A 212,963-nucleotide genomic window follows, 5' to 3' on the forward strand; every position below is an offset into this window, starting at 1 on the left:
ACCCTGCGCGCCTCCAAGGCGATGCAGGAGCGCGCCTTCGCCGACCCGAAGATCCGCTTCGAGTGGGACAGCGCGGTCGAGGCGATCCACGGCGACCCGAAGCTGACCGGCGTCACCCTGCGCACGGTGACGAATGACGGGGGCACCACCGGTGAGACCCGCGAGCTGGCCGTCACCGGCCTGTTCATCGCCATCGGCCACGACCCGCGCACCGAGCTGTTCAAGGGCCGGCTGGACCTCGACGTTGAGGGCTACCTCAAGGTCGAGGCCCCCTCGACCCGGACCAACGTCCCGGGTGTCTTCGGCGCCGGCGACGTCGTCGACCACACCTACCGCCAGGCCATCACCGCCTCCGGCACCGGTGCCTCCGCCGCCCTGGACGCCGAGCGCTACCTGGCCGCGCTGGACGACCTGGAAGACGACGACCTGGAAGACCTGGCCGCCACCGTGGTCGCGGCCGCCGTCTGACCGGACCCCACCACTCACCCGAACCACCCGACTCACCCGAGTCACCAACAGATCAAGGACGTCTCCCATGGCCGGCACCACCATCACCGCAACCGACAACAACTTCGAGGAGCTCGTGTTCCAGAGCGACAAGCCCGTCCTGGTCGACTTCTGGGCCACCTGGTGCCCCCCGTGCCGGATGATCGCCCCCCCCTGGACCAGATCGCCGCCGAGTACGCCGACCGCCTGACGGTCGTGAAGGTCGACATCGACAAGAACCCGGCCCTCGCCACCCAGTACGGGATCATGTCCATCCCGACCCTGAAGGTCTTCACCGGCGGCAAGGCCGTCAAGACCATCGTCGGCGCCCTGCCGAAGGACCAGCTCAAGCGGAACCTCGCCGACTTCATCGGCTGACCGCCCCGCACGCGGGGCCGGGCCCCCCGACCCGGCCGTCACCCCGCTCCGCGGGCCGGTGTGGGCGCCCGGCTCCCCCACCGGCCTGCACACCCGCACGGCAAGCAGGAACCCCAGAGAGGACATGAGGGCGAGGATGCGCATCGAGATCTGGGCGGACGTGGTCTGCCCCTGGGCCTACATCGGCAGACGCCGGCTGGAGGCGGCCCTCACCGGCCCGGCGCTGTCCGCCCGGGACATCGAGGTCGTCTGGCGCCCCTACCTGATCGACCCGACCGCCCCGGCCCGGGCCGTCCCGGTGGAACCGAACCAGCGCGACCCGATGGTCGACGAAGCCGCAGCCCGGTGCAAGGTGGATCCGCCGGCCACACAGAGCCCGGGAACGGCGGACGACCGGGTGCCCGTCTCCCGGATCGCAGCCGCAGAAGGGCTGGGGCCGAACTGGGGCGCGGCCTGGCGGTCCAGCAGCCATGACGCCCACCGCCTCCTCGCCCTCGCCCATGAGCACGGCGGCAGCACGCTGCAGGACACCGTGGCCGAGCACCTGATGCGGGCGCACTTCGTCGAGGGCCGTGACATCAGCGCGCGCGACACGCTTCGCGCCATTGCGACCACCGCCGGATTCGCCGAAGCCAACGCCCTGTTCGACACCGACGCAGCCGACCGCACCGTCCGGGAGCTCCGCCTGATCGGCAAGGCGCGGGGCATCAAGACCTCCCCGACGTTCGTCGTCGGAGACCGGGCTCTGGCCGGCGCCCAGCCACCCGACGTCATCGCCGACTTCCTCGCCACCGCACGCCCCGAACGCGCGGTGCCCGAAGAGGTCGGGCGCCTGCGGTACGCCGAGTCCCTCCTGGAGCTACGTGACCCGCTCGGAGCGCTCACTCTGCTCCAACCGCTGCTCGACGAACACGGAGACGACCTCAACGTACGTCACCTCGCCGCCCGTGCGTACTTCACCTCCGCCCAGCTCGGCCGTGCCCGGCACACCCTGGAACAACTGGTCACCGATCTGCCGGACGACTCCTACCTCCGGCTCATGCTCGGTCGCACCCTCCAGCGTCTGGACCTGCATGAGCAGGCCGCGCCGCATCTGAAGATCGCTGCCGCCATGACACCGGAGTTCGCCTGACCGGCGGCAGCTCCGGTATCGCACCCACGACTTCCGCATCGCAGTTTCCGTACCCGTACCCGTACCCGTACCCGCACCCGTAGGGACACCGCACCATGACCGACCCCCGCCCCGCCACCATGCCTGCCGTCGGATACCTCGCCAACCTGCCCATCGAGGAGCCTGGGAGCCTGATCGACCTCGAACTCCCCGTCCCCCAGCCCGGACCGCGCGACCTCCTGGTCCAGGTCGAGGCCATCGCGGTCAACCCGGTGGACTACAAGATCCGCCAGAACGCCGACCCGGGCGCCGGGCCGCGGGTGCTCGGCTGGGACGCGGCGGGCACCGTCGTCGCGGTCGGCGAGGAGGTGGCCCTGTTCGAGGTCGGCGATGAGGTCTACTACGCCGGCGCACTCGACCGGCCGGGCGCCAACTCCCGGTTCCACGCCGTGGACGAGCGGCTGGTCGGGCCCAAGCCGGCCACCCTCACCTTCGCCGAGGCCGCCGCCCTGCCACTGACCGCGCTGACCGCCTGGGAAGGGCTGTTCGAGCGACTGGGGCTGCGGTACGGCGCCCTCGACGAGACCGGTACCCTGCTGGTCACCGCCGCCGCGGGCGGGGTCGGCTCGATCGTCGTCCAGCTGGCGCGGACGCTGACCGGGCTGACCGTGATCGGCACCGCATCCCGCCCGGAGTCGGCCGCATACGCCCGCCGGATGGGCGCCCACCACGTGATCGACCACCGGCAGCCGCTGGCGGAGCAGTTGACGGAGGTCGCCCCGGGCGGCATCGACCACGTCTTCAGCACCGCTGCCACCGACCGGTACCTGGCGGCCTACGCCGAGGCGCTCAATCCGTTCGGCCGGATCGTCGCCATCGACGACTTCGACAGCCTCGCCATCGGCGCCCTCAAGCCGAAGAGCATCTCCTTCCACTGGGAGTTCATGTACACCCGCTCGATGTTCCGCACCGCCGACCAGCAGATGCAGCATCACATCCTGAACCGGGTCGCCCGGCTGGTGGACGCCGGACTGCTCACCACCACCGCGACCCGGGACCTGGGCCCGGTCAACGCCGCCAACCTGCGCGAGGCCCACCGACTGCTGGAGAGCGGGTCGGCGATCGGCAAGACCACACTGACCGGGTTCTGAGCCACACCGGCCCAAAGACCCCGCCACCCCGTCCTCCTGCTACTCGGCGACCCCGCTTCTCCCGGGCGCCCCGATCCCCGGCTCGGCCAGGCGGCCCACGGGTCGAGGGCGCCAGCGGCGATCGGGGGCTTGCCGAGGTGATCGAGGACGAAGGTCAGTCCGGTGTGGCCGGCGGCCGCGATGACGGCGGCGGGCAGCTGGTGAGGCTTGACCGGGCCGCCCGCAGAGTGGACCCGTTCACCTCGGCCCATGCCGAGGTGGTCCCGGAGCGGTGCAGCGAACCCAGCACGTCGCCAGTAGCGCGCGGGCGATGCCCCGGCGGTGGCGGTCGGCCCGGACCGCGGCCATGCCCCTGGCCTGCCCTTCTTCGCTCTCCCGGCGCGTCCGATCACGCGCTGACGACCAGGCGGACCGACACCGGACGGACTGGCCCTGGACGGCGGACGGCCACACCCGGCACACCCAATGCTCACCAACCGACAGGCCTTTAAACAGCAGGACAACAACCCACTCTGACTCTGATTTGGCGAGCGAAGCGCGAATGTTGGTGTAGAATCGTAGGCGCAAGGGTGCCTTGGGGCCGATGCTGAAGCCATCGGCGGGTCACCCACCGACAGGGGGAACGACGTCATGAACTACCACCTCGACACCGCGCGCGCCATCATCGACGAGCGGATGCGGGAGGCCGAGCAGCACCGCCTCGCCCACGCGCTGTACCTGAAGAACCGCGCCGAGGCCAAGACCCGGCGGGCACGCCTGCTCCTCGCCCGCCTCGGCGGATGAGCATCGCCCCGGCAGGCCGTCACCCACAGCGTGACGGCCTGACCAGTGGTCGGCCGTCGGGTCGCTGACCTGGGCGCAGCACAACGGAAGCCTCCGCGCGAACGGACTCAGGACGCGGCGCGCGGGCGCTTGCGGGCTGTCGAGGTCGGCGGCCCGTCGCTAGTACCCGGCCCTGGTGAACCGGTCGAGGTGCTCGCGCTTCGCGGCCAGGCGCTTCTCGGCGTCAGGTACCGCGCCGACGGACTCGCCGGAGGAAGCGCGGGACGATTCGCGGGAGGATTCGCCGGCGGACACGTCCACGGACTCCGACCGGCCGGACGCCGCCTTCCCGCGGCGGGGCGCCCTCAGGACTGCGGCGCGGCACGCCTGCCGGATCGACGCGGCGTACAGCGACACCAACGCCCGGCCGGCAGCACGCACCGGGTGCCCGGAAGCCGGGTCCTCCCACAGCATCGCGAGGAACTGCGGGACGAGGCCTGAGCGGACCAGCTCCACCTGAGCCGGCGTCACCGGATCGCGAAGTCGTTCCATCAACTCGGCCGGCGCCGCGGTGAACAGCGAGACTCCGTCGCCGGGCCCGAAGGCCGTGGAACCGGCCGGCGCGGGCCGAGCCGGCGATGCGGACGCTCTCGGACAGAACGCGTCTGCCCGCCCGCGCATCGACCTCCAGGTCGCCCACCGAGCCCCGCCGCCAAGGCCGTCGGGGCCTACATCGTGCCCGCCGGGACCCGCGCCGAGCGCTGGTCCGACCGCGTGCCTGTCACGGCAGTGCTTCGCCTTCGGCGGCAACCGACCGGCGGGCAGACGCAGTTCAGCAGATCCAGGCGGCGGCCCCGGCCCGCGGCAACCCCCGGACCACGCGACGTCGTCGAACCGGTCCGCCGGAACCGGCTGCGCCACCTCGGGCCCGGGCCCACCACGCAGCACTGCCCCCCGCCTGCCCGCAGCCCCAGTCCCCTGCCGCAGCCGCAGCCGCAGCCGCTCCTGAGCGTCCCCGAGGTCTCCGCGCTGCGGGTCTACCGGATCGCGCGCCGCCTGCCACGCACCCGCACCGCACGGCGCCGACGGACAGGTGGCTTCGCCCGCGCCCTGAGCGCGTCCCGGCCCGGCCCGGCCCGCGTCGGCAGGCACAGGTGGGACGCCTCGGGATTGCCGGTGCCCGCAGGCCGGAGAACTCCCGCATCACACGTCACAATGCACGTCCTCATTCCCAGGAATCCCGTGCCGTCACCATTCGGAAGATCAAGCGCCAAATATCGCGCACGCGTTTCACACATCGCCCCCTTCGAGTGGCCCCGATGCTCTAGATTGACTGTCACTTCCCACAGTTGGAAGCGAAGCGGCGAATCATGATCTACAGGTCCGGTGCTGCGGACGGCCGGCGGCCGTCCCCGGCGGAAGACGTGGAGGTGATCAACTCCTGTCGCCCGGGCGGGGGCCTCGGGTGTGGAGGGCGGTCGTCGACGGTATTCCATGCGCCTCGGGGCGCCGGCGGGATATTCGCATCCGCCGGTTCCCGGGTGGGATGTTCACGTAGCACCGCAATGGGCGGTTGCATTCGGGGGGAGTCGGGGCTCAGCCGGAAGCAGGCGACGCAGGAACAGCGCGGCACGGGAGGCGGGGCGGCTTCCCGAGGGGAGGAACAGTGCGGGAGGCGCAGGTCTCCCGGGGGGAGGAACCGTGTGGAGCGAACACGTCGAACCCACTGCCGACCTGGAGGGGGCCGTGGAGCAGGGGGAAGGAGAATTAGTCAGCCCGTTTCTACCGGCACGGGGGCGTCGGCTGAACGGGAGAATCAGCCGGCCCGCGATCGACTGGGAGCAGCAGTACCGCCGTACTGTGATCATCAGCGACACCGTGGCCACCGCCTTCGTGGTGGCGGCGATAGGACGCTTCTTCGGCGTCCGGCACGCGTCCAACTGGCACGAGAAATGGGGAATTCTCGCCTTCTGCACCGAGCTGCTGGTGATGGGATCGCTGGCGACGACCCGGTCGTGGGCTCCGGCCGTTCTCGGCCAGGGCGCAGAGGAATTCCGCCGGCTCGGACGCTCACTGCTCACGGCCGCCGTCGTCCTGGCGCTCGGCGGGATCGCCCTCACCTCGCACAACATCAAGCTCTGGGTGTTCGTCGCGATCCCGGCGATCACGCTCGTCACCATGACCGAGCGGTATCTGCTGCGCCTCTGGCTGCACAAACAGCGGAAGGAGGGACGGTGCCTGCGCCCGGTGCTCGCCGCCGGGAGTCCGGCCACCGTGAGCGACCTGATCGCCCGGACCCGCAAGTTCCCGCACCTCGGCTGGCGGGTGGAGGCGGTGTGCACGTCGTCCGGTCTCGGGCCCAACCGTGACCGGCTGGACGAGGTGCCGGTCGTCGGCCGGCTGACGGACGTCGCCAACCACGTCCACCGCGACGGCTACCGCGTCGTCGCTGTCACGCCGGACCCGCACTGGTCACCGGACCGGCTGCAGCGGCTGGCCTGGAACCTCGAAGGCGGCGACGCCGAGATGGTCGTGGCCCCCGTGCTGATGGAGGTGGCCGGCCCGCGGCTGCACGTCGACGCGGTGCTCGGGATCCCGATGCTGCGGGTCAGCATGCCGGCCTTCACCGGGGGGCACCGGGCGGTCAAGGAGGTCGTCGACCGACTGGGTGCCGCGGTCCTGCTGATCCTGTTCGCACCGCTGATGCTGCTCGTCGGGCTGCTGGTGCTGCTGGACAGTCCGGGCGGGGCCTTCTACCGACAGCACAGGGTGGGCAAGGACGGCCGGGAGTTCACCCTGGTCAAGTTCCGCACCATGGTCGCCGGCGCCGACAGGGCACGTGCCGCGCTGGCCGACCGCAACGAAGGCGCCGGACTGCTGTTCAAGCTCCGCCGGGATCCGCGGGTGACCCGGGTGGGAGGAGTGCTGCGCCGGTACTCGATCGACGAGCTCCCGCAGCTCCTGAACGTGGTCACCGGCTCGATGTCGCTGGTCGGTCCGCGGCCTCCGCTTCCGGAGGAGTCCGCCGCGTACGGCCCGGACATCCGGCGGCGGCTGCTCGTCAAGCCCGGGCTCACGGGCCTGTGGCAGATCAGCGGGCGCAGCGACCTGCCGTGGGAGGAGGCGGTCCGGCTGGACCTGCGGTACGTGGAGGACTGGTCGCTCGCCCTTGACGCGGTGATCCTCTGGAAGACGCTGCGTGCGGTGCTTCAAGGGCGGGGGGCGTACTGATGCGCGGGGGGCGTCGACCGATCGACGCGCGGACGGCCGGCCACAAGGGCCTGCCCGAGGGGAGGAACGGGTCATGAGGGTCAGTGTCCTGGGGCTCGGCTACGTGGGCTGCGTGTCGGCCGCGTGCCTGGCCAGCCTGGGCCACGAGGTCGTCGGGGTGGACGTGAACCAGGTGAAGGTCGACCTGGTCAACGAGGGCAGGGCCCCGGTGGTCGAGGAGCGGATCGGCGAGCTCATCGCGGAGGTCGTGCGGTCCGGGGCGTTGCGCGCCACGGCCGACGTCCGCGAGGCGATCATGGGCAGCGAGGTGTCGCTGGTCTGCGTGGGCACGCCGTCGGAGCCCAACGGCAGCCTGTGCACCACTTATCTGGAGCGGGTCACCGAGCAGATCGGTGCCGCGGTGGCCGAGCGGGGTGGGCGGCAGACCGTCGTGTTCCGCAGCACCATGCTCCCGGGCACCTGCCTGAACCTGCTGGTACCGATCCTGGAGAAGTACGCCGGCGGCACGGCCGGGGTGGACTTCGGGGTCGCGGTCAACCCGGAGTTCCTGCGCGAGGGCACGAGCGTGCGGGACTTCTTCGACCCGCCCAAGACCGTCATCGGCGAGCTCGACCCGGCGAGCGGCGACGTCGTCGCGGCGCTGTACGACGGACTGCCCGGCGAGGTGTTCCGGGTGCCGGTCCCGACGGCCGAGGCGATCAAGTACGCGGACAACGCGTTCCACGGCCTCAAGATCGGCTTCGCGAACGAGCTGGGTGCGGTGTGCCGGGCGCTCGGGGTGGACTCGCACCAGGTGATCGACGTGTTCCTGGCCGACCGCAAGCTGAACATCAGCCCCGCCTACCTGCGGCCGGGCTTCGCCTTCGGCGGCTCCTGCCTGCCCAAGGACCTGCGCAGCCTGGTCCACGCGGCGCGGCAGGCCGACGTCGCGGTGCCCATCCTCTCCCACGTGCTGCCCTCCAACCACGAACACCTGCAGCGCGCGGTGGAGTTGGTCGAGCGCTCCGGCAAACGTCGGGTGGGCCTGTTCGGCCTGTCCTTCAAGCCCGGTACCGACGACCTCCGCGAGAGCCCGCTCGTCGAGCTGGCGGAGAGGCTCTTCGGGAAGGGCTACGACCTGCGGATCTACGACCCGAACGTGAACCTCTCCCGGCTGCTCGGCGCGAACCGCGAGTACATCGAGACCAGGCTGCCGCACCTCGCGCAGCTGCTCGCGACGTCCGTCGACGAGGTGCTCGACCACGCCGAGGTGTGCGTGGTCGGGACCAGGGACCCGGACGTGCTGTCGGCGTTGCCCCACGGCAACGGCCAGGTGATCGTCGACCTCATCCACCTTCCCGACGCCGAGGCGCGCCGGACCGAGCCGGGGTACGTGGGCCTTGCCTGGTGACGCAACGGGCGGCGACGGGCGGGGCCGTCGCGCGCTGATCCTCGTGGAGAACCTGTCGGTGCCGTTCGACCGGCGGGTGTGGCAGGAGTGCACGACGCTTCGTGACGCGGGCTGGAGGGTGGACGTCATCTGCCCGCAGGGGAGCAAGCGGGACACGGAGCCGGAGGCGGTGATCGACGGGGTGCGGATCCACCGGTACCCGTTGCGCGCGGCCACCGGGGGGCCGGCCGGGTACCTGCGGGAGTACGGGTCGGCGTTGTGGCACACGGCCCGGCTGGCCCGCAGGGTCGGCCCGGTCGACGTGGTCCACGCCTGCAATCCGCCCGACCTGCTGTTCCTGCCGGCCCTGTGGCTGAAGCGGCGCGGCGCCCGGTTCGTCTTCGACCAGCACGACCTGGTGCCCGAGCTGTACCTCTCCCGGTTCGACCGCGGTGAGGACCTGCTCTACCGCGGCGTGTGCGCGCTGGAGCGGCTGACCTACCGGGCCGCGGACGTCGTGCTCGCCACGAACGAGAGCTACCGGGACGTCGCGCTGCGCCGTGGCGGCCGGCGCCCGGACGACGTCTTCGTGGTGCGCAGCGCTCCCGACACCGGGCGGTTCCGGCCGGTACCGCCGGAGCCGGAGCTGAAGCGCGGCAAGCCCCATCTGCTGTGCTACCTCGGTGTGATGGGGCCGCAGGACGGCGTCGACTACGCCCTTCGGGCCCTCGCGAAGCTGCGCGACGACTTCGGGCGGACCGACTGGCACGCGGTGTTCGTCGGCGGCGGCGACACCTTCGACGCGATGGTGGAGCTGTCCCGGCGGCTCGGGCTCTCGGAGCAGGTGGAGTTCACCGGGCGCGTTCCGGACGCCGACCTGGTGCGGTACCTGTCCACCGCGGACGTGTGCCTCTCCCCCGACCCGCGCAATCCGCTCAACGACGTGTCGACCATGAACAAGGTCCTGGAGTACATGGTGATGGGCCGGCCGATCGTCTCGTTCGACCTCCGCGAGGCGCGGGTCTCGGCCGGTGACGCCGCCGTCTACGCGCCCGCCGACGACGAGACCCGGTTCGCCGGACTCGTCGCGCAGCTGCTGGACGATCCGGAGCGGCGGGCCCTGATGGGCAAGGTCGGCCAGGAGCGGATCAACGGGCCGCTCGCCTGGCGGAACTCCCAGCGCGCGCTGCTCGCCGCCTACGAAGCCGCCTGCCGGGACCGGGCTCCGGGGGCGGCGGGCGGCCCGGACCGGACGGGGAGAAGGCCGCTCCGTTGAGCGAGGACACGATACGCCTGGCCACCATCGGCCGGATCCTGCGTCGGCGCTGGCGGCTGCTCACCGTCCTCGCCGTGCTGGGTGCGCTCTGCGGCTTCGGCGCCTCCGCGCTGTTCCCGCCGCAGTACACGACGTCGGCGTCGGTGCTGCTGCCGGGGGCGTGGCAGGACCGCGAGCTGCTCACCCAGGCGGAGATCGCGACCAGTTCGGTGGTGCTCGACCGGGTGGCCGCCACGCTCGGCTGGGCCGGGGTCGGCGGCAGCGACCTGCGGGGCCGGGTGAGCGCCACGGCCGCGGACGGGAACATCATCAAGATCTCCGGTACGGCCGAGACCCCGGAGCGCGCGCAGCAGCTCTCCGACGAGGCGGCCCGGCAGTTCGTCTCGTTCGCGGTCCGGATCGCGGGCGACGGCACCGACCCCGGGCCGGCGCAGCCTGAGGCGCTGCGGCAGCTGGTGGCGCAGGCCAGCCGCCGCATCACCGACCTGGCGGACGCGGCCGCTCCGGGGCAGACCGTGGACGCCGTGCAGACCCGTACCGAGCTGGTGAAGATGCGCACCGCGCTGCAGGATGCCATGAAGAAGCTGGACCAGGCCGACCCGGCCACCAACAAGGCGGGTTCCATGGTCGTCATGGGCTCGGCGGCCCGGCCGACCGGCGAGGCCGCGCCGACCAGGGCCCAGCTCGTCGCCGGCGGGGCGCTGGTGTTCCTCCTGGTCGGGGTCGTCGGCCATCTCGGCGCCGCCCGGGCCAGTCGTCGGCTGCGCACCGAACCGGAGATCGCCGCGGCGCTGCGCTCGGTGTTCCTCGGTGCCGTCGACGTCTGCGGCGAACGGTCCCCGAAGCGGCCGGAGGACCGCGGCCCGAAGGCCCTGGTCCGACGGCTGCTGGGCCTCGACGTCCGGTGGGACGTGCCGGCCCCGCACGCCTCCGGCGACGAGGCCGACCGGCAGGCCCGCTACCGGCGGGTGTGCGCCCGGCTCCGGGACCGGCTGCCGACCCCCCGCCGCCTGCTGGTCGTCGTCCCGGGCGGGGACCGGCTCGCCCACCGGGCAGCCGGGCAGCTCGTCGCCGAGGCGGGCGGCGAGCCCGCGCTGCGGGTGGTGGAGGTGTCGGTGGACCGTCCGCTGGTGCCCGACCGCGAGGACGAGTCCGGTGCGCTGGTGGTGCTCGGCGCGGGCAGCCGGACCGCGGCCGAGCTGGCCGGCATCGCCGAGGCGTGCGCGGAGGCCGGGCACGAGGTCGTCGGCGTGGTCGTCGCCGGCCTGGTCCGGGCCCGTCCGAACCGCTCCGCCGCCCCCCGTCCGGACGCCGCCGAGCCGGTGCCGGTGCCGGTGGGCGGCGACGACACGAGGAGAGCGTCGGGGTGACGACGAGTACGACGCCGGAGTCGCCGGCCGCCGCTCCGCTCCTGGACCTGCAACACCTGGTGGTCGCGGTGCGCAGGCGCCGCCGCCTCTGGTGCACCCTCGCGCTGGTCGGGCTGCTGCTGGGCGCGGCGGTGGCCGTCGTGAAGCCGCCGCCGCCGAGCGCGGTGGTCAAGCTGCTCGTCGCGCACGAGGCGGACCAGCCGAACGACTCCGGAACGCTGATCCGCACCGACGTGGCCGTGCTGCACACCACGGCGATCGCCGGAAAGGCCCTGCAGGCCCTCGGCGCCCCGGACAAGCCCGAGGACTTCATGAAGGCCTACACGGGCCTCGGCCTGACCAACAACCTCCTGGAGATCGACGTGACGGGCCGCAGCGACGCGGAGGCGGTGGCCCGGGCCAAGGCGCTGGCCGACGCCTTCATCGCGGACCACGTGCGGCGGATCCAGGAAGCCGCGGACGCCGAGGCCAAGGCCCTGCTCGACCAGCGGGACCGGATGCAGGAGGAGCTCGCCCAGATCAACAAGGCGATCGGGGACGGCGCGCAGCAGGGCGGGCCGAAGGCCCCGGCGAGCCTGGAGTCGCTCTACTCCAGCCGGGCCGACCTCACCTCGCGGATCACCGAGTTCGGCCAGCGCGCCGCCGCCGCGGGGGTCGGCACGCCCCGGCTCGTCGCCGGCACCCAGATCGTGGACGCCCCGCACGTGGTCCGCAAGTCCCTGCCCGTGACCGCCGCCACCGACGCCGCGATCGGGCTGGTCCTCGGGCTCGTCGTCGGGCTGGCGTGGGCCGCGGTCGGCACGGTGGTGGCGGACCGCCCGGTGCTGCGCCGGGACGTCGCGGCCAACCTCGGCGCCTCGGTCATCGCGGAGCTGCGCCGGCGGCCGCGCGGGCCGGCCGGACGGTTGCAGGGCCGGCGGGCCCGGGTGGCCCGGGCGAGGCTGACCACGACCCTGGCCCGGACGGTGCGCGGCTCCGCGGAGGCGGTGTCGCTGCTCGAACTGGGCTGCGCGGGCAGTGCGAGCGAGATCGCCCTGGACCTCGGCCGGGCCCTGGGGGAGGACGGGCCGGTGGTCGTCGTCGACGGTCTGCCCGGCCCGCAGCTCGCCGGGCGCCGCCCGCAGCCGGGGGACCCGACCGTGGTCGGCGGCGAGTCCGCGGCGGCACCGGCGGGTGCGGAGCGCCGGCTCGGCGTGGGCTCGGTGGCTCCCGGCACGGCCTGGACCGACCTGCGGCACCTCGGCACCCGGACGGTGCTCGTGGTGCGGGCCGGGCACGGGAACACCGCGTGGCTGCACACCGTGGCGCGGCAACTCGCCGACCAGGACATCCCGGTGATCGGCGTGGTGCTGATCGACCCCGATCCGCGGGACCGCACCGACGGCACGCTCTGGGACGGGCCGCCCACCCCGGCGCGCGGCCGCACCGGGTCGCCGGCCCGGCAGAACGGCACCGGCCGGCGGCGGACGGAGCGACGACCGATGTGGACCGCACGGGTCCCGGACAGCGACCAGGAGGCGAGGTAGGACATGTGTGGCATCGCAGGCGCGTACCGATGGCCGGACGGGAAGGTCGTGACCGACCTGCTCACCGAGACCCTCGCCCACCGCGGTCCGGACGGGGCGGGCCGCTACGGTCACCCGGTCGGTGACGGCGAGGTGCACCTGGGGCACCGCCGGCTGGCCATCATCGACCTGTCGGAGACCGGCGCCCAGCCGATGGTCTCGGACGGCCTGGTCCTGACGTACAACGGCGAGCTGTACAACGCGCCCGAGCTGCGGGCCGAACTGGCGGCCGCCGGGGTGCGCTTCCGCGGCACCTCCGACACCGAGGTGCTGCTGGAGGCCTGGCGGCGCTGGGGCACGGACTGCCTGCCCCGGCTGCGCGGCATGTTCGCGTTCGGGATCTTCGACGAGCGGACCGGAGAGCTGGTGCTCGTCCGCGACCAGCTCGGCATCAAGCCGCTGTTCCTGGTCCGGCGCGGCGGGGGTCTGGTGTTCGCCTCCGAGCTCAAGGCGCTGGCCGCCGCCACCGGCGGGACGCTGGAGGTGGACCACGCGGCGATGGTGGCCTCCCTGCTGTACTACTGGGTGCCGGACTCGCGGTGCGCGTTCCGCGGGGCGGAGAAGCTGCCGCCGGGGAGCTGGCTGCGGTGCAGGCCCGACGGGCGGGTGGAGCGCGGCCGGTTCTGGCACCTGCGGGAGGTCGCCGCCGAGGGCCGGGAGCGGGCCCTGGCCGGCGAACTGCCGGACATCGCCGCCGCCGTCGAGGAGTCGACGCGGCGTCACCTGCTCTCCGACGTCCCCGTGGCGACCTTCCTCTCCGGCGGGCTGGACTCCAGCTACCTGACCGCGCTGGCGGCCCGCGACCACCCCGGGATCTCCGCCTACACGATCGGCTTCCGCGCCGAGGACGCCAGGTTCGAGGCGATGCCGGACGACCTGCACTACGCCCGGCAGGTGGCCGAGCGGTTCGGCGTCGACCTGCACGAGATCGAGATCGCCCCGGACGTGCTCGACCTGCTGCCGCGAATGACGTACCACCTGGACGAGCCGATCGGCGACCCGGCCGCGATCAACACCTTCCTGATCTGCTCGGCCGCCCGGGAGGCCGGGGTCAAGGTGATGCTCTCGGGGATGGGCGCGGACGAGCTGTTCGCCGGCTACCGCAAGCACCTGGCCAACCAGTTGGCGTTGCGCTACCAGCGCGTGCCCGGGCCGCTGCGGCGCGGCCTGTCCGCGGCCGTGGACAAGCTGCCGGTCGCCACGGCCAGCCGGGGGTTGCGGTCGGTGCGGTTCGCGAAGCGGTTCCTCTCCTTCGCCGACCTGCCGGAGGAGACGGCGTTCCGGCGCAGCTACACCATGTACGACCGGGAGGAACTGCTCGCCCTGGTCGATCCGGACCTGGCCGGGACGGTCCAGGACGTGCTGACCGAGCACGCGGACGTCTACCGGGACAACGACCTGGACGACTTCGTCAACCGGATGTGCCTGGGCGACGCCCGGATGTTCCTGCCGGGCCTGAACCTCGCGTACACCGACCGGTCGAGCATGGCCGCGTCGACCGAGGTGCGGGTGCCGTACGTGGACGTCGAGGTGGTCCGGGCGGCGTTCTCGGTGCCCGGCGACCGCAAGATCGTGGGACGCCAGGGCAAGGCCGTCCTCAAGGAGGCGGCCACCTCGGTGCTGCCCCGGGAGATCGTGTACCGGCCCAAGGGCCTGTTCAGCGCCCCGCTGCGGGCCTGGATGAGCCGGGACCTGGCGCCGCTGGTGCGCGAGGTGATCAACGACGGCGAGCTCGTCCGGTCCGGGTTCCTGCGCCGCGACGCGCTGGCCCGGCTGGTCGCCGAGGACGCCGCCGGGCAGCAGGACTACTCCAAACACCTCTGGCACGTGCTGACCCTCGAGTACTGGTACCGCGGCGCGACCTCCGGCCCGTCCACGGCGCCTTCCTGACGGCGCGGGGCCCGCCCGACGGCGTGGGCCCACGTGCCGGCGGAGGGGACGGGACGGCGGAGCGAACAAGACGGCTTGACGAGCAAGACGGCGTAGAGAGCAGGGGACTTCGGTGAAGCAGGTCGTGCAGAACTACAAGAGCGGCGAGCTGGCGGTGCTCGACGTACCCGTGCCGGGGTGCAAGCCGGGCGGTGTGCTGGTCCGCACCGCCTACTCGCTGATATCCACCGGGACCGAGCTCATGAAGGTGTCCGAGGCCGGCATGTCGATGCTGGGCAAGGCCCGTTCCCGGCCGGACCAGGTGGCCAAGGTCATGCAGAGCGTGGCCACCAACGGCCTGCCCGCCACCTACCGCAAGGTGATGGGCAAGCTGGACTCCTACACGCCGCTGGGCTATTCGCTGTGCGGGGTGGTCGAGCAGGTCGGCGCCGGGGTCGACGACGTGAAGGTCGGCGACCTGGTGGCCTGTGCCGGCAACGAGCACGCGTTGCACGCCGAGCTGAACTGGGTGCCGAAGAACCTCTACACCCCGGTGCCGGACGGTCTCGCGCCGCGGCACGCGGCCTTCGGCACCGTCGGGTCGATCGCGCTGCAGGGGGTGCGCCAGGGCGAGCCGCAGCTGGGCGAGGTGGCGCTGGTCATCGGCCTCGGACTGATCGGGCAGCTGGTGGTGCAGCTCCTCGCCGCCGCGGGGGTGCGGGTCGTCGGGGCCGACCCCGACCCGGTGCGCTGCGCGCTCGCCGAGCAGCTGGGCGCCGTGGCCTGCGGCGATCCCGGCTCCGCGGCCCTGGAGGCCGCCGTCGCCGAGCTGACCGGCGGTCACGGTGTGGACCAGGTGTACCTGGCCGCCGGCGGCGGCAGCAACCAGCCGGTCGAGCTGGCCGCCCACCTGGCCCGGGACCGCGGCCGGGTCGTCGACATCGGCAAGTGCCGCCTGGACCTGCCGTGGAACGCGTACTACGAGAAGGAGCTGGACGTCCGGTTCTCCCGCTCGTACGGCCCCGGGCGCTACGACCCGGAGTACGAGCTGGACGGGCGGGACTACCCGATCGGCTACGTGCGCTGGACGGAGCGCCGCAACCTGGCCTGCTTCCTCGATCTCCTCGCCCGCGGCCGCGTCGACGTGGAGCCGCTGGTCTCCCACGTGGCCGGGTTCGAGGACGCCGTCGAGACGTACCGGCGGCTGAAGGACGGCGAACTGAAGGCCGTGGCCGTGCTGTTCCGCTACCCCGGGCCCACCGGGGAGGAGTCGGAGCACGCCGTGGAGGCCGCCCCGGTGGTGGCGGTGCCCGCGGTGCGCCGCGGCACGGGGTCCGCCCCGGCCCGGGCCGCCGGCGCGCCGGTGCGGCTGGCGTTCGTCGGCGCCGGGAACTACGCGAGCTCGATGCTGCTGCCGCACCTGGCGCAGCGCGAGGGCGTCACGCTGTCCACGGTCGTCACCACCACGGCGCTGTCCGCGGCCAACGCCCGGCGGAAGTTCGGCTTCGCCCGGGCGACCACCGACCTCGACGCCGTGCTCGGGGACCCGTCCGTCGACGCGGTCTTCGTGGTCACCCGGCACAGCTCGCACGCCGAACTGACCCGGCAGGCGCTGCTGGCCGGCAAGACGGTGTTCGTGGAGAAGCCGCTGGCCCTCACCGAGGACGAACTGGCCGGTGTGCTGGCGGCGGTGGAGGAGTCCGGCAACGACCGCCTGCAGGTGGGCTTCAACCGCCGGTTCGCGCCGCTGCTGCGGGAGGCGAAGAGCCGGCTCGGCGTCCGGACCGGTCCGGCGAGCCTGCGCTACCTGGTGAACGCGGGCCGGCTGCAGCACGGCAGCTGGTACCTGCGGCAGGGCACCGAGGGCACCCGGTTCGCCGGCGAGGGCGGGCACTTCGTCGACACGGCGAGCTGGCTGCTGGACGCCGACCCGGTCTCGGTGTACGCGGTCGCGTCGTCCGGCAACGAGGACCTCCAGGTGGTGCTGCGCTACCCGGACGACTCCACCGCCACCATCAGCTACGTCACCACCGGCGCCCCCGGCTTCCCCAAGGAGACGCTGGACCTGGTCGCGGACGGCAAGGTGCTGAAGCTCGACGACTTCGTCCGCGCCTCGGTGCACGGCCCCAAGCGGTGGGTCAGTTCCCGGCTGCCCAAGGCCCGGGACAAGGGCCAGTCCGCCGAACTGGCCGCGTTCGTCAGGGCCGTACGGACCGGCGGGCCGATGCCGGTGCCGCTGGAGTCGCTGGTCGCCACCACGGCGGCGACCCTGGCCGTGCAGGCCGCCCTGACCGGCGGTGCGCCGGTGACCCTGGCGAGGCCGCGATGACCATGAGCGCCGGCTGGTACCTGCGGCGGCTGTCGCGGATGGGGCCGCGGGAGGTCGGCGGCCGGGTGGGCGACGCGGCGCGCAGGCGGCGGTGGCGGACGGAGGCGCCGCAGCGCCCGGTCGTGTCCGGCGCCCGGTTCACCGCCGTACTGCCCGCCGGGGCGATCGCCGCGGTGCCGGCGGACGCCGCGAAACGGCTGGTCGCCACGGCGGACCGGCTGATGGACGGGCACGCCGAGTTCTTCGGGGTGGTCCGTGACGACCTGGCCGCCCCGGACTGGTGGCGCGACCCGAAGACCGGGCGCCGGGCGCCGGCCGGTTACGCCTTCGACGTGCCCTACCGCGACGAGGACGCGGTCGGGGACGTCAAGCAGATCTGGGAGCCGTCCCGGCACCAGTACCTGACCGTACTCGCCGCCGCCTACGCGGTCACCGGGAACGAGCGGTACGCCGAGCGGGTCGCCGAGCACCTGCGGTCCTGGTGGGCGGCCAACCCGCCGCTGCGCGGCGTGCACTGGATCAGCGGCATCGAGCTGGGCATCCGGCTGCTGTCCTGGGTGTGGATCCGCCGGCTGCTCGACGGCTGGCCGGGCGCGGCGGGGCTGTTCGAGGGCAACCCGGTGGCGCTGGACCAGATCTGGCACCACCAGCGCTGGCTGGCCGCCTTCCCCAGCCGGGGGTCCTCGGCGAACAACCACGTCATCGCCGAGGCGGCCGGGCAGTTCGCCGCGGCCTGCGCCTTCGACTGGTTCCCGTCCTCCGCGCGCTGGCGGACGGGCGCGCTGCGGTCGCTGGAACGGAACCTGCGCGCCAACACCTTCCCGTCCGGCCTCAACCGCGAACTGGCCGGCGAGTACCACGGGCTGGTCCTGGAGCTCGGCCTGGCCGCGGTGGCCGAGGCGGACGCCGCCGCGGTACCCGTCCCCAGGACGGTCCGGCTGGTCCTGCTGCGGATGACCGACGCGCTCGCGGCCGTCGTGGACGACCGGCTGCGGCCGCCGCGCCAGGGCGACGGGGACGACGGGCACGGGCTGGTCGTGGACGGCGCGGGCACCGACCGCTGGGCCTCGCTGCTGGCCACCGGGGAGGCCGTGTTCGGCCGGCTCGCCTGGTGGCCGGAGGTGACCGGCACCGATGTGCGCACCCCGCTGCTGGCCGCGCTCCTGCGACCGTACGGGAGGAGCGGGAGCACCCCGGCGGTTAACCGGCCGGCGCGCCGGCGGGCCCACTTCGCCGACGCCGGGATGACCGTCCTGCGCGGCCCGGACGGGATCTGGTGCCGCTGCGACGGCGGTCCGCACGGGTTCCTGTCCATCGCCGCGCACGCCCACGCGGACGCGTTGTCCCTGGAGGTGCGGCAGGACGGGGTCGACGTGCTCGCCGACCCGGGGACGTACTGCTACCACGGGCAGCCCGAGTGGCGGCGGTACTTCCGGTCGACGCTGGGCCACAACACCCTGGAGCTGGACGGCGAGGACCAGTCCACCTCCGGCGGCCCGTTCCTGTGGACCCGGCAAGCCCGCAGCCGGGTCCTGGTCGCGGACACCTCCGCCGAGGGGGTGGCCCGCTGGTGCGCCGAGCACGACGGCTACGGGCAGTCGGTGCACCGCCGCCGGGTGGAGCTGACCGCCGCGAGCCGGGAGCTGCGGATCGTCGACGAGGTGCGCGGCCCGCGCCGCGCGGTACGGCTGGCCTTCCACCTCGGCCCGGCGGTCACCGCGGACCTGACGGGCGACCGGGCCGTGCTGACCTGGACAAGGGACGGCGAGGACCGCTCCGCGGTGCTCGACCTGCCCGGACGGCTGACCTGGCGGGCGCACCGCGGCGAGACCGGACCGCCGCTGGGCTGGTACTCCGCCGGCTTCGGACGCAAGGAGCCGGCCACCACGCTGGTCGGCACCGGCTTCACCGACGGCGCGCAGGGGTTCACCACCGTGCTCGGGTTCCGCGGCTAGTGGGACGGGTGGTGACGGGGCGGATGGGACGGATGGGACGGATGGGGATCACCGGACGGCACCGGTGGGCGTCGGCCGCGACGCTGGCGCTCGCCCTGCTGGTGGCGACCGGCTGTACGGGCGGGTCGGACGCCCCGGCGAAGCCGACCGCCACGCGGTCCGGGCCCGCGGCCGCGGCCGTGGCCGTGGCCCGGGTGTGCGCCGAGCCCGCGGCCGGGCCGGGCAGCGCGCCGGCCGGCGCGGTGACGGTCGACCCCGCGGTGGTCAACGACCTGGCCGTGAAGACCAGGAACAGCCCTCCGCACACCACGTTCTGGCTTGCCCCGGGCCGGCACACCCTCGAACCGGACCGCTACGCCCAGGTCATGACCAAGGAGGGGGACACCTACCTCGGCGCGCCGGGCGCGGTGCTCGACGGCGGGAAGACCAACAACTACGCGTTCAGCGGCACCTCCCCCGACGTCACCATCCGCTACCTGACCGTGCAGGGCTTCGTCGCGCCGCACGACGAGGGCGTGGTCAACCACGACATGGCCGACGGGTGGGTGATCGAGCACACCACGATCCAGGGCAACTCCGGCGCCGGGCTGATGGCCGGTGCCCGCCAGCAGGTCCGCGCCAGCTGCCTGCGCGACAACGGCCAGTACGGGATGAACGCCTACAAGACCGGCGACACCATCAAGGGCCTGGTGGTCGAGGGCAACGAGATCGTGGGCAACAACACCGACGACTGGGAGCGGCAGCAGCCGGGCTGCGGCTGCACCGGGGGCATCAAGTTCTGGGCCGTCAACGGCGCCGACGTCCGCGGCAACTGGGTGCACGACAACCGCGGCACCGGGCTGTGGGCGGACAACGACAACAACGACTTCCTCATCGAGGACAACGTGCTGGAGGCCAACGACGGCGCCGCGCTGATGTACGAGACCAGCTACAACGCGGTGGTCCGCAACAACACGATCCGGCGGAACAACTGGGTCGAAGGCCGCCGGCACGCCGCCGACGGCGACAACTTCCCGCACGCGGCCGTCTACGTGTCGGAGGCCGGCGGCGAACCGCGGATCCCGGCCCGCACGGACAGGATCGAGATCTACCGGAACGTGCTGGAGGACAACTGGTCCGGGATCACCCTGTGGGAGAACGCCGACCGGTTCTGCAACAGCCCGGCCAACACCTCGACCGGCTACTGCACCCTGCTGGTGAAGGACGCCCGGCGGTGCGCGAAACCGGCGATCGACACCGCACCGCTGTACGACGACTGCCGGTGGAAGACCCAGCGGGTGGACGTCCACGACAACCGCTTCGCCCTCGACCCGGCCGTGGTCAAGTGCTCGGTGGAGTGCGGCCGGATGGCGGTGCTCTCCAACTACGGCACCTACCCGGACTGGTCCCCGTACCTGGGCAAGCGGGTGTCCGAGGCGATCACCCTCAAGCAGGACAACCGCTGGCACGACAACGTCTACACCGGACCGTGGGCCTTCGTCGCCGACGACCCGGGCCGGCCGCTCGACCCCGGGCAGTGGCAGGGCCTGCCGTACCGGCAGGACGCGGGCAGCACCTTCGCCGCACGGGCCGGTGGTTGAGATGGGCGGGAGCCCGGTGCGGGACGGGCTGAACGGGCTGAACGGGCTGACGGACGGACCGGACGGACCGGACGGACCGGACGCGGCGGCGGCGCGGCCCGGTGCTGGACGGCGCCCCGACGCCACGCCGAAGGCCGTCTGGATCGTCTGGGCGCTGCTGGGCCTCAACACGCTCGGCTCCGCCGGGGCGAAGACCATCGTCCGCCTCCCCCGCTCCCTCATCCAGATGGCCACCATGGGCGCGCTGGTCTCCGCGTTCGCGCTGGCGCTCCTGCTCAACCTCCGGCTGCGCATCCGGGCCGGCGCCTTCCTGTTCCTGCTCACCCTGCTGCTGGTGCCGAGCCTGATCTCCAGCCTGAAGCTGGAGGTGGGGCTCGGGGCGCTGTTCCGCTGCACCCGGCTGGCCATCTTCGTCGGCACGCTCTGGCTGATCAGCCGCTGGTGGGACGGCGGCCTCACGTTCGTCCGGACCCACATCCGGATGTACTACGCGGTGCTCTGGACGGTCGCCGCCGGCCTGGTCATCTCCCCGGGCACGGCCATGCCCGAGTACTACGGCGGGCGGCTGGTCGGCGCCCTGTGGCCGCTCACCCCGCCGCAGATCGGCCAGTACTCCGCGGTGATCATCGGGCTGACCGTGCTGCTCCTGCTGGGCCGCCGGACCACCGGCCGGAGCGCGGCGATGATCATCGTGCCGACCTTCGTCCTGCTCGCCATGACCCACACCCGGACGGCCACGATCGGCCTGCTCGCCGGCCTGACGCTGGCGATCTGCTCGCTCGTCCTGACCAGCGCCGCCGCCCGCCGGTTCTTCACCTGGGCACTGGTGTGCTCCACGGTGGCCGCGGTGGCGTTCGCCTCCGCGCTGCAGACCTGGTTCATGCGCGGGCAGAGCAAGGAGAACTTCTCCAACCTCACCGGCCGGGCCAAGGTCTGGGACGCCCTGCTCACCCAGCCCCGGACCGTCCCCGAAGAGGCGTTCGGCATCGGTCTGGGCGACAAGTCCTTCGGCGGGCTGCCGATCGACAACAGCTGGCTGGCCGTCTACAACGAGCAGGGCCTGGTCGGCATCGCCCTGGTGGCCGCGATCCTCATCGTGCTGGGCGGCGTCGCCCTGCTGCGCCCGCCCTCGCTGGAGCGGGCCTGCGCGATCTTCCTGATCAGCTACGTCGCGATCTCCTCGTACACCGAGGCCGGGCTCGGCGACGCCTCACCGTACCTGCTGCACCTGGCGCTGGCCGCCTCGCTGCTCGCCACGCCCGCCGAGGCGACGCCCCTGACGACGCTCGTGGTCCCGCGCCGACGCAACCCGCGCCGGGACCGGAAACGGGAGGTGAACTGACCGTGCACGTCCTCGTGGTGCACAACCGCTACTCCTCGGCGCAGCCGAGCGGGGAGAACCGGGTCGTCGACGAAGAGGTGGGGCTGCTGCGCGCGGCCGGCCACCGGGTCGACCTGTTCGAACGGCGCAGCGACACCATCGCCGGCCGGTCCCTGCCGGGGAAGGTCGCGGTGCCGCTCCTGGTGCCGTGGAACCCGGCGGTCCGCGCGGAGCTCACCGCCCGGCTGCGCCGCGAGCGGCCGGACGTGGTGCACGTCCACAACGTCTTCCCGCTGCTGTCGCCGTCGGTGCTCGCCGCCTGCGCCGACGCCGGCGTGCCCGTCGTCGCCACGCTGCACAACTACACCCAGGTCTGCCCGCCCGGCACCCTGCACCGGGACGGCCGGGCGTGCGGCGAGTGCGTCGGGTCGAAGGTCGTGCTGCCCGCCGTGCGGCACGGCTGCTACCGCAACTCCCGGCTGGCGACGGTGCCGCTCGCGGTCAGCCTGTCGGTCAACCGGCGGCGGTGGTGGTCCGGGGTGGAGCGGTTCTTCTGCATCTCGGCGGCGCAGCGCGACGTCCTGGTGCGCTCCGGCATGCCGGCCGAACGGCTGGTGGTGAAGCACAACTTCGTGCCCGAGCCGGGCAGCCGCCGTACGGGCGCCGGTGAGCACCTGCTGTTCCTCGGCCGGCTCGCGGAGCCCAAGGGCGTGCGGCTGCTGATGGCCGCCTGGGACCGGATCGCGGCGGGCGGCGGGGTGGGCGTGCCGCTCGTGCTGGCCGGCGCCGGGCCGCTGGAGGCCGAGGTGACGGCCTGGGCGGCCGGCCGCGACGACGTGCGCTACGTCGGCCTGTACGACCCGGCCCGGTGCCGGGAGGCGGTCACCCGCGCGGTGGCCGTGGTGGCGCCCTCGCTGGCGCCGGAGACCTTCGGGCTGGTGGTCGCGGAGGCGATGGCGGCCGGGGTCCCGGCCGTCGCCGCCGGTCACGGCGCCTTCGTCGAGCTGGTCGAGGACGGGGTGACCGGGCTGCTGCACCGGCCGGGCGAGGAGGCCTCGCTCGCGGACTGCCTGCGCCGGGTCACGGCCGACACCGCCGGCAACCAGGAGATGGGCCGCACGGCCCGGCGCCACTACGAGCGGGCCTTCAGCCCGGTCGTCGGCCTGGAGCGCCTGGTGGAGGAGTACCGCACCGTGATCGCGGGGCGGTCCGGCGGCGCGGACGACGCGCCGCCGACAGGGAACGGAAACGCTGGCCCGCGCCGGGGCACCCCGCGCGGGCAGGAATGGGGGCAGTAGATGACACGATGCCGACTCTGCGGCTCGACGGCGCTGGGGAGCGTCGTCGACCTGGGGGCGACCCCGCCGTGCGAGAGCTTCCTCGCCGCGGACCAGCTGGACCGGCCCGAGCCGGCCTACCCGCTGCACCTGCGGGTCTGCACCGACTGCTGGCTGGCGCAGATCCCGCCGCTGATCACGCCGGAGGAGACGTTCACCCAGTACGCGTACTTCTCCTCGTACTCGACCTCCTGGGTGGAGCACGCGCGCACCTTCGTCGACGGCGCCGTCCGGCGGCTCGGCCTGGGCTCCGAGGCCTTCGTGGTCGAGGTCGCGAGCAACGACGGCTACCTGCTCGGGCACGTGGTGGAGCGGGGCATCCGCTGCCTGGGCATCGAACCGTCGGTCAACGTCGGTGCGGCCGCGCGGGAGAAGGGCGTGCCCACGCTCACCGCCTTCCTCGACCCGGCCACCGGCGCGGACGTCCGCGCCGAGCACGGCCCGGCGGACCTGGTCGTCGCCAACAACGTGTACGCGCACATCCCCGACGTGGTCGGGTTCACCCGGGGGCTGCGCGCCCTGGTCGCCGACGACGGCTGGGTCTCCATCGAGGTGCAGCACCTGCTGACCCTGATCGAGGAGAACCAGTACGACACGATCTACCACGAGCACTTCCAGTACTACACGGTCGCGTCCGCGGCCCGGGCGCTGGCGAGCGGCGGACTCGCGCTCGTGGACGTCGAGTTGCTGCCCACGCACGGCGGCTCCATCCGGCTGTGGGCCCGGCCGGCCGAGGTGGCCGGCGAGCCGGGGCGGCGGGTGGCCGAGGTGCTGGACCGGGAGAAGGCCGCCGGGCTGCAGGAGCTCTCCGGGTACACCGAGTTCTCCGCCCGGGTGGCCAAGGTGCGCCGGGACCTCCTGCGCTTCCTCGTCGACGCGGCCGAGCGCGGCGAGACGGTCGTCGGCTACGGCGCCCCGGGCAAGGGCAACACCCTGCTCAACCACTGCGGCATCCGGCCCGACCTGCTCCCGTACACGGTCGACCGGAACCCCTACAAGCACGGCAGGTTCACCCCGGGTACCCGGATCCCGATCCTGCCGCCCGAGCAGATCGCCGTCGACCGGCCGGACTACGTCCTCGTCCTGCCGTGGAACCTGCGGGCCGAGCTGGTCGAGCAGTTGTCCTTCGTGCACGAGTGGGGCGGCCGGCTGGTCTTCCCCATCCCGGAACTCAGCATTGTCGAGGTCAAGCCGTGAAGGTCGTCCTGTTCTGCGGCGGTTACGGGCTGCGCATGCGCAGCGGAGCCTCCGACGACGTGCCCAAGCCGATGGCGATGGTCGGCCCGCGGCCGCTCATCTGGCACGTGATGCGCTACTACGCCTACTACGGGCACACCGAGTTCATCCTCTGCCTCGGGTACGGGGCCCACCACATCAAGGACTTCTTCCTCAACTACGAGGAGACCACCTCCAACGACTTCGTGCTGCGCCGGGGCCGGACGGAGCTGCTCTCCACCGACATCGCCTCCTGGACGATCACCTTCGCGCAGACCGGCATCGAGTCGCCGATCGGGGAGCGGCTGCGCCGGGTGCGCCACCACCTGGACGGCGACGAGATGTTCCTCGCCAACTACGCCGACGTGCTCACCGACGCCCCGCTGCCGGAGATGATCGACCGGTTCGCCGAGCGCGACGCCGGTGCGTCGATGATGGTGGTGCCGCCGCAGCAGTCGTTCCACTGCGTGGAGCTGGGCGAGGACGGCCTGGTGGGGGGCATCACCGCGGTGAGCGAACTGCCGCTGTGGGAGAACGGCGGCTACTTCGTGCTCCGTCAGGAGGTCTTCGACCACATACCGGAGAACGGGGACCTGGTCGCCGACGGGTGCGCCGGACTGGCCAAGCACGGCCGGCTGGTGGCGCACCGGCACCGCGGCTTCTGGAAGCCGACCGACACCGTGAAGGAGCGGGCCGCGCTCGACGCCGCCTACACCCGGGGCGACCGCCCGTGGGCCGTGTGGGAGCGCGGCGCCGAGGCGGCGCGCGTGCCCGGAAGCCGGGCCGGAGCCGCGGCGGGGTCCGCGTGATCCGGCTCGGGGCCGGGCGCCCGGACCGGATCGTCGCGCTGGGGGCGCACTGCGACGACATCGCCATCGGCGCCGGCGGCACGCTGCTGACGATGTGCCGCGCGCGGCCGGGCCTGCGGGTCGACGCGCTGGTGCTCTCCGGCGGTGGCGGCGAGCGGGAGCAGGAGGAGCGGGACGCCCTCGCCGCCTTCTGTCCTGACGCCGATCTGCACCTGACCGTGCTCAAGCTGCCGGACGGCCGGCTGCCCGCGCACTGGGACGAGGCCAAGGCCTCGGTCGAGGAGCTGCGCGGGCGGACCGAGCCGGAGCTGGTCCTCGCACCGCGCACCGAGGACGCGCACCAGGACCACCGCGGACTGGCGCAGCTGGTGACCACCGCGTTCCGCGACCACCTCGTGCTCGGCTACGAGATCGTCAAGTGGGACGGCGACCTCGGCCGTCCGACGGCGTACCAGCCGCTGTCCCCGGAGGTCGCCGAGGAGAAGGTGCGGCTGTTGCAGGAGCACTACCCCTCGCAGCGGCACCGGCCCTGGTACGACCGGGAGGCCTTCCTCGGGCTGGCGCGGATCCGCGGCATCGAATGCCACGAGCGCTACGCCGAGGCGTTCGCCCTCACCAAAGTCACACTCGATCTCGGCACTCCCGACCGGAGGGGATGACCCATGCGCGTACTGCTGACCGGACACCAGGGCTACCTGGGCACCGTGATGGCCCCGGTCCTCGCGGCCGCCGGGCACGACGTCGTCGGGCTGGACGCCGGCCTGTTCGCGGACTGCGTCCTCGGCCCGACGCCCGCCGACCCGCCGGGGCACCGGGTGGACCTGCGCGACGTCACGGCCGACCACGTGGCCGGGGTGGACGCCGTGATCCACCTGGCCGCGCTGTCCAACGACCCGCTGGGTTCGCTGGCGCCGGACCTCACCTACGACATCAACCACCACGCCTCCGTGCGGCTGGCCCGGCTGGCCCGCGACGCCGGGGTGCGGCGCTTCCTGTACGCGTCCACCTGCTCGGTCTACGGCGCCGCCGGCGGCGACGAGCTGGTGGCCGAGAACGCCCCGCTGCGCCCGGTGACGCCGTACGCGGAGTCCAAGGTGCGGGTGGAGGACGACCTGCACGACCTGGCCGACGGTGACTTCAGCCCGGTGTTCATGCGCAACGCCACCGCCTTCGGCTACTCGCCCCGGCTGCGCGCCGACATCGTGCTGAACAACCTGGTGGGCCACGCGCTGCTGTCCGGCGAGGTGCTGGTGCTCTCCGACGGCACCCCCTGGCGCCCGCTGGTGCACGCCGCCGACATCGCGCGGGCCTTCGCGGCCGCGCTGGTCGCGCCGCGGGAGGCGGTGCACGACGAGGCGTTCAACATCGGCAGCGAGACCAACAACGTCACCGTCGCCGAGATCGCCGAGCTGGTCGCCGAGGCGGTGGAGGGCTCGAAGGTACGGATCACCGGGGAGGCCGGCGCCGACCCCCGCTCCTACCGGGTGGACTTCTCCCGCTTCCGGGCCGCGGTCCCCGACTTCGAGTGCGAGTGGACGGTGAAGCGGGGTGCACTCGAACTCGCCGATGCCTACCGGGAGTTCGGGCTCACCCGGGAGTCCTTCGAGCAGCGCTTCACCCGGCTGGCCGTGCTGCGCGCGGCGTCCGGCGCCGGCACCGTCGACGACACCCTGCGGTGGCGCCGATGACCACGGCCGGCGAGGAGATGCACGCGCTGGTGGAGCGGCTCTACCCGCTCTGCCGGAGCATCACCGGCGACGGCGTGCGCGCCACCCTGGACATCGTCGGCGAGTACGTCCCGCTGGAGGTGCACGAGGTGCCGACCGGGACGCCGGTGCTCGACTGGACGGTGCCCCAGGAGTGGAACATCCGGGACGCGTACATCGCCGACACCGCCGGCCGCCGGGTCGTCGACTTCGCCGCGTCCAGCCTGCACGTGCTCGGCTACAGCGTCCCGGTGGCGGCGACCATGCCGCTGGCCGAGCTGCGCGGGCACCTGCACACCCTGCCCGACCACCCGACCTGGGTGCCGTACCGCACCAGCTACTACACGCCGGACTGGGGGTTCTGCCTCGCCCAGGAGACCCTGGACGCGATGCCGGACGGCGATTACGAGGTGCGCATCGACTCCACGCTCGCGGACGGCCACCTCACCTACGCCGAGCACGTCGTCCCCGGGCAGGTCACCGACGAGGTGATCGTCTCCTGCCACGTCTGCCACCCGTCGCTGGCCAACGACAACCTGGCGGGCGTCGCGGTGGCGACCTTCCTGGCGCGGGAGCTGGCGCAGCGGACGCCGTACCACACCTACCGGTTCATCTTCGCGCCCGGCACCATCGGGGCGATCACCTGGCTGGCCCGCAACGCGGAGCGGGTGGACCGGGTCAAGCACGGGCTGGTGCTGGCCTGCGCCGGCGACCGGGGCCGGCTGACGTACAAGCAGAGCAGGCGCGGCGACGCGGAGATCGACCGGGTTCTGCGGCACGTCCTGCGCGCAACCGAACGACCGCACCACATCACCGAGTTCACGCCGTACGGCTACGACGAGCGGCAGTACTGCTCGCCCGGGTTCGACCTCGGCGTCGGCTCGCTCAGCCGCACCCCGTACGCCGGGTACCCCGAGTACCACACGTCGGCGGACAACCCGGACTTCGTCTCCCCGGAGGCGATGGCGGACACCCTCGCGGTCTGCCGCGAGGCGTTCGCCGTCCTCGACCGCAACCGGCGGTACCTCAACCTCAGCCCGTACGGCGAACCGCAGCTGGGCCGGCGCGGGTTGTACGACTCGCTCGGCGGCCGCAGCGACGCCAAGCAGGCACAGCTGGCCATGCTCTGGGTGCTCAGCCTCTCCGACGGCGAGCACGGTCTGCTGGACGTCGCCGAGCGGTCCGGGCTGCCGTTCGACACCGTCGCCGCCGCGGCCGACGCCCTGCACGGCGCCGGGCTGATCAAGGCATGACGCCGATGACCACCGGGGGGACGAAGGCGACGGCCCCGTCGACGGCGACACCGAAGCAGGCGACACCGTCGACGGCGACACCGGAGCAGGCGACACCGGAGCAGGCGCCCGGAGCGGCCCGGCGCAGCGCCAGGCGGGCCCTCGTCGGCCGGCTGTCCTGGGGGCTGGCCGACCAGGCGGCCTCCAGCGTCAGCAACTTCGTGGTGGGCGTCTTCGTGGCCCGCTCGCTGGGGGTGACCGCGTTCGGCATGTTCAGCCTCGCCTGGGTGACGTACGGCGTGGTGCTCAACGTCTCCCGCGGGCTGGCCACCGATCCGCTCGTGGTGCGCTTCAGCGGCGTGCCGGACGCGTCCTGGCGCGGGGCGGTGGCCCGCTCGACCGGTACCGCACTGGGCGTCGGCGCGGTCATCGGCGCGGTGAGCCTGGTGGCCGGGCTCGGCTTCGGGGGCAGCGTGGGGTCCGCGTTCGCCGCCCTCGGTGTCATGGTGCCGGGGCTGCTGCTCCAGGACGCCTGGCGGTTCTCGTTCTTCGCCGCCGGCGCCGGGCGGAAGGCGTTCGTCAACGACGTCGTGTGGGGCGTCGCGCTCGTCCCCGCCATGGTCGTGGCGGCCCGGGTGGGCAGCGTGGCCGCCTTCGTGCTCGCCTGGGGCGCGTCCGCCACGGTGGCGGCGGGGTACGGCTGCCTCCAGTCCGGCATCCGGCCCCGGCCGGCCGAAGCGGCCGGATGGCTGCGCGAGCAGCGCGATCTCGGCTACCGGTACCTGGTCGAGAACGTCAGCCTCAGCGGCGCGAGCCAGCTGCGGGCGTACGGGCTGGGCGCGATCGTCGGGGTCGGCGCGGTGGGTGCGGTGCGGGGCGCCGAGCTCCTGCTCGGCCCCTTCCTGGCGGTGCTCATGGGGCTCTCGCTGGTCACCGTCCCCGAGGCGGCCCGGGTGCTGCGGCGGGCCCCGCAACGGCTCGGCAGGTTCTGCCTCCTGCTGGGCGGCGGCCAGGCCGCCGGCGCACTGCTCTGGGGCACGGCGCTGCTGCTCGTACCCGGCCGGCTCGGCGAGCTGGTGCTCGGCGGCGTCTGGCACTCCGCCTCGGAGCTCATCGTGCCGATCACCCTCGGCGTCGCGGGCGCGGGCCTCGGCACCGGCGCGGCGGCCGGGCTGCGCGCGCTCGGCGCGGCCCGGCGCAGTCTGCGCTGCCAGTTGTTCGCCTCCGCCTGCTACGCCGGCGGCGGGCTCGGCGGGGCGGCCGCCGCCGGCACGACCGGCTCGGCCTGGGGCGTCGCCGCCGCGACCGTCAGCGGCTCGGCCGTGTGGTGGCTGCAACTGCGGTCCGCCCTGCGCGAGCACCACAGCGCCCCCACCCCCGAAGTAGAGGACGGCACCCCGGAAGTGAGGACCTCATGACCGCCCGACCCAGACTGAGCATCGGCCTGCCGGTGTACAACGGCGAGGAGTACCTCGCCGAGTCGCTCGACGCCCTGCTCGGCCAGACCTACGAGGACTTCGAGCTGATCATCTCCGACAACGCCTCGACCGACGCGACGCAGGACATCTGCCGCCGGTACGCCACGCGGGATTCGCGCATCCGGTACCTCCGGCTGCCCCGGAACATCGGCGCCACGCCGAACCACAACCACGTGTTCGCCGAGTCCCGCGGCGAGCTGTTCAAGTGGGCCTCGCACGACGACCTGTACGGCCGGGACCTGCTGCTGCGCTGCGTGGAGGCGCTGGACGAGCGGCCGGACGTGATCCTCGCGCACGCCGACCAGGCGGTCGTCGACGGCGACGGCCAGGTGAAGGTCCCCTACGAGTACACGCTCGCCACCGCCTCGCCGCACGCGCCGGAGCGCTTCCGCAGCATGCTGTTCGAGCCCGGCGGCGACGACTTCTACGGGGTGCTGCGGGCCGACGTGCTGCGCCGGGTGAAACCGATGGACAGCTACCACCACGCGGACCGCACGTTCGTCACCGAGATCGGCCTGCACGGACCCTTCCACCAGGTGCCGGAGCTGCTGTACTTCCGCCGCGACCACCCCACCCGCGCCGAGCGGGCGAACCCCTCCAAACGCTCCCGGTGCGTCAACCTGGACCCGCGCCGGGCGGGCGCGCTGCACCCGACGCCCCGGCTGCTCGCCGAGTACGTCTGGGGCTTCGTCTCCGCGGTCCGGCGGGCGCCGTTGTCCCCGTCCGACCGCCGGGCCTGCTACCGCCACCTGGCCGCGTGGCTGAGCAGCCGGGCCCGGCCGGGCGCGGGCGAACGGGTCGAGGACCGCGCCCCGGTCGACCCGGCCGGGCTCACCGTCTCCGTCGACGCCCTCGTGGCCGGCCGCGAGGGGCGGCAGACATGACGTCCGCGCACGCGAACCCGGTGCGGGTCGGGGTGTTCGGGCTGCTCGGCTCCGGCAACCTCGGCAACGACGGGTCGTTGGAGGCCGTGCTCGGGTACCTGCGCGCCGAACACCCGGAGGCGGTCGTGGACGCGCTGTGCGGCGGGCCCGAGGCCGTGACGGCCCGGTTCGGGATCCCCGCCACGCGACTGCACTGGAACCGCGCGGAGTACCGGACCGCGTCGCGGGGGGGCGCGATCGCGGCGAAGGGCGTGGGCAAACTCGTCGACGCCGTCCGCACCGCCGCCTGGGTGCGCCGGCACGACGTGGTGATCGTGCCGGGCATGGGCGTCCTGGAGGCCACCCTGCCACTGCGGCCGTGGGGCTTCCCGTACGCGCTGTTCCTGCTCTGCGCGAGCGGCCGGCTGCTGGGCACCCGGGTCGCGCTGGTCAGTGTCGGCGCCGCCGAGATCCGCAACCGGCCGACCCGGGCCCTGGTGCGCTGGTCCGCGCGGCTGGCCGCGTACCGGTCGTACCGGGACGCCCCGTCCCGCGACGCGATGCGGGCGATGGGCGTGGACACCGCCCGCGACGAGGTCTACCCCGACCTCGCGTTCTCCCTGCCGACCCCGTCGGCCGGCACACGACCGGCCGGCCCGCCGTCGTCCCCGCCCGGCCGGGTCTGCCTCGGCGTGATGGACTTCCACGGCGGCAACGACGACCGCGCCCGGGCCGAGGAGATCCACCGGCGCTACCTGGACGGGACGATCCACTTCGTCCGGGCGCTGGTCGCGGAGGGCCGGCCGGTCCGGCTGCTCACCGGCGACGACTGCGACGCGTCGGTCGTCACCGCCGTCCTCGACGCGGTGGACTCGCCGCTGGTCACCGCCGCCGAACCGGCCTCGCTGGCCGACCTGATGGCGGAGATGGCGGCCGCCGACACCGTGGTGGCGGTCCGCTACCACAACCTGATCTGCGCGCTGAAGACCGGTACGCCGGTGCTCGCCCTCTGCTACGCGACCAAGAGCGAGGCGCTGATGGCGGACATGGGCCTCGGCGCGTACTGCCACCCGGCGCGCGAGGTCGACGCCGACCGGCTGCTGGAGCAGTTCCGGGAGCTGGAGAAGAGATCGGCGGAGCTGCGGCGGACCCTCACCGAGCGGAACCTGGCCGCCGCCCGGCGCCTGGAGCACCAGTTCACCGCCCTGACCGCGGCCCTCTTCCCGGCTGACCACGCCCACGCCCACGCCCAGACCCACGCCTTGCGGGAGGCCCCATGAAGGTGACCGAAGTCCCGGCGATCGCCGGCGCGTACCTGTTCGAGCCGACGCCGTACGCCGATGAGCGCGGCTTCTTCTGCCGCACCTTCGACGCCGACGTCATCCGCTCGGTGGGCCTCGACCCGGACGCCTTCGTCCAGCACAGCGTGTCCCGCTCGGTCGGAGGCGTGCTGCGCGGCCTGCACCTGCGCTCCGGCGCCGGCGAGGCCAAGCTGGTGCGGTGCTCCTACGGGAGGGTCTTCGACGTCGTCGTGGACCTGCGGCCGGACTCGCCGACCTACCGCAACCGCGCCTTCTTCGAGCTGTCCGGCGAGACGCAGGTGAGCGTGTACATCCCGGCGGGGTGTGCGCACGGCTTCCAGGCGCTCACCGAGACCGCCGACGTCTCGTACCGGATCGACCGCCCGCACGATCCCGCCGAGGACGTGACGATCGCCTTCGACGACCCGGAACTCGCCATCCCCTGGCCGCTGCCGGCCGTCTCGGTGTCCAAGCGGGACAGAGAGGCACCGGGCCTCGCCGAAGTCCTGCGACACCGGGAGGGGTGAGGTCGGCGTGGACACCGGACACACCGAGGAGTTCAGCCTGCCCCGGTCACGGGCGGCGAACGAGCGGCTGCACGCGTTGGTCCCCGGGGGCGCCCACACCTACGCCAAGGGCGACGACCAGTACCCGGAGCACCTGGCCCCGGTGATCAGCCACGGCCGCGGTGCCCACGTGTGGGACGTCGACGGCAACCGCTACATCGAGTACGGCTCCGGCCTGCGCTCGGTCAGCCTCGGCCACGCCCACCCGCGCGTGGTCGAGGCGGTACGCCGGGAGCTGGAGCGCGGCAGCAACTTCGTCCGGCCGTCCGTCGTGGAGCTGGAGGCCGCGGAACGCTTCCTGGCCACGGTGCCGACCGCCGAGATGGTGAAGTTCACGAAGAACGGCTCCGACGCCACCACCGCCGCGGTGCGCCTGGCCCGCGCCGTCACGGGGCGGTCGCGGGTGGCCGTCTGCGGCGACCACCCGTTCTTCTCGGTCGACGACTGGTTCATCGGCACCACGCCGATGGACGCCGGCATCCCCGCCGCGACCACCGAGCTCACCGTGGCGTTCCCCTACGGGGACCTGCCCGCCACGGAGGAGCTGCTCACCCGGTACCGGGACGAGATCGCCTGCCTGATCCTCGAACCCGCCGGCCACACCGAACCGCCGCCCGGCTACCTCGCCGGCCTGCGCGAGCTGGCCGACCGGCACGGCTGCGTACTGGTCTTCGATGAGATGATCACCGGCTTCCGCTGGTCCGAGGCGGGCGCCCAGGGCCTGTACGGCGTCGTCCCCGACCTCTCCACGTTCGGCAAGGCGCTGGGCAACGGCTTCGCCGTCTCCGCGTTGGCCGGGCGCCGCGACCTGATGGAGCGGGGCGGGCTGCGCCACTCCGGGGACCGGGTGTTCCTGTTGTCCACCACGCACGGTGCGGAAACGCACTCGCTGGCCGCCGCGATGGCCGTGCAGACCACCTACGTCGAGGAGGGCGTCACCGCTCGGCTGCACGCCCTCGGCGAGCGGCTGGCCGCCGGTGTCCGCGAGGCCGCGGCAGGCGCGGGCGTCGGCGACCACCTCGTCCTGCGGGGCCGGTCCAGCAACCTGGTCTTCGCCACCCTCGACGAGAACCGGCAGCCCTCGCAGCAGTACCGCACCCTGTTCCTGCGCCGGCTCCTCGCGGGCGGTGTGCTGGCACCGTCGTTCGTGGTGAGCAGCGCGCTCGGCGACGACGACATCGACCGCACCGTCGACGTGGTGGCCCGGGCCTGCGCCGTGTACCGGAAGGCGCTGGACGCCGCCGACCCCACCCCCTGGCTCGCCGGGCGGCCGGTGAAGCCCGTGTTCCGACGGCTGGCGTGACGTCACATCACATGATGTGACGTCACGTCATGTCACGTCAGCGACGCTCACGCCGACCGGCTTCGGCCGGCCGGTCGGCCATCCGGTCGACCAGCCACGCGGTCCCCGGTACCACCGCCAGCGCGGTGCACCAGCCGCCGAGGACGTCGGTCGGGTAGTGCGCGTCCAGAGCGACCTGCGCCCAGCCCATGGCGGCGCCGGCGACCAGAGCCGCGGCGAGCACGAGCAGGGTGCCGGCCGTCCCGCCGAGGCCGGGCCCGTCCCGGCCTCGGCGGCGGGTCGCGAGCATCGCCACCACGAGGGCGAGCGCGGTGGCGAAGGCGGTGTGCCCGCTCGGGTAGGACAGGTACCCACCGTGGATGGTGCGCCCCACCAGGTGCTTGAGCAGCGTCGTCGTCCCCACCGCGATGCCGACGCCGGCAACGACGAACACCGCCGCCCGAGGCCGCCGGAGCAGCAGGCAGCCCGTCACGATGGCAGCGACCAGCGTCGCGGCTCCCACCGGCTCCCCCAGGGAGTCCATCGCCAACGCGGCGTGCCGCCACGGCGGCCCCACCCCGTCCACCGCCGCCCGGACCCGCGCGTCCACCCTGCCGGGCTCGCCCTCGCCGGCATACCGGAACCCGAGGACCACGACCACCAACGCGGCGAGGGCCGCCATCAGCCCGAGCCCCACGCGCAGCGCCGGGGCCAACACGGACGCCGGCCGGCCGGTCACACGCCCACCGCTTCCGCTCGGCCCGCGGCCGCGACGGCGGGGCGTGGTGGCCGGACGACTCCGGTGACCGCGAGTCCGGGCACGCCACGGCCGGTGCGTCCCGTCACGACCCCGGCCGCCGCGGGCAGCTCAGAATGCGGGCACCGGTCCGGCACCGCCCGGTACGGCATCGCCCGGCCCGGCCCCCAGGCGCTCCCGTCGAAGTGGTCGACGCCACCCGGGTCGACCCGGACGTCGCCCCTCACCTGGACCGGCTGCTGTTCTGACGTCCGCTCAGGCTCCACCTCTGCAGGCATGGGCCGAGTATCCCAGCGGCCCACCGGCGCCGGCAGCCGTTCACGAAGAACGGCTCCACCCGGATCGAGCCGGAGGTCGACGCGTGGCGCCGGGCTCGCGGAAACGAGGCGCGACACCCTGCCCTCGTCCCGTGCGCGTCCGGCACCCGCGAACCGGCCACCGCCCGAACGCGTGACCGCATCGGTCGGCGGATAGCATCCTGAGACCCTGCGGAACGCGGAACACTCCGTGCGCGTCGGCTCCCACCCGGGCCTCGACGACGCCGCACAGCTCACCGTGCCGGCATCACCGGAGGACGTCGCCGAGGCGATCACCTCGCTGGCCGCCGCTGCCCGCGGCTGACCGCGGACAACGGCGTAGGGGTCAGGTGCCCCGACCGCACCCGGTGCTTCACCGCGACGGATGGGCGAGCGTCACGATCGGGTACTTGTTGATCGCGCAGGCGGCCTCGGGGAAGTTCACGCCGTCGACCTTTCCGGCCGCGCCCTTGACATCGGTCTGGTAGACGAGCCCGGCGTCGGCCTCGCCCAGCCCGACCTCCGTGAGCGTGGCGGTGACGTCCTGTTCGTAGCTCACGGGCGTGACCGTGACGTTGCCCGCCGCGAGCGCGGTCTGGGCGGCGGCGCCGCAGGGGACGGTCTTCGCGCAGAGCACCACCTTGACCGAGGGGTTGGCGAGGCCCTGCAGCTCGGTGATGTGCAGGGGATTGCCGGGCTGGACGGCGATCTCCAGCCCGTTGCCGACGAAGACGGTGGGAGTGCCGGCCGCGTCGCCCTTGTCGGTGACGGTCCTCATGGTGGCGAGACTGGCGGAGGCGAACACGTCCGCCGGTGCGCCGTTGACGATGCTGGCGGCCAGGGTGTCGCTGCCGCCGAAGTTGAAGACGACCTTGGTGCCGGGATGCGCATCCTCGAACATCTTGCCGATCTGGGTGAAGGTGTTCTTCAGTGAGGCGGCGGCGAAGACGGTCACCGTGCCGGTGACCGCCGACGAGGCCGAGGCGGAGGCGGCGGGGCTCGACGAGCCACTCGAACCGCTCGAACCGCTCGAGGAGCAGGCACTGAGCGCCAGCAGAGCTGCGGCGGCGGCGCCGGCAGTGACGGAGCGGTGCACGGTGATCTCCCTGGACCGTGGGGGGCGGTCCTCGCGAGCATAGAGCGGGTGATACCAGCAGATAGGGGACATCCGGCTCGCATTAGCCCGACTGAACGAGCACCTGGCCTGGCACCTGCCAGGCCGGGTCATCACCGCCGCCGTCACCGTCGACACCGCCACCGTCGACGCCGTCACCGAGCCCGGTCTCCCGGCGTGCCCCGACCCCCTCCTGCCCCACCCGCCCGACGACGCTGCGGTGGGACCCGCCGCACCCGGCCCGCCGGAAGCCCGACGCGCGGGTGGACGACGGCCCTCCTATCGTGGAATTGAGCGTCCACAGAGGAATCGCCCCTGCCATGGGCCCGCGCCGACTCCCGGCACCCCGTCCCCCAGCACCACAACACGTCACCGCACTTACGGGGAGTCATCATGACTACGCCCCGCGACTCCCGCCGCTCCGCCCCGGCCCCGACCGGCGGCGGCTACCGCACCTCCCTCCCCTGGCGGATCATCACCAGCGCCTCCGAGTACGTCGACCGACGCATCGGCTGGGACCGGTTGCCGGTCGCCCCGGGCCTGCTGACCCTCCTCGGACTGCGGGTCAGACTGCGGCAGCAGAACCTCCACGACACCGGCCGGCTCCCCTCCGTCGATCCACCGACCCCCGCACCCGCGTCCGCGAAACAGCGGGTCAACCGGACCGCCGACGGCAGCCACAACGACCTCGGCGAGCCCCGGATGGGCATGGCGGGCACCCGCTTCGGTCGCAACGTCCCGCTGGACCGGATCGCCCCGGCCACGCCCGAGTCCGTCCTGTCCAGGCCGAACCCGCGCGAGGTCAGCCTCGCCCTGCTCACCCGGCACGAGCTGATCGCGGCCGAGTCGGTCAACTCGCTGGTCGCCGCCTGGCTGCAGTTCATGATCCGCGACTGGTTCAGCCACGGTACGAGCCCCACCGACCACCCGTGGGAGGTGCCGCTGCTGGACGACGACCCGTGGCCCGAGCGGCCGATGCGGATCATGCGGACACCGGACGACCCGACCCGGGACCCGCACGCCCCCGCCGGGACCCCCGACACCCGCGTCAACGTCTCCTCCCACTGGTGGGACGCCTCCCAGCTCTACGGCAGCGACGGGACCGAACAGCGCCTGCTGCGCACCGGAGAGCTGGGCAAGCTGCACGTGTCGGACAACGGACAGACCCCGTTCTCCGCGGACCCCTCGCGTGACCCCTCCCGCATTCCCGGCTTCTGGCTGGGCCTGGCCCTGATGCAGGACCTCTTCGTCCGGGAGCACAACGCGATCTGCGACCACCTGCACGGCGCCTACCCGTCCTGGGACGACGAGGAGTTGTTCCAGCGGGCCCGGCTCGTCAACGCCGCACTCCTCGCCAAGATCCACACCGTGGAGTGGACGCCGGCCGTGATCAGCCACCCCACCACCGTCGCCGCCCTGCGGGCCAACTGGTGGGGCGTCGCGGGCGAGCGCGTGCACAGGCTGTTCGGCCGGATCAGCGGGAGCGAGGTCGTCAGCGGCATCCCAGGAGGCGGCACCGACCACTACGGCGTCCCCTACTCCCTCACCGAGGAGTTCGTGGCCGTCTACCGCATGCACCCGCTCGTCCGCGACGACTGGCCCCTGCGGTCCGCCGACGACGACGCCGGCCTGCGGCAGTGCACGTTCCGTGACATCTCGGGGCCCGACGCGCTGAAGGTCCTCGGGACCCTGCGGACGGCCGACCTGCTGTACAGCTTCGGCACGCTCCCGCCGGGCCTGGTCACCCTGCACAACTTCCCGAGGTTCCTGCAGGAGTACCGGCGTCCGGACGGGAACCTGCAGGACCTCGCGGCCACCGACATCCTGCGCAGCAGGGAGCTGGGCGTCCCCCGTTACAACGCGTTCCGGCGGCTGCTGCGGCTGAAGCCCGCACAGGACTTCCAGGAGCTGACGGACAACCCGGAGTGGGCCGAGGAGATCGAGCGGCTCTACGAGGGCGACATCGAGAAGGTCGACCTGACGGTCGGGATGTACGCGGAGAAGCTGCCCACCGGATTCGCCTTCAGCGACACCGCGTTCCGCATCTTCGTCCTGATGGCGTCACGGCGGCTGAACAGCGACCGCTTCTTCACCGAGTACTACACCCCCGGGGTGTACTCCAAGGCCGGCATGGCCTGGATCGACGACAACACCATGGTCACGGTGCTGCTACGCCACCACCCTGAGCTACGGACGGCCCTCGCGGGCCTGACGAACGCCTTCGTGCCGTGGCACACCGCCGGGAGGCCGCCGAGCTGACGGGCCTCCCCCTGGCCCTGGCCCTAGCCCTGGCGAACGATGGGGCCTCCCGCCAGGCGAACGAGGGGCCACCCGCTTGCCGAACGAGGGGCCGCCTGCGGGGCCGCCGGCCAGGCCGGTCCGGTTCACGCCGACACGGGCGAGCCGTCGGACCGGACGCCGCCCGCGCCCCCGGCCGCCGACGGCGGTTTACGTCCGGGGCCCGGTGTGCCAGGCTGAAAGCGTGCGTGGGTTCCCCGCACCCGACGGCGGGAAACCCGGCTCCGGTGTTCCGGAATCGTCACCTTCCGTCACCCGAACCGGTGCGGGCCATCGGTGACGCTGTGTACCCGGGCTCCGGTCGGCCGGGCCCGGAGGCCCGTCGGACGCGGCGGGCAGCCCGGTCCCGCGCTCACGCACCGCAGCCGTCGAGCGGGGCCACCGGCAAGGTGGTGAGTGTCGTGAGCCTGGTTCAGATCGAAGGCTCCGAGGATGTGCTGCGCGCCGTGCAGGGCATCGCGGAGCTCCACCTGGTGCGTTCGAGCCTGGAGGCCCGTTCCGACTACCGCTACAAGGTCGCGGCGTACGCGTCCGACCGGGCGGTCGAGGCCGCGGTCGCGCAGGGTGCGCAGGTAACGGTGCTGCTCTCCTCGGAGGACGTCGACGAGCACCACGCCCGGATGTCGGCCGTGATCGGCCGGGGGTACACCGAGCGCGGGGAGGTGTGAGCGATGCCCCCGCCCTACGCCACGCCGACCGTGCCGCAGACACCGGCCCAGATCGAGGCGGCGCTCGCCGACCTCGCGGCCACCTTCCCCGCCCTGTGCACGCTCGGTGAGTTCCCGAACCGCAGCGTCGAGGACCGGGAGATCCACTTCATCCGCATCGCGGACGCACCGCAGGACGGCCGTCCGGCCGTGGTGCTGACCGGTGGCGTCCACGCACGCGAGTCCGCGCCGCCGGACGCGCTGGTCCACTTCGCGCAGAACCTCCTGGTGAGCCGCACCACCGGCGCCGACATCGTCTTCCCCGCGTCGTCCTGCCGGCCGCTCCCGGCCGGGCCGACGGTGAACTACCCTCCGTTCACCATCCCGGCCGTCGAGGTGGAGCGGATCCTGAACGGCGTCGACCTCTACGTCGCGCCGCTGATCAACCCCGACGGCCGGCTCTTCGACCAGCTGAGCCCGCCGTCCGACCCGATCGGTGCCGGCTGGCGCAAGAACCGGCGGTCCCACCCCGACCCGGCCAAGATCGGGGTGGACATCAACCGCAACCACGACATCGCCTGGAAGTTCGAGGACTACTACGACATGGAGGTCTACCTGTCCTTCTACCGGGACGGCCCCGCCTCCACGGACAGCAGGGCGGAGACCTACCGGGGACCGTCCGCGGCCTCCGAACCGGAGACCGCCAACGTGCAGTGGCTCATCGACGACGCCAGGGCCACGTACTTCGTCGACGTCCACCAGTTCGGCCGCAAGGTCCTGCTCTGCTGGGGCATCGAGGACAACGGCAGCGACCCGTCCATGAACTTCTCCTCCCCCACCTGGACGGGCAAGCGGGACGGCCTCCGCCCGGGCAGCCCTGGCCTGCCGCCGGACCGCCCCAACTACCGGGAGTTCGTCACCAACTCTCCGCCGCACTTCGTGCGCAAGACCCTCGGCACCATCGCCGGTGAGATGCGGGACGCCATCCTGCGCAGCGCCGGGGTGGACCCGACCGTCAGCACCGCGAGCCCCCGGCGCGCCCACTCCACCTACGACGTCGGCCAGAGCGCCTCGCTCTACCACCCGATGGGCGGACCGGTCACCGGCACCACCGACGACTACGCCTTCCGCCGGCAGTTCGACGACCCGGCCAGGGCACCGGTCTTCGCCTTCACCATCGAAACCGGGCACGAGGAGGAGTCCGGGTTCCACCCCGACTACGACAGCCCGCCCGGGCACTACGCCAAGATCGAACGGGAGGTGCACACGGCGCTCGCGGCCCTCTGCAACTTCGCGGCCTGAGCACCGGATTGCGGGTTTGCCGGATCCGGAACGGTACCGGGCCGGCCGCCGAGGCGGCGGCGGCGAGGCGGCCGGCCCGGCGCGGACACCGCGGTGCACAGGTCGGCGCCGTGGGCTTCGCAGGAGCCCGCGAGCGTCGCAGGAGCCCTGGACGAGTCATTCCGAAGTGATCACCAGTGCGGTGAGCAGGGTATCCAGGTCATTCGTCACAGAACGATCTTGGCCGCCCTGTCTGTCTCTCCGGCCGCCGGCAGGGGCCGCCCCATTGCACGGCTTCACGCTTGAGTAGGCCACAAGCTGCGGGAGACCGGACGCCGCCGCCATGGCCGCCCGTGCCGGACCTCCCGGTCCGCGCTGTGGCCAAGAGCACCCAGGACAACGCGAAGGTCTCAGATCTTCCGCCGTCTGCTGCCCGCCGCTGTCGAGGGTGGCGACGACCTGGCCGCCTTCGCGTCCCGGTCTCGGCCCGACATTGCCCGAACCCCGTGCCGTGTTCATGCCGTTGGTGTCATAGTCGGACGTTATGTGGACAACGCTTGCGCCGCTCATCGGCGTCCTACTCGGCGGGCTCATGTCGATGCTGGCCCAGCGCTCGGCAGGACGCGCCTTGGAACGCGGCGAGGCGCGCCGCAGTGTTCGTGAACTTGCCGAGGCGCGCCGCAACGAGCGTCTCACTCACCTCATCGAATTTCTGTCTGCGGTGCAGGAAGCAGAACGAGTCGCGGTGGATCGGCATCACCACGACCTGGCTGACGAGCAGTGGCAGGCCCGGGCAAGGCAGGTCCTTGACAGGGTGTGGGTGATGCAGAAGACGATCCACGTACTGTGCGCGTCCGAGGTCAGCGAAGCGGCACGCAGCCTCGCGTTCGCACTACAGGACGTGATCAGAAATGGCCCTGAAGACCCGGGAGAGCCACAGGACGAGAAGGTCTGGGCACACATACATCCGAGCCGACAGGCATTCCTTGATCTCGTGCGCGACCAGCTGAGTTGAACCCCGGGGAGGGATTCGGCAGCTGCCGTGAGCGGCGCGGGACAAGCAGCACCAGCTCCGGCCTCCATTGTGCGGCGAGCGTCATCTACTTCGCTGGCTTCTCGAGGGTTGCAAAGCCCGCCTTGGCACAGGAGGCGTGCATGTCCGCGGGCCAGCGGCAGGCCATCGAATGGCCCCTTGGCCCATCGACAAGCTGATCACGATCACTTCGGAATGACTCGTCCAGGGGTCGACGACGACGTGGGCGGAGCCGTCGTCGTCAAGGACGAGAGGCGCGGGCGGACGGCGAGCGCACCACCGCCCTCGGCGACCGCCCGTGCACCCTGCGGAACCGATCCTCGGGGCCCGGACGCCCTGGCCGGACGCCCTGGCCGGACGCCCTGGCCGGACGCCCCGGCCGGACGCCCCCGGATGCCCTGGCCCGATGAGCGAGCTCCTGCTCCCGTGCCCGGAATGCTCCGGCCAGTACACCGACGGGAGGAACGCGCCGCTGGTCCGCCCGGAGTGCGGCGGCGCGGGCGCCCGCCCCGGGCGCGGCCGGGAACGCCGGCAGCACGGCTTACGCGTCGATGCCGAGCCGTCGGCCCCTGGATAGACTGACCAGGCGTTCCAGGAACGGACCCGGCGCGGGCGACGGAGCACTCAGGCACCTCGCTGTCGCACGTGCACGCCACTCTCCGCGACCGCACGGCGGCGGCCAGCCCGGTCGCGGATGATCCGGCAACGGGCCATCGATCGGACGGGAGCCCTGCCATGGCGAACACGTCCAGGTCTCCGGGCGGCTACGACCCCGAGGTCACCCGCCCCGTGTCCGCCCGTGCCGCTTCGACGTCGTCGGGCTCCCCCGGTGACACCGAGCCGACCGCGGCCAACGACCGGCTGGCGCTCAACGGCATGGGCAGCTTCGACTGGGACCTCGACCGGGGCACCTACCACCTCGACGACGTGGGCCTGGAGGTGTTCGACCTACGGGCCGACGAGTTCGACGGAGTGCCCGCGTCACTGTCCGCCAGGGTGCTGCCGACGGACAGCGACCGGCTCGACGAGGCCGTGTCGCTCGCGCTGCGCGAGGGGCACCTGACCTTCGCGTCCTACTTCCGCCTGATCTGCCGCGACGGAACGCTGCGCTGGGCCCACACGCAGGGGCGCATCCTGCGCGACCCGCAGGCGCACCCGTACCGCATCGTCGGCATCGTCCGCAACGCCGAGGAGGAGCTGGCCCACGCCGAGGGGATGCGTACGCTCGCCGCCGACCGGCGCCGCCAGACCGACTCCGTGCGCGCCACCACCGAGGCCCTCGCCCGCGCCATCACCGTCCGCGACGTGACCAACGTGCTGACCGACAGCGAAGGGCTGCGACGCTTCGGGGCGGACGGGCTCGCCCTCGGACTGGTGGACGGGGGCGTCATGCGCCTCGTCGCCGCGACCGAGCAACCGTCGGCGGAGCTCAGGGCCCGGGACGACCTGTCGATGACCCAGCTGGAGGAGGGGCTGCCGCTGTCCGAGGCCGTACTCACCCAGCGCGCGCGGTTCGTCAGCACCAGGGAGGAGCTCACCGCCCGCTACCCCCGCCTGCTCCCCTACGCCGAGGAGATGAAGATCGAGGCGGCGGCCTTCCTGCCCCTGGCCGCCCAGGCCCGCTCCATCGGCGCGCTGGGCCTGTTCTACCGGGACAGGCACCAGTTCAGCACCGAGGACCGGAACATCTGCATCGCGCTCAGCAGCGCTGTCGCGCAGTCGCTGCAACGCGCCATGCTCTTCGACCAGGAGCGCGAATTCGCGACCACGCTCCAGACCACCATGCTGCCGCGCCGCATCCCCGAGATCAACGGCGGCGAGGTGGCCGTCCGCTACCGCGCCGGCCGCAGCGGACGCGAGGTGGGCGGGGACTGGTACGACGTCATCCCCCTGCCGGGTCGGCGGGTGGGTCTGGTGGTCGGCGACGTGGAGGGGCACGACAGCCACGCGGCCGCCATCATGGGTCAGTTGAGGATCGCTCTGCGGGCCTACGCCACCGAGGGGCACACTCCCGCCACGGTCATGGCCCGCGCGTCCCGGTTCCTCGCCGATCTCGACACCGAGCGGTCCGCGACCTGCATCTACGTCGACGCCAACCTGGAGACCGGAACACTGCGCCTGGTGCGGGCCGGCCACCTCGAACCGCTCGTGCGGCACAGCACCGGCCGTACCAACTGGGCCAGCGTCCGCGGCGGCCTGCCGCTCGGCGTGGCCACGGTGTTCGGCCAGGACGGCTACCCCGAAACCCGTCTCGACCTCAACCCCGCGGACACCCTGCTCCTGTGCACCGACGGAATGGTCGAACAGCCCGGTCGGGACATCGCGGACGGCATCGAAGCCCTCGCCGCCGCCATGCGGGCCGGCCCGCGCGACACCGAGGCGCTCGCCGACCACCTCTGCGGCGGCCACCCGAGCCGCCTCGGCAGCAGCGACGACGTGGCGCTCCTGCTGCTGCACCGCACAGCCGTCCCCGGCACCTACGCCACCCGGCAGATGACCCAGCACGTCCACCAGGCCGATCCGGAAGGGCTGGCCGAGACCCGGGCCATGCTCCGCCAGGCCCTGGCCGCGTGGGGTGCGGCCGACCTCCTGTCCGACATCGAACTCACTGCGGACGAACTGATCACCAACGCCCTGGTCCACACCGACGGGGGCGCACTGCTCACCATAGAACTACGAGCCGGGACCACCCCCTGCATCCGCCTGGAGATCCGGGACCGCTCCAGCGTCCTGCCGCACCGCCGGGCCCCCGGCGAGACCGCCACCTCCGGCCGCGGCCTGCTGCTGGTGGACGCCCTCACCGGGAGCTGGGGCGTGGAGCCACTCGGCAGCGGCAAGAACGTCTGGTGCGAATTCCCCCTGGCGAGCTGACCGGACGGTCCGTCAGCTGTGGTTGACGATGACGGAGATGCCCCAGCCGATCGCTGCGAGCACCACCGCGAAGCACAGTCCGGCCAGGATGTAGCCGACCGGCCCGGCGGTCGGCCGGTCGGCGGCCGGCCCGCCGACCGGGACGGGCGGGTTGAGCAGGCGCAGGCCGACGGCGAACAGCGCGGGCAGGCCGGCGCCGGTGAGCAGGCCGACCACGACGATCTTCCACAGCGCGTTGAGGTTGATCCAGGCGTTCACGAGACCACCTCGTCCGTGGCGGACGCCGGGGCCACCGATCCGGTCCACGCGGCGTTGACGTTCTCCGGCGTCACGGCCGGGCGGCGGGAGGCGATGAAGAAGGCGATCGAGGCCAGCACCAGCACGATGAAGATCACCACCACGCCGGCCGTCCCGCCGATCCCGTTCGCGACCCAGTAGGCGAGCGCGCCGACCACCGCGGAGGCCGGCAGGGTGAACAGCCAGGCCGTCACCATCCGGCGGGCGACGTGCCAGCGCACCTCGGCGCCCTTCTTCCCGACTCCCGAGCCCAGGATCGAACCGGTGGCCACGTGGGTGGTGGAGAGCGAGTAGCCGAAGTCGGTGGAGGAGAGGATCACGGCGGCCGAAGCCGACTCGCCGGCCATCCCCTGCGGCGACTCGATCTCCACCAGCCCCTTGCCCAGTGCCCGGATCACCCGCCAGCCGCCGACGTAGGTGCCCAGGGCGATCGCCAGCGCGCAGGAGGCGATCACCCAGGTCGGCGCACTCGCCCCGGCCGGCAGGGTGCCGTTGGCGATCAGGGCCAGGGTGATGACGCCCATGGTCTTCTGGGCGTCGTTGGTGCCGTGGGCGAGCGAGACCATGGAGGCCGAACCGACCTGGCCGAGCCGGAAGCCGTGACTGCGCGGGCGTTCGGGCACGCCCCGGGTGAGGCGGTAGACCAGGAGGGTGCCGACCGCGGCCACCCCGCCGGCGATGAACGGCGACAGCGCGGCGGGCACGATCACCTTGGACACCAGGCCCTGCCACTTGACGGCCGAGGCGCCCGCCGCCGCCATCGTCGCCCCGACCACCCCGCCGATCAGCGCGTGCGATGAACTCGAGGGGATCCCGAGGAACCAGGTGGTCAGGTTCCACAGGATGCCGCCCGCCAGGCCGGCGCAGACCACCGTCAGGGTCACGTCGTGGCTGTTGACCAGTCCGCTGGCGATGGTCGCCGCGACGGCGGTCGACAGGAACGCGCCGACCAGGTTCAGCGCCGCCGAGACGGCGACCGCGACACGTGGCTGGAGAGCGCCCGTGACGATCGAGGTCGCCATCGCGTTGCCGGTGTCGTGGAAGCCGTTGGTGAAGTCGAAGCCCAGCGCCGTGACGACCACCAGCACCAGAACCGCGTCGTTGCCGCTCACGGGCCCGAACCTAGCCCGTGGGCCACGCAGGCCCGGGACTGCGGCGACCCGGCGCGCCGGGCGGCGGAGGGCCGCCATCCGATCGGACCAACACCGTGGCGGCCCGTACCGCCCCACCGGTCGGAGCGGCCCGCACGGGCGCGGCGCATCGCCCCCCGATCGCGGCTCTCCGACGGGCCGCCCTCCTTCGTGGCCGCCCCGGAGCCGGGCCCACACCTCCCGGTGCACCCTGCTGAACGCCGTCGGCCCGGGCTACCGGGTCAAGGCCCTCAACGGGCCGGGTACCGGATCGAGCCCAGCGGCGGGCAGGGGATCAGCGCGGTCCCGGCTCCGGGGCGTTCGACGAAAGCCCGGGCCTCGGCGGCCTGCCGGCGCCGGGTGTCCAGCTCGTCGGCGTGCCAGGCGTCATACCTGGCGCGGGGGTGGTCATCCCACGAGCCGTCGATGAGACTGAGGCTGGTGTTGCCGGAGCTGCGCTGGAACTCCGCCTTCACGGCGGCCTGTTGGAGCGCGGTCTGGACCGCGGCGAGATCGATGCGGGTGATCAGGACGCCGGGGGTGTTCGGTTCGCGGGTGGGCATAGGGGCCTGCGGGAGCAGGGACACCCCGGTATCGAGGCGGCCGATGTTGTCGACGGTCGCGCTCCGGGCCTCGCTCGCCATGATCTGCATTTCCTGGTGCAGCCAGTAGAACTCGTCGAGGTCCGCCTGGGTGATGCGCATCCGCTGGTACAGGGCCCGGAAGCGGGGATCGTGGTGCAGCGGGAGTACGGGGGCGACGTGGAGCGCCACGCAGTCGTTGTAGCCGGCCGCCACCGCGGCGTCGAGGTGGAAGATCGCCTCCTCCGCCTGTCCGCGTGCGATGGCCAGGTCGCCGAGGCCCACGTGGCCCGCGGCGACGAGCCACGTGCCCTCGGGGCCGAGCGCCGCGGCACGCGCGACGACGTCGTGGAGGCCCGCGGTGCCCACCGCGGCGGGTCCCTTGGTCAGGAACGCCACCAGCAGTTCGTGAAGGCGGGCGACCAGTGAGTTGACGGTGTCGACCATGGATCTCCTCGAAACCTCGGCAGTGATGAGCGGAAGGGGGGTTGAGCCCTGGCAGTCCCCGTGGAGATGACGGGTGGAAAGGGTGAACGGTTCCTGCTCGTCCGCACTGATGACGCCCCGTCACGGACGTCGCCCGGTCCCGACGGCGGGGTACGGCTCGACGTCGCCCGGTCCCGACGGCGGGGTGCGGCTCGACCTCCCCCACCCGTCGCGGCCTGCCGACGCCCGCTCCACAGAGCCCTGTCGGCCGGGGGGGGAGGACCCCGCGCGCCTCAGCCCCGCCTCTGCAGCACCATGTACTCCTCCGGCTTGAGCAGATCCGGGCTGTAGTGGAGTGTTCCGTCCGACGGCGCCGTGATCAGGCGGTAGATCGACCTGTTGGTGATGCACGTGTCACCGGGCGAGGAGCCGGTCTCCCGGGACGCGTAGGAGACCTGGCTCTCGTTGGCATCGCTGAGCGTCCACGCGCCCTCGCACCAGGTGCCGGTGCTCGGCGTCTCGGCGCGGATCCTGCTCTTCTCCTCACTCGGCGCCGACTGGACGATGGTGAGGGTGACGGTGGTGACGTCCCCGTTGGCGGCCTTGCGCTCGCCGACCCACGTCCCGAGGAACTTCGCGGGGATGATGCCCTGCCCCGGGTCCGTGGGGGCCGCGCTGGGCGCGGGGCTGTCGCTGGCCGGATCGGAACCGCCGCCGGTCGGCCCGGGGTTCTTCGAAGCCGGGGCGGCGGACGCCGTCCTGCCCCCGGCCGGGGCGCTCTGTCCGGGGTTCGAGGCGGCGGCCTTCCCGTCGTTCCCCCGTAGCCGCTCGATCAGCAGGTATCCGCCGCCCAGCAGCAGGACGACGGCCAGCACGGCCGCCAGCGCGCCGTACCCCCGCCGGCCGCGTGGCCGCGGTGGGTACGGCCCGTAGCCAGGCCCCGTGGCCCCTGTCGACGGCATCGGCACCGGCGTCGGAACCGGGGTCGGCGTGTACGGTCCGGCCGGCCCGACGGGCCCTGCGGTCGGCGGGCCGAAACCCGGCGGGACCGGCGGCCCGAAGCCAGGAGCTCCGGGAGCCCCGCCGCCCGGTACGGCCCCCGCCGCCTCGGCCGCCCGCGCCGCCCGCGCCGCGTCGGCAACCGTCCGGCCCCCGGTGGGAGCCCGGGTTCCGGCCGCCGTCCGCGGAGCCGGCGCTGCAGCCCCGGCCGCCGCCTCCCCGGAGTCCCGCTCCCCCTCCAGGTCCAGCAGCTGCACGGCACTGCGCCCGACCGCCGCCGCCAGCGCCGCCGGCAGCCAGTCCCCCTGCCCCAGCCGGGCGGCGGCCGCGCCGTCGCCGTCCAGGCGTTCCCGCAACCGTCCGGGCGACGGGCGGGCGGACGGGTCCTTGGCCAGGCAGTCACGGACGAGGGAGTGCAGCGGGCCGTCCAGCCCGGAGAGGTCGGGCTCCTCGTGCAGCACCCGGTAGAGCAGGACGGGCGCGCTCACCCCGGAACCGAACGGCATCGTGCCCGTCGCCGCGTACGCGAGCACCGCGCCGAGCGAGAAGACGTCACTGGCCGGCCCGGCGGGAAGCCCGTTCGCCTGCTCCGGCGACATGAAGCCCGGCGAGCCGATCACCTGGCCGGACTGGGTGAGCGCGGTGGCGGTGTCCAGTGCGCGGGCGATGCCGAAGTCGATCAGCCGCGGCCCGTCCAGGGTCAGCAGCACGTTCGACGGCTTGACGTCCCGGTGCACCAGCCCGAGGCCGTGCACGTGGGCGAGCGCCTCGGCGAGGCCGACGCCGAGGGTTCGGACGGCCGGCTCGGGCAGCGGCCCGAACTCCCGTACGGCGGTGGCGAGCGCGGGCCCGGCGACGTAGCCGGTGGCCACCCAGAGGTGCCCGCCCTCGATGTCCGCGTCCAGGACCGGTGCCGTCCAGGTGCCACCGACCCGCCGGGCGGCCGCCACCTCCTGGCGGAACCGGGCCCGGAACTCGGAGTCCCCGGCCAGGTCGCGACGGACCACCTTGACCGCGACGGTCCGCCCGCCCGTGGTCCGGCCGAGGTAGACCCGGCCCATCCCGCCCTCTCCGAGCTGCCGCAGCAACCGGTAGTCGCCCAGCTGCCGCGGATCGTCCGCTGCCAGCGGCTCCATGCCCACGCTCCCCTCGACGCCCGGCGCGGCCGTTCCCGCCACACGCGTCCGGAGCAGACGCTATCGGTCCGGGACGATCTGTGGGACGGGATCATGGTCACAGAATCATCGTCAGATGATCACAACCTCGCCCTCAAGGCCCTGCCGACGCCGTGTCAGCCCGCTTTCCCCACAGCCTCTCCACGGCCTTCCCGCGGCCTCCCCTCGGCTCCATCGCGCTGCCGCGGCTCACCGCGGGCCGTCCGGCATCCGACCCGGCCCGGAACCGCCCGGGCCGCAGCTCAGGCAGGCCTTGTGCGGCCGGTCCCGACCCGAACCGGTGGCCCGAGCGCACGGACGCCGCCGACCGAGGCGAACAGGGCGGGGCGCCGACGGCAGCACTCGCCGTCGGCGCCCCGTCCGGAACGGCGTCAGCAGATCCGCGGCAGTTGCTCGCCCATCGGCAGGTCGACCACCCGGGTGCCGCCGAAGCCGGTGCGGGCGACGACCATCCCGGGGTGGTCCACGACGCACTCGCCGATCACCACCGCCTCCGCGCCCAGCGGGTGGGCACGCATCGCGGCGAGGACGGCGTCGGCCTCGCCACGCGGGACGAAGGCGACGAGCTTGCCCTCGTTGGCGATGTACATCGGGTCCAGGCCCAGGACGGCGCAGGCGTTGGCCACCGGGTCCGGGACGGGGACGGCGCGTTCGCTCAGCACCACGCCCACCCCGGCCGCCGTCGCGATCTCGTTGAGCGAGGCCGCCAGGCCGCCGCGGGTGGGGTCGCGCAGCACGTGCAGGTCGGGGGTGGCGGCGAGCATCGCCTCGACCAGGCCGCCGAGCGCCGCGCTGTCGCTGCGCACCTCGACGCCGAACTCCAGGCCCTCCCGGACGCTCATGATGGCGACCCCGTGCAGCCCGATCGGCCCGCTGACGATCACCACGTCGCCGGGGACGGCCCGCTGCGGCCGGATGTCGACCCCGGCCGGCACGAGGCCGATGCCGGCCGTGTTCAGGTACACGCCGTCCCCGTGCCCGGCCTCCACCACCTTGGTGTCCCCGGTGGCCACCTCGACCCCGGCGGTGCGGGCGGCGGCGCCGAGCGCCCGGGCGACCCGGTCCACCACGGCCATCTCCACCCCCTCCTCCAGGATGAACCCGCAGGACAGGTAGGCCGCCCGGGCACCGCTCATGGCGAGGTCGTTGACCGTGCCGTTGACCGCGAGATCGCCGATGCAGCCGCCGGGGAAGAACAGCGGCCGCACCACGTAGGAGTCGGTGGAGAAGGCGAGCCGGGCGCCGCCCAGCTCCAGTACGGCGGAGTCGCCGAGCCCCGCCAGCGCCGGGCCGCCGAACGCGGGCGCGAAGAGGTTCTCGACCAGCTCGGCGGACATCGCCCCGCCGCCCCCGTGCCCCAGCACCACCCGGGGGTGGTCGCGCAGCGGCAGCGGGCAGCTCCAGCCGGAGAAGTCGGGCGCGGCCGAGGGTTCCACCAGCATCTCGATGTCAGCCAACGGGACTCGCCTCCTGGGGCACGGCCGGCGTGCTGAGCCGCCGGTAGAGGTAGTAGGCGGCGCAGGCCCCCTCGCTGGAGACCATGGTGGCGCCGAGCGGCGTGCGCGGGGTGCAGACGGTGCCGAAGGCCTCGCACCGATGGGGTTTCAGCAGACCCTGCAGCACCTCGCCGGCCCGGCACGCGGCCGGTTCCCTGGTGGCGATCCCCGCGACGTCGAAGCGGTGCTCGGCGTCGTGGTCCCGGTAGCGGGGCGACAGCCGCCAGCCGCTCTGCGGGATGACGCCGATGCCGCGCCAGGGGCGGTCGGTCACCTCGAAGACGTCCTCCAGCATCGCGCGGGCCGCCGGGTTGCCCTCGGGCCGGACGGCGCGCTGGTAGGCGTTGTCGACGGTGTGCTCGCCGCGTTCCAGCTGCCGCACGGTCCGTCGGATGCCCTCCAGGATGTCCAGCGGCTCGAAGCCGGTGACGACGATCGGCACCCGGTGGCGTTCCGCGAGCGCCGGGTACTCGGCGGTGCCCATGACGCTGCACACGTGCCCGGCGGCGAGGAAGCCCTGGACCCGGCAGTCCGGCGAGTCCATGATCGCGTCGATGGCCGGCGGCACCCGCACGTGCGAGACCAGCATGCTGAAGTTGCGCAGGCCCTGCTCCCTGGCCAGGTGGACGGCCATGGCGTTGGGCGGGGCGGTGGTCTCGAAGCCGATGCCGAAGAAGACGACCTCCCGGTCGGGGTGCTCCCGGGCGATCCGCAGGGCGTCGAGCGGCGAGTACACCACCCGGACGTCGCCGCCCTCGCCGCGGACGCGGAAGAGGTCCCGGTCGGTGCCGGGCACCCGCAGCATGTCCCCGAAGGAACAGAAGATCACCTCCGGCCGGGCGGCGATCGCCAGCGCCCGGTCGATCACCTCCAACGGGGTGACGCAGACCGGGCAGCCCGGCCCGTGGATCAACTCCACTTCCTCCGGTAGGAGTTGGTCGATGGCGTGCCGGATGATGCTGTGCGTCTGGCCGCCGCACACCTCCATCAGCGCCCACGGCCGGGTGACCGTCGCCCTGATGTCGGCGAGCAGCCCCTCGGCCAGCTCGGGGTTGCGGAACTCCTCCAGGTACTTCACCGTCCGGCCTCCTCGGCCCCTCGTTCCACCCCTACCGCACCGGCCGCCTGCGCCGCCCGCGCCGCCTCCCACGGGTCGCCGAACTCCTCCTGCAGCAGCCCGAGTTCCTCGAAGAGCTCAAGGGTCCGCCGGGCCGACTCCTCGTCCAGCCGCTGGAGGGCGAAGCCCACGTGGACGATCGCGTAGTCCCCCACCTCAAGGTCGGGCAGGTACTCCAGGCACACGTCCTTGACCACCCCGCCGAAGTCCATGACCGCCATCCTGGTCCCGTCGCGTTCCTCGATCTCCGTCACCCTGCCGGGCACCGCCAGACACATCCGCTCTCACTCCTCCCGGGTGGCCGACCGGGCGGCCACCATCAGCTGGCCGAGCGCCAGCCCTCCGTCGTTGGGCGGCACCCGGCGGTGCCGCAACACGGTGAAACCGTCCTCCCGGAGGCCGCGCGCGCAGCCCGAGGAGAGCAGCGCATTGGCGAAGACGCCGCCGCTGAGGGCCACCGTGGTGGTGCCGTGGCGGTCCCGGACGGCCGCGCAGATCCGCCGGACCAGGTCGGCCACGGCGGCGTGGAAACGCGCGGCGACCAACCCGGCGCAGGCGCCCGCGGTCAGGTCCGCCACGACGCCGGCCAGCACCGGCCCGGGGTCGGCGGTCCAGCCGTCCTCCCGGGGCAGCAGCCCGAACCCGTAGCCCGCCGCGGGGCCGAACCCGGCGGCCGCGGCCTCCAGTTCGATCGCCGCCTGGGCCTCGTACCCGGCCCGGTGGCAGACCCCCGCGAGCGAGGAGACCGCGTCGAACAGCCGCCCCATGCTGGACGTCGGCACGCAGTTCAGCCCGCGCTCCAACTGTCGCTCGAGTAACCTGAGTTCGTCTTCGGGGCAGGCCTCGACCGGCGGCAGTCCGGGCGCCCAGGGCAGCCCGGCCGCCCGCAGGTGCGCGAGCGCCGTCCGGTACGGGCGCTCGACGGCGGCGTCCCCGCCCGGCAGCGGCACGTACCCGAGGTGGGCGAGGCGCCGGAACCCGTCGTAGTCGGCCAGCAGCACCTCCCCTCCCCAGATCGCGCCGTCCTCTCCGTAGCCGGTGCCGTCGAAGGCCACCCCGAGCACCGGCCGGCCGCCGTCCAGGCCGTGTTCGGCCATCACCGCGGCGATGTGGGCGTGATGGTGCTGCACCCGGCGCACCGGCCGGCCGGCGGCGGTCCGCTCGGCGTGCCGGACCGAGCGGTAGCCCGGGTGCCGGTCGGCGACGAGCAGCTCCGGGCGCACCCCGCTGACCGTGCCGAGCTGCTCGACCGCACGGTCGAAGGCACGCAGTGTGGCCAGGTCGTCCATGTCGCCGATGTGCCCGGACAGCCAGGCGTAGCCGTCCCGGGCCAGCGCGAAGGCGTTCTTCAGGTCGCCGCCGACCGCCAGCGCGGGTCGGACGGGCACCGGCAGCGGGAGCGGCAGCGGGGCGTACCCGCGCGAGCGGCGCAGCGGCAGCTGCTCGCCGTCCACCACCCGCACCACGGAGTCCTCGCAGGGCACGTGGATCGGCCGGTCGTGGCGGAGCCAGCCGTCGACCAGCGGGGCGAGCCTGGTCAGCGCCTCCCGGTCGTCGGTGACGATCGGCTCGCCGGAGAGGTTGGCGCTGGTCATCACCAGGAGGTCCGGCCCCGGGGCGGCGAGCAGCAGGTGGTGCAGCGGGGTGTACGGGAGCATCACTCCGAGGTCGGGGCTGCCGGGGGCGACCGCCGGGAGTTGCTCGGCGGACCCGCCGGGGCGGCGCAGGAGGACGATCGGCCGGACCGTTCCGGTGAGCAGTTCCCGCTCGACCGGGCCGACCGGCAGCAGTTGCTCGACGGTGGCGAGGTCACGGGCCATCAGGGCGAACGCCTTGTCGCCGCGCCGCTTGCGGCGGCGCAGCAGGGCGACGGCCCGGGCGTCGCGCGCGTCGCAGGCGAGGTGGTAGCCGCCGAGGCCCTTGACGGCGAGGACCGCCCCGTCGGCCAGCAGCCGGCGGGCCTGCGTCAGCGCTTCCTCCCCGCCCGCGTCGGCCCGGCCGGGGACGGTCAGCGCGAGGCGCGGACCGCAGGCGTGGCAGGCGACGGGTTGGGCGTGGAAGCGGCGGTCGGCGGGGTCGGTGTACTCCCGGGCGCAGTCCGCGCACATCGGGAAGTCCGCCATGGTGGTGTTGGCCCGGTCGTACGGCAGGCCGGTCACGATGGTGTGCCGGGGGCCGCAGTTGGTGCAGCTGATGAAGGGGTGCCGGTGGCGCCGGTCGGCCGGGTCGGCGAGCTCGGCCAGGCAGTCGGCGCAGACGGCGACGTCGGGCGGGATCAGGGTGGCGCGGCGGCCGTCGGCCCGGGACGGGGTGATGGTGAAGCCGGTGGCACCGGTGGCGGCGAGCGGCGCGTGCTCGACCGAGGCGACCTGGGCGAGCGGCGGTGCGTCGGTGGCCACCCGTCGGCAGAAGGCGTCGAGCGCGTCCCGGCCGCCCTCGACCTCGGCGAGCACGCCCTCGCCGGTGTTGGTGACGCTGCCGGCCAGCCCGAGTTCGCCGGCCAGGGTGAAGATGAACGGCCGGAAGCCGACCCCCTGGACGAGGCCGCGGACGGCGACCCGCCGCCGCTCGCGGTCGAGTTCCGGGTGGCCGGCCGTCACCGGGGCGCCTGCACCGGGTCGTGGTGGTGACCGCCGTGGTGATGACCGCCGTCGTGGTGGTGACCGCCGCCGTGGTCACCACCGCCGTGGTGGGCCGCCATCACCGGCCGGTGCACCTCGGCGCCGTCCAGTACGGCCAGGGCGCGCTCCAGCAGCGCTCCGACGCCGTCGCCGGTGCGGGCGGAGGTGTGCAGCACCTCCACCCCGGGGTTGACGCGCTGGACGTTCGCCAGGAACGCCGCCTCGTCGAACTCCGCGGCCGCGGCGAGGTCCGCCTTGGTCACCAGCACCAGGTTGGCCAGCCCGAACGCGGTCGGGTACTTGAGCGGCTTGTCCTCGCCCTCGGTCACCGAGGCCAGCACCACCCGCAGCGATTCACCGAGGTCGTAGGAGGCCGGACAGACCAGGTTGCCGACGTTCTCCACGAACAGCAGCCGGCAGTCCTGCGGCAGCCAGCCGTCCAGGTGCCCCGCGAGCATCCGCGCCTCCAGGTGGCAGAGCCCGTCGGTGAGCACCTGCTTCACGGGCGCACCGGAACGGGCCAGCCGCAGCGCGTCGTTCTCGGTGGCGAGGTCGGCGGTCAGCGCGGCGACCGGCACACCGCGTTGCCGGGCCAGTCCCAACTCGGCCTCCAGCAGCGCGGTTTTGCCACTGCCGGGACTGGACAGCAGGTTCACCGCCACCGTCCCCCGGGCTGTCAGAGCCGCCCGCAGTTCGCGGGCGCTGTCGTCGTTGCGGGCGAGGACCGCCTGGCGGAGGTCGACCGTCTGACACATCGCGTCAGCCTTTCTGTTCGGCCCGGACGCCGGAGCGCCGGGGCGTGTCCGGAAGACTCTTCCTAAGCCCACTCGACGTCGAGGATCTGGAGCTCGCGCCCGGACAGCAGCTCGACGCCGCCGCCCCCGGAGCAGCTCGGGCAGCCGAGGTCCGGCGGCATGCCGACGGCCCATTCGACGGCGCAGGGCGCGCATCGGGCCCGTGCCACGACCGGCTCGGTGACCAGCGCCGCGCCCTCCACCAGCGTTCCGGCGCAGGCCAGTTCGAAGCAGAAGTCGAGCGCCTCGGGGACGACCCCGGCCAGCTCGCCCACCTGCAGCCGCACCCGCGCCACCCCGGGGACCCCGTGCTGGCGCGCGGCCTCGTCCACCTGCTCGACGACGGCGGCGGCGATCGACATCTCGTGCATCGGTCCCTTCCCGGAGCGGACGGCAACGGGCCCCATTACAGGGCGCAGTGGCGGCGACGGCTCGAAGCCGCGCCGCCACTGCGCCCGGGGCTGCACCGTTCGCAGCAATCCGGGCCTCACATCCGCGAGATCTTCAGGTACCGCCTGATGTCCGGCAGGCTCTGCCAGACCAGCGCGCCGATCCCCGCCAGCAGGGCCGCGCAGAACAGTTTCCTCACCATGGTGTCGTCTCCCTCTCCAGTTGCGTGGCCTCGTCCACGACTCGCAGGACCACGTGGACCGCCTCCTCGACGGCGGCGGCGACGGGCTCGCTCAGCCCGATGCCCTCCTCCAGTGACGCCGGCTCGCAGCCGACCACCAGCACCCGCCCGGGCGGCTCGCCGCCGGTGCCGGCGGCGAGCGTGGCGAGCAGCCCGAGCACGGCGTCCGGCCCCATCCGGTGCCCGTCCAGCACCGGCGCCTCCAGCGGCTCGGCGGCCGCCTCGATGAGGTAGACCGTGCCGGGCACCCCGCCGCGGCAGGTGGCGTCGACCAGGACGGCGGTCCGGTAGCCGTCGAGCAGCCGGTACGCCAGGTCCACACCGCGCACGCCGACGTCGACCGTCTCGACGCCGTCCGGCAGCGGGTGGGCCCGGATCCGCCGGACGGTCTCGACCCCGAAGCCGTCGTCGCCGAGGAAGATGTTGCCCACCCCGGCGACCAGCACCTTGTTCCCGCTCATGCACCCACCTCGCTCCGCTCCTCGGGCGCTTCGCGCAACACGCACCACTCGACGGCGCGCTCGCTCACGACTCCTCCAGCGGTGTCACCTCGTCGGGCTGGAAGTAGCGGAAGCGCCCCTGCGCCCGCCACAGGTCCGCGCCCGGGTCGTCCTCCACGGTGACGGCCAGGTGCACCGAGCCGTCGACGTCGTGCAGCACCGCCTCCACGACGCCGGTGCGCCCGTCCAGGAAGAGGTCCTGGGCGTCGGTGCGCCGCCGTCCCGGTCGCAGCAGCACCCGGCTGCCGGCGCCGACCGGGTGGCCGTCGACCAGCACCCGGTCCCGCTCGGGGTCGACCTGCGGGTCGTTGCCCGGGTCCCACCAGGGCTGCTCCACGTCGCCGGTGCCGCCGGTGACCTCGCGCAGCCCCCGGATGGCGCCGTGCAGGCGTTCCAGCACCTCGGGCGGCATGGTCTCGGCGAGGTCGATCACGGCCCCGGCCCGCTCGTCGGTGCCCCGGGCCTCCCGTTTCTCCTCCTCGGTCAGGGCCGCCGTCCGCAGCGCCAGGATCTCGTCGATCTCGGTGGCGTCGTAGAGGGTGCCGAGGCTCTCCGGGGCGATCCGCGGGTGGTCCTCCAGGATGATCGGCGAAGACAGCATCACCTGGCGCCCGCCGTCCGGTCCGGCCAGGACGGGCCAGGTGCGCTCGTTGCGGCACCGCTCGACGGCCGGCCGGGCCCACTCGGGCGGATCGGTGACGGACAGGAAGCCGCCGTGTTCCAGCCCGAGCAGCAGGTGGGCGGAGACCAGGGAGCGCGGCAGCGCCTCCTCGCGGCCGGCGCGCCGGTGCGGCGTCCACGCGGAGGTGTTCTCCACCACCGCCGTCAGGCGCTGCGCCAGGTACGGGACGGGCAGTTCCTCGACCCTCAACCGCACCATGCCGTCGACCCGTTCGCGCCGCCGGACCAGCCGCCCGACGGGCGTGCCGTGCTCGTGCAGCAGCTCCGTCGTGCCGACGCCCGGCAGCCGGAACCCCCGCTGCACTCCTTCGCCGATCAGTTCCTCGACCGGCAGCAGGAGTTCGATCCGCTCCTCGACGCCCTCGTCCCATTCGACGAGTACCCGGTCGGCCAGCTCCAGCCGCTCCACGGGCTCGAACCCGCCGGTGGCGGTGACCCGTTCGACGGTTCGCCGTTGAACGCGCAGGAAGCGCAGCTCGACCGCCAGCCGGTCGCCGAGGCGCGCCTCCATCACGCACTCGGTGCGCTGGTGGGAGTGCTCGCCGCCCTGCAGGGTGTACTCGGGCGGCACCAGGACGCCGAACTGCCAGCGCAGCCGGTTCTTCGCCGCCGACGCACGGTACGGGTAGAGCACGTAGCCCTCCAGCAGCACCGCGTCGGCGATCTGCCGGGCGGCCGTGAAGCCGTGCTCGATCCCCTCGGGGAAGACGCTCACCGGACGCCCTCCCCGACCGCCGCCGCGAGCAGTTCGCGCACGGTCGCCTCCCAGGAGGGCAGCGCCCGCCGGGAGCGGTAGGCCACCAGGTCGTCCATCACGTCGCCGGGCAGTCGGAGCCAGCCGCAGCCGGGGAAGTGCTGCTCGATCGCCTCCCGCCAGACCCGCACCGGCATCCGCACCCGGGCCTCCTTGTCCCAGGGCACCGGGGTGACCTGGAAGCCGCCGGGGCCGGCGAAGGCGGTGCCGGAGAAGAGCAGCAGCAGCGGCACCTCGCCGCCGTCCAGCGCCCGGAAGTAGCGGGCGGAGGCCACCTCCAGGTCGTAGCTGCACGGCACCGCCAGGTCGGCCTCGGTCTCCCCGTCGAAGCCGGGCACCAGCAGCGGCACAGTGGCGAACTGGATCGGGTTGAGCGTGGAGGCCCAGCGCTCCCGTTCGCCGAACAGGTCGGTCAGCCGCCCGCCCTCGGCGGCGGCGTACGACCGGCGGCCCGGTTCGATCCGCAGCTGGCACTGGAGGGCGAGGGCGTGCACCCGGGTGTCGGCCGGCGCCGTGATCCGCAGCCGGAACACCAGGGTCGGCGCGGCCGCGTACGGGTCGGACCGCACGCCGGTGCAGGTGAAGCCGAGGGCGCACCTCTCGATGGTTCGCTCACTTCGTTCACTCATGCCGTCACCTCCGCGCGCAGCGGGCGGGCCCGGGCGGCCAACCGCTCGAAGAACGCGTCGAGTTCGGCCCGCGCCTCGGCCCCGCCGTCGAAGCCGTGCCAGCATCTCCGTAGTCGGCCGACCAGCTCGTAGCAGACGTCGATCGGCACCAGGAAGCACGCGACGCCCCGGTCGGTGCGGCGCAGCAGCAGCGCCTCGACGTCCGGTTCCAGGGCCGCGGCCAGCCGGCTGGCGCCGAGGGCGCGTTCCCAGGCCTCCTCGTCCACCTCGCTCTCGGTGGCGCCGGCCGGCCCGGGGTAGAAGGCGAGCAGCCGGTCCAGGACGGCGTTGCGGAACAGGAACGCCGTGCCGACCGGGATCCCCAGGACCGACCAGGCCCGTTCGTCCAACTCGCCCTCCGGGTCCGCGAGGTAGCGGTCCGGTACGGTGCGGAAGCGGCCGCCGGCCGCGCCCGGCTGCTGGAACAGCAGGCTGCAAGCGGTGCAGGTGCAGGTCAGGGCGCGTTCCTCGACGTCCACCAGGTGGCGGTGGCCGGCGGGCAGGTCCCGGCCGCAGAACCCGCACCGCTCGGGCCGCGGCGGCGCCGGCTCGCGCAGCCGGCGCAGCAGGGCGGTCCCGTCGCGGGAGACCCGGCGGGTGTTCACCGGGCCTCCGCGGGCTGCGGCGGGCGGGTGGCGATCTGGAGCAGCTGCGGGGCGCGTTCCAGCTCCAGGGCCGTCACCTCGGGCGCGTGGCAGGCGAGCGCCGCCTCGACGTCCTGCTCCCCGCAGCCGCAGCCGGAGGCGGTGCGGCGCACCCGCAGGGTGCCGGTGTCCGGTTCGAAGCCGAGCACCTCGATCCGCTCGGGAAGGTTGGCGAGTGCCCGCTCGATCCGGGCGGTCACGTCCTCGGGGTGCAGGTCGTGCAGGAGCAGCAGCCCGGCCACCGCGGGGTCGTCGAGCATCTGCTCCAGGGCAGGCGGGGGCAGGGCCGGGACGAGCCTGGCCAGGCCCTCGCCGTAGAACTCCATGAGGTCGCGGACGAGTTGCTCGCCCGCGTGCTCGGCGCCGCTGCCGGCCAGGGCGTCCAGGGCCTCCTGGATCCGCAGCCCGGTCTGTTCGGCCGTCATGCGGTGAGCCCGCTCAGGCCGGTGGGCACGTGCATGGTCTGCAGGGTGCGCCCGCCGACGTACATGTGCACGCCGCAGGGCAGGCAGGGGTCGAAGCTGCGCACCGCGCGCATGATGTCGATGCCCTTGAAGTTCTCCGGGGAGTTCTCCTCGAAGATCGGCGTGTTCTGCACCGCGTCCTCGTACGGTCCCGGCGTGCCGTAGCTGTCGCGGACGCTGGCGTTCCACGGGGTGGGCGGGTAGGGGTGGTAGTTGGCGATCTTGCCGTCGCGGATCACCATGTGGTGCGAGAGCACGCCGCGCACGGCCTCGGTGAAGCCGCAGCCGATGGACTCGTCCGGCACCTCGAAGCGCTCCCAGGTCTGGCTGCGCCCGGCGCGGACCTCGTCGAGCGCCTTCTCGGCGAAGTGCAGGGCGGCGGCGGCCGCGTAGGCCTGGAAGTAGGTGCGGGCCCGGTTGCGCTCGAGGGCGTTGCTCCACTGCGGGATCTTCCACTCGAAGGTGACCTCGGGCTTGGTCATCGAGCGGGGCAGGTTGATCTGGACGCTGTGGCCGGTGGCCTTGACGTAGCCGATGTCGACCAGCCCGGACAGGGCGGTGGACCACAGCCGGGCGAGGGGGCCGCCGCCGGTGTCGAGGGCGAGGTGGTCCTTGCCGTCGAACCAGCGCGGGGACATCACCCAGCTGTACTTGTCGTCGAAGTTGCGCTTCTGCGGCTGGGGGATGGTGTGCTGGTTCCACGGGTGCCGGGGGTCGACCGGGTTGCCCAGCGGGTCGTGGGTGACGAAGAGCTCCTTGCCCTGCCAGTCCTCGTAGTAGGAACTGCCGAGCAGGATCCGGATGCCGAGGTTGATCTGCGTCAGGTCGTTGGTGACGAGCTTGCCGTCGACGACGACACCGGGGGTGACGAACATCCTGCGGCCCCAGTCCGTCATGTTGCGGTACGTGAAGTCGCAGTGGTCCGGGTCGTTGAGGCTGCCCCAGCAGCCGAGCAGGACCCGCCGGCGGCCGACCTCCTCGTAGCCGGGGAGGGCCTGGTAGAAGAAGTCGAAGAGGTCGTCGTGCAGCGGCACGACCTTCTTCATGAACTCGACGTAGCGCATCAGCCGGGTCAGGTAGTCGGTGAACAGCTGCACCGTCGCCACCGTGCCGACGCCGCCCGGGTAGAGCGTGGAGGGGTGCACGTGGCGGCCCTCCATCAGGCAGAACATCTCCCGGGTGTAGCGGCTGACCTGGAGCGCCTCGCGGTAGAACTCGCCCTCGATCGGGTTGAGCGAGCGCATGATGTCGGCGATCGTCTTGTAGCCGTGGTCGCCGGCGTGCGGGGCCTCGGTGCGCTCGGCCAGTTCCAGGACGCCCGGGTTGGTCTCGCGGACCATCTTCTCGCAGTAGTCGACCCCGACCAGGTTCTCCTGGAAGATGTTGTGGTCGAACATGTACTCCGCGGCCTCGCCGAGGTTGATGATCCACTCGCCCAGGTGCGGGGGCTTCACGCCGTACGCCATGTTCTGGGTGTAGACCGAACAGGTGGCGTGGTTGTCGCCGCAGATCCCGCAGATCCGGCTGGTGATGAAGTGCGCGTCGCGCGGGTCCTTGCCGCGCATGAAGACGCTGTAGCCGCGGAAGACCGAGGAGGTGCTGTAGCACTCCGCGACCCTCTTCTGCTTGAAGTCGATCTTCGTGTGGATGCCGAGGCTGCCCACGATCCGGGTGATCGGGTCCCAGGACATCTCCGTCAGGCCGCTGCCGTCGCCGGCCGCCCTGGTCGTCGGTGTTGCCATCGTGTCTGCGTGTCCTTGTCTAGGGGGTCTAGGGGTCTTCGAGGTCTACGAGCGGGGCGGAGGCCGACGGGGCCGCACACCGGTCGGTGTGCGGCCCTCGCCTGTCACCAGGGCGGGCGGTAGCCCGTGGTCAGGTGGCGGCCGGTGCGGCGCCACTTCGGTTCCTTGTCGACGGTCTTCTGGGTGATCGTGCGCAGCCGACGGATCAGCGATCCGTACGCGGTGCTGGCGCTGGTGGAGACCCGCGAGCCGGGCGGCGGGTCCATGAAGGGCATGAACTTGTCCGGGAAGCCCGGCATGGTGCAGGCGATGCAGATGCCGCCCACGTTCGGGCAGCCGCCGACGCCGTTGATCCAGCCGCGCTTGGCGACGTTGCACTTGACGACCGGCCCCCAGCAGCCGAGCCGCACCAGGCACTCGGGCGTGCCGTAGTCGGTGGCGAACTGGCCCTGCTCGTAGTAGCCGCCGCGGTCGCAGCCCTCGTGCACGGTGGCGCCGAACAGCCAGGCGGGTCGCAGCTTGTCGTCCAGCGGGATCATCGGCGCCGACCCGGCCAGCTGGTACAGCAGGTAGGTGAGCGTCTCGGCGAAGTTGTCGGGCTGGATCGGGCAGCCCGGCACGCAGACGATCGGCAGCCCGGCCTTGGACTTCCAGTCCCAGCCGAGGTAGTCCGGCACGCCCATCGCGCCGGTCGGGTTGCCGGCCATCGCGTGGATGCCGCCGTACGTGGCGCAGGTGCCGATCGCCACCACGGCGGTCGCCTTGGGGGCGAGCCGGTCCAGCCACTCACTGGTGGTGATGGGCTGGCCGGTGGCCGGATCGTCGCCGAAGCCGCACCAGTAGCCCTCCTTCTTGATCTTCTCGTTGGGAATGGACCCCTCGACGACCAGGACGAACGGTTCGACCTCGCCGCGGTCGGCCTTGAAGAACCACTCGACGAAGTTGTCCGCGCCCTGGACCGGGCCGCACTCGAAGTCGATCAGCGGCCAGTGCACCGCGACCTTCGGCAGGCCGGGCAGCGCGCCGGTGACGATCTCCTCGATGCTCGGCTGCATCGCGGCGGTCAGTGCGACGGAGTCGCCGTCGCAGCTGAGGCCGGCGTTGATCCAGAGAATGTGCACCACGTCGGTGTCGGTTGTTGCAGCACCCATGAGGATGCCTCCTCGGGGATGGGAGCCGGACGAAATGGCTCGAAGACAAGTCATAGCAACGGTTGGGATCGAACGCCGGTCCGGAAAGCCGAAGGGGTCACCCGGGCGCCGCAAGCGGGCGGGGCCGTTCGGGTCACATCGGCGCGGCGGACCCGGCGGGCGCAGGGCGCTTGCGCACGAACGCGGACCGCAGCGCGTGGTACGGCGATTCGGGGGTGAAGAACTGCCGGTGCATCACCGCGAGCTCCTCCTCGCGGTACGCCTCCAGCGGCTTGGCCCGCTCGTCGGCCTCGCGGGCGGCCTTCTTCGCCGCGATCCGGCGCTGGGCGGCGGGTGAGGCGGCGAGCAGCCCGGCCAGGCGGGCCGCACTCGGCCCGAACTCCTGCGGCCCGCAGTCGAGCACCCGGTCGACCAGGCCGATCCGCCCGGCGGCCGCCGCGGACACCGGCAGCGCCTGACGCGTCAGCCGTTCGGCCTCCGCCGCGCCCACCCGGCGCGGGAGGGTGTACGTCCAGTACTCCGAGCCGTACAGCCCCATCAGCCGGTAGTGCGGGTTGAGGACGGAGCCGTGGCGGCACCACACCTCGTCAGCGGCCAGGGCCAGCATCACCCCGCCGGCCGCCGCGTTCCCCGCGACGGCGGCGACCACCAGCCGGTCGGTGGTGGTGAGGACCTCGGCGACCAGGTCGTCCATCGCCGTGATGTTGGCCCAGGACTCGGCGGCCTGGTCGGGTGCGGCCTCGATGACGTTGAGGTGGATGCCGTTGGAGAAGAAGTCCCGGCCGCCGCCGAGCACCAGCACCGAGGTCGGGCGGGCGGCGGCGAAGCGGTACGCCTCCAGCAACCGCCGGCAGTGGTCGGTGGACATCGCCCCGCCCGGGAACGAGAAGCGCAGGAAGCCCACCGGGCCGTCCTCGCGGTAGCGGATGTCCGACCATGCGGCGCCCTCCCGCCCGCCCGGCATCAGCGGCACCGGCACCTCCGGGACGGGCGGCAGCAGGGCGCCGAGCGCCGTCACGGCCGGAAGCTTGAAGGTCGCGGGGCCGCCGGGCGTACGGCGGCGGCGGAGTTCGGGGATCCACACTGCGCCGTCCGGGGTAGCGCGGCACACGGCGCCGGCGCGGGTGGCGAGCAGTTCGCCCGGACGGCCGCGCAGCACCGGCTCGCGGTGCCCGCCGTGCAGGTACCACTCGCCGCCGCACAGCGCGTCGAGCACCCCGGGTTGGGAGTCCGCCGCGCGGAGCCTGCGCAGCACCGTCCCGGTGGAGTCGCCGGCCCAGTCGATCCGGCGCTCCTCCTGCCGCAGGAGGGGCCGGGTGCGCACCGGGTGGCGCCAGCCGGGGCCGTGCTGCGGCTGGGGCGTGTGGCAGCCCGAGGCGACCCGCTCCACGGCGAGCAGCGCGGCCGCGACGGCCGCGTCGGAGACCTCGTTGCGGTACAGGTCGCTCTTGCCGCGCTCGGGCAGCCGGCAGGGCGCCCACGCCCAGACCGGCCCGGCGTCCATCTCCGCCTCGGCCTGGAGCACCGTGACGCCCCACTCGGCCCGGCCGTCCTGGATCGCCCGGTCGAGGGAGGAGGGGCCGCGGTCGCCCGGCGGGCCGGGATGGACGATCAGGCAGGTGAGCGCCGACCAGACATCCTGCGGGATCGCCGTCCGGAGCATCGGGGCGAGCAGCAGGTCCGGCTGCAGGCGGGCCAGCGAGGCCCGCAACTCGTCGTCGTCACCCGCCAGTTGGACGTCCACGAGGTGCCGCCGCTCGCGCAGTTCGGCGTACAGCCGCTGGCTGAGGCTGTTGAACGCGCTGGCGAGGAGCAGGATCCGCATGTCCGCCTCCGACGATGTGGGCCTCCGGTAACCCGGCGATCATGGCCCCGCACCCGCCCGGCCCCGGCCCCGTCCGGCCCGCCGCGCCGCCCGTTCACCCGGGCGGCGGCGGGACCGCGGGCGGCGGCACGTCACGGGTCCGGTCCCGCCGTTCGCACGGCGGGGCCGGACCCGGTGTCTTCGGCAGTCCTCCGGCGCAGGTGTTCCTCCCGGACCGGCCGGTCACTCGGCTTCAGGCCCCGATCTCGAACTCGGGCGGCTGGAGACACGCGAGGCACTCCGTGTCCGGCGCGGTCGGAGTGTCGAAGAACGAGCGGGTGATCGACTGCGCGCACGGCGAGTCGGCGAAGACCACGTGGGCGACGTAGGGGACGGTGACCTCCGTGGACCGGCTCAGCGTACGGGCGGCGTACGGCCCGCTGCTCGGTGCGGTCTGGGAGTCGAAACCGCCCGACAGGACGAGCGTCGGGATGTCGCTGCGCGTCACGTCCCGGACCGAGCGCGGTGCCGCGGGGACGTCCCAGGCGCGGCAGTCCGCGTGCAGCCAGGCGAGCAGCGGTGCGTTGACCAGCACCGACTCGGGGAACGACGGGAACGCGCGCCGCCCCGCCTCGAGAACGTCGGCCTCGCTCTCGTACGGTGTCCACTCACCGCAGAAGACGCCGTTGGAGAGCCCGTACGACAATCTCCCCATGGCCTGCGGGCTGAGCTTCCCGCCCGCCCACTGCTCGGCGATCCGCTGCGGGTTGCCGTGCGCCAGCTCGTCGATGGAGCGGGGCACGCCGGCCGCCAGGTGGCTGGCGAAGGTCAGCCAGTTCACCAGCACTCCGCCGTCCAGCACGACCTCCACCGGGTCCGGGTGGTCCGGGACCGTGACGGTGGTGGTGACCGGCCGGGCTTCGAGCTCACTGACGAGGCGCTCGAAGGTGGCCTTCAGGTCCGGGTAGCGGTCGTTGCAGGCGGGCTGCTCCGCGCAGGCCTTGAAGATGCCGTCGAAGCCCTCCCGTGCGGCTTTCCAGGTCACGGCTCCCCCGGCCAGGGACGGTGGCAGGACGCCGTCGATGCCGACCGACCGGAGGCCCTCCGGGTGCAGGCGCATGTAGAGGAGCGCCAGGTCGGTGCCGTAGGAGATGCCGAACACGTTCCACCGCTGGATGCCGAGCGCGACGCGCAGGTCGGCGTAGTCGGCGGCGCTCTCGGTGCTGTTGTACGCGCCGAGGTCGGCCCCGCGGCCCACCAGCCGGTCGCGGCAGACCTGCGTCGCCTCGACGTGCAGGCGCCCGGTGGACGGCGCACCGTAGACGAGGCCGAGGGCGTCCGCGTTGAACTGGTCGACGTTCGGGCAGGTGAGGGCCGGGTCGGCCGAGTAGGTCCCCCGCTGGGACATGAAGATCACGTCCCGGTCGTGGTTCAGGCCGCCGGCGACCGCCAACCGGATCTCGGAGTTGGCGTCGTCGCCGGGGCCGCCGGCGAACCACACGATCGGGTCGGGCGCCCGCTTCTGCGTGGCCGGCACGATCGCGACCGCGAGGGTGATCCTCCGTCCCCTGGGGTGGGAACGGTTCTCGGGCACCGTGAGCGTTCCGCAGCGGGTCCCCTCCAGTTCGGGGGTCGGGTCCGCCGTCCGCGGGCAGGGGCCCGGCTCGAACCGGGCGTGGCCCGCCGTCCTGGCGACCGTGCCGAGCGGCTCCTCGGCGCCGTCCCCGGCCTGGGCGGCCTGGGCGGGCAGGGCAGGCAGGGCGGCGAGGCCGGCGAGGAGGACACCGGCCGCGGCCCCGGCCAGCGTGGTCCGGAGCCGTCGTACGGTGCGGCGGCGGTGGGGCGGGCGGACGGGCATCATGCGGTCTCCGGCTCAGGGGTGATGGTGAACGGTTGGGGCTCCAGCCCCGCCACGCAGGCGGTGTCGGGCGCGGTCGGGCGTGCGAGGAAGGAGGCCAGGACGCTCTGCGCGCAGGGCGACTGGGGCACGACGAAGTGGCCGATTCCCGGGATCAGCACGGTGGTCGAGCGGGACAGCGTCCGGGCCGTGTACGGGCCCCAGCCCGCCCCGGTCTTCGCGTCGAAGGTTCCGGAGACGACGAGCGCCGGCACGTTGCTGCGGGTGGCCACCCGCTGGACGGCGGTGCGGTCCGGGACGTTCCAGGCGCGGCAGACGTCGTGCTCGAAGGGCAGCTGCGGAGCCTGGGCCAGGACCGTGTCCGGCCATCCGGGGAAGGCCCGGCGCCCCGCCTGGAGCAGGTCGGCCTCCGAGTAGCCCGGCACCCATTCGCTGCAGGCCACCGACTGCGTCAGACCGTGGGCGACCTCGCCGATGACGGGCGTCGCGCCGGCGGCCCGGGCGCGGGCGAAGCGCTCCGGGTTCCCGTGCGCGAGTTCGTCGAGCGCCGCGGGGACGTCAACGGCCTTGACGGCGTTGGCGACCAGCAGGTTCACCAGCGCGCCCCCGTCGAGGACGACCTTCACCGGGGCGCCTCCCCCCGGGGGCTGCGCGCTCACCGTGAGGGGGTGCGCCTCCAGCCGCCGGACCTGCTCCGTCAGCGTGCGCGGGAGGTCCGGGTAGCGGTCCTTGCACCGGGGCTGGGCCGCGCACGCCGCGAAGATCGCACCGATCCCCTCCCGGGCGCTGTCCCAGGTCCATGGCAGGCTCACGATCTGCGGGGGTACGACCGAGTCGATCGCCACCGAGCGGACCCCCTCGGGGTGCAGGCGCAGGTAGGTGAGGGCCAGTTCGGTGCCGTAGGAGTACCCGTAGACGTTCCACCGCCCGATGCCCAGCGCCCTGCGCAGGTCGGCGAAGTCGGCGGCGTTCTCGGTGGTGTTGTAGGCGCTCAGCTCGACCCCGTCGGCCGTCAGCCGGTCACGGCACTCCCGGGCCGCGCGCACCAGGAGCCGACCGGTCGACGGCGCGTCGTACCGCAGCCCCACGGCGGTCGCGTTGAACCGGTCGATCTCCGGGCAGGCGAGGCTCGGCCGGGAGTGGAGCGTCCCCCGCTGCGCCATGACGATCAGTTCGTGGTCGCGGTTGACACCGGAGGCGACCAGGAAGGGAATGCTCCCGAACGCGTCGCCGCCGGGACCCCCCTCCATGAACACCACCGGCTCCGCGGCCGGCGTCGCCGACACCGCCGGAACGACCGCCACGGCCAGCCGGATCGTCCGCCCGCCCCGCCCGCCGGGTTCGTGCGGCTCGCGGCTCTCGGGCACCTCCAGGAACCCGCACCGCCCGGGGACCGGCTCGGGCGTCTCGGGGCAGGGGCCGGGCACGAACCGCGCCGGAGCCTCTGACAGGGGCTCACGGACGGGCGGTGACACCGCGCTGCTCGGCGTCGGGCCGACCGCGCCCAGGAAGGCCAGGCCGGCCGCGGCGAGCGCCACCCCGGTGCGCGAACCACCGGGGCGCCGCCGCGCGGACCGGTGCCCCACCCGTCTTCGTCCGGACCTGCCGATCCCGCGAACGGACGGCAGGCAGCCCGGACTGATGCCCTGATCCCTCATGTGATCTCGTCTCTCTCACGTCCGCGCAGGGAGACGGCACTGCGCGGTTCTGCCCGCCGCGTGGTTCGTGCGGGCACTGCACGGCCAGCGTGCGTCGACGGGGAGACGCCCACCACTCGTGGGCTCCACACGGAGCAGGCCGGCGTCACGCCCCGGGCGCACTCCCGCCACCCCGGTCTCGATCCGCTCGAACTCCGTCTCCGCGCAGGGTCGGCGCCGGCATCGGGAACACCTCGGCCGGCCGGTCGCGGCACGAGCGCTGTCGGACGCCGGCCGGTCGACCGGTCACCGAGGAGCCGCTTCCGCCCGGGTGCGCAGCCGGCCCCGGGCGGCGAGCCCGTCCAGCCGGTGCTGTTCCCGGGCCGCCCAGCGCTCCACCCGCGCCGGGTCCAGCGGCCCGCCGTGGCCGACGTGCAGGGTGGTCGGCTTCAGCGCGAGCATGGCCCGCAGGCTGGCCAGGTTGCCGACCGGGTCGTCGTGGAACGGCGGGTTGGCCGGCCTGCGGTGGGCCGTACCGAGGAACGAGGTGGCGACCAGGTCGCCCGCGACGAGCTCGCCCTCGTCGGTCAGCACCGACATCGACCCGGCGGTGTGCCCCGGGGTGGGCATGATCCGGGCGTCGACGCCGTGCTCGGACAACGTCGTGGGCCCGTCGACCAGCAGGTCCGGCCGGAAGGGTTCGGCGTGCTCGTGGAAGGCGTCCAGCCGGTCCAGGAAACGGCCGAACCGCCCGGTGGGAAGGTACGGTTCCCGGATCCGGCCGGTCGTGTAGGGCCCGATGTCCGCGATGTGCGCGATCACCGGGGCCCCGGTGGCCCGGCGCAGTTCCGCGGCGGATCCGAAGTGGTCGATGTGGGCGTGGGTGATGACGATCGCCGAGACGTCGCCGGGCCCGATGCCGTGCTCGGCGATCCGCGCCAGGATCTTCGCACCGCTGCCCGGGATGCCGGTGTCGACCAGGACGGCCCTACGGCCCAGCAGCAGGAAGGCGTTGACGTTGTGTTTGCCCATGACCGGTACCGGAACGACTGTGGTGTGTGCCATGAAGGTGATACTAGGTCCGCCCGTTGAGCCTCTCCATGCCTGTCCGAGGCGGATTCCTGTCCGTTCGTCTCACCACGGGTAGTGTGCGGGTATGGATGTCCTCGCCGATGTGCTGTCCGCCACGAAGATCGGCGGCACCGTCACCGCCAGGGTGCATGCCGCCGGGCCGTGGGGGATCGAGTTCCCGCGCCTGCCCTCGGCCGTGTTCCACCACGTCTCCCGGGGCAGTTGCTGGCTGCGTCTGCCGGGCGCCGCCCCGCTCCCCCTGACGGCAGGTGACCTCGTCCTGCTCCCGGCCGGCACCGGCCACGAGATGGCCGGCGACCCGACGGGACCGACGGTCCGGTTCGAGGACGTCACCCGGGCGCAGCGCAGCGGACCGGGCACACCGATCGACTTCCCCGGGCCCGGGCCCCGGACCCGCCTCGTCTGCGGCGGCTACCGCTTCGACACCCACGCCTCCCACCCGCTGCTGTCCCTGCCGCCGGTGCTGCTGCTGCGCGACGACCCCTCGGCGCGCCGGCACGACCTCACCGAGACGCTGCGCATGCTGACCGCCGAACTCGCCGACCCGGCTCCGGGCTCACAGACCATCACCGACCGGCTGGTCGACGTCCTCTTCGTCCACGTCCTGCGTCAGTGGGAGGCCTCCCGGGACGCCCCGGACCGCGGCGCCGGCTGGTGGGCGGCCCTGCGCGACGCCGAGGTCGCCGCCGCGATCTCCCTCATCCACGAAGGACCCGGGCGGGCGTGGACCGTGGACGCCCTGGCCCGCGAGGTCGGCGTTTCCCGGGCCACCCTGTCCCGCCGCTTCACCCGCCTCGTCGGCGAGCCCCCGCTGGCCTACCTCACACGCTGGCGCCTGGAGATCGCCGCACGAAGACTCCGGGACACCAAGGACTCCGTCACCCGCATCGCCAACAGCGTGGGCTACACCTCCGAGTTCGCCTTCTCCCGCGCGTTCGCCCGCCACCGCGGCACCCCGCCCAGCCGCTACCGGGCCACCCACTCGGCCCTGGGTGCGGATCGCGGCTGAGCGGCTCCGCGCGGATCGCCCCGGGGTCGGTACGGGGTCGGTACGGGGTCGCTACGGGGTCGGTATGGGGTGACCCGCGGTCGGGCCGCCGGGCGTCACGGAGCCGGTCGCGCGGACGGCGGAGAGGGCCGGCGCCTCGGTGCGGTGTGGCATCCCTCACCCTTTCGGCTCCCGGGCCGTTCGGCCCCCTACGATCCTCGGCGCGGGCACCCGCAAGATCGAACGACCCGTCGTGTCCCGCGCCCTGCGATCCCCCCGAGGAGAACCGTCCCGTGACCACCGGCACCGTCGCGCCCGACAGCTACTACCAGCGGACGGACGAGCACCGCTACAAGCCCACGGCCCACGCGGGGGGCGCCTGGAACACCGACGAACAGCACTTCAGCCCGCTGGCGGGCCTCGTCGCCCACGCGATCGACCGCTTCCGCGCCGCGCGCGCGGACGACGGGCTGGCCCTGGCGCGGATCAGCTACGACATCCTCGGGCCGATCGCCCTCGACGAGTGCGAGATCAGGGTGGAGAGCGTGCGGCCGGGCCGCACCATCGAACTGCTGGAGGCCGTCGTCCTCATCGCCGACCGCGCGGTGGTCCGGGCCCGGGCCTGGCTGCTCGCCGTGGCCGACACCGGCGCGGTCGCCGACAGCCCCCACGAGCGGGTCGCCCCTCCCGAGGCCGTCACCCCGTGGAACATGGGCGAGCAGTGGGACGGCGGCTACGTCTCCTCCATCGAGGTGCGACGGAGTGCGGCCCGGCCGGGCCGCTCCCTCGCCTGGGTCTCCAGCCGGATGTCCCTGGTCGCCGGCGAGCCGAGCAGCCCGCTCGCGTCCTACCTCGCCCTGGTGGACACCGCCAACGGCATAGCCGCGCAGCAGCAGCCCACCGCGTGGATGTTCCCCAACCTCGACCTGACCGTCCACCTCCACCGGCAGCCCCGGGGCCCGTGGACCGGCCTGGACACCACGGTCAGCTTCGGACCGGCCGGCCACGGCCGCACCAGCTCCGTCCTGCACGACCTCGACGGCCCGGTGGGCCACGCCGAGCAGATCCTGACCGTCCGGCCGCTGCCCGGCGGCTGAGCCCGGCTTTCCGCCTGACGCGCCCTCATGTCCGCTCGCGCGGGCCTGAGGGCGCTGCCGGTGTTGCGGCGGGCCGGGCGGACACGGGCCGTCGTGCCCACCCCGGCCCGGGCGCCGCAGCCCGCACCCCGTGACGTCCTACTCCTCCGGCTCCCAGTCGCGGAGCAGGTCGTTCAGCCCGGCGTCGCCGTCGATCCGCAGGGAGTCCGCCGGGACGCGGTTGTAGAGGAAGAGCACCAGCTCACCAGCCGTGGCGTGGAGGGAAATGCCGGGTGCGTCCAGGCCCTCGCCACCGCCGGCGGCGGGCAGACGGACCGTCCGGGCGCCGTCGCCGTCGACCGTGAGGCGCCAGGAGCGCCCCTCGGCGGCGTGGAAGTCGAAGGCGGTGGGCTTGTGCGGCCAGGCGCTGAGCGTCGCGACACAGGTGAACAGGAACTCCTCGACACCGTCGACGGCCACCTCGGCCGGCAGCGGCTGCGGGGCGCCCGCGGCGAGCTGGGCGTCGTAGGTGTGCACCGCGCTCTCCTGGACCCGGTGCCGGGCGACACCACCGGAGGTCCGCGGCGTCTGCAGGCCACTCCACCACGCCCAGCAGCCGGCGTCCGGGCCCGCCTCCCGCAGCACGCCCAGCAGCAGCTGCGTCGACTCCTCCAGCCAGGCCACCAGGGCCTCGCGCTCCCGCGGCGGGGTCAGGGCGGCCCGCTCGGCGGCGGCCTCGGCCGGCGGGGCGTCGGCGGGGCCCGCACTGACGATGGCGGCCCAGAAGCGGTCGCCACCGCCCAGGTGCTGCGCCAGATCGAACAGCGTCCACTCGGGGCAGGTCGGCACCGGCGCGTCGAGGTCGGGCGCGGAGGCGACCGCGGCCCGGAACGCGGTCGACCGTTCGTCGATCAGCCGCAGGAGGTCGGAGAAGTCGAGAGTGTTCTGCACCCCGGATGTCTATCACCCTGCTCGGACCGCGGGAAAGCGGTTTTCCCGCGCCGCCGCGGCGGCGGCGCGGCACGGGCCGCTCGGGCCGCCGGGGGCGGACGGCGGTCCGCCGTAAGCCCGCTGTCACGGCGTCAGCCGCGTCACAGCGCCAGGCGCGCGCCCGCGCGGTGGGAGCCGACCGTGACGCCGTCCCCGTCCGGGCGGACCAGGTCGGCGCCGCGGCCCGCACCCCGGTTTCCGCCCGGGCGCGGCCGGCGGAACGAAGGCGCGTCGGACGGATCGTCAGACGGGACACCGCCCAGGACGCCGGCCGGCTCGTCGGCCGTGCCCCGCTGCCTCCCGGACGGCGGTTCGCGTCCGGTGAAGGTCACAGGCCGCGGGCGATGGTGGCGAGGACGGTGTCGACGGCGCGCCGGACCTCGTCGGGGGGCAGGTCGTGCAGGGGGCCGTCGGTGAGGAGGTGGGCGAGGCCGTGGACGGCGGACCAGGCGCCGTACTCCGCGCCGGGGCGCCGCTCGGGCGGCAGGGCGCCGGTGTCGACGAGTTCGTCGAGGCGGGCGGAGAGCAGCAGGTACGGGTCGGTCCCGGGTTCGGTGCGCACCCCGGAGTGGTGGCCGGGGTCGGGGGTGGCGCCGCAGAAGGCGGTACGGAACCAGCCGTGTTCGGTGAGGGCGAAGTCGATGTAGGCACGGCCGACGGCTTCGAGTCTCGCCCAGGCGAGGGGCTCGGGTTCGGCGGGGGCGACGTCGGCGGTGCGCTGGATCATGAGCCGGCCGAGTCGGTCCATGCAGCGGGCGGCCACGGCGGCGAGGAGGTCCTCGTGGCTGGCGAAGTGGCGGTAGGCGGCGTTGTGGGAGACGCCGGCCTCTCGTCCGGCGGCGCGCAGGACCACGGCGTCGGGTCCGCCCCCGCGGGCGAGGGCGACGCCGGCGGTGACCAGGGCCTCGCGGAGATTGCCGTGGTGATATGTCCGATTCTCCAAGGTTCCACCCCGTTTCAGACCATGTGTTGACAGTGTCCACTTTGGCTGGAAACGTGTCAATCAGCGCATGTTACCGCTGTCAACATTCCTGGCGAATGGAGTGTGTGCCATGACCGCCCTCTCCCCCCACCGACGCCTTCTCGTCCTGGCCACGGTCTGTCTGGCCGCGTTCGCGATCAATCTGGACACGACGATCGTCAACGTCGCACTGCCCGAACTGAGCCGGCAGCTGGACGCCACCACCCGTGACCTGCAGTGGGTCGTCGACGGCTACAACCTGGCCTTCGCCGCACTGGTCCTGACGGCGGGCTCGCTCGGCGACCGGTTCGGCCGCCGGCCCGCCCTGCTGTTCGGGCTCGCCGGCTTCGCCGCCACCAGCGCGCTGGGCAGCGCGGTCGGATCGCCCGGCGCGCTGGTGGCGGTGCGCTTCGCGATGGGAGCGTGCGCGGCGGCCATCTTCCCGACCACCCTCTCGGTCATCAGCAACACCTTCCCCGAGCGCCGCTCCCGCGCGAAGGCGATCGGGGTGTGGGGCGCCGTGACGGGCCTGGGCGTCGCGGTGGGCCCGGTGGCCGGCGGCCTGCTGCTGGCGCACTTCGGCTGGCCCTCGGTCTTCCTGGCCCTCGTTCCGGTGACCCTGATCGCCCTGGTGGCGGCCTGGGCCTGGGTGCCGGAGTCGAGCAGCCCGGCCTCGGCGCGCCTGGACCTGCCCGGGCTGGTCAGCTCCTCGGCGGCCGTCGGCGTCCTGGTCTACACGATCATCGAGGCCCCCAACCGCGGCTGGGGCGCCCCGGCCACCGTGGCGGGCTTCGCCGCAGCCGTCGCGCTCACCGCGGCGTTCGTCCTCGTCGAGCGGGGCCGGGCCCATCCGATGATCGACCTGACGCTCTTCCGCACGCCGGCGTTCTCGGCCGCCAGCGGGTCGGTGACCCTCGCCTTCTTCGCCCTCTTCGGCTTCATCTTCCTGGTGACCCAGTACTTCCAGTTCATCCGCGGCTACGGCGCGCTCTCCACGGGTGTGCGCATCCTGCCGGTCGCGGTGACCATCGCACTCGGCTCGCTCGGCGGTGTCGCCCTGGCGACCAGGATCGGCACGCGCGCTGTGGTCACCGCCGGGCTCGTGCTGCTCGGCACCTCGTTCGCGTGGATCGCGGCCTCGTCCGCCTTCACCCCGTACCCGCAGGTCGTCTGCCAGATGGTGCTGCTGGGCCTCGGCCTCGGGCTCACCACCGCCCCGGCCACCGAGTCGATCCTGAGCGTGCTGCCGCCGGCCAAGGCCGGTGTCGGCTCGGCGGTCAACGACGCCACCCGTGAGGCGGGCGGCACGCTCGGCGTCGCCGTCCTGGGCTCCGTCTTCACCTCCCTCTACGCGGCCCGGCTCGCCACCAGCTCCTTCGCGGGCCTGCCGCCGCGCACGGCCGACGCCGCCGAGGGCTCGGTCGCCTCCGCGCTCGGCACCGCGACGACCCTCGGGCGCGGCGACCTGCTGGCCGCCGTCCAGACCTCGTTCATGGACGCCTTCCACCTCGCCTGCCTGGTCGGCGCGGGCGTCTGCCTGCTCGGCGCGGTCGGCGCCCGCCTCGCACTGCCCGCCCGCGTGCCGGCACCGGCCCCCGCCCCGGTCACCGGCCGGCCGGCCGGCGACACCCGTCCGGCCGCACCGCTCCCGGCCCGGACGGCAGCGTCGGGCTCCGCCCAGGCCCGGCCGGCTTCGGCCCGCACCGCTCCGCCCGAGGGTGACCCGGGCCGCGCCGCTCCGCACGCCGCGCCCGGCGCGGACCGCGGGACCGCAGGCTGACCTCGGGACCGTGCGCCGACCGCGGCCCGACACCACCCGCCCGGGTGCCCTCGGCGCCGGGCCCGGTACCGGACACGACTCGACCCCGCTGGCGCGGACCCGGCGGGGTCGAGCATGTCCGGTGCCCGGCCGGGACACCGCCTGCGGGGCCGGAAGGGCCACGGCCCCGGGCCGGGCTGGGCTGGGCTGGGCTGCCGGGTTTCGGTTATCGGGCCGCTCGGCGCGGGTCTCCCGTGTGGTGGGGGCGGATTCCTCCCGGCGTTCACGGTGTCGCCGGACGGGCGCCCCCGCCCGGCACGGTCCGCGGAGCGAGAGGGGAGGACGACCGGTCCGGCCGCGCGTATCCGATCGTCCACGCGCCCTCTCCGGCGTGCTCCCACGGGAAAGACCTGTCGATGTCCGTTGATCCTCGTTCGCTCTCCCGCCGCTGGGCCCTGGCGTCCTGCGTGCCGCTGCTGCTGGTCGCCGGGCTCGTCGCGTGCGCCTCCTCCGCGCGCGGCGGGCACGACGCACACGACGGCATGCCCGGCATGCCCGGCATGGACCACGGCGCGATGGCCGCACCACCCGTCGCGGCGACCGGCACGACGGCCCCGGACACGGCGGGCACGCCCGGCACGGGACCGGCGGCCGACGGCCTGGCCGCCGAACGGGACGGCTACCGCCTGGACGCCGCGACCGCCGAGCTGCCCGCCGGGCGCGCGGCGGCCTACCCGTTCACCATCACCGGACCGGACGGCCGCCCGGTCACCGACTTCGCCGTGCACCAGACCAGGAAGCTGCACTTCTACGCGATCCGCGCCGATCTCACCGGCTTCCAGCACCTGCACCCGGTGATGGCCGCCGACGGCACCTGGACCGCGGACCTGACCGCCCTCGCCCCGGGGACCTGGCGGATGTACGCCTCGTTCGTGCCGGGGAACAACGCCCGCAGGGGCAGCGAGATCGTGCTCAGCCGCGTCGTGCAGGTGGCCGGCGAGGCCTCCGCCCCGGTGCCGCTGCCCGCTCCGGCCGGCAGCACCACCGTCGACGGCTACACCGTCGCCCTCCGGAGCGAACCGAGGGCCGGCGCCCTCCTGCTCACCGTCACCGTCGCCCAGGACGGCCGGCCGGTCACCAACCTCCAGCCGTACCTGGACAGCTACGCCCACCTGACCGCCTTCCACGAGGGCGACCAGGCCCTGGCCCACGTGCACCCGACGGGAGGGACCGACGGCGACCACGGCGGGCCGGAGCTGACCCTCTACGCGATGCTCGGCTCGGCCGGGGACTGGAGGGTCTTCCTGCAGTTCCAGACGGCCGGGCGACTGCACACCGCGGAGCTCACCCTGCACGTCACCTGACGCCCCACGACGGCCGCGATCGGCCGGGGTCGGGTGCGGCGGGGTACGGCCGGGTACGGCACGAGGCCGGTGCCGTCCGGGAAGCCTCCGGACGGCACCGGCCTCGCGGGGACGCGTGGGTCTACCAGCGGCTGCGCGACGGTGCGGAGCCGAGCTTGGCGCTGAGCGCGAGGAGGAAGGTCGGGAGCTTGTCCACCATGGCCTTGGGGACCGGGGTGGTCTGGACGGTGTCCCGCCTCACGTCCTGGACGACGAGGGTGTAGCTGCCGTTCTCCTCGACGAGTTCGGCGGCGTAGAGCAGTGTTTCCACGGAGGTTTCCATCGGAGGTCCTAGGCTTGGGTGTCGTTGAGCCAGGCGTTCCACGCCTTGGTGGCCGACTGCTCGTCGGCGTCCTCGGCGAACAGGTGGTGGCCCAGCCAGACCGGCCAGTTCCAGGTGCTGCCGTTGAAGAACCGGTAGAGCGCGTCCGGGCCGCGCAGGCCGATGAAGTCGGCGTCGAGCCAGTCGACGACCACCTCCTCCGGGCCGCCGTCCGGACCGGGGACGTGGAGCGTGAACCGATCGCCGACGGCCGCGTCGTCCGGGACGCCGAGGCGTCGGAGCAGGGCGGTGAAGTCGGCGGGGTCGGCGGTGGTTTCGGGGCGCTGGGCCTTGACGTAGACGGCGGGGCGGCCGGCGAAGTGCCGCAGGTACTCGGCCAGGCCGTGCTGGTAGAAGTCGACGTGCTTCTCGGCCGCGTCCGCCTTGACGTCCCAGGTCTCGTCCCAGACGCCCTCGTGGACCCAGTGGATTCCCATCCGCAGGTGGCTCGTCGCGCCGTCCACCGGGTCGATCAGGTAGGTGAGCGTGTTGGAGAACCCGTTGTCCATGGCTACCCGGATGGCGAAGTGTTGCGGCGGCTCCCAAACCTTCACCGTGCCGTCACCGCGGGAGACCCTGCCGCCGACGTGCGGCTCGATCTCCATGGTGTACAGCCAGCCGAGGTTTCCGGCGCCGGTGGCGACCGCGTGCCAGACCTGCTCGGGGGTGGCGGGCAGGTCCTGCTCCCGGCGCACCTCGAACTCTCGGGCCATGGTCAGTTCTCCTTCGTCGTCGTTCAGTCGTCAGTAGGTGAGCGGGAGGGCGCAGAGCCGCCGCTGCAGCGGGTTGGGCCGCCAGTCGAGCGCCGCCCCGTCGGCCAGCCGCAGGTCCGGGAGCCGGCGGACCAGCGTGCCGATGGCCACCTCGGCCTGGAGCTTGGCCAGCGGGCCGCCGAGGCAGAAGTGCGGGCCGTTGCCGAAGCTCAGGTGCCGGTTGCCGGGGCGGGACAGGTCGAGCCGGTCGGGGTCCTCGAAGCGCTCGGGGTCGCGGTTGGTCGCGGCGAGGAAGAGGTAGACCAGTTCGCCCTCGCGCAGCGTCCGCCCACCGATCCCGACGTCCTCGGCGACGACCCGGACGATCGCCTGGGTCGGCGTGTCGTAGCGGGCCAGTTCCTCGACGGCGGTGCGGATCAGCGCCGGGTCCGCGCGCAGCCGGGCCAGCTGGTCGGGGTGGCGCAGCAGGGCGAGCATGCCGTTGCCGACCAGGTGGGTGGTGGTCTCGTCGCCCGCGGTGATGAGGACGAAGCAGGTCGAGAGCAGCTCCGCGTCGGTGAGCCGGTCGTCCTGCGCCTGGGTCGCGACCAGGGCGCTGATCAGGTCCTCGCCCGGGTCGGCCCGGCGGCGCCGGACGAGCCGGGCGAGGTACTCCTCGTACTGGTCGATCGCCGCCTCGGTCTTGCCGATGTCCTCGGTCAGCCGTCCGAAGCGGCGGAACCAGGCCTTGACCTGGGGCCGGTCCTCGGGCGGGATGCCGAACAGCTCGCAGACGACGGAGAGCGGCAGGGGGGAGGCGACCGCCTCGACCAGGTCCATGGCCGGACCGGCCGCGACCGCCTCGTCGACCAGCCGGTCGACGATCCGCTGGATGCCGTCGCGCAGCGCCTCGACACGCCGGGCGGTGAACGCCCGGTTGGCCAGCTTGCGCAGGCGGGCGTGGTCCGGCGGGTCGGTGTTGGTCATCACCCGGCCGAGCCGGTCGGTGAGCCGGCTGAGGGCCTTGAGGTTGCCGCCCTGCGCGCCGAAGGCGCTGGTCATCCGGTCGCGGTCGTTGGACAGCCGCACGTCGCCCAGGGCCGCCTCGACGTCGGCGTACCGGGTGAGGTACCAGATGCCCTGGGCGCTGCGGTGGACCGGGCTCTCGCGCCGCATGCGGGCGTAGAACGGGTACGGGTCCCGGCGGGCCTCGGGCGTGAGCAGCGCCGCGGCGAGGTCGTCGGACGGCCCGGCGGGGCCCGCCGCGAGGCGGGCCTCCTCCGTGGTTTCGGTCAGGTTCACTGCGGGCCGCGCTACCGCTGGGCGTCCGCGGCGCCCATGGCGTCGACGAGGCTCTGGGGCCGCATGTCGGTCCAGGACCGCTCGACGTACTCCAGGCAGGCCGCGTGGGTGTCGGGGCCGTGGACGGTGGTCCAGCCCTCGGGGACGTCCGCGAACTGCGGCCAGAGCGAGTGCTGGTTCTCCGGGTTGACGAGCACGAGGAAGGTGCCGTCCTGGTCGTCGAAGGGGTTGGTCATGGGTCAGTCCTCCTGATGGGGGGTGGTGTCGCCGGCGGCCCCGGCGAGGCGGGCGGCCAGGACCGGGCCGATCTGGGCCAGCGACCCGGGTTGGGTCATCCGGTCGTGGCGGGTGGTGATGTCGTGCGACTCGATCCGCCCGGCGATGTAGCGCTGCCAGATCCCGGGGCCGGCCGAGTCCTCCGTCCGGTCGATCGTGGAGTTGAACAGCAGCAGGTCACCGTCGAAGCGGCCGGGCGCGTGGGCGATGGCCAGCTTGGCGTTGTTGATCATGATCTCGACGACGGCGCCGATCCGCCGCTCGTCCAGGCAGGCCAGGGCGCTGCCGCGCCGGCCGAGGATCTCGGCGACCTCGGCGTAGGTCAGCGGCCCGTCGCCCAGTTCCTCCGGGTCGACGTCCATGATGCCGACGAGGATGTCCCGCTCGGCGGGCACCGGCACCTCGTCGAAGGAGATGTCCTGCACCGGGTAGGCGTCGAGGACCGCCAGCAGGCCGGTCCGCTCCCCCCTGGCCTGGAACTCGCAGGCGATCGCGTGGGCGATGAGCCCGCCGGCGGACCAGCCGAGCAGGTGGTACGGGCCCTCGGGCTGGACCTTGCGGATCTGGTCGGCGTAGTCGGCCGCCATCTCCTCGTACGACCCGGGCAGGGCCTCCGGGCGCGCGAGGCCGCGGGCCTGGAGGGCGTAGACCGGGCGGTCCGGGCCGATGTGGTTGAGCAGCCCGGAGTACGACCAGCTGATGCCGCCTCCGGGGTGGACGCAGAACAGCGGCGGCAGACTGCCCGTCGGGCGCAGCGGCAGCAGCCCGTCGAAGGCCTCCTCGGGGTCGCTGATGGCCAGGCGTTCCGTCAGACCCGCCACCGTCGGCGCCTCGAACAGGGTGCGCAGGCCCACCTGGACGCCCAGCGTCTCGCGGACGCGGGAGACCAGCCGGGCGGCCAGCAGCGAGTGCCCGCCCAGGTCGAAGAAGTCGTCGTCGAGGTGGATCTGCTCCCGGCCGAGGATCTCGGCGAACAGCTCGCACAGCAGCTGTTCCTGCGGGGTGCGGGGGCCGCGGCCGGTGCCCGTCGTGTCGTACGCGGGCGCGGGCAGGGCGGCCCGGTCCAGTTTGCCGTTGACGGTCAGCGGCAGCCGTTCCAGGGTGACGAACGCCGACGGCACCATGTACTCGGGCAGTTCGCGGCCGAGCCGACGGGCGAGCTCGTCCGGTGCGGGCGCGTCCTCGGCGGCGGGCACCAGGTAGGCGACCAGGCGCTGGTCGCCGGGCTGGTCCTCGCGGACGAGGACGGCCGCCTGGGCGACGCCGGGGCAGGCGGCGAGGACGGCCTCGACCTCGCCGGGTTCGATCCGGAAGCCGCGCAGCTTGACCTGGTCGTCGGCCCGGCCGACGAACTCCAGGGCGCCGTCGGCGAGCCGGCGGACCAGGTCGCCCGTCCGGTACATGCGCTCCCCCGCCTCGAACGGGCAGGCGACGAACCGCTCGGCCGTCAGGCCGGGCCGGCCCAGGTAGCCGCGGGCCACGCCCGCCCCGGCGAGATACAGCTCGCCGGCCACCCCGGACGGCACCGGTTGCAGTCCGGCGTCGAGGACGTACGCCCGCATGTTCGCCATGGGCCGGCCGATCGGCACGGTCGTGGCGTGCGCGGGGAGTGCGCGGACCCGGTGGTGGGCGCCGAAGGTCGTGGTCTCGGTCGGGCCGTAGCCGTTGACCACGGCGATGTCCGGGCAGGCCGCCAGGACCCGGGCGACGGCCGACGGGGGCACCACGTCACCGCCGGTCCACACCTCGTGGACCCCGGCGAGCAGCTCCGGCCGCTCCTCGGCCACCAGCCGGAACAGTCCGGCGGTCAGCCACAGCCCGGTCACCCCGTGCCCGTCGACCGCCGCGGCGAGCAGGTCGAGGTCGAGCCGGCCGGGCGGCGCGACGACGACCCGGCCGCCGCCGAGCAGCGGCACCCAAAGCTCGTAGGTCGAGGCGTCGAAGGCCGTCGGCGAGTGCAGCAGCACCCGGTCGTGGCCCCCCTCCCGCCAGCACGGGGCGAGGGCGAGCGCCGCCACGTCGCGGTGGGTGACCCCGACGCCCTTCGGCCGGCCGGTCGAGCCGGAGGTGTACATGACGTACGCCAGCTGCCGTGGATCACACGTGATCCCGAGGTCCGAGTCGTCGGGCTCGGCCTGACTCAGCGCGGTCAGCACGTCCTCGGTGAGGACCAGCGCGGCGCCGGTCTCCCGGACGATCAGGTCGATCCGGGAGGACGGGAACCGCGGGTCGAGGGGGACGTACGCCCCGCCCGCCTTGACGATCGCCAGGATCGCGACGACCAGCTCCGCGGAGCGTTCCAGCAGCACCGCCACCGGGGTCTCCGGCCGCACGCCCTGGCCGGTCAGGGCCCGGGCCAGGCGGTTGGCCCGCCGGTCGAGCTCCCGGTAGGTCAGTTCGCCCGCGCCCGCGCCGGCGACGACCGCGACCGCGTCCGGCGTGGCCGCCACCCGGCGGGCGAAGAGCTCCGGCAGGCCGGCCCCGGGCAGCCCGGCCGCGGTCCGGTTGAACCCGACGAGCAGGTCGTGGCGCTCGTCCCCGGACAGCAGGTCGAGCCGGCCGATCGGCTGCTCCGGCTCGGCGACGGCCGCGCGCAGCAGCCGCGTCCAGCGGGCGACGAGCCGCTCCACGGTCCCCGGGTCGAACAGGTCGGTGGCGTACTCGACCACGCCGAGCACGCCCGCCGGGCTGCCGTCCGGGCCGTACCGCTCGGCCAGGCTGACGGTCAGGTCGACCCGCGCGGTGTCGGTCGGGGCCTCCAGGTAGGAGGTCGCCAGGCCGGGCAGGGTGAACTCGCCGACCGGCGCGTTCTGCAGGGCGAGCATGACCTGGAACAGCGGGTGGTGGGCCAGGGACCGGGTGGGGTTGACGGCCTCCACCAGGTACTCGAACGGCACGTCCTGGTGAGCGTACGCGGCCAGGGCCTTCTGCCGGACCCGGCCGACCAGTTCGGCGAAGCCGGGGTCGCCGCCGGTGTCGGTGCGCAGCACCAGGGTGTTGACGAAGAACCCGACGAGGTCGTCCAGCGCCTGGTCGGTCCGCCCGGCGATCGGGCTGCCGATCGGGATGTCGGTGCCGGCGCCGAGCCGGGTCAGCAGGGCGGCGAGGCCCGCCTGGAGCACCATGAACATGCTGGCGCCCTGTGCGGTGGCCAGGTCCCGCAGCTCCCGGTGCAGGTCGGCGTCGAGCCGGACGTCGACCCGGCCGCCCCGCTGGGAGGCCTCGGCCGGCCGGGGCCGGTCGGCGGGCAGCCGGACCTGGTCCGGCAGTCCGGCCAACTCCGTCTTCCAGTAGTCGAGTTGCCGGGTGAACAGGCTGTCCCGGTCGGCGGCCTCGCCGAGCAGGTCGCGCTGCCACAGGGTGTAGTCGGCGTACTGGACCGGCAACGGGGACCACTGCGGCTCCTCACCCCGGCAGCGCGCCGCGTAGGCCGCGGCGAGGTCCCGGGAGAGCGGGCCCATCGACCAGCCGTCGCCGGCGATGTGGTGGACGACGACGAGCAGCACGTGCCGCTCGGGGGCGAGCGCGTACAGCTCCGCCCGGATCGGCGGTTCGGCGGCCAGGTCGAAGCCGCGCTGGGCGCCCCGCGCGAGCCGCCCGGGCAGACCGGTCTCGTCGAGCTCGACGACCGGGAGCTCCGGGCACGCCTCCGCCGCCCCCAGCACGAGCTGGTACGGCAGCCCGTCCGCCTCGCGCAGGACGGTCCGCAGGCTCTCGTGCCGGGCGGTCACGTCCGCCAGGGCGGCCCGCAGCGCCGACCGGTCGAGCGGGCCGTCCAGGCGCAGCGCGAGCGGCATGTTGTAGGTGGCGCTCGGTCCGTCCATGCGGTGCAGGAACCAGAGGCGGCGCTGGGCGTGGGAGAGCGGGATCCGTCCGGGGCGTGGACGGGCGGTCAGAGCGGGCCGTTCGGTGACGGAGCCGTCGAGGCGGGCTGCCAGGGCGGCCACGGTCGGGTGCTCGAACAGCGTGCGGACCTCCACCTCGGCACCGAGGACCGCCCGGATCCGGGAGGCCAGGCGGGTCGCCAGGAGCGAGTGTCCGCCGAGGTCGAAGAAGCTGTCCTCGACGCCCACCCTGGGCAGCCCGAGCAGGTCGGCGAAGAGTTCGGCGAGCAGCTGCTCCTGCGGGGTGCGCGGCGCCCGCCCGCCGAAGGCGGTCCCCAGGTCGGGGGCGGGAAGGGCGCGGCGGTCGAGCTTGCCGCTGACGGTGAGCGGCAGCGCGTCCAGGACCACGAAGGCGGAGGGCACGAGGTAGTCGGGCAGGCGCTCGCGCAGCCGGTCGCGGAGTTCGCCGACGAGGGCGCCGCTGGTGCGGCTGCCGGTCGGGCGATTGGTGAGCGAGGAGAGTGCGGTGCCGGAGGGCCGCGACGGCCGGTAGGCCTCGACGGGGGCGTCCGCCGGTCCGTCGGTGAGGAGCACGTCGAGGGTGTCGGGCGCGCCGGCCGACCAGGTGAGGTCCACCCGGCGGCCGAGGTCCTCGCCGAGGGTGTGGAAGTCCTCCGGGTCGGGCAGGCCGCCGTCGGCCGGGCCGTGCAGTCGCTCCAGCAGCCCGGCCGGCGTGCCGTCCCCGTTCCGCACGGCCCGGGCCAGCCCGGCCTCCTGTGCAACGCGGCGGTTCGGGACGCCGGCGAGGCGCACCGGGCCGGTGCCGGGCCGCCCGAGCAGGTCGCGCAGGTCCGCGAGGCCGGCGACGTCCCGGCCCCAGGTCAGTTCCCGCGGCTCGACCGGTACGGCCGGCTGCTTGTGCAGGGTGACGTCGTAGCGGTAGCGGGTCAGCTCGTTGTGGTGCCGGCCGCGCTTGACCTCCACGGCCACGGCGCCGATGCCGCGGTCGCCGTCACGGTCGCGCAGGACGGTGAAGAAGTCCGGGTCGACCAGGAGCTCCTTCTCCACCTGCAGTGCCTGCTCGACGGCGCGGGCGACCGCGGGCAGGTCGGTGCCGTCGGCGGCCCGGTGCAGCTGGACGGCGGCGGCAAGCGGGCGCAGCAGCCGCAGGTTGCGGACGTCGCCGACGAAGAGCGCGCCGCCGGGGGCGAGCAGCCGCATCAGCTTCCCGATCACGTCCGCGAGGTAGTCGGCGGACGGGAAGTACTGCACCACCGAGTTGATCACGATGGTGTCGAACCGCCCGGCGGGCAGGCCGTCGGTGTCGTGCGCCGGGCGGGTGTGCAGCACGACGCGGTCGGCCAGGTCGTCCCGGCAGGCGACCTGGGCGGCCAGCGCGTCGATCGCGGTGGCGGAGAAGTCCGTCGCCCAGTAGGTCTCGCAGTGCGGTGCGATCTGCGAGAGGAGCAGTCCGGTGCCGACGCCCACCTCCAGCACCCGGCGGGGGCGCAGGGCCAGGATGCGGGCCACGGTGGCGTCCCGCCACTCCCGCATCTGCTCCTCCGGGATCGGGCTGGCGTCGTAACTGCTGTTCCAGCCGACGAAGTTCTGCCCGAAGGGGGCTTCGCCGGGGATGATGGGCAGGGCGTCGTAGATCTCCCGCCACTCCCCCACGTGGTCGGCTTCCAGGCCGCTGTCCCGGGCGGTGTCCCGGCGCGGGACGACGTAGCCGATGAGCCGGTCGTCCTTGGCGACGACGGCGGCCCGGGCGACGGCGGGGTGCTCGGCCAGGGCGGCCTCGACCTCGCCGGGCTCGACCCGGAAGCCGCGTACCTTCACCTGCTCGTCGGCGCGGCCGACGAACTCCAACTGGCCGTCGGCGAGCCGGCGCACCAGGTCCCCGGTGCGGTACATCCTGGCGCCCGCCGGGCCGAACGGACAGGCCACGAACCGCCCGGCCGTCAGACCCGGCCGGTTCAGGTAACCGCGCGCCAGCCCGGCACCCGCGACGTACAGCTCCCCCGGCACACCCGGGGGCACCGGCCGCAGCCGCTCGTCCAACACGTACACCCGCGCGTTGGCGATGGGACGGCCGATGGGCGGCACACCCGGCCCGGGCACGAGCGGGTCGCTCATCGTGGCACAGACCGTGGTCTCCGTCGGGCCGTACGCGTTGACCATCCGCCGGCCCGGCGCCCAACGCGCCACCAGCTCCGGCGGGCACGCCTCCCCCGCCACCACCAGGGTGGACGCGGTCACCGCGTGCTCCGGCAGGGCCGCGAGGACGGACGGGGGAACGGTCACATGGGTGATGCGGAGGTCCGGGTCGGCCAGCGCGGCGACCGGGTCCGCCGCGGGGGGCAGCACCAGGGCTGCGCCGCGCAGCAGGGCGGTGTAGATCTCCGACACCGAGGCGTCGAAGCTGGGCGAGGCGAACTGGAGCACCCGGCTGCCGGGTTCGATCGCGAACCGCTCGATCTGCCCGGCGACCAGGCTCGCCACACCGCCGTGCCCGACCACGACGCCCTTGGGCCGGCCGGTCGAGCCGGAGGTGTAGATCACGTAGGCCGGGTGCCGGACGTCGATCGCGACGGCGGGGTCGGTGTCCGGCCATGCGGCGGCCTCGGCCACCGTCGCCGGGTCGTCGACCACCACCACCGGGCGGGCGTCCTCCAGCATGAACGCGATCCGCGCCTGCGGGTACGCCGGATCGACGGGGAGGTAGGCGGCCCCGGACTTCAGCACGCCGAGGACGGCCACGACGGACTCCACCGACCGCGGCAGGGCCACGGCCACCACCTGCTCCGGGCCGACCCCCCGGGCGATCAGGGCATGCGCGAACCGGTTCGCCCGGGCATTGAGCTGACGGTACGTCAACTCAATGCGACCGCAGACCAGGGCGGTCGCGTCCGGCGTCGCCGCGACCTGCGCGGCGAACGCCTCCGGGACCGGGACGGCCGCCACCTCGCGGGCGGTCTCGTTGCCGCACTCCAGCAGTCGGCGCCGCTCGTCGGCGTCGAGCAGGTCGATGCCTCCGATCGGCTGCTCCGGGTCGGCCGCGACCGCCTCCAGCAGGAGCGTCCAGCGCCGGGCCAGCGCGGCGACCGTCGACCGGTCGAACAGGTCGGTCGCGTACTCGACCGCACCGACGATCCCGGCCGGGCCGCCGTCGAGGGCGAACCGCTCGCTCAGGTTGAAGCCGAGGTCGAACTTGGCCGTACCGGTCGGCACGGCGAAGGTGGACGCCCGGAGACCGGGCAGGCCGAGCTCGCCCATCGGGGCGTTCTGCAGGGCCAGGATCGTCTGGAACAGCGGGTGGTGGGCGAGCGAGCGGGACGGGTTCAGCACCTCCACCAGGTGCTCGAACGGCACGTCCTGGTGCGCGTAGGCGGCGAGCGCCGTCTCCCGTACCCGGCCCAGCAGTTCGGCGAAGCCCGGATCACCACTGGTGTCCGTGCGCAGCACCAGGGTGTTGACGAAGAAACCGACCAGCTCGTCCAGCGCCTCGTCGGTGCGGCCCGCGATCGGGCTCCCGATCGGAATGTCCGTCCCCGCACCCAGCCGGGCGTACAACGCGGCCAGGCCCGCCTGCAGCACCATGAACAGACTCGCACCCGAACGCCGCGCCAACTCCACGAGGGAGGCATGCAGTTCGGGAGCCAGCTCCAGGAGGACCTGGTCACCCCGGTAGCTCGCGACGGCCGGACGCGGCCGGTCGACGGGCAGCGGGAGCCGCTCGGGAAGGTCGGCCAACTGCTCCGTCCAGTAGCCGAGTTGTTCGGCGAAGCGGCTCTCCGGGTCGGCCGGGTCGCCGAGCAGCTCGCGCTGCCACAGGGTGTAGTCGGCGTACTGCACCGGCAGAGCGGCCCACTTCGGCCCGCCACCCCCGCACCTGGCGGCGTACGCCGCGGCCAGGTCGCGCGCCAGCGGTCCGGTGGACCAGCCGTCGCCCGCGATGTGGTGCATCACCACCAGCAGCACGTGGTCCTCCGGCGCGAGCACGAACAGCTCGGCCCGCAGCGGCGGTTCCGTCGCCAGGTCGAACGGCTGCCGGGCCGCCTCACCCAGCCGCTGCGCCAGCTCGTCCTCGCCGACCTCGGCCGTCCGCACCCGCGGCCGGGCCTCGGCCGGGTCCAGGACCTGCTGGCAGGGCACCCCGTCGACCTCGGGGAACACCGTGCGCAGGCTCTCGTGCCGGGCCGAGACATCGGCCAGCGCCTGGTCCAGCGCCGCCCGGTCCAGCGTTCCGGAGAGCCGTAGCGCCAGCGGGATGTTGTAGGTGGCGGAGGCGCCCTCCATCCGGTGCAGGAACCAGAGCCGGCGCTGCGCGAAGGACAGCGGCACGGTCTGCGGCCGCCGCCGGGCGGCCAGGGCCGGCCGGGCCTGGCCCGCCCCGGCGAGCAGCGCCGCCAGGCCGGCCACGGTCGGCGCCTCGAAGAGGGCGCGCAGCCCGACCTCGACGCCGAGCACGGTGCGCACCCGCGCGACCAGGCGGGTGGCGAGCAGCGAGTGCCCGCCGAGGTCGAAGAAGCTGTCGTCCGCGCCGACCTCGGTCACGCCGAGCACCTCGGCGAAGAGTTCGGCGAGCAGCTGCTCCTGCGGGGTCCGCGGCGTGCGGCCGCCGGCGGTGCCACTGCCGGTGAGGTCCGGCACGGGGAGGGCGTGGCGGTCCAGCTTGCCGCTCGGTGTCAGCGGCAGCGCGTCCAGCACGGTGAAGACGGCCGGTACCAGGTACTCGGGCAGTCGGCCGAGCAGGTGGCCGCGCAGCTGCGCCGGGGTGGGTGCGGTGTCCCGGCGCGGGACGACGTAGCCGATGAGCCGGTCGTCCTTGGCGACGACGGCGGCCCGGGCGACGGCGGGGTGCTCGGCCAGGGCCGCCTCGACCTCGCCGGGCTCGACCCGGAAGCCGCGCACCTTCACCTGCTCGTCGGCGCGGCCGACGAACTCCAACTGGTCGTCGGCAAGCCGGCGCACCAGGTCCCCGGTGCGGTACATCCTGGCGCCCGCCGGGCCGAACGGGCAGGCCACGAACCGCCCGGCCGTCAGACCCGGCCGGTTCAGGTAACCGCGCGCCAGCCCGGCACCCGCGACGTACAGCTCCCCCGGCACACCCGGGGGCACCGGCCGCAGCCTCTCGTCCAACACGTACACCCGCGCGTTGGCGACCGGCCGGCCGATGGGCGGCACACCCGGCCCGGGCACGAGCGGGTCGCTCATCGTCGCGGCCACCGTGGTCTCCGTCGGGCCGTACGCGTTGACCATCCGCCGGCCCGGCGCCCAGCGCACCACCAGCTCCGGCGGACAGGCCTCGCCGCCCACCACCAGCGTGGCGGCCGCGGGCTCCGCGTCGCCCAGCGCGCCCAGCGCCGAGGGCGGCAGGATCACGTGCGTGATACCGAGGCCGTGGTCGGTCAGCGCCTCCAGCGGCGCCTCGGCCGGGGCCAGCACCAGCGTGGCGCCGGTCAGCAGGGCGCTGCAGAGGTCCCAGAATGACGCGTCGAAGCTGGGCGAGGCGAACTGGAGCACCCGGCTGCCGGGCCCGACGGCGAGCCGCTCGACCTGGGTGGCGACCAGGCTCGCCACACCGCCGTGCCCGACCACGACGCCCTTGGGCCGGCCGGTCGAGCCCGAGGTGTAGATCACGTACGCCGGGTGCCGGGCGTCCAGGGCCACCGCCGGGTCGCCCGCCGGGAAGCCGTCCGTCTCCCGTACCGCCGCGGGGTCGTCGACCACCACGACCGGCGAGGCGTCCGCCAGCATCAGGTCGATCCGCGACTGCGGGTACGCCGGGTCCACCGGCAGGTAGGCGGCCCCGGCCTTGAGCGTGCCCAGGACGGCCACCACCCACTCGACGGACCGCGGCAGGGCCACGGCCACCAGCTGCTCCGTCCTCACCCCACGCGCGATCAGCGAGTGGGCGAACCGGTTCGCCATGACGTCGAGTTGACGGTACGTCAGTTCAGTACGGTCGACGGAGACCAGTGCGATGGCCTCCGGCGCCGCGGCGACCCTCGCCGCGAACATGGCCGGCACGTCGCGCTCCCGGACCTCCCGCGCGGTGTCGTCGGCGCCGGCCAGCAGATCGCGGCGCTCCTCCTCGCCGAGCACGTCGAGCGCGCCGATCGGCTTCCCGGGGTCGGCGGCGGCCTCGGCCAGCAGCCGGACCCAGCGGGTGAACAGCAGCTCGACGGCCCGCCGGTCGAACAGGTCGGTGCTGTACTCGACCATGCCGGTCAGGCCCGCCGGGGTTCCGTCGGGGCGGCGGTTCTCCGCGAGGCTGAAGGTCAGGTCGAGCCGTGAGGTCCCGGTCGGCACCGCGAGTCCGGAGACCTCCAGTCCGGGCAGGGCGAAGTCGCCGCCAGGCGCGTTCTGCACGGCCAGCATGGTCTGGAACAGCGGGTGGTAGGCGAGCGAGCGGGACGGGTTCAGCACCTCCACCAGGTGCTCGAACGGCACGTCCTGGTGCGCGTAGGCGGCGAGCGCCGTCTCCCGTACCCGGCCCAGCAGTTCGGCGAAGCCCGGATCACCACTGGTGTCCGTGCGCAGCACCAGGGTGTTGACGAAGAAACCGACCAGCTCGTCCAGCGCCTCGTCGGTGCGGCCCGCAATCGGGCTCCCGATCGCGATGTCCGTCCCTGCACCCAGCCGGGTGTACAACGCGGCCAGGCCCGCCTGCAGCACCATGAACAGACTCGCACCCGAACGCCGCGCCAACTCCACGAGGGAGGCATGCAGTTCCGCGTCGATGCGGACGTCGAGCCAGTCTCCGGCGTAGGACGCCGCCGCCGGGCGGGGCCGGTCGACCGGCAGCCGCAGCTGCTCGGGCAGTCCGGTAAGCGCCTCGGCCCAGTAGCCGACCTGGCGGGCGAAGACGCTGTCCGCGTCCGACTCCTCACCGAGGATCTCGTGCTGCCACAGCGTGTAGTCGGCGTAACTCACCGGCAGCGCCGCCCAGTCGGGCGTCCCGCCGCTCCTGCGGCTGGTGTACGCGGTGGCGAGGTCACGTGACAGCGGGCCGAGCGACCAGCCGTCGCCCGCGATGTGGTGCATCACCACCAGCAGCACGTGCTCGTCCGGCGCGAGCACGAACAGCTCGGCCCGCAGCGGCGGTTCCGTCGCCAGGTCGAAGCCGCGCACCGCCGACTCGCGCAGCAGGGCCGGCACCTCGGCCGCACCGGCTGCGCGCACCGTCAGCGGGACGGCCACCTCGGCCGCGTCCATGACCCGCTGGTGCGGGACGCCGGCGGTGTGCGGGTAGACCGTGCGGAGGGTCTCGTGCCGCGCCATCACGTCCGCCAGTGCGGTGCCGAGGGCCTCCCGGTCCAGTTCGCCGGACAGCCGCAGGGCCAGCGGCATGTGGTAGGTGGCGCTCGGCGCCCCGAACTGCTGGAGGAACCAGAGCCGGCGCTGCCCGTAGGAGAGCGGCATGGGGTCGCGGCGCGGCATGGGCAGCAGCGCCTGCCGGGCCGCCCCGGCCTCGGCCAGCCGGACCGCGAGGCCGGCCGGTGTCGGGGTCCGGAACAGGTCGCGCAGCTCCAGCTCGACCCCGAGGGTCGCCCGGACCCGCGACACCAGCCGGGTGGCGAGCAGCGAGTGCCCGCCGAGGTCGAAGAAGTCGTCCTCGACCCCGGTCCGCGGCAGGCCCAGCACCTCGGCGAACAGCTCGCAGAGGATCTGCTCCTGCGGGGTGCGGGGCTCCCGGCCGCTCGTCGTGACCGTCGGCTCGGGTGCGGGCAGCGCGGCGCGGTCCAGCTTGCCGTTGGGCGTCAGCGGCAGCGCGTCGAGCAGCACGAACGCGGACGGCACCATGTAGTCGGGCAGCCGGTCGCGCAGGTGTGCCGACAGTTCCGCCGCGGTGGCCGGGCTCTGGGCCGAGGGCACCGCGTACGCGACGATCCTAGTCTCGCCCGGCCGGTCCTCGCGGGCGAGTACGGCGGCCTGGGCGAGGCCGGGGTGCGCCGTCAGCTCGGCCTCGATCTCGCCCGGCTCGATCCGGAACCCGCGGACCTTCACCTGGTGGTCCACCCGGCCGGCGAACTCCAGCTCGCCGGCGGCGCGCCAGCGGACCAGGTCTCCGGTGCGGTACATCCTCGCGCCCGCCGGACCGTACGGGTCGGCGACGAAGCGCCCGGCGGTGAGCCCGGGCCGGTTCAGGTAACCGCGGGCGAGCCCGGACCCGGCGAGGTACAGCTCGCCCAGCACACCGGGGGCGACCGGCCGCAGCGCCGCATCCAGTACGTACGCCCGGCAGTTGGCGATCGGACGGCCGATCGGTACCGGCAGCGGGCAGTCGGCCGGATCGGCCGGCAGCGGGTAGGCGGTGATGACGTGGGTCTCGGCGGGGCCGTAGTGGTTGTGCAGCACCCGGCCCGGCCGGCGCTCCTGGAAGCGGCGCACGGCACCGCCGAGGCGCATCGCCTCACCGGCCTGGGCCACCAGCCGCAGGCTCGGCAGCTCCAGCCCGGCCTCCTCGGCGGCCTCGGCCAGCGCCTCGACCACCAGGTTGGGCGCGAACAGCTCCGCGACCCGGTTCCGGTCCAGCCAGTGCGCGAACAGCTCGGCGCTGCGGCGCTGCTCCTCGGTCGGCACCACCAGGGTCTTGCCGTACAGCAGCGCGGAGAGCACCTCCTGCACCGAGACGTCGAAGCTGATCGCGGTGAACTGCGCGGTGCGCGTGCCCGGTTCGCCACCGACGGCCTCGTGGTGCCACTCCAGCAGGTTCAGCAGCCCGGCGGCGGGCATCACCACGGCCTTGGGCCGGCCGGTGGAGCCGGAGGTGTAGATGACGTAGGCCGGGTGCCGGGCGTCCACGGCGACGGCCGGATCGTGCTCCGGCTGCCCGCCGGACGGCTCGACGGCCGCGAGGTCGTCGAGCACGACGGCCGGCCGGGCGTCCTCCAGCATGTACGCGATGCGGGCGGCCGGGTAGTCCGGGTCGATCGGCAGGTACGCCGCGCCCGTCTTGAGCACCGCGAGGACGGCGACCACCAGCTCGGCCGAGCGCGGCAGCCGCAGGGCGACGACCTGCTCCGGGCCCACCCCGCGGGCGATCAGCGCGTGTGCCAGGCGGTTGGCCCGGCGGTTCAGCTCACGGTACGTCAGCACGCGGGGCATCGGCTCACCGGCCTCGAACACCACCGCCTCGGCCTCCGGGGTCGCCCGGACCTGCGCCTCGAACAGCGCCGGCAGAGTGGTGACGGGTGCCGGGCGGGCGGTGTCGTTGCGCGCGACCAGCAGCTCGTGCCGCTCCTCGGCGGTGAGGACGTCGATCCGGCTCAGCGGCCGGTCGGGCTCGGCGACCACCGCCGCCAGCAGCCGCAGCCAGCGGGCCACCAGCGCCTCCACCGTGGCGTGGTCGAACAGGTCGGTGCTGTACTCGACCCGCCCGACGATGCCCCCGGCCGGGCCGCCGGTGCCGCCGCGCTCCAGCAGGTGGAAACCGAGGTCGAACATCGCCGTGGGCGTGCGCACCGGCAGGATCTCGGCGCTCAGACCGGTCAGCGCGAACTCGGTGCGCGGCACGTTCTGCAGGGCGAGCAGCACCTGGAACAGCGGCTGGCGGGCGAGCGACCGGGACGGGTTGAGGGCCTCGACGAGGTGCTCGAACGGCAGGTCCTGGTGCGCGTACGCGCCGAGGGCGCCCTCCCGGACCCGGACCAGCAGTTCGGCGAAGGACGGGTCGCCCGAGGTGTCCGTACGGAGCACCAGGGTGTTCACGAAGAACCCGACCAGGTCGTCCACGGCCTGGTCCGTCCGGCCGGCGATCAGGCTGCCGACCGGGATGTCCGTGCCCGCGCCGAGCTTGTCCAGCAGGGCCGCCAGCGCGGCCTGGAGCACCATGTAGACGCTGGCCCCGCGCTCCCGGCCCAGGGCCACCAGCGCACCGTGCAGCTCCGGGTCCAGGTCGACCGTCAGGTGTCCGCCGCGGTAGGAGGTGGTCGCCGGGCGGGGCCGGTCGGCGGGCAGCCGGATCTGCTCGGGGAGGCCGGCCAGCCGCTCCGTCCAGTAGGCCGACTGCCGGGCGGACAGGCTCGCGGGGTCGGCGAGGTCCCCGAGCAGCCGGTCGTGCCACAGGGTGTAGTCGGCGTACTGCACCGGCAGCGGCGCCCACTGCGGCTCCTCACGCCGGCGGCGCGCCGCGTACGCGGTGGCCAGGTCGGCGGCCAGCGGGCCCAGCGACCAGCCGTCGCCGGCGATGTGGTGCACCACCAGGAGCAGCACGTGCTCGTCGGCGGAGAGTTCGAACACCTCGGCACGCAGCGGCGGTTCGGCCGCGAGGTCGAAGCCCCGCGCCGCGGCCCCGGCCAGCAGGGCGGGCAGCTCCGCCTCGTCCACGGGCGTGACCGGCAGTTCCGGCCGCACCTCCCCGGCGGCCAGCACCTTCTGGTACGGCACGCCGTCGACCGCGGGGAAGACCGTGCGCAGGGTCTCGTGCCGGTCGACGACGTCGCCGAGCGCCTCCGCCAGGGCCGCCGGGTCCAGCGGCCCGGAGAGCCGCCACGCCAGCGGGATGTTGTAGATCGGCCCGGCGCCCTCCAGCTGGTGCAGGAACCAGAGCCTGCGCTGGGCGGACGACAGCGGGACCAGCTCGGGCCGTTCGGCCCGCTCCAGGGCGAGCCGGGCCCGGCCGGCGCCGCCCAGTCCGGCGGCCAGCCCGGCCACCGTCGGGGTCCGGAACAGGGTGTGCAGCGCCAGTTCCCGGCCCAGGGTCGCGCGGACCCGGGCCACCAGCCGGGTGGCCAGCAGGGAGTGCCCGCCCAGGTCGAAGAAGTCGTCGTCGACGCCGACCTGCGGCAGGCCCAGCACCTCGGCGAACAGTCCGGCCAGCACCTGCTCCTGGGAGGTGCGCGGCGCCCGGGCGGCCCGCGACACGGTGAACTCGGGCTCGGGCAGGGCGCGCCGGTCGAGCTTGCCGTTGGTGTTCAGCGGCAGGGCGTCGAGGGAGACGAACGCGGCGGGCACCATGTAGTCCGGCAGCCGCTCGCGAAGGTGCGCCCGCAGCTCCTCCGGCCGCGGCTCCGCCCCGGAGGCGGGCACCAGGTAGGCGACCAGCCGGGTGTCCTGCGCCCGGTCCTTCCGGGCGGTCACCGCGACCTGGCCGACCTGCGGGTGTTCGGCGAGGGCGGTCTCGATCTCGCCGAGTTCGATCCGGAAGCCGCGCACCTTGACCTGGTCGTCGGCGCGGCCGACGTACTCCAGCTGGTTGTCGGGGCGCCGGCGTACCAGGTCGCCGGTGCGGTACATCCTGGCGCCCGCCGGTCCGAACGGACAGGCGACGAACCGTGCGGCGGAGAGCCCGGGCCGGTTCAGGTAGCCGCGGGCCAGGCCCGGGCCGGCGAGGTACAGCTCCCCGGTCACGCCGGGCGCCACCAGACCCAGCCGCTGGTCCAGCACGTACCCGCGGAGCCCGGCGACGACACGGCCGATCGGCGGCACACCGGAGCCGGGCGTCAGCTGCTCGCTGATCGTCGCGACGACCGTGGTCTCGGTCGGACCGTACGCGTTGATCATCCGCCGTCCCGGCGCCCAGCGCGTCACCAGCTCCGGCGGGCAGGCCTCGCCCGCCACCGCCAGCGTCGGCACGTCCACCGCGTCCGGTGTCAGCGCGGCCAGCACCGACGGCGGTACGGTCGCGTGGGTGAGCGCGAGGCCCGGACCGGTCAGCGCGGCGACCGGCTCGGCCGCGGGCGCGAGCACCAGGGTGGCGCCGGTGGACAGGGCGCCGAGGACGTCCCACAGGGAGACGTCGAAGCTGGGCGAGGAGAACTGGAGCACCCGGCTTCCGGCGTCGATGCCGAGCCGGTCGACCTGCGCGGCCACCATGGCCGGCACACCCGCGTGGCTCACCACCACGCCCTTGGGCCGTCCGGTGGAGCCGGAGGTGTAGATCACGTACGCCGCGTTCCGGGCGTCCACCGCGACGACCGGGTCGGTCTGCGGCCACTCCGGTGCCGCGGCCGCCCCGGCGACCGCCGCCGGGTCGTCGACCACCACGCTCGGCCGGGCGTCCTCCAACATGAAGGCGATCCGCGACTGCGGGTACGCCGGGTCCACGGGCAGGTAGGCCGCGCCCGCCTTCAACACGCCCAGGACCGCCACGACGAACTCCGCCGACCGCGGCAGGGCCAGCGCCACCAACTGCTCCGGGCCCACCCCACGGGCGATCAGCGAGTGCGCGAACCGGTTCGCCCGGGCGTTGAGTTGACGGTACGTCAGCTTTGCGTCCGCGGAGTCCAGCGCGACGGCCGCCGGAGTGGCCGCCACCTGCGCCGTGAAGGCCTCCAGCAGGCTGCCGGCCGTCCCCCTGCCCTCGGCGGCGGGAAGCAGCTCGCGGCGCTCCTCGGCGGACAGCAGGTCCAGACGGCCGATCCGCCGGCCCGGGTCGGCGACGGCCGCGGTCAGCAGCCGCACCAGGCGCGCGACCATCGTCTCCACGGTGCCCCGGTCGTACAGGTCGCTCGCGAACTGGACGGACGCGTCGATCCCGGCCGGCGATCCGTCCTCGGTCTGCCGCTCGGCCAGCGAGAGGACCAGGTCGAACTTGGACGTGGTGGCGCTCAGTTCCAGCTCGGCGACCCGCAGGCCGGGCGGGGCGAACTCGGCCCGGGCGTTGTTCTGCAGCACCAGCATGACCTGGAACAGCGGGTGGTGGGAGAGCGACCGGGACGGGTTGAGGGCCTCGACCAGGTACTCGAACGGCAGGTCCTGGTGCGCGTACCCGGCGAGCGCGGTGTCCCGCACCCGGCCGAGCAGCTCGGTGAAGGTCGGGTCGCCCGAGGTGTCGGTGCGAAGCACGAGGGTGTTCACGAAGAAGCCGACCAGGTCGTCCACGGCCTCGTCGGTCCGCCCGGCGGTGAGGCTGCCGACCGGGACGTCCTCGCCCGCGCCGAGCCTGCTCAGCAGGGCCGCCAGCCCGGCCTGCAGCACCATGAACAGACTGGTGCCGTTGGTGCGGGCGAGCTCGCGCAGCCCGCGGTGCAGTTCCGCGTCCAGGCCGGCCCGCACGTGGCCGCCCCGGTGCGAGGCGACCGCCGGGCGGGGCCGGTCGACGGGCAGCTGGATCTGCTCCGGGAGACCGGCCAGCCGGCTCTTCCAGTAGGCCGCCTGGCGGGCGAACGGACTGTCGCTGTCGGTGGCCTCGCCGAGCAGCTCGTGCTGCCACAGGGTGTAGTCGGCGTACTGGACCGGCAGCGGTTCCCGTCGCGGCTCCTCGCCCCGGCAGCGGGCCGCGTAGGCCGCGGTGAGGTCGGCGGCCAGCGGGCCGAGCGACCAGCCGTCGCCGGCGATGTGGTGGAGCACCAGCAGCAGCACGTGCTCGTCCGGCGCCAGCTCGAACAGCTCGGCGTGCAGCGGGAGTTCGGTCTCCAGGTCGAAGCAGTGGGCCTGCGCCGCCGTGAGCAGCCCGGCGAGCTCGGCCTCGGTCGTCCGGCGGACGGACGGCCCCGGGCGGGCCGCCGCGACGTCCAGCACCTGCTGGTACGGCACGCCGTCCACCGTCGGGAACACCGTTCGCAGGCTCTCGTGCCGGGCCACCGTGTCCGTCAGTGCCGCGTTCAGCGCCTCCCGGTCGAGCGGGCCGGACAGCCGCCACGCCAGCGGGATGTTGTAGTTCCCGCTGGCGCCCTCCAGTTGGTGGAGGAACCACAGCCGCCGCTGCGCGAACGACAGCGGGATCCGCTCGGGCCGCCGGTACGGTGCCAGCGCCGCCTGGGCCGGTCCGGCCGCGACCAGGGCCGCGGCCAGAGCGGCCGGGGTCGGCGCCTCGAACAGGGTGCGCAGCGCCATCTCCACGCCGAGGGTGGAGCGGATCCGGGCGGCCAGACGGGTGGCCAGCAGCGAGTGCCCGCCCAGGTCGAAGAAGCCGTCCTCGACGCCCACCGACGCCACGCCGAGGATCTCCGCGAACAGCTCGCAGAGGATCTGCTCCTGCGGGGTGCGAGGCGCGCGGCCGACCGCCGCCGGGGCGAGGTCCGGGGCGGGCAGGGCCCGGTGGTCCAGCTTGCCGTTGGCGGTCAGCGGCAGCGTGTCCAGCACGACGAAGGCCGACGGCACCATGTGTTCCGGCAGCCGCTCGGCGAGGTGTCCGCGCAGGCCGGCCGGGCGCGGCGCGGCACCCGCGGCCGGCACCAGGTAGGCGACCAGCCGGGTGTCATCGGCCCGGTCCTGCCGGGCCAGGACGGCGACCTGGGCGACGTCGGGGTGCGCGGCCAGCGCCGCCTCGATCTCGCCGAGCTCGATCCGGAAGCCGCGCACCTTCACCTGCTGGTCGGCCCGGCCGACGTAGCGCAGGCTGCCGTCCCCGCCACGGCGCACCACGTCGCCGCTGCGGTACATCCGGGAGCCGGCCGGCCCGAAGGGGTCGGCGACGAACCGCCCGGCGGTCAGGCCGGGCCGGTTCAGGTAGCCGCGGGCCAGGCCGGGGCCCGCCACGTACAGCTCGCCGGGCACCCCCGGGGCCACCGGTCGCAGGCCGTCGTCGAGCACGTACGTCCGCAGGTCCGGGAGGGGCGCGCCGATCCGGCCGGCAGCGGTGACGGACCGGTCGAGCGCCGCGTACGTGACGTGCACGGTGGTCTCGGTGATCCCGTACATGTTGACCAGCCGCGGCGCGTCCTCCGGGTGCCGCTCGTACCAGCTCGCCAGCCGGGCGTGTTCCAGCGCCTCACCGCCGAACACCACCGTGCGCAGGGCGAGTTCGCGCGGGTTCTCGGCGTCCGCCTGCATCAGCTGGTAGAAGGCGGACGGCGTCTGGTTGAGCACCGTCACCCGCTCGCGGACGAGGAGGTCCAGGAACCGGCCGGGCGAGCGGCTGGTCTCGTGGTCCACGACCACGAGGCGGCCGCCGTGCAGGAGCGGGCCCCACAGCTCCCAGACCGAGAAGTCGAAGGCGTAGGAGTGGAAGAGGGTCCAGACGTCGTCGGCGGTGAAGCCGAACAGCTCCTCCGTCGTCCGGAACAGGCGCACCACGTTGCGGTGCGGGACCACCACGCCCTTGGGGTTGCCGGTGGAGCCGGAGGTGTGGATGACGTACGCGGGGTGGCCGGGGTCGACGGTGCTCCCGGGATCCGTGTCCGGCTGCCCGTCCAGGTCGACGGCGTCCAGCAGCAGCCGGTCCACGTGGTCCGCCCCCGGCAGCCCGCCGGTCCGGCTCGTCGTCACGAGCAGCGCGGGCCGGGTGTCCTGGAGCAGGTAGGCGATCCGGGCGGCCGGGTAGGCCGGGTCGACCGGGACGTAGGCGCCGCCGGCCTTGAGCACCGCGAGGACGGCCACGACCAGCTCCGCCGAGCGCGACAGGGCCAGCGCGACCGGCTGCTCCGGGCCGACGCCCCGGTCGATCAGCGCGTGCGCGAGCCGGTTGGCGCGGGCGTTCAACTCTCCGTACGTCAGCGTGACTTCGCCGTCCGTGAGGGCGACCGCGGCCGGGGTCGCCCGCACCTGCTGCTCGAACAGCGCGGTCAGGCTGCTCTCCGGCTCTTCCCCGCTCCGGTCGGAGTCGGCCGGGATCAGCGCGCGGAGCTCGTCGGCGGACAGCACGTCCACCTGGCCGATCCGTCGGCCGGGGTCGGCGACGACGGCCCGCAGCAGCCGCAGCCACCGGTCGACGATCCCCGCCACGGTGGCCACGTCGAACAGGTCGGTGCTGTACTCGACCACGCCCGAGAGCCCGTCGGGCTGTTCGGCCAGGATGAAGGTCAGGTCGCACTTGGCCGTCCCGGTGTGCACCAGGTCGGTCGCCACCCGCAGCCCCGGCAGGTCGAAGGTGCCGAGCGGCGCGTTCTGCAGGGCGAGCATGGTCTGGAACAGGGGGTGGTGCGCCAGCGTCCGGGTCGGGTTCAGCGCCTCCACGAGGTGCTCGAACGGCGCGTCCTGGTGCGCGTACGCGGCCAGCGCGTCGGAACGCACCCGGCCCAGGAGTTCGGTGAACGACGGGTCGCCGGAGAGGTCGGTGCGCAGCACCAGGGTGTTGACGAAGAAGCCGACCAGGTCGTCCAGGGCCTCGTCGGTGCGGCCGGCGATCGGGGTGCCGATCGGGACGTCGGTGCCCGCGCCGAGCTTGCCCAGCAGGGCGGCCAGCCCGGCCTGGAGCACCATGAAGAGGCTCGCCCCGCCGTCCCGGGCGAGCGCGCGCAGGCCCTGGTGCAGCTCGGCGTCGATCCGCACCGGCAGGTGGGCGCCCCGGTAGGACATCGCCGCCGGCCGGGGCCGGTCGAAGGGCAGCTCGACCTGCTCGGGCAGGTCCGCGAGCTGCTCCCGCCAGTGGGCCAGTTGGCCGCTCAGCAGGCTGCCCGGGTCGGAGCCCTCGCCGAGCAGCTCGCGCTGCCAGAGCGCGTAGTCGGCGTACTGGACCGGCAGCGGCGACCACTCCGGCTTCGCCCCCTCGGCGCGGGCCGCGTAGGCGGTCGTGAGGTCCCGCGAGAGCGGGCCCGCCGACCAGCCGTCACCGGCGATGTGGTGCACCACCAGGAGCAGCACGTACGCGTCGGCCGCCGTCCGGAACAGCTCGGCGTGCAGCGGCGGTTCCTCGGAGAGCTCGAAGCCGTGCCTGGCCGCCTCCGCCAGCCGGTCCGGCAGGTCACGCTCGCCGACCTCGGTCACCCGCAGCCGCGGCCGGGCCCCGTCGAGGTCCAGCACCCGCTGGCACGGCACGCCGTCGAACACCGGGAAGACCGTGCGCAGGCTCTCGTGCCGCTCGACCACGTCCGCCAGGGCGGCCTCCAGGGCCCGCTGGTCCAGGTTTCCGGACAGCCGCAGCGCCAGCGGGATGTTGTACGTGGCGCTCGGGCCCTCCATGCGGTGCAGGAACCACAGTCGGCGCTGTGCGAAGGACAGCGGGATCGCCTCGGGGCGCTCGCGCCGCCCCAGCGCCGGGCGCGCCCGGCCCGCGACGTCCACCGCCGCGGCCAGTTCCGCCACCGTCGGCGCGTCGAAGAGGTCGCTCAGCCTCAGCTCCACGCCCAGTACCGACCGCGCCCGGGCGACCAGCCGGGTGGCCAGCAGGGAGTGCCCGCCGAGGTCGAAGAAGTTGTCGTCCGCGCCGACCTCCAGCACGCCGAGCACCTCGGCGAACAGCCCGGCGAGCAGGTGCTCGGTCGCGGTGCGCGGAGCGCGGCCCGGGTCGGCGGGCTGCCGGTCGGGCGCGGGAAGGGCCCGCCGGTCGAGCTTGCCGTTCGGGGTCAGGGGCAGGGCGTCCAGCACCACGAAGGCCGACGGCACCATGTGCTTGGGCAGCCGTTCCCGCAGGTGTTCGCGCAGGGCGGCGTCGGTGACCGTGGTGCCGGGCTCGGGGACGGTGTAGGCGACCAGCCGGGGCTCCTCCTCGGTGCGCACCGTGACGGCGGCCCGGGCGACCCGCGGGTGCTCGGTGAGGACGGCCTCGATCTCGCCGAGCTCGACGCGGAAGCCGCGGATCTTGACCTGGTCGTCGGTGCGGCCGAGGAACTCCAGATTCCCGGCCGCGTCCCAGCGCACCAGGTCGCCGGTGCGGTACATCCGGGAGCCCGCCGGTCCGAATGGGTCGGCGACGAAGCGTCCGGCGGTCAGGCCCGGCCGGTTCAGGTAGCCGCGGGCCAGGCCCGCGCCCGCGATGTACAGCTCGCCCGGCACACCGGCCGGCACCGGCCGCAGGGCGCCGTCGAGCACGTACAGCCTCGCGTTGGTCACCGGCCGGCCGATGACCGGGCGCGGGCTCGACCCCATCGACGCGACCACCGAGTTGACGGTGCACTCGGACGGTCCGTAGAAGTTGTGGCAGGACACCCCCTCGGCCCCCCGCAGCTGCTCCCACAGCTGCTCGGGGACGGCCTCGCCGCCGGCCGCGACCAGTGCCGGGCGGCGCTGCGGATCGTCCAGCAGTCCGTGGGCGACCAGCACGTGGAGGTAGGAGGGGGTGGCCTCGACGAAGTCCAGCCCGCAGCGCGTGGCGTACTCGACGAAGGCGTCCGGGTCGGTCCAGGTCGCGTGGTCCAGGACGTGCAGCTCGTGGCCCGTGAACAGGGCGAGCAGCTGGTTCCAGGAGGCGTCGAACGACACCGACGTGGTCAGGGCCACCCGCAGCCGCTGCCGTTCCCCGAGCACCGCCGGGAGGTGCACCTGTCGGAGGTCGGTCAGCAGGTTGAGCAGGCCGCCGTGGGTCGGCGCCACGCCCTTGGGCCGTCCGGTGGAGCCGGAGGTGTAGATGACGCACGCCGGGTGGCTCGGATCGACGGCCACCATCGGGTCGGCCGCCGGGCAGCCCGCCATCAGGGCGGCCGTCGCCGGGTCGTCGAGGACCATCCGGTCGACGGGCCCGGCTCCGGGCAGCCGCTCCGTGCTGCGGGAGTCGGTCACCACCAGGGCCGGCCGGGCGTCGTCGAGCAGGTACGCGATCCGGGCGGCCGGGTACTCGGGGTCGACCGGGACGTACGCCGCGCCGGTCTTCAGCACCGCGAGGATCGCCACCACCAGCTCAGCCGAGCGCGGCAGCGCCACCGCCACCAGCCGCTCCGGCCCCCCGCCCCGCTCGATCAGGGCGTGCGCCAGCCGGTTCGCCCGTGCGTCCAGCTCCGCATACGTCAGCGAGACGTCGCCGCAGACGAGCGCGACCAGCTCCGGGGTCGCCCGCACGTGCTCCCGGAACAGTTCCGGCAGGCTCGCGGCCGGTGCGGCCGTCACCGGCCCGGCACCGAGCGCCGCCGCCTCGCGGTGCTCCTCGGCGGTGAGCAGGTCGATCCGGCCCACCGGCTCGTCCGGGTCGCAGTCCGCGACCTTGTCCAGCAGGGCGAGCAGCCGCTGCTGGTGGGCGACGAGGTCGTCGTCGCCGTACGCCTCCGGGGAGCCGTGGAGGCGCAGGAGCGGCGGGTTGCCGTCCCGGTAGTCGAACACCCAGACGGCGAGGTCGGTGGTGGACCCCGACACGAAGTGGTGGACGGAGGCCGGGTGGCCGGCGAAGTCCGGCCGGGAGTTGAAGGCCATGATGTTGACGATCAGCGGGAACGCCGTCCCGATGCCGCCGGGCGCGCCGAGGTCCCGCAGCAGGTCCTCGCTGCGGTAGCGCTCGTGCGCGACGGCCGCGTCGACCTCCTCGGCAACCTGGGCGACGAGTTCCCCCCACCGCATGTCCGGCCGCACGGTCAGCCGCAGCGGCACCACGTTGGACATCGTTCCCGGCACCGACATCAGGTCGCGGTCGGCGCCCCGGCGGGCAGTGACGGGCATGGCGAGCACCACGTCCTGGTTGCCGGTCAGCCGGTGCGCGTAGAGCGCCGCCGCCGCGATCACCAGGCGGGACCACCGGACACCGGTCCGTCCCGCCGCCGCCCGCAGGGCGTCCGGGCGGTGCAGTGCCCGCTCCTCGGCCAGCCGGAGGGCGCGGTGCGGGTCGGTCGCGGTGGCGTCGGTGAGCCGGGTCGGGGCGGGCAGGTCCGCGAAACGCTCCGTCCAGTAGGCGCGGTCAGCGGTGAAGTCCGTCGACGCGCGGTAGGCGGCGTCGCTGTCGACCAGGTCCCGCAGTGAGCCGAACGGGCACGGCGGCACGGCGCCGCCCTCGGCCAGGGCCGAGTACACCTCGCCGACCCGCTGCCGGAGCATGGAGCTGCTGATCGCGTCCAGCACCACGTGGTGGTAGTTCAGGTACCAGAGGAATTCCGTCGGCGACGCCTTGATCAGCGCGTGCCCGAACAGCGGGTCACGGGCGAGGTCCAGCGGGCGCATCAGGTCCCGCTCCATCCACGCCACGGCCGCTGCCCGGGGATCCGGCTCCCCGCTGAGGTCGAGGTGCGCGGGCGCCCAGTCCCAGCTCTCCCGGAGGACCTGGCGCGGGCCCTCGCCGTCGTCGACGAATGTCACGTGCAGGGCGTCGACCTCGGAGACCACCCGGCGCAGCGCGGTCTCGAACACCTCCCGGTCCACCGGCCCGTGGATCTCCAGGCACTCGCCGACGCGGTAGCCCGGGATCGGCGTCCGGGAGCTCTGCTCGGCGAGCCAGATCTCGCGCTGGGCCGTTGTCAGGGGAAGGGCGTCACCGTCGCGACGGGACATGGGGGTACCTCCGAGAGTGTGGGCAAGCGTGGTGGCAGGGCACGCCGGGCCGCGCCGACCGCGGTGGTGTCACGCGGTCGGCGGGCGGGTGGGCGCGGTGCGGGGTGCTGCGGTCAGGCGGCGAGTTCGCCGGCCTGGAGCTGCCAGAGGGATGCGTAGAGTCCGTGCTGGGCGACGAGTTCGTCGTGGGTGCCCTGTTCGGCGACGACGCCGCCCTTGTCCATGACGTAGATCCGGTCGGCGTGGCGGACGGTGGAGAGCCGGTGGGCGATGATGACCATCGTCCGGTCGGCCGCGAAGCCGCGGAGCGCGCGCTGGATGGCGGCCTCGGTCTCGTTGTCCACGGCGGAGGTGGCCTCGTCCAGGATCACGACCGGCGCGTCCTTGAGGATCGCCCGCGCCAGGGCGATCCGCTGCCGTTGGCCGCCCGAGAGCGCGGCGCCGCGCTCACCGATCAGCGTGTCGTAGCCGTCCGGCAGCGTCGAGATGAAGGTGTGCGCCTCGGCCGTCGTGGCCGCCTCGACGACGGCCTGGTCGGAGGCTCCGAAGCTGCCGTAGCGGATGTTGTCGGCGATGCTGCCGTCGAAGAGGAACGGGTCCTGGGCGACGAAGCCGACGGCGTTGCGCAGGTCCCGCCTCGGCAGGTCGCGCACGTCCCGGCCGTCGAGCAGCACGGCGCCGGACTCGGCGTCCTGGAAGCGCATCAGCAGCTTGGCGATCGTCGTCTTGCCGGAGCCGGTGGCGCCGACGATGGCGGTGGTCCGCTGGGCGGGGATCGTCAGCGACAGGTTGTCCAGCGCCGGCGGCCGGTCGGGGTAGGCGAAGGTCACCTCGTCGAGGACGATCTCGCCCCGCACCTTCCCGGCGTCGAGCGGCTCGCCCGTGCCATCGGTCTCGACGGGCAGGGAGCGCAGCCGCTGCACCCGGTCGTAGGCGGAGAGCGTGCGCTGGTACTGGTCGACGATGCCGCCGAGCCGGTTCATCCGCACCAGCACCATCTGGGGCAGCCCGATCAGCGGGCTGAACACCTCGAAGCGGAGGGTGCCGTTGAGGACCGAGCGGCCGCCGATCAGCAGGGTGCCCGCCATCGAGGCGGTGGTGCAGGCCCGGACGGTCTCGGCGTGGCGGATCGTGCTCCGGTCGGTCTGCCGGCTGCTCTCCTGGGCCGCCTCGCTCAGCCCGTCGATGCGCTCGGCCTCGTAGTCCTCGGTGCAGAAGCTCTTGACGGTGGCGCCGGCCTCCAGCGAGTTGATCACCTGGCTGCCCAGCCTGGCCCGGCGCTCGCCGGTGACGGCGTAGTCGGCCGCGACCTTCTCCTGGTGGTGGAGCGAGAGCCAGGCGATGGCCGGGATCGGCAGGAACGCGATCCAGGCGATCTGCGGGGCCAGCAACAGGAACACCGGTACCAGGAGTGCCAGGCTGGTGCCCAGTTGCAGCACGTCGTTGGCCGAGGTGGCGAAGAACGTGCCCAGCTGGCCGACGTCGTCGGTGAGCGCGCCGGCCACCCGGCTGGTCCGCTCGCCCTCCAGGTGCCGCAGTTCGAGGTGCTGCACATGGGCGTACGTGCGGCCCCGCCAGTCGTGCTCGATGTCCTGGCCGAGCCGGCGCCACTGGAGGTTCGAGGAGTACGAGAGACCCGCCACGGCGGCGCAGGCGGCGGCCACCAGCCCGGCCAGGCCCCAGAGTTGGGCGGACGCGGTGGTCAGTCCGAGACTGACCAGCGGTGCGGCCTCGCCCTTGATGAGCACCAGTGCCGTCCACCCGAGGAAGGTGCCGAGCGCCATCTCGGAGACCTGGCAGGCGACGGACAGTGCGGCGGCCCGGTAGAGCCGCCGCCGGTGCGGTCCCACGATCTCCAGCAGGGGGTGGCGTGCGGCGCCGGCTCCGGCTGCCGCTCCGGCCCCGGAGACCTCCCGGGTGGTGTCGACCGTTCCGTGCCAGGCCTTCCGGACCACGGCCGCCGTCGCGGCCGCGACCCCGCCGAGGGCCACCAGCTGCCTGCTCAGTGCCGAGCCGCGGATCAGCGCGACGCCGGCCGCGACCCCGCCGCCGACGGCGAGGACGGGGCGCACGACGAGGCCGCGGTCCGGGCGCGGGGCCGGTCCGGCGGCTGGGTCGGCCGGCGCCGGCCGACCCGGCCGGGTCGGACCCTCCGCAACCATGGCGACCGCCCTGCGGACGATCCGGCCAACGTCCGCGGCGCGCACCCGCGCGTCGTGCCGGACGAGGACCCCACCGGTGATCGGACTGGCCTGCGCCTCGGTGATCCCGGGGATGCGGCGCAGGGCGGCGGCGAGGAGTTCGGCCGCCCGGGGCCGTCCGAGAACCAGCTTGACGTCCCAGCGCTGGCGGCCCGGAATGACCGAGCGCGGGCTCACGTCCAAATCCACGGTGCGATATCCGGCTGCGGCACCCAGCAGAGATGGCATGTGTACGATCACCTGTTTGCGGAGGTCGCGGAAAGTTCCGTCAGCGGGCGCGGCGGAATACCGCGCACGGCGGATTACTGCGACGGAGTGGAAAGTGCGGGAGGAAAGCGATACGGCCGAAAGACCCGCGCCCGACCGCCGCACGGACGCGTCCTCCGGGGTCGGCCGGAGGACGGGCCCGGGCGGCGGGCCGGACCGCGGATCAGGGTGTCAGTGCACCTTGCCGGCACCCACACCGGCGGTCGCGCGGATCTTCGGGGCCCTCGTCTCGGACTCGGGCCGGACGGCGGTCTCGTCCTTCTCCCCGTTCGCGGGGGCACCGTCGGCGCCCCGGTGGCCATCACCGGCGACGATCTGCGCCGCCACCATGTCGGCGGCCACCTCGGCCGCGAGGTCGTGGATGTTCTCCCCGGCCTCGTGGGCCGCCTTCTTCACCTCCATGGCGATTCCGACGGACGTCTTGACGACGCCGCGCACCAGCGGCTTGAGGAGACGCTTGGCCAGTGGCGCGACGATGAGACCGACGAGGAACGGCGGGACTACGGGCGGCATGATGCTCCACCTCTCTACGCAGACGGATGACAGGGCCCCGGGTACTGCGAACTCCGGAGTACGCACAGCCGAGCGGACGGGAGCACCCTCTTCCGGAACTCCCGGCCCCCTTTTTTTGCCGGATTCCCGGCCGGGCCGAATTCCTCGTCGACGGGGGCACACCGCCCGCTCCTCCGCCACCGTAGTCCAGTCATGTCCATCGAGGCCAAACAGTCCCGGCGGGTTTCACCCGTGCGAGTGTTATCCGCACCCTCGGCCGCAACTGATGGCAGTACGCATACCCCCAAGGGAGGTTTCAGTCATATTGACATATCAATGCCGACCGCTTTCCCGGTGCCCGCCGAGCTCGCGCGCCACCCTCCGCCGCAGGGCGGGGAACGGCAGCCCGCCACCACCCAGCACCGCCTCGTGGAAGGCCCGCACGTCGAACCCGGCGCCCGGGCCGGCCTCCGCCCGGGCCCGCAGCCGGCCGAACTCCAGGAAGCCGGCGCGGTAGGAGAGCGCCTGCCCCGGCAGGTCGGTCGCGTAGCGCAGCAGGTCCGAGTCGATCTGCCTGTCCGCCTCGGTGGTGTTGGCGCGCATGAACTCCCGGGCCTGCGCGAGGCTCATCGTCCCGAGGTTCAGCCCGGTGTCGACGACCAGCCGCTGCGCGGTGAACCGCTCCTGGGCGAGGCGCCCGTAGGCGTCCCACGGGTCGTCGTAGAGGCCCGCCTCCCAGCCGAGGCCGGCCGCGTACTCGGCCCAGCCCTCGTTGAACGCGCCGAACCCGGCCACCTCACGCCGCAGTTGCGGCAGCCCGCGGTTCTCCGCCTGCCGGGCGAGGTGGAAGTGGTGTCCCGGCGCCAGCTCGTGGTAGATCAGGGAGGCCGAACCCAGGAGCGAGCGCCGCTCCAGGTCCGATCCGTTGTAGCGGTAGCGCCCGACCGGGCTGGCCGGGGTCGGCGGCTCGTAGTACCCGAAGGTCATCCCCGCCTCCAGCGCCGGGTCCAGCCGCGCCAGCCCGTACGGCGCGGCCGGCAGCACGGCGAACCACTGCGGCAGCAGCGGGGCGAGCCGGTCGAGGTGGGCGCGGTAGCGGGCCTCGACCTCCTCGGGCGTCCGGGCGTACAGCCGGGGCTCGGTGCGCAGCCGCTCGTGGAACCCGTCCTCGGCGCCCGGGAACCCGAGGGCGGCGCGGACCTCCCGCATCCGCTCGGCGAGTTCCCGGCACTGCTCGCGGCCCAGCTCGTGGAGCCGCTCGGGAGGTGTGTCGCCCCCGCTGTGGGTCCGGACGAACTCCCGGTACGCCTCCTCCCCGCCCTCGTACCGTGCCCAACCGACGGCCTGCGGCGCCTCGCGCAGGCCGGCCGGGTCGTCGAGGAGGGCGAGCAGACCGTCGAAGGCCGGGGCCAGCGCGGAGTCCACCAGCCGCCGCACCCCGTCCCGGAGCCGCCCGCGGTCGGCCCGGACCAGTCGGCCGAGCCTGCCGTCGTCCACCTCCGCGCGGCGCGCCACGGACGACCGCAGGCCGACGACGGTGGCGCGCGCACCGGGCAGGGCCGGGGCGGGCACCCGGAAACCGCGGGCGGCCTGTTCCGCCGTCTTGCCGGCGATCGAGCCGACCACCCGGGCCAGCTCGTCCAGCAACGACAAGTACCGCTCGACGTCCTGCCGTTCGGCGAAGCGGAACGGGCGCAGGACGGCGTCGGCGTACTGCGACAGCGGGAACAGCCGGTACGGCGTGGCCGCGGGCGTCAGCCAGTAGCAGCGGTGGTCCCGCAGCTCCTGCTCCGCCACCCCCGCGAGGAACGCCGCGGTGTCGGCGTCGACACCCGACAGCTCCGCGCCGTCGAGCGCCCGGACCCGGCCCAGCACGCCCTCCGCGAACCGGGCCCGCTCCTCGGCCTCGGCGGGCGACACCCCGGGGAGCGTCTCGACCGGGAGGTCCTGGCGCACCCTCAGCAGTGGATCGCGTTCCAGCAGGAACTCCCAGTAGCGGTCGGCCAGGTGGCCGACCTCCTCACCCGGTCCGTTCGTCCTCGTCCTCATGCGGCCAGTGTGGCGACGACCGGCCGCGCCGTCGCCCGGTCCGCGAAACGACGGCCGTGTTGTCCCCCGAACGGATGAGACGCTCCCGGCCGCCCGGGGCCGCACGAACCGCGACGGCCGCCCCAGGAGGCGGCTGCAGGGGTTCGAACACGCTTGCCAGGACGCCGAGTTGACTCGCCGGAGCCAAGGCGCGGTGGCACCATGACCCCATGTCGCGTCGCACCCTGCCGGTCCCCCTGGCGGCCGCCGTCACCGCCACGGCCGTCGCGGCGGCCGGCTGCGGGGGCACCGCCCGGTCCTCGACGAGCACACCGCTCGTCGACCACGGGACCGTCCGGATCGCCGGGTCCAGCGAGACCCCGAGCTTCGACCCGTACTCCACCTTCGGGGCCGCTCAGGCCCGTTACGCCTACGACTCGCTGGTCAACGTCGCCCCCGACGGCACCGTGGTCTCGGGCCTGGCCTCGTCCTGGCAGGCCACCACGACCACGGCCGTCTTCACCCTCCGCCCGGGCATCACGTGCTCCGACGGCACCCCCCTCACCGCCTCCGCGGTGGCCCGGGCACTGACCTACGCGGGCGACCCGGCCAACCAGCTCGCCGGCGCCCGGACCGTCCTGCCGGGCGTCCCCTTCACCGCGAGCGCCGACGACCGGGCCGGCACCGTGTCGGCCACCGCCGCCGCCCCCTTCCCCTTCCTCGTCCGCACCCTGGGCCTGCTGCCGGTCGTCTGCCCCGCCGGCCTCGACCGGCCCCGGTCCCTGGACCGCGCCACCCAGGGCACCGGCCCGTACGTGCTCACCCGCTACACCCCCGGCGGGCCGTACGAGTTCACCGTCCGCGAGGGCTACACCTGGGGGCCTGCCGGGGCGGGCACCGCGGAGCCCGGCGTCCCGGCCCGGATCGTCCTGTCGGTGGTGCCCCAGGCCTCCACCGCCGCGAACCTGCTGCTCACCGGTGGCGTCGAGATCGCGAGCGTGAACGGCCCCGACCGCGCCCGGCTCACCGGCCGCGGCCTGACCTCCGCCGACGTGGCCACCGTGGTCGGGCTGACCTTCTTCAACCAGCGCCCCGGCCGGCCCCTCGCCGACCCGGCGCTGCGCCGCGCCCTGGTGTCGGCGCTCGACCGCCAGGGCCTCGCCAACGTCGCCGTCGGCGGCACCGGCCGGCCCGCCACCGACTTCGGCGCCGAGGGAGCCGTCTGCCACGCCGACCTCGCCTCCGCCAACCTGCCCGCGCAGGACGCCGCCGAGGCCCTGCGCTCCGCCGGCTGGACCCGCGACCGCGGCGGCCCGCTGACCAAGGACGGCCGGCCGCTCCGGTTGCGTCTGATCACCAGCCCGGACCTCGGCCCGACCCTGCCGTCCGCCGCCGAGCTGATGGCGCGGACGTGGACGGCGCTCGGCGCGGACGTCAGGCTGGTCACCGAGAGCCTGCCCGCCCTCGTCAACGCCATGTACCGGAGCGGCGACTTCGACGTCGTGGTCGGCAGCACCCCGGGCTTCGCCCTGCCGGTCGGCTTCATCCCCTTCTTCTCCGGTCCCGCCCCCGCTCAGGGCCTCAACTTCGCGGGTGTCGCCAACCCCGAGTACGACGCCCTGGTCGCCCGGGCGCTCCAGGAGACCGACACCGCCGGCTGCGGCACCTGGAACCAGGCCTCCGCCGCCCTCCTCCGCTCGGCCGACGCCCTGCCGATCGCCGACGGCCGGAGCACCGTGTACGGCCACCGCACCACCTTCGCCACCACCTTCGGCGGCCAGATCGTCCCCACCAGCATCCGCCTGCACCAATGACCCGGGGGCCCGACGTGTCCTTACCCCACCTGCTCCGGCACCCGTGGACGGCGTTCCTGGGGCGCCGCACGGCCCGACTGCTCCTCTCCCTCGGGGTCGTGCTCACCGCGTCGTTCGCGATGGTCCGGCTGGTCCCGGGAGATCCGGTCCGCGCCGCCCTCGGCATCGACGCCTCCCCCGCCCTGGTAGCCGCCCGCAGGCACCAGCTCGGCCTCGACGCGCCCTTCCCGTCCCAGTTCCGGCACTACCTGGAGGGCCTGGTGCACGGCGATCTCGGCACCTCGCTGGTCACCGGCACCCCGGTCGCGGAGCTGGTCCGCTCCCGACTGCCGGCCACCCTGGAGATCGCCGGCCTGGCCTTCCTCGTCACCCTCGCCGTCGCCCTGCCCTGCGGACTGCTCGCCGCCGTCCGCACCCGGGACGGCCGGCACCCGCGCAGCGAGCTGGCGTTCACGGCGGTGACCGCCGGCCTGGCCGGGGTGCCGGACTTCGTCCTGGCGGCCGGGCTGACCGCGCTGCTGGCCGTCGGCCTCCAGCTGCTCCCGGTGGCCGGGGCGACGGGCGTCGAGTCCTTCGTACTGCCGGTGCTCGCGCTCTCCCTCGCGCCCACGGCCGTCCTGGTCCGGATCGTCCGGGTGGAGGCGCTGAAGGTGCTGTCCGAGGACTACCTGCGCACGGCCCGGGGGAAGCGCCTGTCCCCCGCCCGCCGCTACCTGCGGCACGCGGCGCCGAACATGGCGACCGCCTCGCTCACCGTCGCCGGCAGCCTGCTGCCCGCCATGATCGCCGGTACCGTCCTGGTCGAGCGGGTGTTCGCCTGGCCCGGCATCGGTTCGGCGATGGCGCAGTCCGTGACCGCCCAGGACTACCCGGTGATCCAGGCGATGGTGCTGGTCCTTGGCACCACCGTGCTGCTCTCCGGCCTCCTGGTCGACGTGCTGCTGGCGCTGCTCGACCCGCGTTCGGCGATCCTGGAGAGCTGAGGACCCGATGCCCCTTCCCACCCGGTACCGCCGCTCGCCCCTGGCCTGGGTCGCGGCGGCCATGCTGGCCTCACTGGTCCTGCTCGCGCTGGCCGCCCCGCTCCTCTGGGGCGCGGCCGCGGACCGCCCCGACCCCTCGGCGGTGCTGCAGGGCCCCTCGGCGGCGCACCCCTTCGGCACCGACAACCTCGGACGGGACGTGCTCGCCCGGGTCCTGACCGCCACCCGGCCCTCCCTGCTGCCCGCGCTGGCCGCCACCCTGCTCGCCGCGACCGCGGGCGTCCTGCTCGGCGCGGCCACCGCCGTCGTCGGCCCCCGCACCCGCCGGCAACTCGCCGCGCTGATCACCCTGCTGCTCGCCTTCCCCGCACTGCTGGTCGCGCTCTTCCTCGCGGTGGTGTTCGGCGCGGGCGCCGGCGGGGCGGTGCTCGCCCTCGCCGTCGCGGGCGTCCCCGGCTTCGCCCGGCTCGCCCAGACCCTCGCCGCCGGCGTCGCGGGCACCGACCACCTGGCCGCGGCCCGCGTACTCGGCCTGCGCCGGCACCGGCTGCTGTGGCGGCACGTGCTGCCCAACATCGCCGAGCCGCTGTTGCTGAGCACCACCACGGCGGCGGGCACCGCCCTCGTCGCGCTCTCCGGGCTGAGCTTCCTCGGCCTGGGCGTCCAGCCGCCCGGCTACGACTGGGGGCAGCTGCTCAACCAGGGGCTCGACCGGGTCTACGCCGACCCGCTGCCCGCCCTCGCACCCGGCCTGGCCGTCCTCTACGCGGCCGTGACCTTCCAGCTGCTCGGCGAGGTCCTGGCCGGCGACGTCGCCCGGCGAGACCCGGCACCCCGCACGCCCCCGCAGCCGGTCGCGCCATGGGGGTCCCCCCGGCCGAAGGCCGGGGGAGGGCCCGCCGAGGACGGCCTGGTGCTCCAGGTGGAGGACCTCGGCGTCGAACTCCCCACCCCGGAGGGCGTGATCCGGCCGGTGCGCGGCGTGAGCCTGTCGCTGCGGCCCGGCGAGATCGTCGGGCTCGTCGGCGAGTCCGGCTCCGGCAAGTCGCTCACCGCGCTCGCCATCGCCGACCTGCTCCCGGACCGGGCCCGGGTGACCCGGCGGACCCTCCGTCTGCACGGCAGTGACCTCGCCGCCATGACGCCGAAGGAGCGCGGGCACCACCTCGCCACCGGACTGGCGGTGGTCTTCCAGAACCCGGCGTCGGCGCTCAACCCGTCGCTGCGGATCTCCACCCAGCTCACCGAGACCGTCCGGGCCCATCGCGGCGCGAGCCGGGCGCAGGCGTCGCTGGAGGCCTCCGACGCCCTGCGCCGGGTCGCCCTGCCCCCGGCCGTGCTGCGCGCCCGCCCCCACCAGCTCTCCGGCGGCCAGCGCCAGCGGGTGATGATCGCCGCCGGGCTGATGGTGCGACCGGGCCTGATCATCGCCGACGAGCCGACCACCGCCCTCGACGTCACCGTGCAGCGGCAGATCACCCGGCTGCTGTCCGAGATCCGGCGGGACACCTCCGCCGCCGTCCTGTTCATCAGCCACGACGTCGCACTGGTGGGGGAGTTCTGCGACCGCGTGCTGGTGATGTACGCGGGCACCATCGTCGAGGCCCTGCCCGCCGACCGGCTCGCCACCGCTCCCCGGCACCCCTACACCCGGGCCCTGGTCGCGTCGGTGCCGGACCTCACGGCGGATCGCGACCGGCCGCTGCCCACCGTGGAGGGTGCGCCGCCCGACCCGCTCGCGCCGGCCCCCGGCTGTCCGTTCGAGCCCCGCTGCGCGCACAGCCGGGACCGCTGCGCCGAGCAGGCCCCGCCGCTGGAGGACCTCGACCCGCTCCAGCAGGTCGCGTGCTGGTACCCCGTCGCGGTGGCCGCGTCATGACCGCCCTTCAGGTCTCCGGCCTCACCGTCCGCCACCGCGGCCCGTACGGTCCGGTCACCGCCGTGGACGGCGTCTCGCTGGAGGTCCCGTCCGGGACCACGCTCGGGCTGGTGGGCGAGTCCGGCTCCGGCAAGTCGAGCCTGGCCCGCGCGATCGTCGGCCTCGTCCCCGTGCACGGGGGCCGGGTCCTCCTCGACGGGCGGGAGGTCCGCGTCCGCACCGTCCGTGACCGGCGCCGGCTCGGCCGCCTGGTCCAGGTCGTCCTCCAGGACCCGGACACCGCGCTGGACCCGAGGATGACGGTCCGCCAGACGCTCGCCGAGGCGGCCACCGTCTTCCACCGGCTCGACCGGCGGGCCCGGGCCGACCGCGTCACCGGCCTGCTCGAACTCGTCGGCCTCGATCCCCGGCTCGCCGACCGCCTGCCGCGGCAGCTGTCCGGCGGCCAACGCCAGCGGGTCGCCGTCGCCCGCGCCCTGGCCGTCGGACCCGGCCTGCTGATCGCCGACGAGATCACCTCGGCGCTCGACGTCTCGGTGCAGGCCTCCGTGCTCAACACCGTCCGCGAACTCCAGCGGCGGCTCGGCCTCACCATGCTGTTCATCGGCCACAACCTGCCCGCGGTCTGCCACGTCTGCGACACGGTGGCGGTCATGCGGCACGGCCGGATCGTCGAGACCGCCCCCACCGAGGCCCTCCTGCGCGCACCGCAACACCCGTACACCCGGACGCTGCTCGCCTCCGTGCCGAGCCTGGGGAGGCTCCGATGACCACCCGCCGACCGGACGCCGTCGTGGTCGGAGCCGGCGTGATCGGCTGCGCCATCGCCCTGGAACTCGCCCGGACCGGGCGTGGGGTGCTCGTCGTCGACAAGGCCGGCGCCGTCGGCCACGGCTCCACCAGCGCCTCCAGCGCGATCATCCGGTTCAACTACTCCACCTTCGACGGTGTCGCCACGGCCTGGGAGGCCCGGCACCTCTGGACGTCCTGGCCCGACCACCTGCGGCTCACCGGCCGCCGCCCGCTCGCCGCCTTCCACCGCGCCGGCGCCGTGCTGCTCGACTCCCCGGACACCGCGCCCGCCGCCGTCACCGCCCTGTTCGACCGCGTCGCGGTCCCGTACGAGCGGTGGGACGCCGCCGAGCTGCGCCGGCGCCTGCCCGGGATCGACGCCGGGCGGTACTGGCCGCCGAAGCCGGTGGACGACGACGCCTTCTTCACCGGCCCGACCGGCGAGCTCGGCGCCCTGTTCACCCCGGACGCCGGGTTCGTCGACGACCCTCAGCTCGCCGCCCAGAACCTCGCGGACGCGGCGGGCGAACTGGGCACGCGCTTCCTGTTCCACGCGACCGTGGCCGCCGTCGAACGGACCACCGACCAGGTGACGGGCATCCGCCTGGCCGACGGGACACGGATCGCCGCACCGGTCGTGGTCAACGCCGCCGGCCCGTGGTCGGGTGGCCTCAACCGGCTGGCGGGCGTCGGGGGCGACTTCACCGTCGGCGTGCGCCCGATGCGCGAGGAGGTCCACCAGGTCCCCGCTCCGGGCGACCGCGCCACCGGTCCCGTCGTCGCCGACCTCGATCTCGGCACCTACCTCCGACCGGCCCCCGGCGGCCGTCTCCTGGTCGGCGGCACCGAGCCGGAGTGCGACCCGCCCGAGTGGATCGACGACCCGGACGAGGCCGACCCCCGCCCCACCGCCCGTCGCTTCCGGACCCAGGTGACGAGGGCCGCGCGCCGCTTCCCGGCGATCGGCGTCCCCAACCGGCCCCTCGGGGTCGCGGGCGTGTACGACGTCGCCGACGACTGGACCCCGATCTACGATCGCACCGCCCTCGACGGCTACTACGTCGCCATGGGCACGAGCGGCAACCAGTTCAAGAACGCCCCGCTGGTGGGCCGCTACCTGGCGACCCTGATCGACCGGGTCGAGGCCGGCCACGACCACGACGGCGACCCGGTCCGCCACCGCTGCGAGCACACCGGCAACATCGTGGACCTCGGCGCCTTCTCCCGCCGCCGCCCGGTCCGGGCCGGCTCCGCGCGCACGGTCATGGGCTGATCGGCGGCCGGTCGACGGCTGGTCACCGGCTGGTCACCCGCAGCTCCCGCGCCAGATCCTCGACCACGCCGACCACGAACCCGGGCGCCTCGCGCGGGAAGTCGTGGCCGGTCCCCTCCGGCGTGTACACCAACCGGGACGCCGTCGACGCCGCCAGGTACCGGACCCTGGTCCGGAGGTAGAAGTTCCTGATCCGCTCGGCCTCGACCGCGTCCCGGGCGCCGGCCAGCACCGTCTCACCGCCGATGAGATCACGCGGTATCACCAGCACCAGCGGCACGTCCCCGAGATCCCCGTCGTACACCACGGTCTCCCAGCCCACCCCGGCCAGGCCGGACGGCGAGAGCTCGGCGAAGATCGACGCGGCGGCGCAGTGCGGGGCGGTCCGACCGCCGCGGCCGCGGTGCGCACCGAACAGATGCCGCACCGCCGCCAGCAGGAAGCTGCGGCGCATCCCCGTGATCAGCCGGTTGGACGGCGCGAAGGCGATGACCTCCAGGGGCGTCGGGTCCAGCAGCACCAGCCCCGCCACCAGATCCGGCCGCCGGCGGGCCGCGTTGGCGACCAGTAACCCGCCGAAGGAGTGGCCGACGAGCACGAACGGGGGCCGCTCCCCCGCCCTCTCCAACGCCGCCAGCAGCTCCTCCGCCTCCACCGCCGTGGTCCGCGGGAAGGGCCCGGCATCGCTCCAGCCCGTGCCGAACCGGTCGACCAGGACCGAGCGGGTCCGGGCCGCCGCCATCGCGTGCAGCTCCCCGAACTCCTCACCGGGCGCGTGTCCGCCGGGCATCCACACCACGGTCGGCCCGGCCGCCGCGTCCCCCTCCGCCAGGACGTGCATCCGGTGACCATCCACGTCGACCAGCGTCCCCGGCATCGGCCGCTCCCCCGCCTCGCGGGCCATCAGCACCACGTGCCGCACGGCCCCGGCCAGCATCACCACACCGGCTGCCACCAGCAGCCCACCGAGCGCCACCGCCCAGGTCGCACCGAGCCCGACGAGGCAGCCGCCCATCGCGGCCACCACCAGCGCGACCGGCACACCCGCCCAGTCCCGGCTCAGCAGTGCGAGCAGAGTGTTCGCCATCCGTCCGTCCCGGCGCATAGGTCCTCCGTGACAGCAGCATCCGACAACCGACCCCTGTCCGTGTCCTTCCCCGTCCACCCCCGCCCTCACCCCACAACCGCCCACCGGCGCGCACCGCGCACGCCGGGGAACCCTCGGTCATCGCCTCCCGGCCCGGCGGACGGCAGGACTCCGAGGACCGGCTCTGGTCCGTTCGGGTGACCCGTCTGGTCCCGGCTCCGTGACCGGCCGAAGATGGCGCCATGAGTGTCGACGACTCCGGTGCCGGGCTGCTGGTGACCAACGTGCACGTCTTCGACGGGATCGGCGAGGAGGCGGTACCGGGACACGTCCGGATCGAGCGGGACAGGATCACGGAGGTGGTGCCGGGCCGCGCCTCCCCGCGTGGCGCCCGGGGCGTGACCGTGCTGGACGGCGGCGGCCGCACGCTCATCCCCGGCCTCACCGACGCGCACGTCCACCTGTTCGCGATCGGCGCCACCATGGCGGAGCTGCAGCTCGCACCGACCGGCACCGTCTACTACCAGGCCCTGGCCGCGGCCCGCGACATGCTGATGCGCGGCTTCACCACGGTGCGGGACATGGCCGGCGACACCGAGCCGCTGCGACGGGCCCTCGATCGCGGGCTCTTCCCGGGGCCGCGGATCTACCCGAGCCAGGCGGCCGTCTCCCAGACCTCCGGCCACGGCGACTTCGGCGCCGTCTACGACACTCCGACCGCCCTCGGCGGGCCGCAGGCCCGGGCCGAACAGATCGGCTTCACCCGGGTGGCCGACGGGCCGGAGCGGGTCCTCGCCGCAGTGCGCGAGCAGCTCAGGAAGGGCGCGACGCAGATCAAGCTGATGGCCGGCGGCGGCGTCATCTCCGAGTTCGACCCGCTGGACGTGCTGCAGTTCACCACGGCGGAACTGGAGGCGGCGGTCGCCGCGGCCTCCGACTGGGGCACCTACGTGACCGTGCACGTCTACACCTCCGAAGGCGTGCGCCGCGCGGTGGAGGCCGGGGTGCGCTGCATCGAGCACGGGCACCTCGCCGACGAGGACACCGTCCGCCACCTCGCGGAGCAGGACGTGTGGCTGAGCACCCAGCCGTTCGAGGTCGACGACCACCACTACGCCTCGGCGGACAGCAACCGCAAGAACCGCGAGGTGTGCGAGGGCGTCTCCCGCACCTTCGCGTGGGCACGTGCGCACGGCGTGCGGCTGGCCTTCGGCACCGACCTGGTGCTCGACCCCGGGAACGGCCACCGGCAGAACGAGATGCTCGTCCGGCTCGGCGCCCACCTCAGCCCGGTCGAGGTCCTGCGCATGGCCACCTCCGGCAACGCCGAACTGTTCCGGCTGTCCGGCCCCCGCGACCCCTACCGCGCGGCACCGCTCGGGGTCGTGGCGCCGGGAGCGTGGGCCGACCTCCTGGTCGTCGACGGCGACCCGACCACCGACCTGTCCGTCCTCGCCGATCCCGAACGCCACCTGCGCCTCATCGTCAAGAACGGCGTCGTCCACAAGAACGAGCTGGACTGACCCCGCCCGCCAACGGCGGTGGCCGGCCCGCGATGCGCCGCCGCACTCCTGGGCCGATCGGCCCAGGCACGGCGTGCCTCGGCCGCCCCGGCGGGCGCCGGTGCAGGATCGGTGGCGCGGCGGCCCCGGGGCGGGGCCGCCCCCACCGCGCGAGGAGGGCCCGCCATGAAACCGTTCGACGACCTGCTGCTCCGGTCCCCCGGGTCCCCCGGGTCCGACGACACCCCCGGCACCACGGAGGCGGCGACGTGACCGCCGCAGCGAGCGGGGACGGGACGGGCGGCCGCTACGGCGAGGCCGTCTTCCGTCCCGAGCAGGCGGGCGAGGGCGAACGGACCGACCTCGGCGCGCTCGCCTACGACGACGTCACGATGGCGCGGCTGAGGACCCTCGGGGCCGGCCCGGGGTGGCACTGCCTCGACGTGGGCGCCGGCACGGGCACGGTCTCCCGCCGGCTCCTCGACGAGGCCCGGGTGGCAAGCGTGCTCGCCGTGGACCGCGACGTGCGTTTTCTCACCGGGCGGCCCGGGCTCGACCTGCTCGAAGCCGACGTCACCGCTCCGGACTTCGCCCCCGGCCGGTTCCGCCTCGTCCACGCACGCTTCGTCCTGATGCACCTGCCCGAGCACGACCGCCTGATCACCGCACTCGCCGAACTCCTCGTGCCCGGAGGCGTGCTGGTGCTCAGCGACGCGGTCGACCTGACGAGCGGGCGGACGCCCGGCACGCCGTACAGCACGGTGATGCGGGCGATGTGGCAGGGGCTGCGGTCCACCATCGGCACGGACGTCTCCTGGGTGCCGTCGTACCCGCACCTGCTGCGCCGAGCGGGGCTCCGGTCCGTCGCCGCCGAGGTCCACGTGCCGCCGCTGCTGCCGGGCAGCCCCATCAGCCGCTTCTGGGCGGACACGTGGGACCGGAGCAGAGCCGCGATGCGCGCCACCGGCCTGGTCGACGACGAGGCCGTGGACGCGGCGATCCGCTACCTGGACTCCGACGAATGCGCCGCACTGTCGGCCGGCATGCTCACCGCCTGGGGCTGGAAGCCCTAGGAACCCGCCGCCGGCCGGCGCCGCGGCGGGTCCGGGCTTCGGCGTGGGTTCAGCGCCGGGCTGTGCCGGCCGCCGCGGCGGGCTGGTCGGTGTCGCCGTGCCAGGTGGGCCAGCCGAGCAGACGGGGGCGCTCGGTGACCCAGGCGCGGGTGTCGGTGCCGATCTCGGCGGTGATGAGGTCCTCCAGCAGCGTGCTGTACCGGGCGACGAGGTCGCGGTGCGCGGGGTCGGCAGCGAGGTTGCGCGTCTCGGCGGGGTCCTCGGCGCGGTCGTAGAGGACGACGTCGTTGAGCGCGTACAGGGCCTCGGGGCTGGTCGGGCGGTTGGGGTTGAGCGGGGAGAAGTAGCGGCCGAAGGTGTACCGGGCGTCGGTGTAGCCGCGCAGGAAGCCGCGCTTGGTCCAGTCCGGCCGCAGGTCCCCGGACTGGATCCGCCCGGGAGCCTCGGGGTCGGCGAACTCGAACCAGAAGGAGGCGTCCAGGGCGGTGACCGACTCGATGGCGGTGAGCACGCCGTCGCGGACGGTGCCGCCGTCGAGCACCGGACGCAGGGAGCGGCCCTTGAGCGCGGGGGGGCGGGTGGCCCGCCCGGACGGGTCGACGCCGGCGAACTCCAGCAGGGTCGGGGCGATGTCGACGGCGGAGGCGAGGGCCTCGGTGCTCACCCCGCTCGGGAAGTCGGGGTGGCTGAGGATGAAGGGGACGTGGAGGTTCTCGTCGTAGACCAGGCCGCCCTTCTGACGCAGCCCGTGCGAGCCGGCCATCTCGCCGTGGTCGGAGGTGAAGACGACGACGGTGCGGTCGGCCTGCCCGGAGGCCTCCAGCGCGTCGAGGACCAGCTCGATGCTGCGGTCCACGTCGCGGATCGCGTTGAGGTAGAAGTTCAGGCCGTCGTACCAGTGCCGGTCGTCGGCGACCGGGCCGAAGACGGTGTCGAGCATCCGCGCGAACTCGGCCACCGCCGGGGCCGCGCCGGACAGGTCGTCGTGCAGGCTGGCGGGCAGGTCGAAGTCCCAGCGGCGCCGGTACACCGGGATGTCGGGGGCCGGCCTGGTCACGACGGCGTGGGCGAGGCCGAACGGGAGCTGCACCTGGGACGAGCCGCCGTAGTCGAAGCTCATGATGTCGTGCGGATTGACGAAGTTGACCGCCATGAACCACGGCTGGTCCGCCGCCACGACCGGGGCCCGGTTGCGCAGCCACTTCACCGCCTGGCCGGCGATGACCGGGTCGATCTTGAGCCCGGCCCAGGCACCGCCGTCGATGTCGCCCCAGTCGTTGAACTCGCTGAATCCGTAGGGCTCCAGCGCGTCCGTGGTGGGGCCGGGGTTCTGCGGGGTGACGTAGGCGTTCGACAGGTGCCACTTGCCCTGGTAGGTGGCGTAGCACCCGGCCTCGCGGAGCATCGTGCCGAGCGTGCCCAACTCCGGTCGGAGCGGGCGGATGTAGGGCATGTTGTCGTTGTCGTAGATCTCCGTCAGCGGTAGGTGCTGCCCGGTGTAGATGACGGACCGCGCGGAGCTGCACATCGCCGACGCGGTGTAGTACCGCTCGAAGGTCGTGCCCCGCTCGGCGAGCCGCTCCCGCGCGGGGAGCGTGAAGCCCTGCGGCCGGGGGATCGTGGCCCGCTCCTCGTCGGTGACGATCAGCAGGATGTTCGGACGACGTGTCATGGCCACCTGTCCTTAGGGGAGATGCCCCCACGTGCGCTGCGGGCGCACGGGGAGGACGCGGACGGCACGGAAGGTGCATGTCAGCCGAATCTAGGTTCTGCTCCCGCACGCCGTGCGCGAGGACACGGCCGGCCGGGTCCGTCCGGGTGAGCCACGCCGCCGGGTCGCGGTCTCTCCTGCCCGGCCCGGCCCGTCCGGGTGAGCCGGCCGGCCGGGACTCGGCCGGTCAGTGACACCAGCTGTTCAGGGACACCGGCCGGTCAGGGACACCCGCCGGTCAGGGGTGGCACAGGGCCTCGGTGAGGAGCTTGGCCGCCTCGGTGACGGCCTGGGAGAGGCGTGCGCCGGGGTGGCGGGTGAGCCGTTCGATCGGGCCGGACACGGAGACGGCGGCCACGACCCGGTTGGACGGGCCCCGGACGGGGGCGGAGACGGAGGCGACCCCGAGCTCGCGTTCGCCGATGGACTGCGCCCAGCCGCGGCGCCGTACGCCGCTGAGGGCCGTGGCCGTGAAGCGGGCGCCCTGGAGGCCCCGGTGGAGGCGCTCGGGCTCCTCCCAGGCGAGCAGGATCTGGGCGGCGGAGCCCACCTTCATGGGAAGGGTGACTCCGACGGGAACGGTGTCGCGCAGGCCGGAGAGCCGCTCGGCGGCGGCCACGCAGATCCGGATCTCGCCCTGCCGGCGGTAGAGCTGTGCGCTCTCGCCGGTGACGTCGCGCAGGTGGGTGAGGACCGGGCCGGCGGCGCCCAGCAGGCGGTCCTCGCCGGCGGCCGCCGACAGCTCGGCGAGCCGGGGTCCGAGGACGAACCGGCCCTGCAGGTCCCGGGCGACCAGCCGGTGCTGTTCGAGTGCGACGGCGAGCCGGTGGGCCGTGGGCCGCGCCAGGCCGGTGGAGGCGACGAGTCCTGCCAGGGTGGCGGGACCGGCCTCCAGGGTGCCAAGGATCGAGGTGACCTTGTCGAGCACGCCGACGCCGCTCGTGTTTTCCATGGGTGGGTACTCCGTCTCAAGTCCCGCGAGCAGCAGGTGGGCTCTGCTCACGGGGGCTCCGGGCGGGGAGCCGGGGGGTGTGGTCAGCGAGGGAAGGCCGAAGAGGTCGGCCGATTGCCTGCGCCGGGCACGAGACGGGTACGCGGAAGGGCCGGGGCGGGAAGCGCCCGGGCGAAGGACAGCACAGAGAGCACCGTGTCTCCTCATCTTTCCCGCGCCACATTGGCGACAGGCCGGAGTTGGCACTGATCCCGGTCGGTGCGGCGCACTTTGGACGCCGGGTCGACCGGGGAGTTGCCGGGGCTTCGTAGGGCCGGTCCCTCCACCCCTCTGGATGATTCGCGAGGAACGATACAAGACTTCCCGGGCGGCCCGTTAAACGGCCCCCGCCCCGGACGCGGGCGCCGCACATCCTCCGGGAGGCCGGCCCGGCGGGACCGGCCTCCGCGGAACGCCCCGCCCCACCACCCCGCGACCGCGCCCCGGCGGCCGTCCGACCGCCAGATCCGGCACCGTCCGACCGTCAAGCCCGGTGCGCCGTCAGACCGTCAGGCCCGGTGCACCGTCCGGCCCCCGAGCACGACGCGGACCGGCCGCAGCCGCGGCAGCTCGTCCGGCGGGCAGTTCAGCGGGTCCGCGGGCCAGAGGGTCAGGTCCGCCAGCGCGCCGGGCCGCAGGCTGCCACGCGTCGCACTCTCGCCGACCAGCCGGGCCGCGTCGACGGTGTGCAGCGCGATCGCCTCGGCCCGGGTGATCGCGTGCTCGGCGCCCTGCGCGCCGGCCACGGTCTGCCGGGTCGTCATGCCCCACACCGAGACCATCGCCCCGTAGGGCCCGACGGGGAAGTCGGAGCCGGCCGCGAGCAACGCGCCCTCGTCCAGCCACTCGCGCAACGGGAAGATCCCGCGGACCCGCTCGGCGCCCCAGGCCCGGATCTGGGCCGTCGCCGCATCGTGCAGCAGCGGGTACTGGACGGTGACCGGGATGCCGAGCGCGATCGCGCGCGATCGCTGGTCGGGGCGGGCCAGTCCGCCGTGCTCGACGACCAGGGTGCCCGGGGCCAGGCCGGGGCGGTCCTTGAGCACCTGCTCGAAGACGTCCAGCAGCGTACGGAGTCCGCGGTCCCCCCACGCGTGCACACCGACCCGCCAGCCGCGCGCGACCACCCGGTCGACCGCCGCGGCCAGCTCCTGCGGCTCCCAGAGGAGCGTGCCGTGATAGCACGGGCGGCCTTCGTACGGCTCGTCCAGCGCACCCGCCTCGATGCCGCCGTCGATGCCGAACTTGACGCCCCAGACGCTCAACCACGCGTCGCCCTCGGCGCGCCAGGGCTCCATCCGGTCGAGCAGCTCGTCCACCTGCCCGGGCGTGCGGGCACCGAAACCGGAGACCAGGGCGCGCACCCGCACGCTCAGTGCACCGGCCTGCCGGGCCGCGCGCAGCACGTCGAGGTCCTCCACCGGGACGAGGCAGTCGCGGACCGTGCCGATCCCCGTCGCGGCGTAGTCGGCGGACGCGGCCCGCAGGCCCTCGATCCGGTCGGCGAGCGCGGGGCGCGGCAGTACCCGTTCGGCGAGTGCGACCGCCTTGTCGACCAGCCGGCCGGTCAGCCGGCCCTGCTCGTCCCGCTCGATCACGCCGCCGGGCGGGGGTTCGGTGGCGGCGGTGATGCCGGCCAGTCGCAGCGCGGGGGTGTTGAGCACCATGTTGTAGGCGCCGCGCCGCACCAGCACCGGGTGCCGGTCGGTGGCCGCGTCCAACTCCTCGGTGCGGGGCAGGCGCTGTTCGGCGAGGTTGACCTCCTGCCAGTTGATCGTGGTGCGGATCCACTGCCCGGGGGGCGTGCTCGCCGCCCGCTCGCGGATCAGGCCGAGGAACTCGCCGAGGTCGCGGGCCCGGTGGACCGGCACGTCGTGGACGCTGTGCGCGGCGAGGATCAGATGGGTGTGGGTGTCGTCGAAGGCCGGCAGCACGGCGGTGCCGGGCAGGTCCAGCACCTCCGTCCCCGGGCCGGCCAGGTGGTCCAGGCCGTCGGCCGCGGCGGACAACGCGGTGATCCGGTCGCCGGTGACGGCCAGCGCACGACGCGGCGCCTCGCCGGGGACGAGCGTGTGGACGGTGCCGGACCGGATCAGCAGGTCGGCGGGGGCGTGGTCGGTCACGGCGGCGTCTCCTCCGGCGTCATGGCGCCTGGTCGGGCTGCGGGTTGGGGCTACGGCTTCGGACAGGGCTCCGGCTCGGGCTGTGCGGTGAGCCCCGGCTGTGCGGTGAGGTCCGGCTGCGTGCCGAGCCCCGGCTCGGGGTGCGTGCCGAGCCCCGGGCGCGACAGCCCGGTGAGCTGCTCGACGTGCCGGAAGCCGGGTTCGGCGAGCAGCCCGTGCAGTTCGGTGAAGACCGCGCGGGCCGCGACGGCGTTCCACTCCGGCGGCAGCAGCGGCGTCGGCAGTCCCGGGTCGAGGTAGGGCAGCCGGCGCCACTGGGTGAGCATCGGCACGTACGCGCGGAACGCCTCGACCGGCTCGATCCGCGGGTGCGGGCGCAGGCCGGCGGCCACCTGCCCCCAGTCCTCGGTGAACTCGGCGTACTGCGCCTCGATCGCCGGGAAGTCCCACCAGGAGCCGACCGCCGAGCGCAGTTCGGCGAACCCGGCGTACTCGGACAGGAAGAGGTGGACGTACGCGCTCAGCCCGAGCCGTTCCAGCAGCCGCCGGGCGTCCGGCAGCACCCGGGCGGGTGCCAGCCAGACCCCGGGGGCGGCGTTGCCGAAGCCGAGCCAGCTCAGCCGCGAGCGCAGCTGGTGGCGGCTGGCCCGCTCCGACTCGGGGACGGAGAAGACCGCGACCACCCAGCCGTCGGCGAGTTCGGCGGGTGCCAGGCTGTGGAAGATCCGGCGGTCACCCTCGTCGAAGACCGGGCCCATCTCCGGGCTCAGCCGGTAGCCGGTGCCCTCGCGCCGCTCCTGCAGCAGGGTGCCGGCCTTCTTCAGCCGCGAGATCGCCGACCGGACGGCGGGCGCGTCGACGTCCAGTTCGGCCATCAGCGCGATCAGGTCGGCTATCGAGATCCAGCCGCCGAGCCGCCGGACGAACTCGCCGTAGATCGTGTGGATCAGGGAGCTGGGGCGTGACGTGTTCTCCGGCATGGCGGCCCTCCTCCCGTCGTGGCCGCTCCAGCCGGCCGTCCGGCGTGATCATACTGTCGGAGCGCAGCCAAGTGGTCCGGACGGCGGCGCGGCGGGCGGCTGCGGGACTGCTGCCGGTGGCCCGGACACCGGTGCGGCGGGCGTCGGCCCCTGGGCCGGTGACGTGCTCCCGGCGTAGTCACCGGAGAGCAACGCCCCCGCCCCGGGAGCGAAGGCTGGCAGCCCGAGCGCGCGCAGCAGCTGGTGGACGGTGCAGATCGCCGCGGAGACCACCGGCTTGCCGAGCTGCTGCTCGGCCTCCTCGACGGCCGCCAGCGACGGCATCTGCACGCAGGCGGAGAGCACCACGGCGTCCGCGTCCGCGTGCGCCAGGCGGGCGGCGATCCCGGGCAACCGGGCCGGGTCGTGGGCGGCGACCGCCAGGTTGTCCGGGATCTCCAGGGCCGCGTGGTCGATCACCGTGATGCCCTCGTGCGCCAGGTAGTCCACCACCGTCCGGGCGAGCGGTCGCAGGTAGGGCGCGACCAGCGCGACCTTCTTCGCCCCGAGGACGTGCAGCCCGGCCACCAGGGCGCCGGCGCTGGTCACCACCGGCGCCGGTGCGCCGTTCTCGACGGTGCGCCGGTGCAGCCGCTGCTCGGACTCCCGGTGGTAGCCGGGCCCGGTGCTCATGACCGCCACCAGGCAGGCGTAGCCGAGCACGTCGACCCGGGCGTCGGAGAGTTCGAGCGCGCAGCGGTCCGAGTCCGTGTCCATCGCGCGCAGTTGCTCGGGGGTGACCCTGGTCATCCGCATCCGGCTGGAGTGGAAGGTGAAGCGCTCGGGGGCGACCCTCTCCCTGGCCCGCAGCAGGGCCGGGACCTCGGTCTCCATGGTGACGTTGGAGCTCGGGACGATCTGGCCGATCCGGTAGGTGGTCATGCGCCCGCCCCTTCGTCGTCGGGCCGCAGGCCGTGGGCGAGGGCGTCGTGGCCCCGGGCGTCGTGGCCGGCCCCGTAGTCGGCCCCGTAGTCGGCCTCGTAGCCTGCCTGGTGGCCGCGGGCGTCGACGACCGGGTTGGCGAGCGTGCCGATCCGCTCGACGGTGGCCTCCACCAGGTCGCCCGGCTGCAGGAACTGCGGCGGGACCAGGCCGGCGCCGACGCCGGACGGCGAACCGGTGGCGATCACGTCACCGGGCTCCAGGGTCATGCCGGAGGAGATGTCGGCGATCAGCCGGGCGACGCCGAAGAGCATGTGGCGGGTGTTGGAGTCCTGCTTGGTCACGCCGTTGACCTTGAGGGAGAGACCGAGGTTCTGCGGGTCGGGGATCTCGTCGGCGGTGACCACGACCGGCCCGAACGGGCAGTAGGAGTCCTGGCCCTTGGAGAAGAACCACTGCCCGGAGCGGCGCTGGTCGCGCGCGCTGACGTCGTTGACGATGCTGTAGCCGAAGACGTGCCGCAGCGCGTCCGCCTCGGTGACCCGGCGGGCGGTACGGCCGATCACCACGGCCAGTTCGCACTCCCAGTCGAGCTGCTTGGTCAGGTCGGCGTTGTGCAGGATCGGCCCGCCCGGTCCGGTGACGGCGGTGGCCGGTTTGCCGAACAGCACCGGGCGGTCGGGCAGTTCGCGCTCGGTGTCGAGCGAGCGGTGCGACTCCTCGACGTGCTCGACGTAGTTGAGGCCGACTCCGACGATCTTGCCCGGGCGCAGCGGCGCGCAGAGCGTGACCGCGGTGAGCGGCAGCCACGCGTCGGCCGGTGCCGCGGCCAGCAGCGCGCGGGCGGTGGCCAGGGCGGGTTCGCCGGCCCGGATCAGCGCTGCCAGGTCGCCGGGCAGCGCGGCGCCGGCCGCGGCGGCGAGCGCGGCCAGGTCGGCCACGCGCTCGCCGGTCCGCGCGCCGAGGCGCGGCGTGTCGCTGCCGCCGGTGCGGTAGCTGAGCAGGTGCATCGGAAAGCTCCTTACGAGAGGACGGCCTGGTGGCCGCCGTTGTCCGGGTGGGCCTCCTCGCGGTACATGCCGAGCGAGCGCATCACCGGGAAGTCGTTGAACGAGAAGAGGCAGGCGTCCTCGCCCGGGTCGGAGTTCGCGTGCTCGTGCCAGGCCCAGGACGGGACCACGAAGATGTCGCCCTGCTGCCACGCGAAGCGCTGCCCGGCGATCACCGAGACGCCTCGGCCCTTGGCCGCGGTGTAGACGACCGAGCCGGTGTGCCGGTGTGCCAGGGTGGCCTGGCCCGGGCGCAGCAGTTGCAGGTGGGCGCTCATGGTCGGCATCACGGAACCGCCGGTGACGGGGTTGGCGTACTCCATGATCACGCCGTCGTACGGGGACCCTTCGCCCGTCCGGGCCAGCCGGCACAGCGCCTCGTAGCTGGGCTCCCAGGGCCAGCCGAGCAGGGGGGAGTACGGGCGGCTCCACTGCTCGACCCCGTACGGCAGCAGGGTGCCCGCGTAACGGAGCAGCGAGGAGTTCACCACCGTGCCGGGTTGCTGGTAGAGGTCGGGGTGGACTTCGTAGAAGCCGGCGTCGAGCGCGTTGACCAGCGGGATGTCCAGCCCGTCCTGCCAGATCACCGGTTCGTCCGAGGCCTCGTTGCCGTGCTCGTGCCAGGTGTTGTTGGGCGTGATCGCGAAGTCGCGCGGCCCGACCTTGAGTTTCTGGCCGTCCACGATCGTCCAGGCGCCGGTGCCCTCGTGGACGAAGCGCAGTGCGGCGGCCTGGTGGCGGTGGGCGGTCATCGCCTCGCCCGGGCCCATGATCTGCAGGCCGGTGTACAGCAGGCCGACGGCCGCGCTCAGTTCACGCCGGCCGGGGTTGACCAGCATCACCACCCGGCGTCCGGCGTCGTCCGCCCGGACCAGCGGCAGTGCCTTGCGGACCAGCGGTGCCAGGTCCGCGTAGCGCCAGAGCACCGGGACGGACTTGGGCTGCGGGTACCAGGGTTCGATCTCGTTCGCCACCGTCCAGAGCGCGCCCGCCTCCTGCTTGGCCAGCTCCTCGTAGTAGGCGGCAAGTTCGGGGCTGTCCCCGACCCTGGCCCGGCCCAGCCGGGTGTCGTCGTAGTCGTTCACGCTTCCTCCTGTGGGGTGCCGCTCTGCTGCTCGGGGTAGGGCCGGTGGCCGTCGGGCCGGGCGTGGTCGGGGAGGTGGCCGCCGGGGAGGTGGCTGTCCGGGAGGTGGACGGGCCGGTGCGGGCGGTTGTCGACGTGCAACCGGAAGACGTCGAACCGGTTGTAGTGGCCGACGATGTCGTGCATCTGCTTGGGCTGGACGCATCGCGCGAGGTCGATCTCGGCGTAGACGATGCCCTCCTCGTCGACCAGTGGCTCGGTGACCGGGCGCCCGTCCGGCCCGAAGACGCCGGAGAGTGCGGCGCGCGGACGGGCGAGCTGCTTGCGCACCTGCGGGTCGTCGCCGGCCACCAGGTCGACGATCTCGGGCGAGATCGTCGAGCAGGACACCACGGTGAACACCTTGCCCTCGAAGCAGTGCGCGGCCGCACGCAGCGCGATGGCCTCCGCCATGTCGTAGTCGTCGGGCGCCACCGGCAGCGCGATGTAGCTCGCGGCGTGGACGAGTTCGCCCTGCGCGAGCAGGGTGAAGCGGGCCAGCGGGTTGGTGTTCTCACCGCAGGCGAGCGCTCCCAGCGGGCCGACCGGCGTGCGGTGCACCACCAGTGAGCTGCCGTCACCCGGGGCCCAGGTCAGCTTCTCGGCCCAGGTCGGCACGAGCTTGCGGTGCACGCCGAGCAGCCGGCCGTCCGGGCCGATGGTGAGCAGCGTGTTGTACAGCGTGCCCAGGCCGGGCCCGCCGCGTTCGTTGACGCCGATCACCAGGACCACGCCGGCCCGCCGGGCGGCCGCGCACAGCGCCTCCACCTGCGGGCCGGGGACGTCGACCGAGGCGAGGTAGAGGCGCTCGAACCAGGGCGAACCCTGGACGGGGTTCATCGTCCAGTTCCAGTAGGGGTAGCCGGGCACGAAGACCTCGGGGAAGACCACCAGTTCGGCGCCGTGCTCGGCCGCCTCGGTGATCAGGGCGACGGCCTTGTCGACGGTGGCGTCCGGGTCCAGGTAGACGGGGGCGGCCTGGACGGCGGCGGCGGTGAAGCGGGGCAGGTGGGGCATCCGGTCCTCCCTCAGTTCGGCACGGCTTCGGTGGGCTTGTGGCCTGGCTGCCCGTCCGGGCGGTGCGCCGCCCGCCCCGGCGGGCCGTCGGGACGGCCCACGTCAGGAGGGTCGGCACCAGGACGGCCTGCGGCGGCACGAGAACCTGCGGCACCAGAACCGGCGTCCGGAGGGCCGGCGTCCGGAGGGCCGGCGCCCGGAGGGCCGGCGTCCGGGCGGTGCGGCGGCAGCCAGCGGCGGTGCACCGGTGCGGCCGCCTCCGGCAGCAACCGCAGCCGGGGCGCGACCCGGTCCGCGCCGGGCCCGGGCGGCCGGCGGCTGCCCGGCTGCCAGGGCTGCGGCCAGCGCGCCCCGGGACCGGTGTAGCCCTGCTCGGCCGCGGCGTGCAGCGTCCACAGCGGGTCGTACAGCTGCGCCCGGCCGACCGCGACCAGGTCCGCCCGTCCGGCCAGCAGGACCGAGTTGGCGTCGTCGTGGCCGGAGATCGCGCCGACCGCGATGGTCGGGATCCCGGTCGCATGGCGGATCAGGTCGGCGAACGGCACCTGGTAGCCGCGCCCGTACGGCACCTCCTGGTGCGCGACCACCTCGCCGGTGGACACGTCCAGGGCGTCCGCGCCCGCGTCGGCCAGTGCCCGGCAGATCGCCACCGCCTCCGCCTCGGTGGTGCCGCCCGGCGCCCAGTCGGCGGCCGAGACCCGGACCACGACCGGCTTGCCGGCCGGCCAGACCGCCCGCACCGCGGCGAGCACCTCCAGGGCCAGCCGCAGCCGGTGTTCCAGCGGGCCGCCGTAGCGGTCGGTGCGGTGGTTGGTCAGCGGCGAGAGGAACCCGGAGACCAGGTGTCCGTGGCCGAACTGCAGCCCCAGTACGTCGAATCCGGCCCGGTCGGCGCGGGCCGCGGCGGCCGCGAAGTCGGCGGCCACACCGGCCAGTTCCGCCGGGCCGGCCGGGCGCGGCGGCGGGCCCGCCGCCTCCCACGGCAGCGGCGAGGCCGCCAGTGTCGGCCAGCCGTCCGCGAGGGCGCGCCCGATCCCGTCCGGGCCGGGCACGGTGCTCGACGCGCGCCGCCCGGCGTGTGTCAGCTGGATGCCCAGCGGGGTGTCACCCAGCTCGCGGACCGCGCGCACGACCGAGCGCCAGGCCGCCTCCTGGGCGTCCGTCCACAGGCCCGTGCAGCGCTCGGTGGCCCGGCCCTGCGCGCTGACCGCGGTCATGCCGGTGAAGACCAGACCGGCGCCGCCGAGGACGTGGGCGGCGAGCTGGGCCCGGTCGAAGCCGCTGGGCAGCCCGTCCACGGCGGTGAAGGTGGCCAGCGGCGGCACCACGATCCGGTTGCGCAGCCCCAGCCGGCCCAGCCGCAGCGGCCGGAACATCGGCGGAACGGCCGCCCTGCCACCGCCGCCCCCGCCGCCGGGGGCCGTGCCGCCGGGGGCCTTGCGGGCAGCGGTCGCATCGCCCGACGTCGCGTCGCCGGAGGTCGTGCCACCGCAAGCCGCGTCGCCGGACGTCGCATCGCCCGACGTCGCATCGCCGGAGGTCGAGCCGCGGCCCGCCGCCTCGCCTCCTGCACAGCCACCCGACCCGGCGCCCGCCTCGCCCTGCGCGGCGCCGCCGTAGGCCGCGTCGACGGCGTCCACGAAGGCGGCGTCCCGGGCGCGCAGGTTGCCGTAGGTGACCCGGCGGCTGCGGGTGAGCAGGTTGAAGGCGAACTGCTCGGCGCCCTGGCCGGTGTGCCGGCCGACGGTCTCGAACCACTCCAGGCTCGCCTGCGCCGCCCGCTGCGCGGACTCCACCACCGGCCGCCGCTCGGCCTCGTAGGCCGCCAACGCGCCCTCCAGCGCCGGGCTTTCCTGCAGTGCGGCGGCCAGCGCGAGGGCGTCCTCCAGGGCCAGTTTGGTGCCCGATCCGATCGAGAAGTGGGCGGTGTGCGCGGCGTCCCCGAGCAGCGCCACGTTGCGGTGGTGCCAGCTCGCGTTGCGCACGGTGGTGAAGCGGATCCAGCGCGAGGCGTTCGGGATCAGCCGGTGCCCGTCCAGGTGCGGTGCGAGCAGTTGCTCGCACCGCCGTACGCTCGGCAGGTCGCTCTGCCCGCGCCCCAACTCCCGCCCGGCCGGCTCCTCGAAGCCCGCCTTGCGCCACGCCTCCTCGGCCATCTCCACGATGAAGGTCGAACGCCGGTCGCTGTACGGATAGGCGTGCACCTGCAGTGCGCCGAAGTCGTACTGCTCCACGATGAAGGTGAAGGCCTCGAAGACCTTGTCGGTGGCGAGCCAGATGTAGCGGCAGTGCCGCTCGTCCAGTTCGGGCCGGAAGGCCTCCGCGAGGGCTGCCCGGGTCGCCGAGCGCACGCCGTCGGCGGCCACCACCAGGTCGTAGTCGGCCGCCAGTCGGGCGACAGGTGGCGCGGGTGTCCGGTAGCGCACGTCCACCCCCAGCTCGGCGCAGCGCTGTTGCAGGACCGCGCGCAGCCGGTTGCGGTCCAGTGCCGCGAAGCCGTGCCCGCCGCAGGTGCGCACCTGGCCGGCGTACCGGACGTCGATGTCGCTCCAGCGGGCGAACTCGGCGGACAGCGCGGCGAAGACCGGCGGATCGGCCTGGGCGATGCCGTCCAGCGTCTCGTCCGAGAAGACCACGCCGAAGCCGAACGCGTCGTCGCGGGCGTCGCGCTCCCACACCGTGATCTCCCGGTGCGGCGCCAACTTCTTGGCCAGTGCGGCGAAGTAGAGTCCGCCGGGCCCGGCACCGATCACCGCGGCCCGCTGCACCGCGGAACCTGCCGGCCCCCCTGAGGCGCCGCTCACCGGTCCTCCTGCGGCGCCCGCCGGCACCGCTCCCCCGGTCACCGGTAGCCCTCCGCCTGCTGCGGCCCGGACTCGGCGAGCGCCCGGCGCACCTCGGCGGGCCAGGGTTCGGTGCCCTCGGCCTGCGGCGCGGCGTGCACCACCGACATCCGCCCGGCGGCGGCCAGGCCCTGTGGCCCGTGCACCTCGAAGGCGTAGTGCAACGACGAGCCGCCGACCCGCAGGACCCGCAGCTCGGTGCGGACCTCGTCGCCGAACCAGAGGCGTTCGCGGTAGTCGGCCTCGAAGTGCACCCGCGGGATCCGGCCGAACAGCCCGGCCAGCCCGAGCCGGCGCAGCAGCACCGCCTCGGCGGCCTCGACCCAGCGCTGCACCGCCGAGAAGTGGTAGTGCCCGGCCGCGTCGGTGTCCGACCACTCCACCCGCCGCTCCACCGCCACGCTGGCCGGGTGCGCGGCCGCCCGGCGGCGCAGCTCGGCCCGGTGCAGCTTGCCGGTGGCGGTGCGCGGCAGTTCGGTGACGAACTCGACCTCGCGCGGGTACTTGTACGGCGCGATCGTCCGTTTGACGTGCTCCTGGAGTTCCCGGACCGTCTCCGGTCCGGCCGGTACGCCCTCGCGCAGCACCACGTACGCCTTGACCACGCTGCCGCGCCGCTCGTCGGGCGCGCCGACCACCGCGCTGTCCAGCACGTCCGGGTGGCCGGCCAGCACCTGTTCGACCTCGGGCCCGGCGATGTTGTAGCCGGCCGAGACGATCATGTCGTCGGTGCGCGCCTGGTACCAGAAGTAGCCGTCGCGGTCGCGCACACAGGTGTCGCCGGTGAGGTTCCAGCCGTTGCGCACGTAGCCGGCCTGGCGCTCGTCGCGCAGGTAGCGGCACCCGGTCGGGCCCTTGACGGCGAGCAGGCCCGGGGTGCCGTCGGGCACCGGCGCGCCGTCGGCGTCGAGCACGGCGGCCCGGTAGCCCGGGACCGGCCGGCCGGTCGCGCCGGGGCGGATGTCACCGTCGGCGGCGGAGATGAACACGTGCAGCAGCTCGGTGGCCCCGATGCCGTCGACCAGCCGCTGCCCGGTGGCCGCGTGGAAGGCCTGCCAGAGGGAGACCGGCAGGTGCTCGCCGGCCGAGACGCAGCGCCGCACGTCCTTCAGCCGGCCGGCCAGTCCGGCGGCCAGGATCGCCCGGTAGGCGGTCGGCGCGGTGAACAGCATGCTGACCCGGTGCCGGGCGACGTGCTCGGCGAGCTCCTCCGGGCCGGTCCGCTCCAGCAGCAGCGCGGCGGCGCCGGCCCGCAGCGGGAAGACCACCAACCCGCCGAGGCCGAAGGTGAAGGCGAGCGGCGGAGTGCCGGCGAAGAGGTCGTCCGGCGTGGGCCGCAGCACGTGCCGGGAGAAGGTGTCGGCGTTGGCGAGGACGTCGCGGTGGAAGTGGAGGGTGGCCTTGGGCCGGCCGGTGGTACCGGAGGTGAAGGCGATCAGCGCCACGTCGTCGGCGGCGGTGGGCACGGCGGTGAAGCGGCCGCGCCGGGCGGCGCAGCGGGCGGTCAGGTCGTCCGGTCCGGGGCCGCCGTAGGCCAGGACGGTCAGGCCCGGTATGGCGGCCCGTTCCAGCTCGGCCAGGTTGCGGTGGTCGCACAGTGCCGCCACCGGCAGGCTGATCTCGTGCATCGCGGTCAGTTCGGGTGCCCGCAGCAGCGGCATGGTGGTGACCGCCACCATGCCCGCCTTCAGCACCCCCAGCCAGCATGCCACCAGCCAGGGGGTGTTGGGGCCGCGCAGCAGCACCCGGTTGCCGGTGGCCAGGCCCAGGTCCTCGGTCAGGACCCGGGCCACCGCGTCCGCGTTCCGGCGCAGTTCGCCGTAGCTCCACTGCTCCGTCGGAGTGAGCAGGCAGCGCCGGTCGGGGCCGAGGCGCTCGATCGTCTCGTCGAGCAGCGCGTGCGCGCAGTTGAGCCGGTCGGGATAGGCCAGCTCGGGCAGTTCGAAGAGGAGTTCGGGCCACTGGTCGGGCGGCGGAAGGTTGTCGCGGCAGAACGTGTCCAGATGCGCTGAGGGTGTGAGCTCCATAGGGCGGCACCTCTTCGGCGAGCGGGGAGTGAGGCCAGTATGGCGCTCTGGTGACGCCAGTCAAGAGAGCGATACAAGCTTCGGGCCGGCGGCGGGCGCGCGCCCGCGGAGCCACCGCCGCGCCGGACCGCCCGGGGCGCGGCCGGCGGCCCTTGACGCGAAACGGCACCGGTCGGTACCGTCTTGCTGTCGGTACCGATCGGTACCGTTTCCGGGGGACGTCACACATCGGGGGGAAGCCGTGCAAACATCCGCGGACAAGGGCGAGTTGCTCGACCGGGTACAGAAACAGCTGGGGCGGGTGCCGAACCTCTACGCCTCGATGGCCGAGGCGCCGGCCGCCCTGGAGGGCTACCTGGCGATGCGCGACCAGTTGGGCCGCGGCGTGCTGCGGGCCCGGGTGCGCGAGCAGCTCGCCCTCCTGGTCGCCCAGGAGAACGACTGCACCTACTGCGTCAGCGCCCACTCGCTGCGCGGCGCCACGATGGGTCTGAGCGACGAGGAGCTGCTCGCCACCCGCGACGCCTCGGACGCGGACCCGCACACCCGGGCGCTGCTGGCGCTGGCCCGCGAACTCGTCCGCACCCGTGGGCGGATCGGCGACGGGACCCGTGCGCTGATCGACGCGGCCGGCGTGACGGAGGCGGAGGCCGGCGAGGTGGTGGCGCACGTGGCGCTCAACACGCTCTCCAACTACTACAACCACCTGGCCCGTCCGGAGCTGGACTTCCCCGAGGTGAAGGCATGAGCGAGGACTGGGCCGAGGCGGCGGTCGAACTGAACGCCGGCTACACGGTGGTGGACGCGGACGGCACGGCGGTCTCGTCCGTCCCCCGGGCACGGGTGGCCCTGCAGGGCGGCTTCGCCAAGCTGCGCCTGCCGGGCACCGCGACGGTGCAGGTGGTCTCGGCCCCGGCCGTCCGCCTGATCACCTTTCCCGCGTGACCCCCTGGCGGTCGGGTTCCGGCCGCCACCGCGTACTGGACGGCTGCCCGGCCGCCCGGCCCGGGACGCCCCGCAACCCTCGTTGCGCGGCCGCCCGGGTCGGGACGCCGGGCGGCCGTCGGCTTTTCCGGCGCCGTCTCGCGGGCCCTGACCGGCCGCCGTCGCGGGGAACGCGGCCGGGCGGGGCCGTCCGCATCACGGGACCCCGGACATCATCGCCGGTCGGCCGTGGGCAGGGCGGCGAGGTCGAGGAAGAGCGCGGCCGACCAGCCGAATCCCGAGGTGGCGCGGGGGGCGCGGGCGCCGGTCAGGGGGTTCCAGTACTCGTAGAGGCCGCCCGCGTCGCGGACCATGGCGAGGGTGCGGTCGCGGAGTTCGTCGGCGGTGTCCGGGAAGCCGGAACGGCGCAGTCCCTCGACGAGCAGGTGGTTGATGTTCAGCCAGACCGGACCCCGCCACATCGTGTCCGGGGCGAACGCGGGGTCGTCGAAGGCCACGGTCGGAACGGGGCGCTCGCCCCAGTAGGCGGGGGAACGGAGGGTCCGCTCCAGGGCGCCGGCGACCTCGGCGGGCAGCCGGCCGGTGAACAGCGGCATGAGGTCGAGCGCGGTGCGGACGGGGACGGGGACGCCGGCCGACAGGGTGGTGAAGCGGGTGCCGTCCCAGCGCCGGGCCACCAGCAGTCCGGCGTGCGCGGCGGCGCGCGAGCGCCAGCGGGCCGCGTCTGCGGGGCGGCCGAGGGCGTGGGCGATGTCGGCCAGGCGGTCGGCCTCCACGACCAGGTAGGAGTTGAGGTCGGGGGGCTCGGCGCGGGGTCCGTAGTCCCAGACCGGGCTGTCGTCGAGACCGGACGAGTAGGGGTGCAGGTACTCGGGGAGGCCGTCGCCGTCCGGGTCGGAGCCGGCGAACCACCACTCGTGCGCGCGGACGAGCCGCGGGTAGACGGCGGCGAGGAACGGGACGTCCGGGTCGCTCTCGTGGACCTTCCAGACGGCCCAGGCGGCGAGCGGCGGTTTGGTGACCGGCACCGGCGTGCGGCCCGCCCGGGCGCCGTTCGCGCTGCCGACGTGCTCGGCCAGGCGCTCGTGGTCCGCCCGCGGCAGGTCGGTGGTGTCGGCGAGCACGCCGCGGTCGTGGACGACGTCGGGGAGCCGGCCGTCCGGGAGCTGGTGGTCGAGGAGGAGCAGGATCTGGTCGCGGGCGAGCGCCGGGAAGGCGTGGCGCAGGGCGACGGCGTGGAAGAGGGCGTCCCAGTTCCAGACGCCGACGTACCCGTACTTCGACGGGACGAGCCCCTCGCGGCCGGCGATCGGCAGCAGGTTGACGGCCAGCGTCCACCAGGCCATCCGGGCACGCTCCGCGAGGTCGGCCCGGACGGGCGGCAGGCGGTCGAACCACGCCGTCCAGCGGGCCTCGGCGGCGGCGCGCACGGCGGGTGCCGACCACGTCCCGGACGGGCCCGCCAGGACGTGGCAGCCGTCGAGCGCGAGCGTCCGCTCCGTCCCGTCGGGCAACCGCCAGGAGGCCCGCGCGTCGCGCCCGGCGAGCACCAGGGTCTCGTGGTCGGCGAACAGCAGGGACACCCCGCCCGCGAAGGCCACCTCGACGGGTGTCGCCCGCACGACGGGCAGCGGGCGTCCGGCGGGGTCGCGCACGACCAGCGCGGTGAGTTCCGTGGTCGCGGCGAGCGGCGTCTCGTACTCGGCCCGGGCGACCCGCAGGCCGTCGGGGCCGGCCGTGACCAGCAGGCGCGAGCCGCGTTCGGTGAACGGCCGCTCGACGAGGTCGAGTTCGAGGTCGGGTCCGAGGTCGGGTCCGGCCGGGCTCGTGGGGGGCGTCGGTGCGGACATCAGCGCCCTCCCAGGCCCGAGGAGGCCATGCTGTTGAGGATCCTGCGCTGCCCGACCAGGAAGGCGATGAGCATCGGCACCACGGTCATCGCGGACAGGGCGGCGGTGAGTCCGTAGTCGACGCCGCCGCGCTGGGAGTTGAAGGAGTCGAGCAGCAGCGGGACGGTGAACAGCTCCGAGGAGTTCAGGAACACCAGCGGGAAGAAGTAGCTGTTCCAGCTGGCCAGGAAGACGATGATGCCGAGCGTCCAGAGGCCGGGGCGGATGTTGGGCAGGATGATCCGCCAGAAGACGGTCCAGCGGCCCGCGCCGTCGATCCGGGCCGCCTCCTCCAGTTCGACCGGGACGGCCCGGATGAACTGGCGCAGCAGGAACACGGCGAAGGGGTTGGCGACCGCCGGCAGGATCAGCGCCAGGTGCGAGTCGATCAGTTGGAGCCTGGCCAGCATGATGTAGAGCGGCACGATGGTGACCTGGGCCGGGACCATCTGGGTGGCGAGGAAGAGGCCGAACAGCGGCCCGGAGCCGCGGAACGGGATCCGGGCGAAGGCGTAGGCGGCCATGGCGCCGGTCAACAGGGTGGCGGCGACGGTGACCGCCGCGATGTACATGCTGTTCCAGTACGCCCGCCCGATCGGGACCTCGTCGAGCACGTCGGGGTAGTTCCGTGCGCGCCAGGGGGCGGGGAGCCAGGACAGCGGGTCGTTGATCATCTGGCCGACCCCCTTGAAGGAGGTCAGGACCATCCAGACGAACGGGAACAGCATGAGCAGGCCGCCGAGGGCGAGCCCGGCGTGCAGGAGGAGGCGGCCGGGGGTGGTGGTGTTCCGTACGGTCATGGCGGCGCCTCAGGACTCGTAGTGGACGAGGCGCTTCTGCGCCTTGAACTGGACCGCCGTGACGACGAGCGTCAACAGCAGCAGGAGCAGCGCGGCAGCACTCGACAGGCCGAAGTGGAACTCGCGGAAGCCCTGCTGGTAGACCTTGTAGACGATGGTCTGGGCGCCTTCGTTGTGATCCGGGTTGACCAGGACGTAGACGAGGTCGAAGGCCTGGAACGAGCTGATCACGGACACCACCACGGTGAAGAAGACGGTGGGCGAGAGCAGCGGCAGGGTGACCGAGCGCAGGGTCTGCCACGGGCCGGCGCCGTCGATCCGCGCGGCTTCGAGCAGGTTCGGCGGGATGGTCGCGAGCCCGGCCAGGAAGATGACGACGTTGAGCCCCAGCGAGGACCAGATCGTCACGACCGCGATGGCGGGGACGACCCAGTCCGGGTCGGCCAGCCAGTCGGGCAGGGTGACCCCGAGCAGGTCGTGCGCGGTGCCGTTGAGGATGCCGTCGGCGCCGCCGCCGAGGATCATCTGCCAGATCACCGACACCGCGACCGAGCTGGTCACCACGGGCAGGAAGTAGACCACCCGGTAGACGGTCCGGCCGCGCACGCCGTGCAGGGCGAGCGCGATCAGCAGGGCCAGGGCGAGCCCGCCCGGCACGGTGATCAGGCCGATCTTGAGGGTGTTCCACACCGCGCGGCCGAACTCCGGGTCGGTCAGCTGGGTGCGGTAGTTGTCCAGGCCGACCCAGGTGGCGTCGCCCAGGCCGTCCCAGCGCATGAAGGAGAGCACGACGGCGAAGCCGAGCGGGCCGACCAGGAAGACCAGCAGGCCCAGCAGCTGGGGGGCGAGGAAGACGAGGGCCCACCGCCGGTCGCGGCGGCGCCAGAGCGGCTCGGGGCCGCTGCGGGCCGCGGGGGCCCGGCCGGCGGCGGGGCGCCCGCCCCGCCGGGCCGCGGGCTGGGTGACGGCGCTCACCCCTGCCGGCCCTTCATGCCGTCGACGAGGGCCTGGAGCTGGGTCATGCCCTCGTCGAAGCCGGTCTTGCCCTCCCAGATCTTCATGAGCTGGTCGTTGATCGCCTTGGTCAGGCCGGGGACGGCGACCTCGTCGGGGTAGTTGGCGAAGCCCCGGTCGCGCAGGTCGAGGAAGGTCTTCGCGTGCGCCGGGTAGTTGCCGTCGGTCACCAGGTTCTCGGCGCCCTTGACGGACGGGACGGCGCTGCCGCCCTTGAGCCGCAGCTGCTGGCCCTCCTTGCTGACGAACTCGGTGAGGAAGGTGAAGGCCTCCTTCGGGTGCTTGCTGCCCTTGTTGATCGCCAGGTAGGAGGCGGCGACGGCGCCCGGGATCGGCTTCCCGGACTCGGAGGGGAACGGCACGACGTCGTAGCCGGCGCGGTCACCGCCCTTGTCGATGTTCTCGATCACCCAGCGGCCGCCGGCGTAGAAGCCGGCCTTGTGCTTGATGAACTGGGTGGCCGCGCCGTTGCCCTCGGGCAGCAGGTCGGCGGAGGCGAACGTCTTGTCCCGGTAGCCGTCGGCGAGGGTCCTGAACGCCTGCCGGGTCTTCGGGTCGGACGTCGCGACGAACCGGCCGCCGTCCCAGACCTTGCCGCCGAAGCCGTTGACCACGCTGTAGTTGGCGCCGTACCAGTTCCAGAAGACGGAGCCGTACTTGCCGGCGGCCTTGAGCTTCGCGTTCATCTCCAGGTACTTGGCCATGGTCCACTGCCCGGCGTCGTTCAGCACGGCCGGGTCCTCGGTGATCCCGGCGTCGGCCAGGGCCTTCTTGTCGAACCAGAGGACCTCGGGGTTGGTGTCGTTCGGGACGCCGTAGGTGACGCCCTCCTTCTTCGCACCGCCGTAGATGCCCTCGAAGAAGTCGGCGGGCCTGCTGCGGCTCTGCGGCCCGGCGAGCTGCTCGTCGAGCGGGGCGAGCACGCCGTCGGCGACGAGCTTGCCGATGTAGTCGTCGCCGACGTAGACGACGTCGGGGGCGCTTCCGGAGGTGAGCTGGGTGAGCAGCTTGGGGTGGTAGTCCTCGTAGGAGGAGACCTGTTCGAGTTTGAGGGTGATGTTCGGGTGCTTCCTGGTGAAGTCGTCGGTGAAGGCCTTGAAGGCCGCGGTGTCCTCGGCCGAGCCCCAGGTAGACCAGCGGATGGTGACCTTGCCGTCCTTGCCGTCCGAGGCGGGGCCTGCGCCGCCGGACCCGCTGCACGCGGACGCGGTGGTGGCCAGGGCGACCGCGGCGGCGAGCAGGGCTGTTCTTCTCGTGAAAGCGGACATCGGATGCCTCCTGGGCCTTCGTGAGGACTGAGGGGTGCGGGTGGGGTGGGTGGAGGTGCGCGTGTGGGTGCGGGGCCCGGTGGCGAGGGGGGTCAGGCGAGGCCGCCGCCGTCGACGACGAGGGCGGAGCCGGTCATGTAGCTGCTCGCGTCGCCGGCGAGGAACAGGACGGTGTTGGCGATCTCCTCGGGCGAGCCCGCGCGGCCCATCGGCCGGTCGGCGGCGTCCTTCTCGAAGGCCGCCCACTCCTCGTGGAGCTGGCGCGCCTCGTCGCGCAGCATCGGGGTCAGGGTGTCGCCCGGGTTGACCGAGTTGACGCGGATGCCGGCGGCGGCGTGGTCGATCGCCAGGGCGCGCGTCATGTTGACGACCGCGGCCTTGGAGGCGCAGTAGGACAGCGCGTTGCCGCCGCCCTTCAACCCCCAGCCGGAGCCGGTGTTGATGATCGAGCCGCCCCCCGTCATCGCCGGGACGGCGAAGCGGCACATCAGGTAGACGGACCGGACGTTGACGGCCATCACCCGGTCCCAGTCCTCGACGGAGATCTCCAGCGCGCTCTGGCGGCGGATGATCCCGGCGTTGTTGAACAGGACGTGCAGGCCCCCGTACGTCCGGACCGCGATGGTGACGATCCGTTCGCAGTCGGTCTCCGAGGAGACGTCGGCCCGCACCGCCACCGCCCGGCCGCCCGCGGCCTCGATCTCGCGGACGACCGGGCCGGCGTCCGCGAGGTCGGCGATGACCACGGCGGCGCCCTCGGCGGCGAACAGCAGGGCGGTGGCGCGGCCGATGCCGGAGGCACCACCGGTGACGATGGCGACCTTGTTGCGCAGGGTGTTCATGGGAGCTCCTCACTCGCGGACCGGATGCGGTACAGAACTGATTCACGGTGTCCGGTGACGACCCGGACGTGGCCGTCGAGCGCGGCGTCGGCCTCCGGGTCGCCGCTGTCCGCGAGCAGGGGCCGCCCGCCGAGCCCGGCGAGCTTCTCCCGGGTGGCGAGGACGACGATCCCGGCGAGCCCGGCCAGCACCCGCGGGCTGAACTGCTGGTTGCCGCGCCCGATCACGAAACCCTGCCCACCGATGACGGACAACACACCATGCGTCACCTGTGACATGGCAATGGTGTGCAGGCGCTGCTCGGTCACGTCGGAGGCGAGCAGGGCGCCGTCCCGGACGACGTCCACGCCCAGCGGCGTCAACTCCAGGCCGAGCTCCCGCCCCACGGCGAGCGTGGTCGCGCCGGGCCCCAGCGCGTAGGCGGTACCGGGCCGCATCGCCGCCACCACCGCCCGGGCGATGGACTCCGCCGTGCCCGGCGGCGCCGCCGAGGAGCCGGACTTGCGGCCGCTGAGCCGCGCCCGCTGCGCCGGCACCCGGAGGGTCCCGTAGAGCCGGGCACCGACCCGCCCCGCCCGGTACGCCTCCTCGTCCAGGTCGACGACCTCCGCCTCGACCGTCCTCCCGTCGAACCCGGCGGCGGCCGCCCCCGCCGCGAACGGGCTGACGGCGAAGCAGCCCGAGTAGACCTTCACCCCGGCCGGCACGCCGAGCACCGGCGGGCGCGGCCCGGCGTCCAGGACGTCCCGCGCCGTGCCGTCGCCGCCCGCGAACAGCAGCAGGTCCACCGTGCCGAGCGCGGCCACCGCCGCCCGGGTGTCCACCGCGCCGGTGGCGGCCCCGGAGCGGGCACGGTGGACGGTCTCGTACGGGACGGCGGCGGCGAGCGCGCTGTCCTCCCCCATCGGGCCGGCGACGGTGCGGACGAGGACGTCGGGACGCCGGGAGTGCAGGGCGCGCAGCGCGGCCGCCGCGCGGCCGGCCGCACGCGGGACGGCGCCCAGGGCGAGCGCCCTGGCCTGGACACCGGGCCCGTCGCTGCCCTTGAGGGCGACGGCGCCGCCGAGGCCCGCGACCGGGTTCACGACCAGGCCGACGATCATCCGCCGTGCGTCCGGTCGTGGTTCCCGCCGTGCCTCCTGTCGTGCATTCCCTCGTGGGTCTCCCCCTGCTTCCCGCCGTGCTTGCGGCGGTAGGCGCGCCAGGAGGGCGACCACTGCGCCGGGTCGTCCAGCGGGCCGGGGTCGATCCGGTGGACGCTCTGCCGGTAGGGCGCGCCCCGCACGAAGTCGGGGTCCTCGCGCGCCTCGGCGGCGACCTGGGCGAGGATCGCCGCGTACTCGTCGAGGTCCTCCCGGGAGTAGGACTCGGTCGGCTCCAGGGTGAACGGCTCGGGCACCACGTACGGGTGGTGGCTGGTCCAGTAGTGCACGCCGAAGTCGGCGGCCCGGAAACCGATCTCCTCCGAGTGCACGCCGGTCTCCGCGGTCAGCTCCTGCCAGGAGTAGCGGACCTGTTCGACCCGCCGCCGCTGCGCCCACGGGACGGAGGCGCCGGGGATCCGCAGCACCTTGCTCATCAGGTAGTTGTTGTTGAGGACGGCCGTCTCCGCGACCTCGCGCAGGCCCTCCGCCCCGAGCGCCATCACCCAGGCGTAGGCGCGGACGACGTTGGGCGTCACCCCGAGGAACGGCCGGATCTTCCCGACCGAACGCTCCGGGGCGGTCAGCGTGTAGGCCCCGCCGTCGCGGTCGACGACCGGACCGGGCAGGAACGGCACCAGCGCCTCGGCGACGCCGCACGCGCCGGCCGCCGGCCCGCCGCACGCGTGCGGCGTCGAGAAGGTCTTGTGCAGGTTGAAGTGGCACAGGTCGAACCCGGCGTCCCGGGCCCGGGTGATGCCGAGGATGCCGTTGGCGTTGGCCTGGTCGTAACAGGCCAGGCCGCCGGCCTCGTGGACCAGGTCGACGAACTCGCGGATCCGCGGGTTGAAGATCCCGGTGTCCTCCGGGTTGGTGATCAGGAGTGCGGCGGTGCGCGGGCCGACCGCCGCACGCAGCGCCTCGATGTCGGGGCAGCCCTCGGCGTCCGGCATGAGGGTGACGACCTCGTACCCGGCGACCTTGGCGCAGGCCGCGTTCGAGGGGTGGGAGAACATCGTGGTGATCACCTGGTCGCGCTGGTCCCCCTCGCCCCGGGAGGCGTGGTAGGCGCGGATCATCGCGATGTTGGCGTAGATCGCCGCCGAGCCCGCGCCGGGCTGGAGCGAGACCCGTGCCATGCCGGAGATCTCCTTGAGGATCTGCTCCAGCCGCCAGTAGATCTCCAGCACGCCCTGCACGGTGTCCTCGGGCTGGAGCGGGTGCAGCCCGGCGACCCGCGGGTCGCGCACGAGGGCGTCGTTGACCTTGGGGCTGTACTTCATCGTGCAGGTGCCCTGGCCGACGTCGATGTTCAGGTCGGCGCCGAGGGTCTCCTGGGACAGCCGCAGGTAGTGCCGGACCACCTGGTTCTGCGACAGTTCGGGCAGCGCGGGCGGGGTCTGGCGGGCGACGCCCTCGGGCAGCTCGACCAGCGGCGCGTCCGGGGCGGGGACGCCCACGCCGCGCCGCCCGGGCCGGGACAGCTCGAAGACGATCTCCTCGTCCCAGCGGGCCTGGTGGAAGCGGCGCAGGGCGGGCCTGGCCCCGATCGGCAGGGTGGCGAACGGTTCGCCGGTCGTTCCGTGCGAGCTCACGCGGTGCCTCCGGTGGCGGAAGGGACGTCGATGGCGGCGACGGCGGCGACGGTGGAAGCGGCGTCGATGCCGGGAGGGGGGACGTTGGTGACGGAAGGGACGTCGATGGCGGACAGCGCGTCCCTGACCGCCGCCGCGAGGGTGTCGATGTCGGCGACGGAGTGCCGCTCGGTGACGCAGACCAGGACCTCCCGGGGCCCGAGCCGCACGCCGCCGAGGACGCCCCGGCGTCGCAGGGCGGCGAGCAGGGCGTCGGCGTCCGGCACCTCGACGGCGAACTCCCGGAAATGCACCGCCTCCTGGTGGCGGACGACGGCGCCGGCGGCGGCGAGCGCACGCATCGCGTACCGGGTGCGGGCGAGGATCGTCTCGCCGATCTCCCGCATGCCCTGCGGTCCCATCAGCGCGAGGTAGACGCCGGCGGTGATGCCCCACAGGGCGGCCGCGGTGCCGACCCACTCCTTGCCCTCCTCCCGTAGCGCGAAGGAGGTCCGGTCGTAGAGGACGTCGCCGAAGCCGTACTCGCCGGGGACGGCGGTCGGGGCGATGCCGAACAGCCGGGACGGGAACTCCGCGACCAGGCGCTCCTCGTCGTGCGCGGCGATGAACCCGGCCTGGCCGCCGCCGTACTGCGGGTGCATGCCCAGGGACTGGATGTCCCCGCAGACCAGGTCGGCGCCGTAGGAGGCCGGCGGGGCGAGCACACCGAGCGAGATCGGGTCGGTGGAGACGACCAGCAGGGCGCCGACGGCGTGTGCCAGGTCGGCCAGTTCGCGGCCGCGGGTCTCGACGACACCGTGGACGGTGGGCGTCTCCAGGTAGAGGGCGGCGAAGGTGTCGTCCAGCCGGACGTCGCCCATCTCCCCCGAGTCGCCCACCGGGGCGAGCAGCACCTCGACGTCCGGCGCGAGGTAGTCGCGGATCTTGGCCAGTTTGTCGGCCGCGACCGCCCCGCTGACCAGCACCCGGTTCCGGCCGGTGCGGCGCGCGGCCATCCGCAGGGCCGTCCCGGCCGCCTGGAAGCCGTCGTAGGTGGGGACGTTGACGACGTCCATCTCCAGCAGCTCGGCCATCATCGAGACGTACTCGAAGAGGGCCTGGAACCGGCCGTGGTCCTCGTAGGGCTCGCCCGCGTAGGCGGTCAGGAACTCGCCGCGCCCGTTGACCTCGTCGCACACCGCCGGGACGTGGTGCGGGTAGCAGCCGTGGCCGAGGAAGCTCAGCAGTTCGGCCGGGTCGGTGTTCCGGGCCAGCAGGCCGCGGACGTGCCGCGCCAGGCCGTGCTCGTCGGCGAACGGCGCGGGCAGGTCGAGCGGGCGGTCGAGGCGCAGGTCGGCGGGGATGTCGCCGTAGAACTCGGCGACATCGGGGGCGCCGATCTCGGCGAGCATCGCCGCCCGCGTCTCGGGCCCCGCGTTGGGGATGTAGGGATGGGCCACGGGCACTCCTCGGGCTCAGGGCTTCAGGACCACGGCGTCGCGCGGTGCGACGGTCACGGGGCCGACCGGCAGCGGACGGCCGGTCAGCAGGTCGGTCGGCGGGGCGGTCACGGGCTCGGTGCGGGCCGGCAGCGGGACGACGGCCGGCTCCGTCCCGTGGTTGAGCAGGAACAGGTACGGGCCGCGGCGGCATGCCTCGACGCCTTCGGGAAGGCCGGCGCCGGTCACACCGGTGATCCCGGCGGCGGCCAGCGCCTCGTCCAGCAGCGGCGCCGGGTCCTCGGGCAGGAAGCTGAGGTAGGTGGCGGCGCCGCGCCGGGTGACGGCCGGGCGGCCGTCCAGCGGGCCGCCGCGGTAGCGCGCCAGCACCTCGGCGTCCTCGGCGGTGAGCCACTCGCTCCAGGTGCGGGCGAGCAGCCGGGTGCCGTCCGCCGTCACGACCTCCTGGGTCCCGCCGTCGGGGATCGGCCGGCACTCCTCCACGCGCACTCCGAGCAGGTCGCGCAGCGGTCCGGGCGCCCCGCCGTCGTGGACGTGGTCGGCGGCGTCGACCACCCCGCTGAACGGGCCGACCAGCAGCCGCCCGGCGAAGGCGGCCAGGTTGGCGGCCTGCCCGGGGGTGCACAGGTAGAGGTTGGGGGCGATGACCAGCCGGTAGGAGGAGAGGTCGCGGTCCGGCGGGGCCAGGTCGACGGCGATGCCGCGGGCGTGCAGCGGCGCGTACCAGCCGAGGAGGAGCTCGTGCAGCCGGAGCCGGTCGGACGGCATCGACTCGGGGGCCTCCAGCCCCCACCAGCTGTCCCAGTCCAGCAGGAGGGCGACGTCGGCCTCGGTGGTGGTGCCCGCGACCTCGGCCAGCCGCCGCACGTCCGCGCCGAGGGCCACCGTCTCCCGCCACTGGCGGGTCCGGGTGCCGCCGTGCGGGAGCATCGCCGAGTGGAACTTCTCCGGGCCGTACCTGGCCTGGCGCCACTGGAAGAACATCACGCCGTCCGAGCCGTGGGCCAGCGCCTGGAGGCTGTGCAGGCGCATGACGCCCGGGTCCTTGGGGACGTTGACCGCGCGCCAGCTGACCGCGCTCGGCGCGGACTCCAGGAGCAGCCACGGCTGCCGCTTCAGCGAGCGCATCAGGTCGTAGCTGAGCGCGGCCCTGACGTGGGCCCGCGGGTCGGCCGGGTCGGGGTAGGCGTCGTCGCTGACGAGGTCCTCGGCGGCGGCCCACTTCCAGTAGTCGAGGTCGCGCAGGACGCTCATGAAGTTGGTGGTCACCGGGACGTCCGGGGTGACCTCCTTCAGGACCTCGCGCTCGGCCTCGAAGCAGGCGAGCAGCGCGTCGCTGGAGAAGCGGCGCCAGTCCAGCAGCTGGGTGGGGTTGACCGGGCCGGGGGCCTTGCGGGGCGGTTCGACCTGCGTCCAGTCGGTGTAGTGCTGGCCCCAGCACGACGTCCCCCAGGCGGAGTTGAGGCCGTCGAGGGTGCGGTGGCGCTCCTGCAGCCAGCGCCGGAAGTCGCGGGCCGACTCCTCGCAGAAGCACTCGGCCGTGTGGTCGGCGTACTCGTTGCCGATGTGCCACAACGCGAGCGCGGGGTGGTCCCGGTAACGCTCGGCCAGGGCGCGGGCCAGCCGGACGGTGGCGGCCCGGAACACCGGGGAGGAGGGGCAGTAGCCCTGCCGCGAGCCGAACTCCAGCCGGGTGCCGGCGGCGTCGACGGGCCGGATCTCCGGGTGGCGCCGGACCAGCCAGGGCGGGGGCGTCGCGGTCGCGGTGGCGAGGTCGGCGGCGACGCCGTGCGCGTGGAGCAGGTCGAGGACGCGGTCGAGCCAGCCGAAGTCGTAGACGCCGGGCGCGGGTTCCAGCCGGGACCAGGAGAAGACCGCGACGGTCACCATGGTGACGCCGGCCTCGGCCATCAGCCGGACGTCCTCCTGCCAGACCTCCTCGGGCCACTGCTCGGGGTTGTAGTCGCCCCCGAACAGCAGCCCCGGCACGCGTGTCAGACCCATGCTCCGCCTCCCCTGGGGGTCGAGGACCCCGCTTCGGCATTTTGTATTCAAAATGCATAGTGCAGTACACTGCATGCGGTCAAGGGGTATGCTGCAGATCCGAAGATGGGGGATCCCGATGGCGATCGAGCGCCGCCCGCTGCGCGAGCAGATCCGCGACGAGCTCATGGAGCGGCTCACCCGCGGCGAGTTCTCGGCGGGCGCCGATGTCAACGAGGCCGTGCTCGCCGCCGAGCTGGGCGTCAGCCGCACGCCGCTGCGCGAGGCCCTGATCGCCCTGGCGGGCGAGGGCGTGCTGGAGAGCAACCAGGGCCGCGGCTTCCGCTTCGCGCCGGTCAGCCGCAAGGAGTTCCGCGAGCTGGTCGCCATCGTCGCGGCACTGGAGTCCCTGGCGCTGGAGTCCTCCGACCCGGAGCATCTGCGGACCATCGCCCCGCGACTGCTGGACCTCGCCCAGGGCTTCCCTGACCAGGTCGCCACGCACGCGACGGTCGACCGGCGCGACGACGAATGGCACGGCCTGCTGCTCAGCGGCTGCTCGAACGAGCGGCTGCTCGACCTCCTCACCCGGGTCAAGGCCGGGATGCGGCGCTACGAGAACCTGGTCGTCGCCGAGGACGAACCGGTGGCCCGCGAGTCGGAGGAGCACTGCGAGATCGCACGCCGCCTCCTGGACGACGACCTGCCCGGCGCCATCACCGCCCTGCGCGCCAACTGGGTGGGCGGCATGGAGCGCATGCTCGCCCACATCCCGGCGGACTGACCGGGACGGGGCGGCGCGGGCCGGGCGGACGGTCCGCGGCGGCGCGGGCGGCGTGCGGGTGGCGTGCGGGTGGCGTGCGGGTCCCCGCGGCCGGGGCAGGGCCGCAGCCCGGCCGCTCCCCGGCCGCTGACCGGCGGCGGGGCGGCCGCGGGCATAGCCTGAACACATCGGACGACCGCTGCCACCCCGCGGACTGGGAGGAACGGCGATGAACGGACCCGTCACCGTGGGAGTCGACTCCTCGGAGGCCAGCCAGGCCGCCCTCGACTGGGCCTGCGACGAGGCCGCGCTCCGGCGGCTCCCGCTACGGCTCGTACGAGCCCCCGAACTGCCCTCCGGCCGGCAGGAGGACGCGGCGCTGCTCGCGGTCGAGCGTTCCCGGGCCACCGCGCGGCGCCCCGAGGTGAGCGTCACCGCGGACCTCGTGGAGGGCAAGGCGCGCGAGGTCCTGACCGAGGCGGCGGCGGACGCTGCCCTGCTGGTCGTCGGTGCCCGCGGCTCGGGCGGGTTCCCCCGGCTCCTGCTGGGCTCGAACACCCTCTACGTGGCGGCGCACGCGCCCTGCCCGGTCGTCGTGGTGCGCACCCCGCAGGCGGCACCCGACGCCGCCGTGGTGGTCGGTGTCGAGGGCGGCGAACACGAGGAGCCGGTGCTCGCCCACGCGTTCCTGGCGGCCCAGCGGCAGGAGCTGCCGCTGTTCGCCGTCCACGCCTGGACGTATCCGCTGCTCATGGGACCGGGCCACGAAGTCCCGGTGGTCTACGAGGAGTCGCACATCGCGGCCGAGCACGACCGGCTGCTCACCGAGGTGCTCACGGGCTGGCGCGAGCGCTTCCCCGACGTCCCCGTCACGACGTCGGTGGTGCGTTCCAGCGCGGCACGGGAGCTGGTGGCCGCTTCGACCGGCCGGCAGCTCCTCGTCATCGGCCGTCACGGGAAGCCGCGCGGGCCGCTCGGCCGGCTCGGCTCCACCAGCCAGGCCGTCGTCCAGCACGCGGAGTGCCCGGTGGTGGTCGTACCGGTCTGACGCGTCACGCGTCACGCGCCCGCCGCGGGGCCGGGGCCGGCGGCGGCGGGCGCGACCGCCGGGGCCGGGGCCGGGGCCGGGATCCGACGCCGTCCCTACGCGGGTGCCGGGTCGTCGAGGACGTCCTCGGTGCGACGGCGCGGGCTCGGTGTGCCGGGCGGGCCGTAGCCGAGGCGCAGCACCAGCTGCACGTGGCCCGGGCCGTCGTCGGGGTCGCGCAGCCGCCAGCGGGTTTCGGGGATCTCCACGGCCTGGTGCAGCACGGATGCGCGCAGTCCGTGCGCGGTCGCGAGGAGCCAGATGCGTTCCATCGCCTGGCCGGCGCGCAGCCAGTCGGCGGGGCCGTCGAGGCGGGTGGTGAGGAGGCCCAGTTGCGGCAGCGCCTCGAAGCGCCCGGCCGGGGTGGAGTGGCGGGGCGGGTGCCCGGCGAAGCCCCGCATCGGGACGCGTGCGTCGCGGTCGTGCGATCCGAGGGCGGCGAGCGGGATGCCGTCGAACGCCGGTTCCAGGCGGAGCCAGCGGCGGGTCTCGGCTTCGCGGGTGACGTCGGCGGCGATCAGGGCCTCGGCCTCGGAGGTGAGGGCGAGCACGCGTCGCACGCCGTCCTCCTCCAGCAGGGCGAACGTCACGCCTTCGTCCTGCGCGGCCTCGACGAACCCGGCGAGGAGCCGCTCGGGGACGTCCCGGTTGGTGAAGGGTTCACGGCTGGAGTGCCGCCGGGCGATCGCCGCGTGGAGATCGGCGCCGAAGGGCCGCGTCGTGCGGGCCGGCGCGGCGAGGTCGAGCACCGCGCACGGCTCGGTGCCGGGGCCGGCGGGGAACAGCCGTACGGAGGCGTCGCGACGGAGGTGTGCGGCCGCCACCCGCAGGTTGAACAGGGCCGCACCGACGGAGATGTGCAGGGCCCGGCCTTCCGGGTCGGCGGCCGGAACGGCCCGGCTCCGGTCCGCCCGCACCTCCAGCCCGGTCAGGTCCGGCGTCGGGCGGAAGCGCCAGGGCTGGCTGTTGTGCAAGGAGGGTGCGGCACCGCCCGCGGCGGCCAGCAGCCGCAGGTCCGTGAGGGTGAGGGCGAGTTGGGTGGTCATGATGGGTCACTCCCTGTCGGCGGGTGGCGCCGGTACTACCAGCATCGGGCCGGCCCGCGGCCCCGGGCGAGGGCCCAACGGCCCTGGGCGCACGGCCGAACGGCTCGACGTGGCCGAACGGCTCGGCACGGGCGAACGGCTCGGCACGGCCGAACGGCTCGGCACGGGCGGGGAGGACGCCGGGAAGTGGCGCGGCGAGCCGGGGTGAAGCGGCGCGCCGGGGTGGCGCGGCCCACCCGGGAGGCGTGGCGCGCCGGTGTCCGCGCTCAGATCGCGAGGTCCCGCCGTTCCAGCAGGCGGAAGGCGGCCGCCAGGCCGGCCAGGCCGACGGCGGAGAGGACCGCGACCGACGTCCACGGGACGCTGCCGTGGGCCAGTGCGTCGCCGGGCGTGTAGTAGTGGAACGGGCTGAGGTAGCGCAGGGGCGCGGCCGGGGACCACGCCAGGGCCACGAAGTTGAGCGCGAAGCCGACCGCGCCGAGGGCGACCGTCGCGCCGACGACGTGGGCCCGGCGCCGGCTGACGGCCGAGACGGCCAGCACCGGTCCGGTCAGGCAGAGCGCGAAGGCGCAGCCCAGCAGCCCGGCCGCGAAGACCCCGCCCACCGGGACGGCGGCGCGCAGGTCCGGCGAGAGGGCGACCCCGACCGCCACGGTGCCGGTGGCGGCGGCGTTGAGCAGGACGGAGGCCGCGGCCAGGGCCGCCGTCCGCTCGGCCAGCAGTCGGCGGCGGGAGAGCGGACGGGTCATCAGCAGCTCGATGGTGCCCGACTCGACGTCCGCGGCGACGGCGGCCGCGCCCAGGGAGCCGATGGCGGTGAGCTGGAGGGCGATCCAGAACGGGTGGGTGAGGCCGGCCCCGAGCAGGCCGGGGTAGCTGGCGATGGAGACGTCCCCGTTGGATCCGCTGAACGCCTTGAAGGCGTCCGGCGGGGTGCGTCCGCCGCCGAACAGGTCGGCGGGCGGGACGGTGCTGGTGATCACGACGATCAGCGCCTCGAAGACGACCATGCCGAGCACCAGCGCCAGCAGCATCCGGCGGCGGCGGTGCAGGGCGAGCCAGACCAGCGGCAGCCGGCGGCTGACCGTGCCGCGGCTCATGACCGGTCCTCCTCGACGGGGGCCTCGGCCGGCGGGTCGCCGCGGGGCGGGTCAGCGGTGGGCGGGTCAGCGGTGGGTGCGCCGCCCGTGGGCAGGCCCTCGGCGGACGGGCCGACGGCAGGCTGGCCCGGTGTCCGGTAGAGATCGAGGAACGCCTCGTCCAGGCCGGCCTCCTCGACGGTGAGGTCGGCCACCGGCTGCTCGGCGAGCAGCCCGCGCACCGCCGTCACCACCTCGTCCGGGGGCACCAGCAGCTCCACCCGCGGGCCCTCCCAGCGGGGTGACCAGCGTTCGGCCGCGCCGAGCGGCCGGGCACCCCGCCCGTCGCCGAGGACGAGCCTGATCCGCCGGGCCCGGGCCCGGCGCAGCCCGGCCACCGACTGGACGGTCACCAGCCGGCCGCCGCGGACGATCGCCACCCTGCCGCAGGCCCGCTGCACCTCGGGCAGCACGTGGCTGGAGAGCAGGACGGTGCGGCCGGCGGCGGTCTCCTCGGCGAGGAGCTCGAAGAACGTCTCCTGGACCAGCGGGTCCAGCCCCTCGGTCGGCTCGTCCAGTACCGCGAGCTCCGGGCGGTGCTGGAGCGCCTGGACGAGGCCGAGCTTCTGCTTCATCCCGCGCGAGTACTCCCCCACCGCGCGGTCCAGGTCGGTGTCCGACAGGTTGAGGCGGGCGCAGAGTTCGGCCTGTCGCGGGACGGCGGCGCCCTGGAGGGCGGCCAGCAGGTCGAGGGTCTGCCGCCCGGTGAGCTCGGGGTAGAGGCGCAGCTCCCCGGGCAGGTAGCCGATCGCGGGTGCGAGCCGGCGGTGGTCGGCGACCGGGTCCAGCCCCAGGACGCGGACCTGCCCGCCGCTGGGCCGCAGCAGTCCGACGAGGCAGCGCAGCGTGGTGGTCTTCCCGGCGCCGTTCGGGCCGAGGAGCCCGAACACCTCGCCGGCGCCGACCTCGACGTCCAGTGCCTCGACCCCGACCGTCCGTCCGTACCGCTTGGTGAGTGACCGGAGTTCGATCACAGGTCTCCCGCTGCCGGGCATCGCCCCACCTCCCGTGGTGACCGCGGCTTCATGGTGCCCCCGGCGGGCCGCCGCGAACCGCTTCACCGTGCCGTGCCGGCCGCCCCCGGGTACAGGGCCGGACGGCCCCCGCCACCGGCCCCGCCAGGCCCGGTGCCCGGCGGGTCGGGCGCGGCCGGCCGGGGACTTCGGTGGCCGTCGGTCCAGGGACTTCCGGCGCCGCTGGTCCCGGGACTTCGGGGGCCGTTGGTCCCGGCCGGACCGCGGCGGTGCGTGCGCGGAAAGGGCCCAACGACCCCAGACAGCGCCCGGTGGCCCACCTACGGTGACGCTACCTACGCAACCGTAGGTTTCAACCGACGTCCCGGAGCCGGCACCTGTGAGCATCACCTCCTCCCCCTCCCGCACCGCCCTGTCCGACGCCCGCCTGCTGCACGACCTGGAGGAGGTGGTCGAGCGGGAGCTCAACCGTCACCTGCGGGTGTTCAAGGAGTGGATGCCGCACGAGTACGTGCCCTGGGGCCGGGGCCGGGACTTCGACGGCCCGCTGGGCGGCGAGCCGTGGTCGCCCGAGCAGTCGCCGCTGACCGAGGTCGGCCGGGTCTCGCTGGTGGTGAACCTGCTGACCGAGGACAACCTGCCCAGCTACCACCACGAGATCGCCACCCTGTTCGGCCGTGACGGCGCCTGGGGCACCTGGGTGCACCAGTGGACGGCGGAGGAGGCCCGGCACTCCATCGTGCTGCGCGACTACCTGCTCGCCTCCCGCGCGGTGGACCCGGCGGCCCTGGAGCGGGCCCGGATGTCGCACATGCGCAACGGCTTCGTCTCCGACAACGGGCACTCGCCGCTGCACACGGTCGCCTACGTCGCCTTCCAGGAGCTGGCCACCCGCGTCTCGCACCGCAACACCGGCCACGAGTCCGGCGACCCGGTGTGCGACCGGATGCTGGCGCAGGTCGCCAACGACGAGAACCTGCACATGGTCTTCTACCGCAACCTGCTCAAGGCCGCGCTCGAACTCGCCCCCGACCAGGCGATGCAGGCGGTGGCCGAGGTCGTGACCGGCTTCCGGATGCCCGGCCACGGCATGCCGGGCTTCGAACGGGCCGCCGCCCGGATCGCGCTCGGCGGCGTCTACAACCTCCGCATCCACCACGACGACGTCCTCCAGCCGGTGCTCCGTCACCTGAGGATCATGGAGACCGCCGGGCTCGGCCCGGACGGGCTGAGGGCCCAGCAGCAGCTCGGCGACCACCTGGACGCCCTGACCGCGCAGGCCTCCAGGTTCGACGAGCGCCGGGCCGCGCTCCTCGCCCGCCGGGCCGCCGCGGGCGGCGCATCCGAGCCTCGTGCGAACGGCGGCGGGCACGATCGGTGAGCCGGGCCGGTGAGCAGGCCCGTGACACACCGTCGGTACACCTCGACGGACGCTTCGAGCGCGTGGTCACCCTTTCGGCGGCCACCGTCGCCTCCTGACCGCCCCTGACCAGGCCCGACCTCCCCGGAGCACCCCGGCCGGACCCCGGGCCCGGCACGCGCAGGCCGCGCGCGCCGGGCCTCCTCCTGGTATCCGGTCCGGGAGCCGACCCCTCGTCACCCGGACAGCTCGTCAGGGTCGTCGTGGCGGGCGTTTGCCGCCGACGATCTCCTCAAGAGCTGGACGCAACCCGGAACGAGGACCAACGAAATGACCCGACCGCTTTCCCACCGACGCAGGACGACGGCCTACCGTGGCCTGGCAGTGGCCGCGATAACCGTCGCCGGACTCCTCCCGGTGGGGGCGATACCCGCGAGCGCGGCCGCGCCCGGCCTGGTGACCGCCCACGGACACGACCACGGACGCGACCACCGCCACGGGCACGGCCACCACCGCGGCCACCACGGACACGGCCACGCCCGCGGGGACGACCATCGCGGCGACCGCGGCCGGTACACCGACGCCGGCTCCGACGCCGCGGCCGACACCGCCTCCGACGAGGACTGCACGCAGGAGGAGCTGAGCCCCGAGCTCGCGGCCCAGCTCGACGCGGCCGTCAAGCAGGTGATGAACCAGACGGGCGTTCCCGGTGTCACCGTCGGCCTGTGGCTGCCGGGCAAGGGCCGGTACGTCCGTTCCTTCGGCGTCGCCGACAAGAAGACCGGCGCCCCCATGTCCGACGACCTCTACATGCGGATCGGCAGCGTGACCAAGACCTTCACCGCCACCGCCGTGCTGGAGCTGGTCGACGACGGGCTGGTCGGGCTCGACGACCCGATCTCGCGCTACGTGAGCGGCGTCCCGGACGGCGACCGGATCACCGTGCGCAACCTCGCGGAGATGCGCAGCGGCCTCTTCCCGTACTCCTCGGACCCGGGCTTCGTCACCGCACTGGAGTCGAACCCCACCAAGCCCTTCACCCCCGAGGAACTGCTCGCGTACGGGTACAAGCACCCCAACGTCGCCGCGCCGGGCACGCAGTTCCAGTACAACAACAGCAACTACATCCTGCTCGGCCTGCTCGTCGAGAAGGTGAGCGGCGTCCCGCTGGCCGAGTTCATCCACGACCGGGTCACGAAGCCGAGCGGCCTCGACGACACCGTGTTCCCCGCAGGGGCCGAGTTCCCGTCCCCGCACGCACACGGGTACACCAACCAGACCCTGAACGGCGCGACGGTCGACGCCGCGGACTGGAACCCGAGCTGGGGCTGGGCCGCCGGCGCGATGATCTCCGACCTGGAGGACATGAAGCGCTGGGCCGAGGACCTCGCCGACGGCACGCTGCTCTCGCCCGAGACGCAGGAGCAGCGCACCAAGTACCTGTCCACCGGCCTCCCCGGCGCGGGCTACGGGCTCGGCATCTTCGACGTCCAGGGGTGGGTGGGGCACAACGGCTCACTGCCCGGGTACGAGAGCCTCGTCCTCCACATGCCCGGGACGGGCGCGACCCTCGTCGTGCTCCTCAACACCGACATCCTCCACGAGGGCATCGAGCCGAGCACCCTCTTCGGACAGGCCATCACCAAGATCGTGACGCCCGACAACGTCTTCTTCATCCCCGCCACGAAGTAGACCGCCACCGGTCGGGGCCCGCAGCGGGCCCCGCGGCCCGCACCGGCCCGCAGAGGGCGGTGCGGGCCGCGATGACGACGCCCTGACCTCCGGTTGGCGGTTGCCGGACACGGCGGCACAGGACTTGCCGAACCTGACCGAGTCCTGAACCTCCGCACCTTGAGCGGTGACCGCGTCCCGTGGAGCCTTGGAACGGAGATCCGGCCCGTTGTCGTCCGAGGGGGAGGTATCCGCCGTGCACAGGACCAGTGCCGCCGCGCCGCGGCGGGCGCCGAACCCGACCGCCCGCCCATGACCGCGCTGATCGGCCGCGCCTTCGGCTCCCTGTCGGTCCGGAACTTCCGGCTCTTCGCGACCGGCCAGATCGTCTCGGCGGCGGGCACCTGGATGATGGTCGTCGCCCAGGACTGGCTGGTCCTCGGCCTGACCGGCAACTCCGGCCCCGCGCTGGGCGCCGTCACCGCGCTCCAGTTCACCCCGGTGCTGCTGCTGACCCTCCACGGCGGCCGGCTCGCGGACCGCCACGACAAGCGCCTGCTGCTCACCGTGGCCAACCTGGCGGCCGGTGCGCTCGCCCTGGTGCTGTCGCTGCTGGTGTTCGCGCACGAAGTCCGGCTCTGGCACGTCTACGGGCTGGCGCTCGGCCTGGGCGTCGTCAACGCGGTCGAGGTCCCGACCCGCCTCTCCTTCGTGAGCGAGCTGGTCGGCGCCGAGCTGCTGCCGAACGCCTCGGCGCTCAGCGCCGCCTACTTCAGCACCGCGCGCGTCGTCGGCCCGGCGCTCGCCGGGCTCCTCCTCACCGCGCTGGGCACCGGCTGGGTCATGCTGGTCAACGCGCTCAGCTACCTGGTCACGGTGACGACCCTGCGTCTGATCCGCCCGGCGGAGCTGAGGCGCGGCCCGCGCACGCACGCCCACCCTCGGGTGCGGGACGGCCTGCGCTACGTCGCGGGGCGCCGGGACCTGCTGCTGGCCCTGGCACTGGTCGCCGCGGTCGGCCTGTTCGGCATGAACTTCCAGCTCACCCTTCCGCTGCTGGCCAAGACGGTCTTCCACGCGGACGCCGCCTCCTTCGGGCTGCTGTCCAGCGCCTTCGCGGCCGGCTCGCTCGTCGCGGCGCTGGCCACCACCGGGCGCCGGCGCCGGCCGTCGGGCCGCCTGGTGGCCGGGTCCGCGCTCGCCTTCGGGGTCCTGGAAGGCGTGACGGGGTGGGCGCCCTCGTTCGCCGTCGCCGCCGTGCTGCTGTTCCTGGTGGGCTTCACGGCCATCCACTTCGCGCAGGCCGCCAACCACCGCGTCCAGCTCGGCAGCGACCCGCGGTACCGCGGTCGCGTGATGGCGCTCTACACCCTGATCCTCCAGGGGTCCACGCCGCTGGGCGCCCTGGGCGTCGGCTGGCTGGCCCAGCACTGGGGAGCGCGCTCCGGGCTCGTGCTGGGCGGGCTGGGCTCGGTGGCCGCCGCGGTATGCGCCCTCGGGTACGAGCGGCGCGACCGGGACGCGCAGGGGCCACCGCGCGACGGTCCGTCCGGCGGCCGGCAGGACGCCGACGGCCCCGGCGCACCCGGCGAAGTGCGGGCCCTGCGGTGACCGCCGTGGCCTCAGGGGCCTTCGTGACCTCGGTGGCCCCGGTGACCCCCGTCGTCCACCGTTCTTCTCCGGCCGGGTCGCCCGGCCGGCTCCACCACCCTTCGACCGGAAGGACGTTGCGATGACCGGGCCGAACGATCCCCGCCTGCTCCGCGTGGAGCGCGGCGATCCGTCCCCCGACGAGCTGGCCGCGGTGGTCGCCGTCCTGCTCGCCCGTGCGGCCGCCGGCGCCGTCCCGCCGGCTGCGGACGAACCGGCGCCGACGGCCCGGTGGCGCCGCCTGGAGCGGGTGTACCTCTTCGACGCCCCCCGGGTCTGGCGCACGTACCAGCGCGCCGGCGGCTGAGCCGCCCCGGTGCGGCCCGGCCTCCGCCCAGGGGGCACGGGCCGGGCCGCACCGGTCCTCGGGGCGCTCGGACCGCCCGGGCCGCTCAGGCCTCTCAGGCCTCCGGGAAGAGGCTGCGGAAGTGCCGGTACAGGGTGCCGGTGCCGCCGAGCTCCTTCAGCACCGGCTCCCAGACCGCCTCGATGTGGGCGACCGCCTCGGCCTCCGACACCCACTCGGAAAAGCTGAGGATGCTCGTCCCGTCCACACTGATGTGCATGTTCGCGGATATCCCGCCCGGGTAGTCGCGGTCCTCGCCCTCGGTCCTCTCCTCGGCCGCCAGGAGGCCGTCGATCCACTCACGGGCGGCCTGCTCGTTCTCCGCGCCGAAGAAGGCCACGGGGAAGGACTCGGCGACGGGGGCCGGGTCGGTGACCCCGCCCCCGTGCACCGAGCGGTACAGCCGGTAGGCGACGGACGCCGGTGCGCCGGCGCCGGCGAGGGTGTGGTCGGAGATCCCGCCCCTCTCCCCCAGCGACCGCTGCAGCGCCTTCTCCGAGGACCACTGGGCGTACGTCAGCACCGGCCCCCCGTCGCTGCTCGTGTAGGCCGTGAGCGACAGCAGTTCGGCGGGCCAGGGGCTGGACTCCCAGTGCGCGACGACGGCCCGCGCGACCTCCAGCTGCTCCCGGCCGTCCGCCGGCACCGTCCCGACCAGCACGATGTCGCTCTTCGGGTTCTCGATGACGGGCCGCCGGGCAGGGGTGACGGACATTCTCGGGCTCCTCGGGTCGGGGTGGCTCCACGACGGCGCGGGGCCACGGCGTGGTACCGACAATTCTCCGACCGGCCGTCACCCGCGCCTAGGAAGCCCGACTCAGGGTTCTGAAAAGAACGTCAATTCCGCTTCACGAAAGGTCAATTCACCTGCACGACAAGGGACCGCCCCGGCATCGGGGAAATTTGCACTGATCAGTGCAGATCACGGAACCAATCGGTCAGTGGCGTTGAACTCGTGGATGCAGAACTGCCAACCCGGCAGTTATGCTGCGCGGGTGGACGGAACGGCGACATCGGCGTCTGCCAGGCGGACGGCCTCCCGGGGACGCATCGACAAGCGACAGGCGATCCTGGGCGCGGCGTTCACCGTGTTCGCCGACCAGGGCTACGCCCGCGCGGGCATGGACGGCATCGCCGAGGTGGCGGGCGTCGCCAAGCACACCGTCTACAACCACTTCGGCGACAAGGAGAACCTCTTCCACGCCGCGTTGGCGGCGACCGCCGACGCGGTGATGACCGAGAACCTGGCCATCGTGGAGGAGTTGACGTTCGGGTGCGACGAGGGGGCCGAACCGGTCCGCTCCCGGCTGGAGGACGTGGGCTACCGCCTGCTGCTCCAGTGTTGTGATCCCCGCTCCTGGGCCCTGCGCCGGCTCCTCCAGGCGGAGATCACCCGCTTCCCCGAACTGCTGGAGATCGTCAGCGGGTTCGGCTCCGACCGGCTCAGGCAGGGCCTGGCCGACCGGATGGCCCGGCTCGCCCTCGCCGGCAGGCTGCGGATCTGCGATCCCGTCGAGGCGGCCGAGCAGTTCCTCGCCCTGCTCACCGGGCCGATGGAGGCCCGCTCGCAGCTCGGCACCCGCATCGTCCCGGAGAGCGAACTGCGCGCCGTTGCGGGCGCCGCGGTGGGCACGTTCCTCCGGGCGTTCCACGCCGGTCCCTGACCAGCGGACACCAACGGCCGCGCACCGGCCCGGGCTTCCGGCACCCCGGAAACCCCGGGAGCCGGCCGGCGTCCCGTCCCGGCACCTGGGAACGGCCCGGCGGCAACCGACGACAGCGGTCCGGGGGGCGTCCCCGCCGAGCGGTACGAGGCGGGGTCACCCGGACCGGCAGGGAGGCAGGCAATGGGGCTTGCGACCGTGAAACCAATCCGACCCGTGCTACCCCAAGGGAGATACCGTGCGAATCCTCGTGGTGGAGGCCCAGAAGCACGAAGCGATGATCCTGACCCGCAGTCTTGAGCGGTACGGCCACGAAGTCACCACCGTCCACACCGGGACGGCCGCGCTGGAGATCCACCGGCAGGCGGACTTCGTCCTGCTCGACCTCGACCTGCCGGACGTGGACGGCCTGATGGTCTGCCGCAGAATCCGCGAGAGCGGCGGCGAACCCGTCCCCGTGATCGCGCTGACCGACGGCGGCACCGAACAGGACCGCGTCCTCGGCCTTCGGGCGGGCGCCGACGACTGCCTCGACAAACCTTACGAGATACGCGAGTTGGCGGCCCGCATGGAGGCCGTCATGCGCCGCCGGGAACCCCGCCGGCCGGTGCCCGCCCCGAAGACGACCGTCTCCATCGGCGCCCTCCGCATCGACGCGGCCTCACGCGAGGTCCAGGTGTACGGCAGACCCGTGGAGCTGACCCGCAAGGAGTTCGACCTCCTGTACTACCTCGCCCGGCACTCCGAGGTGGTCGTCACCCGGCAGCGCCTGATGGCGGAGATCTGGGAGATCCCGCAGGCCCAGGCCCAGGGCGCCCAGGCGAGCCGCACCGTCGACACCCACGTCAGCTCGCTGCGCAACAAGCTGGGACGCAGCAGCTGGATCGTCACCGTCCGCGGGGTCGGGTTCCGCTTCGGCCTCGGCTGACCGGCGGCCGCCCGCGCCGCGCCCGACGGCCTCCCCGACCGGCCGCCGGGCCCCGTTGCGCGCGCACGCTCCCGGGCAGGGCGTGCGCGCGCACGGCGGGCGGACGTGATCCGCTCACGCGTGCCCGCGGCTCACAGGTACACCGTGTTGGGCTCCAGGCCGCTCAGGAGCCGGCCGTAGAGCTCGATGTTGGTGCTCGGCGTGATCAGGGAGTGCAGGGACGTCGCGTGGACGTCCCGCTGGATGCGGGTGATCGGCACGTCCTGGAAGATCGAGGAGCCGCCGCTCGCCGCGGCCAGGATCTCCACCGCCTGCTTGGCCTGCCTGGCGATCCAGCCGATCTGCACCCGGGAGAAGACCCGGTCCTCCTGGGACCACGGCTCGTCCCGGTCGATCTTGCGCGCGAGCAGGTCGGCGAACCGGTGGGCCCGCGCCTCGGCGTCCTCGATCAGCAGGGCCGCCTCGCCGACCTGGAGGTGGGTGACCGGCGCCTCCCGCTGGCTCGGGTAGCTCGTGTACGTCAGCGGCCGGCCGGGGAGCCGTTCCAGGAAGGCCGCCAGGGCGTACTTGGCCGCGCCGACGAGCTGGCCCGTCTGCATCGCCGTCGCGGTGACCAGCATCGGTACCCGGTAGCCGGGCTTCACCGCGTTCACCTGCGACTTGGAGATGTTCTGGTAGAACTCGGCGCCGCTGATCACGCGCCGGTCGGGCACGAAGACGTCCCTCGCCACGGTGGTCACGCTGCCCGAGCCCTGGAGCCCGATGGTGTGCCAGTCGTCGACGATCTCCAGCTCGTCCACCGGCACGAGGGAGAACAGCGGGAAGGTCTCCCCCGCGGGTCCCTCGGGCATCGCCGCGGTGATCTTCCAATGGCTGTGCAGCACACCGCTGTTGAATCCCCAGCTGCCGTTGAGAAGGTAGCCGCCGTCGACCCGGGTCGCCGTGCCCGTGGCCGCCGTCGTGCCGCTCACCCGGACGTGGGGCCGGGCGAACACCTCGTCGAGGGCCTCGTCCGGCCAGAGGCCGACCATCCAGGTCAGCGAGGCGTAGATGGACATGCAGAAGGCCACCGAGCTGTTGCCCTTGGCGACCTCGGCCAGCACGTCGACGAACGAGCGCACGTCCGACTCGTATCCGCCGTACTGGGCGGGCACCTGCATCCGGAGCAGCCCGGACTCCTCGACCGCCTCGATGACGTCCGGGGGCAGCCGGCGGTTCTCGTCGATCCAGAGCGCCCGGGAGCGCAGCAGGGGCACCAGCTTCCCTGCCGCCTCGACGAGATCGCCCCGGGTTGGCACGGTGGTTGACATGATGGGTTCCTCCCGGTGTGGGTGACTCGGATGCGGCCGCCGTCGGTCCTCGGAGTCCCGGCGACGGGCGCAGGTCTGTTTCTGGCGGGCGGGGTCTCGGATTCGGTGGTCCGGCGGGCGACTTGGCCACGCGGGAGGTCACGGCGGGAGCGCCGTCGACGAGCCGATGTCCGGATCCTCGCACCGCCGGTCTTCGGGCGGCAAGGGAAGTCCGGAGAACCTGCGGGCGGCCCACAGGTCCCGGCGGGCCGTCAGAACTGGCCCAGTGCGACGAGGAGTTCCCTCCTGCCGGAGATGGAGAGCTTGCGGTAGACGCCGGACAGGTGGAACTCGACGGTTCTGACGGTCAGGGAGAGGCTCTCCGCGATCCGCCGGTTGCTGTACCCGGCGCGGGCGAGTTGCGCGATCCTGGCCTCCTGCCGGGTGAGCGGGGCGCCGTCCGGCCCGCTCATGCGCAGCGCGGAGTCGGCCCGGTGGGCCCAGAACGCGTTGCGGCAGGTGCGCGCCACCGCGCCGGCCGCCGCCAGCCGGCTCCGCCCGCCGGCCACGTCCCTCCGCTCGGCCTGCATCGTCCCGAGGTCGTAGAGCGCCTGCGTCAACTCGCCGCGGGCGCCGGCCAGATCGAGCAGGTCGACGGCCTCCTCCAGCAGTGCGGGGGACGTCTCGTCCCGGCGCGAGAGGGCCACGGCGTGCAGGGCGGTCCCGATGCCGCGGGCCGACCCCCACCTCCGGGCGGCGATGAGCTCGTCCGTGCCCAGTGCCAGTGCCAGGTCGTACCTGCGGGCGGCCACCGCCCCGAGTGCGCCCCTCGAACGCCAGGCGACCACGGCGGGGTTGGCGACGTCGCGGGCGGCCAGCAGCCGGCCGCAGGCCAGGTGGTCGTCGATGCCGTGCCGGAACCGGCCCGCGGCCAGGTGCAGCGCGCCGCGGGCGGCCAGGACGTCCGCCCCGTCCGGGTGTCCGGCGTCGAGCGGGCCGGCCAGCCCGTGCTCCAGCAGCACCCGGTGCGCACCCTCGAGGTCGCCGGTCCGCACCAGTGCCTCGACCAGCCAGGCGGCCGCGAGGAGGCCGGGTGTCTCCGGGCGGCCGGAGGAGAGGACCGCGCGCAGGAGCCGCGCGGCCCGGTCCGCGTCGCCGGACAGCATGCCGAGCCGGGCCCGTAGCAGGGCCAGCGTCTCGCGGTGGCGGGCCGAACCGGCCCAGAGCCGGTCCCGGACGAGCCGCGCGCAGTGCGCGCCGGCCGAGGCGGTGTCCCCGGCGTAGAGCAGGCTCAGCACGGCCGGCCACACGCAGCGCGGGTCGGCCCGCCACTCGTCCACGGCCAGCACCCGCTCCGCCCGCCGCACCACGAGGGGTCGGTTCTCCCCGCGGTTCGCCAGTGCGATGGTGTGCAGGGCCGCGGACACCCCGGGCGGGACGCGTTCGCCCTCGTCCGGGCGGACGGCCCCCGGCACGTGCGTGCGGACCGGGGCGGGCTCCCCGTCGCGCGAGCCCGCCGGTCCCGCGGCGGCCCGCGACTGCGCTGGCCGGTCGCTGCCGCCCTTCACGATGCACTCCGTTCGGTAGGGGAGGGACGGGGCCCTCAGGCCGTGATGCCGTGGCGCAGGTGGTAGCGCTTGAAGCCGATCGGGCGCACGCCGGGCGTCTCGTGGGTGGCGCGCAGGGTCGCCGTCCGTGTCGCGCCGTCGAGGAACGCCTGGTGCGCCTCGTCGCTGGTCCACTCGGCGTAGTTGAGCACCCGGGTGCCGTCGGTGCTGAGGTGGAAGTTGGCCGAGATCATTCCGGGGTGCTGCCCGGCCGGGGCGCGTTCGAGGGCGCCGGTGATCGCCTCCACGATGCGCCGCTGCGGGCCAGGGCCGTCGACGTCGAAGCCGGCGACGACGAAGCTGGCCGGCGTCGGCGCTCCGGGCTCCAGCACGATCGCGTGGTGCAGGGTGTACTCGACGGTCGCGGCGCCGGCCAGGCCGTCCAGGCCCGCGGTGAAGGCGCGGTGCGCCCCGGGGCCGGCCGTCTGGACGTACGTCAGCACGGTGTCCCCGTCGGTGCTGAGGTAGGCGCCGGCGGAGAGGATCCCGGCCGGCCAGGCGGCGGCCCGCCACTGCCGGGCCGCGTCGTCCAGGGCCTCGACGCCGGCCGCGCGGCCGGGGACGTACCACTGGGCCACGTGGACGGCCGTGCTGTCGGCACGGCGGACGTCCGGCGGTGCGGACGAGTTCTGCTGGGGCATTGCCGTCCCCCTTCCGGGGTGGGGTCGCGGGGTGTCAGGGATGCCGGGCGTGCCGGGCGCACCGGGCGCACCGGGCGCACCCGGGCGTGCCGGGGGCGCCATGGCCGGCCGGGGTACCGGGGGCTTCGGCGAGGCCGCGGGTCAGCGCGGGTACGGGCTCTCGCCGCGGGCGGTGCGCAGGGCTCGGCCCCACCACCCGAGCTGGTCGAGGAGCAGGTTGGCCGACCGGACGCTCGGCTCCGGGTCGGCCAGCCGGCCCTGCTCGTCGAAGCGCCGCCCGGCGTCGGGCAGCGCGACGTTCTCCCGGACGGTCAGCGTGTGCACCTCGGCGAACACCTGCCGCAGCTGCTCCACCGCCCGGATCCCGCCGCTGAGGCCGCCGTAGGAGACGAACCCGACCGGCTTGGCCGTCCACTCCTCGTAGAACCAGTCGACGGTGTTCTTCAGGGCGGCCGGGAAGCTGTGGTTGTACTCGGGCGTGACCACGACGAAGGCGTCGGCTGCCGTGAGGACGGCCCGCAGCGAGTCGCGTACCCGGGCCGCCCTTGCCGGGATGTCCCCGCCCGGCTCCGGCAGGACGAGCGGCAGCGGGTGGTCGGCCAGGTCGACGTCGTGCACGGCGAACTCGGGGCGTTCCTTGGCCTGGGCCAGGAACCAGTCGGCCACGGCTGGCCCGAGCCGCCCGGCCCTGACGCTGGCGGTGATGACGGCGAGTGAGAGCTGGTCAGCTGTCATGGTTCGACCTGTCTGTGAGAGGAGCGGAGTCCGGTCAGGGCGGCCAGCAGGCCGGCCGCGCCGACCGCGGTGATGAAGAGCAGTGCCGGGCGGTGGCCGTGCCGGGCGCCCAGCAGCCACGCGGTGACCGGGAGCGTCAGCACGGCGCCGAGCTGGACGGCCGTCTGGTAGAGCGGGACGGCCGCCGCCCGGTCGGCGGCCGGGAGGGCCGCCGTGGCCTGCATGTTGAGGGCGGCGAAGGAGAGCACGAAGCCCGCGCCGACCAGGAGCAGGGTCGGCAGCATCGCGGTGAGGTACGAGCCGTCGTCGGGCCGCCACAGGTAGAGGGCGTAGCCCAGGACGGGCGTGGCCGCGCCGAGGGCGACCAGCCGGGCGGTGCCCCAGCGCGCCGTCATAGCCCCGGCGAAGGGCACGGTCACGGCCAGCGGCACGCAGGCCGGCAGCAGGGCGACCGCCGACTGCCAGGGGGACCAGCCCAGTTGGCGCTGGGTCTGGAAGACGAGCAGCAGCAGCAGGCTCTGGTAGGTGCCGTTGAGCGTGGCCGCGCCCACGGCGGAGCGCAGCAGCGGGCCGCTGCGCAGGAGTGCGGGCGTGATCCGCGGGGCCGGGGCGGGGCCCCGGTCGGGCGGGATGAGCCGCAGGCCGAGGAGCAGCAGGACCAGGGCCACCGGTGCCGGGAAGAGGAACGTCCAGCGCCAGTGCGCCGCCAGGAGCGCGCCGGACAGCAGCAGCCCGACCGTGAAGCCGGCCGCGCCGAACAGGGAGTAGGTGGAGACGGCCCGCCGCTGCTGCGGTCCGTTCGGGAAGGTGGTGCCGATGATGGCGAGGCCGGTGGGGGCGGTGAGCGCCGCGCTGAGGCCCTTGACCACCCGGGTGGCGATCAGCAGGGCCGCGCCGTCGGCGAGTCCGCCCACGACGGAGGCGGCCGCGAAGAGCAGCATCGCGGCGAGGTAGACCCGTTTGCGGCCCAGCCTGGCGTTGAGCCTGGGTCCGAGGACGAGCAGGGCGGCGAAGCCGAGCGCGAATCCGCTCATCAGCCACTGCACCGTCCAGAGGTCCGTTCCGAGTGCGGTGCCGATGGACGGAAGGGCGACGAGCACCAGGGAGACCTCGACGGCGTCGAGGATCATGTTGGCCGAGAGGATGAGCAGGACGGCCCAGAGCCGTGCGTCCCAGTGCGCCGGCTCCGCGGCTTCCCCGGTGGTGGACGAGGCGGACGGGGTGGACGAGGTGGGCGGGGAGGAGGCTGTCATCGGAGCAGTGGGGGGAGCTGCTCGGTCACCAGCCGGATGTTCTCCGTGACGAGGTCGTCCGGCATGCCGGCGATGCTCGCCCAGAAGATGAGGTGCCTGACGGGCAGGTCCTTCGTCAGCTCCCGGATGCGCACGGCCGCGTCCTCGGGCGTGAGGATGTCCAGCAGGCCGCGGGTGTCCTGGGCGTCGGGATCGCGCAGGTCCTCCGCGGTGAGCAGCGGTGTGCTGCGGCCGGTGCCCTCCACCGATCCCTGGCGGTAGGAGTTCACCTGGTGGGCGAGGTGCGGTGCCACGCGGTGCCAGGCCGCCTCCGGGTCCTCCGCCAGGATGATGGGCAGCAGGTCGGAGACCCGCGCGGAGCGCGGGTCGTGGCCGCCTTCGGCCAGTCCCTCCCGGTAGTGCCCGAACATGGCGTGCGAGATGTGCAGCAGGCCGACGCCGAGACGCCCGGCGATCCTGGCCCCGCGTGGCCCGTAGAAGCCGCCCCAGACCGGGGGCGGGTCCTGGATCGGCAGGGGGGTGACGGCCTTCTCCTCCCAGAGGCGCAGGATCTCGCGGATGTTCCGTTCGGTGCCGGCGAAGCGGCGTTGGAAGTCCGCGCCGAACAGCTGGTACTCGGGCAGCCGGTAACCGGCGCCGAGCCCGAGTTCCAGCCTGCCGCCGCTGACGAGGTCGACGAGCGCGGCCTGTTCGGCGAGGTCGACGGGGTTGTGCAGGGCGGGCAGCACCACCGAGGTGCCGATCCGGGCCCGGCGGGTGCGGGCGGCGACGGCGGCGGCGAAGGTCAGCGGCTGGGGCAGGTAGCCGTCCTCGAAGAGGTGGTGTTCGGTGAACCACAGGCCGCCGGCACCGCGTTGGTCGGCCTCCTCGCAGAGTTCCAGGGTCCGGGCGTAGTGGTCGGCCCACGGCCGGTGCCACTGCGCGGGGTTGCGCAGGTCGAAGAGCAGCCCGACGTCCAAGGCGTGGTTCCTCCATCCGGTGTCGGTGGTGTTAAAGGTGTCGGTGGTGTTGAAGGTGTCGGTGGGGTGGGCGGGGTCGGTGGTGCTGGCGGGGTGGGCAGGGCCGGTGGCGTGGTGCGCCGGTGGGGCGGGCGCGCCCGCGGGGTCACTGGGGAGGGTTGCCGTGCTTGCGGTGCGGCAGGTCGGCGGCCTTGGCGGTGAGCATGGCCAGGGCGCGGCAGAGCAGGGGCCGCGTCTGCCGCGGGTCGATCACGTCGTCGACGAGGCCGCGTTCGGCCGCGTAGTACGGGTGGACGAGCTCGCTGCGGTACTCGGCGATCTTCCGGGCGCGCATCGCCACCGGATCCTCGGCGGCGGCGATCTCGCGGCGGAAGACCACGTTGGCGGCCCCCTCGGCGCCCATCACCGCGATCTCGTTGGTGGGCCAGGCGAAGGCCAGGTCGGCGCCGATCGAGCGGGAGTCCATCACGATGTACGCGCCGCCGTAGGCCTTGCGCAGGACCAGCGAGATCCGTGGCACGGTGGCGTTGCAGTAGGCGTAGAGCAGCTTGGCGCCGCGCCGGATGATGCCGTCGTGCTCCTGGTCCACGCCGGGCAGGAAGCCCGGCACGTCGACCAGGGTGACCAGCGGGATGTTGAACGAGTCGCAGAACTGGACGAACCGGGCGCCCTTCTCGCTGGCCCTGATGTCCAGCACGCCGGCCAGGGCGGCGGGCTGGTTGGCGACCAGGCCCACCACCCTGCCCTCCAGCCGGGCCAGCGCGCAGACCAGGTTGGGGGCGAAGGCGGCGTGCACCTCCAGGAACTCGCCGTCGTCGACGATCTCCTCGATCACGGCCCGCACGTCGTAGGAGCGGTTGCCGTCGGCGGGCACCAGGTCGAGCAGGGCACCGGACTCGCGGTCGGGCGGGTCCGCGGTGACCACCCGGGGCGGCAGCTCGCGGTTGTTGGAGGGCAGCAGCGAGAGCAGGTAGCGGACCTCGGCCAGGCAGGTCTCCTCGTCGTCGTAGACGAAGTGCGCGACGCCGGAGGTGCCGCCGTGCACGTCGGCGCCGCCCAGGCCGTTCTGGGTGATCTGCTCGCCGGTCACCGCCTGGACGACGTCCGGGCCGGTGATGAACATCTGCGAGGTCTCCCGCACCATGAACACCAGGTCGGTGAGGGCGGGGCTGTAAGCGGCGCCGCCCGCGCACGGGCCGAGCATCACGGAGATCTGCGGGATTACCCCGGAGGCGGCGGTGTTGCGCCGGAAGATCCCGCCGTAGCCGGCGAGCGCCTGGACACCCTCCTGGATCCGGGCCCCGGCACCGTCGTTGAGCGAGACCAGCGGCGCCCCGGCGGCGAGCGCGAGGTCCATCACCTTGTGGATCTTCTCGGCGTGCGCCTCGCCCAGCGCTCCCCCGAAGATCCGGAAGTCGTGGGCGTACACGAAGACCGTGCGGCCCTCCACCGTGCCCCAGCCCGTCACGACGCCGTCGGTGTGCGGCTTCCTCGCCTCCAGGCCGAAGCCGCTCGCCCGGTGCCGCCGCAGGCCCTCGACCTCGGTGAAGCTCCCCTTGTCCAGGAGGAGTTCGATGCGCTCCCGGGCGGTGAGCTTGCCCCGTGCGTGCTGTCGTTCGGTCGCCTCCCGGTCCGGTCCCTCCCGGACCAGTTCCTTCAGCGCGCCGAGTTGTGCCGTGCGTTCCGAGACGCTGCCGGAGACCTCCGTCGTCGGCATGCCGGGCCACCTCCAGTCCGTTCGGTTTCGGTCGTCACCCTCGGGCCGCTCAGCCCAGCAGGGTGCCGCCGGTGGCGTCGATGAAGGCGCCGGTGATCCAGCGGGCCTCGTCGGTGGCCAGGAAGGTGACCACGTCCGCGACGTCGCCGGCCTTGCCGACCCGCTTGAAGGCCGAGAGCTGCGCCATCTGCTCGACCGCCTCCGGTATGCCGAAGACGGCGCCGCCGTTGTCGGTGATCCCGGGCGCGACGCTGTTGATGGTGATGCCGCGCGGGGCCAGTTGCCGGGCGAGGTGCAGGGTCAGCTGCTCGATCGCCCCCTTGGTCATCGCGTACGCGGTCTGGTCGGGGTTGGAGACCCTGGTCAGGCCGGACGAGATGTTGATGATCCGTCCGCCCTCGGGGATCTGCCCCAGCGCGCGCTGCACGATGAAGTACGGAGCCTTGGCGTTCACCGCGAAGAAGCGGTCGAACTCCTCCGGGGTGAGGTCCTCGGGGGCGATGCCGCTCGCACTGGTCACCCCCGCGTTGTTGACCAGGATGTCGAGGGTCGTGCCGCCGGTCCGCTCCTTGAGGCCCTTCTCCAGGCCGAGGAAGAGCTCGTGCACGTCACCGGGCACCCCCAGCTCGGCGCGGACCGCGAACCCGTGGCCGCCGTCCTTCTCGATCAGCTCGACGGTCTCCCCGGCCGCGGCCTCGTCGGCGGTGTAGTGCACGGCGACCAGCGCGCCCTCCCGGGCCAGCCGCACGGCGGTGGCGCGGCCGATGCCGCGGCTGGAGCCGGTGACGAGGGCGGTCTTTCCGATGAGCCTGCTCATGGTGCCTCTCCTGGGTCGAACTCGGTCGGGTGTGAAGTCGGTCGGGTGTGAACCCGGATGCGTGTGAAGTCGGATGGGTGTGAAGTCGGTCGGGTGTGAACCCGTACGGGGTTGAGATCGGTCGGAATCGCTCGTGAGGTCAGGCGCCGTCACTCGATGCGCCGTCGCTCGATGCGCCGCCGTCCGGGGTGTCGGGCTCCGGGTGCCCGAGCCCGCTGATCGCGCGTGCCAGGTGGCGCCGGGCCGAGCCGATCTCCAGCAGTTCGCCGAAGACCGACCGCAGCCCGTCCACCTCCGGGCCGCCGAGCAACAACCGGGCCTGGGCCTGGATGTTGGTCAGCGTCGCGGCGCCGATCCGGCGGCGGGTCTCGTGGTAGCTGTCGAGCGGGCCGGCGCCACCGGCCGCGGCGGGCCGGGCGACCTCCTCGGCGAGCTTGCGCCCGAGGTCCGCGGCGTCCTGGAGCCCGAGGTTGAGCGCCTGCCCGCCGACCGGCATCTGCACGTGGGCCGCGTCGCCCGCGAGCAGGATCCGGCCCTTCACGTACCGGGTGGCCTGGCGCCCGGTGTTGTCGAAGGCGTTGAGCCAGACCGGCGTACCGGCGCCGATGTCCTCGCCGGTCACCGTGGCCCAGGCCGCGACCACCTCGTCCAGTCCCGGTGCGCCGGTGCGCCGCCCGGGCCTGCTGCCGTGGACGTGCACCATGACCCGGGTGGTGCCGTCGGGCCAGCGGAAGGCCGTGGCCAGCCCGTGCGGGTGCCGCTCGAACCGCCGGTTCGGCACGTCGATGCCCGCGAGGTCGGCCCGGAGCATCTCCAGGGCGCCGTCCTCGCCGTCCATCTCGAACCCGGCCAGCTGGCGCACGGTGCTCTGCTCGCCGTCGCAGCCGACCAGGTAGGAGGCGGTCAGGACGGCCGGCTTCGAGCCGAGTGCGATGAAGCCGGCCTCCACCCGGTCCGCGCGCGAGCGCAGGCCGGTCACCACGTGCCCCCGCCGCACCCGGGCGCCCAGCTCCGTCGCCCAGTCGTACAGGACGGCCTCCAGGTGCGCCTGCGGGCACTTCCACTGGCCGGCGTAGCGGTGGCCGGGGGCCGCCTCGGCCAGGTCCAGCGGCAGGCCGCCGAAGTGGCCCGGCCCGCCGCCCGGCAGGGGGCCGAGCCGCTCCAGCAGCCCGTGCCCGGCGAGGATCTCCATCGTGCGGGTGTGCAGCGTGGACGCCCGGGACTCGGTGGCCGGCTCGGTGAGCTGCTCCAGCACGGTCACCCGCACTCCGGCCAGGCGCAGCTCACCGGCGAGCAGGAGGCCGACGGGGCCGGCCCCGACCACGATGACGTCGGTGTCCAGTGGGCCCGCCACGGTCAGCGCCGCGCTTCCGCGTACTCCTTGGCGTGGTTCAGCGTGGCGCGGCTGTTGTTGCCGAGCGCCTCGCGGATGAACCGGCGCGCCTCGGGGACGCCCGCCTCCGGGCCGAGCACCTTGCCGATGTTCGCGGCGTCGAGCACGACGGTGTGCTGCGAGGTGGCGGTGGTGACGCCGTCCGGGCCCTCCTCGAAGGTCCAGTAGCCGGTGTGCAGGGCCAGCAGCGCGGGCAGCGTGGTCTGCTTGTAGGCGATCTTGCGGTGCGGGAAGCAGACCCGCACCGACTCGGTGGTGTGGGTCGAGCCGTCCTTGGTCAGGGTGTCCATCCGCAGGGTCTGGAGGCCCGGGGTGTCCTCGATGAGCTCGACCTTGTCGACGTGCGGCAGCCGCTCCGTCCACAGCTGCGCCTCGTTGACGAAGTCGAAGAGGTCCTGGGCCGCGCCCTCCACCCGGACGCTGTCCTCGAAGGAGAGGCTGAGCTCGGCGTCGTGCGCCGACAGCTCCAGGTTGGCCTTCAGGCCCGGGAGTTCGGCCCGGCTGTTGCGGTCCACCGCCGCGTCGATCCAGCTCAGGCCCTCGGGGTCGTCGTCGATCGCGCGGTAGGAGTGCAGCAGGCGCACCCGGGTCTCCCGCTCACCGAGCGGTTCGATGATCCAGGTGCCGGTCATCTCGGCCACCGGCGGCGCCGGGACCTCCTGCCAGAACCGGATGCGCAGCGCGTCCGGGTCCAGCGTCCGCCGCGAACTCCAGTTCTTGGCCTCGCCGTTGGCGGTGGCCCAGATCCGGATGCGCTCCTCGTTCCCGTCGCGTTCGAGGTAGTCGACGTAGACGGACGGCGGGAAGAGCCGGGGCCAGTTCTCGACTTCGGCGAGCAGCCGGTAGACGTCGGCGGCGTCCGCCTGCACGGTGATCTCGTGTTCGACCTCGCGGGTCGTCATGGTCGCAGCTCCGATCGGTGGTGGTGGAAGGGCGGTGGGGGCCGGGAGACCGGCCGGTCAGAAGTTGCCGAGGCCGCCGCAGACGTTGAGCGCCTGGGAGGTGATGGAGGCGGCGGTGTCGGAGGCGAGGTAGCCGACCAGGCCGGCGACCTCCTCGGGCGAGGAGTAGCGGCCGAGCGGGATCTTGGCCTCGAACTTCGCCAGGACCGCCTCCTCGCTGGTGTCGTAGGCCGTCGCGTAGCCCTGGCGCACCCGCTGGGCCATCGGCGTCTCGACGTAGCCGGGGCAGACGGCGTTGACGGTGATCCCGGTGGGGGCCAGCTCGTTCCCGAGCGCCTTGGTGAACCCGACGACGCCGTGCTTGGAGGCCGAGTACGGGGCGCCCAGCACCACGCCCTGCTTTCCGGCGGTGGAGGCGATGTTGATGATCCGTCCGCGGCTCTTCTCCCGCAGGCCGCCGGCGTTCAGCACCTCCCGGGTGACCCGGAAGACGCTGTTCAGGTTGGTCTCGATCACGTCGTACCACAGCTCGTCGGGGATGTCCGCGGTCACGCCGCCGCCGCTGCGCCCGGCGTTGTTGACGAGCACGTCGATGGTGCCGAAGCGGTCGACGGCCGCCCGGACGAACGACCTGACCTCCTCGTCGCTGCGGATGTCGACGGCGGCGCCCTCGACCTCCAGGCCCTCGGCGCGCAGCTCCTTGACGGTCGCCGCCACGTTCTCGGCGTTGCGGGCTCCGATGAACACCCGATGGTCCTGGCCGGCCAGCTGCCGGGCGACCGCCAGGCCGATCCCGCTGGTCGCACCGGTCACCAGGGCGACCCGTCCGCCGTTCGCTGTCATTGCCGTGCTCCTCAGGCGTTGGACGCAGCGGAGAGCTGCGTGTTGACGGTGTCGATGAGACCCCGGGGGGTGGCGGCGTCGGCCACGGCGGAGTCGTCGAGCGAGATGTCGTACTCGCGCTCGATGCGGCCGCTGGTCTCCAGCAGCGCGAGGGAGTCGTAGCCGAGGGCGGTGAACTCGGTGTCGATGATGTCGCCGGTCAGGTCGACGCCGTCGTCGGCGCCGGCCCCCTCCAGCAGGATGCGCCGGAGGTCGTCGAGGGTGAACGGACTGCTGGTGGGCATGGACGGGCCTTTCGTGAGTGGGGGTGCTGTCGGGGCGGGCCCGGGGCGCACGGGGCCGGGCCGGGGTCTCAGAGTCCGGCGGCGCGGACGACCAGGGCCGAGTTGAACCCGCCCTGGCCGCGGGCCAGCACCAGCGCGGTGCGCACCGGCGCGGGGCGCGGGGCACCGACGACCAGGTCGAGGTCGTAGGCGTCGGCCGGGGAGGTGCCGATGGTCGGCGGGACGACCCCGTCGCGGATGCTCAGCAGCGCGGCGGCGACGTCCAGGGGTGCGGCGCCCGAGTAGAGGCGCCCGGTCATGGTCTTGGGGGCCGTCACCGGAACCCCGCGCGGCCCGAAGGTCCTGGTGATCGCCTCGGCCTCGATGCGGTCGAGCTCGGGGACCGCGGCCGCGTCCGCGAAGACCACGTCCACCTCCGCGGGGCCGATCCCGGCGTCCCGGAGCGCCTCCCCGATCGCCCGCTCGATGCCCGGCGCCCGTCCGCTGCCCGGCTTGGGGTCCATCGTGGCGGCGTGCCCGGCGAGCTCGCCGTAGACCTTTCCGGCGCCACGGGCCCGCGCGTGGCCGGCGTCCTCGACGACCAGCAGCGCGCCGCCCTCGCCGGGGACGTGGCCGCGGGCGGCGGGGTCGAAGGGCAGGTAGGCGCGTTCGGCGTCCTCGCCGGTGGCCAGCCGGCCGCTCGCCAGCTGGGCCACCCACCCCCAGGAGCAGATCGACGCGTCGACGGCGCCGGCCACCACCAGCGAGGTGCCCTTGCGGACCTGGCGCCGGGCGTGGGCGAGGGCGTCGAGGCCGCCGGCCTGGTCGCTGATGACGACGCTGCTGGGGCCCTTCATCCCGTGCCGGATGGAGATCTGGCCGCTGTTGACGGCGTAGAACCAGGCGAAGGACTGGTACGCGGAGACGTACCGGCCGCCCTTGCTCCACAGCTCCTTGAGCTCGTTCTGCCCGAACTCGAAGCCGCCGGAGTGGCTGGCCGTGATCACCCCGGCCTGGTAGTCGGCCAGTTCCGCGGGGTCGATCCCGGCGTCCGCCAGCGACCAGTCGGCGCTGACCAGGGCCAGCTGGGTCATCCGGTCGGTCTGGAGCAGCAGCCTGCCGGACAGGTGGTCCCGGGCGGTGAATCCGCCGATCTCGCCGGCGAGCCGTGACGGGTAGTCCGTGGGGTCGAAGCGGGTGATGCGTCCGATCCCGCTGCGCCCTTCGAGCGTCGCCGCCCAGTACTCCTCCAGTCCGAGGCCGTTGGGGGCGACGATGCCGAGCCCGGTCACCACCGGGCGGGCCGTCACCGGGAGCTCCGGTCGGGCCGGGCGAGCACCACGGCGCTCTGGAACCCGCCGAACCCGCTGCCGACCGAGAGCACCGTGTCGGTGCGCCAGTCGCGCGCGGTCAGCGGCACGTAGTCGAGGTCGCACTCCGGGTCCGGGTTGTGCAGGTTGGCCGTGGGCGGCACCACGCCGTGCTCCATCGCCAGGACGGAGGCCGCGATCTCGATCGACCCGATGGCGCCCAGCGAGTGGCCCACCATCGACTTGATCGAGCTGACGGGCGTGCGGTAGGCGTGCTCGCCCAGGCTGCGCTTGAAGGCGGCGGTCTCGTGCCGGTCGTTCTGCTTGGTGCCGGAGCCGTGCGCGTTGACGTAGTCGATCTCGTCGGGGCCGAGCCGGGCCTCGTCGAGGGCCACCCGGATCGCCTCGGCCATCTCGGCGCCGTCCGGGCGCAGTCCGGTCATGTGGAAGGCGTTGGACCTGGTCGCGTAGCCGGCCACCTCGGCGTAGACGCGGGCGCCCCTGCGGCGTGCGCTCTCCAGCTCCTCCAGGACGAAGACGGCCGCCCCCTCCCCGAGGACGAACCCGGTGCGGCTGGCGTCGAAGGGCCGTGAGGCGTGCTCCGGGTCGTCGTTGCGCGCGGTGGTGGCCTTGATCGCGTCGAAGCAGGCGACGGTGATGGGCGAGATCGGGGCGTCGCTCGCCCCGGCCACCACCACGTCGGCGGCCCCGTCCCTGATCAGGTCGGTCGCGTAGCCGACGGCGTCGATGCCGGAGGTGCACCCGGTGGACACGACGGTGCCGGGCCCCTCCGCGCCGACGGCCCAGGCGACCTCGGTCGCGAACGAGCTGGGCACCAGGTAGTTGTACAGGTGGGGTACGGCGTACTCGTGGTCGACGAGGTCCAGGCGGCCGCCGTCGCTGACCGCGCGGTACTCCTGGTCGAGTCCGGTGGTCGCGCCGACGGCGCTGCCGATGGCCACGCCGATGCGGTGCGGGTCCAGGGCGGCGAAGTCCAGTCCGCTGTCGGCGACCGCCTCCCGGGCGGTGACCACCGCGAACTGGGCGGCGCGGTCCATCCGGCGGATCTCCTGCGGGGAGAGCCCGGACAGTTCGGCGTCGAAGTCCGCCTCGGCCGCGATCTGGGAGCGGAACGGCGAGGGGTCGAAGAAGGAGATCCGCCGGGTCGCGGTGCGTCCGTCGGTCAGCAGCTGCCAGAAGTCCTTGACCCCGATGCCGCCGGGGGCGGTGACGCCGACTCCGGTGATGACGACCCGGCGGCCGGCCGGGCGGCTCACGACGCGCTCCAGTGGTAGAAGCGGCGGGCCATCGCGTCGGCCGGGGAGCGCCAGGTGGCGGGGTCGTAGGCCTCGATGTGCGGCTTGAGGTCCTCGCTGATCCGGACGAAGCGGGGGTCGGTCCTGGCGCTCTGGATGCGCCCGCCGCCGTCCTCGCCCTCGAAGTCCTGGAGGTGGAAGTAGAGGCCCCGGTACGAGAAGAGCTCGCGGCGGCGGGTGCCCATGAGGTGCGGCGTCTCCCCGGAGTCGAAGGCCCGGAAGAGCTCCGCGACCTCCTCGGCGGAGCCCGGTTCCATGCGGGCGACGATCAGTGTGCTGTACATCTCTACCTCTCTCGGGATTCGCGTCGGGCGGGACCGAACCAGCGGTCCAGGGCGGTGGGAAGGTCGTGGTGGCTGCCGGGGCCGGCCCAGGCGACGTAGCCGTCCGGGCGGACCAGCACGGCGGTGGTGCCGTCGAGCGGGGCCCCGCCACCGCGCGGGGTGGCGGTGACGATGTCGATCCGCTCGCGCCAGGGTGCCGCGCGGCGTCGCAGGTGCGGGTTGTCCGCGAGGTCCAGCAGGACGCCGCGACCGGCGCGGAGCAGCGCGGTGCTGCCGACCGCGCGCCCCCGCACGGTCAGTTCCAGGTGCGGCAGCCGCGCCCCGAGCAGGGGGTTGGCGCCCGGCCCGACGTCGTACCTGATCGCCAGCCCGCTGACCTTGGCGGCGAGGTGGCGGCTGACGTCCTGGTAGCCGGTCAGCTCGGCCAGGACGTCGCGCAGCGGCTGCGCCTGCGCTCCGCCGAGGATCAGCCGGCCCTGGGCGGCGGTGTCGGCGAGCAGCTGCCTGCCCACCTCGTGCCGCTCGGCGTGGTACGTGTCCAGCAGTGACTCCGGTGCGGTGCCGTGCAGGACGGCGGCGAGCTTCCAGCCGAGGTTGACCGAGTCCTGGATGCCGGTGTTCATGCCCTGGCCGCCGGCCGGCAGGTGGATGTGCGCGGCGTCGCCGGTGAGCAGGACACGGCCCCGGCGGTACTGGGAGACCAGGCGCGCCGCGTCGGTGAAGGCGCTGACCCAGACCGGTTCGGCGTGCGAGATGTCGTCCCCGGTGAGCCGCTTCCAGGTGTCGGCGACCTCCTGGTAGGACGGCGGACCGCCGCGCCTGCGGGGCGCCGCGTCGCGCTCGCCGACGATGACGCGGTGGACGCCGCCGGGCAGCGGCGCGGACATCACCATTCCGTCGGACAGCAGCTCGCCGGTCATCCGGGGCCTCACGTCGATGCCCCGGACGTCCGCGAGCAGCAGCTCGGTGGTGGCCGCGCTGCCCGGGAAGTCGAAGCCGCCGGCCTTGCGGACGGTGCTGCGCCCGCCGTCGGCGCCGACCAGGTAGTCCGCCCGCAGGGTGCGTTCCCCGGCCGGGGTCCCGACCCGCACCAGGACGGAGGCGCCCTCCTCCCGGTAGGAGCGGAACTCGTGGCCGCGCCGGATGTCGGCGCCGAGCTCCACCGCCCAGTTCTCCAGGACGGTCTCGGTGACGGACTGGGGCACCGTCTTGGCGGCCCGGTACGCGCCGCCCAGGACGCCGAGGTCGACCGGGACGCCGCCGAAGTGCCCCTGGTCGCTGGTGCCGAGGTCGCCGAAGCGGCGCAGCAGCCCGCGCTGGGCGAAGGTCTCGACGGTGCGGATGGTCAGCCCGATTCCGCGCGATTCCGCGGTCCGCCGGGAAAGGCGTTCCAGGACCACGACATCGATGCCCGCCAATCGCAGTTCGCCGGCGAGCACGAGCCCGGCCGGCCCGGCTCCCGCAATGACTACCGAAGCGCTCATTCACCTCTCCCGTTCGAAGTGGCAATCGCGTGTGGACTCTTCCTGGGTTCAGTAATTCACGACAGTTCGCAATGACCCGGAAAGCTCCGCCGGGGTTTCCGCCGGACACGAAAATCTTCCGCCACGGCCACTGCAGGATTCAAGCAAAAAAGTCAAGGTTATCTGCAAATGCCTGTCAGGGAAACGTCAGGCCGCCCCGGGCGGAACCTGTCATTCCGCTGCCGCGGCCGCTGCCGGGGGGCCACGGAGCCTCCCTCCGAGCTTTAAGGAACTATCAGGGGGACTACATGTCCCTTGACGCCGGGCCGCCACTTCGATCCTGCCAACTGGGCCTATGTGCACGACAGTTGCCAGAACTTTGCAGCAGCGTTAAATGCCTCGCCAGACCTTTGACGCACACCGGAACGGGGCTAACCTGCTCAATGCGATTCGAACGATCTTCACGGGGGCTTGAGAGTCATGCAGGTACTGGTAGCGGATTCCGACACGATCGGGGTCGACGGCCTGAGTGCCGCCCTACGGCGCCACGGATTTGACACCGACCATTGCCGGACCGGAGCCGAGGCGCTCGAAAGGTATCCGAAGTCCGATTTCTTCCTGATCGACCTTGCACTGCCCGATATCGACGGACTGGAGGTCTGCCGGCTGCTGCGGGCCGCCAGTGACATCCCCATCATCGCCTTCACCGAGCCCGGCACCGACCTCGACCGCATCCTGTCCCTCCAGGCCGGCTGCGACGACTGCATGGCCAAGCCGCTCGGCTTCCGGGAACTCCTCGCGCGCATCGAGGCCGTCCTGCGGCGCGCCGGCTCACGGCCGGCGGCCCTCCCCCGGTCGCAGCCGATCGCGATCGGCTCCCTGTGCATCGACCCGGACACCCGGGAGACCCGGATCAACGGCCGGCCGGTCAAGCTGACGCGCATCGAGTTCTCGCTGCTCCACCAACTCGCCTCGAAGCCGCAGACCGTCTTCTCCCGCGCCCAGTTGATGGCCGACGTCTGGGACTACCAGTACGACGGCCGGCCGCTGGGCGCCAAGGCCAGCCGGACCATCGACACCCACGTCAGCGCGCTGCGCAAGAAGCTGGGCGACCCGTGCTGGATCGTCACGCTCCGCGGGATCGGATTCCGGATGGGGCACGCCTGACCTCCTCCCGCGAACGGGCGGCCACCGGCCGCCCGAGCACGTCCCCGGTGCGGCGGGCACCCTCCCCCGCCGCACCGCCGCCCACCACCTCGCACCCGAAAGGCCCCGCCCATGCCCGGCTCACGCCACCCCGCCGGCCTGCTCACCTCGGCCGTCGTCCTGTCGCTCGCGCTGGCCGCCTGCTCCTCGGCCCCCTCCGACGGCGGCGACTCCGCCGAGCCGCGCGCCGGCGGTCACCTGACCTTCGCGCTGGGCTCGGACCCGACCTGCGTCGACCCGCACCAGGCGGCCACCAACGACGCCGTCTACGCCGCCCGCGGGCTGGTGGACTCGCTGACCGACCAGGACCCGGCGACCGGCAGGATCGTCCCCTGGATCGCCGACTCCTGGGACGTCAGCCCCGACGCGTCGGCGTTCACCTTCCACCTGCGCGACGGCCTGACCTTCGGCGACGGCACGCCCGTCGACGCGCAGTCCGTCAAGGAGAACCTCGACGCCGTCTTCCGGCTCGGCGCCAAGTCGATCCCCGGCTCCGGCTACCTCAGCGGCTACCGGAGCACCGAGGTCGTCGACACCCGCACCGCCAAGGTCACCTTCGACCAGCCCAACGCCCAGTTCCTCCAGGCCACTTCGACATCCACGCTCGGGCTGCTGGCCCCGTCCACGCTCAAGCGGAGCCCCGAGAGCCTCTGCGCCGGCCCGCTGACCGGCTCCGGCCCCTTCAACCTGGACGGCTACACGCCCGGGAAGTCGGTGGAGCTGAGCCGGCGGGCCGACTACGCGGGGGGCTCCTCCCTGTGGAGACACGCCGGCCCCGCCTACCTGGAGCGGATCAGCTTCACGGTGGTCCCGGAGTCCGGGGTGCGCACCGGCAGCCTCGGGTCCGGGCAGATCCACGCCATCGCCGGAGTCGCCCCGCAGGACGAGGCGGCGCTCAAGGGCCTGGGCGTGACCCTGCTGGCCCGCTCGAACCCCGGCGTGCCCGTGGCGCTGAGCATCAACACCTCCCGGCCCCAGCCGGGCGACATCGCCGTGCGCAGGGCCCTGGAGATCGCCGTCGACCGCAAGGAGGTCGTCGACACCGTCCTGAGCGGCAACTACCGCCCGGCCACCAGCTCCCTGTCCAGCACCACCACCGCCTACCAGGACAACTCCGGCCTCCTGGCCCACGACCCGGTGGCCGCGGGACGGCTGCTGGACGCGGCCGGCTGGACGCCCGGCCCGGACGGCATCCGCGCGAAGAACGGCGTGAAGCTCGACCTCAAGGTCATCCTCGCCACCAACTTCGGCCCCAACAAGTCCGTCCTGGAGCTCGTCCAGCAGCAGGTGAAGCAGGCCGGCATCGGGATCACGCTCAGGGTCCTGACCATCCCCGACTACCAACTGGCCCAGAAGAGCGGCGACTACGACCTCGCCTGGGGCAACGGCACCAGGGCCGACCCGGACATCCTGCGCAGCGCGTTCTCCGACAAGCTGCTCAACCTGTCCCACATCCAGGACCCGGAGCTGCAGAACCTGCTGGACGCGCAGGCCGCCGCGGCCGACCCCGCCAAGCGCGCCGACCTCGTCGCCAAGGCGCAGCGCCGGGTGCTCGAACAGGCTTACCAGATACCGGTGTTCGAGATGACGAGCGTGTACGCGCTGAGCACCGGGGTGCACGGCGTCAGCCTCGGTTCCTCCTCGCAGGTGCAGTTCCACGACGCCTGGCTGTCCTGACCTGCCGGTCCCCTCCCGCACACCTCCCCCACCCGGCCTCCCGAAGGCGATGATGAGGAACTATCTCCTACGACGGCTGTTCCAGGCCGTGTTCGTACTGTGGGCCGCCTACACGCTCTCCTTCGGCGTGCTGTACCTGCTCCCCGGCGACCCGGCCACGATCATGGCCTCGGGCGGCGGCGACGCCAGCACCGTCACCGAGGCGCAGATCGACGCGCTGCGCCACCAGTACGGGCTCGACCGGCCGGCCGCCGACCAGTACGCCACCCGGCTCCTGCACGCCGTCCAGGGCGACCTCGGGCGCTCCGTGCAGAGCGGCGTGCAGGTCACCGACCTGCTCGGGCAGGCGCTCCCGACGACCGTCCAACTGGCCGCCGCCGCCATGCTGCTGGCGGTGGCCCTGGGCACCGCCCTTGCGCTGGCCGGCAGCTGGACCGGGCGCGGCTGGCTGCGCCAGCTCCTCCTCTCGCTGCCGGCGCTGGGGGTGTCCGCTCCGACCTTCTGGGTCGGCCTGGTGCTGGTACAGCTCCTGTCGTTCCGCTGGCGGCTCTTCCCCGCCTTCGGCGACGCGGGCCCGGCCGCGCTGGTCCTGCCGTCCGTCACGCTGGCCCTGCCGGGGGCCGCCCTGATCGCGCAGGTCCTGGCGAAGGGCCTGCGGACCGCGCTGGCCGAACCGTACGTCCAGACCGCCCTGGCCAAGGGCGCGAGCCGGCGGCGGGTCCTGTTCGGACACGCCCTGCGCAACGCGTCGATCCCGTCCCTGACGCTGGCCGGCATCATGGCCGGCAACGTCCTGGGCGGCGCCGTGGTCGTCGAGACCGTCTTCGCCCGTGCCGGGATAGGACGCGAGACGGCGGCCGCCGTGACGGCGCAGGACATCCCGGTCGTCCAGGGGGTGGTCATCCTCGGCGCCGTCGCGTTCGTCCTGACCACCCTCGCCGTCGACCTCCTCCAGCCGCTGCTGGACCCCCGGATCACCACGACGACCACGACGACCAGGCCGGCGGTGCGGACATGACGGACTTGACCGTCCCGGACGCGGACGCCCCGGCCTCCGCGGGGGACCTTCCACGGGCCGCCGCGGAGCCTGCGGGAGCGCCGTCCCCGTTCCGCCGCCGCGCCCGGTTCTGGCTGCTCCGGCCCGGCCTGGTGCTCTCGGTGCTGCTGGTCGCCGTCCTGGTGACGGCCGCGTTCCTCCCCGGCCTGCTCTCCCCGTACGATCCGCTGGCCGCCGCGCCGCGGGAGAAGCTGCTGCCCCCCGGCCCCGGCCACCCGTTCGGCACGGACCAGCTGGGCCGGGACCTCCTCGCCCGCATCGTGCACGGCGCCCTCCCCACCTTGCAGGCGGCCGTGCTCGCCGTGGCCGTCGGACTGGTCGCGGGCTCGCCGGCGGGGCTGCTCGCCGGCTACCGCGGGGGCGTCGTGGACGACGTGGTGATGCGGCTCACCGACGTCCTGCTCTCCGTCCCCGGCCTGCTGCTCTCGCTCGCGCTGGTGACGGCGCTCGGGTTCGGCACCCTCAAGGTGGCGCTGGCGGTCGGGGTGACCAGTGTGTCGACGTTCGCCAGGATCATGCGCGCCGAAGTGCTGAAGGTCCGGCGGTCCACCTACGTGGAGGCGGCGCGGGCGTCCGGCAACCGGTGGCCGGCGGTGCTGCTGAGGCACGTGCTGCCGAACTCCGCGGGGCCGGTGCTGGTCTACGCGGCGATCGACTTCGGTGCGGTCGTCCTCCAGGTCTCCTCGCTCTCCTTCCTCGGCTACGGCGCGCAGCCGCCCGCCCCCGAGTGGGGCTCGCTCGTCTCGGACGGCCGCAACCACCTCGCCACCGCGTGGTGGCTCACCACCCTGCCGGGGCTCGTCATCGCGGCCACCGTGCTCGCCGCGAACCGCATCGCCCGCTCCCTCGACGGTGAAGACCAGGAGGCACGATGACCGACGGACCGCTGCTGGACATCCGGCGGCTGCGGATCTCCTACCGGAGCAGGGCCGGCACCGTGGCCGCCGTCCGGGGCGTCGACCTGAGCGTCCGGCCGGGCGAGGTCGTGGCGCTGGTCGGCGAGTCGGGCTCCGGGAAGAGCACGGCGGCGCACGCGGTGCTGGGGCTGCTGCCGAGTGGCGGCTCGCTCGACGGGGGCGCGATCCTGTTCGCCGGCACCGACCTGGCCCGGGCCGGGGACGCCGCCCTGCGCGGGCTCAGGGGCCGCGAGATCGGCCTGATCCCGCAGGACCCGATGGTCGCGCTCAACCCGGTGCAGCGCATCGGACGCCAGGTCGCCGAGGTCCTGCTGATCCACCGGCTCGCCGACCGGCCGGCGGCGGCCCGCCGCGCCGTGGAGCTGCTCGGCGAGGCCGGGCTGCCCGACCCGGAGTCGGTCGCCCGCCGCCACCCCCACGAACTGTCCGGGGGCATGCGCCAACGGGTGCTGATCGCCATCGCGCTCGCCGCCCGCCCCCGGCTGGTCATCGCCGACGAGCCCACCAGCGCACTGGACGTCACCGTCCAGCGGAAGATCCTCGACCACATCGGCGCGCTGACCCGCGAGCGCGGCATCGCCGTCCTGCTGATCACCCACGACCTCGGCGTCGCCGCCGACCGGGCCGACCGGGTCGCCGTCATGGAGCGCGGCGAGGTGGTGGAGAGCGGCCCGGTGCGGCAGGTCCTCGACGCTCCCGCCCACCCCTACACGCGCGCCCTGCTGGCGGCGGCCCCGAGGGTGAGCCCGACGACGGGCCCCGGCCCGGACCGGCCGCGGGCGGCGCTGCGGAGCCGGACGGCGGACGCGGCGGACAGGGCGGACGGACCCGGGGACCGCCCGGCCGGCGCGGGGGACCTGCTCCTGGCCGAGGACCTGGTCAAGGAGTTCCCCGGCCACCGGGGCGACCGGAACCCCGGGCCGCGGGCGGTCGACGGCGTCAGCCTGCGGATCGGGCGCGGCGAGACGCTCGCCCTGGTCGGCGAATCGGGATCGGGCAAGTCGACCACCGCACGCATGCTGGTACGCCTCACCGACCCGACCTCCGGCCGGATCACCTTCGACGGGCAGGACGTCACCCGCCTGGGCGGCGGCGCACTGCGCCGGCTGCGCCGCCGCATGCAGTTCGTCCACCAGAGCCCCTACGCCTCGCTGTCGCCCCGGCTGTCCGTCGCCGAGATCGTCTCCGAGCCGCTGCGCGCCCACCGGATCGGCTCCCGCGCCGAACGCGCCGGCCGGGCCGCCTCCCTCCTCGACCGGGTGCGCCTGCCCGCCGCACTGCTGGACCGGCGCCCGGCCGAGCTCTCCGGCGGCCAGCGTCAACGCGTCGCCATCGCCCGCGCCCTGGCCCTGGAGCCGGATCTGCTCGTGTGCGACGAGCCCGTGTCGGCGCTCGACGTGTCGTCCCAGGCACAGATCCTGGACCTGCTCGCGGAACTCCAGGCCGAGCTGGGGCTCGGCCACCTCTTCATCTCGCACGACCTGGCGGTCGTCCGTCAGATCGCCTCCCGGGTCGGCGTGATGCGCGGCGGGAGGCTCGTCGAGACCGGCCGGGTGGAGCAGGTGTTCGCGTCGCCCGCGCACCCCTACACCCGGGAGCTGCTGGCCGCCGTACCGGGCGGCCTCGCCCGGTGAGGGCCCCGACGGCGTCCGCCCTTCGCCGGCCGCCTCCGGACACCCGGGAACGCCGGGGACCGGGTCCGGCGGAACACGTCCGCCGGATCCGGTCCGGGGTCACCCGCCGCCCGTCACCGCGGCAGGTCGGCGAGCAGCTTCTCGGTGATCGCGTGCAGGCGCTCGGCGGCCGCGGGGTCGAACGCAGGGGTGTCGGTGGGCAGTTGCCTGCCCTCCAGGACCGCCGTGAGCCTCGCCGGCGGCGCGTCGAGGTACGGGAGGATCTGCGCGACGGCCAGGGACACCGGCTTGCCCGATGTCCGCAACCCGTCGACATGGGCCGCCGTGAAGGCGTCGTACTCGCCGGCGAAGCTGGTGGAGACGACCCCGGGATGGTTCAGCACGTAGTGGACGGGGGTGTCGGCGTAGGCCCTGGTGAAGTGGACGCCGAGGAGGTCGCAGAGCGCCGCGCCGTGGCCGAGGGCGCCCGTGCCGGGGTAGTTGCGGCGCAGTTGCAGGTCGTTCCAGCGGACGGGGCCGGTGAGGCCCGAGCCGCCGAAGTTGAGCACGGTCGCGCGCTCGGCGCGGCCGAGGAGCCCGACCAGGCCGTGACTGAGCAGGTAGCGACTCAGGTAGTAGAGCGCGAAGTTGCTCTCGAACCCGTCCGGGGTCTCCGCCCGCGTCGACCGGTGGTAGCGCGCACCCAGCACCAGGACGTCGACCGCCCGGTACTCCTCCGCGATCCGGTCGATCACGCGGCGGTTCTCCGCGACCAGGCTGAGGTCGGCCTGGAGGAACCGCGCCCGGTCGCCTGCCCCGCGCCGGCCGGCCGACTCCACGAACGCCCGGCCCTTCCCTTCGCTGGTGCCGACGATCAGCACCTCGTGGCCGCGGTCCAGATAGGTGTCGGCGAGAGCGCGGCCGATGCCGTCGGTCCCGCCCGTGATGACTGCTGTGGCCATGGGTTCCCTCTCGGATGACGGTGGTTCGGGGTCACCTGCCGACGCGTGCGGCGGGAGCGCCGCCGACGCCGGCTGCGGTGGTCCGCCCGTGGGGCCCGGTACCGCGGTGGTCCGGCGATGGTCCGCGGTACGGCGGTGGTCCGGCGGGCGGCGCCGCACGCGGGCGTGCCGGGCCGGTGTACGGACGCGAGCCGGGCACGGGATGCGGGCTCGCTGCGGGCCGGCGGGCGCGCCGGGGATCCGCGCCTTCGTGACCCGGGCGCCGGAGACCTACCCCTTTAGTTTGAGCAATCAAACCATATGCCCGACGATCCGTCACCCGGGCCGGGGCACGCCGGATCGGACGGCCACACCGGGGCAGGACGTGCCGGGACCGGACGGGACGGGACAGGGCCGAGACGAGACGGGACAGGGCCGAGACGAGACGGGACGGGAGGGGCCGGGAGGGGCCGGAGCAGACGCCCGGTCAGATCACCGGGTCCGACTGGGCCTGGCGGCGGGCGTGGTGGCGCGCGACCCGGTTGCGGTTGCCGCAGGCCGGAGTGCACCAGGAACGCCGCGGATGGTCCTTGACGAAGAACATCGGGCAGCCCTCGGCCGGGCAGATCCGCACCAGCGGCCGCAGCGGACCACCGAGGACGTGCACGGCGGACTGGGCGATCGAGGCCATGGCCTCGGCCACCGGATCCGTCCCGGTGCCGCAGACGATCTCGATCGACGCACCGCAGTCGAGGACCGGCCAGCGCGGCGACAACGCACTGGCCGTGTTGATCACCGCCCGTGCCGGACCCGGTATCTGATCGTCCGTCACCACCGCGCGAAGGGCGTCCCGGACGGCGTCCCGCAGGCCGACCAGACGGGCCAGGCCCGCGTCGTCCAGCCCGCCCACCCCGACCGTCGCGAGTGCCGGACGGAAGGCGCCGGCCCTGTCCAGCAGCCACTGCGCGGCCGCGGCCCCGTCCCGCAGGTGATCCTGGAGGACGCGCCGGTGGGGATAGATCGTGTTGGCGAACTCCACGGCCAGCGGCTCCCCTTGAGCCGCCACCAGGACCGGACCGCCCTCGACCGTCACCACGTCCACCCACTCCCTCGGCACTCCCGCAACGGCGCGGCGGCCCCCGGGGACACCTCGCCGATCATTAACAGATTGTAACCAATCGTTGCGTCACCGTCCGGCACGGGCATACTCTCCTAATGGAACGGGGGCTCTCCAAGTATTAGTCAGCTCCCGGTGCCTTCTCAACGGCGCGCCCTCTCCCGCCCGACCGGCCCGGTGGCCCCGTCGCTCGGCCCGGCGCACCGCCCTCGCCATTCGCACCCTTCTCACGGGAGACGAACCTTCATGACCGCTGCGGCAGACGACCGTCTGGAACCCGCGCTCAGGCGACTGATCAGCGTGATCCTTCTCGGCGGGACGATGGGCATCATCGACGGCACCGTGGTCGCCGTCGGCGTGAACACGCTCGCCCAGCACTTCCACACCTCGTTGAGCACGGTCGGCTGGGTGTCCACCGGCTACCTGCTGGCCCTCACCGTCGCGATCCCGGTGACGACCTGGGCCGTCGGACGCTTCGGCGTGAAACGGCTCTGGCTCTTCGGCCTGGTGCTGTTCCTGGCCGCCTCGCTGGCCGCCGGGCTCGCGTGGAACATCGCCAGCCTCATCACCTTCCGCGTCGTCCAGGGCCTCGGCGCCGGAATCCTCGACCCGCTCCTCCTGATGATCCTGGCCCGGGCCGCCGGCCCCACCCGCGCGGGACGCGTCATGGGCCTGATGGGCGTGGTCCTCTCGTCCGGCCCCGTGCTCGGCCTGATCGTCGGCGGCGTCGTGCTGGAGGCCCTCGACTGGCGCTGGATCTTCTTCATCAACCTGCCGCTCGGCGCCGTGGCGTTCCTCGGCGCCCTCCGGGTGCTGCCCTCCGACGAGCCCGCCGCGCAGGAGAACCCCGTCCGCCTGGACCTCGTCGGGGTGGCACTGCTCGGCCCCGGTTTCGCCCTGCTCGTCCTCGCCATGAACCAGGCCGCCAACCATGCGGCGTTCACCGTCTGGCCGGTGCTGGCGCCGCTCGCCGCCGGGGCCGCGCTGCTGGCCGCCTACGCCGTCCACGCCCTGCGGGAGCGCGGCACGCCGCCCCTGATCGACCTGCGGCTGTTCGCCAGGCCGAGCTTCTCCGCCGCCGTCTCGGTGATGACCCTGATCGGCATGGCCACCTTCGCGAACCTGTTCATCCTGCCGCTCTACTACCAGCAGCTGCACGGGCGCGGCGCCCTGGGCGCCGGCCTCCTCCTGGCGCCCTACGGCATCGGCTGCGCCGCCGCCATGCCGCTGGCCGGCCGGCTCTCCGACCGGCTCGGACCGCGCGCGCTCGCCCGCTGGGGCGCCGCGGCGGGGGGTGTCGGGGTGCTGATCCTCACCACGATCGGCGCCGGCACGTCCGACGTCTGGCCGGTGCTGGGCGCCGTCGTGTTCGGGGTCGGGCTCAGCTTCGTCGGCGCCCCGACGATGGGCTCGCTGTACCGCACGCTGCCGCCCCACCTCGTCCCGCAGGGCAGCTCGGCCCTGTTCATCCTCAACCAGCTCGGCGCGGCGGTCGGCATCGCGGTGATCACCCTGATCCTGCAGACCGTGGGCGGTGGTTCCACCGCGGGCGGGTTCCACGGGGCCTACTGGTTCGTCTTCGGTGCGGTGGCGCTCATCCTCGGCGCGAGCTTCCTGCTGCCCGGGCTGCCGGAGCCCGCCCCCGCCGCCGAGCCGTCGCTGGAGGAGGCCGCCACGCAGGCGGGTTGAGCCGAAAGCCCCCGCCCCCCATGACCGGCGCCCCGCCCCTCCCCCGAGGGCGGGGCGCCCGGCCGGAACCACCGCCGGACCCGTCCCACCGACCACTTCGCAGGGAACCAGGATGACGAACGATGTTGTGAGGCCCGACCGGGCCGGGCCGTGGCGGACGGTCCTGAGGAGCCCTCTGCTGGCCGAACTCACCGCCGGGGTCAATACGATGGCGGCCTCGGCAGAGTTCTGGACGGTGGTCGAAGCGGCCACCACGCCGCTCGTCGAGCCGATCGCCGGCGATCCCTCGGCCGTCTGCGTCACGTTCCTGCTCCGTGCTCCGGCGGCGTCCGGTCCGTGGACGCTGTGCGACGGGGTGTCCCCCGCCGCGGCGGCGGAGTTCGAGCTGGCCAACCTCGCAGGGACGGACATCTGGCACGTCAGCCTGCGGCTGCCGTGCGACACGCGGGTCACCTACGGCTTCACCCGGGACGTCTCCCCCGGGTCGGCCGGCGGTGCCTTCGACTGGACCGCCCACTTCGCCGGCCGCCGGGCCGACCCGTACAACCCCAGGGCCGTCCACCACCCCGACCAGGGGCTCCCGTCGTCGCCCTGGGGGCGCACGGTCTCGCTGCTCGACCTGGCGGCCCCGGCCCGCCCGGCCCGGACCGGGGCCGGGGCCGGGGCCGGCCGCACGGCCGTCCACGAGGTCGGCAGTGCGGCGCTGGGCCGGCCGTCCGCCGTCCACACCTACACCCCGGCGGGGCTGGTGCCCGGCGAGGACACCCCGGTCGTGGTCCTGCTGGACGGCTGGGAGCTCGTGGAGATCGGTTCGATCGCCGCCGTGTTCGACGGGCTCGTCGCGGCCGGGGACGTCGTCCCGTTCATCGCGCTGATGCCCGACCCGCGCGGGCACCGGTCGCGCGACCTCAACCTGTCGGACGCCTACTGCACGTTCCTCGGCGAGGAGCTCCTCGCCTGGGCCCGGGAGCACTTCGGCGTCCGGCCCCGGCCGGCGACGACGGTCGTCGGCGGCGCCAGCCTGGGCGGCCTGACGGCCATGTACGCGGCGTGGCGCCGGCCCGACGTCTTCGGGAAGGTGATCTCGCTGATCGGCGCGTTCGGCGCGGCGCGGGACGGCCGGCCCGACTGGCTCGCGCGGCAGTACGCCGCGACGGAGCGGCTGCCGCTGGAGGTCTACCTGGCGGCGGGGCTGCTCGACGACGACGTCTTCCCCAGCGGCCTGGCCACGATGCTGGCGTCCAACCGGCACCTGCGCACCGTGCTGGCCGGCAAGGGCTACCGCCTCACCTACGACGAGTTCCCGGGCGGGCACGACTGGGTCTGGCTCCCGGGGAGGTTCGCCTACGGGCTCGCGACGCTGCTCGGCCCTCCCGGGGCCCCGGCCGCCGCGCACCGCACCGATCGTGGCAGGCGCGCCCCGGCGTAGCCTGGTCGGATGACCTCACCCAGGACGGCGCCCCGAGCGACACCGAAGAAGCCCTCCGCCACACCGGAGCTGGCCCGCCTGGAGGTCGCGCTCTCGGCGGTGGTGCGGTGGAGCGAGAGCAGGCACGTCCGCGCCGAGGTGGCCCGGCTGTCGGACAGTGACCTCTCGCCCAGCGCGCTGCGGTTGCTGGAACACTTCGACGTCGCCGGGGCGATGCGGGTGTCCGACCTGGCGGACTGTCTGCACGTCGACGTCTCGACCGTCTCGTTGCAGCTCCGCCCCCTGAAGGCCGGCAACCTCGTCGGCCGCCGCACGGACCCGGCCGACGGCCGCTCCGGGCTGATCGCGATCACCCCGGACGGGCGCCGGGTCCTGGAGCGCGTCCGGGCCGCGCGCTGCGAACTGCTCGCGGAGGCCTTCGCGCAGACGCCGCCGGGTGAACTCGGCCGGGCCGCGGACGTCCTCGTCCGGGTTCAGGACCACATGCTCGCGGCGATGGCCGAGGCGGGATACGTGACGGCGACGGACTGACGGGCGCACGTGCGACCCGGACGCGTGGGCGTCCCGGCCGCACGTGCGGCGCCCGACCTGTCGGGGGCGGCCGGCCTGTCGGGGGGCCGGCCGCTCAGGCCCGGCCGGCCGCCGACGACGGCGCGGCGGCGGCACGACGCCGGGCACGCGAGACGGCGAAGCGGCGCATCCCGGGCACCTCCACCCGGGCGTGGAGCAGCCAGGCGGCGAACTGGCCGAGGACGAACACCAGGACCACCAGCAGCGCGTTCGGCCAGCTCTGCGGCAGGTAGTGGTAGAGGACCATGAACGCCGTGAAGTGCAGGAGGTAGAACGCGTAGGAGACCTCCCCGAGGAAGACCGCCCGCGGCGACCGCAGGAGGGACCGGGTCGCGTTGAGGTCGGCCGCGGCGGTGGCCCGGATGAGCAGGGCGAGCGGCACCACGGTGACCGCCGTCAGCAGGAACACCGACGGCAGCACGTGCGGGCCCGCCGCCAGGACGGCGACGACCAGGGCGGCCGAGGGGACGATGCCGACCCGGGTCCGCGGGCGGTGCACCGCGAGCCGGGCGAGCACCATGCCCAGGACGAACTCGGGCAGCCGGCCGACCGGCCAGAAGTAGGCGTAGAAGAGCTGGTCGACGGAGAGGTCCGCCCCCAGCGGGCTGCCCGTCGCCGCCCCGCCGAGACCGAGGGCGAGCAGCGGGACCAGCCAGGCCGCGGCGACGGCCGCGACCGCCCCGGCGACGAGCCACTCGGGCCGTATCCGGCGGACGAGGGGCAGGAGCACCGGGAAGAGCGCGTAGAAGAACAATTCGCAGACGAGTGACCAGGCCACCCCGTTGCCGCCGTCCACCGACCACCACCCGGGCGCGACGGTATTCACCAGGAAGAGGTTGGCGAGGTCGTGCGAAAGCGGCGGCGCGGAGCCCGGCGGGACCCGCGGGACGTTCCCCGCCCGGATGAGGAGCATGACGGCGGTCCAGGCCACCAGGTGGGCCGGATAAATCTTGACGAACCGCCGGCGCCAGAACGCCGGGGCGCTGTCCCCGCTCCGGGCGGAATACGTGAGGACGAATCCGCTGAGAACGAAGAACAGCGAGACGCCGAGGGCCCCGAGCGGGTAGAGGACGGAGTAGTCGCGGCCGGTGCGCAGGGCGCCGAACAGGGCCGCGTGCGAGGCGAAGACGACGCAGATGGCGACGAAGCGCAGCCCGGTCAGGGAGGGGAGCCGCGCCAGGGCCGACGATCCGGCCTCGCCGGCGCTCCGCTGCTCCTGGGGGACGGTACCGGAGGGGGTGGGCATGCTGGTCCTTTCCGCTTCGAAGACGCCGTGAAACCGTCAACGTCGATGGGACGATCGGGAACTCGCGGAGAACGTGGGCGACCTCATTCGCGAAATTCGGACGGCCGGTCGAACGTAACAATGCGCTCCGGACGGGTCAACGGGCCTTTCAACAAATGAATCATAAGAATGTGTCAGCTCCGGGTGAGGCCGGCGGACGCTTGACAGGAATTCCCCAGGGACCGATATTTGCGACGCGTCCGTTTCCCCGCCCAGAGCCGGAGTAGCCATGTCTGCCAAGTCCCTGAATTCCGCCGGTTCCCCGGTCGCACTCGTGACGGGCGCCAACAAGGGAATCGGTTTCGCCGTGGCCCGTGAGCTCGGCCTGCTGGGCGGGACCGTCTACCTCGGCGCCCGGGACGCCGCCCGCGGCGAGTCCGCCGGGCGGGCGCTGCGGGCGGAGGGCATCGACGCGCAGGTGCTGGCGCTGGACGTCACCGACGACGCCTCGGTCGCCCGGGCGGCCGGGCGGCTGGCCGACGAGGTCGAGCGGCTCGACGTCCTGGTGAACAACGCCGGTGTCGCCGGCCCGGAGGTCCTGCCGAGCGAGACCCCGGTCGCCGAGGTGCGGGCCGCGTACGAGACCAACGTCTTCGGCGTCGTGCGGGTCACCAACGCGGTGCTGCCGCTGCTGCGCCGCTCACCGGCCGGCCGGATCGTGAACATGAGCAGCGTGCTCGGCTCGCTCGCCCACGGGGCGGCGAAGGACGACCCGACCGGGGTCTTCCCGCCCGGGGTCTTTCCGGCCCTGCTCGCGTACAACACGTCGAAGGCCGCGCTCAACGCCGTCACCGTGACCTACGCCAACGAGCTGCGGGACACCGCGATCCTGGTCAACGCGGCCGAGCCGGGGTTCGTGGCGACGGACCTCAACGGCCACCGCGGTCGGCTCACCGCCCGGCAGGGCGCCCGCATCCCGGTGCTGCTCGCGACCCTGGGCGACGACGGCCCGACCGGGACGTTCCGCGCCGAGGACGGCACCCCGGACGGCGTGGAGCTGGCCTGGTAGGCCGGTACGGCCGGCCCGCCGTCCGGGGCGGCGGGCCGGGCACCCGGGCGGACGCTCAGGAGACGAGGGTCTGCTCGTCCAGCTCCGTCAGCCGCACGGTGCACAGGCCGCTGCGCTCGGTCTTCACGTCCGTCACCTTCAGCTGCGTGCCCGGCAGGAGGATGAACTCCTCCTCGCCGGTGAAGGCCGAGAAGCTGCGGATGCCCACCGCGCGGGCGGGTTGCACCTCGAAGAGCGTCCGCCTGCCGCGGCTGCCGAGGAACCCCCGCGCCACACCGGGCTCGGACGTGCACGAGGAGACGCCCCACCACGTCACGGTCCGCCCCAGCGGGTACTGGGCGCGCAGGTCCAGCGACACCCCGCGCCACAACGGCTCGGTGCGCACCGGAAGTTGGGACACCGCCGAGAACAGCAGCCGCAGGTAGGGGAGGTAGGGGACGAGCCTGGCCCGGTCCGGGGAGCGCAGCACGGCGTTGATCTCCCGGTAGAACGCGGACTCGCAGGTGTAGAGGTGGAGGGCGGCGATCGCGTCGGCGGAGAGGCCGCCGGACGCCCCGTCCACCCGCGTCCGGCCGAACTCGTGGGACTGCCCGACGTGCCGGTCCAGCCCGGCGAGCAGCCCGGCGACCGGGGCGACGGCCTCGCGGAAGTCCATCAGCGGGGTGTCGAACACCCCGGTGATCTCCGGGAGGACGAGCCCCTCGTCCTTGACGCTCGCGAGCCGTTCCAGGTAGAGCTGGTGCAGCTCCATGGTGGAGGCGATGAAGGCGCCCATGCGTTCGGCGGTGCCGCCGTCCGCCCCGCCGGCCTCCGCGGCGCGCTCGTTCCAGCCCTTGCTCGGGAGCCAGTCGATCTCGTCGGCGCCCTGGGAGGCGAGGGCCGCGTTCACGGTGGCGAAGTGGTCGTCGTCGCAGAAGATGTCGCCCTGCGCGGCGGGGTTTGCGTGGTCGATGTGCCGGACGTCGACGTCGGGGTACTTCTCCTGGAGCCGGAGGACGACCTTCTTCAGGTTGCGCGCGTGGGCCCCCCACCACGCGAAGACGACGCCGCGGTCCTCCTCGTCGGCGTCCTGCTTGGCCCTGAGGATCTCCTCGACGATCCGCTCGGCGACGGGCCGCCAGAAGACGGCGTGCCGGTCGGTCCCCCGCGCCTCGTCGGTGCCGGCGGTGAGCGAGGCGTTCAGCAGCAGGACGCCCTGGGTCAGCATCGCCTGGAACCACTCCGGCGGCTGGACGGTGTCCTCCTTCTTCAACAGCGCGCGTATGTCGGCGATCGGGGTCTTCTTGGGGATGCCGTACTTCCACATCGCCGCCGCCTTGATGATGCAGCGGATACTGACGACCCTGCCGAACTGGCTGTCCTTCCAGTCGTGGAAGGTGTTGTCGAACATCGCGATGCCGGTGGCGCTCTCCGGCCTCGGGTACGGGTTCTGGCCGAAGACCACGACCTTCCACTTGTGCGGCGCGTGGGGCTTGAGCGCCTGGAAGGTCAGTTCGCGGACGGGGACGACCTGCTGGCCGCGGCCCGGGCCGATGAACGCGGCCGCGTCCGGCTGCGCCTCGATGACCGGCTTCAGCAGCGGGAGCCAGGGTTCGCCGCCGCCCGCGAAGAGCTCCGCGAGGGCCAGCGGGTCGGCCGGGTCGGGCGTGGCGGGGGCGTTGGCATCGCTCATGGCGGAGGACTCCGAACTGTCGGACGGTGCTGCGGGAAGGGGGACGACCGGCGCGTCGGCCGGTCTCCCCGTGACGGTTCCGGACACTACGTCAGGCCACCGACAGCCTCCGCCGATGCGGGGATCCGGGCTCTGCGCCGGCCGGGGGGAGCGCCCCGACCGGCGGGAACCCGGCGACGAGTGTCGGTGTCAGTGGGGCCCGCTAGCTTCGTGACCGGTAGAAGGACCGTGCCTCGAACGGGGAGTGAAGCATGAGCGTGAACCGCGTACAGCCGCCGCTGAAGGTCGTACTGAGCGACGTCAGTGCGACGGTGGTGGAGGCGTGGCGGGCCGCGTTCGCCGATAACCCCGAGATCGCGATCCACCAGGGCTCGATCCTCGACCAGCAGGTCGACGCCTGGGTCAGCCCGACCAACTCCCGGGGGCGGATGGACGGCGGGGTGGACGCGGTCGTCAAGCGGCACCTCGGGGCGGGCATCCAGCTGCGCGTCCAGCGGGCGATCCGCGCCGGGTTCGGGGGGCGCCTCCCGGTGGGGAGCGCGGTCTGCGTGCCGTCCGGGGCGGCCAACCCGCGGTTCCTGATCTCGGCGCCGACGATGGAGGAGTCCTCGCAGAACGTCAGCGAGACCCTGAACGTCGCCCTCGCGTGCGCCGCCGCGTTCCAGGCGGTCCACCGGCAGAACGCGCAGGCGCCCGGCAGCATCGGCTCGGTGGCGCTGGTCGGCATGGGCGCGCGGACCGGCCGGGTGCCGGCGCGGGTGTGCGCCAACCTGATGTGGTCGGGCTACACGCTCTTCAACGACCACTGCTTCGAGGACTACGACGACCTGCGCAGCACGATCGTCGCGCAGCTGGACGACATCGAGAACGCGCCCGTCGAGGAGCCGGTGCGCATAGCGCCGCCGGCGCGCCGCACCGCCCGGCGCTGAGCCCGGCGGCCGGCCCGGGGGTCAGGCCCCCGCACGGGTCCGGGCCGGCCCCCGCACGGGGCCGGCCCGGACGCCGCGGTCAGGAGAGGTCGAACCGGTCGAGGTTCATCACCTTGTCCCAGGCCGCGACGAAGTCCGTGACGAACTTCTCCTTCGCGTCGTCGCTCGCGTAGACCTCGGACACCGCGCGCAGTTCGGAGTTCGACCCGAAGATCAGGTCGACGCGGCTGCCGGTCCACCTGAGCTCGCCGGTGGCGGCGTCGCGGCCCTCGAACGTGGCGGCGTCCTCCGTCGCCGGCGTCCAGGTCGTGCCCAGGTCGAGCAGGTTGACGAAGAAGTCGTTGGTCAGGGAGCCGGGGGTCGCGGTGAAGACGCCGAGCGGCGTCTGACCGTGGTTGGCGCCCAGGACGCGCAGGCCGCCGACGAGGACGGCCAGTTCGGGCGTGCTCAGGGTCAGCAGGTTGGCCCGGTCGATCAGCCGGTACTCGGCCGGCAGCCGGTCGCCCTTGGCGATGTAGTTGCGGAACCCGTCGGAGCCGGGCTCCAGCGCCGCGAAGGACTCGACGTCCGTCTGCTCCTGCGACGCGTCCGCGCGGCCCGGCGTGAACGGGACCTCGATGTCGAAGCCGGCGTTCCCGGCCGCCTGCTCGACGCCCGCGGCGCCCGCGAGCACCACCAGGTCGGCGAACGAGATCTGCTTCCCCCCGGTCAGCTCCGCGTTGAAGGACGTCCGGACGCCGTCCAGGGTGCGCAGCACCGTCGCCAGCCGGTCGGGGTCGTTGACCTCCCAACCGCTCTGCGGCTGGAGGCGGATGCGTCCGCCGTTGGCACCGCCGCGCTTGTCGCTGCCGCGGAAGGAGGAGGCGGCCGCCCACGCGGTGGACACCAGCTCGGAGACCGACAGGCCGGAGTCGGCGACGCGGGCCTTGAGGGCGGCGACGTCCGCGGCGTCGACCAGCGGGTGGGTCACCGCCGGCAGCGGGTCCTGCCAGAGCAGCTGCTCGGTCGGGACCTCCGGGCCGAGGTACCGCGCGACCGGGCCCATGTCACGGTGGGTCAGCTTGAACCACGCCCGGGCGAAGGCGTCCTTCAGCTGGTCGGGGTTGGCGAGGAAGCGGCGCGAGATCGGCTCGTAGACGGGGTCGAGGCGCAGCGAGAGGTCGGTCGTGAGCATCGTCGGGGCGTGGCTCGTCGACGGGTCGTGGGCGTCGGGCACGGTGCCGGCCCCGGCGCCGTCCTTCGGCTTCCACTGGTAGGCGCCGGCGGGGCTCTTGGTCAGCTCCCACTCGTAGCCGAACAGGGTCTCGAAGAAGCTGTTGTCCCAGCTCACCGGGGTGGCCGTCCAGGCGCCCTCCAGGCCGCTGGTGATCGTGTCGCCGCCCTTGCCGGTCCGGAAGGTGCTCTTCCAGCCGAGGCCCTGCTGCTCGATCGGGGCGGCCTCCGGATCGGGGCCGACGTTGTCCGCAGGTCCGGCCCCGTGGGTCTTGCCGAAGGTGTGGCCGCCGGCGATCAGGGCGACCGTCTCCTCGTCGTTCATCGCCATCCGGCGGAAGGTCTCCCGGATGTCGCGGGCCGCGGCGATCGGGTCCGGGGTGCCGTTCGGGCCCTCCGGGTTGACGTAGATCAGGCCCATCTGGACCGCGCCGAGGGGGTTCTCCAGCTCGCGGTCGCCGGTGTAGCGCTCGTCGCCGAGCCAGGTGGTCTCGGGGCCCCAGTAGGTGTCCTCCTCCGGCTCCCAGGTGTCCTCACGGCCGCCGCCGAACCCGAAGGTGCTGAACCCCATCGACTCCAGGGCGACGTTGCCGGCCAGGATCATCAGGTCGGCCCAGGAGAGGCTGCGGCCGTACTTCTTCTTCACCGGCCAGAGCACGCGGCGGGCCTTGTCGAGGCTGACGTTGTCCGGCCAGCTGTTGATCGGGGCGAAGCGCTGCTGGCCGTCGCCGGCACCGCCGCGGCCGTCGCTGATCCGGTAGGTGCCCGCGCTGTGCCACGCCATCCGGATGATCAGCGGGCCGTAGTGGCCGTAGTCGGCCGGCCACCAGTCGTGCGAGGTGGTGAGCGCCTCCGCGATGTCCCGCTTGACGGCCGGCAGGTCGAGGGCGAGGAACGCCTTGGGATAGTCGAACGACCCGCCGAGCGGATTGGCCACGGCGGGGTTCTTGGCGAGCACCTTCAGGTTGAGCCGCTCCGGCCACCACTGGCCGTTCCCGCCGCCCTGGGTGGGGTGCAGGGCCCGCCCGTGCGGGACCGGGCAGCCGCTCGCCTCCTCGGTCTTCGCATCTACGACGATTGCATCGTGGTTCTCAGACATGGGAATCCTTCCGTACAAGGCGGATCACGGTGTTCAGGAACTCGAGCGGTGGAACATTCGGGGTGCCGGCCCCTGTCGTCCCCTGCCGTACTGGGGTCTTTCTGCCCCCAGGCTATCCCCGGAACCGGTCCCGCGATGGACGGATTGCAGGTCGGGAAGCGTGTCAGCCTCTATCCGATCGGAAATCGGATATCCATTTGATGCGCTTCCGGTTTCCCGTCGGCCTGAATTGGTGAACCGATATGGGCGGCCTCGCGGGGCGGCCGCGGGGCGCGCCGCCCCCGCCCGGTCACGAGGACGTCGTGGCGCCTGGGCGGGTGGTGTGGCGGGCGCGGGAGCGACCGTTGTCGGCGCTGAGATCGGTCAGGGCCTCGGTGAGGATCTCGCGGGCCTCGTCGGCGCGGCCCTGCTCGATCAGGGCGGTGCCCAGCTCGGTGAGCGTCTTGGTCATGGAGTCGGGCCGGCCGACCGCCTCGAAGTGGTCCAGGGCCTGCCGGTAGGCCTTCTCGGCGGCGGGCCAGCGCTTCAACGCCGCGCGGTCGAGCCCGAGCTCGTGGGCCGCGAAGGCGGCCATGAGGTGCGGCAGCGGCGAGGACCAGAGCTCCACCAGTTCCAGGGCCCCGGCCAGCGCCAGCCGGCGGTACTCCACCGCCTCCTCGACCCGGCCGGACTCGCGCAGGCAGTTGGCCGCGCCGCGCAGGGTGACCAGCCGGCCCAGCAGGGCGGACCGGCTGGACACCGTGGCGAACACCTCGCCGGCCTGGTGGTAGGTGTCGATGGCCTCCTGCTGCCGGACCAGGAACCGCAGTGATCCGGCGAGGTAGATCAGCGCCCAGCCCTCCTGCTCCCGGTCGCCGATCTGCCGGGCCGACTCCAGGGCCTCGCCCGCGAGTTCGGCACCGCGCCGGTACTGGTGGAGACAGGTGAAGTAGGTCCAGGCGAGGTAGTTCAGGTGGACGGTCTCGGCGAGGCGGTCGCCGCAGGCCCGGGCCGCGTCGACGGAGAGCTGGAAGACCTCGGCCCAGATGTCCCAGCTGATGAGCCGGTCCGAGAACCAGTGCATCGCCTCGGCGGTGTCGATGACCTCGCGGTGCCGGCCGGCGGCGAAGGCCTGCCGCATGGCGGCCAGCCACTCCGGGCCCTCCTCCTCCAGCCAGCGCGCGGCCTCGCGCAGCGCCCCCGGGGCGATGGCCGATCCCGTTGCGGCGCCGAAGCCGCTGCCGGGGTCCTGGCGGAGCTCCTCTCCGGGGCCGGCCCCGCGGGCCTCGGAGCCGGAGCCCGAGCCGGGGCCCGAGCCCGAGTCGGAGTCGGAGCCGGAGTCGGGTCCGCCCTCGACGTCCGGGTCGAAGAGCCGGCCGGCCTCGGTGGCGCGGCGCAGCAGCCAGTCTCCCGCCCGCGCGCGGACGGCGTCGAGGCCCTCCGGGGTCTCCTCGGCGGCGAGCAGCTCGCCCGCGTAGAGCCGGACCAGGTCGTGCAGCCGGTAGCGCTCCGGGGTCGACAGCTGGACCAGCCCGGCGTCGGTGAGCTGCTCCAGGTGCCGCTCGGTCCGCGGGACGGACAGGCCCGCGTAGGCCGCGACCACGGCGGCGGAGACGTCGTACCCGGCAGTGAGGGCGCAGCGGCGCAGCACCAGCCTGGTCTCGGCGGGCAGCTTGCGGTAGGAGAGGGCGAAGGCCGGCCTGACCGCCAGGTCGCCGGTCGCCAGCACGTCCAACCGGTCTTCCTCGGCGGCGAGTTGGCGCACGAGGTGAGCCACGGTCTGCTGCGGGCGGGCGACCAGGCGCTGGCCGGCGATCCGCAGGGCGAGCGGCAGGTAGCCGCAGAGGCCGGCGAGCTCGGCGGTGGCCTCGGGCTCGGCGGCGATCCGCTCGGGGCCGGCGATGCGGCCCAGCAGGAGCGCGGCCTCGGCGGGCGTGAGGGCGTCGAGCCGCAGGCGGTGGACGGATTCGAGCCCGGGCAGGGTGTGCCGGCTGGTGACGATGGTCAGGGCCGGGCCGGTGCCGGGCAGCAGCGGCCGGACCTGGCCCTCGTCGGCGGCGTTGTCCAGGACGAGGACGAGCCGCCGCTCGCGGACCAGGGCGCGGTAGAGGCCGGCCCGCTCCTCCGTGCCGGCGGGCACCGTGCCGTCCGCCACGCCGAGGGCGCGCAGGATCTGGCCGAGGGCTTCGCGGGCGGTGACGGGCTCGGGGGCCATGCCGCGCAGGTCGAGGGAGAGCTGCCCGTCCGGGAAGAGATGGGCCAGGGTGTGGGCCGTGTGCAGGGCGAAGGCGGTCTTGCCGAGACCGGGCTGACCACTGATCAGGACGACTCCGGGGTGGGCGTGTTGGCCCTCCCCGGCCCCCTCGCCTTCGCGAACGGGTGCGCCCTCACGGGCCGGTACGCCCTCGCGAACGGGTGCGCCGCCCTCGCGGGCCGGTGCGCCGTCGCCGGCCAGGGTCCCGATCAGGGCGAGGGCGTCATCGCGGGCGGTGAAGTCGGCGATGTCGCGGGGCAGGGCCAGGGCGTACGTCCCGGCGTCGCCGCCCCCCGCGGCGGCGGCCACCGTGGGGGGTGCGGGCGCAGTGGAGGCCGCGGGCGCGGCGGAAGCTGCGGGCGCGGCGGGGGGTGCGGGCGCGGCAGGTGCTGCGGGCACGGCGGCGGCCGGGGCACCGACGGCGCGGGTTCCCCGGGGGCGGCCGGCTCGGGCGGCCTCTTCGAGCGTGGCGGCCCGGCCCGGGTCGAGCCGCAGGGCGACGGCCAGCGCCTGCACCGTCCGGCGCTGGGGGCCCCTGGTGCGGCCGCGTTCCATGTCCCCGACGGCGCGCAGGCTGATCCCGCTCGCCGCGGCGAGCTCCTCCTGCGTCAGCCCCGCCCGCACCCGGTACCGGGCGAGCAGGCGGCAGAACTCACCGGCCTCGTCGGTGTCCGCCCCCGTGCCGTCCGTGTCAACCATGTTCCGCCCCGCTACTGCCACTACTTCTGCCCCCACTCGTGCCGAATCGGCCGTGTGAGGCAGAAGTATGCCCCGTCCGCCCCGGTCCACCGCCATCGGCCCAGGTCAGAGCGGTCGGGCCCACCCGGGCGAGACGGCCGGCCGGGGTCTCGGGACGGCAGTTCCACCGCGTGGATCTGCCGGTAGTTCTGCCTGTGGAGGCGGTTCGGGGAGACCCTGCGGGGCCATCGCCGGCCCCGCCCCCGGGGACGTGCCCGGGGAGGAGGCCGGCGGGTGGCCGAGGCGACGGAGCGGTGCTCGCGCGGGCCGCCCTGCGGGGCGCGCCGGAGGGCCCGTACGGACCGGACGCAGCGTCAGGAACCTTCCCCGGAGGGCGTGTACGGGCGCGTACGGACGCTGACGGAGCCGCCGGGCACCACGGCCGCACGGGCGGCTCCGGGCGCGGCGAGGAGCGGCCCGGAGCGGCGGTCCGTCGTACGCGGCCCGGTCAGTGCTGCGCGGCGGGGTCCGTGGTCGCCGGTGAGGTCCGTCGTGCGCGGCCCGGTCAGTGGTCACCGGCGAGGAGTGCCTCGGCCTGGCGCCGGACCGCCGCCGCCTCGGCAGTGCGGCCGACCGTCTGGAGGAGGTCGGCGAGCAGGGCGTGGGAGCGGTGCTCCAGCGCGGCGTCGCCGACCGTGCGCCCGAGTGCGACGGCCAGCTGGGCCGAGGCCAGGGCGAGGCCAGGGCGGCCGAGCGCGTCCAGGGCGCGGGCCCTGCTCTGGGTGGCCAGCACCACGTCCGCGCCGCCGGGGCGGGCGGTCGCGGCCTGGAGTGCCTCGTCGGCGTGGGCCAGCGCCGGGCCGGGTGCGCCCGCCAGCACCAGGGCGTCGGCGAGCCCGGTGAGCGCCCCGGCCAGCAGGTGGCAGCTGCCCGGCGTCCGGGCGTCGGCCACCAGGGCGGTCAGCAGCGGTACGGCCTGCTCGTACCGGCCGGCCCGGACGAGGGCGTCGGCGACCCGGACCCGGCAGCGGTGGCGCAGCCCCGGGTCGCCGGCCCGGTCGGCCGCGGTGACCGCCCGCTCCAGCTGCTCGGCGGCGCCGCGGAACACCCGCCGGTCGACCAGCAGGACGGCGAGGTCGGTGGAGAGCCGGGCCACGGCGGCCGGATCGGCGCAGGCGCGGGCGGCGCGCAGGCCGGCCTCGACGGTGGTCCGCCAATGGGTGCGGTCGAAGTCGGTGCGCTCGTAGAGGCGGCCGGCCCGGTGGGCGAGCCGCCAGGCCTCGGCGGTGCGTCCGTGCTCCTCGGCGCAGAGCACCACCGCCCGCACGGCGCCCTCCTCCCGGTGGAACCAGTCCTCGGCGTTCCGTGCGCCGGCTGGGCCGGACGCGGCGGCCGGGGTGCTGCCGGGGGCGTCGGACGCGGTCGCCGTCAGGTAGTGGCCGATCAGCCGGTCCAGGGCGGCGAGCCGCTCGTCGCAGCCGAGGTCGGCGGCCAGCCGGGCACCGTAGCGGCGGACCAGCCCACGCCGGGCGTAGCGGCCCGGGGTGGTCTCCTCCAGCAGGTGGACCGCGTCGAGCCGGGCCAGCAGCGTCCGGGCGGCGGCCGGCGGCAGGTCGGCGAGCGCGGCGGCGGTGCCGGTCCCGACCACCCGGCCGGGGTGCAGGCCGAGCAGCGTGAACAGCCGGGCCGCGGCGGGCGGCAGCGTACGGTACGTCAGGTCGAGGGCGGCCGTGATGCCGAGCGGGCCGCCGGTGCCGGCGAGCGCCGCGTGCCCCGACTCGTCGTCGGAGAGCTCCGCCGCGAGGTCGCCGAGCGTCCAGCCGGGGCGGGCGGAGAGCCGGGCGGCCGCGAGGCGCAGGGCCAGCGGCAGGCGGTCGCAGCGCTCGGCGAGGTCGACGGCGGCCTGGGGCTCGGCGGCCACCCGGGCCTCGCCCAGGGTACGGGCGAGCAGGTCGCCCGCCTCGGCGGGGGTCAGCACGTCCAGCGCGAGCGGGGTGCCGCCCTCCCGGGCCAGCAGACGGCGCAGCCGGCTGCGGCTGGTGACGACGGTGACGGGCCCGGGACGGTCGGCCGGGGAGCCGGACCCGGACGGGGAGCCGGACCCGGCCGACGGGTCGGACTCGGCCGGCGGGTCGGGCAGGAGCGGGGCGAGTTGCTCGTACGAGCGGGCGTCGTCCAGGACGAGCAGCAGCCGACGGCCCGCCAGCAGCTCCCGGTACCGGCGGGCCCGGTCGTCGAGCGCGTCGGGCAGCTCGCCCTCGGGGACGCCGAGGGCGGTCAGCAGGGCGCCGAGCACCTCGGCGGGGTCGCGGGGCCCGTCCTCGGCGAAGCCGCGCAGGTCGACGTGGAGCCGGCCGTCCGGGAAGCGCTCCGCGGACCGCTGCGCCCAGTACTGGACCAGGCCGGTCTTGCCGACCCCGGCCGGCCCGGTGATCAGGATCGGCCGGCCCGCGGGGCGGGCGGAGACCGCCGCGTCCAGCCGGTCGAGCTCGGCCGTCCGGCCGACGAAGCGCCGGTCGGCGGGCGGCGGCCAGGCCGGTGGCGGCCCCGCGGGCGCCGGGGGTCCGGGCCGGCCCGCCGGGCTCACGGGCCCCGCGCCGGCCGCCGGCCGACGGCCGAGCCGCTCGCCGGCCAGGCGCAGTTCGGGGCCGGGGGCGCCGGGAAGCGCGGACACCGCCTGGTCGTACCGGGCCGACGCCTCGTCGTACCGGCCCGCCTGGTCGAGGCAGACGATCAGCCGGGCGGCCAGGGTCTGCCGGGAGGGGTGGGCCGCCGCGGCCTCGGTGAGTTCCGCGACGAGCTCGCCGCCCCGGCCCGCCCGGCAGAGGCCGTCCGCCAGCCGGTCGAGGGCGCGCAGCCGCAGGTCGGCCAGGTGCGGGGCGGTCCGCTCCCGGAGCAGGGCGGAGCCGCAGTCGGTGAGCGCGGCGCCGCGCCAGAGGGCGAGGGCGGTGCGCAGGAGCGGGAGCGCCGGGTCGTCCGGGTGCGCGCCGGGGCCGGCGGGGTCGGTGTGACCGCTGTGGCCGGTGTGGCCGGGCAGTTGCAGGCCGGCCCGGTCGCAGAGCTGCTGGAAGCGCAGGGCGTCGACCCGTTCGGGGTCGCCGGTGAGGACGTAGCCGGTGCCGCGGGTGCCGAGGGTGAGGGTGTCGTCGTCGAGGACCCGGCGCAGCGCGGCGACGTGTCCCTGGAGGGCGGCGCGGGCGGTGGGCGGCGCGGTGCCGTCCCAGACCAGTTCGATCAGTTCGTCGGTGGCCACGAGCTGGTCGAAGCGGACGGCGAGCGCGCTGAGCAGCGCGCGGCGCTTGGGGGCCGAGGGCGTGACCGCCGTCCCGTCCTCGCGCCGGACGGCGACCGGTCCGAGCAGGTCGATCCGCATGCGGCTGCTTCCCCCCTCCCGCGCCGGGCGGGCGATCCGCCGGGCGGCATCTCTCCGAGCCGCCGGGAGCGGCTCGGTTCGCCTGTTGGTTTCGTCTGACGGCCCGTCTGCCGGTCCGATCGGGACGGGCGCCGCGGCCGGTCCCGTCGGCCGGACGGCCACGAGGTGCCGTCCGAGGTCGTCCGGTGTGTCCGGTGCATCCAGTGCATCCGGTGCATCCGGTGCGTCCGGCCCGTCCGAAGGATAGGCCCGAGCCGGCCACCGGCACGCGCCGGGTCCACCACTCCCCGGGCCGCGCCCCTCGCCGTTCCCCTCGTCCGCTCCCTCCAGCCGCTCCTTCCGGCCACTGCCCCGGGACCGCTCCCCCGGGGCCCGCCGTCGCGGTCCGTCCCGGTCCGGCCCTCCGACGACACCTGGTGGCACTACACTGCACCACCCGGGAGAAGCCCGGGCCTGGTCTGGACGGTCGGAAAGTGGGGGTACGGGTGCGGATTCGGCTCCTCGGTCCGGTGGAACTGCGGACCGGAGCGGCCGACTTCACGGCACTGCCGGGGGCGCAGCGCCGGGCCGTCCTGGCACTGCTGGCCCTGCGGCTGGGGCGGGTGGTCACGGTCGACGCCTTCTGTGAACTGCTCTGGGGCGAGTGGCCGCCGGCCAGTGCCAGGGCAGCGCTCCAGGGGCACGTCGCCGCCCTGCGCAAGGCGCTCGCCGCGACCCCGTTCGTGCTGCACACCCGGGCGCCCGGCTACCTGCTCACCGGGCCGTCCGACGAGGTGGACGCGCTGCGGTTCGAGGCGCTGGCCGGCCGGGCCGCCGGGCACGCCGGCCGCCACGACGGCTGCGCGGGCGCGGCCGGCTGCGCGGACCCCGACGGCTGCGCCGGCTGCGCGGCGGACGGCGCGGCTGTCGCCGTGCTGGAGGAGGCGTTGCGGCTGTGGCGCGGTGGCGCGCTGGCCGACCTGCCCGACACCGCGCCGCGCCGCGCCCTGGTGGAGCAGCTGGACCAGGTCCGCACCCGGGTGCTGATCGCCTGGGCCGGGCTGCGCCTGCGGCAGGGAAGCGGTGCGGCGGCCGTGCCGCTGCTGGAGCAGAGCGTCCGGGCCGACGGGCTGCGCGAGGAGGTGGTCGCGCTGCTGGTCCGCTGCCTGCACCAGGGCGGGCGGCAGGCGGACGCGCTCGCCGCGTACCACCGGGCCCGCACGCGGCTCGACGGCGAACTCGGCATCCGGCCCGGACCGGCCCTCCAGGCGGCGTTCGCCGAGGTGCTGGCCGGGGGCGGGGGTGCACCGCCGACGCCCCGCCGGTCCCGTCCGGCCGGGCCGGCTCCGACCACGCCGGGCCCCGGCCGGCCGGCGCCGCAGGCCCACCCGGTGCCGGACCAACTTCCGCGCCGCCCGGTGGACTTCGTCGGCCGGGAGACCGAACTCCAGTGGCTCGACCGGCTGACCGGTCCGGACCGGGCCGACGACGGACCGGCCCTGGTGGTCGGACCGGCCGGGGTAGGGAAGAGCGCCACCGTCCTGACCTGGGCGCACCGGGCGGCCGGGCGGTTCCCGGACGGCCGGCTCTTCGCCGACCTGCGCGGCTTCGACCCGGACGGCCCGGCGGACCCGGCCGAGGTATTGGGCCGGTTCCTGCTCGCACTGGGGGTGCCCGCCTCCGAGATCCCGCCCGACGGGGCCGGCCGGGCCGCCCGCTACCGCGACCGGACCCACGGGCGCCGGCTGCTGGTGGTCCTGGACAACGCCCTCGACGCCGAGCAGGTCGGCGACCTGCTGCCCGGCGGGGCGGGCTGCGCCGTCGTGGTCACCAGCCGGGGCTCACTGGAGGGGCTGCTGGTCGCCGAGGGGGCCGCCCTGCTGCGCCTGGCCCCGCTGGGCGAGGCCGACGCCCTGCGGTTGCTGGAGCGCGGCCTGACGCCCGCGCGGGTGCGGGCCGAGCCGGCGGCCGCCGCGCTCCTGGCCGGGCTCTGCGACCGGCTGCCGCTCGCACTGCGGATCGCGGTTGCCCGGCTGGCCGCCCGGCCGGAGTGGACGATCGCCGAGCTGGCCGACGAACTCGCCGACGAACGCACCCGCCTGGGCGCGCTGGAGGCCGACGGGGTGGCCGGCGTCTGCGAAGCACTGGAACTGACGTACCGTCACCTCTCGCTCGACGCCACGCTGTTGTTCACCCTCCTGGCGGCCCATCCGGGCCGGGAGGTGGACACCACGGCGAGCGCGGCACTGCTCGGCGCGGATCCGGCGCACGCCCGCGACACGCTGGGCGAACTCGTCGCGCACCACGTGCTGGCCGAGACCGCCCCCGGGCGGTACGGCCGGCCCGGCCTGGTCCGCCTGTTCGGCGTCCAACTGCTCACCGAGACCCCCGAGGGGTTCCGGCGCATCGGCACCGAGCGGCTGCTGGACTACTACCTGGAGGCCGCCCACCACTGCGGCGAGCAGCTGGAACCGGGCCAGGACCGCTACGGCGAGCCCGTCCACCCGCCGACCGCGCTGCCGACGGCGGCCGGCACCCGCGGCGCGCTCGACTGGTTCGCGGCCGAGGAGCCGGCGATCCGCGCCCTGGTCACCGCCACCGCCTCCACCGACCCCGGGCGGTCCTGGCGGCTGGCCGCGGCCGCCTGCCCGCTCTACTACGGATCCAGCCGCTTCACCGACTGGCTGGACTGCCTGCGCGCGGGCGAGCAGGCCGCCCGGGCGTGCGGGGACCGGGTCGGCCTCGCCCTGCTGCACGGCGCCGTGGCCAACGCCCTGCTCGGACTGGAGCGCCGCCAGGAGGCGGTCGAGGTCGCCCGCAGGGCGGTGGAGGACACCACGCCCGCCGACGGCGCCGCACACCTGCGGGCGCTCGCCACCCTGGCGCTGGCCTCCGCGCTGACGGGCGACCCCGGTGAGGCCACCCGGCTGGCCGCCACGGCGGCCGCGCTCGCCGGCGAGGGCGGCGACCCGCGGCACCTCTCCTACGCCCTCGGCTACCAGGCCGGGGTGAGCCTGCTGGCCGGCGACGGTGCGGGGGCACTGCGCCAGGCCCGCGAGGCCAGGGCCCTGCTGCCCGGCCGTCCGGCCTCCAGCATCCAGCTCTGGTCGATGCTGACGGAGGCGCAGGCGTTGCAGGCGCTCGGCCGGTACGAGGCCGGCGAGCTGGCCTGGCACCGGGTGCTGGCCACCTGCGAGGAGGCGGGGCTGCTGCACCTCCAGGCGCTCGCCGAGCAGTACTACGCCGCCTTCCTGGTGGACCGGGGCCGCGAGCCCGAGGCGGTCGGGCGGATGCGCTCGGCTCTCGGCCGCCTCCGCTCGTGCGGCCATCTGGCCGGCGCGACCAGCGAACGGGCCGCCGCCATCGAGGAGGCGTTGAACGCGCGGGCCGGACGGACGCCCTGAGGAGCGGTCAGGTGACGCCGTCCGTCACGCACCCACCCCGGGTCGTACCGTCGCCGCCGGCGCGGTGCGGGTCTCCGTCGGGCCGTAGCCGTGTTCGGCCGCCAGGACCGGGCGCAGTGCGCGGATCGCGTAGAAGTTGCGGGACTTGACCGTGCCGGGCGGCACCCCGAGCCGGGTCGCGGCGTCCGCCACCGACCGGTCGTTCAGGTGCAGCTCGACCAGTACGGCGCGGTGGTGGTCCTGGAGGCGTCGCAGCGCCGCGTCGACGTCCCGGGCGACGACCACCTGGTCGTACGGGTCGTCGGCGACCGGGCGGTCCGTCGACTCCTCGCCGAGCACCTCGCGGACGCGGGCGGCGGCCATCCGGTAGTGGTCGATGGCGATCCGGCGGGCGACCGTGAACAGCCAGGGCCGGCTCTGCTCCGGCCCGGCCGCCAGCGCCTCGGGGTGCTGCCAGGCGCGCAGCAGCGTCTCCTGGAGGATGTCCTCGGCCTTGCCGCGGTCGCCGCCGGTCGCCCGCAGCAGCGCGCGCATCAGGTAGCCGCCGTGCAGCCGGTGGATCTCGGCGACGGTGTCCGGGTCGAGGGTCGGCCGGGCCCTGCGCGCCGCGGCGGCGGCCGCGGCCTTGGCGGCCTTGACGTCGGCGGTGGCGGTGCTGGCGGTCACGGCGGTGGCGGTCACGGCGGTGGGCGGCTCGCCGGTCCCGGGGGCGGCCGCCTCGGGGGCGACGGACCGCGACCGGGGACCGGGCTGCGACGGAATGGTCGGACGTGCCGGGTCGGCCAGGCGGGACGGGTTGGCCGGGTGTGACGAGGTGGCCGGATATGACGGGGTGATGGGCGGCATGGGGAAGCGCTACCTCTCGGGTCGGGCAAGGGCAGGGCAGGGACCGACCGGATTCCCCCCGGCGGCCGGACAACAGGCTGCCGGGGGCCGCCAAGAGTGCACCAACATTCCGCCAACGCGTGAGCCGCTCCCGCTCACCCCCCGTTGAGCGCGCCGACCAACTCCTCGACCCCGTCCTCGCCGCGGTGCTCGATCAGCACCGCCACCCACCCGGCCAGCCGTTCCCGCTCGGCCTCCGACCAGGCCGGCGCGGACGGGTGCTCGTCGACGACCAGCGCCGTCGCGAGCCGCAGCAACGCGGGCGCGGGCGCCGGGCCCGGCCGCCCCTGCGGCCGGGCGCCCAGGGCGAGCCGCCGGGCGGCGGCGATCACCTCGTCCGCCGGCGCCGCGGGGACCGCCAGCGCGGGCGGACCGGGCAGGACCTCGGCCCCCTCGCGCACCAGCGCCGCAATGAACTCCCCTGGTCTCCGTCCGTCCGGCTCCATCGTTCTCCCTCCCCCGCCCCGAACCGGGACGCACGCCGACACTCCTCGGTGGCGCCGGCCGCAGGCCGGGCACCCCCCGAGGAGACGGTATCGAGTGGCCGCCGGATCCAGCAGCGGATTTCCGGCGGCCGTCCGCACGGCCGCCGGCCTCGGCCGCGGCCGGCGGTCCCGCAGCGGCCGGACGGACGATGGCTTCCCCCCGCCGCCCGTCCGACCGCTGCCCAGGCCCGCCCTAGAACGTCGTCCAGTCGTCGTTGTCGGGCGTGTTGAGGGTCTTGATGCGCTCGCCGTCGGGGAGGTCGAAGGTGTCGGTGCCGATCTTGAACTTGCTCCCATCGGCCTTGCGGCCGTAGATCACGACCGTCTCACTACCCCGGCCGCTCAACGACACGCCGATGCAGCGCCCGGACCCGGCGACCGCCGTGGACATGTTGCCCCGCTTCGGGAACACCGCGTAGGAGGCGTAGTTGCCGTACGAGCACAGCACGAAGTTCTTCCCGGCGGGGATGTTCGGCTGCTTCGGCTCCGTCGGATCCAGGTCCCCGGCGTGCGCGGAGGTGGCGCCGGTGAGACCGATCAGACCGGTGGCCATGAGCAGGCCGACCGTACGGACGGCGTGGGTCGTGGTGGTACGCATCTGGTGCTCCAAGCGCTACGGGAGCGCAGCGTGCGCCCGATCCGCTCAACGGGCCCGCCTCCAGGAGCGGTTCACCCGGCCGGGGCGGGACCTCCCGGTGTTCGTCCCTGACCGGGTGAACGGCGCCCGCGGCCCGGGCCGTAGTTCCGGTCGGACGGCCCGCGCGGCGGCGGTGGTACGGGGAGCGCCGCGTACCGGGACACGGAGGGGCCGACGTGGCGACAGGAGACGAACGCGTGGCGGCCGACGAGAGCAGCACGGCGGTGCTGGTGCAGCGACTGGCCGAGGGCCCCGGCTGGGACCTCGCCCCCGACTACACCCCCACCCCCTGGCCGGCGCCCTCCCCCGGGGCGGCCGGGTCGAGGCAGTGGGCCGAACCCCCGGGCCACGACGACGGCGGTGCGGGGAACGACCCGGCGGGCCCGGGTGACGCGGGTGGCGCGGGCCGCGGGGGCGGTGACGGCCGGGGCGGCGAAGGCGGCCATGGCGGCAAGGGTGGCCAGGACCCCGGAGGGCCCGTACGGCCGCCGCAGTGGTGGCAGCCGCTGGACGCCCTGGGAACCGTGCTGGTGCCCCCGGAGGCTCGGCCGGGTGCGGCAGGGCCCGCCCCGGCCCTCCCCGCGGCCTGCGCCCCGGCGGGACGGTTCTCCGGCCCTCCGACCCAGGTCCCGGCCCCGAGCCCGAGCCCGACTCAGGAACCGGCCCCAACCCCGGCCCAGGCCCCGCCCCAGGTGAACACCCCGGTCCCGGCCCCGAGCCCGAGCCCGAGCCCGACCCCGACTCAGGAACCGGCCCCAACCCCGGCCCAGGTCCCGCCCCAGGTGAACACCCCGGTCCCGGCCCCGGTGGTCCCGGCCACCTACGCCGCCCCGGCCCCCGCCCCGTACGTCATGCCCGCTCCCGCCGCTGCCCTTGCACCCCCCACCCCCGTGCCCCCCACCCCCGTGCCCCCCAGCCCCGTGCCGCCCGTCGGCGCACCCGCCGCCGCACCCCCGCCGGCCTCCCCGCTCGACCACGCGCCCGCCCCGGCCGGGTCCGAGGGGGGCCGGCCGGCGGCCGAGGCACCGTCGCGCGGCCGGCGCGGCCTGGGGCTGACCTTCGGCCAGGGTGAGCGGGAACGCCAGCGGATGGTGGCCGCCATCCGTACCCCGCTGCGCAGTTCGTTCCGGATCGCGGTGATCGGCCTCAAGGGAGGCGTGGGCAGGACGTCGGCCACCCTCGCCCTCGGCTCCGTCCTCGCCGAGACCCGCACCGACAAGGTCATCGCCGTCGACGCCGACCCGGACGCGGGCACCCTCGGCCGCCGGGTCCGCCGGGAGACCGCCGCGACCGTGCGCGACGTGCTGGCGGCAGCACCCTCGATCACCGGCTACATGGACATCCGGCGCTTCACCTCGCAGGCCCCGAGCGGACTGGAGGTCCTCGCCGGCGACCCCGGCCGGGCGGCCTCCGGGGGGTTCGACGGGGAGGACTACCGACGGCTGATCGGCGTGCTCAGCAACCAGTTCCCGGTCGTCCTCAGCGACACCGGGACGGGCCTCCTGCACGGCTCCATGCGCGGTGTGCTGGACCTCGCCGACCAGCTGGTGATCGCCGCCACCGCCAGCGTGGACGGCGCGAACAGCGCGAGCAGCACCCTGGAGTGGCTGTACGCCCACGGCTACGGCGCGCTGGCGCGGCGCGGCGTGCTGCTGGTCTCCACCGTCCAGGGCGGCGGCCGGCTGATCCGGGCGGAGGACCTGACGGCCCACTTCGAGAGCCGCTGCCGGGGTGTGGTGGTGGTGCCGTTCGACGAACACCTCGCCGTGGGAGGGGAGTTCGACCTGGCGAAGCTGCGCCCGAAGACCCGTCGGGCGTTCTTCCAGCTCACCGCCGCGGTCGCGGCGGGGATGACCCCGGAGGCGTAGGGAGCAGGCCGCCCGGCCGGGCCGGAGTCGTCACGCCGACGGCTCCGGCCCGGCCCTGCGCCTTGCCGGCGCCCCGGCCCGGCCCTACGCCTGCCAGCGCCCGGGCCGCCAGTCCCGGCGCCTGCCGGAGGAGAAGACGTACGCGGCGGCGCCCACCACCGCGACCCCGGCCAGCGTGGCGCCCGCCACCACGGCGGCCTGCCCGCCGGCCGGTGCGGGGGCGGGCGGCGGGACCGTCGCCACGGCCGCACGGGGCCCGGCAGCCGGTACGGCGGCGGCCCCGCCGGGGGCGCCCGCCTCGCCGGGGAGCACCGCGCTGACGGCGGCCGGCGGGTCCACCGTCCCGTAGCCGAGGCGGGCGTCCGGCAGGGCGGTGCCCGGGTGGTAGGCGGTGACCTTCAGCCGGTCGAGGAGTTGGGCGCGGGTCAGGTCCGGCCGGTAGCCGAGGACCAGGGCCGCGGTGCCGGCCACCATGGCGGTGGCGAAGCTCGGTCCCGACCCGGTGAAGTAGCCCTTCCCGCCCGGGCCGACGCTCATCAGCGCGTCCCCGGGGGCGACCAGGTCGACCCGTCCGGCCGGGCCCGCGACATCCGCCGTCCCGCCTCCGGAACCGGCCACGGAACCGCCGGACCCGGCGCCGCCGCCCCCGGAACCGCCGTCGGGCGGGCTCCCGTTGGGCCCCTGGTCGGAGACGGCCAGGACCTCGGGGTAGGCCGCCGGATAGGCCACGCCGCCGGACCCGGCGCCGCCGTTCGCGTCCGGTCCGGCCGGGGCGACCACCAGTGCACCCCGGTCACCCGCGTACCGCACCGCGTCCGCCAGGTCGTCGCCGCCGACGGGGACGGGCACCGCCACCGCGATCACCCGGGCACCGCCCTCGGCGGCGTGCCGGATTCCCTTGGCCAGCAGCCCGGTGGTGGTGTTCCCGACCTCGTCGGTGACGGCCACCGAGAGGATCCGCGCCTCGGGGGCGATCCCCGCGAAGCCGACGCCGTCCTGCCGCCGGGCGGCGATCAGCCCGGCGAGGAAGGTCCCGTGGCCGACGCAGTCCCGCCCCGCGTCGCCGGGACCGTACTCGCGCGGGCCGAGCGTCAGCCTGCCCGCCAGCACGCCGGACGCGGCGTCGACGCCGGACCCGACCACCGCGACGGTCACCCCGGCGCCGCGGCTGAGCTGCCAGGCCCCCTCGGGGCGGAGGAAGGTCTGCGCCCACGGGGTCCGTTCGGTGCCCTTGTCGGAGGGGGGCAGACAGGCCCCCTGCCGCAGGGTGTTGCTGATCTGCGTCACCGCGGGGAGCGAGCCCGGATCGGCGCCCCCGCCCGCCGCGGCACCCGCCGAACCGCCGGCCGACGGCACCACCGGCACCGCCGGGACCGCAGGCACCGCCGAGCCCTGCTTCCCGGGAACGGCGGACGGCACCACGGGAACGGACGCGCCCGGCGGCGCCGGCGAGGCGGCCACCGCACCGGTGGCAGGCGCCAGCAGGGCGCAGCAGCAGAGCACCGCCGCGGCAGCCCCCCGACGGGCCCCCGCGCCGGCGCCGGCCCGCGCCCTCACACCGCGCTCCCCTGCCGCAGCCCCGGGATGTCCTGGGGCAGCAGCAGACTGAGCTCGGACAGGTCGCCGATGTCGAGCCGGGCCAGCCGTCCGGCCTGCCGGGTCACCATCGCTTCCAGCGTCTGGCGGGCGAACCGGCCGTTGCCGAAGTTCCGGTCCCGGGGCACGGCCGCGCAGAGTTCGCCGAGCGCGGCCAGCGTCTCGGGAGGGCAGACGTAGCCGGACTCCTCCGCCTGGAGCCGGACGATGGTGACCAGTTCCTCGGCGGTGTAGTGGTCGAACGCGATCTGCTGGGAGAAGCGGGAGGCCAGGCCGGGGTTGGAGCTCAGGAAGCCCTGCATCTCCTCCTGGTAGCCGGCCACGATCACCACGACCTCGTCGCGGTGGTCCTCCATCAGCTTCATCAGGGTGTCCACCGCCTCCTGGCCGAAGTCGTTGCCGCCGCCGCCCCGCGGGGTGAGCGTGTACGCCTCGTCGATGAAGAGCACACCGCCCCGGGCGCGGTCGAAGGCCTCCTTGGTGAGCTGGGCGGTGTGGCCGATGTAGCGGCCGACCAGGTCGGCCCGGGCCGTCTCGATCAGCTGGCCGCCCGGCAGCACCCCCAGCTCGGCAAGGATGGCGCCGTAGAGGCGGGCGACCGTGGTCTTGCCGGTACCGGGCGGCCCCGCGAAGACCAGGTGGTGGCTGATCCGGGCGGTGGGCAGGCCGGCCTCCTCGCGGCGGCGGGCCTGCGTGATCAGGTTGACCAGGTCCTCGACCTGCTCCTTGGCGGCCGACAGGCCGACCATCGCGCGCAGTTGGTCGAGCAGTTCGGTGCGCCCGCTGTCGGCGCCCTGCCCGGCCTTCCGGACGGCGGCGGCGGCCTGTTCGCCGATGTCCTCGGGGATGAGCAGCGCCAGGTCGGCGTCGGCGACCTCGGCCAGGACGGCCAGCCGGGAGGCCTGGCGGTCCACCATCTCCTCGAACACCTTGCGGGCCGCGCGGCCGTTGCCGAAGTCCGCGCCCTTGGGCATCCGCTCGAAGTGCACGAGCAGGGCCTCCCGGGTGTCGTCGGCCAGTTCGTAGCCGTGCCCGGCGGCCGCGCGCTCGACGATGGTGACCAGCTCGTCGGAGGAGTAGTTGCGGAAGTCCACGGTGCGGCTGAACCGCGAGGCCAGGCCGGGGTTGGAGCCGAGGAAGTCGCGCATCTCGTCGGAGTACCCGGCGACGATCACCACGACGTCGTCGCGGTGGTCCTCCATCAGCTTGACCAGGGTGTCGATGGCCTCCCGGCCGAAGTCCGGGCCGGTGCCGCCGCCCGACCCGGCGGAGAGCGTGTACGCCTCGTCGAGGAACAGCACCCCGCCCAGGGCCGACTGGAAGACCTCGGTGGTCTTGATCGCGGTGCCGCCGATGATCGACGCGACCAGGTCGGCCCGGGCCACCTCGGTCAGGTGGCCGCTGCGCAGGACACCCAGTTCGGCCAGGATGGCGCCGTAGAGGCGGGCGACCGTGGTCTTGCCGGTACCGGGCGGCCCCGCGAAGATCAGGTGGCGGCCCATCGGCAGGGCCGGCATCCCGGCCAGTTCACGGCGCTTGGCCAGCTTGTTGAGGTTGACCAGGGTCGCCACCTGCTCCTTGACCCCCTCCAGGCCGACCAGCGCCTCCAGCGCCGCCTGCGGGCCGTCCGGGTCGGCCGGGGACGCCTCGGCGGGCCGGGGCGCCGCCGGCTCCGCGCCGCCGCCCGGCTGCACCGCCGGCTCCCCGGCGGGCGCGGGGGCCCGGCCGGTGTCGGCGGCAGCGGTGCCGTGCGCGTCGGCCCGCGCGTTCTCCCGGCTGGTCAGGTTCTCCACCGAGAGGCGGCTGCTGGGCCTGGTCTGGCGCAGTCCCGAGCCGCGGTTGCCGGTGACCGTGCAGTCGGTGAGCCGGATCGGCTCGTCCGACTCCGCCCGCACGCCGTCCACCGTGTTGTCGAGCAGTTCGCAGCCGTTCAGGGCGGCCCTGCTGCCGGCCGCCAGCAGGACGCCGTGCCGGCGGTTGCCGTGCACCCGCGACCTGGCCATGGTCAGCTCGCCGCCGTCCTCGACCGACACCCCGTCGGTGCCGGAGTCGGCGATGTCGCAGTCGCGCAGCGAGGCGATGCCCTCCGCGCCGACCTCGACACCGGCCGAACCGGCGCCGCGCACGGTCGTGTTGCCCACCTGGGTGTTGCCGCCGTCGGCGATCCGCAGTCCGGCCCGGCCGGCCGAGGCCAGCGTGCAGGACTCCAGCCGCCCGCGCCCCTCCCGCAGCACCTCGACACCGTGACCGCGCACCTCGGCGACGTCCAGGCGGCGCAGCAGCGGGTTGGCGCCGTCACGGATGCTCACCCCGGCGCCGACCGCGTCCCGGATCTCCAGCCGGTCGAACTCGGGCGCGCTCTCGCCGGTCAGCTCCACCCCGGTCGCGCCGCCGTCACGCACGGACGTCCGGTTCATGGACGGGCCGGAGGAGTCCTCGACCAGGATTCCGGCCGCCTCCGCGCCGGTCACCTCGCACTCCTCGAAGGTGCCCCGGGACCGGCCGGTCACGTGGATGCCGTGGCCCTTGGTGCGCGCCGTCCGGCAGCGCCGGACCAGCGGATCGGTTCCGCCGGCCAGCACCACGCCGTGGCTGCGGGTGGCGCTGACGGTGCAGTCCTCCAGCACCACGCGGGCGGCCGAGCTGAGGTAGACGCCGACCGAGGTGTCCCGGACGACGGTCCGCAGCACCCGGGTGGAGCTGTTCTCCTCCAGTGCGATGCCCGGCTTGTCGGTGGCGGAGATCTCGCAGTCCTCGATCGAGCCGCGGCCCTCGCCGTTGGCGCAGACGCCGTTGCCCCGGGCGTCGCGCATCACGCAGCCCCGGATCACCGGGTTGGCGCGTTCGCCGATCACCACGGCGGAGCTGCCGAGGTGCTCGATCACGCAGTCCTCGATGACGCTCGTCCCGGTGGACGTCTCCACGATGCCCGCCCCGGCCGGGTTGACGACCCGGCAGCCGCGCATCGCCAGCGAGCCCTGCTGGCGGGTGAGCACGGCCGTCCACGAGTTGCCCGCCACCTCGCAGTCCTCCAGCGCGGCCTGCCCGCGGGGGACGTCGACGGTGGGCAGCTCCTCGTCCCGGCCCTGGAGGACGAGCCCGGTCAGCTGGACGGCCTCCGCCACCACCTGCACCACCGCCCCGCGCCGGGGTGAGATCCGCACGCTCCCGCGGGCGTCCTCGGCGGTGATGGTCACCATCTTGGTGATCACCAGGTTCTCCTCGTAGCGGCCGGCGCGGACGCTGATCACCGCACCGCTGCGCGCCGCCTCCAGCGCCTCGCCGATCGTGCGGTAGCCGCCGTCGCGCCGCTCCGCACAGACCGTCAGCACATGGCGCGTCATGGTGCGTTCTCCTCTGTCGTTCGTGGCTGTCGTGCCGTCGTGCCGTCGTGCTGTGGTGCCGTCGTGCCCTCGTGCTGTGGTGCCGTCGTGCTGTGGTGCCGTCGTCAGGTGGTGCAGGTGCAGGTGTGCCGTCGTGCCCGGTCGGTGCCGGTTCGTGCCCGGTACGGTCACCCGGTGCAGTTCGCCTTGATGGCGGAGGCCGCGTGGTGGGCGTAGGCCTTGGCGCCCCAGTCCTCGCCCCGGGTGTGCAGCATCACGGCGATCCTGCCGTCGCTGAGCGGGAACGTGCCCACCGGGACCCACTGGCCGCGGTGGCCCACCTGGTTGACCTCGAAGGAGCCGACGGTCCCGGCGCCGGGGTCGGACTTGCTCTGCACCGTGTAGTACGTCGGGGCGCCGCCGACCGCCTTGATGTCACCGTTGTTGGGCACGTAGACGGAGAGGGCGCACTTGCCGCTGGTCACCGGGCCGGTGTTGAACGTGTACACCACCGAGTTGCCGTCGTCCGTGTTCGCCGAGCCCTGCATCGGCACCGAGGTGAACTTGCCGTTGCAGCCGTCCCCCGCGTAGCCGCCGGAGTTGGTCAGCCAGCCCTTCTGCCCGTCGTCGAACCAGCCGTACTGCTTGACGGTCGTCCCGGTGACGGCGCAGAAGGGGCCCGTCACGGCGGTGTAGGTCGGCGGGGCGGGCTTCGAGGCCACAGGGGGCGCGGGGGGCGCGGACTGCCCCGGGGGCTGGACCGGGGGCTGCCCCGCCGCCGGGGGCTGCTGCCCCTGGGCCGGCGGTTGCGGCTGGGTCTGCGGGGCGGGCGCGCCGGCTCCGGTCCCGGTCCCGCC

At 74.2% G+C, this 212,963-nt stretch carries 148 protein-coding genes, 5 pseudogenes and 1 riboswitch; of the genes and pseudogenes, 64 read left to right on the forward strand and 89 right to left on the reverse strand.

The window, feature by feature from the left end; genetic code table 11:
* The 4 genes and pseudogenes from J5Y04_RS22105 to J5Y04_RS22120 all read left to right on the forward strand — a co-directional run.
* A partial coding sequence (locus J5Y04_RS22105; protein WP_209413822.1) for an NAD(P)/FAD-dependent oxidoreductase occupies nucleotides 1-468 on the forward strand: 468 nt, incomplete at its 5' end.
* 67 nt (nucleotides 469-535) lie between these two features.
* A pseudogene (gene trxA / locus J5Y04_RS22110) lies at nucleotides 536-864 on the forward strand (thioredoxin).
* A gap of 136 nt (nucleotides 865-1,000) precedes the next feature.
* On the forward strand, nucleotides 1,001-1,996 hold the full coding sequence (locus tag J5Y04_RS22115; RefSeq protein ID WP_209413823.1) for a DsbA family oxidoreductase: 996 nt from the start codon (nucleotides 1,001-1,003) through the stop codon (nucleotides 1,994-1,996).
* Between the two features lie 119 nt (nucleotides 1,997-2,115).
* A complete protein-coding gene (locus J5Y04_RS22120; protein WP_209413951.1) occupies nucleotides 2,116-3,126 on the forward strand; it encodes a zinc-binding alcohol dehydrogenase family protein in 1,011 nt (336 codons plus the stop codon).
* On the opposite strand, the pseudogene J5Y04_RS43985 reads toward J5Y04_RS22120, so the two are convergent.
* A pseudogene (locus J5Y04_RS43985) lies at nucleotides 3,096-3,338 on the reverse strand (hypothetical protein); the annotation flags it as partial. The gene J5Y04_RS22120 and the pseudogene J5Y04_RS43985 sit on opposite strands and share 31 nt — an antisense overlap.
* A gap of 418 nt (nucleotides 3,339-3,756) precedes the next feature.
* On the opposite strand from J5Y04_RS43985, the gene J5Y04_RS22125 reads away from it, so the two are divergent.
* On the forward strand, nucleotides 3,757-3,909 hold the full coding sequence (locus J5Y04_RS22125) for a hypothetical protein (protein WP_209413824.1): 153 nt from the start codon (nucleotides 3,757-3,759) through the stop codon (nucleotides 3,907-3,909).
* A 159-nt stretch (nucleotides 3,910-4,068) separates the two neighbouring features.
* Here J5Y04_RS22125 and J5Y04_RS22130 read toward each other — a convergent pair whose 3' ends face one another.
* On the reverse strand, nucleotides 4,069-4,440 hold the full coding sequence (locus J5Y04_RS22130) for a hypothetical protein (protein WP_209413825.1): 372 nt from the start codon (nucleotides 4,438-4,440) through the stop codon (nucleotides 4,069-4,071).
* A gap of 1,194 nt (nucleotides 4,441-5,634) precedes the next feature.
* Between J5Y04_RS22130 and J5Y04_RS22135 the strand changes: the two genes are divergently transcribed.
* From J5Y04_RS22135 to J5Y04_RS22235, 21 genes are all read left to right on the forward strand, one after another.
* The gene (locus tag J5Y04_RS22135) at nucleotides 5,635-7,119 is read left to right on the forward strand and encodes a sugar transferase (protein WP_374106077.1); all 1,485 of its coding nucleotides are present in this window, start codon (nucleotides 5,635-5,637) and stop codon (nucleotides 7,117-7,119) included.
* A gap of 73 nt (nucleotides 7,120-7,192) precedes the next feature.
* A complete protein-coding gene (locus tag J5Y04_RS22140; protein ID WP_209413827.1) occupies nucleotides 7,193-8,509 on the forward strand; it encodes a nucleotide sugar dehydrogenase in 1,317 nt (438 codons plus the stop codon).
* Nucleotides 8,499-9,764, forward strand: a complete 1,266-nt coding sequence (locus J5Y04_RS22145; RefSeq protein ID WP_209413828.1) for a glycosyltransferase family 4 protein — start codon at nucleotides 8,499-8,501, stop codon at nucleotides 9,762-9,764. The genes J5Y04_RS22140 and J5Y04_RS22145 overlap by 11 nt, the downstream gene beginning before the upstream one ends.
* Nucleotides 9,761-11,134 (forward strand): Wzz/FepE/Etk N-terminal domain-containing protein, encoded by a 1,374-nt coding sequence (locus J5Y04_RS22150; RefSeq protein WP_209413829.1) that lies wholly within the window; start codon nucleotides 9,761-9,763, stop codon nucleotides 11,132-11,134. Before J5Y04_RS22145 ends, J5Y04_RS22150 begins: the two co-directional genes overlap by 4 nt.
* Nucleotides 11,131-12,660: a Wzz/FepE/Etk N-terminal domain-containing protein gene (locus tag J5Y04_RS22155; RefSeq protein ID WP_209413830.1), complete on the forward strand. Its 1,530-nt coding sequence runs from the start codon at nucleotides 11,131-11,133 to the stop codon at nucleotides 12,658-12,660. The genes J5Y04_RS22150 and J5Y04_RS22155 overlap by 4 nt, the downstream gene beginning before the upstream one ends.
* A gap of 3 nt (nucleotides 12,661-12,663) precedes the next feature.
* A complete protein-coding gene (gene asnB / locus J5Y04_RS22160) occupies nucleotides 12,664-14,589 on the forward strand; it encodes an asparagine synthase (glutamine-hydrolyzing) (RefSeq protein WP_209413831.1) in 1,926 nt (641 codons plus the stop codon).
* A gap of 112 nt (nucleotides 14,590-14,701) precedes the next feature.
* Nucleotides 14,702-16,897, forward strand: coding sequence for a bi-domain-containing oxidoreductase (locus J5Y04_RS22165; RefSeq protein WP_209413832.1), 2,196 nt, complete (start codon nucleotides 14,702-14,704; stop codon nucleotides 16,895-16,897).
* Nucleotides 16,894-18,852, forward strand: coding sequence for an alginate lyase family protein (locus tag J5Y04_RS22170; protein ID WP_209413833.1), 1,959 nt, complete (start codon nucleotides 16,894-16,896; stop codon nucleotides 18,850-18,852). The genes J5Y04_RS22165 and J5Y04_RS22170 overlap by 4 nt, the downstream gene beginning before the upstream one ends.
* Nucleotides 18,853-18,893: 41 nt before the next feature.
* Complete coding sequence (locus tag J5Y04_RS22175; protein ID WP_209413834.1) at nucleotides 18,894-20,432, forward strand: right-handed parallel beta-helix repeat-containing protein; 1,539 nt, start codon at nucleotides 18,894-18,896, stop codon at nucleotides 20,430-20,432.
* A gap of 1 nt (nucleotide 20,433) precedes the next feature.
* On the forward strand, nucleotides 20,434-21,774 hold the full coding sequence (locus J5Y04_RS22180; protein WP_245205209.1) for an O-antigen ligase domain-containing protein: 1,341 nt from the start codon (nucleotides 20,434-20,436) through the stop codon (nucleotides 21,772-21,774).
* A gap of 2 nt (nucleotides 21,775-21,776) precedes the next feature.
* Nucleotides 21,777-23,051, forward strand: a complete 1,275-nt coding sequence (locus tag J5Y04_RS22185) for a glycosyltransferase (protein ID WP_209413835.1) — start codon at nucleotides 21,777-21,779, stop codon at nucleotides 23,049-23,051.
* Nucleotides 23,052-24,287 carry a class I SAM-dependent methyltransferase gene (locus J5Y04_RS22190; RefSeq protein ID WP_209413836.1) on the forward strand — a complete coding sequence of 412 codons (1,236 nt, stop codon included), beginning with the start codon at nucleotides 23,052-23,054 and terminating at the stop codon, nucleotides 24,285-24,287. It begins immediately after the preceding gene.
* Nucleotides 24,284-25,114 (forward strand): glucose-1-phosphate cytidylyltransferase, encoded by an 831-nt coding sequence (locus J5Y04_RS22195; protein WP_209413837.1) that lies wholly within the window; start codon nucleotides 24,284-24,286, stop codon nucleotides 25,112-25,114. Before J5Y04_RS22190 ends, J5Y04_RS22195 begins: the two co-directional genes overlap by 4 nt.
* Nucleotides 25,111-25,773, forward strand: coding sequence for a PIG-L deacetylase family protein (locus J5Y04_RS22200; RefSeq protein WP_209413838.1), 663 nt, complete (start codon nucleotides 25,111-25,113; stop codon nucleotides 25,771-25,773). The genes J5Y04_RS22195 and J5Y04_RS22200 overlap by 4 nt, the downstream gene beginning before the upstream one ends.
* 3 nt (nucleotides 25,774-25,776) lie before the next feature.
* Nucleotides 25,777-26,802 (forward strand): NAD(P)-dependent oxidoreductase, encoded by a 1,026-nt coding sequence (locus J5Y04_RS22205; RefSeq protein ID WP_209413839.1) that lies wholly within the window; start codon nucleotides 25,777-25,779, stop codon nucleotides 26,800-26,802.
* Nucleotides 26,799-28,073 (forward strand): DUF4910 domain-containing protein, encoded by a 1,275-nt coding sequence (locus tag J5Y04_RS22210; protein WP_245205210.1) that lies wholly within the window; start codon nucleotides 26,799-26,801, stop codon nucleotides 28,071-28,073. Before J5Y04_RS22205 ends, J5Y04_RS22210 begins: the two co-directional genes overlap by 4 nt.
* Before the next feature lie 5 nt (nucleotides 28,074-28,078).
* Complete coding sequence (locus J5Y04_RS22215; protein ID WP_374106079.1) at nucleotides 28,079-29,470, forward strand: hypothetical protein; 1,392 nt, start codon at nucleotides 28,079-28,081, stop codon at nucleotides 29,468-29,470.
* Entirely contained in the window at nucleotides 29,467-30,414 is a 948-nt protein-coding gene (locus J5Y04_RS22220) for a glycosyltransferase family A protein (protein WP_209413841.1), read from the forward strand. Before J5Y04_RS22215 ends, J5Y04_RS22220 begins: the two co-directional genes overlap by 4 nt.
* Nucleotides 30,411-31,673 (forward strand): polysaccharide pyruvyl transferase family protein, encoded by a 1,263-nt coding sequence (locus tag J5Y04_RS22225; RefSeq protein WP_209413842.1) that lies wholly within the window; start codon nucleotides 30,411-30,413, stop codon nucleotides 31,671-31,673. Before J5Y04_RS22220 ends, J5Y04_RS22225 begins: the two co-directional genes overlap by 4 nt.
* The gene (locus tag J5Y04_RS22230; RefSeq protein ID WP_209413843.1) at nucleotides 31,670-32,221 is read left to right on the forward strand and encodes a dTDP-4-dehydrorhamnose 3,5-epimerase family protein; all 552 of its coding nucleotides are present in this window, start codon (nucleotides 31,670-31,672) and stop codon (nucleotides 32,219-32,221) included. Before J5Y04_RS22225 ends, J5Y04_RS22230 begins: the two co-directional genes overlap by 4 nt.
* A 7-nt stretch (nucleotides 32,222-32,228) precedes the next feature.
* Entirely contained in the window at nucleotides 32,229-33,563 is a 1,335-nt protein-coding gene (locus tag J5Y04_RS22235; RefSeq protein ID WP_209413844.1) for a glutamate-1-semialdehyde 2,1-aminomutase, read from the forward strand.
* A gap of 37 nt (nucleotides 33,564-33,600) precedes the next feature.
* Here J5Y04_RS22235 and J5Y04_RS22240 read toward each other — a convergent pair whose 3' ends face one another.
* Nucleotides 33,601-34,281, reverse strand: a complete 681-nt coding sequence (locus tag J5Y04_RS22240; protein WP_209413845.1) for a phosphatase PAP2 family protein — start codon at nucleotides 34,279-34,281, stop codon at nucleotides 33,601-33,603.
* A gap of 687 nt (nucleotides 34,282-34,968) precedes the next feature.
* On the reverse strand, nucleotides 34,969-35,691 hold the full coding sequence (gene modA / locus J5Y04_RS22245; RefSeq protein WP_307853238.1) for a molybdate ABC transporter substrate-binding protein: 723 nt from the start codon (nucleotides 35,689-35,691) through the stop codon (nucleotides 34,969-34,971).
* Between the two features lie 411 nt (nucleotides 35,692-36,102).
* Between modA and J5Y04_RS22250 the strand changes: the two genes are divergently transcribed.
* From J5Y04_RS22250 to J5Y04_RS22270, 5 genes are all read left to right on the forward strand, one after another.
* A complete protein-coding gene (locus J5Y04_RS22250) occupies nucleotides 36,103-37,968 on the forward strand; it encodes a peroxidase family protein (RefSeq protein ID WP_209413847.1) in 1,866 nt (621 codons plus the stop codon).
* A gap of 440 nt (nucleotides 37,969-38,408) precedes the next feature.
* Nucleotides 38,409-38,675 (forward strand): hypothetical protein, encoded by a 267-nt coding sequence (locus tag J5Y04_RS22255; protein ID WP_209413848.1) that lies wholly within the window; start codon nucleotides 38,409-38,411, stop codon nucleotides 38,673-38,675.
* Between the two features lie 3 nt (nucleotides 38,676-38,678).
* Entirely contained in the window at nucleotides 38,679-39,956 is a 1,278-nt protein-coding gene (locus J5Y04_RS22260) for a M14 family zinc carboxypeptidase (RefSeq protein WP_209413849.1), read from the forward strand.
* Nucleotides 39,957-40,479: 523 nt separating this feature from the next.
* Entirely contained in the window at nucleotides 40,480-40,950 is a 471-nt protein-coding gene (locus J5Y04_RS22265; RefSeq protein WP_209413850.1) for a hypothetical protein, read from the forward strand.
* 753 nt (nucleotides 40,951-41,703) lie between these two features.
* Complete coding sequence (locus J5Y04_RS22270) at nucleotides 41,704-43,839, forward strand: SpoIIE family protein phosphatase (protein WP_209413851.1); 2,136 nt, start codon at nucleotides 41,704-41,706, stop codon at nucleotides 43,837-43,839.
* Between the two features lie 12 nt (nucleotides 43,840-43,851).
* Here J5Y04_RS22270 and J5Y04_RS22275 read toward each other — a convergent pair whose 3' ends face one another.
* The 22 genes from J5Y04_RS22275 to J5Y04_RS22375 all read right to left on the reverse strand — a co-directional run bounded on the left by J5Y04_RS22275 (nucleotide 43,852) and on the right by J5Y04_RS22375 (nucleotide 68,074).
* Nucleotides 43,852-44,097, reverse strand: a complete 246-nt coding sequence (locus tag J5Y04_RS22275; protein WP_209413852.1) for a hypothetical protein — start codon at nucleotides 44,095-44,097, stop codon at nucleotides 43,852-43,854.
* Nucleotides 44,094-45,248 (reverse strand): anion permease, encoded by a 1,155-nt coding sequence (locus tag J5Y04_RS22280; protein WP_307853239.1) that lies wholly within the window; start codon nucleotides 45,246-45,248, stop codon nucleotides 44,094-44,096. The genes J5Y04_RS22275 and J5Y04_RS22280 overlap by 4 nt, the downstream gene beginning before the upstream one ends.
* 269 nt (nucleotides 45,249-45,517) lie before the next feature.
* Nucleotides 45,518-46,294 (reverse strand): hypothetical protein, encoded by a 777-nt coding sequence (locus tag J5Y04_RS22285; RefSeq protein WP_209413854.1) that lies wholly within the window; start codon nucleotides 46,292-46,294, stop codon nucleotides 45,518-45,520.
* 272 nt (nucleotides 46,295-46,566) lie between these two features.
* Nucleotides 46,567-48,408, reverse strand: a complete 1,842-nt coding sequence (locus tag J5Y04_RS22290) for a serine/threonine-protein kinase (RefSeq protein WP_209413855.1) — start codon at nucleotides 48,406-48,408, stop codon at nucleotides 46,567-46,569.
* Nucleotides 48,409-48,818: 410 nt separating this feature from the next.
* Nucleotides 48,819-49,889, reverse strand: coding sequence for a hydrogenase expression/formation protein HypE (hypE, locus tag J5Y04_RS22295; protein WP_209413953.1), 1,071 nt, complete (start codon nucleotides 49,887-49,889; stop codon nucleotides 48,819-48,821).
* 7 nt (nucleotides 49,890-49,896) lie between these two features.
* Nucleotides 49,897-51,021 carry a hydrogenase formation protein HypD gene (gene hypD / locus J5Y04_RS22300; protein ID WP_209413856.1) on the reverse strand — a complete coding sequence of 375 codons (1,125 nt, stop codon included), beginning with the start codon at nucleotides 51,019-51,021 and terminating at the stop codon, nucleotides 49,897-49,899.
* Nucleotides 51,018-51,338, reverse strand: a complete 321-nt coding sequence (locus tag J5Y04_RS22305) for a HypC/HybG/HupF family hydrogenase formation chaperone (protein WP_209413857.1) — start codon at nucleotides 51,336-51,338, stop codon at nucleotides 51,018-51,020. Before J5Y04_RS22305 ends, hypD begins: the two co-directional genes overlap by 4 nt.
* A 6-nt stretch (nucleotides 51,339-51,344) precedes the next feature.
* Nucleotides 51,345-53,660, reverse strand: coding sequence for a carbamoyltransferase HypF (gene hypF, locus J5Y04_RS22310; RefSeq protein ID WP_209413858.1), 2,316 nt, complete (start codon nucleotides 53,658-53,660; stop codon nucleotides 51,345-51,347).
* On the reverse strand, nucleotides 53,657-54,436 hold the full coding sequence (gene hypB / locus J5Y04_RS22315) for a hydrogenase nickel incorporation protein HypB (RefSeq protein WP_209413859.1): 780 nt from the start codon (nucleotides 54,434-54,436) through the stop codon (nucleotides 53,657-53,659). Before hypB ends, hypF begins: the two co-directional genes overlap by 4 nt.
* A 62-nt stretch (nucleotides 54,437-54,498) precedes the next feature.
* The gene (locus J5Y04_RS22320) at nucleotides 54,499-54,846 is read right to left on the reverse strand and encodes a hydrogenase maturation nickel metallochaperone HypA (protein ID WP_209413860.1); all 348 of its coding nucleotides are present in this window, start codon (nucleotides 54,844-54,846) and stop codon (nucleotides 54,499-54,501) included.
* A 116-nt stretch (nucleotides 54,847-54,962) separates the two neighbouring features.
* Nucleotides 54,963-55,067 (reverse strand): hypothetical protein, encoded by a 105-nt coding sequence (locus tag J5Y04_RS43990; RefSeq protein WP_374106074.1) that lies wholly within the window; start codon nucleotides 55,065-55,067, stop codon nucleotides 54,963-54,965.
* A complete protein-coding gene (locus J5Y04_RS22325) occupies nucleotides 55,061-55,567 on the reverse strand; it encodes a hydrogenase maturation protease (protein ID WP_209413861.1) in 507 nt (168 codons plus the stop codon). Before J5Y04_RS22325 ends, J5Y04_RS43990 begins: the two co-directional genes overlap by 7 nt.
* Nucleotides 55,568-55,631: 64 nt before the next feature.
* Nucleotides 55,632-57,002, reverse strand: a complete 1,371-nt coding sequence (locus tag J5Y04_RS22330; RefSeq protein ID WP_209413862.1) for a hypothetical protein — start codon at nucleotides 57,000-57,002, stop codon at nucleotides 55,632-55,634.
* The gene (locus tag J5Y04_RS22335) at nucleotides 56,999-57,670 is read right to left on the reverse strand and encodes a DUF6084 family protein (RefSeq protein WP_209413863.1); all 672 of its coding nucleotides are present in this window, start codon (nucleotides 57,668-57,670) and stop codon (nucleotides 56,999-57,001) included. The genes J5Y04_RS22330 and J5Y04_RS22335 overlap by 4 nt, the downstream gene beginning before the upstream one ends.
* Nucleotides 57,667-58,314 (reverse strand): DUF5947 family protein, encoded by a 648-nt coding sequence (locus J5Y04_RS22340; RefSeq protein WP_374106075.1) that lies wholly within the window; start codon nucleotides 58,312-58,314, stop codon nucleotides 57,667-57,669. Before J5Y04_RS22340 ends, J5Y04_RS22335 begins: the two co-directional genes overlap by 4 nt.
* A complete protein-coding gene (locus J5Y04_RS22345) occupies nucleotides 58,311-58,778 on the reverse strand; it encodes a thioredoxin (RefSeq protein ID WP_209413864.1) in 468 nt (155 codons plus the stop codon). The genes J5Y04_RS22340 and J5Y04_RS22345 overlap by 4 nt, the downstream gene beginning before the upstream one ends.
* Entirely contained in the window at nucleotides 58,775-60,559 is a 1,785-nt protein-coding gene (locus tag J5Y04_RS22350; RefSeq protein ID WP_209413865.1) for a nickel-dependent hydrogenase large subunit, read from the reverse strand. The genes J5Y04_RS22345 and J5Y04_RS22350 overlap by 4 nt, the downstream gene beginning before the upstream one ends.
* A gap of 104 nt (nucleotides 60,560-60,663) precedes the next feature.
* Nucleotides 60,664-61,710 carry a hydrogenase expression protein HypE gene (locus tag J5Y04_RS22355; RefSeq protein ID WP_209413866.1) on the reverse strand — a complete coding sequence of 349 codons (1,047 nt, stop codon included), beginning with the start codon at nucleotides 61,708-61,710 and terminating at the stop codon, nucleotides 60,664-60,666.
* A gap of 133 nt (nucleotides 61,711-61,843) precedes the next feature.
* Entirely contained in the window at nucleotides 61,844-63,535 is a 1,692-nt protein-coding gene (locus tag J5Y04_RS22360; protein WP_209413867.1) for an enoyl-CoA hydratase-related protein, read from the reverse strand.
* A gap of 232 nt (nucleotides 63,536-63,767) precedes the next feature.
* Nucleotides 63,768-65,375: an alpha/beta fold hydrolase gene (locus J5Y04_RS22365; RefSeq protein WP_245205212.1), complete on the reverse strand. Its 1,608-nt coding sequence runs from the start codon at nucleotides 65,373-65,375 to the stop codon at nucleotides 63,768-63,770.
* Entirely contained in the window at nucleotides 65,372-66,622 is a 1,251-nt protein-coding gene (locus tag J5Y04_RS22370) for an alpha/beta fold hydrolase (protein WP_245205231.1), read from the reverse strand. The genes J5Y04_RS22365 and J5Y04_RS22370 overlap by 4 nt, the downstream gene beginning before the upstream one ends.
* A 693-nt stretch (nucleotides 66,623-67,315) precedes the next feature.
* Complete coding sequence (locus tag J5Y04_RS22375) at nucleotides 67,316-68,074, reverse strand: MBL fold metallo-hydrolase (RefSeq protein WP_209413868.1); 759 nt, start codon at nucleotides 68,072-68,074, stop codon at nucleotides 67,316-67,318.
* A gap of 91 nt (nucleotides 68,075-68,165) precedes the next feature.
* Here J5Y04_RS22375 and J5Y04_RS22380 point away from each other — a divergent pair, with 91 nt between their 5' ends.
* Both J5Y04_RS22380 and J5Y04_RS22385 read left to right on the forward strand, forming a co-directional pair.
* Complete coding sequence (locus J5Y04_RS22380) at nucleotides 68,166-69,110, forward strand: AraC family transcriptional regulator (RefSeq protein ID WP_209413869.1); 945 nt, start codon at nucleotides 68,166-68,168, stop codon at nucleotides 69,108-69,110.
* A 272-nt stretch (nucleotides 69,111-69,382) separates the two neighbouring features.
* Nucleotides 69,383-70,186 carry a thioesterase family protein gene (locus J5Y04_RS22385; RefSeq protein WP_209413870.1) on the forward strand — a complete coding sequence of 268 codons (804 nt, stop codon included), beginning with the start codon at nucleotides 69,383-69,385 and terminating at the stop codon, nucleotides 70,184-70,186.
* 138 nt (nucleotides 70,187-70,324) lie between these two features.
* Here J5Y04_RS22385 and J5Y04_RS22390 read toward each other — a convergent pair whose 3' ends face one another.
* Nucleotides 70,325-71,116, reverse strand: coding sequence for a maleylpyruvate isomerase family mycothiol-dependent enzyme (locus tag J5Y04_RS22390; protein WP_209413871.1), 792 nt, complete (start codon nucleotides 71,114-71,116; stop codon nucleotides 70,325-70,327).
* 367 nt (nucleotides 71,117-71,483) lie between these two features.
* The gene (locus J5Y04_RS22395) at nucleotides 71,484-72,098 is read right to left on the reverse strand and encodes a TetR/AcrR family transcriptional regulator (protein WP_209413872.1); all 615 of its coding nucleotides are present in this window, start codon (nucleotides 72,096-72,098) and stop codon (nucleotides 71,484-71,486) included.
* A 109-nt stretch (nucleotides 72,099-72,207) separates the two neighbouring features.
* Here J5Y04_RS22395 and J5Y04_RS22400 point away from each other — a divergent pair, with 109 nt between their 5' ends.
* Nucleotides 72,208-73,896, forward strand: a complete 1,689-nt coding sequence (locus tag J5Y04_RS22400; RefSeq protein ID WP_209413873.1) for an MFS transporter — start codon at nucleotides 72,208-72,210, stop codon at nucleotides 73,894-73,896.
* Between the two features lie 395 nt (nucleotides 73,897-74,291).
* Nucleotides 74,292-75,239, forward strand: a complete 948-nt coding sequence (locus J5Y04_RS22405; protein WP_209413874.1) for a hypothetical protein — start codon at nucleotides 74,292-74,294, stop codon at nucleotides 75,237-75,239.
* Nucleotides 75,240-75,360: 121 nt separating this feature from the next.
* On the opposite strand, the gene J5Y04_RS22410 is transcribed toward J5Y04_RS22405, so the two are convergent.
* The 8 genes from J5Y04_RS22410 to J5Y04_RS22445 form a co-directional block, all read right to left on the reverse strand.
* Nucleotides 75,361-75,561, reverse strand: a complete 201-nt coding sequence (locus J5Y04_RS22410; protein ID WP_209413875.1) for a hypothetical protein — start codon at nucleotides 75,559-75,561, stop codon at nucleotides 75,361-75,363.
* 8 nt (nucleotides 75,562-75,569) lie between these two features.
* A complete protein-coding gene (locus J5Y04_RS22415) occupies nucleotides 75,570-76,313 on the reverse strand; it encodes an SRPBCC domain-containing protein (protein ID WP_209413876.1) in 744 nt (247 codons plus the stop codon).
* A 30-nt stretch (nucleotides 76,314-76,343) separates the two neighbouring features.
* Nucleotides 76,344-77,594, reverse strand: a complete 1,251-nt coding sequence (locus tag J5Y04_RS22420) for a cytochrome P450 (RefSeq protein ID WP_209413877.1) — start codon at nucleotides 77,592-77,594, stop codon at nucleotides 76,344-76,346.
* Nucleotides 77,595-77,605: 11 nt separating this feature from the next.
* Nucleotides 77,606-77,830: an MbtH family protein gene (locus J5Y04_RS22425; RefSeq protein ID WP_209413878.1), complete on the reverse strand. Its 225-nt coding sequence runs from the start codon at nucleotides 77,828-77,830 to the stop codon at nucleotides 77,606-77,608.
* A 3-nt stretch (nucleotides 77,831-77,833) separates the two neighbouring features.
* On the reverse strand, nucleotides 77,834-101,710 hold the full coding sequence (locus J5Y04_RS22430) for a non-ribosomal peptide synthase/polyketide synthase (protein ID WP_209413879.1): 23,877 nt from the start codon (nucleotides 101,708-101,710) through the stop codon (nucleotides 77,834-77,836).
* A 113-nt stretch (nucleotides 101,711-101,823) separates the two neighbouring features.
* Nucleotides 101,824-104,088 (reverse strand): ABC transporter ATP-binding protein, encoded by a 2,265-nt coding sequence (locus J5Y04_RS22435; RefSeq protein WP_307853241.1) that lies wholly within the window; start codon nucleotides 104,086-104,088, stop codon nucleotides 101,824-101,826.
* 261 nt (nucleotides 104,089-104,349) lie between these two features.
* Entirely contained in the window at nucleotides 104,350-104,691 is a 342-nt protein-coding gene (locus tag J5Y04_RS22440) for a DUF5132 domain-containing protein (RefSeq protein ID WP_209413880.1), read from the reverse strand.
* Between the two features lie 312 nt (nucleotides 104,692-105,003).
* Nucleotides 105,004-106,719, reverse strand: coding sequence for a DUF885 family protein (locus tag J5Y04_RS22445; protein WP_209413881.1), 1,716 nt, complete (start codon nucleotides 106,717-106,719; stop codon nucleotides 105,004-105,006).
* A gap of 209 nt (nucleotides 106,720-106,928) precedes the next feature.
* Here J5Y04_RS22445 and J5Y04_RS22450 point away from each other — a divergent pair, with 209 nt between their 5' ends.
* The 5 genes from J5Y04_RS22450 to J5Y04_RS22470 are packed head-to-tail and all read left to right on the forward strand — an operon-like array spanning nucleotide 106,929 to nucleotide 113,439.
* A complete protein-coding gene (locus J5Y04_RS22450; protein WP_209413882.1) occupies nucleotides 106,929-108,512 on the forward strand; it encodes an ABC transporter substrate-binding protein in 1,584 nt (527 codons plus the stop codon).
* A gap of 14 nt (nucleotides 108,513-108,526) precedes the next feature.
* Nucleotides 108,527-109,495 (forward strand): ABC transporter permease, encoded by a 969-nt coding sequence (locus J5Y04_RS22455; RefSeq protein WP_307853242.1) that lies wholly within the window; start codon nucleotides 108,527-108,529, stop codon nucleotides 109,493-109,495.
* A 7-nt stretch (nucleotides 109,496-109,502) separates the two neighbouring features.
* Nucleotides 109,503-111,374 (forward strand): dipeptide/oligopeptide/nickel ABC transporter permease/ATP-binding protein, encoded by a 1,872-nt coding sequence (locus tag J5Y04_RS22460; protein WP_245205214.1) that lies wholly within the window; start codon nucleotides 109,503-109,505, stop codon nucleotides 111,372-111,374.
* Nucleotides 111,371-112,144 carry an ABC transporter ATP-binding protein gene (locus tag J5Y04_RS22465; RefSeq protein WP_209413884.1) on the forward strand — a complete coding sequence of 258 codons (774 nt, stop codon included), beginning with the start codon at nucleotides 111,371-111,373 and terminating at the stop codon, nucleotides 112,142-112,144. The genes J5Y04_RS22460 and J5Y04_RS22465 overlap by 4 nt, the downstream gene beginning before the upstream one ends.
* Nucleotides 112,141-113,439 carry an FAD-binding oxidoreductase gene (locus J5Y04_RS22470; RefSeq protein ID WP_209413885.1) on the forward strand — a complete coding sequence of 433 codons (1,299 nt, stop codon included), beginning with the start codon at nucleotides 112,141-112,143 and terminating at the stop codon, nucleotides 113,437-113,439. Before J5Y04_RS22465 ends, J5Y04_RS22470 begins: the two co-directional genes overlap by 4 nt.
* 22 nt (nucleotides 113,440-113,461) lie before the next feature.
* Here the strand turns inward: J5Y04_RS22470 and J5Y04_RS22475 are convergent, their stop codons facing one another.
* Entirely contained in the window at nucleotides 113,462-114,526 is a 1,065-nt protein-coding gene (locus J5Y04_RS22475; RefSeq protein ID WP_209413886.1) for an alpha/beta fold hydrolase, read from the reverse strand.
* 242 nt (nucleotides 114,527-114,768) lie between these two features.
* Here J5Y04_RS22475 and J5Y04_RS22480 point away from each other — a divergent pair, with 242 nt between their 5' ends.
* Entirely contained in the window at nucleotides 114,769-116,049 is a 1,281-nt protein-coding gene (locus tag J5Y04_RS22480) for an amidohydrolase family protein (RefSeq protein ID WP_209413887.1), read from the forward strand.
* A gap of 248 nt (nucleotides 116,050-116,297) precedes the next feature.
* Nucleotides 116,298-117,101, forward strand: coding sequence for a class I SAM-dependent methyltransferase (locus J5Y04_RS22485; protein ID WP_209413888.1), 804 nt, complete (start codon nucleotides 116,298-116,300; stop codon nucleotides 117,099-117,101).
* 49 nt (nucleotides 117,102-117,150) lie between these two features.
* On the opposite strand, the gene J5Y04_RS22490 is transcribed toward J5Y04_RS22485, so the two are convergent.
* The 11 genes and pseudogenes from J5Y04_RS22490 to J5Y04_RS22540 all read right to left on the reverse strand — a co-directional run.
* The gene (locus J5Y04_RS22490) at nucleotides 117,151-118,773 is read right to left on the reverse strand and encodes a sulfatase-like hydrolase/transferase (RefSeq protein ID WP_209413889.1); all 1,623 of its coding nucleotides are present in this window, start codon (nucleotides 118,771-118,773) and stop codon (nucleotides 117,151-117,153) included.
* A 277-nt stretch (nucleotides 118,774-119,050) separates the two neighbouring features.
* Entirely contained in the window at nucleotides 119,051-119,764 is a 714-nt protein-coding gene (locus tag J5Y04_RS22495; protein ID WP_209413890.1) for an IclR family transcriptional regulator, read from the reverse strand.
* A gap of 200 nt (nucleotides 119,765-119,964) precedes the next feature.
* A riboswitch (SAM riboswitch) is annotated at nucleotides 119,965-120,105 on the reverse strand.
* Nucleotides 120,106-120,312: 207 nt separating this feature from the next.
* Nucleotides 120,313-121,926 carry an amidohydrolase gene (locus J5Y04_RS22500; RefSeq protein ID WP_209413891.1) on the reverse strand — a complete coding sequence of 538 codons (1,614 nt, stop codon included), beginning with the start codon at nucleotides 121,924-121,926 and terminating at the stop codon, nucleotides 120,313-120,315.
* 50 nt (nucleotides 121,927-121,976) lie between these two features.
* Nucleotides 121,977-122,906 carry a PaaX family transcriptional regulator C-terminal domain-containing protein gene (locus tag J5Y04_RS22505; protein WP_209413892.1) on the reverse strand — a complete coding sequence of 310 codons (930 nt, stop codon included), beginning with the start codon at nucleotides 122,904-122,906 and terminating at the stop codon, nucleotides 121,977-121,979.
* A 48-nt stretch (nucleotides 122,907-122,954) separates the two neighbouring features.
* Nucleotides 122,955-123,827 carry an Asp/Glu racemase gene (locus J5Y04_RS22510; protein WP_305852858.1) on the reverse strand — a complete coding sequence of 291 codons (873 nt, stop codon included), beginning with the start codon at nucleotides 123,825-123,827 and terminating at the stop codon, nucleotides 122,955-122,957.
* A complete protein-coding gene (locus J5Y04_RS22515; protein WP_209413893.1) occupies nucleotides 123,824-124,837 on the reverse strand; it encodes a fumarylacetoacetate hydrolase family protein in 1,014 nt (337 codons plus the stop codon). The genes J5Y04_RS22510 and J5Y04_RS22515 overlap by 4 nt, the downstream gene beginning before the upstream one ends.
* An 11-nt stretch (nucleotides 124,838-124,848) precedes the next feature.
* Nucleotides 124,849-125,961: a cupin domain-containing protein gene (locus J5Y04_RS22520; protein ID WP_209413894.1), complete on the reverse strand. Its 1,113-nt coding sequence runs from the start codon at nucleotides 125,959-125,961 to the stop codon at nucleotides 124,849-124,851.
* Nucleotides 125,958-127,016, reverse strand: a complete 1,059-nt coding sequence (locus tag J5Y04_RS22525; RefSeq protein WP_209413895.1) for a carbon-nitrogen hydrolase family protein — start codon at nucleotides 127,014-127,016, stop codon at nucleotides 125,958-125,960. Before J5Y04_RS22525 ends, J5Y04_RS22520 begins: the two co-directional genes overlap by 4 nt.
* Nucleotides 127,017-127,027: 11 nt before the next feature.
* Nucleotides 127,028-129,784, reverse strand: coding sequence for an FAD-dependent monooxygenase (locus J5Y04_RS42010; RefSeq protein WP_307853243.1), 2,757 nt, complete (start codon nucleotides 129,782-129,784; stop codon nucleotides 127,028-127,030).
* Between the two features lie 74 nt (nucleotides 129,785-129,858).
* Nucleotides 129,859-130,260 carry a thioesterase family protein gene (locus J5Y04_RS42015; RefSeq protein WP_307853249.1) on the reverse strand — a complete coding sequence of 134 codons (402 nt, stop codon included), beginning with the start codon at nucleotides 130,258-130,260 and terminating at the stop codon, nucleotides 129,859-129,861.
* Between the two features lie 21 nt (nucleotides 130,261-130,281).
* Nucleotides 130,282-131,886 (reverse strand): annotated as a pseudogene (locus J5Y04_RS22540) (AMP-binding protein); the annotation flags it as partial.
* A 241-nt stretch (nucleotides 131,887-132,127) separates the two neighbouring features.
* On the opposite strand from J5Y04_RS22540, the gene J5Y04_RS22545 reads away from it, so the two are divergent.
* Both J5Y04_RS22545 and J5Y04_RS22550 read left to right on the forward strand, forming a co-directional pair.
* A complete protein-coding gene (locus tag J5Y04_RS22545; RefSeq protein ID WP_307853244.1) occupies nucleotides 132,128-132,634 on the forward strand; it encodes a carboxymuconolactone decarboxylase family protein in 507 nt (168 codons plus the stop codon).
* A complete protein-coding gene (locus tag J5Y04_RS22550) occupies nucleotides 132,631-132,831 on the forward strand; it encodes a hypothetical protein (protein ID WP_209413897.1) in 201 nt (66 codons plus the stop codon). Before J5Y04_RS22545 ends, J5Y04_RS22550 begins: the two co-directional genes overlap by 4 nt.
* A gap of 212 nt (nucleotides 132,832-133,043) precedes the next feature.
* Here J5Y04_RS22550 and J5Y04_RS22555 read toward each other — a convergent pair whose 3' ends face one another.
* The 9 genes from J5Y04_RS22555 to J5Y04_RS22595 form a co-directional block, all read right to left on the reverse strand.
* Entirely contained in the window at nucleotides 133,044-134,681 is a 1,638-nt protein-coding gene (locus J5Y04_RS22555; RefSeq protein WP_209413898.1) for an amylo-alpha-1,6-glucosidase, read from the reverse strand.
* Nucleotides 134,681-135,520, reverse strand: coding sequence for a carbohydrate ABC transporter permease (locus J5Y04_RS22560; protein WP_209413899.1), 840 nt, complete (start codon nucleotides 135,518-135,520; stop codon nucleotides 134,681-134,683). The genes J5Y04_RS22555 and J5Y04_RS22560 overlap by 1 nt, the downstream gene beginning before the upstream one ends.
* A 9-nt stretch (nucleotides 135,521-135,529) precedes the next feature.
* Nucleotides 135,530-136,495: a carbohydrate ABC transporter permease gene (locus J5Y04_RS22565; RefSeq protein WP_209413900.1), complete on the reverse strand. Its 966-nt coding sequence runs from the start codon at nucleotides 136,493-136,495 to the stop codon at nucleotides 135,530-135,532.
* The gene (locus tag J5Y04_RS22570) at nucleotides 136,492-137,802 is read right to left on the reverse strand and encodes a sugar ABC transporter substrate-binding protein (RefSeq protein ID WP_245205215.1); all 1,311 of its coding nucleotides are present in this window, start codon (nucleotides 137,800-137,802) and stop codon (nucleotides 136,492-136,494) included. Before J5Y04_RS22570 ends, J5Y04_RS22565 begins: the two co-directional genes overlap by 4 nt.
* Before the next feature lie 92 nt (nucleotides 137,803-137,894).
* Complete coding sequence (locus J5Y04_RS22575) at nucleotides 137,895-138,644, reverse strand: SDR family NAD(P)-dependent oxidoreductase (protein WP_209413901.1); 750 nt, start codon at nucleotides 138,642-138,644, stop codon at nucleotides 137,895-137,897.
* Entirely contained in the window at nucleotides 138,641-139,747 is a 1,107-nt protein-coding gene (locus J5Y04_RS22580) for an ATP-NAD kinase family protein (RefSeq protein ID WP_209413902.1), read from the reverse strand. The genes J5Y04_RS22575 and J5Y04_RS22580 overlap by 4 nt, the downstream gene beginning before the upstream one ends.
* Complete coding sequence (gene gcvPB, locus J5Y04_RS22585) at nucleotides 139,744-141,381, reverse strand: aminomethyl-transferring glycine dehydrogenase subunit GcvPB (protein ID WP_209413903.1); 1,638 nt, start codon at nucleotides 141,379-141,381, stop codon at nucleotides 139,744-139,746. The genes J5Y04_RS22580 and gcvPB overlap by 4 nt, the downstream gene beginning before the upstream one ends.
* Nucleotides 141,378-142,820, reverse strand: a complete 1,443-nt coding sequence (gcvPA, locus tag J5Y04_RS22590; protein WP_209413904.1) for an aminomethyl-transferring glycine dehydrogenase subunit GcvPA — start codon at nucleotides 142,818-142,820, stop codon at nucleotides 141,378-141,380. Before gcvPA ends, gcvPB begins: the two co-directional genes overlap by 4 nt.
* A 15-nt stretch (nucleotides 142,821-142,835) precedes the next feature.
* On the reverse strand, nucleotides 142,836-144,824 hold the full coding sequence (locus J5Y04_RS22595) for a beta-galactosidase (RefSeq protein ID WP_209413905.1): 1,989 nt from the start codon (nucleotides 144,822-144,824) through the stop codon (nucleotides 142,836-142,838).
* A gap of 118 nt (nucleotides 144,825-144,942) precedes the next feature.
* Here J5Y04_RS22595 and J5Y04_RS22600 point away from each other — a divergent pair, with 118 nt between their 5' ends.
* The gene (locus J5Y04_RS22600) at nucleotides 144,943-145,587 is read left to right on the forward strand and encodes a GntR family transcriptional regulator (RefSeq protein ID WP_209413906.1); all 645 of its coding nucleotides are present in this window, start codon (nucleotides 144,943-144,945) and stop codon (nucleotides 145,585-145,587) included.
* 208 nt (nucleotides 145,588-145,795) lie between these two features.
* The gene (locus J5Y04_RS22605) at nucleotides 145,796-146,614 is read left to right on the forward strand and encodes a universal stress protein (RefSeq protein ID WP_209413907.1); all 819 of its coding nucleotides are present in this window, start codon (nucleotides 145,796-145,798) and stop codon (nucleotides 146,612-146,614) included.
* A gap of 95 nt (nucleotides 146,615-146,709) precedes the next feature.
* On the opposite strand, the gene J5Y04_RS22610 is transcribed toward J5Y04_RS22605, so the two are convergent.
* The 3 genes from J5Y04_RS22610 to J5Y04_RS22620 all read right to left on the reverse strand — a co-directional run bounded on the left by J5Y04_RS22610 (nucleotide 146,710) and on the right by J5Y04_RS22620 (nucleotide 149,812).
* Nucleotides 146,710-147,699, reverse strand: coding sequence for a hypothetical protein (locus J5Y04_RS22610; protein WP_209413908.1), 990 nt, complete (start codon nucleotides 147,697-147,699; stop codon nucleotides 146,710-146,712).
* A gap of 266 nt (nucleotides 147,700-147,965) precedes the next feature.
* On the reverse strand, nucleotides 147,966-148,799 hold the full coding sequence (locus J5Y04_RS22615) for an ABC transporter permease subunit (protein WP_209413909.1): 834 nt from the start codon (nucleotides 148,797-148,799) through the stop codon (nucleotides 147,966-147,968).
* The gene (locus J5Y04_RS22620) at nucleotides 148,796-149,812 is read right to left on the reverse strand and encodes an ABC transporter ATP-binding protein (protein WP_209413910.1); all 1,017 of its coding nucleotides are present in this window, start codon (nucleotides 149,810-149,812) and stop codon (nucleotides 148,796-148,798) included. The genes J5Y04_RS22615 and J5Y04_RS22620 overlap by 4 nt, the downstream gene beginning before the upstream one ends.
* Before the next feature lie 379 nt (nucleotides 149,813-150,191).
* Between J5Y04_RS22620 and J5Y04_RS22625 the strand changes: the two genes are divergently transcribed.
* The 4 genes from J5Y04_RS22625 (at nucleotide 150,192) to J5Y04_RS22640 (ending at nucleotide 154,800) form a co-directional block, all read left to right on the forward strand.
* Nucleotides 150,192-151,193 (forward strand): acyl-ACP desaturase, encoded by a 1,002-nt coding sequence (locus J5Y04_RS22625; RefSeq protein WP_307853245.1) that lies wholly within the window; start codon nucleotides 150,192-150,194, stop codon nucleotides 151,191-151,193.
* A 309-nt stretch (nucleotides 151,194-151,502) separates the two neighbouring features.
* Nucleotides 151,503-152,864 (forward strand): serine hydrolase, encoded by a 1,362-nt coding sequence (locus tag J5Y04_RS22630; protein ID WP_209413911.1) that lies wholly within the window; start codon nucleotides 151,503-151,505, stop codon nucleotides 152,862-152,864.
* Between the two features lie 291 nt (nucleotides 152,865-153,155).
* The gene (locus J5Y04_RS22635) at nucleotides 153,156-154,454 is read left to right on the forward strand and encodes an MFS transporter (RefSeq protein ID WP_209413912.1); all 1,299 of its coding nucleotides are present in this window, start codon (nucleotides 153,156-153,158) and stop codon (nucleotides 154,452-154,454) included.
* 121 nt (nucleotides 154,455-154,575) lie between these two features.
* Nucleotides 154,576-154,800: an acyl-CoA carboxylase epsilon subunit gene (locus J5Y04_RS22640; RefSeq protein WP_209413913.1), complete on the forward strand. Its 225-nt coding sequence runs from the start codon at nucleotides 154,576-154,578 to the stop codon at nucleotides 154,798-154,800.
* Nucleotides 154,801-154,894: 94 nt separating this feature from the next.
* Here the strand turns inward: J5Y04_RS22640 and J5Y04_RS22645 are convergent, their stop codons facing one another.
* A complete protein-coding gene (locus J5Y04_RS22645) occupies nucleotides 154,895-155,554 on the reverse strand; it encodes a hypothetical protein (protein ID WP_209413914.1) in 660 nt (219 codons plus the stop codon).
* A gap of 280 nt (nucleotides 155,555-155,834) precedes the next feature.
* On the opposite strand from J5Y04_RS22645, the gene J5Y04_RS22650 reads away from it, so the two are divergent.
* Together J5Y04_RS22650 and J5Y04_RS22655 are read left to right on the forward strand one after the other, a co-directional pair.
* Nucleotides 155,835-156,503 carry a TetR/AcrR family transcriptional regulator gene (locus J5Y04_RS22650; protein ID WP_307853246.1) on the forward strand — a complete coding sequence of 223 codons (669 nt, stop codon included), beginning with the start codon at nucleotides 155,835-155,837 and terminating at the stop codon, nucleotides 156,501-156,503.
* 238 nt (nucleotides 156,504-156,741) lie between these two features.
* Entirely contained in the window at nucleotides 156,742-157,431 is a 690-nt protein-coding gene (locus J5Y04_RS22655) for a response regulator transcription factor (protein ID WP_209413915.1), read from the forward strand.
* A 131-nt stretch (nucleotides 157,432-157,562) separates the two neighbouring features.
* Here J5Y04_RS22655 and J5Y04_RS22660 read toward each other — a convergent pair whose 3' ends face one another.
* The 15 genes and pseudogenes from J5Y04_RS22660 to J5Y04_RS22735 form a co-directional block, all read right to left on the reverse strand.
* Nucleotides 157,563-158,741, reverse strand: a complete 1,179-nt coding sequence (locus J5Y04_RS22660; RefSeq protein WP_245205217.1) for an acyl-CoA dehydrogenase family protein — start codon at nucleotides 158,739-158,741, stop codon at nucleotides 157,563-157,565.
* A gap of 251 nt (nucleotides 158,742-158,992) precedes the next feature.
* Nucleotides 158,993-160,288 (reverse strand): LuxR C-terminal-related transcriptional regulator, encoded by a 1,296-nt coding sequence (locus J5Y04_RS43590; protein ID WP_209413916.1) that lies wholly within the window; start codon nucleotides 160,286-160,288, stop codon nucleotides 158,993-158,995.
* Nucleotides 160,289-160,323: 35 nt separating this feature from the next.
* Entirely contained in the window at nucleotides 160,324-160,968 is a 645-nt protein-coding gene (locus J5Y04_RS22670; protein ID WP_209413917.1) for an antibiotic biosynthesis monooxygenase, read from the reverse strand.
* 141 nt (nucleotides 160,969-161,109) lie between these two features.
* Nucleotides 161,110-161,703: an NADPH-dependent FMN reductase gene (locus J5Y04_RS22675; RefSeq protein ID WP_209413918.1), complete on the reverse strand. Its 594-nt coding sequence runs from the start codon at nucleotides 161,701-161,703 to the stop codon at nucleotides 161,110-161,112.
* A complete protein-coding gene (locus tag J5Y04_RS22680) occupies nucleotides 161,700-162,956 on the reverse strand; it encodes an MFS transporter (protein WP_209413919.1) in 1,257 nt (418 codons plus the stop codon). The genes J5Y04_RS22675 and J5Y04_RS22680 overlap by 4 nt, the downstream gene beginning before the upstream one ends.
* Entirely contained in the window at nucleotides 162,953-163,915 is a 963-nt protein-coding gene (locus tag J5Y04_RS22685; RefSeq protein WP_209413920.1) for an LLM class flavin-dependent oxidoreductase, read from the reverse strand. Before J5Y04_RS22685 ends, J5Y04_RS22680 begins: the two co-directional genes overlap by 4 nt.
* 145 nt (nucleotides 163,916-164,060) lie before the next feature.
* Nucleotides 164,061-165,632, reverse strand: a complete 1,572-nt coding sequence (locus J5Y04_RS22690) for an acyl-CoA carboxylase subunit beta (RefSeq protein ID WP_209413921.1) — start codon at nucleotides 165,630-165,632, stop codon at nucleotides 164,061-164,063.
* A 49-nt stretch (nucleotides 165,633-165,681) separates the two neighbouring features.
* Nucleotides 165,682-167,803, reverse strand: a pseudogene (locus J5Y04_RS42025) (SDR family oxidoreductase).
* A gap of 2 nt (nucleotides 167,804-167,805) precedes the next feature.
* The gene (locus J5Y04_RS22705) at nucleotides 167,806-168,744 is read right to left on the reverse strand and encodes an aromatase/cyclase (protein ID WP_209413924.1); all 939 of its coding nucleotides are present in this window, start codon (nucleotides 168,742-168,744) and stop codon (nucleotides 167,806-167,808) included.
* Between the two features lie 57 nt (nucleotides 168,745-168,801).
* Entirely contained in the window at nucleotides 168,802-169,587 is a 786-nt protein-coding gene (fabG, locus tag J5Y04_RS22710) for a 3-oxoacyl-ACP reductase FabG (RefSeq protein WP_209413925.1), read from the reverse strand.
* Between the two features lie 11 nt (nucleotides 169,588-169,598).
* Nucleotides 169,599-169,871: an acyl carrier protein gene (locus J5Y04_RS22715; RefSeq protein ID WP_209413926.1), complete on the reverse strand. Its 273-nt coding sequence runs from the start codon at nucleotides 169,869-169,871 to the stop codon at nucleotides 169,599-169,601.
* 68 nt (nucleotides 169,872-169,939) lie between these two features.
* Nucleotides 169,940-171,160, reverse strand: a complete 1,221-nt coding sequence (locus J5Y04_RS22720) for a ketosynthase chain-length factor (protein ID WP_209413927.1) — start codon at nucleotides 171,158-171,160, stop codon at nucleotides 169,940-169,942.
* On the reverse strand, nucleotides 171,157-172,437 hold the full coding sequence (locus tag J5Y04_RS22725) for a beta-ketoacyl synthase (RefSeq protein ID WP_209413928.1): 1,281 nt from the start codon (nucleotides 172,435-172,437) through the stop codon (nucleotides 171,157-171,159). Before J5Y04_RS22725 ends, J5Y04_RS22720 begins: the two co-directional genes overlap by 4 nt.
* Nucleotides 172,434-172,760, reverse strand: coding sequence for a TcmI family type II polyketide cyclase (locus J5Y04_RS22730; RefSeq protein WP_209413929.1), 327 nt, complete (start codon nucleotides 172,758-172,760; stop codon nucleotides 172,434-172,436). The genes J5Y04_RS22725 and J5Y04_RS22730 overlap by 4 nt, the downstream gene beginning before the upstream one ends.
* A 2-nt stretch (nucleotides 172,761-172,762) precedes the next feature.
* Nucleotides 172,763-174,244 carry an FAD-dependent monooxygenase gene (locus J5Y04_RS22735; RefSeq protein ID WP_209413930.1) on the reverse strand — a complete coding sequence of 494 codons (1,482 nt, stop codon included), beginning with the start codon at nucleotides 174,242-174,244 and terminating at the stop codon, nucleotides 172,763-172,765.
* Nucleotides 174,245-174,703: 459 nt separating this feature from the next.
* On the opposite strand from J5Y04_RS22735, the gene J5Y04_RS22740 reads away from it, so the two are divergent.
* The 5 genes from J5Y04_RS22740 (at nucleotide 174,704) to J5Y04_RS22760 (ending at nucleotide 180,714) form a co-directional block, all read left to right on the forward strand.
* Nucleotides 174,704-175,390 (forward strand): response regulator transcription factor, encoded by a 687-nt coding sequence (locus tag J5Y04_RS22740; RefSeq protein ID WP_148646233.1) that lies wholly within the window; start codon nucleotides 174,704-174,706, stop codon nucleotides 175,388-175,390.
* Nucleotides 175,391-175,501: 111 nt separating this feature from the next.
* Nucleotides 175,502-177,106 carry an ABC transporter substrate-binding protein gene (locus tag J5Y04_RS22745; protein ID WP_209413931.1) on the forward strand — a complete coding sequence of 535 codons (1,605 nt, stop codon included), beginning with the start codon at nucleotides 175,502-175,504 and terminating at the stop codon, nucleotides 177,104-177,106.
* 52 nt (nucleotides 177,107-177,158) lie between these two features.
* Nucleotides 177,159-178,124 (forward strand): ABC transporter permease, encoded by a 966-nt coding sequence (locus J5Y04_RS22750; RefSeq protein WP_209413966.1) that lies wholly within the window; start codon nucleotides 177,159-177,161, stop codon nucleotides 178,122-178,124.
* A complete protein-coding gene (locus J5Y04_RS22755) occupies nucleotides 178,121-179,038 on the forward strand; it encodes an ABC transporter permease (RefSeq protein WP_209413932.1) in 918 nt (305 codons plus the stop codon). The genes J5Y04_RS22750 and J5Y04_RS22755 overlap by 4 nt, the downstream gene beginning before the upstream one ends.
* Nucleotides 179,035-180,714, forward strand: coding sequence for an ABC transporter ATP-binding protein (locus J5Y04_RS22760; RefSeq protein ID WP_209413933.1), 1,680 nt, complete (start codon nucleotides 179,035-179,037; stop codon nucleotides 180,712-180,714). The genes J5Y04_RS22755 and J5Y04_RS22760 overlap by 4 nt, the downstream gene beginning before the upstream one ends.
* 113 nt (nucleotides 180,715-180,827) lie before the next feature.
* Here J5Y04_RS22760 and J5Y04_RS22765 read toward each other — a convergent pair whose 3' ends face one another.
* Both J5Y04_RS22765 and J5Y04_RS22770 read right to left on the reverse strand, forming a co-directional pair.
* Nucleotides 180,828-181,655, reverse strand: coding sequence for an SDR family NAD(P)-dependent oxidoreductase (locus tag J5Y04_RS22765; protein WP_209413934.1), 828 nt, complete (start codon nucleotides 181,653-181,655; stop codon nucleotides 180,828-180,830).
* A gap of 466 nt (nucleotides 181,656-182,121) precedes the next feature.
* A complete protein-coding gene (locus J5Y04_RS22770; protein WP_209413935.1) occupies nucleotides 182,122-182,736 on the reverse strand; it encodes an ABATE domain-containing protein in 615 nt (204 codons plus the stop codon).
* Between the two features lie 261 nt (nucleotides 182,737-182,997).
* On the opposite strand from J5Y04_RS22770, the gene J5Y04_RS22775 reads away from it, so the two are divergent.
* From J5Y04_RS22775 to J5Y04_RS22785, 3 genes are all read left to right on the forward strand, one after another.
* Entirely contained in the window at nucleotides 182,998-184,440 is a 1,443-nt protein-coding gene (locus J5Y04_RS22775; RefSeq protein WP_209413936.1) for a DHA2 family efflux MFS transporter permease subunit, read from the forward strand.
* A gap of 112 nt (nucleotides 184,441-184,552) precedes the next feature.
* Entirely contained in the window at nucleotides 184,553-185,869 is a 1,317-nt protein-coding gene (locus J5Y04_RS22780; RefSeq protein WP_209413937.1) for an esterase family protein, read from the forward strand.
* 9 nt (nucleotides 185,870-185,878) lie between these two features.
* Nucleotides 185,879-186,400 carry a MarR family winged helix-turn-helix transcriptional regulator gene (locus tag J5Y04_RS22785; RefSeq protein ID WP_209413938.1) on the forward strand — a complete coding sequence of 174 codons (522 nt, stop codon included), beginning with the start codon at nucleotides 185,879-185,881 and terminating at the stop codon, nucleotides 186,398-186,400.
* A gap of 94 nt (nucleotides 186,401-186,494) precedes the next feature.
* Here J5Y04_RS22785 and J5Y04_RS22790 read toward each other — a convergent pair whose 3' ends face one another.
* Nucleotides 186,495-187,685 carry an acyltransferase gene (locus J5Y04_RS22790; protein WP_209413939.1) on the reverse strand — a complete coding sequence of 397 codons (1,191 nt, stop codon included), beginning with the start codon at nucleotides 187,683-187,685 and terminating at the stop codon, nucleotides 186,495-186,497.
* A 268-nt stretch (nucleotides 187,686-187,953) separates the two neighbouring features.
* Between J5Y04_RS22790 and J5Y04_RS22795 the strand changes: the two genes are divergently transcribed.
* A complete protein-coding gene (locus tag J5Y04_RS22795; protein ID WP_209413940.1) occupies nucleotides 187,954-188,733 on the forward strand; it encodes an SDR family oxidoreductase in 780 nt (259 codons plus the stop codon).
* A gap of 55 nt (nucleotides 188,734-188,788) precedes the next feature.
* Here the strand turns inward: J5Y04_RS22795 and J5Y04_RS22800 are convergent, their stop codons facing one another.
* Complete coding sequence (locus J5Y04_RS22800; RefSeq protein ID WP_209413941.1) at nucleotides 188,789-190,405, reverse strand: ADP-ribosyltransferase domain-containing protein; 1,617 nt, start codon at nucleotides 190,403-190,405, stop codon at nucleotides 188,789-188,791.
* A gap of 251 nt (nucleotides 190,406-190,656) precedes the next feature.
* Between J5Y04_RS22800 and J5Y04_RS22805 the strand changes: the two genes are divergently transcribed.
* Nucleotides 190,657-191,334 carry a macro domain-containing protein gene (locus J5Y04_RS22805; protein ID WP_209413942.1) on the forward strand — a complete coding sequence of 226 codons (678 nt, stop codon included), beginning with the start codon at nucleotides 190,657-190,659 and terminating at the stop codon, nucleotides 191,332-191,334.
* Nucleotides 191,335-191,413: 79 nt separating this feature from the next.
* Here the strand turns inward: J5Y04_RS22805 and katG are convergent, their stop codons facing one another.
* From katG to J5Y04_RS22820, 3 genes are all read right to left on the reverse strand, one after another.
* Entirely contained in the window at nucleotides 191,414-193,645 is a 2,232-nt protein-coding gene (gene katG, locus J5Y04_RS22810; RefSeq protein ID WP_209413943.1) for a catalase/peroxidase HPI, read from the reverse strand.
* Between the two features lie 289 nt (nucleotides 193,646-193,934).
* Entirely contained in the window at nucleotides 193,935-196,577 is a 2,643-nt protein-coding gene (locus J5Y04_RS43270) for a tetratricopeptide repeat protein (protein WP_305852859.1), read from the reverse strand.
* A gap of 544 nt (nucleotides 196,578-197,121) precedes the next feature.
* Nucleotides 197,122-199,929, reverse strand: a complete 2,808-nt coding sequence (locus tag J5Y04_RS22820) for a BTAD domain-containing putative transcriptional regulator (RefSeq protein WP_209413945.1) — start codon at nucleotides 199,927-199,929, stop codon at nucleotides 197,122-197,124.
* Between the two features lie 485 nt (nucleotides 199,930-200,414).
* Between J5Y04_RS22820 and J5Y04_RS22825 the strand changes: the two genes are divergently transcribed.
* Nucleotides 200,415-203,312 (forward strand): BTAD domain-containing putative transcriptional regulator, encoded by a 2,898-nt coding sequence (locus tag J5Y04_RS22825; protein WP_209413946.1) that lies wholly within the window; start codon nucleotides 200,415-200,417, stop codon nucleotides 203,310-203,312.
* Between the two features lie 24 nt (nucleotides 203,313-203,336).
* Here the strand turns inward: J5Y04_RS22825 and J5Y04_RS22830 are convergent, their stop codons facing one another.
* The 3 genes from J5Y04_RS22830 to J5Y04_RS22840 all read right to left on the reverse strand — a co-directional run bounded on the left by J5Y04_RS22830 (nucleotide 203,337) and on the right by J5Y04_RS22840 (nucleotide 205,280).
* Entirely contained in the window at nucleotides 203,337-203,978 is a 642-nt protein-coding gene (locus J5Y04_RS22830) for a sigma-70 family RNA polymerase sigma factor (RefSeq protein WP_307853247.1), read from the reverse strand.
* A gap of 314 nt (nucleotides 203,979-204,292) precedes the next feature.
* Nucleotides 204,293-204,643: a hypothetical protein gene (locus J5Y04_RS22835; protein ID WP_209413947.1), complete on the reverse strand. Its 351-nt coding sequence runs from the start codon at nucleotides 204,641-204,643 to the stop codon at nucleotides 204,293-204,295.
* A gap of 232 nt (nucleotides 204,644-204,875) precedes the next feature.
* Nucleotides 204,876-205,280 carry a hypothetical protein gene (locus J5Y04_RS22840; protein ID WP_209413948.1) on the reverse strand — a complete coding sequence of 135 codons (405 nt, stop codon included), beginning with the start codon at nucleotides 205,278-205,280 and terminating at the stop codon, nucleotides 204,876-204,878.
* Between the two features lie 821 nt (nucleotides 205,281-206,101).
* Between J5Y04_RS22840 and J5Y04_RS22845 the strand changes: the two genes are divergently transcribed.
* Nucleotides 206,102-207,187, forward strand: a complete 1,086-nt coding sequence (locus J5Y04_RS22845) for a MinD/ParA family protein (RefSeq protein ID WP_307853248.1) — start codon at nucleotides 206,102-206,104, stop codon at nucleotides 207,185-207,187.
* Nucleotides 207,188-207,271: 84 nt separating this feature from the next.
* Here J5Y04_RS22845 and J5Y04_RS22850 read toward each other — a convergent pair whose 3' ends face one another.
* The 3 genes and pseudogenes from J5Y04_RS22850 to J5Y04_RS22860 form a co-directional block, all read right to left on the reverse strand.
* Nucleotides 207,272-208,744: a S8 family serine peptidase gene (locus J5Y04_RS22850; protein ID WP_209413949.1), complete on the reverse strand. Its 1,473-nt coding sequence runs from the start codon at nucleotides 208,742-208,744 to the stop codon at nucleotides 207,272-207,274.
* Nucleotides 208,741-212,127 (reverse strand): right-handed parallel beta-helix repeat-containing protein, encoded by a 3,387-nt coding sequence (locus tag J5Y04_RS22855; protein ID WP_209413950.1) that lies wholly within the window; start codon nucleotides 212,125-212,127, stop codon nucleotides 208,741-208,743. The genes J5Y04_RS22850 and J5Y04_RS22855 overlap by 4 nt, the downstream gene beginning before the upstream one ends.
* A 167-nt stretch (nucleotides 212,128-212,294) precedes the next feature.
* Nucleotides 212,295-212,963: pseudogene (locus tag J5Y04_RS22860) on the reverse strand (hypothetical protein); the annotation flags it as partial.

It is taken from the genome of Kitasatospora sp. RG8, assembly GCF_017813315.1.
Taxonomy (GTDB): Bacteria; Actinomycetota; Actinomycetes; order Streptomycetales; family Streptomycetaceae; genus Kitasatospora.

Coding starts and splice junctions, on each gene's coding strand:
- J5Y04_RS22115 (WP_209413823.1), top strand. CDS start 1,001: ATGCGCATCGAGATCTGGGCGGACGTGGTCTGCCCCTGGGCCTACATC.
- J5Y04_RS22120 (WP_209413951.1), top strand. CDS start 2,116: ATGCCTGCCGTCGGATACCTCGCCAACCTGCCCATCGAGGAGCCTGGG.
- J5Y04_RS22125 (WP_209413824.1), top strand. CDS start 3,757: ATGAACTACCACCTCGACACCGCGCGCGCCATCATCGACGAGCGGATG.
- J5Y04_RS22130 (WP_209413825.1), bottom strand. CDS start 4,440: ATGGAACGACTTCGCGATCCGGTGACGCCGGCTCAGGTGGAGCTGGTC.
- J5Y04_RS22140 (WP_209413827.1), top strand. CDS start 7,193: ATGAGGGTCAGTGTCCTGGGGCTCGGCTACGTGGGCTGCGTGTCGGCC.
- asnB (WP_209413831.1), top strand. CDS start 12,664: ATGTGTGGCATCGCAGGCGCGTACCGATGGCCGGACGGGAAGGTCGTG.
- J5Y04_RS22170 (WP_209413833.1), top strand. CDS start 16,894: ATGACCATGAGCGCCGGCTGGTACCTGCGGCGGCTGTCGCGGATGGGG.
- J5Y04_RS22175 (WP_209413834.1), top strand. CDS start 18,894: ATGGGGATCACCGGACGGCACCGGTGGGCGTCGGCCGCGACGCTGGCG.
- J5Y04_RS22180 (WP_245205209.1), top strand. CDS start 20,434: ATGGGCGGGAGCCCGGTGCGGGACGGGCTGAACGGGCTGAACGGGCTG.
- J5Y04_RS22190 (WP_209413836.1), top strand. CDS start 23,052: ATGACACGATGCCGACTCTGCGGCTCGACGGCGCTGGGGAGCGTCGTC.
- J5Y04_RS22205 (WP_209413839.1), top strand. CDS start 25,777: ATGCGCGTACTGCTGACCGGACACCAGGGCTACCTGGGCACCGTGATG.
- J5Y04_RS22210 (WP_245205210.1), top strand. CDS start 26,799: ATGACCACGGCCGGCGAGGAGATGCACGCGCTGGTGGAGCGGCTCTAC.
- J5Y04_RS22215 (WP_374106079.1), top strand. CDS start 28,079: ATGACCACCGGGGGGACGAAGGCGACGGCCCCGTCGACGGCGACACCG.
- J5Y04_RS22220 (WP_209413841.1), top strand. CDS start 29,467: ATGACCGCCCGACCCAGACTGAGCATCGGCCTGCCGGTGTACAACGGC.
- J5Y04_RS22225 (WP_209413842.1), top strand. CDS start 30,411: ATGACGTCCGCGCACGCGAACCCGGTGCGGGTCGGGGTGTTCGGGCTG.
- J5Y04_RS22230 (WP_209413843.1), top strand. CDS start 31,670: ATGAAGGTGACCGAAGTCCCGGCGATCGCCGGCGCGTACCTGTTCGAG.
- J5Y04_RS22250 (WP_209413847.1), top strand. CDS start 36,103: ATGACTACGCCCCGCGACTCCCGCCGCTCCGCCCCGGCCCCGACCGGC.
- J5Y04_RS22260 (WP_209413849.1), top strand. CDS start 38,679: ATGCCCCCGCCCTACGCCACGCCGACCGTGCCGCAGACACCGGCCCAG.
- J5Y04_RS22265 (WP_209413850.1), top strand. CDS start 40,480: ATGTGGACAACGCTTGCGCCGCTCATCGGCGTCCTACTCGGCGGGCTC.
- J5Y04_RS22270 (WP_209413851.1), top strand. CDS start 41,704: ATGGCGAACACGTCCAGGTCTCCGGGCGGCTACGACCCCGAGGTCACC.
- J5Y04_RS22285 (WP_209413854.1), bottom strand. CDS start 46,294: ATGGTCGACACCGTCAACTCACTGGTCGCCCGCCTTCACGAACTGCTG.
- J5Y04_RS22290 (WP_209413855.1), bottom strand. CDS start 48,408: ATGGAGCCGCTGGCAGCGGACGATCCGCGGCAGCTGGGCGACTACCGG.
- hypE (WP_209413953.1), bottom strand. CDS start 49,889: ATGCTGGTGGAACCCTCGGCCGCGCCCGACTTCTCCGGCTGGAGCTGC.
- J5Y04_RS22305 (WP_209413857.1), bottom strand. CDS start 51,338: ATGTGTCTGGCGGTGCCCGGCAGGGTGACGGAGATCGAGGAACGCGAC.
- hypB (WP_209413859.1), bottom strand. CDS start 54,436: ATGTGTCAGACGGTCGACCTCCGCCAGGCGGTCCTCGCCCGCAACGAC.
- J5Y04_RS22320 (WP_209413860.1), bottom strand. CDS start 54,846: ATGCACGAGATGTCGATCGCCGCCGCCGTCGTCGAGCAGGTGGACGAG.
- J5Y04_RS43990 (WP_374106074.1), bottom strand. CDS start 55,067: ATGGTGAGGAAACTGTTCTGCGCGGCCCTGCTGGCGGGGATCGGCGCG.
- J5Y04_RS22325 (WP_209413861.1), bottom strand. CDS start 55,567: ATGAGCGGGAACAAGGTGCTGGTCGCCGGGGTGGGCAACATCTTCCTC.
- J5Y04_RS22335 (WP_209413863.1), bottom strand. CDS start 57,670: ATGAGTGAACGAAGTGAGCGAACCATCGAGAGGTGCGCCCTCGGCTTC.
- J5Y04_RS22345 (WP_209413864.1), bottom strand. CDS start 58,778: ATGACGGCCGAACAGACCGGGCTGCGGATCCAGGAGGCCCTGGACGCC.
- J5Y04_RS22350 (WP_209413865.1), bottom strand. CDS start 60,559: ATGGCAACACCGACGACCAGGGCGGCCGGCGACGGCAGCGGCCTGACG.
- J5Y04_RS22355 (WP_209413866.1), bottom strand. CDS start 61,710: ATGGGTGCTGCAACAACCGACACCGACGTGGTGCACATTCTCTGGATC.
- J5Y04_RS22360 (WP_209413867.1), bottom strand. CDS start 63,535: ATGCGGATCCTGCTCCTCGCCAGCGCGTTCAACAGCCTCAGCCAGCGG.
- J5Y04_RS22365 (WP_245205212.1), bottom strand. CDS start 65,375: ATGATGCCCGTCCGCCCGCCCCACCGCCGCCGCACCGTACGACGGCTC.
- J5Y04_RS22370 (WP_245205231.1), bottom strand. CDS start 66,622: ATGGAGGGGGGTCCCGGCGGCGACGCGTTCGGGAGCATTCCCTTCCTG.
- J5Y04_RS22375 (WP_209413868.1), bottom strand. CDS start 68,074: ATGGCACACACCACAGTCGTTCCGGTACCGGTCATGGGCAAACACAAC.
- J5Y04_RS22380 (WP_209413869.1), top strand. CDS start 68,166: ATGGATGTCCTCGCCGATGTGCTGTCCGCCACGAAGATCGGCGGCACC.
- J5Y04_RS22400 (WP_209413873.1), top strand. CDS start 72,208: ATGACCGCCCTCTCCCCCCACCGACGCCTTCTCGTCCTGGCCACGGTC.
- J5Y04_RS22405 (WP_209413874.1), top strand. CDS start 74,292: ATGTCCGTTGATCCTCGTTCGCTCTCCCGCCGCTGGGCCCTGGCGTCC.
- J5Y04_RS22410 (WP_209413875.1), bottom strand. CDS start 75,561: ATGGAAACCTCCGTGGAAACACTGCTCTACGCCGCCGAACTCGTCGAG.
- J5Y04_RS22415 (WP_209413876.1), bottom strand. CDS start 76,313: ATGGCCCGAGAGTTCGAGGTGCGCCGGGAGCAGGACCTGCCCGCCACC.
- J5Y04_RS22425 (WP_209413878.1), bottom strand. CDS start 77,830: ATGACCAACCCCTTCGACGACCAGGACGGCACCTTCCTCGTGCTCGTC.
- J5Y04_RS22430 (WP_209413879.1), bottom strand. CDS start 101,710: ATGTCCCGTCGCGACGGTGACGCCCTTCCCCTGACAACGGCCCAGCGC.
- J5Y04_RS22440 (WP_209413880.1), bottom strand. CDS start 104,691: ATGCCGCCCGTAGTCCCGCCGTTCCTCGTCGGTCTCATCGTCGCGCCA.
- J5Y04_RS22445 (WP_209413881.1), bottom strand. CDS start 106,719: ATGAGGACGAGGACGAACGGACCGGGTGAGGAGGTCGGCCACCTGGCC.
- J5Y04_RS22450 (WP_209413882.1), top strand. CDS start 106,929: ATGTCGCGTCGCACCCTGCCGGTCCCCCTGGCGGCCGCCGTCACCGCC.
- J5Y04_RS22460 (WP_245205214.1), top strand. CDS start 109,503: ATGCCCCTTCCCACCCGGTACCGCCGCTCGCCCCTGGCCTGGGTCGCG.
- J5Y04_RS22465 (WP_209413884.1), top strand. CDS start 111,371: ATGACCGCCCTTCAGGTCTCCGGCCTCACCGTCCGCCACCGCGGCCCG.
- J5Y04_RS22470 (WP_209413885.1), top strand. CDS start 112,141: ATGACCACCCGCCGACCGGACGCCGTCGTGGTCGGAGCCGGCGTGATC.
- J5Y04_RS22475 (WP_209413886.1), bottom strand. CDS start 114,526: ATGGCGAACACTCTGCTCGCACTGCTGAGCCGGGACTGGGCGGGTGTG.
- J5Y04_RS22480 (WP_209413887.1), top strand. CDS start 114,769: ATGAGTGTCGACGACTCCGGTGCCGGGCTGCTGGTGACCAACGTGCAC.
- J5Y04_RS22490 (WP_209413889.1), bottom strand. CDS start 118,773: ATGACACGTCGTCCGAACATCCTGCTGATCGTCACCGACGAGGAGCGG.
- J5Y04_RS22495 (WP_209413890.1), bottom strand. CDS start 119,764: ATGGAAAACACGAGCGGCGTCGGCGTGCTCGACAAGGTCACCTCGATC.
- J5Y04_RS22505 (WP_209413892.1), bottom strand. CDS start 122,906: ATGCCGGAGAACACGTCACGCCCCAGCTCCCTGATCCACACGATCTAC.
- J5Y04_RS22510 (WP_305852858.1), bottom strand. CDS start 123,827: ATGACCACCTACCGGATCGGCCAGATCGTCCCGAGCTCCAACGTCACC.
- J5Y04_RS22515 (WP_209413893.1), bottom strand. CDS start 124,837: ATGCACCTGCTCAGCTACCGCACCGGCGGCAGCGACACGCCGCGCCTC.
- J5Y04_RS22525 (WP_209413895.1), bottom strand. CDS start 127,016: ATGCCCCACCTGCCCCGCTTCACCGCCGCCGCCGTCCAGGCCGCCCCC.
- J5Y04_RS22550 (WP_209413897.1), top strand. CDS start 132,631: ATGAGCGAGGACTGGGCCGAGGCGGCGGTCGAACTGAACGCCGGCTAC.
- J5Y04_RS22555 (WP_209413898.1), bottom strand. CDS start 134,681: ATGTCCGCACCGACGCCCCCCACGAGCCCGGCCGGACCCGACCTCGGA.
- J5Y04_RS22560 (WP_209413899.1), bottom strand. CDS start 135,520: ATGACCGTACGGAACACCACCACCCCCGGCCGCCTCCTCCTGCACGCC.
- J5Y04_RS22570 (WP_245205215.1), bottom strand. CDS start 137,802: ATGTCCGCTTTCACGAGAAGAACAGCCCTGCTCGCCGCCGCGGTCGCC.
- J5Y04_RS22575 (WP_209413901.1), bottom strand. CDS start 138,644: ATGAACACCCTGCGCAACAAGGTCGCCATCGTCACCGGTGGTGCCTCC.
- J5Y04_RS22580 (WP_209413902.1), bottom strand. CDS start 139,747: ATGATCGTCGGCCTGGTCGTGAACCCGGTCGCGGGCCTCGGCGGCGCC.
- J5Y04_RS22595 (WP_209413905.1), bottom strand. CDS start 144,824: ATGGGTCTGACACGCGTGCCGGGGCTGCTGTTCGGGGGCGACTACAAC.
- J5Y04_RS22600 (WP_209413906.1), top strand. CDS start 144,943: ATGGCGATCGAGCGCCGCCCGCTGCGCGAGCAGATCCGCGACGAGCTC.
- J5Y04_RS22605 (WP_209413907.1), top strand. CDS start 145,796: ATGAACGGACCCGTCACCGTGGGAGTCGACTCCTCGGAGGCCAGCCAG.
- J5Y04_RS22610 (WP_209413908.1), bottom strand. CDS start 147,699: ATGACCACCCAACTCGCCCTCACCCTCACGGACCTGCGGCTGCTGGCC.
- J5Y04_RS22615 (WP_209413909.1), bottom strand. CDS start 148,799: ATGAGCCGCGGCACGGTCAGCCGCCGGCTGCCGCTGGTCTGGCTCGCC.
- J5Y04_RS22630 (WP_209413911.1), top strand. CDS start 151,503: ATGACCCGACCGCTTTCCCACCGACGCAGGACGACGGCCTACCGTGGC.
- J5Y04_RS22635 (WP_209413912.1), top strand. CDS start 153,156: ATGACCGCGCTGATCGGCCGCGCCTTCGGCTCCCTGTCGGTCCGGAAC.
- J5Y04_RS22640 (WP_209413913.1), top strand. CDS start 154,576: ATGACCGGGCCGAACGATCCCCGCCTGCTCCGCGTGGAGCGCGGCGAT.
- J5Y04_RS22645 (WP_209413914.1), bottom strand. CDS start 155,554: ATGTCCGTCACCCCTGCCCGGCGGCCCGTCATCGAGAACCCGAAGAGC.
- J5Y04_RS22660 (WP_245205217.1), bottom strand. CDS start 158,741: ATGTCAACCACCGTGCCAACCCGGGGCGATCTCGTCGAGGCGGCAGGG.
- J5Y04_RS22670 (WP_209413917.1), bottom strand. CDS start 160,968: ATGCCCCAGCAGAACTCGTCCGCACCGCCGGACGTCCGCCGTGCCGAC.
- J5Y04_RS22675 (WP_209413918.1), bottom strand. CDS start 161,703: ATGACAGCTGACCAGCTCTCACTCGCCGTCATCACCGCCAGCGTCAGG.
- J5Y04_RS22680 (WP_209413919.1), bottom strand. CDS start 162,956: ATGACAGCCTCCTCCCCGCCCACCTCGTCCACCCCGTCCGCCTCGTCC.
- J5Y04_RS22690 (WP_209413921.1), bottom strand. CDS start 165,632: ATGCCGACGACGGAGGTCTCCGGCAGCGTCTCGGAACGCACGGCACAA.
- J5Y04_RS22705 (WP_209413924.1), bottom strand. CDS start 168,744: ATGACGACCCGCGAGGTCGAACACGAGATCACCGTGCAGGCGGACGCC.
- fabG (WP_209413925.1), bottom strand. CDS start 169,587: ATGACAGCGAACGGCGGACGGGTCGCCCTGGTGACCGGTGCGACCAGC.
- J5Y04_RS22715 (WP_209413926.1), bottom strand. CDS start 169,871: ATGCCCACCAGCAGTCCGTTCACCCTCGACGACCTCCGGCGCATCCTG.
- J5Y04_RS22730 (WP_209413929.1), bottom strand. CDS start 172,760: ATGTACAGCACACTGATCGTCGCCCGCATGGAACCGGGCTCCGCCGAG.
- J5Y04_RS22735 (WP_209413930.1), bottom strand. CDS start 174,244: ATGAGCGCTTCGGTAGTCATTGCGGGAGCCGGGCCGGCCGGGCTCGTG.
- J5Y04_RS22740 (WP_148646233.1), top strand. CDS start 174,704: ATGCAGGTACTGGTAGCGGATTCCGACACGATCGGGGTCGACGGCCTG.
- J5Y04_RS22745 (WP_209413931.1), top strand. CDS start 175,502: ATGCCCGGCTCACGCCACCCCGCCGGCCTGCTCACCTCGGCCGTCGTC.
- J5Y04_RS22750 (WP_209413966.1), top strand. CDS start 177,159: ATGAGGAACTATCTCCTACGACGGCTGTTCCAGGCCGTGTTCGTACTG.
- J5Y04_RS22755 (WP_209413932.1), top strand. CDS start 178,121: ATGACGGACTTGACCGTCCCGGACGCGGACGCCCCGGCCTCCGCGGGG.
- J5Y04_RS22760 (WP_209413933.1), top strand. CDS start 179,035: ATGACCGACGGACCGCTGCTGGACATCCGGCGGCTGCGGATCTCCTAC.
- J5Y04_RS22765 (WP_209413934.1), bottom strand. CDS start 181,655: ATGGCCACAGCAGTCATCACGGGCGGGACCGACGGCATCGGCCGCGCT.
- J5Y04_RS22775 (WP_209413936.1), top strand. CDS start 182,998: ATGACCGCTGCGGCAGACGACCGTCTGGAACCCGCGCTCAGGCGACTG.
- J5Y04_RS22780 (WP_209413937.1), top strand. CDS start 184,553: ATGACGAACGATGTTGTGAGGCCCGACCGGGCCGGGCCGTGGCGGACG.
- J5Y04_RS22785 (WP_209413938.1), top strand. CDS start 185,879: ATGACCTCACCCAGGACGGCGCCCCGAGCGACACCGAAGAAGCCCTCC.
- J5Y04_RS22790 (WP_209413939.1), bottom strand. CDS start 187,685: ATGCCCACCCCCTCCGGTACCGTCCCCCAGGAGCAGCGGAGCGCCGGC.
- J5Y04_RS22795 (WP_209413940.1), top strand. CDS start 187,954: ATGTCTGCCAAGTCCCTGAATTCCGCCGGTTCCCCGGTCGCACTCGTG.
- J5Y04_RS22800 (WP_209413941.1), bottom strand. CDS start 190,405: ATGAGCGATGCCAACGCCCCCGCCACGCCCGACCCGGCCGACCCGCTG.
- J5Y04_RS22805 (WP_209413942.1), top strand. CDS start 190,657: ATGAGCGTGAACCGCGTACAGCCGCCGCTGAAGGTCGTACTGAGCGAC.
- katG (WP_209413943.1), bottom strand. CDS start 193,645: ATGTCTGAGAACCACGATGCAATCGTCGTAGATGCGAAGACCGAGGAG.
- J5Y04_RS43270 (WP_305852859.1), bottom strand. CDS start 196,577: ATGGTTGACACGGACGGCACGGGGGCGGACACCGACGAGGCCGGTGAG.
- J5Y04_RS22820 (WP_209413945.1), bottom strand. CDS start 199,929: ATGCGGATCGACCTGCTCGGACCGGTCGCCGTCCGGCGCGAGGACGGG.
- J5Y04_RS22835 (WP_209413947.1), bottom strand. CDS start 204,643: ATGGAGCCGGACGGACGGAGACCAGGGGAGTTCATTGCGGCGCTGGTG.
- J5Y04_RS22840 (WP_209413948.1), bottom strand. CDS start 205,280: ATGCGTACCACCACGACCCACGCCGTCCGTACGGTCGGCCTGCTCATG.
- J5Y04_RS22855 (WP_209413950.1), bottom strand. CDS start 212,127: ATGACGCGCCATGTGCTGACGGTCTGTGCGGAGCGGCGCGACGGCGGC.